Below are 230,686 nucleotides of genomic sequence, written 5' to 3'. Positions count from 1 at the left end.
ATTCAAAGGCTCCGTCTGAGCGAATCCACACGGTGCCTGCCTCCACCTTTGTGTGGGACAATTCTCCCGTCTGCACGTAAGAAAACGCACCCAAGACGGAATCGTGGACCGTTGTGAGATCCACGGTGGCAAACGGTCCTAGAAAACACCCTTCCGTAGGTGCTCCGTGAATGTTGGCGTAGTGCATGGCCACGCTGTTTCGAATGCCAAACTCCTCAGGGTTTTCCGGATCGTGGGAATGATTGTGCACCAAGGTCTTGATGAGAAAACTGTCTTTGACGGTGATAACTTCATCGTCGTGCAGAGGAATTTGGATGCCTCGATAATAAAAAACATCTCCTTCACGCTTCAGCTCGTCACCGCGAAGATCGCTCTTATACAACACAGAATGGTCCACGTTGCAGCGCCCAAGAAAATAGCTTCCAGCCAGGCTGGAATGTTTAAACACGAAGTGCAACGGATGATGGGGCGTCAGCCCATAGAAGGCATAAAACTTGGTGAATTGCTCCAGAGGAATGAGATGGCGTACATAAGGCCCCACATCAAAGGCAGGTTCCCTGAGGTTGATATTCACACGGTCAATGATACGGTCAATGAGTTTTTCCAGTTGCCTCATAGATCATTTACTCCCTTGCAAGTCAGGAAAAGAAAAAACCCAAGGTCTTAGCCTTGGGTCTGCCTTTTTGCGCAATCAGCCCTTAAGAGTCACGGGCATGCCCATGACGGGCCAAATAAATGCTACAAAAAGACCTAACACCACCATGAGCAGGATACTTGCCGGGATCCCATAACCAAAGAACTCACCAGCGGTGAACTGCTTGGACTCATAGGCGATGGCATTAGGGGCCGCACCCACTAAAAGAAGGAATGGCATGCCGGCTGTGACCAAGGAGGAAAAGAAGACCACTTCGCCTGCCACGCCAAGATACGGAGCGATCACCAGAGCCACAGGAAGCGAGATGGCGATGGCGGCCACGTTCATGATGAAATTGGTCATCACCAACACAAAGAAAGCCATACTGATGACGAAGACAAACCAATTTGCCTTTTGAAACAGGGTGAGCCAATTGACAGCAAGCCACTTGGCCGCACCGGTTTCCCAGAGGCAAAAACCGATGCTCATGGCCCCGGCAAAGAGAAGAATCACGTTCCACGAGATCTCTTCAAGATCCTTGATGTCCAAGATGCCGGTAACGAAAAACAAAATAGTGGAACAAAGAATGATGGCCGTCTTGTTCAAGTCTTTCAATGCAGGAATGAAGGACTGCAGGCTCATCAAAAGAATCACGGAGGCCACAATGATCAAGGCTAAAATTTCATTTTTGGTCATGGGACCTTGTTGGGAGGCTAAAACCTTGGCTTTTTCCCTGAGCCCTGGAATCACCTTTTTCTCCGGAGGGCACAGCACAATGAAAAATCCCCAAAGCAGAAAGACCATCAACCAACCAATGGGGAACATGTAGTAGGTGAGCTCAAAAAATCCCACATTTTTCTGTGTGATCTCATTGAAAAAACCGATGGCCACAGCACCTCTGGCCGCACCCAGCAACGTAATAACGCTTCCAGCCCCCGCCACATAGGCCATGCCCATGAACAAGGCCTTGCCAAACTTCGTCCGGCCGTTGTCTTCTCCGTATAAGGAATGAATGGACATCAGAAGTGGAAACATTGTGGCAGCCACAGCTGTATGGGCCATGATGTGGGTCAGCGCCGCCGTCAAGACATAAGAGCCCAGAAGAATGTTGTTGGTTTTTTCTCCTACAATGACGAGCATCTTATAGGCAAGCCGCCTGGCAAGGCCGGTCTTTGTGAACACCAAACCGATCACCACCGAACCGAAGATAAAGAGCACGGAAGGGTCCATAAAATCTTTAAAGGCGCTTTTGGCCGGCCGCACCATGAAAAGAGTTTGAAGAACACCGATAAGCAAGCTGGTAACGCCAATGGGGACAACCTCAAAGACCCACCAAGTGCCTGCCCACAGGAATACGGCCAACGCCCCCTTGGCTTCCCGGGACAGAGGAAAATGCACTCCCATGGGATCGACGGCGTCGGCCCATGGGGGAGAGAAGTAAACGATAAAAAACAAGAAAGGACCTAGCAGCATAAGACAAAGTCGCTTCCAGTTTATACGATTTTCCAAGGCAACGGCCACATCATGCATGCTCATCCTCCACTATGTTCCTCAAGCGCTTAAAGTTCACAGGCCTTGATCCGTTGACTGATTTCCACATAGACGTCAGTTAAGCGCAAGATGCCCACGATTGCCTCCCCGCGCTTCACCAAAAGAGACTGATGCGGCCCAAGAACCAATTGGCGTATCGCCTCGTTTAAGCTGGCCGTCTCTTCCACAATCTCCCCCTGGGTAGGACTGTGCATCATGTCTTTGACGCGAATGCGTGCCGCTTTCTTGCACAGATCATCCAATGGGTTTTCCAGCAAAGAAAGTTCCTTGGTGATGATCCTGACCACATCAGGCCCCAGTCCGAAGCGCCCCAAAAGCCCCACATCCCCGAACTTCTTGAATTTTGGCTCCAAAGCTCGAAGCACATCCAACTGACTCACTTTTCCCACCACCTTGCCCGAAGCATTGCACACCAACACGGCTCGATGCTTGTACTCCCGAAAGTGGGGCCTCTTTTGAGCCTCCTCCAAAGCCAGCACCGCTTCGTAAAGTGTGGCGTCCTCGGATACCGTGCCGTATTCCTCGATAGGGACCATGAGATCCTTAACCGTATCCTTACTCACAGCAACGCCCCCTTTGAAATAGGAATGATCGATCTATCGGCTACCAACCTCGACGTTTCACAATCTCGTTGATCTCTGCTCTTCGAATGCGCTCTTCATGCTCGCGCTTTCGAGCCAATGCCGCGTTGATTTTTGCCACAAGCTCCGGAGTCTCCATCGGCTTCATGAGGTAGTCGTAAGCCCCTAATTTCATCCCCTCAATGGCCGTCTCCACGGTGGCATGCCCTGTCAGCATGATCACTTCTACGAGGGGCTGCTTGTGCTTAATCTCGTGAAGTGTCTCAATGCCGGATTTGCCGGGCATGAGCACGTCCAAGATGACCACGTCCACTTTGTGCTCGTCCAGCTGCCGGAGAGCCTCCTCTCCGTTGTAGGCCTTATGGACAATAAAGTCCCGAGCCTCCAAACGCTCAGACAAAACATCCACAAATTCCACCTCGTCGTCCACGACCATCACATGCGCTTTCATCACTTCCCTCTTTGGTCTTGACCTTTTTCTTGTTCTTCCACGGTTTGAAACCCGCCGGTGCCGGAAGGAACCTCGGCTGCCGTCGAGTCCTTCTCCCAAGGGCGCAAAGATTTTCTGTTCTTAACTGCCTTGCGCCCCGCCTTAATGGCCGCCTCAACCGTTTCTTCCAGATTTTCCCATGCAAAAGGAATGAGAAGGTCATCAAAAGCACCTCGCTTCATCCCTTCAATCCCGTGCTGGACCTGCCCCTTGGGAACCAAAAGGATCACAGGCGGAGCCGGTGACAAAGTGCGCACATGATCCATGAGAATCCAGCCGCACCTGTCACCGGAAAAACAATGCCAGACCACCACATCCACATCCGAGAGATCCAACAGACCCACCGCTTCAGCCTGATCCGCCGCCCCTAGAACACGGTAGCCCCTTTTTTGCAGGTGCACTTTGATGCCCGAGCGAAAATCTTCCTCCAATGCCACCACCAAAACAGTACCCTTCATGACCATCGCCCCGTCAGGCCGACCTTTCCCGCGAAAAGCCTGACGCAGTGTTTCGTAAACTTTTCATCATGACAAAAAAATCCAACAAATCGGCAAACCCCGGCCACCGAACCCGATGCCCCGCGTGATCCGTAACCTTGGCGCCCTTAGGATTTCCCTTCAAGTCACGCCGTTCAACCACTCTTTTCTTACAATCTCTCCTTCATAGACCGCGCCCTGGTGTTTCCCGGGCGTGGCGTTTGTTCGAAAATGCACAAAGGATGCCAGAGAAAAAACCATGGTTTCTTAAAGGACTCGCTTCGATGCCGCTCTGACGGCTCCCCGCCAAGCTTCATCCTAAAACAATATGAGACATATGGGAGTGAAACAAAATGATATGAAATGGCACAGAAAGGGCAATCTTTAAGGGCAGGAATCGGAATCACCAGGAAACGCGCTCACCACTTCATCCCCCCGAACTTTTGTTCTCGACGGCCTCCCGCATCTTTTCCATGAGCTGTTCGATGTCCACGGGCTTTATCAGATAATCGAAAGCGCCCAGATGCATGCCTTCGATGGCTTCTTGCAGGGCGCTGTATCCTGAAAGGAGAATCACCGGCGTTCCTATTTTCCGGGACTTGATGTGCCTCAGGAGATCCAAACCGCTGAAGCCGGGCATGCGCACGTCCGCCACAATGACGTCAAACCGTTTTTCTTCCATCCATCGTAGGGCATCGTTTCCGTTGAAGGCCACACTCACCTTAAGGCCTCGAATTTCCAGTCTTTCAGACAGGGTGGTCGCAAATTCTTTTTCATCATCCACAAGCAGTACGTGAAACGGTTCCATACCCACTCTTTGGCTCCTTTCACCGCTTGTTCAATTTTCGCTCAGCTCAGGTCCTTTTTTCGGCAGATAAACAGTAAAAGTGCTTCCTCGACCCTCCTCGCTCTGAACCTCAATGCAACCGCCCAGCTTCTTGACGATGCCGTAGGTGATGGGCAAACCCAGTCCTGTCCCGGAACCCTTCTTGGTCGTAAAAAAGGGCTCGAAGATGTGTTGCAGCGTTTCCGGACTCATGCCGTGCCCGTTGTCCTGAATACTGACGCCGATTCGCTCGGAATCCGCATCCCAGGTGGTAATGCTCACCATGCCTCCTTCAGCAACTGCGGCAAAGGCATTGTTGAGAATGTTTAAAAAAACCTGCTGAAGTTGCCCCCGGTCGGAGGCGATTTTGGAAAGATTTGGTGCCAGATGAAGTCTCAGGTCGACATTGCGGTACAGAGCCTCCTTTTCCAGAAAACCCACGACGTCATGAATCACCTCGTTGACATCGAGCACCTCGATATGCACATCCATACGCCTAGCAAACCCCAGAAGCCTATGAGTGATGTTGCGGCAGCGCTCCACAGAGTCAAGGATCGCGGTGATCAAGACCTGAAACTTTTCGCGATACGGAAAATCCGGAACCCCTTGCAAAAGGTCCATCATCAGGCCGGCTTTTTCGTTGATAATAGCCAAAGGGTTGTTGATCTCGTGGGCAACGCCGGCAGCCAACCGGCCGATGGAAGACAATTTGTGATGATGCTGCATTTCTTGATAGGCCGCTTCGCGTCGTTCATCAGCCTCCCTCACCTTTCGCACCACGTTGCCGGTCAGCCTGTAAACCACAAGAAAGATCAGCGTGGTGGCCGCCAAAAACAGGACCACCAGCTCGTTCTTGAGCGTGGTCCAGGCTCGAAGCACGTCCGCCTGGGGCTTAACCGCCATAAGGACAAAATTGGGATGCACAAAATGGGCATAAGCGAGAAAAATGGGGCGTCCCGAGGGATCCACGGCCGTCGTGACATTGGCCTGGTAGCTGACCGGGGGAATGGGAAGCGGGCATTTTTCTAAAACGCCTCCATAAAAGCGCGAAGGCGTCTGAAAGACGCCGTCATGGTTGACGAGAAAGGCATCGCTGTCCGGATCTAAACCCATCGAAGCGATCAGTTCGTTGAACCTTTGGGTGTCAATGGTGGCGCGAAGAATCCATCGATCCCCTTCCAAGCTGGTCTGTTCTACGGCGATCACCACGTGAGGGAATCGACGATATCCCAAAAAAACATCGCTTACATAGATCCCTCGAACATTCACTTCGTGAAACCAGTTCTGATCCGAGTAATCTCTTCCCTTAAGATCATAAGGGCCTACATAGTTCACCTGAACGCCGCGCGAGTCTATCAAGCCCATATCCACAAAGCCGGAAAATTCCTGCTTGACCACTCGAAAAATGTGATTGAGTCGCTGGGGATCCACGAGTTCGTGATATCCGTAAGCGCGAGCAATGAAACTCACCGCCGATTGACGTTCGGCAATGAAAAGTTCAAAGGAATGCTTCGTCTTATTGACAATATTGCGTAAAGGATTGGCAAGTTCCTGGCCGAGCACCTTTCGATATTCGTGATAATTGATGGCAGCCATAAGGACCAGAGGGACAATCGTCACCACGCCCATGAGAATGACCAAATTGCGGCGCAAAATCCCATATCGAGCGGCACCGCTTTCGTCCAATTCCAGGCTGAAAGCCTCACGAATCTGGTGAATCCACCGGTCCCAAAACATGCTCTGACTCCTCAAGGATCCTTTCCAAAAGCACAGCGCCAGGTTTCAAGGTGCCCTCTTCGAGGGCCTTTTTCACGGCGTCCACCGTCGCTATGACATCGTCATAGACCGTAACTTTTTTCCAAACAAGATAATCGAAATACTCCTGTTCGACGGCTCCGCAGACCACCACGTGCGCCCCTTCGGACACAATGAGCTGACACAGGTTTTCCGTAGACGCCTGCGGCATGACCACCGTGCGTTCTTGCATAAAACGGCCGTCCGGTCCCTGCACACCGATCCAGACTTCTGAGGCCAAATCAAAGCGGGGCGCCACTTCTGAACCATGCACAGGAATAATCACTCGAACCATAGAATGCCCCACTTCTAAACGTCCACTTGGTCGGATCCAGAAGCCAAAAGCCCGTATTGTTTCATCTTACGCCACAAAGTGGAACGCCCCCAGCCCAGAATTTGCGCCGCTCGAGTTCGTTTGCCTTTGGCCTTGACAAGAGCTTCCACAATGAGACGTCGCTCCATTGCGGTCCAGTCGGCCGTTTCGGCGCCAAGAGGCAACCCCACGAAGACACTTTTCGTCGGCGGTTCCAGGTCTCCAGTCTCTGGCACGTGCAGAACCCTATCCCGCATCTCTGTCACATAGGACGGCAAGTGATGCACATCAATGGTCTCTTCACGACACACGTTCACCGCATATTCCACAATGTTTTTAAGCTCGCGCACGTTTCCAGGATAAGGGTATTCCAAAAGACAGCGCAAGGCATCCTTGGAAAAGCCTTTGACATTCTTTTGAAAATTGGAAACAAAAGCGGCAAGAAAATGCTCCAGCAGCAACCGCACATCTTCGCGCCTTTCTCGAAGGGGCGGAATGTGAATTCGGACCACGTTTAATCGATAGAGCAAATCCTGGCGAAACTTGCCCTCCCGAACCATGGCTTGAAGGTCCCTATGGGTGGCGGCGATGATGCGCACATCGACGCGCGTGCCTTTAGTGGAACCCAAAGGGTAGATGACATGGTCGTCCAGAAAAGTGAGCAGCTTAACTTGAAGAGGTAAAGGCAGATCCCCGATCTCGGTAAGAAACAACGTGCCGTTGTGAGCCAGCCGGAATCTACCCGGTTTATTTTCCACAGCGCCCGTAAAGGCTCCCTTTTGATGCCCGAAAAGCTCGGACTCCAAGAGGGTTTCCGGCAGCGCTCCGCAATTGACTTTTACGAAAGGCCCTTTGGCCCGGCTCGAAAGTTGATGAATGGCTTCAGCGAGAAGATCCTTGCCCGTGCCGGTTTCCCCCGTAATGAGCACCGAAGAATCGGTCTGGGCAATGCCCGGAAGGATGCCGAAAAGCCGCTCCATGGCGGGACTTCCACCGATGATACGGCTGAGCCGGTCCGCTTGGCCTGATCGAGATTCCAGCATCTGAAAAGGCCGAAGATCTTCAAGAATTTCCAGGAAACCGGCCACGGCGCCTTCCAGGTCTCTCAGAACCACGTAGCTGATGCGCACAGGAACCCGACGTCGATCCCTATTGATGATGTCCCCTTCACGACACTGAGCCCCTCCATGACCCCAGGGTTGACGGAAAGGACATTCCCTGAGGCAAAGATTGCTGCGCACGACATGGCGGCACGGCAGCCCTCGAGCCTGTTCATCGCTAAGCCCCGTGAGCACCTCCGCCGCTCGGTTCAAGAAGAGGACCCTTCGATGAAGGGACAAAAAAATGAGAGCGTCAGGAAGGTCGTTCAAGGCGGTGGCGCATTCGATCGGTCTAGAAAAGAGCCCGGAAATGAGCGCAGGAGTCGCGGGTGCCATGGAAGGTTCGCCCCTCGTGTTTTCAAAATGAGACGTACGCCGTCACAGGGCTGAACCCTGGGGTTTGAAAAAGACTGCCGCCAAGGGAGGCAAATTGATGCTCAAGGAGAAAGGCCGACCATGGTAAGGGGAAGCTTCGGCCACCACGCCGCCCAGATTTCCTTGGCCGCTTCCACCGTAGATGACGGCGTCACTGTTAAGCACCTCTTGCCAAAAGCCTCCAAAAGGCACCCCAATACGATAAGGGTATCGTGGAACAGGGGTAAAATTCATGGCGCACACCACCAGGTCTTCTCCCTTTTTCCCACGGCGCAAAAAGACCAGGGTGCTTTGATCGCTGTCGTTACAGTCGATCCATTCAAAGCCCTGGGGTTCATTGTCCAGCTCATACAGGGCCGGTTCGCTGCATAAAAAGTGGTTGAGATCCTTCACCCACTGCTGAAGTCCCTTGTGGGAGTCATGTTCCAAAAGAAACCAATCCAGTGAACTCTCATGGTTCCATTCACTCCACTGGCCGAATTCCGAACCCATGAACAACAGCTTCTTTCCAGGATGGCCGTACATATAGCCGTAGAGAAGCCTTAAGTTAGCAAATTTCCGCCACAAATCTCCTGGCATCTTGGCCAGCATGGACGCTTTTCCATGAACGACCTCATCATGGGAAAAAGGCAGAATAAAGTTTTCCGAAAACGCATAAAGCAAGCTGAAGGTCAAAAGATTATGGTGGTATTTTCTGTGAACGGGATCCTTGGACATGTATAGCAAGGTGTCATGCATCCAGCCCATGTTCCATTTGAAGCCGAACCCAAGACCGCCCAGGTATGTGGGGCGTGACACCATGGGCCACGCGGTGGATTCTTCGGCGATGGTCATGGTGTCGGGGTGTTCCCGGTAGACCATTTCATTAAAACGGCGCAAAAAGGCAATGGCTTCCAAGTTCTCGTTGCCGCCGTACTGGTTGGGAATCCATTCTCCATCACGGCGGGAATAGTCGAGATAGAGCATGGAAGCCACGGCGTCCACTCGAAGACCATCCACGTGATAGACATCCAGCCAAAACAAGGCATTGGAAATCAAAAAGTTCATAACCTCGTTGCGGCCGTAGTTGTAGATGAAAGATTTCCAATCCGTATGGAAGCCTTTTCGAGGGTCAGCATGTTCGTAGAGGTGCGTGCCGTCGAAAAAGCCTAAGCCGTGTTCATCGGTAGGGAAATGGGCAGGGGCCCAATCGACGATCACCCCGATGCCATGCTGGTGCAGCGTGTCCACAAAAAACATGAAATCCTGAGGGGTGCCGAAGCGGCTCGTGACGGCGAAATACCCGGTGGTTTGGTATCCCCATGAGGCGTCCAAGGGATGTTCGGTCACAGGGAGTAATTCCACGTGAGTGAAACCCATCTCCCGAACGTAGGCGGCCAGTCGAGGCGCCAGTTCGCGGTAAGTGAGCCAGCGGTTGCCTTCATCGGGCACCCGCATCCATGAGCCCAAGTGGACTTCGTAAATGGCCATGGGGGCCGATCGGGTGTTTTTTTTGTTTCGGGACCGCATCCAGGTTTTATCTTGCCAGATATAACCAGAAAGATCCCAGACGATGGAAGCTGTCCCCGGGCGTTTTTCGGCAAAAAAGGCATAGGGATCTGCTTTGAGCACGTGGTAGCCATTGAAGCGGGAGGTGATGGCATACTTGTACAAGGTGCCCACACCGATTCCAGGAACAAATCCCTTCCAAATGCCGGTATCTCCAAAGGGTTCCAAAGGATGGGCCGTTTCATTCCATGCGTTGAAATCCCCCACCACAGAAACCTTTTCGGCATTGGGAGCCCACACCGCAAAATGAACCCCGCTCACACCGTTCAGAACACAGGGGTGAGCCCCCATCTTTTCCCACGATCGGTAGTAGCTGCCCTGCTTCCAGAGATAGACATCAAAGTCGCTGAAAAAACGCCATTGGCTTTCCCCCATAACGCCAGCTCCGCTTCCTTCTTTCATCGATTTCAGCTGTTTCTTCTGATCTTTTGAATCCTTCGCAGACTGTGTGAACCCTCATGCCTCCATGCTGTCATGGTGAAGCCCAAAAACCTAGATTCACAGTTCTCGACCTGTCGTGCCGCTTAACGTACCTATTTTAGCTCTTGCGGGCAAGGTGAGTCATGGAAGCTTCAGGACACAAGAGCAAAAAGGCGTTCTGCTCGCAAAGCCTTTTTTTGAATCCATTGCAAGAAATTGAAATGACAGCATTTCAGCGCATGCCGATTCAAGGGGAAGTGGGGCGTGCCCTGTTTCCATAAGACGGAAAGAAGCGGCTTTCTCGCGAAAAGAGGATCGCCTGCATGAAAAACAGACTCAAGGCGCCGCGCTCCTAAGGAAAAGGTCCTTTTGAGGCCGTTCTTTTCAAGGGTCGTCCTTGAGAGAAGCTCTCCTGCCGCTTTTTTGTTGGCTTGATCTTTTTTTCTCTTGACCTGTGTCTTTTGAGCCATTAAAGTAAAAAACGACTGAGCACTCAGTCGACATCTCAGGGCGAGGATCAAAGATGAAAAAACGTGATGCGATTCTTCAGGCCGCCACTTATTTTTTCTCCCGCAAAGGCTTTAAAGACACATCCATGAGCGAACTGTGCAAGGCTGCGGGAGTGGCGGAAGGAACGGTTTTTTATCATTTCAAGAACAAACAAGAGATTTTTCTGACCATTTTGAGAAACCTTCGGGACACCATTCTTCCGGAATTCGAAAAATACAAGGCCGAAAAAAAAGTCATCACGGGGCTCAATCTCGTTGAAGAATCCATTGCCTTTTACCTTTACATGGCATCCATTAGGGAAGATCTCTTCTCCATCCTGCATCAGCGTTATCCCTACGAATTGGCGGAAGCCAACCCTGATTGCCGTGAACTTTTGGAATCCATTTATGAAGCGTTTGTGGACATATTTGAAAATGCCATCCGCATGGGCCAGAAGGATGGCTCCATTGGTCCCTGGCATACGCGAAAAAGTGCCATGATCCTTTTTGCCATGGTGGATAGCATGGTCCGATTTCGCATGTACAACCTGTACGATGTGACTTCGCTGTACAAAGAAATGATCGAGGCTTGCAGACGCATGCTGGAAAACCGAAACATGCCTTTGGAAGAGGGTGAGAATGGAAAGGCTGTTGCTGAGAACGAAAATTGTAGAGCGGCCAACTAAAAGGGTTCGCGCCACGCTTTGACAATCCGTGAATCATGTCCAGGTTTTTATCATAACTCTTTCTCTAACGGGTGGACGAAATGCTCAAAAAAATCTTTCCTTTTCTCGACTGGTTCAAAGGGTACAACATCGCCACATTTCAAGCCGATGCCATCGCCGGATTGACCGTAGCTCTGGTCCTGATTCCCCAGTCAATGGCCTATGCCCAACTGGCGGGTTTGCCTCCCTACTACGGCCTTTATGCCTCCTTTTTGCCGCCTATGATCGCATCCTTGTTCGGCTCTTCCCGACAGCTGGCAACTGGTCCCGTGGCGGTGGTTTCCCTGATGACATCGGCTTCCCTTGAGCCGCTTGCCACGGCCGGCAGCCAAGAATACATCGCCTATGCCGTCTTGTTGGCGCTTTTGGTTGGACTCTTTCAGTTCAGCCTCGGTGTCTTGCGCCTAGGGTTGGTGGTAAATTTTCTTTCCCATCCAGTGGTCAATGGCTTCACCAACGCGGCCGCCATCATCATCGCCACCTCCCAACTCTCCAAGATGTTTGGTGTCAATGTGGACAATGCTCCACATCACTACCAAACTGTTTACAGAGTGATCCAGCAGGCTTTTCACTACACCCATTGGCCCACGTTCTTCTTGGGGGTGACAGCCTTCGCCATTATGTACGGCCTCAAAAAGGTTGCCCCGAAGCTTCCCAACGTTTTGGTGGCCGTAGCCATCACCACGGTTATCTCCTGGTTCATGGGGTTTGAACACAACACCACGGTGCCTCTTTCGGCGATTCAGGATCCGGAAACACAGGAGCGCGTGCAATCCTTTAACAAAGCCGTCTACGAACTTAAACCTTTGGCGGAAAAACGCACCCTTGTGAGCAAAGAGATCGAAAGAGCCAAAGAGGCCCATGACGCAGTCGCTCAACTGAAGTGGGAATCCGAGGACAAATTGATCCAGCTGGAAAGTGAGGCGCTGAAAACGAAAGCGCAACAATATCGAGAACAGCTGCGATCCACTCTTTTTGAAGCGGCCATGAAGCCTGACGGGACCATGACTTTTTATCTCAAAGGCCATCTGCCACCGGGATTCAAGACCGACGGGCGTATCTGGCGTCTTCGAGTCGGGAACAGGCCCCTGCAAACGGAGAGCCTCACCATGATGGGAGGCGGGGAGGTTGTAGGTGTTGTTCCCAAAGGGATCCCCGCCTTTTCCGTGCCTAAAATTGAGCTCTCAGCCGCTTTGCATCTGTTGTCCTACGCCGCCATCATTTCCCTTTTGGGATTCATGGAAGCCATTAGCATTGCCAAGGCCATGGCAAGCAAAACCGGACAGCGATTGGATCCCAATCAAGAGCTCATCGGACAGGGGCTTGCCAATTTCATCGGGGCTCTGGGCAAAAGTTACCCGGTCTCAGGATCGTTTTCCCGATCGGCCGTGAACCTACAGGCAGGGGCCGTCACTGGACTTTCCAGCGTCTTTACCAGTCTGGCCGTCGTTATCACGTTGATGTTCTTCACCCCTCTTCTCTATCACCTACCCCAGTCGGTGCTCGCCGCCGTTATCATGATGGCCGTCATCGGTCTCATCAACGTCTCAGGTTTCATTCATGCCTGGCGAGCCAAATGGTACGATGGGCTCATTTCCATTCTGTCCTTTATCTTCACTTTGTGGTTCGCCCCGCATCTGGACAAGGGCATCATGATGGGAGTCGGGTTGAGTCTTGGAGTGTTTCTGTATAAAAGTATGAGGCCGACGGTGGCCTCCTTGGCCAGGTATGAGGACGAAGCGCTTCGTTGTGCTACCACCCATGGGCTTCGTGAATGTAAGTATATTTCGGTCATGCGCTTCGATGCGCCTTTGTTTTTCGCCAATTCCAGCTATTTTGAGGATCTGATAACGGATTTGATTCGAAAAAAAAGCACTCTGCGCCACATTCTTGTCGTATGCAATGGAATCAACGATATGGACGCATCCGGTGAAGAAACACTTTCTTTACTGATAGACCGGGTTCGAAGCGGAGGGATTGAGATTTCCTTCAGCGGTGTGAACGAGACCGTGATGAGCGTGTTGAAGAAGACCCATTTAACTGCCAAGATAGGAGAATCACATATCTTTCCAACCATGGAAAAGGCCATTCGTGCCATTCACGAGGATGCGCATCGAGATGGGGACGAAAAAGACTGCCCGTTGCTGACGGTCTGTCGGCTTGTTGCTTGAACTCCGCATGAAAAGGGGATACAAACCATGTCAGTCATTTCCGTCTTTTACGGCTTGTACTGCAATGAAGGTTCTGTGATTCGAAACGTGGCGGAGCGCACCGGATTTCGATTGGTTGAAGACGATACCCTTGCCGCCTTGGCTTCTCAGTTGTCCGGCATGTCGGTTGAACGCATTTCCCGAGCTTTCAGTGCCAAGACATCGATCTTCAATGCCTTTACACATGAAAAAGAACGCGCCGTCGCTTACCTACGATTGGCCACGGCGCAGATGCTTCAGGAAGAACGTCTTTTGGTTGCCGGCTGTTGCGGCCTTTTGATCCCCTCCCAGATCACCCATGTTCTTCGAGTGTGTCTGATTGCAGATCTGGCCTTTCGTCTTCGAACGGCCGCGACAGCGGAGGCAGTATCCGAAAAGGACGCACTCAAAGCCATCCGTAAATCCGATGAAGACCGCTCTTCCTGGACATCCATGGTGAAGAAGGAAATCGATCCGTGGAAACCGGCGCTCTATGACATCTTGATCCCGATGGATAAAGTTTCCGTGGAACAAGCCGTGGATTTGATCGTCAGTAACACTCAAAAAGATGTCCTGCATCCGACAGAAGCCTCTCGAGCCGCAGCCGCCGATTTTCTGCTTCAAGCCCGCGTAGCGGTGGCTCTTGCGGCCGAAGGCCATGATGTGGATGTGGAAGCCAAAAACGGTGCCGTCACCCTGATCGTCAACAAGCATGTGTTGATGCTGTCTCGATTGGAAGAAGATTTGAAGGCTCTTGTGGCGCCGATGGAAGGTGTTCGATCCGTCGAGGTTCGAGTTGGACCCAATTTTCATCAGGCGGATATTTACCGTAAATATGATTTCCGGGCACCGTCCAAGGTTCTTCTTGTCGATGATGAACGGGAATTCGTCCAAACACTTTCCGAACGCCTGCTCCTGAGGGATGTGGGATCTGCCGTCGCCTACGACGGTGAATCTGCGCTCAGGCTCGTCAGTGAGGAGGAGCCCGAGGTCATGATCCTTGATCTGAAGATGCCTGGTATTGACGGCATTGAAGTCCTTAAAAGGGTCAAGGCGACCAAACCCAACATCGAGGTCATCATTCTGACAGGGCACGGCTCTGAGGCTGACAGGGAAACCTGTATGAAGTTGGGCGCGTTCGCCTATCTTCAGAAACCGGTCGACATCGATGTCTTGAGTGATACGCTGAAGCGTGCCTACGACAAGATTCGAAAAAGTTCCGGTGCCAAAACGTAGGGGGCTGAGAATCCCAGGCTTAAACCCGGAAAGCCCGATAAAGTCCATGAATCGGCCAATACTTGAAGGGTATCTTTTCACGTATGTAGCTTCTCGAGGGCTTCCTGCAGCGACTCTCGCAGGTGGACAGAACGCCTTCTAAGGGCATCGCATACAATCTGGAGAAAAAGATGAATATCTTGTTGGTGGATGACGAAGATCAGCTGGTCTCGACCCTGGCGGAAAGGCTTGAACTTCGGGGGATTCATGCCTCTTGGGTCACCAACGCTGAGGACGCCATCCGGATGGTAAAGAACCGGGAATTCGATGTGGCGGTTCTTGATGTGAAACTGCCGAAAATGGGCGGGATCGAGCTGAAAAGGAAATTGGCCTCTATTCGACCGAACCTCAAGTTTTTGTTTATGACCGGCCATGGTTCCCAGGAAGATTTCGACGCAGCATGTCGGGATACGGGAATAGATAATTATCTTGTTAAGCCTGTGAAAATCGAACAATTGATCGAGCATCTTCGAAAATTAGTCCAATCGGAAAAAAGAGAGTAAACCCCATGGCATCTTTTGAATCGTCCGAGGTCAGAGGTTACGACGATGCGCCGGCTGTGTGTGGGCTACGGTTTTTTGGAGCCGTCTCCGCATCGATTTCCCATGAGTTGAAAAATGCCATTGCCATCGTCAGTGAACATGCAGGGCTTTTGGAGGATTTGGCGCTCCTTGCCGAGCGCGGAAAACCTCTTGATCCGGAGCGACTCAAACGGACAGCGATGCAGATCACACGACAGGTGCAGCGGGCTAACGTTCTCATAGGGAACCTAAACCGGTTTGCGCACAGTATTGATGAGCCCATCACAACCGTTCCTCTGTCTGAACTGATCAGCTTCTTAGTCACGTTGGCAGAAAGAAAGGCGACGATGTCAGGCATTACCCTAAAGGTGGCTTGTCGGGAGGCTTCGTTTTCAGTGCAAGTGCAGCCCTTTTTCCTGTTGAATCTTCTTTGGCTATGCTTGAAAGCCTTGTTTGAGACGATCCCTCCCTCCTCCGTGGTCCAGGTCGACGCCCAGGAAAAAGACAAGGACGTGGAAGTCCGACTTCATTGTCAAGCCATTCAACCAACGCAGACAAGCTTACCGGAGAGCCTTCGAAAGGATGCCGCGCCGCTTTTGTCTATCCTCCATGCGCAGATCTCCATGGACTCATCCACAGGTGATGTCGTGCTGAGCCTCCCCAAAAACGTCCCTGAGGCTTAAACAAAAAGATCACGACACCCCAGAAAGGAGCCATCCATGTCCGAGAAAGTCTTGTTGGTGGATGATGAAACCGATTTTCTTGAGGTGATGGCGGAGCGGATGAAGGCTCGGGAAATCCGGGTCAAGACGGCACCGTCGGCAAGAGAGGCTTTGTCTCTCATTGAACATGAAAGCTTTGATGCAGTCATTCTCGATTTGCAAATGCCGGAAATGAACGGGATTGAAGCCCTGAAGGTCATGAAAAGCAAAAACCCTGACATTCAGGTCATTGTGCTGACAGGGCATGCAACCGTTCAAAAGGGCATCGAGGCGATGAAGCTGGGAGCGAGCGATGTTCTGGAGAAACCGGCGGATGTGAAGGTGCTTGCCGACAAAATCAGAAAGGCTCACGTGGAAAAGATGGTTCTGGTTGAGAAAAAAACGGAAGAAAAGATCCGAAACATTCTTAGGCAAAAAGGCTGGTAAGAAGCGAACATGAAAAAAGAAAGAAATGCACTTATCCAGCCGTGCCTTTTGGTGCCGGCAGCCGGTTGATGGATTTGCTGAAAGGAAGGCGATTTTTGTTTAAGCAGGTGACGACGTCTTGTCCAATTCGTCCTGGGCCCAGCTCAGAGCGGCGGATACGGACGGAAACCCTATGGTGCTGACCAGGAGGATCAGGGTATGCACGATTTCTTCGCGACTGGCACCCGCTTGAAGCGCTCGCCGTGTGTGGCTGTGCACGGCGCCCTCAGAGCGAATAGCCGCCGCGGCCGCCAATTGCACCAGATGGGCCGTCTTAGGATCCAAGGGCCCTTCTCGGCGCACAGCGACTCCCAAGGCGTCTAGGGCATCCATGACACTCGGGTGGTTTTCGCGAAGGAAGCTATACCAGCGCGGCAATCTTTCTTCAGCCATCATTGATCCTTCCCTTTGTACGTGATGCATGTTTCTTGTCTTGGCACATAGGCCCGCCATAAGCATGAAAGCACCTTAATGTTTTATTTTACCCTGCTCTGCTTCTACAGGCAAGACACCCTCAAGGTCATGAGTGCTCCAGTGTTTACACACGAGTGAAAAATCTTTATAGAGTAGCTATTTGTTGTTGGATGAAGGCTTCTCCGTGGAAGCCGCGGCGCCCCAGGAACCCAAATCCTTTTCTCATGTTACTAGGGAGCTCTTATGAATAGGGAATTGCGCCAGGCGATGGTGGAACGAAAAACCCAGGAAACCGCTATCTCGGTGAAAATTGTTTTGGACGGCACGGGAATGGTGGATGTGGACACGGGCCTTCCTTTTTTTGACCATATGCTTACCCTGTGGGCTGTGCATGGTCTCTTTGATTTGACCCTTCGAGCCCAAGGGGACTTGGAGGTGGACGGCCACCACACCGTGGAAGACGTGGGTATTTGCCTCGGCCAAGCCCTCTCCAAAGCCCTGGGGGACCGTAAAGGTCTTCGTCGTTACGGGACCGCCTTCATTCCCATGGACGAGGCTTTAGCTCAAGTGAGTCTCGATCTTTCCAATCGGCCCTACCTGGTCTACCGGGTACCTTCCCTGGCCGAACGGGTCGGCACCTTTGACAGCGAACTGGTGCCGGAATTCTTTCGAGCCTTGTGCCAGAATGGAGGCATTACGGCTCATATTCTGGTCCCTTACGGTGCCAACACGCATCATATTCTGGAAGCGGTCTTCAAAGCTTTTGGGCGCGCTTTGGACGAAGCCGCAAGCTTGGATCCACGCCGATCGGCCGTGCCCAGCTCCAAAGGCGTCCTTTAGGAAAGAAATCCCGTGCCACCCTGCGCACGCCTTCCTCTCTGTTAAGGGAACGCAAAAACCCGAATTTCGCCCTCTTGACTTCTCATCAACCATGAGCTATACAACATCGCTCGCTGACGCGGGGTGGAGCAGTTAGGTAGCTCGTCGGGCTCATAACCCGAAGGTCGGAGGTTCAAATCCTCCCCCCGCTACCAAGACAATCAAGGGCTTGGCTCGTCAGGCTAAGCCCTTTTTTCTTTCTGCTTGCGGATAGTTGCGTGTGATCGTTCACCACGTCGTCCAGCGCGTCGATGGTGGAACGGCTCTCAATAGGCGGCCATTTTAGCAAGTGTGGAAAGTGATCTGGGCGGAGGTGTATTCCATGTCCATTGTCACTTTCCCCAGTGGGATCCCCCTTGCCAAGTTCTAACGCCCCGTAAGTCTGCTGCATGTCACGAGGAGTATGCCATCGAAGGCCGAATTTAGAATTTATCCATAGCCCGGTTTCCGGACCCTTATGCGGAAATTGTCAAGATCCATCGGAATGCCGTACCCATTGCAGAAAAGCCAGTGCGGAACATTCGGCCAACCTTTGCGCAAGCCCCCTTCCTCGCTCCTCTTCCTGAGCTTCTCCAGCTTGCTCACCACCCGATTGAAGATCGCCGAGTCTGTCCTTCTCCTTCTTGGTATCGCAAGCTGCGGAAGAAGGACTCTCACGTCCCGTCTTTGGCCTGAACAAAATATTTTGCGTTTACATCATGATAGTTGTCTCTGCCTAGGAAAAAGACTTGTCATTTTCCAAGAATCCCAGAATTTGGGTGAGGATTTTCTGGGTTTGCTATTAAGCCGAATTTTTCATCTCTTGACCCCATGGCGACGATAACCCTTGGCCCACTTATGGGCCATCCTCCACCGGTTTTGGTTGCTTCTCTCAAGCATGGCTTCTTTCAAACACGCCTCGATTTTGTTAGAAGAGAGATCTTTCTATTCGCGTGGTTGCCGAGAGCAGCAAACCGATTCTCAAGAATTCAGGAGGAAGGCATGGATCGGCCCGTGGATCACTACTGGCAACTTCGATTGAAACGCGTCCAGGAGGCTCTGGAAAAGAACAATTTCGCTGTTTTTGTTGCGCAAAACACTCAGGACGCCAAACGTATCGTCCTCGAAGAAATCCTGCCGTCCCTGTCGGTGAAAAGCGTTTCTTGGGGAGGATCCATGACCTTTATGGCCACAGGCCTTTATGAAGCCATGAAAAACCGAAAGGACCTGGAAGTCTTGGACACCTACGAGAAAGGCCTTGCTCCTGAAAACATGCTGGAACGGCGCCGCCGTTCCCTGCTGGTCGATCTCTTTTTTACGGGAACCAACGCCGTGACCGAAGACGGCCAGCTGGTCAACCTGGATATGATCGGGAACCGAGTGGCCGCCATCACCTTTGGACCTCGGCATGTGATTCTCCTCGTTGGAAGAAACAAGGTGGTTCCCAACCTGGAAGCCGCCATGAGGCGTATCAAGGACTACGCCGCCCCGGCTAATGCCATGCGCTTGGATAAAAAGACGCCGTGTTACCATACGGGCTGTTGCGATGATTGTTCCAGTCCCGAGAGGATTTGCAATCACTGGACGGTCACGGAAAAATCCTATCCCAAGGGGCGGATCAAGGTGGTGCTCATCAACGAAGACCTTGGGCTATAGAATAGAGATCCATACAAAGCACGCGCGTGGCCTTTTCCTTGTCCCGTGTTCGAGAAACCGCTCACGCCGGAAACCTGAAGGCTCAATCCAGTTCTGGAAACAAGCCTCTCCTGGACGCAAGGAGGCCGAAGACGATGCAGAAGCATACTTACGATGTCGTGATCATTGGCACAGGTCCGGCCGGCTTGCAGGCCGCCATTCACGCCTCACGAAAGAAGGTTTCTGTGGCCGTGGTGGGAAAAATTTCCAAAAGCAGCGCCTACCGAGCGCATATAGAAAATTTCTGTTGCATTCCACATAGCACCGGAGAAGATCTGCTGACTCAAGGACGCCTTCAAGCGGAAAAATTCGGGGCTGTCTTCTTTGAGGAAGATGTGGTCCAAGCACAACACGTTGATGGTCATTTCAAACTAGAATTGGAAGAAGATCACGAGATTGAAGCGAAAGCCGTCATTCTGGCCATGGGTATTTCTCGAAAGAAACTAGGGGTTCCTGGAGAACGGGAATTCCTCGGCAAAGGCGTCAGTTATTGTGTGGAGTGCGACGCCAACTTTTTTCGAGGCGTTCCTGTAGCCGTGGTGGGCTGCGAAAGCGCTGCCGTTTCCGGAGCTCTAACCCTTCTCTTTTACACCGACCAGGTGCACCTCGTCTGCGAAGAACTACAAGTTTCAGAAAACTTGGCCGAGAAACTGCGTCAAAGCCCCATTTTCCTCCATGAAGGCCGCAAGGTGGTGAAGATTATCGGTGCCGATGCTGTGGAAGGCGTGCTTTTGGATGACGGCACAACCATTGCCGTCCAAGGCGTCTTCATTGAACGAGGGGCCAAAGGCGCTTTGGAGATCGCCACAGCTTTAGGCGTGGCTTTGGATCCGGAATCCTTTCAATATGTCGTGACAAACAAAAAGCAGGAAACCAATGTTCCCGGAGTCTACGCGGCCGGGGATATTTGCGGCCCTCCATGGCAAATTGCCAAAGCCGTCGGGGAAGGCTGCGTGGCTGGGCTGGAAGCCGCCGACTACGTCCGGAGACTGTCAAGCTGATCTTAACGGGACAGTGACCCGTTCCCGCCACAGACGAAGGAAAGACGTAGGTACGCTTGTAAAGCCTGCGGAGGCCGCGGACTCTTTACAAGGAAGAACCGTTAGAGAAGGATGCAGCCAAAGCGGCTCGAAGGCGTTCTTCACCTCTTTTACTTAAAGAAGTCACCAGCACCGTCCCGCCGACTTTTTTTAATGTTTCCAGCATCTCTCGAATCTTAGCCTGGCGCACGACCACCACCAAAGCCCACATTCCCGGAAGCACCGCACAGGCAAGCTGTTTGATGAATTCGTCATCGAGACCTACATGGGACAAACTAAACTTTGAGCTTCCGGCGGCGGCGCCTGTGAGGGTCCCCAAGGCGGCACCGAGTAGGGGATGCATAAGAAGGGATCCCACCAGAAGGCCGGCAATGCCTCCCACGGCCGTTTCCTTGATATCCACGTGTTGCACGGGCTTAAGGGTCAGCCTTCCCTGCTGTTCCCGATAAAGAATAAGCATTCCTTCTAAATGCACAGCTCCTTTTCGATGCCAATGCACCAACTCCTCACGCAATCTCTGAATGGTAGCTTCCGTCTTGTCCCCGATGACAAAGAGATGGATGTCATGGGTCCGTTCCCATAAAGCGCGGGCCAGTTTATGGGCCAACCAGTCTCGAAAATGCCCTACTGTCTTCCAGGATTTTCCCAAGGAATCCACCAAGTGCACATTGTCATCCCTCATGTCCAAAGCCACGTAAACGTCAATGTCTTCAGCGATCTTTTCAAGGGTCCGCTTACCTTCCATGCCGATAATGAGCCAGTTCTTAGGAAAATCAGGAAACATGCTTCGAAACGTCTGAGTGGTTCCCACGGCAAAGTCCGCATTGCCGATCCCCGGAATCCAGCCCGGTTCGGACAAGGGATCCGGAGACAGATGCTCATCGTGGTGCGTCAGCAAGGCTTCATAGCAAGAAGAAATTCTGACATCCAAAGCCTTCTGGAATCGTTCCACGAAACGGCTCATCTCTGCACGTCCTTTCCCTTGAATCGCCTCGATCCTTTCCCGACGTCAATAGAACACAAGGCCTTTTCAATGGCAAACAAGATCTTGGGAATGCTCGGCTTTTATGATACAGAAGACCAAGCTGAGCCATTGTGTCGATCAGGAGGGAATCCCATGGCACGCATGACCGTCCGCACCGCAGCCCAGGCCCTCGGTGTTTCCCCGGAAACCCTGGAAGAATACCTGGAACGGACAGGCAAAATGGAAGCTATTCGCCAAGGCAAAAGAGTCTTTATTCCCTCCCACGAAGTCAAAGCGCTTCTTGAAGAAAAAAAACGCAGAAGCCACCCCGGGGCTGTTTCCTTCGTGGAAGACAAAGCCACAACGCCTGCGCCCGGCGTTCAAGAAAATACCGTCTCCATTCCCGTAAGCCATTACGAAGCCCTGCTGGAAGAACTGGGCCGACTCCGCTACCAAAGTCAACTCCTTGACTTCTATCGAACCGAAGCCTATGAAAAAAACGCTCTCCTTTTGGAAAAGGAATATCGCATCGGGCAGCTGGAAGCTGAATTGGCCCAGCTCAAAAAACCATGGTGGCACCGCCTATGGCGCCGCTAAACAATCTAGAGCCCACACCCACGCACCTTCCTCAAGCCATGCCCCCGTGGAATCCAGCCATAATGGCGTGTTTATGGCCGATCTGTCGTGATTGTGGCGCGATTCTTAGGCCGCTTGCAATTTCTAGAAAGAAGGAAACGGGCCGCCATGGCGCTTCAGAAGCGGATTGGCCTCGAAGGTTTCTCATTTGGCACACCCCTTGCTCCTGCATACAGAGCGAAAGAAACCAACTCTTTCCTCCTCGAAAAAAGGCCAGACGGTACAGCCCCGCCGTCTGGTCTTTTTTTGTTGCCGAGGACGCTTTACCAAACCACGGGATGGGGGTTCTGAAAAGGACAAAGCCATGGACACACCGGTAAACCCTTTGGATCAGGTGGTTTTTGGCCGTACGGGTCGACTGGTAACCCGGGTGGGTCTGGGAGGCGAAGGAATATTGCGCACGCGATCTCAGCTGAGTGCAGCGCGAGCGGTCATTGAAACCGCTCTGGACCAAGGTCTGCTCTACTTCGATAGTGCTCCGGCCTATGCAGACAGTGAAGAATACTACGGTGCGGTGTGGAAAGGGGATTTGAAGCTTCGCGATGGGGTTTTTCAGGCGAGCAAGTCCGCACAGCGCACTCGAGACGGGGCACTTCGGGACTTGGAACGCACGTTTCAGCGTATGGGCATTTCTCGGCTCGACCTTTGGCAGATCCACGATGTCCGTACCATGGAGGAGCTTGAAACGTTGGAAAGGCCTGGTGGAGCCTTGCATGCCTTTCTTGAAGCTAAAGCTTCAGGATTGACCAACCATATCGGAGTCACCGGTCATCACGATCCCAAGGTGCTTACGGAAGCCGTGTCCCGATGGTCTCTGGATGCGGTTCTTCTTCCCGTAAATCCCGTCGAGGCCATTCTAGGCGGTTTTTTGGACAAAACAGTCGATGTGGCTATGGAAAAAGGCGTGGCCGTCATCGGCATGAAAGTTTTGGGAGGGGGTCAATACCTGGCACCCCAGGACGGTATCACCGCCGAAACCCTGATTCGTTTTGCCCTGTCGCAACCTGTGACCATGGTCATCGTGGGCTGTCACAATCCCCATCATGTGCGTACTTTGGCGTCATGCATTCGACCCTTTGAACCCATGGATCAGCAGGAACAGAATGCCGTGCTTCGTATCTTTCGCCCCTACGCAAAAAGACTTGCCTACTATCGAGGTTCTTTATGAAGCCGCCGTGCAGACGTTACAGCCCCAGTTGTGTCTTGAGCCATTGTTTCAACTCTTCACTTAAGGCATACACCCCTACACCGGGCTTGCGTCCTTCTCGGTTGACGATTTCCTGCACCATGGACGACGGCACCGAAATCTTGGCCAATTCCTCCATGCCTTGGGAATCCCTGCGCACCAGGGTCACCTGGGCAGGTTCTTCCCACGCATACACGACGAAATAGAACGATTCCTGGCCGGGAACCGTGGCCGACTGCCCCTTGCGGGACCACCCCGTCCCCCATTCCAGGTAAGTCTCTATGGCCCGCTCCGGAGTCATGTCCCAATCGATCTTATCCAAAAGGTCCTTGCGAGTCTTCAGATCGTTTTCGGTCATCATGGCAAATCCTCTCCAAAAAAGATTGCGATGAGTTCGGAATCCGTCCATAGAAAGCTGTACCGTAAACTTAAGAACAACGACGGGGCCGAAAAGGGGAAACCAGCCTCATGGGCTGAAAAAAATTTATGCTTTTTAAAAAAACAGCCGAAGACATTACGGGGGAGAAGCGACAGATGGAGGTTTACGCATCGTATTACGGTTCCGTGATCTTGGATCCATCCAGGGACAAGGAGCTGGGCCCGCCCCTTCGGTTCCTGAAAGAAACGGCACGTTCCCTCGATGAATCGGAGGGGGCTCCCGTGGTGGATTTTGATCCGCACACGGGAAAATTCCGTATCGACATGGAAGGCGTCCTTGATGCGCAGACCCACAAGAAAGTGGTCGGCGTTCTGCAGGCCTTGGGCCGTTTCGCCAAAGGTGTGGGCAGCTTCACTGTGGAACAGGACGAGAAGTCCTTCACCATCTGGATCGGAGCCGATCACGAAGTACGTCGCACCAAGGCAGGAATTTACTTGCAAGCAGCCATTCATTTGCTGCAGAAAGCTCGCGACCTGGCGGACGACCCTGCAGAAATACGCCAAGTCTTGGAACAATTGGAAAAAATGGATCTCGTTCGTTATGGGCGAGAGTTTCGTTTGCTTCCACCCCTTTAAGTGTCTCACTTAACGAAATAGAACCAAGGAGCCCGACACGGACTATGGCCACCATCGTCACCAAGCCCGCACTTGATGAAATCCTCAGGGCTGTGGACCGGCTGCCGCCGTTTCCCAAGGTGGTCACCCGTGTCATTCCTTTATTGCGCTCCATGGCGCCCATCGCCGAGATTGAAGCCGTGATTCGATATGATCAGGCTATTACGGCCCGCGTGCTTTCCATCGCTCGATCCCCCTTCTACGCGCGCCGTTACAAGATTCGCTCCCTGCGCGACGCGATTATCTTTTTGGGACAGCGCCAGCTCGTAGAAATCATCCTCATGGCCTGTTCCGCTCATTATTTTCGAGGACAGTTGCGGGCCTACGACCTTCGAGAAGGGGAACTGTGGGCCCATTCCGTGGCGACGGCTCTTCTTTCCCAGATCATTGCCGAAGACTTGCAGCGCCAACGTGTCCTCACCATTTACACGGCAGGGCTGCTTCATGATATCGGCAAGACGGTGTTGGACCGACAGGTTCCCGATTACTTTGACACGATGTATCTTTTGGTCAAGGAGCGCCAGATCCCGTTCCTGGAAGCGGAACGCGAGGTCATCGGGATCAATCATCAGGATCTCGGCGCCCTCATCGCCCACCGGTGGAATTTCCCTCCGGAGGTGCAAGTGGGCATTCGGTTCCATCATAACCCTTTGGAAGCTAAGCACCACCAGGATGTAGCCGCTATTCTCTACGCCGCCAATCGCACCGTGCACAGCCTAGGGATCGGCGTAAGTGCCGGGGATTTCCTTCAGCCGGACGCCGATGAAATTTTTCAAAAGCTGGGAATCACTCAGGAACGCCTGGATGCCTATCTACTCAAGATTGTCGAAGCCATGGAAGATGCGCATGGTTTTTTGAACCTCCAATAAGAAATGTTGGGGATCGGGCGGACCGACGTGCCCGCCCCAAAATTCCCGCCCTTTCAATCATCTGTTCTTTGCCGAGGGATTTGACGGCGGCCTGGAACGCCGGCCGGATCAGAACAAAAACCACTGGTGCCCTGAGGGCACGATTAAGACAAGATCACCGCATGCTGAAAGCTTTTCAGGAAAAGAGCGGGCCATGCGCTGAAAAAGAGAGGGCACAAGATTCCATGCCCGATGCCCCACCTCCGTTGCAGGTCGAGACAACAGGTCACGAAGCACATCGGCCAGGAAACCATGAATCGCTTGGATAACCGTCTCTTGCCAAACACCCATTTCCCCGGTAAACCCCAAGATACCGGCACCGGTTTGAACTTCAAAGGAAAAGGTCTCAACACTTCGAGCCCGCAGAACCACAGGCTTAGCCGCTTCATCAAAGCCCGCAAAAACGATCTCTTGCAGGTTTTCAAGCATTTCGGGTTTCTCCACGCCGCCCCGCATCTTCTGCGTCAACTCAAAGACGGTTTCCTCAAACAGCCTTTGCAGAGACCCGCTTTCGACAGTCAGAATCTTGGTGACTTCCAAGGAAGACCTATCTTCACGAGCCTTTTCTTCCAAAAGGTTCCGCGCGTGGTTTCGAACTTTCGCAAGAAAAGGGGACAACCCAGTGCCGGTCATCCACCAACCAAAACCCACCGCATGGATTTTTCGGGCATTCCATGACGTGAGTCCTTCCATTCGAGGGGACCCTTCCAGGCCGGCTCTGACGGTCCACACCTGTTTTCTATTGTCTGCGGCCAAAACGATGGTCTGAGCCGTGGTCAAATAGATGTAGAAACTCATGGTCTTTTGAACTCAAGATTCTTAACCGCGGGTCAGCACTTTTCCCAAACACCTTCGTCCCACACCTCTACGGCAACAGCTTTGGGATCCACACCGTGACGACGAAGCGCCGACCGAACGGCCGCCAGAGCTTGTTCCACGGAATCCGCCGGACCATCTTCTTCCAGCCCCAGATCCACATTGGTGAGCCTCCAATGCCAACCCAAAGGCCCGGTGCCAAAACTCTTCCAAAAGACAATAGCTTGCCATGCCATGCTTAGGTCCCCCTTTGTGCATGCCCCACCAGGTTGTAGTCGCGAAAAACGCTTTCCAGAGCCTTTGGGCACGGTCTCTGGGCCATGTAGCTTTCGCTGAAGAGAGGGTCATCAAGAAGTCCGAGAACATAAGTGATATGGCCAGAATATCCTAAAGGATCCAGCGCCTGAAGGGCTCGGGTAAATTCTTCGGCCAACATCCAGAATTCCCTGTGCACCACAGGCCCCTTGTCCCCACATGGACGAACGGAATATAGGCGCCGGCAGCTGAATGGACGAACGACATAAATACGGCACAGATTTGCCGGATCAAGAAACGGGCAGGGCAGAAGAAGGCTATGTTTCTTTCGCTCCCTGTTTTCCGCAACCGATCTGCGAAGGGCGGTCGCTTCAAAGACTGAAAGCGTCTCCATGACCTGCCGAATGCGCACTGCCTCCAGGGTCGTGGTGAAAATTTCGCCCACGTTGGTGCAGCAATCCGCACACCCAGGCTTACATGCCGCATGCGCCATAAAGGGTGACGCGGTATGTTGAAATTTATCGTAAAGAGTTTCCAGTTCACGGTATCTTTCTTCTAGCCAGCGACAAGACAAAGAGAATATCATAACTTTACCCTTGGTGGCATGCGGTTATTGTTCAAAGGTGCAGGCCTTTTGCTGTCCGAGCATGTTATGGTGAAGAGGAAGGCTTTCGCAAGGTTTTTCCCCGGCAAGGCGTCACGAGGTGCTAATGTTCACAAAGCTGGTCTTTTTAAGGATTCTCTTGCCTTTGGCCCTTGTGGTTATTGCACTTGGGCTGGCTCCATTTGGGTGGGCCAAAAGGCTGCGGGCCAAGATTCGTTTCGCCATTTTGTTGCGCCGATTCTTGATTGCCTTCGTGTGTTTGGCTGTTTTGGCCTACGGAGTAGATTATGTGGTCAACAAACTGATCCGCGACAAGGAAGAGTCCCAAATCCAAAGGCAAGGCGGTCGCACAGGAACCCTGCCACCACCCATTCACGGAAGACCTTTGCATTCCCCTTGAACCGCCCTATGTCTCTTTCGCCTATAGGCCGGCTCTTCGACTCCTGGATCCCCGGCGTCGTTTCTAAGAAGCCGCGCAAGAGGGCATCAAGGTCACCCCAGGATTCGGGATGAAGGTGACAGCACGAATCAAGGCCATGGCGTCCAGATGAGGATAATAGCCTTTTTCCACCGCAACAGGATCCCCGAAAGCCACTTGAAACCGGCGTCGGCCAGCGGCGATGTTCTTCCAATCCTTTCGAAATCCTCCCCAGATCCCTTGAATACGAATGGGAAGCACCACAAAGGAGACATATTTGGCAAAAAAGCGCAGAGCCCCTAAGTCTTGCCCCATATGTCCGTTGCAGGACACACATCCCTCAGGAAAGAGAAAATACACTTGGCCTTGTCGAAGTCCTTGAAGGACTTGCCGCACCACGGACCTTTCTCTTATGTTGACACACCCTAGACGCGCCATAAGCCAGCGTTTCCACGGCTTGTTGAAAAGTTCCCTTTTACCCAGAAAAGTCACGGGACCTAGGCGTCGCAGATCCTGGAGTTCGAGCACGGCACAGATGAACAAAGGGTCCCACGCGCTGATATGGTTCGCAATGAGAAGAAGGCCTTGGTTATGCTCCTTTGCCTTGCAACAGGCTTTGGTGATGTTTTCAAGGCCACTGACCTGCGGTTCCAGAAAAAACCGATAGGGTCCACGTACCAGTTTCCATGTGGCTAACTGATATGGATTCATCTTTAACACCTCCTCCTGCCGAACCCTTCAGCTCAAGGCTATCGCGTGTCGCCTTGGATGTTTCTGAAGAAAAATTCGGCACGAGGGGCGCATCACTTGAGCCCCTTTGGGGAGGCATAACGGAGTATCGCCGCCTTGATTTTGAGCGGCTGTGAGGTCTGTGCGGTCAGGTTCGAGCGGCCTTACGCCAGCCCTGGCGTTTGAGAGAGAGCACCTCTTCCTGACGGCGCCGAGTCACTTGGCGAATATATTCCTTGAGGTCCGATCGCTTGAGGGGTTCCAGTTCCTCATGAAGGCGTGCATTTGCTTCCAGATCTTTGGGGGTCAAACCGTACCAGCTGCAATAATCCTGGTCAAAAATTTCTTCTGGGGAATACTGGCTTCGACCCAGACGCTTTCCTAAATAGAACCTGGCCGCCTCCATGTCGTATTCCAAAATCCAGCCCCCGTCTTGGACCATGGTTCGCATGTCCCATCGGGCCAAGGCGGCACATTGAGGGCAGTAAAGATGCACCAAGACCTCTTCGGGTAAGATGCTATCCCGATGAAAAATGTAGGCCTCTTCCCGACCGCACTCACAAGCCCTTTTCTGATGCAGACACATGATGCCCTCCATTCTTCGGCTCGGCCTGCTCGTCAAGGAGTCGACGCACAAAGGGGCGATCCGCCGGTGCCATTGCATAGTGATGAAGATCCTTGAGAGGCACCCAGCGCACTTGGGCATGGACCGAGGGTTTTATTTCACCCAAAACCCAGCGAACCTTGTAGGCCATAAGCCGAATTTCTCCATGATCATACCGGTGTCGATTTTCGGCAAAAAACGAGAGCACCTCCACCTCAATGCCCAGTTCCTCCAGAATCTCCCGGCATAGGCACTCTTCAGGCGTTTCCCCAGGCTCTAAGGTGCCACCGGGGAATTCCCACAGGAAAGCCAGGGTGTCGGACGCAGGCCGTTGAGCTAAAAGCACGCACCCGTCACGTTGGAGAATGGCTGCTGTCACCGTCTTCCTGGTCATACCGAATCACGTTCCGGGGCCGTCTGGCGCGCATAATCACACAAATGGGCAAGGCGGCATCGGTTGCATGAAGGCTTACGGGCTTGGCAGATTTGGCGCCCGTGCAGGATCAGGGCATTGCTGAACCACGTCCATCTTTCGCGGGGCACCAAGTCCATGAGTCGTTTTTCCACAGCCTCAGGCGTCTTATCGGCCACAATGCCCAACCGTTGGGAAACCCGCAACACGTGCGTATCAACGGCAATACCTTCCTGAATTCCGTAAGCGTTTCCCAAAACCATAGCCGCCGTCTTGCGTCCTACGCCGGGAAGCTTCACCATGGCTTCCATGGTCCGCGGAACTTGCCCTGCATGCTTTTGCACCAACTGTTCCGCGCAAGCACGAATAGCCTTCGCCTTGTTGTGATAATATCCCGTCGGGCGAATGATCTGTTCCAGGCTTTCCAAGGGTTCCGATGCAAGAGCTTCCGGAGTTGGGCATTTCTTAAAAAGGGTTTGCGTGACCTGATTAACCCGTTCGTCGGTGCACTGGGCTGAAAGAATCACCGCTATGAGCAACTCAAAGGGATTGCGGAAAGTCAAGGCCGTAGAAGCATCGGGATAAAGCTGTTCCAGGTGCCTCAAAAGCTCCCTGGCACGGTCTTGGTCCTCCATGACGCCGTGACTCCTCGTTTCACGTCACCAATACCAAGGCGGCTTAAGATACTCTTTTCCGACGTCTTTCTTGATACGCCTTGAGATTTTCTGGAATACCGCGCACCTTGGCCGCTTCGCTGCGGGATCGCGTAACCACTTTGGCCGCCAGAGAATCTTTCAGGCGAAATCCCCATTTTTTCTTGTATTCTCGAGGAGTCAGTCCGTGGCTTTTTAGATGATTGGCCGTAATCTGGCGAAACTGGGCCCCACATTCCAGACAGACCACGCTGTGTTCCCCAATGGATTCATAAGGACCTTTACCGAGAACGGGGGCTTTGGCCGGGGCGGCCATTTCCTCACCCTTGCGAATCGTTTCCACGGCCGGCGAAATCTCTTCCGCCGTATCAAGCTCCTGCAGCACCCTGTAAATCCGTCTCAAAGACACCTCGATCTCCTCTGTGGACATCATGCCTGCCGAAGCTTGAGCCTCCACAATCTGCACACACATTTCTAGAAGTCTTTTGCTCATGGGCCTCTCCTCCTTTTTTAATGAACCCTTATGTTTTCCTTTCCATTGGGTAAATACAAAAAGTGGGAGGACATAACAAGGATTTTCTTTGCACCGGTTCTTCATATACTATTTGTGTTGTCTTCAGGTGAATCTAGAGAATGGTCTTCAAAAAGCCGCACCCGGTAGATGGTTTCGAAAACGTCGCACCTCGACACTCTTTTACGAGATCAACAAACCGAGCAAAAAAGGCCGCTCGGTTGGCGGCCCGTGTTTTTAACTTTAGATACCTTTGTGTCGCCGGGTGTTCATGACAGAGGGGGGAGATTCCTCCCCGAGTGCTTGGGCAAGGAGATGGAAATAAAAGAACCTCTCTTCCAAAAGGCTTTAGCTGGAAAGAAACGTTTGTAGTTGATAGACTAAAGCTTTCGAGCCTTAGACGTGCCCTAACAAACGCATGCGTTCTTGAGCCGCCTCTTCACGTTCCTGCTCCAGCTTCTCCCGAAGTCTCCTCAAGGCCTCGAGGCGTTCCTCAAGGGAACTCTCGGTTTCCAGATCCCTTTCCGTACTTGCACGAAGCTTTTCAAGCTTGCCCTTGACCTCCCCCGCTTCCTTTTTAACCTCCCGGATTTTTTCCAACACTTCCTGTTCCCGATAGGTCAACACAGATGATCGCTCTTTACATGTATACGGTTGGCCCGTACTGTCCACGGGAGTCGGGCAGCCGCTTTCGTCTACCGTTTGAAGGAACTTTTTTTCTTGCGCGACCATGGAACCCTCCTTTGCTCCCTGACCGAAGAATTTTTGTCCTGAGCCCGCATGTCCTGAATCTTGTCGCTTCAAGGACGGGTTCAGGCTTGTCCGCCTCCTATGCTTTACTTCTAAGCACGAAATCTTCCAAAGTCACCTCGAAAGCCGGTGTATCTGGATGATTTCATCCATGTGTTTCTGGAAAAGCTGCTTATCCTTTTCCTGCCACGTTTTGAGGAACCTATCGTTGACCCAACCTTCTTCGTGCGCCGCTTCACGTACCGCCAAAACTACCAAATGACCCTGCACATTATGGCTGCAAGCCCGGGAGCAGCTCTGACACTGGAGACAAACCCAAGGAGCGGGAGAGACCATGACATCTCGAGCATAGCCCAGCATGGCAGAGCGCACCAGCACCAGAGGATCCAACACGGTTCGGTCCACACACACAGGGCAGGCATTGCTGCATTCCCCACACGCAAAGCAAGACGCTAAGCGCGTTTCATGGCCGTAATACCGGGCCAACTTTTTCCAGGAGAAGGGTTCCGGAAAGGATTCGCTCGACTGAATTCCTCGGGCTCGATGCGTGGTTTCAGAAAGTAGCTCGGACACCACGGAGGCTCGTTGCCGATGAAGATTTTCCTGAAGACGGCGCCTTTGATCGGAAAGTTCCGTCGAAACAACACGTTCTCGAACGGCTTTCCAACGCAAGAACGCAATGAGCGCCGAGGGTTTGACGGTCATGGGACACACGTGAGAACACTTACGGCATTCCAGGCACAACCAGATTTCAGGGGAACGAAGCAGATCTTCTATCAAACCCAAGTTGGCCATCCATACAAGTCGCCTCGGATCCAGCCCGCGGGTCGCTCGGTTCACCGGACATTCCACAGCGCATGACCCGCAGGTGAAGCAAAGATTGATCTCAGCTCGAACCGCTTCATGGATCCAACGTCGATGCACCGTGTTAGGTTGAAACACGTTCTCCATGACCTCTCCTTTTTCTCCGAGGAACATCCGCCGACACGCCCGCGTTTCGTGCGGAACCATTTCTTGCTTTTTATTCCATAAAGCACACTCCTTCAAGTGACAAAATGTCTTTTTTCACAAGAACCTAGAGCATCAGGATAACATCTTATAGACTCTAGTACGTATGGTTCGAGACAGCCCGAAGCGGCTCCTCATGAAAAATTGGGGGCATGCCATAGTGAATATTGCATAGATCTTAAGGCGCAGATCCTTGCCCAAGACAATTTTTCCGTGTAGGGGCACACCGGTGTGTGCGCCCCCATGACAACCCCTTCCCTGCGGTTTAGCAGGTACACATGGGTCCGCCCCTACGGGTTCTCAATGAGGGCCGCATATCGCCGTCCTTTACCATGGCCCTTCTCATTTAGGTGGATCCACACAACCGCCCCTGCAGGGCCTGGATACCAAGGGCGTGAGATCCTTGACAGAACTACCGAGCGGCTTCTTATTTGGGTGAAGTCATTGCCGCGTAAAGGAGACAACCCACCATGAATGCTTTCAAGCTTCATGCTCCTTGGAAGCCCCAAGGCGATCAACCCCAAGCCATCGAAAAGCTCACTGCCAATCTTCGAGCCGGGGTTCGTGAACAAACCCTTTTAGGCGTCACCGGTTCCGGAAAAACGTTCACTATGGCTCATGTGATTGCTCAAATGCAGAAACCCACTCTGGTGATTGCCCCCAACAAGACCCTGGCGGCGCAGCTTTACGGGGAGTTTAAGGCCTTTTTTCCGGAAAACGCTGTGGAGTACTTTGTTTCCTACTACGATTATTACCAGCCCGAAGCCTATGTGCCTCAGACCGACACCTACATTGCCAAGGACGCTTCCATCAACGAAACCATCGACAAGATGCGCCACGCGGCGACACGAGCCCTTTTGGAACGCCGGGATGTGCTGATCGTGGCCAGTGTCTCCTGTATTTATGGTTTGGGTGCCCCGGAAACCTACCGGGACATGCTCTTATGGGTCAAGACGGGCATGGCCGTGGACCGGGACGTGGTGTTGCGAAAGCTTGTAGAGATTCAGTACGCCCGCAACGATGTGGACTTCCATCGAGGAACCTTTCGTGTTCGCGGGGATGTCGTGGAAATCTTTCCGTCCCATGAAGAAGACCGGGCCGTTCGCTTAGAGTTTTTTGGAGACGAAATCGATGCCATTCGAGAATTCGATCCGTTAACCGGCCGAACGTTACGTTCTCTGACAGAAGTGGCCATCTATCCTGGAAGCCATTATGTCACGGATAAGACCACCCTTGAGAGAGCCATTCAGAGCATCAAAGAGGAACTAACCTCAAGGCTTCAGGAGCTCCGAGCCTCAGGCCTTCTGGTGGAGGCTCAACGTCTTGAGGAGCGCACACGGTTGGATCTGGAAATGCTGCAGGAACTCGGCTACTGTCCAGGTATCGAAAACTATTCTCGCCACCTCACCGGCCGTCTTCCAGGGGAGCCACCGCCGACGCTCCTGGAGTATTTTCCCGAAGATTTTTTGCTCTTTATCGATGAAAGCCACATCACCATTCCACAGCTTCGAGGCATGTATCGAGGGGACCGATCCCGTAAGGAGACTTTGGTCCGTTACGGTTTTCGTTTGCCTTCGGCTTTGGACAATCGGCCTTTGTGTTTTGAGGAATTTGAAGCCAAGGTGCATCAAGTCATCTATGTTTCCGCCACTCCAGGTCCTTATGAATTGGAGCGTACTCAAGGGTATGTGGTGGAACAAATCATTCGCCCCACAGGTCTGGTGGATCCCAAAGTGGAAGTGAGACCCGCGCAACATCAGGTGGATGACCTGATCGGCGAAATTCGAAAAAGGGTCGCTGCAGGACAGAGGGTTTTGGTGACCACCTTGACCAAGCGCATGGCCGAGGATTTGACCGAATACCTTTCGGAGCTGAAAATCCGCGTGCGCTACATGCATGCGGACGTGGACACTTTGGACCGTATCGAACTGGTTCGAGGCCTACGTCTTGGGGAGTACGACGTTCTCGTGGGAATCAATCTGTTACGGGAAGGATTGGATATTCCCGAGGTGTCGCTGGTGGCTGTGCTGGATGCCGACAACGAGGGTTTCTTGCGCTCCGAGCGTTCCTTGATTCAGACGGCAGGGCGGGCTGCTCGTAACGTGGACGGCACCGTGATCCTTTATGCGGACAAGGTTACGGATTCCATTCGTCGAGCCGTCGAGGAAACAGAGCGCCGTCGAGCTTTGCAGCAAGCTTACAATGCCTCTCATGGTATTACCCCACAAAGCATAGAAAAATCCATCGCCGATATTCTGGCTCCATACAGATCCCCTGAAGAGAGTTTTGTTCCTGAGGAAGTGATCCAGGAAGTGCGGGCCATATATACGACTGGAGAAAAGCTGAACCTGGATCAAACCATTGAGCAGCTTGAAAAGAAGATGAAAGAGGCGGCGGCTCGATTGGAGTTTGAAAAAGCCGCGGCGTTTCGAGACGAAATTAAACGGCTGCGACACGAACAGCTTCTCATGCAGTAAAGAGTTCCCGTTTGCGGAACAGGACGTCTATGGCAACACGGGAAAGACCAGGAAAATACCTTGGAGGCTCGTGCCCAAGTGTCAAGGCGTTTTCTCGGCAGGCGGGATTATTTCCGCATTTCACGCTAGCGGTCATCGCCGGTTTACCTTTCGGGTAAACCACGCAGGAAATCATTACAAGGGAATTCTTTGGTGCGCGGATGATCTGTCTTTCATTTGGGGCGGACACATCGGTCCGCCCCTACAAGATGGGCTCGAACACGGACACCTTGTGCACCCTTTCGAGCTTTAAGGTGCTGCCGCTTGTGATGACATTCCCGGAACTTGATACCCGAAGTGCTTTTCAAAGCGTTGGCAAAAGGCCTGCCAGTCAAAAACGTGTTCCTGCGTGCCGTGGTGTTCGACGGCAAAAGATGCCGCGACACTGCCCAGATGGCAGCACATCGCCGGATCCAAACCCAAAGCCAGTCCCTTCAGGAATCCTGCGCGATAAGCATCTCCGGCTCCCGTGGGGTCCACGACGACAGGAGGAGTGACGGCCGGGATAAAGACCTTTTCCTCATGTATACGTAGCACGCTGCCTTCGGGCCCTTGGGTCGTGATGATCAGGCGCACTCGAGACGCCAGATCTGAAAGCTGCCATCGGGTCAGCTTGAGAAAATGGCTCAGCTCATAGTCGTTGGAAATGAAACACAGAGCCCCTTCCACGGCTTCGGCAATTTCTTCGCCGCTCCAAATGTTGAGACTCTGACCGGGATCAAAAACGAACGGCACCCCGCAGGCTCTGCAACGCCGAGCCAATGCCAGCATATCGGTCTTGTTTCCTGGCCCAATGTGGACCAGGGCACCCTGGTTTCCATCGGTCAAAGCCGGTAAGTCTGCACAAAAGGCCATGGCACCAGGGTTAAAGGCCGTGATTTGATTGTCGTTAAGGTCCGTGGTGATGTAGGCTCCGGCAGTGAGCACACCGGAGAGGCGTTTGATCCATTTTGTGTCAAGCCCATGCTCGTGCAGCCACCGTTCATATCGCCCAAAGTCGTCCCCAGCCGTCGCAACAATCCAGGGCTTTTCTCCGAGCAGGCTCAAAGTGTAAGCGATGTTTCCTGCCGTGCCTCCGAATTTTTCCACCAAGCCGTTGATGTTGAAGCACACATTGAGCACATGGATCTTGTTGGGAAGAATGTGGTCCGCAAAATGGCCCGGAAAAGTCATAATACGATCATAAGCCAACGATCCACTGATGTAGATTTCCATGGGCGTTTCCTTTAGTTTTTCAATCAGTTTCAACCCGAGATCGAAACCCTGTCACGACCCTACGGAAGAAGGGCCTTTGGACGAAGAAACATCTTTTTTTCGACGTCGCCCGCGGTGCTTTCCGCCATAAGTTCCCTTGTTTTTTGCCAGCCTGATCTCCTTTTTCGGCGGCTCGGGTCGCCGTCCTCGAGAAGGCCGACGAGCAGCGACATTTTCGGCACGATCCGGCAAAAACCAATCTTCTTCGGGCCAGATCACAGGAATCTTCTGACCCAGCAGTTTTTCCACGTTTTCCAGGGCATACACGTCGTCTTCACCACACAGAGTGACGGCCTTGCCTTCTTTCCCGGCACGGGCCGTTCGGCCGATACGATGGACGTATTCCTCAGGATCCTGAGGCACATCATAATTGATGACATGCGTCACATCTTCCACGTGAAGCCCTCGAGACGCCACATCGGTGGCCACTAAAATGGCGATCTGACCTTTCTTGAAGCGTTCCAGCAATTGCACTCGCCGACTTTGAGGTAAATCCCCTGTGATGCCTCGAGCGGCATATCCGTTGGCCGTAAGCCTTTCGGCGATGCGCAGCGTTTGCACTTTGGTATTGCAAAAAAGAAGAACGCGTTCTGGTTTTTCCTTTTCCAAAAGCCCCAAGAGCAAGGAAAACTTTTCGGCTCGAGCCACATGAAACAGTTCCTGCTTAACCGTTTTCACTACCAATTTTTCTGGGTCCACGGCTGTTTCCACGGGAGCGTTCATGTACGGGTAGGTGATTTCCAGAACGCGTGGAGAAAGTGTTGCAGAAAAAAGCATACTCTGCCGACGATGATAAGGAGGGAGACGTTTGAGAATGTATTGAAGGTCCTTGACGAAGCCCATGTCCAGCATGCGGTCCGCTTCGTCGATGACCAGCAGGGACACATGATTCGTCTTGAAAAGGCCTTGTTTCATGAGGTCGATGAGGCGACCGGGAGTGGCAATGACAATATGCGCCCCTTGTTGCAGGGCCTGAACCTGCTTCTCGTAGCCGACACCTCCGTAGATGGCCGCAAAACGAAAAGGACAATACCGTCCAAGCATCTGAGCGTCGGCTAGAATCTGCAAGGCCAATTCGCGAGTGGGGGCTAGAATGAGGGCATGGCAGTGGGAAGACAAGGGCTGCTTTTTGAGCAAACTTTCAAGGATGGTGATCAAAAACACGGCGGTTTTGCCGGATCCTGTCTGAGCCTGTGCGGCGATATCTTGGCCTTTGAGTGTGATGGGAAGAGATCTTTCCTGAATGGGTGTGCAGCGCAAAAAGCCCGCCTCATGGAGCCCTTGGAGCACCGAAGCCGAAAGCCCAAGGTTGGCAAAAGCCATGCCGGAAGCCAAATCTTCCCGTGCCTTTCTGGGTTCCGGAGCTTCCGGTTCGAGGCCGGTGACGGCGTCCCCTGCCGTTTCGAGATCACGTCGACGCCACCACAAAAGGTGCTGGAACAGTTTTTTGAGAGCCTCAATCACGATAGAGGATTCCTTCACAACCGAAAAGGGACACCTACCACATTCTCATTGGCCATCGAGCCAAAATTTGGCACACTGATTTTGCCTTCATCCATGACGGAACGAAAGGTAGAAAAACAGGGATTCGAAGCTCCTCAAGAAAAGGTCCCTAAGCGCGCATCGAACACCCAAGGCCATGAAAGCAGCACGCTTGGAGTCTATACCAAAAGCCCAAGGCGACAGCAAACGTCAGATGACCCTCGGGACATGTTTTGGCCTTTTTTCCACCTTTGCCGAAAAAACTCCCAAGGAGGTGAACTCATGGCAAAAAAAGAGTCAGGATCCACCACGTGGTTGAAGGTATTGGCAATAGCCGCCGTCTTTTGGCTCTTGGGCACTGAAGGAGCTTTTGCGGCCAAGATTCGCATTACCTTTCACGACGGCAACCGAGTTGAGGTGCCTTACTGTTGGGAAATGAAAGATACAGTCTTTTTTGAAATTCCAGGGGGTGTCGCGGGTATTCCCAAGAGCCAGGTTCGAAGCATTCAGGAGATTGTCGCGGGATCTGAAGTCGCCTACGACACCGTCAAAACCCGCGTACGGACAGCCGCAGCCTCGGATCCCGAACAGCAAAAAGAATGGGTCACGCTTCTTAGAGGGACACCCTCCGACACATCCGCCGAACCCTTATCTTCCGAGGATCTCTCACGACTTCTGGCATCGACGGCTCCACCCCAGGAACCTCCTCAAGCCGTGCGTCTTTACAAGACAAGCTTTTCCCCCAAAGGGGATGTGACCGAATGGATGCGTGTGCAAAAAAACGACGCCGTCTTGGTGGTCAAATATCTCTTGAACGTTCAAGAAGATTTCCAAGATAAGCGTTTCGAGCTCATTCTCTATGACGGACAAGACCGAATCGTGCAACGACAAGCCTGCTCGATTCAACCCGTGAACGTCCCGCAAGAACTTTCGGAAAAGTTGGGCATTCAGGGTCGTTTGTACGCCGTGGTGGCACGCATCAAACCCGATGCGAACATTCGCCGCTATGAGCTGGCCACATGGCGATAAGGTGAGGCATCCTCATCCTTGATCCTTGGCATCCATCCAGGCGAGAATCTTATCGCTCAGCTCAACAGGCAGCGGCTCCGGAACCCCTTCACGCACACACACGAAGTGCATCACGGCTTCGGTGGTGGTTTCCAGTGATTGTTCCATCGTCAACCTTTGGATTCGGTGGACCAGAGAAAGACTGCGCCGCCCCAGACGTGAGACGGCCGTCTGAACCTCGATAAGGTCATCATAGTGCAAGGATTGAACGTAACGACATTCCAGAGCCGCCACGGTTAGATGAAGACCTTGAGCCATGAGGCGCGAATACGGATATTGTAAAGCTCTTAAAAAAGCTTCTCGACCCAGTTCAAAGAGATGAAAATAGCTGCCATGGTACACACCCTGACCCAGATCCACTTCAAAAAGGGGAACACGTAGGCTGTGTGCGTACCAAGGCCCTTGGCATGAAAAGCTGCTGGGCTTTGCCTGTTCCACGAGGCTGTCTCCTAGAAGACAAAGGGGTTCATTTGTTAAATGATGATCATCCCTTGATGTTCGCCCAAAGCCGTGTTAGCCATAATGCGAACGAAGCGCCATCGCCAGATCCCAGAAGGAAGTCAATCCAAAGGCGGACCTCCCATTGAAACCCGAAGCCAGACCCATTTTTCGGCGAAAGAAATCCACGGGCAAAAAAAAGCCTCGCGAAACCGTCACCCGTGAAGGCACGGAATTTCATGTGCGCATGGCGCCTGCGGTGCGCAAGGTTCTTGCGCAGATTGGAGTACCTGAGCCGCAACCCTTTACGCCGGATCCTTTTCAGCTGGAAGCCATCGAAAAGGTCCGGACCGCCGATGTGCTTGTCACGGCCCCCACAGGATCCGGCAAGACTTATATCGCCATTGAAGCGATTCGCGAAATTTTTTTGAAAGGCGGTCGAAGCTGGTATGCTTCGCCCCTCAAAGCTCTTTCCAACGCCAAACTGGAAGAATTTTCTACGGCTTTTGGACCGGAAAATGTTGGGATTCTCACCGGGGATCGTAAGGAAAACCCCGAAGCCCCGATCATCGTAGGGACAACCGAAATCCTTAGAAATCAACTCTACGACGCCATGCATCGCGGTCAAGATCTTCCCGTCGATCTGGTGGTCATGGATGAAGCCCATTACTTGGGGGATCAGGATCGCGGTGTGGTCTGGGAGGAGGTTCTTATTTACCTCCCAAGCCGCGTCCGTCTCTTGTTACTTTCCGCCACCATTCGAAACGCTCATGAGCTTTGCCGATGGCTCTTTTGGTTACGCAAAGAGCCTTGCCTGTGGGTGAACGCCGTAGAACGACCTGTCCCTCTCTATCCCCTGTTCCTTTTTCCCAACGGTGAACTGACGCCTCTAGGGGGACGTCGCGGCCTCTATGGACCTATTGAAAAACTGGATCCTCGTCAGTTCTCTCGAAAAGACTTTCCCGATGTGGCTCACATTTTGGAAGCCCTTCGCAAGGCAAACCTTCTGCCCGCCATCTTCTTCCTCAAGTCCCGAGCCGATTGTGAGCGTGCTATCACTTTGTGTCCTCAAGCCCCACGATCGCCGGGATTCAATGCCAAAGCCTTTACGGCACGGCTGGAGTCCCTGTTAAACAAGTGGCCTTTTCTCAGGGATCATAAACACCTATCCATTCTGAAACGTTCCCGTGTGGGCGCCCATCATGCCGGACAATTGCCTCACTGGAAACTTCTTCTAGAAAACCTCATGCAGGAAGGCTGGCTTGAAGCCATTTTTTCCACATCCACCGTGGCCGCCGGCGTGAATTTTCCTGCCCGCACCGTGGTTATTCCTCAAAGCGATCGTTTCAACGGTCGGGAATTTGTGGATTTGACCGCAACAGACCTTCTTCAGATGACGGGACGGGCGGGACGGCGCGGCATGGACAAAATCGGCTTTGTTTTGGTCACGCCGGGTCGATATCAAAACGTGTCATTGATTCATGACCTTTTGAAATCACCGCCGGATCCCATCGAAAGCCAAATTCGTGTGAACTTTTCCATGGCCCTAAACCTGCTTCTGTCCCATGAACCGCAGGAAATTCGAGAGCTTTTTTCACGAAGTCTGGCCACCTACCAGCATTTGGGTCAAGAAGCCTCCGTCGCGTCCCTCGTGGAATCCTTTCAAAAGGATCTGGCCCCCTGGGAACCTCTCATGGCCTGTAAGTCTATGGATGCCCTGGCGGAGGTTCGGCCTTTGTTCATGCGTTTGGAAGAAGAACAGAAAAAAGCCCATCGAGCGGCTCGAAACCAAGCATTGTTATGGGTCACACAGGGTCTTTTGGTACGCGGTCGACTTTTCTTGAACCGACGAGGAACACCTTACGTGGTCCTGGATCGGGTCGATAAGGGGGAAGACCGAGTCCAGGCGGCACGTTTACGGCTTCCCATCGACTGGCACGGCCAAAGTGTGGAAACCCATTGGGTGCGTGTTCGCCAAATTCGAGAATTGGGCAAGAGATTGGAACAGCTGCCATCCCTTTCGGATCGAAAGGCTTGGGAACGTCTGGCCCAGCGAATGGACGAAGAGCCTTTTCCCTCTCTTTTTGGTCCGCAACATTACGGTGAAAAGCCACAAGCCCTGTCATCCATTACCCGCGACATGGCCCACAGAGCCTTGACCAAAGAAGCGCTTCCATGCCTTCGGTGCGAACTTTTCGGTCCATGCCAAAAAGGGTCCAAGCATCCATTTTCAAGGCTCGTCCAAACCTATTTCACGCATCGTTCCCATATTCTGTCCGTCCAAGAGACGCTTTGGAGATCCTTCACACAGCACTTGAGAATTCTGCAGCAAGAAGGGTATGTGACCCTTGAAGGGCATCTCACCCCGGATGGCCAATGGGCCTCCAAACTGCGGCTGGATCAGCCCCTGCTGGTCTCCGAAGTCATTCGAAAAAGGGTCTTGCCTGAATCGAATCCAGCTCTTCTGGCCGCCCTCATGGCTCCTTTCGTTGTGGATCGGGACCGGCCGGCAGACTCTCAGTTATCGTCGCTTCTGTGGAAATTCCCCGATCTTGCCCGGCCTTACTTCGCCCTTCTGCAAACACTGCATCCTTTAAGGGAAAGGCTGCATGCGGAGGGCTTTGAGACTCCGCCTTTACCTTTTTGGACCGTGGTCACCGTTTTTCATTGGGCCAAGGGCGAAAGTTGGAGTGTGGTCAAGAACCTCACGAGCATCGATGAGGGGGATTTGACCATGGTGATTCTGCGAACCGCGGATCATCTGCGTCAGGTGGAATCACTGACCGAGACTCATCCGCACCTTGCGGCTTCGGCTCGGGAAGCTATCGAAAGGATTCTCCGGGAACCGGTTCTGGTGCCATAACCTTGCCAACATAACGGGCGAAAGGGCTTGCAAGGAATCCCATGGCTCGAGTCGCCATTCTTTCGGACATTCACGGTAACCTGGAAGCTTTGGAAAGCGTTCTTCGTGCGGCACAGGCTGAAGGTGTGGAAGCCTTTTGGCACCTTGGTGATCTGGTGGGTTATAATGCAGATCCCAAGGCTTGCCTGGAAATTCTTCGGGAATGTGGAGCGCGTGGTGTTCAAGGCAATCACGATCTTGCGGCCCTGGATCCTCAAATCGCCGAATCCTTTAACGTCCTGGCTTACGAAGCTATTCATTTTACCATTCGACAGCTGAATTCGGCGCATCTGGCACAACTTCATGCCCTTCCCTTGTGTCGAACCCTGGAAGGGGTGCTCTTGTGCCACGGAACTCCGGAAAGTCCTCATACCTACATTCTCAATCTGTATCAAGCTCGACGCATCTTCAATCTCATGCGAAAAAAATACGCCGACATTCATGTGTGCTTTTTCGGCCATACGCACCAGCAAAAGGTCTGGGTACAAGATCCACGAGGTAAAGTGACGGCCCTGGACTTCATGAATGACACCCTGAGGCTCGTCCCAGAAAATATCTACCTCATCAATCCGGGCAGTGTTGGGCAGCCGAGGCAGCAAGACAGTCGAGCCCGTTTTTTGGTCTTCGATATGGATCGCCATACCATCTTCTTTCGAGCTGTGCCGTACGATGTGAAGCGGGCGCAAGAAAAGATTCTTCGAGCGGGGCTTCCCGAGTACCTGGCCCTGCGTCTGCAGGACGGTGTCTGAAAGGGTGGGATCACTGGCAAGGATGACACAATCCAGCGAGGGGTTAGACATGTTTGGAAGCAAACAAATCCTGCTCAAAGACGGCACGCCGGTCAGCGTGCGGTTAATGACCCGCGAAGACGGCGACGCCCTCTATCGTTTTTTCCGGGACCTTTCCGATGAAATGCTCCTTTACGTTCGGCACAATGTTCGAGACCCTCAGATCCTGCAACAATGGGTTAATGAATTGGATTACCGCAGAGTTCTGCCCCTTTTAGCTTGGGTCGGAAACGAAATCGCCGCCGATGTCACCCTCCATCTGATTCCCCATGGATGGAAACGCCATATCGGAGAAGTTCGAACCGTTGTCTCCCCTAAATACCAGAACAAAGGGCTTGCCACCGTGATGCTCAATGAACTTGTCGCTCTCGCCTCGGAAATCGGGCTGGAAAAACTCTGGGCCGAAATTCCTCTGGACTCTCCGGGAGCCATTCGAGCTTTTCGGAACGCAGGCTTCGGCTGCAAGGCGGTCATCGAGGGACTCGTCAAAGACATTCATCAGCGTAACGTGGATATCCTGATCATGATCTGCGATGTCACGGCCCATTACGACCCTCGATGGGGAACCCTGAAGCCCTTGGAACCTCTGTAAAACACAGGTCACGGCAGCGTGTGTCCGGATCCAAAATCCGGGAAAGCTTCCAAAAGAGCTTTTTGAAGAATACCGGCGTTGTGGTACCGATTCTTCCAGTCCTTTTCTAAGCAGCGAAGAATGATGCGTTCCAGATCTTCAGGAATGTCTGGAACCAATTCTCGAAGGGGTTGCGGAGGGGATTCGAGAATGAGGTCCATGAGCTCCTTTTCGTTTTCCGAATAAAAGGGAAGGAATTCGGTGGTCAAGGCATAGAGAATGACGCCGAGAGCCCACACATCGCTGGCCAGGCGACTGCGCCCCATGATCTGTTCCGGGGCCATGTAAGGGCGGGATCCAATCACGGTGCTACTTATACTTCGGCGCGTCACATCTTTGGCCGTACCGAAATCCAAAAGCTTTAAAACACCTTCAGGAGTGATAAGAATATTCTCCGGTTTAATGTCTCGATGCATGATGTGATGGCGGTGAGCATAGGTCACCACGTCTAAAAGCTGCAAGAAATATTTTTCCTTGCCCACGGCGTCCAAACCTTCATCCAGAAGCTCTTGTAAAGATTTGCCGGAAACATACTCCTGAATAAGAACGACCTTTCCACCGGATTTCACCACATCCAACAGTGCTACGGCGTTGGGATGTTCCTTGAGACGCCCAAGAATGGCCGCTTCCACAAGGAATTTGCGGTTCAGTTTTTCTTCGTGAGGAATCTTGGCCACAGCCAAATTGTGACCGTCTTTTTCTCGAAGCAGCCACACTTCACCGAAACTGCCAAACCCTAGGCGTCTTATCTTTTCCCAACGATCAAGAAAACGCGCTGTATCCACCGATCCTTTTTCCAGCATTTCGTTCGAGAGAGACCGCGATCCAAAAATCCATTCAAAAACGGCACGAATTCGGTGGCGAAAACGTTGCCACAGCCCTTCATGGCTATGACTTGTGGTGCGCATGGTTTCCCTGATGCGATGCCCCCATTCCAACAGCACTTGAACTCGTATGGGCAAGGCATTTTCGTCCAAAGGCAGAATCCAGTAGTCATCGGCGCCGGCACGAAGGATGTCTCGAACCCTCTGGCCTTTCCCCTGAGGCACCAGGGCCATCACAGGCACGGAACGCCCCACCACGTTGCGAAGCTTTTGCAACGCCACATCCGGCCGGCTGTCGCGCTCTCCCACCCGAACAATCACCAGGCGCACATCCGGACTGCCACGCACCTGCTGCTCGTCCAACGAACCTAGAGCACGAACGACCAGCCCCGTATCCAACTGCCCGATCATGTCCTTGAGCAACGCCGCCTCATCATCGCGACAGCCCACGAGCACCACCGTTCCCGATCGTAACATGCCGCCTCATCCTTTTTTGTGCGCTCAGGAAGCCTCTATTCTGTTGACAAAATGTGCTGTCATTCCATCGAGTAGGGGACGGGGTCACCCCCGTCGCCCTCTCACACCACCGGACGTGCGGTTCCGCATCCGGCGGTTCATTGAACACACTGGAGTCGTCGCGTCGTATCGAGCAGCGACACCAGACCCAATCGATCAAAGAAAGACTTCTGGAAGGCCTGGTTCATGTGGCTGGCGCCACTGTTCCACCACGGCCCGCGTTGGTTGAACGCCGAGCGAAATGCCCGCTCTTCCGTCAGTCCCGCCTTCATCAAGTTCCTGGCGCGAGTGTAGGGGCGTTTCCACTGCCGCCACAGGATGCAGCGCAGCTTGCGCCTGATCCAGCCGTCCCGCTCTTCCAGCGCCTGCTTGGTTTCGGTCAGCTTGAAATACGCCGCCCAGCCGCGCAGGATCGGGTTGAGTTCGTGGATGACCGTCGTCAGGCTGCGCCCCCGCGCACCTTTGAGCACTGCGCGGAGTTTGCCGTCCAGCCGGCTCAGGCTGGCCGGCGCGATCCGCAGCTTCGGGGCTTTGTGCCACGTCAGGCTGTAGCCCAGAAACGTCCTCTTCCACGGTTCGGCCACCGCGCTCTTGGCCACATTGACCTTGAGCTTGAGCTTTTCCGCCAGAAACCGGGTGATGCTCGCCATGACCCGCTCCCCCGCCGCCTTGCTTTTGACGTAGATGTTGCAGTCGTCTGCATAGCGGCAGAAGGCATGGCCTCGGCGTTCCAGTTCCTTGTCCAGTTCCGTCAGCAGGATGTTCGATAGCAGCGGACTCAAGGGGCCGCCTTGCGGCGTGCCTTCCGTCCGCGGGGAGACGATCCCCTCTGCCATCATGCCCGCTTCGAGATACCGGCGAATGAGGCGCAGTACCCGACCATCACTGATCTTCGTCGAGAGTTTCTGCATCAGCAGGTCGTGGTTGACGCGGTCGAAGAATTTCTCCAGGTCGATGTCCACCACCACCCGGCGACCTTCGGCAACGTATTGCTGCGCGGCCTTGACCGCCTGATGGGCGTTCTTCCCCGGTCGGAAGCCGTAGCTGTGCGCCGAGAAGTCCGCCTCGAAGATCGGCGAGAGGACTTGATGCAACGCTTGTTGGATCAGCCGATCCGTCAGCGTCGGTATGCCGAGTGTCCTGACCCCGCCTTGCGGCTTGGGGATGTCCACCCGGCGCACTGGCAAGGGCACGTATTGCCCAGCCAGTAGTTTGGCCTTGATCGTCGGCCAGTGTTGCTTGAGGTGTGCTTTGAACTCATTGACGCCGATGCCATCGACACCGGCCGCCCCTTTGTTCTTGAGCACCCGATCATAGGCAAGCATCAGGTTGCCGCGTTCGACCACGGCTTCCATCAGCCCGCCTTGCCGCGCCCACTCCGCTTTCGTCCGCTTGCGGGTCGTCACGTCAGCCTCGGCACCGTGCAAGGCCCCCTCGGAGTTCCGCCCCGATGGTGCTTCGCCGGCATTCACTTGCTGTGAGTCTTCTGCCTTCATTGACTGTCCGTGTGTTCCCGCCGCCTACTCGCGGTCTTCAATGTTCGGCCCTTCGGCTTTCGCCTACTATGGCCTCTGCTGACTTCTGCACAGGCGTCCCGCCACCTCACGATGGCAGTAGCACAGAGGTCTCCCCCGGCACCTGTGCAGATCTCCCCGGGTATGACGCACCCACCTTCACGCTTATGCCCGTCGGATATACGTCACGGCGTTCCGTGCAAGTTTCGGGCTTTGACGATAATGGCCGCCTCACCCCGCCGTGCCGCCTCGTATCCGCTTCCTGTTCGTCAGGCCAGCGCTTTGCCTTCGGCTTCCTCCAGATTTCCAGTCGCCCAGAACACCCTTGCCGTTCGGCTAACTCTTCCCCTTGCGGGGCGAGTAGAGGACTTTCACCTCCAAGTGAGTGCGCCCTGCCGGGCGCACAAACAAAAAGGAGCAGGTGTTCAACCTGCTCCTTTTCCCTAGGCCATGGTCGGCCTCCGGGCACCTCACCGTCCTATTCCGAAGCGTATCTCGGCCGCTTGGTCACAAGAGCCAAGATGATGCCTGCGATGAGCAAAACCCCGGCAATGTAAAAAGCATAATCATAGGATTGATACTTGTCGTAGATGCGACCGGCCAATTTGGGCATAAAGGCACCCAAACCCCAGCCGATGAATACCAAGCCGTAATTGAACCCCAAGTTCTTGGGACCGTAAAAATCCGCTGTAAAAGACGGGAAGAGAGACAACCCGCCACCGTAGCACCAGAACCCCACAGCGCAGGCGAGGAACAAGAGAGGAATGTTTTTAAGCCCGAACAGGTAGGGCAGCAGAAACATGATCACAGCCGCCGCGATGTAGTTCACAATGAGGCCGTTTGTGCGTCCAATCTTGTCTGAAATGATACCCGTGCCGATACGGCCCACGGAGTTAAAAACGGCTCCCCATGAAACCAACAGATAGCCGGCTTTCATGATTCCCGCAATCATCTTGTTCACATGGCCGATGAGCAAGAGACCGGCTTGTGTGTTGATACAGAACATGATGGCCAGAGCATAGAACTGCCAGGTTTTGAGCATTTCACCTGCGGTCCAATCCGCCCGCGTTTGGGTGGACGCCTTGGCGGCCATGGCTGCCGCTGTGGGTTGAGGCGGCACATAACCGGGTTGGGGCCATGCCAGAAATTGGGCCGCGACCAAGATCACCACCAAATACGCGATACCGAGCACATAAAAGGAAGCGCTCATGCTGTAAGTGGTGATCAACCAGTTGGCCAAGGGAGCGACATAAAAGGCGGCCAAACCGTAACCACTCACCACCAAGCCCGCAATGAGACCTCTCTTATGAGGACCGAACCACTTGAGAGCCGCCGGAGTCGGCGCCGCATAACCCACACCCATACCAATACCGCCGCCGACCCCGAATCCTAAAAGAATCCCCGTGTAACTTTTCATGATCCCAGCCAAAAGAAGCCCTAAACCGATGGCGATACCGCCGATTGAAGCCGCGATCGTAGGACCGTAGCGATCCTGAATGCGTCCTCCAGGAATCATGAGCAAGGCAAAGATCAGAATACACAAAGAAGCCGGGTTGGAAGCCTGTTCAGCCGTGAGAGGCACCCAACCTTGAGCTTCCATCAAATTCTTATCGGTGAGGTACTTCACCCAGACACTCCAAGCATACAGACAGCCGAGGCATAAATTGACCACAATCCCGGCCACCACCACCTGCCAGGCTTTGCCCGGAACCTTATCCACGGTTGCTTGCGGCGCTGTCATCATGGATCCTCCATCTCGTCCGTAGAATCCAATTCGCCTACCACCCCACCAAGGCTGCTGCCGTTTTGAAAACGGCCGCACCCCAACCCTTCTTGAACACTGGGAAACAGACATCACGAAAAAAAAGAAAAAATCACGAGAAATGCATAAAACGCGATCTGAAACAGGTCTAAAGAGAGAAGACCATTGTCGAGGGATGCCGCCCTTGGAAAGATTTCATTCGGCAATCATCACGTAAGGAACAGGCGCTCGTTACGAGACCGGAAAGGAATTTCGGCGCCACAGGAACGACAAAAAGAGCCACGTGGCACACGCGCGAGAAAAAGAAAAAACCATCAAAAACCTTTTCCTCCACCCCCTTTTCTTTAAAATGACTCGCTACCCTCCTTTCCTGAAATAAAAACCCACCTCACAATCTCTCTTCATTCTTCACGTTCCAACGGACCAGGTCAAGAAAAAAGTCTTTATTTTTAGATTGTTAACAAATGCACAAAACTCTGACGTGCTTCAGGCTCGTCGGTTACCTCTTTGAATCCGGATTGCCCCATTCCAGATGCACGTGCTGAATGCCTGGTTTTAGGAAAAAGCGGCTTTCTTCCACTTTTTTCTTGATCGGCCCCGTGGTGAATATGACCTTCTCCCCGGCTTCAAAGGAACTGAGGCTTTTGACGGCATAAAGGGTCACCACATCGTCGAAACAGACAGCACAAGCAACAACCGGTGGCGTTCCATTCAAAACGATGAGATCCACCGGGCGGTCCGCTCGAGGAGGCAAGTAATCCGCGACCACCAGAAGACCGTCTGCAGACAGCTTGGCATAAAGCGCACACTGCAGGGTGCGGCGAAGGGATTTTTCCGATCGAAACACCTTGGGCACGGCATCCCAGCACTGTTCCAGATAAGCCTTCCAGCCTTCAAGATTCATGCGAGACTGCTTTTCCATGGTCTCATCCTTTCCTGAAGGAACATATTCGAAGATCTTCCTATCATGCCCAGGAACTGTGAGGCAACGAGCACTTTCATTGAAAGCCGCATTGACGCCTTTGAAGATGGCTGTTAGTTTTGGGTCGCACTAGACCCGGTTTTGCTCTTCTAGGCCATGCAAAGGAAAGATGATCATGTTGATGGATCGTGCTGTGTTTGATCTAGGAGTGAGTGTGCATGCTGTATCTCTCTACATTTTGATTTGCGCCCTGGAGGATGAGGGCCGAGAGCCCGGTTTCGAGCTCGTTCGCCACCAGTGGACCGCTTCGGAAGAGGCTTTGTGGAAAGCCGCCGAGGAATTGGAACATCGAAAGGTCATTCGCATCGAATCCAAGGGCCAATCATCCGGACGCTTTTGGATTCAGCCTTCCCATCAGTGGCTTCGAGGGTCTTGACGGTTTCATGAAGTCGGCCTGCAGCTTTCCTATCCATTTGTGCCAGCCCGACCCTCAAAAATCCTGTGCCGCCTGCTGCGGCATTTACAATTTCAAGGACAACACGCGTCAAGCCGTGAGCCGCAGGCTGCAGCGTAACAGCTCTTTCATAAAGCACGAGATGCCCGAGTTATCACCAAAGGCGCTGCACTTCCACAGCCGAAACTGGCGAAGCCGGAACAATGGAAGCGTCAAGAGGTTTGAGACCATTTTCAACTGTGAATTCGTGGGCTTTTTGGATGCGGCTTCTCGGCGCGTCGGATGCCTTCTTCATCCGTTGCTCCACAACGGCAAGGATCTTCGGCAGTGTTCTTTCTACGGCGCGGAACTCTGCGATGGCCATTTCTGCCCAAGCTACCGGTACCTGACTCTGGAGGAACAGGCCTTTGTGGTGAAAACCACCCAAGACTGGTACCTTTATGGGCTTGTGATCACAGATATCGACCTGGTCAAAGGAATCTATCAGGCTCTTTCGGACCGACTGGGTCAGGCGGTTCAACCTTCTTGGCTGGCTTCTCGGCCAGTGCAAGCAGCCATAGGGAAGCTTTGGCGATGGAAGCTCCATTGGCCCTATCGCAGAGATGGTTTCGACTGGTTCGGAAAGTATCTTTTTATAGGGGATCACTACGAGGAGATACACATCCCTTATGAGCTCTGGGGTGTCAAGCCGTCGTCCTATCACCGCATTTTTTTGGCTCTTGGGTCCGAATTTCGATCCGTAGAACAACTTAGGCATGCGGAACTCTTGATCGAAGACGACCTGAATCAAGCGGCGAAAGCTCTCGAGGAAGCTTTATCCCAAAAAACCCTTGATCGGCCGTTCCTTGGATAACCCCTCGTCCTCCATGTAACGCCGAGCCAATTTCACATAATGGGCGGCCGTTTCCCGAATTCTCTCCTTTTCTTCTTCCGTGAGTGTTTTTTTGACCTCGGCGGGAATTCCCATGACCACGCTTCCCGGCGGCACCTCTGTCCCCGGGCTGACTACGGCACCAGCCGCCACGATGGATCCTTTGCCGATGCGAGCCCCATCTAAAACGATAGCGCCCATGCCGATAAGACACTCGTCTTCCACAACACAGCCATGGACCACGGCCTGATGTCCTACTGTCACGCGATCCCCAATGAACAAGGGAAACTTTTTTCCCGTCACATGCAAGGTGACGTTGTCTTGAATGTTGGTGTCACACCCGATGCGAATGAAATTCACATCTCCACGCACGACCGTGTTGAACCAGATACTGGTCCGATCCCCAACATGCACATCCCCGATCACCCACGCTCCTGGAGCGATAAAGACGTCCTGTCCCAACGTGGGAAAAATTCCCTTATAGGAAAGGATACCTTCAGCACGAGATTTCACCAATCCGGATACTCCAAGGTTCGGAGCGGCGTGACAGGTTTCTTTCCCGGCGCTCGACATTGTCCCTTCCCTCCTTCCTTGTCTCCGGCTAGGTATCTTGGCTTAAGCCAAGAAGAGCCGCTACGGCCTGAGCCGTCGAGGCCACAAAGGACTGAAAATCTTTGGGACTCATGGACTTGCCCGGCTCGGGACACGGCACGCCCGGCCCTGGGGTCACAAGAACCGGCCGATTCCGTAAGGATTCTTTGGGCACCACGTGAAATTCCGGTTCGAAGCGGTCTTCGAAATATTTTTCCTGGAATCCTGCAAACTTCAAAGCATGAGCCGTTGCATCCAACACCCCCACAAAACCTTTCGGCACACGCCCTTGTTCCACGGCTCGGTGAAATCCCGCCAGGCATTCTCCACCCTGCGTACAGGCGATATGACCGTTTCGATTCGCCAAAAGCATGGCATCCATGATTTCTTGTTCGCTCACCTGAACGACCTGGACCGCATCTCCACCGGCAACATTCCGGAATTGCTCCACCAGCCGAATGACTCGAGGCATGGACACGGGATTACCGATCATGGCCGCCTGAGCCACGCTCGGCTTAACCGTTACAGGCCTAAAAACGCGCTTTTGAGGGTCCGCCTGCTCGTAGTACAGATACACAGGGTTGGCATGTTCAGACTGGACTCCAAGAATCCTCGGAAGGGCTGGAATAATGCCCAGATCGTATAGTTTCAGGAAACCAGCCATGACCGCCGTAATGTTTCCCGCATTACCGATGGGAACCACGACCACGAGACGTTCCACGTCGTAGTCAAACGCCTGAGCGATCTCGTAACTGTAGGATTCCTGCCCTAAAATGCGCCAAGCATTTTTGGAATTCATCAAAGCCACCGGGTAACGTTCCGAAAGGTATTCGACGATCTTCATGCAGTCATCAAAAACGCCTGGGATTTCGATGACACGGGCGCCGCTCCCCAAGGGCTGACCCAGTTGCTGGGGAGTGACCTTACCGTGAGGCAAAAGCACCGCGGAACGTACGCCTTCCACGAAATAGGAAGCGTACAGCGCGGCGGCTGCGGAAGTGTCCCCGGTGGAAGCGCACACGGCCAAGACGTTTCGCATCCCTCGGGTTTTCATAAGATACTGCAAATAACTGAAGGCACTGGCCATACCGCGGTCCTTGAAGGAAGCGCTGGGATTTTGCCCGTCATTTTTGAAAAAGAAAGGTCGGCCAGCCCAGTCCCGCATGCGTCCGTTGGCCTGAACCACAGGCGTGTGTCCTTCACCCAAGTAAATCACCGCCTCAAGGGGTAAAATGGAGCCCAAAAGCTCATGGAATCGGTAGATGCCTTTTAGGGACGGCTCATTGAGCATGGCCCGATAATCAAAGATGCGCCGCCACTGAGGTCCGGGGGTTTGTTTAAGGCGATCCCAATCCTCGTCTTCAATCATCAAGACACTTCGGCACTCCGGACAGGTGTAAAGCAGCCGACCTACGTCAAATGTCGCCTGACATGCCAGGCATCGGTACACGTAGGTTCCGGAGACCTTTGGAACAATAAGATCTCGAATGGTATCGGGAAAATCCAAAATCTTCATGCCTCCTGCTCCTTGTCCTGCAAGACCGTGTTCTTCGGCTGCCTTTAGCACATCAAATCGGCCACCACGACTTGATCCAGGGTATGAGGGAAACAATAGCCGGCGCCACGGCCAATGCCGGAAGAAAATTGGCCACTCGAACATCCTTGATGCCCAGGAGCTTCAATCCGATGGCCATGATGAGCAACCCACCGGTCGCAGACATCTCCGTGATCATGTTCGTAGACAGCAGACGATCCAAAACCGAGGCCATGAGGGTTATGGAGCCTTGAAAAGTAAACACGCTGCCAGCCGACAAGATGACACCCCAGCCTAGAGTGGCTGAAAAAGCCATGGCTGCGAACCCATCCAGCATGGATTTGACAGCCAAAAGCCTGAAATCGCCGCCGAGGCCATCCTGAATGGATCCGAGAATAGCCATAGGGCCCACACAAAAGACCAGGCTTGCCGTGACAAAACCTTCACTCAAGGATGATGAAGACTTGGACTTGAAAATATTCTGCAGGAATCCCCCGAGCTTTTCCAAGCCGTTTTGAAGACGAAGCCCTTCCCCCAAGAGACCGCCCAGCAAGACACCTCCTAGAACAATCAAAATGTTCTGCGTCTGCAAAGCCATCTGAATTCCCACAACCACGGTGACCAGGCCAAGCCCGTTCATGACGGTATGCCGTGTTTTTTCCGGTAAGCGAGCTCCAAGCATGCTGCCAATCAGGCCGCCGGCAATCACCGTGGTCACATTGAGCGTCGTCCCCAGCATGAACCCGTTCCTTCTTGTCTCTGTTGCTCAGGCAGCGCCCTTTTTACGCGCAGACGACTTTCCTGGCAAAGAAAAGCTTTCGTCCCAAGGCGTTCGTCTTGAAGGCATAGGGCACGGCGCTGGACCATACCGGTATCGTTTTCAGGAGGCAAGAGGCAATCTCCGACCGGCCTTCATGAGACGCTTTATTGAACAGGGGGATCACGTTGTCAAAAGGGTGAAAAGGTCGCGGACGAAAGGAGCCAGAAACTTTCCCACAACTTCCCCGTGGAGTAGCCGATCCATAACAAGGACGAACAAAAGAATGTAAGGCCCCAGCTGCTGGTAAGATTGTTGCAGGCGTGAAGCCTTTGGGATGAGAGTGACGGAAACCAAGGTACCGGCCGCCATGGGCAGAAGCGGCACGAGATGGTACACCGTCACGGTCAAATTGACTGCCACGACCATGAGAAACACTCGGGGATCCAAGGAAATGCTTTTGAGAAGCCAGGCCAAACTGCCGGCGATGTTCGCCATAAGAAAATTGGCAAAGGGGCCGGCCGCTCGAGTCATCACAAGATAAAGATCAGGATATTTGAATTTGCTTGTGTCCACGGACACAGTTTTGGCCCAGCCCATGCCTGTAGCCAAAAAAGACAGGGTGCCCAAAAGGTCCAAATGCAAAAAGGCGTTGAAATGAAGACGATCCTTGGCCCCGGGGCGTTTGTCTCCAAGAAGGGTTGCCGCAACCGCCTGCCCTTCTGCGTTGACCAATACGGCCACTAAAACAGCGACACTGAAAGCGATGGCATCATCCAAAGCCACAAGGTCAGGATGGAGAAAAAAGGGAATGGGAAAAAGCGGACGCACTTCCATGGGCCATCATACCTCCTCAATACCTCAGAAACAGGAAGGCAGGAAGTCTGCTTCCTGCCTTCCCTAAGGCCAGAGCGCCCAGCACCCGCGGCCTTCCATGCACATTTTCCCTTCTTAAAAACTTTTCTCAGGGACCCCGTGCGACCGTTTCCACGAGGTTCCCTGGTTCACATTAGTGTGTTTCACCGACGGCCATAGGACGTTTCGTGAGCCGGCACACAATGACGGCGATGACCAAAACAAGACCGGAGAGATAGAAAGCCCAATTGAGGCTTCCGGTAATGTCTTTGATGGTCCCGCCCAGCCGAGCCATAAAGAACCCGAGACCCCACCCGATGAACACCAAACCGTAGTTGAAGCCCAGGTTCTTGGGACCATAAAAGTCCGCCGTAAAGGACGGCATCAAAGCTAGCCCGCCGCCATACTGCCAGTAAGCGATTCCCACAGCGAGGAACAAGAAGAACAGGTTCTTCGAAGCGACGATGGCGGGCAGCGCAAAAAGGCACAAGGCGGACACAAGACAGTTGACGGTGTAAGCATTGGCTCGTCCAATTTTATCCGAATACAGACCTGTTCCCACACGTCCCAAGGCGTTCACAAGGCCACCGTAGGAAGCCAGAATCCAGGCGTTAGCAGCAAAAAACGGACTTTCTTTGGCTGCTTCTGCAAGGATCTTCGCTGCATTGGCGATGATGAGAAGACCCGATTGAGTCGTGCCGATGAACATGAAAACCAGCGCATAGAACTGCCACGTCTTCACCATGTCGCTTGCCACCCAATCCACTTTCGTGATGCTAGGGGTCGGGCCGGCTTTCACAGGAGGCGCCGGAGGCACATAGCCGGGAGGGGGCCAGGCCAGAAGCTGACCGGCAATGATGGTAACCGCCGCAAACATAATGCCCAGAAAGTAAAAGCTGTAGGTTAGACCGCCCGATTTGATCAGGTAGGCCGCCAAAGGAGATACGTACAGGGCTGCGCCGCCGTAGCCGCCTACCACCAAGCCTGCAATGAGGCCACGCTTATGCGGACCGAACCATTTAAGAGCTGCCGGGGTCGGAGCGGCATAACCAATGCCCATGCCGATACCGCCCAAGACGCCGAAACCAATAATGAGGCCTGTGTAAGATTTCAGATACCCGGACAAAAGGCATCCTGCCGCAAGGAACAAACCTCCTGTGGTGGCTCCAACCTTTGGGCCGAACTTATCCTGAATGCGCCCCCCGGGGATCATTAAAAGCGCAAAGATAATAACGCACAAGGAAAACGGCACGGATGCCTGAGCGTTGTTGAGATAAGACCAGCCCTCGTTGAGGCCGGTCATCGGCTGTCCGACCATCTTCTCGTTGATAAGTTCCTTCGCCCAAACACTCCAGGCATAAAGGATACCCAAACACAGGTTAATGGCGGTTCCTGCAAACGTGACCACCCACGCTCTTCCTGGAACTTTATCCGCCATTTTTCTCCCTCCTTCCCTTCCTATTTAGGGACTTCGACTCTATGGCCATTTCGGCCATCCTGGCCTGTTTTCTTCAATGAAGGCATCATCGAAGAAACCGGCTCTCAACACAAAGCTTGTGTCCGGCAAGAGAATCTAACCTAGAGAGTCCTGAGAAAATGACAGGGGAAGGGACATTGGAAGGCATCACGACACGCTGATTCACTGGAACAGGGTGCGAACGTTTTCCGTAAAGGAATTTCCACCGCTGAAATCGGCGCTGCCGCAGCCGCATCGTCGTGCGTTAAGGAGTGTATCCACTTTGCACGCCAATTGTCACAGAACGAAGTAAAATGATTGTGAAAACAGCAAAGAAAAAGACTCCTCTCTTCTTGAACCCGCCGCTGGCCCACTTCTTTCGAGCGGGTTCACACACCTTAAATCATCCCACCTCCTTTCTCTAAACCGAGACAATTTCGCCCTGCTGCAAACAACCGACCTCGCCCGTGCCGAGAAGACAGGCAGTCTTGACATAGAGGGTCACCGCACGAATAGGAAAGAGAAAGAAACACCGTGTTCATAGGAAATGCGTGAAGGGCGCAGGACTTATCGATCGCAGTTTATCCCAAAGAGCTGATGCCAAGTCAAGCCAAAAAAAGAAAGGTTCGCTCGTTCATTGAGAGCGCTCTCTTTTCCTCTGGATATCCATTGTGGGTTATGCCAGATAAGCGCGATGCGCAGCGCGGCAGGTCTTCGATCCTAGGATCAGGATAACCTGCCGGCTTAGGGCCCTAGGAGCTTGTCCGACCATTGAAAATGAGCCATTCTAGGTCATGACGTGGGGACACGGCGCGCCGTGCCCCCACGTCTCAAAACCTTGGTTTTCCTGGAAGCGCGGGCCTCCGGCACGCCATTTGTGAAGGCGGTACGGCCGACTTCCCAGGGAAAAATTCGTTCTCGGACCGGCTCCTATGGGACGAGCATGGAACGAATTTGGGTTATGGCAAGAGGGGAGCCTTATGAACGTTTTTCCTCGATTTCGCCTTTGTGGAGAGACGGCCCTTTCGGTGGAACTTGGTGATGGCATTGACCTTGAAGTGAACCGGAAGGTGCACGCGTTATGCCGTACCTTCAAACAAAGCCCGCCGGCCGGCATCCTGTCCCTCAATCCCACCTACCGATCCCTTTTCGTGCAATACGATCCGGAACTCTGCTCCCTCGAACGCCTCATGACGACCATCCAGAAATTCCTGCAGGAACTTCAAGAGAGTGATCAAGATGTTGAAACCTGTGTGGACATCCCCGTCTGTTACGGAGCAGAATTTGGGCCGGATTTGGCCGAACTGGCCGCTTTCCATGGTCTGACTGAGGACGAAGTCGTTCGACGACACACAGCCCCCATGTATCACGTGTACATGATCGGGTTCACTCCAGGGTTTCCGTATCTGGGCGGATTGGATGCCGGCCTTGCCACACCCCGTAAAAAAACGCCGCGTTCCAAAGTCCCCGCGGGCAGTGTGGGTATTGCTGAGCAACAAACGGGCATTTATCCCATCGAGAGCCCAGGTGGGTGGCAGATTATCGGCCGAACGCCGCTTCGGCTTTTCGATGCACATCGAGAACCGCCCTTTTTGGTGGAGGCGGGAATGAAGGTACGTTTTTATGCCATCTCTAGGGACCAGTATGAAAACCTTACACGTTGAAGAACCGGGGCTGTTGACCACCGTACAGGACCAAGGGCGTTACGGATACCAGGACAAAGGGGTCCCTGTCTCCGGGGCCATGGACCGTGCGGCCTTAAAGCTTGGCAATGTGCTGGTGGGCAACATCCCTGATGCGGCAGCTCTGGAAATTTCCGTAGGCGGCTTTCAAGCGCGGTTTTTTACCCGCACTTTCTTTGCCGTCACAGGCTTTAACCCTCAAGTTTTTCTCAACGAGCATCCAGTACCTTCCTGGACCTCGCATTTGGCTGAAGCCGGAGATGTGCTTCGGGTTGAATCCAAAGGCTGTGGCATATGGCACTATGTGTGTCTTGCCGGGGGTATTGACGTGCCTTTGGTTTTGGGAAGTCGATCCACTTATCTTCGGGGACGATTCGGAGGGCTGGAGGGGAGAGCTTTGCGTCAAGGGGATGTTTTGGCTACGAATTCCCCTCAATATCCACCTGTACTCCGCATTCCCGAATTCTTGCGCCCACCCTACCAAGAACATCCCACAATCCGTGTTGTTCTTGGACCTCAGGAAGACGCCTTTCTTCCTCCATCAATCGATCTTTTCTTTTCAGCTTCATACCAGGTGACACCACGCAGCGACCGCATGGGCATGATGCTGGAAGGGCCTCGACTCCAACATCGGCATACGGCCGACATCATTTCAGAAGGGCTAGCCCATGGAGCCATTCAAGTTCCTGGAGAGGGCTTGCCTTTCGTGCTTTTGGCGGATCGGCCTACCACAGGAGGGTACGCCAAGATCGCCACAGTGTTTTCCGGAGACCTACCGCTCTTGGTGCAAACCGCGCCGGGTCGATCCATTCGATTTCAAAGCATCAGTATTTGGGAAGCTCGAGAACTCTACCTGAAAAACGCTTATGTTTTTCGGCGCTTTTTAGAGCGCTGCTTAGGGCAAAGGGAGTCGTGAACTATGAGAATAGACATCAATTGTGACATGGGGGAAGGTTTTGGCTCATATACTATAGGAGACGATGCGGCTATTATTCGTTCTATCACGTCAGCCAACATTGCTTGTGGCTACCACGCAGGGGATCCTATGGTCATGAGCGCCACCGTCCGGCTTGCTTTAGACCATGGGGTGGCGGTGGGAGCACATCCAGGATTTCCGGATCTCATGGGCTTCGGGCGCCGTGCCCTGCAGACTTTTCCCGGAGAAGTGAAACATTATTTACTTTACCAACTGGGAGCCCTCTCCGGCGTGGCTCGTGCCCACGGCGCCAATCTGCAGCATGTTAAGCTTCACGGAGCTCTTTACAACATGGCCGCTTTTGACGAACGGCTGGCAAAAGAGGTCTGTGACGCCGTGAGGTCTTTTGATCGAGGATTAATCCTTGTCACTCTGCCGAACGGCGTTTTAGCTCACATGGCTAGCGAGGAAGGAATCATGGTGGCTCGAGAATTTTTTCCTGATCGGGCCTATCTAGAAAATGGCGCCTTGACTCCCCGTTTCATGCCCGGGGCCGTCCTTCATGACCCTACGACGGTGCGAGACCGCGTGTTACGCTTGGTTCGCGAAAAGAAAATTCAATCCATTAACGGTCAGGATATTCCCATGGAGGCGGACACCTTATGCGTCCATGGAGATACACCAGGCGCATGGCAGTTGGCGGCAATCATACGAGAGGCTTTGGAAAGTTCCGGTATCGAAGTGGTTCCAATGCATCGCGTTTTAAGCTGAGGCAACCAACAGTTTTTGCGGACGATAGGTTTTGAGCATTCGTGCTGGAAACTTTTGCTTGCCCTCACCTTCCGACATGTGCAAAACAGAAGTTGTTTTATCATGTTTTACGCCCTATCCAGGTTCGGGTGCGTCCGTGTGGACTCGAAAGAAGATCTGACCAGGCATCGTGACATTCTCAAAAAGGGACTGTCCTGATCGGGGTTCTTGGCACACTGGGTTGCAAGAAACACTATAAAACGCAAGAAGGAGGAAAAAGAATGGTTCGAAAAGTCTGGATCCCTTTTCTCGCCCTGATTCTCGTTGTGTGCAGCTCGGCATCGGCCGCCGATGTGGTGAAGATGAATCTGAACGCCATCTACCCGGCCGGTAATTTTCATTCTCAAGGAGCTGAGGAATTCGCCAAGCGCGTCAAGGAATACAGCGGAGGCACCCTGGACATTGCGGTGCATCCGGGAGGCGCCTTGGGCTTCAAGGGACCCGAATTGCTCAAAACGGTAAAGGACGGCACGGTGCCCATGTCGGACATTCTTATGGGAGTGGTCCAAGGTAGTGAAAAAGCTTTTGGCATTAGCTCTCTTCCCCGCATGGTGACTTCCTATGAGGAAGCCTTCCAGCTCTATGAGAGTTGCAAGGACCTTTACGATAAAGCGGCGGCCAAGTGGAACCAAAAGATCCTCTACGTGGCACCGTGGCCCCCCAGCGGCCTTTTCACCACCAAGGAAATCAAGACGGCCACCGACATCAAAGGGCTTAAGACAAGAACCTACGATAAGAACGGGGCCGATTTTCTGGCCAACCTGGGTGGAAGCCCGGTTTCCCTTCCCTGGGGTGAAGTCTATGCGGCTTTAAGGACAGGCATGATCGATTCCGTGCTCACGTCTGCGGTTTCGGGACGAGACGCCAAACTCTGGGAAGTCCTGAAATACTTCAAGAAAATTGATTACGCCTACCCGCTCAACATGGTCGTCATCAACTTGGATTATTGGAAAGCTCTGAACCCCAACCAAAAAGCGGCCATGGAAAAGGCGGCTCTTGAAGTTCAGGAGTTGCAGTGGAAAAAATCAGCGGCCGACAACGAAGAGTCTTTGAAGGCCATTGCAGAAAACGGCATGGTCATCAGCGAGACAGACACCGCTTTGGCAGCCGAATTGGATCAGGCCGCTGACACCATTATCACGGGTTTCTTGGCAGATGCAGGGGCAGATGTGGCTTCCGCCTTGGAAAGCTTTCGTCATCGTAAAAAGAAGTAAAGGACAAGCTCTGGCAACCGAGGCTTCATGGGCCGGCCGGTAACCGGCTTGGTTTGGCCTTCCGTCATTCTTCTCTCAAGGAGCGGTTTTTCAACTGCTCCTTGAGGAACACATCGGTAACCTTGAGCTTCTTGCAATCAGAATGATAAGGCATGGAAAAGATTACCCCCATTGTCAAAAAACTATCAGAAATTGCGGTCTCCATCTCCTCCGTGGCTATGATCTTGATTGTTCTTCTCATCCTTCTGGAAGTGTTTCTTCGATCCTTTTTGAACACCTCTACAATGATCGCCGACGAGTACAGCGCTTATCTGTACGTGGTGCTGGTTTTCTTTGGGCTGGGATACACCCTGGGAACGGACGGACACATTCGCGTTAAAGTGATTTTGTCACGACTCAGGGGACGTTCCCAATCTTTACTGGACCTTTGGGCTGCGGTGGCGGCTTTGGCTTTGACAGGATTTGCTCTGTGGTATTCCATCTTGCTGGTTCGTGAAGCTTACAGCTTAGAGATGGTTTCGGAGACACCTTCGCAAACGCCCATGTGGATTCCCCAAGCGGCCATACCCATAGGTCTGATTCTTTTCCTGGTGCCTCTGTTGGCACACGGAGTGGTGGCTGTTTTACGTTGCAAAGCGTCGCGATCCCCTTCTTAAGTTTTCTTGTCCCAAATGAAACGAATGTTCGGAGAAGCCAGCTCATGATTGCAGATCCGCTTCTTCTTTCCATCACCGTCTTTTGCATCATGTTTTTGTTTCTGCTGTCGGGCCTGTGGATCGGATTCTCTCTTATGGCCGCTGCCATTGCCGGAATGCTTTTCGCCGATTTGCATCTTCCCCCTGGTTTTTCCGTATGGACCAAGATCGGAAACCTTCTTGCCAATTCCCTATGGAACACTGTCAATTCTTGGTCTCTCACGGCCCTACCCCTGTTTGTTTTCATGGGGGAACTGCTGCACAGAACAGCCGTATCAGACAAGCTGTTCAACGGCCTTGTGCCTTGGTTAAATCGTATTCCCGGCAAACTCCTGCATGTTAATGTTTTCGCTTGCTCTTTGTTTGCCGCCGTCTCTGGATCCAGCGCCGCCACCACGGCCACCGTGGGCAAGATCACCCTGGACGAACTCTCAAAACGCGGCTACAGCGAGTCTCTCGCACTAGGGTCTTTGGCTGGCGCGGGAACCTTGGGATTCTTGATTCCCCCAAGCCTTATCATGATTATTTATGGCATTCTTTCCGACACTTCCATCGGTCAACTGTTCATTGGAGGCCTTCTTCCGGGATTGTTGCTGGCCGGTTGCTACTCTCTTTATATCGCTCTTTGCGCCATCGTAAATCCAAGCATTGTCCCGCCCCAGGAAGAAACTTTTACCTGGGGACAGCGTTTTCGGTCCTTGTGGGATTTGGCTCCCGTTCTTGGGCTCATTGCCGTGGTTCTGGGAGGCATCTATCTGGGCTATACCACACCGACGGAAGCCGCCGCCTTGGGGGTCCTGGGGGCCTTTGTGTTAGGCGTGCTTTTCCGCACCATGAATTGGAATGTCTTTAAAGATGCCCTACGGAGTGCCGTCCGCACATCCACCATGATTACTTTCATCATCATGGGGGCTGCCTTTTTGAGTCAGGTGGTCGGGTTTTTAGGCATCACTACGGCGGTCAGTCGTTTCATTGAGCAGCTCCACCTTTCTCCCTACATGCTGATTTTCATCCTGGGCCTCATGTACCTCTTTCTCGGTATGCTTTTAGACGGCATTTCCCTGGTGGTCATGACCTTACCCATCGTGCTGCCCATGGTGGTGCAGGCGGGATTTTCCCCCTTATGGTTCGGCATTTTTTTGGTCTTCATGGTGGAACTTTCCCAGGTGACACCACCTGTCGGTTTTAGCATTTTTGTCCTGCAATCCATGAGCCATAGGGATGTGGGTTTCATCCTCAAGGCAACTTTTCCCTTCTTTATGATCATGATTTTCATGGTCGTTCTTGTCACGCTTTTCCCTCAAATAGCCTTGTTTCTTCCCCAAAAAATGATCGGTTGAATTCCGTTCATTTTGACGCCGAGAAACAATTGACACCCTAACTCCCTTTGGATTACAAGCGCACATGACGGTCCAGGATCTCCCGCGAGAGTTCCCATCGGTGACGGTCATGTGCGTGCGAAACTGCGTGTTTTCTGGGAGACCTTCTTTCATGGACAAGTTGCGCCGACCCATCCTTGAGGGCGGCTTTCCATGGCGCCCTGACTTAGCGTTTCCCCGCCGAGTTGTTTTCGGAATCTTTTGTCAAGATTTCCAGTTTTTGAAACACGTTAAACCACAAAGGAGAATCCATGCGTTCCATTCACGTGGATGATATTGTACACACCGTACGGGATCTAGCCATTCGCGCCAATACAGAGTTAGGCGAAGATGTGGTAAGGGCTTTTGAGGCTGCTTTGGAAAAGGAAGAATCCCCTACTGGTCGAGACATCCTCAAACGGTTGATCGAAAACGCTCAAATCGCCCGTGAAGAAAAAATCCCCATGTGCCAGGACACGGGATTTGCGGTGGTCTTCGTGGAACTTGGCCAAGAGGTCCACATCGTAGGAGGGGCTTTGCGTGAGGCCGTTGAGGAAGGTGTGCGTCAAGGGTACCGGGACGGGTATCTTCGAAAAAGTATCTGTCATCCGTTCACGCGCCAAAACACCGGAGACAACACCCCTGCTATCATTCATGTTAATCTCCAACCCGGTGACCATTTTCGCCTCACCCTCGCTCCCAAAGGAGGAGGCAGTGAAAACATGAGTCGCGTGACGATGCTCACGCCTGCCGTGGGCGTTCAAGGGGTCAAGGACTTTGTGGTGCAGCGGGTAAAAGAATCGGGTCCCAATCCATGCCCGCCGACCATAGTGGGAGTAGGCATCGGTGGAACCCTTGAACAGGCCGCCTTGCTGGCTAAAAAGGCCTTGCTTCGTCCCTTGGGAAGCCTCAATCCCGACCCGGAACTTCAGGCTTTGGAAAAGGACTGGCTTGAAGCTATTAACCGCCTGGGCATCGGCCCACAGGGACTGGGAGGACGCATCACATCTCTTGCGGTCCACATTTCGATGATGCCATGTCATATTGCCAGTCTTCCCGTGGCGGTAAACATTCAATGCCATGCCGCTCGTCATAAGGAAGCTTCTTTGTAGGCCACCTTTGAGGTCTTCTGCGCCGCAACCCATGCGTGTTGAAAAGGCGCACCGAGGAGATGCTCCATGATGCCTAATGCCATCGTTTTGCAAACCCCACTGAGCGAAAACGACGTCACGTCCTTGAAAATTGGAGACCGTGTGCTGCTCAACGGTGTCGTCTACACCGCTCGAGATGCGGCCCACAAACGCCTTGTGGAGCTTTTGGAACGTGAAGAACCGTTGCCTTTTGATTTGAAAGGACAGGTGATCTACTATGTAGGACCGTCTCCGGCCGCGCCCGGTCGACCGGTCGGAGCTGCCGGACCGACCACAAGTTACCGCATGGACGCCTATGCTCCGCTTCTCATTCGTTACGGCCTGCGAGGTATGATTGGTAAAGGGGCTCGCAACCATGCTGTTAAGGAAGCGATGCAACGGTATAAAGCCGTTTATTTCGCCGCCATCGGCGGTGCTGGAGCTCTGATGGCTCGAAGCATCGTCTCAGCGGAAGTCATCGCCTATCCTGAACTCGGTCCCGAAGCTGTGCGCAAATTGGAGGTAAAAAACTTTCCGGTCATTGTGGCCAATGACGTTCATGGCGGCGACCTCTACGAAGAAGGCGTTCGCCTTTATGCACAGACGGCCTGACGGAATCGATCGGTGACCTGGTTGTTGACGAACGGATCGAGACCGTTCGCCTTGAAGACCACGAGATGGGCAGTTTTCCGATGACATGAGGAGGGTTCACATGAAGAAAGTCGTTTATCAACCCAAGGTCCGCTACAAGTTGCATCCAGGCTACTTAGCCTGGATTCTTCACCGTGCCACAGGTATCCTTTTGGGTCTCTACCTTTTCCTTCATATCTGGGTGATCCACCACCTGGCTCAGGGGGAAGAAGCTTTCAACGAGGTCATGGCCATCGTTCAGTCGCCTTTCTTTCACCTTCTTGAAATCGGGTTGCTGGCGACGGTGGTCTATCATGGATTGAACGGCCTGCGTGTGGTTTTTATCGACTATGGCAATCTGGCCAATCGAGGTCTCATGCGTAAAGCCGTCTACGCTGTCTTGGGAGTTTCCGCCGTTTTGGTCGCAGTAGGTGCCGTGCCCATGCTACGGCTGGCTTTCGGACTTTAAAGTCGTGAAATCGTGAATGGTGAAATCTTTAGGGTGGGAATGGCTAGCAAGCCCACCAGCGAACGAGCTCGATACACGGATTTGCTCGTTCTCGACACAGACTATTTACGACCCAAAAAATGCACGATTGACGACTTCACCATTTACGCTTAGGGAGGGTTGAAGATGTTGGGAAAATATTTCGGATCTGGTCGGTCAGGAGCGTTTGACTGGTTTTTTCAGCGCGTTTCCGGTGTCGCCCTGCTTATCACCCTGTTTTTGCATTTCTGGGTGTTGCATTACGCCACAGAAGGGCCCGTCACGTACCAAAAAGTCATGGCGCGAATGGTGTCTCCGGCATGGAAGGCTCTGGATATCGCCTTTTTGGTCTTCGCCGTATACCACGCCATGAACGGGTTTAAGATGATCATCGACGATTACGTGCATGCGTCGGGAATTCGAGCGGTGCTTGTGGGGGCTTTGTGGGTTGTGGCCATTGGATTTTTCGGGCTGGGCGTCCTCACCATCCTCACTCTCAAAGTGCAGGCCTAGCGACAAAGGAGCAAAGGTTACCATGGGAGATATACCAGTCACAGTCCATAAACATGACGCTTTGATCGTGGGTGCCGGGGGAGCGGGTCTTCGAGCGGCTTTGGAGGCTTCGAAATCTGTGAATACGGCGGTAATCAGCCAGGTGTTCCCCACGCGATCCCACACGGTGGCAGCTCAAGGGGGTGTGGCGGCTTCCTTGAGCAACGTAGAGCCTGACGATTGGGTCTGGCACATGTTTGATACGATCAAGGGAAGTGATTATTTGGGTGATCAAGACGCAATCGAGCTCATGTGTCGTATGGCCCCGGAAGTGGTCATCGAACTGGAACACATGGGCATGCCTTTTAGCCGCTTGCAGGACGGCAAGATTTTTCAGCGCCGTTTCGGAGGTCACACCAAGCATTTCGGCAAGGAAGCCATCTGCCGGACATGCGCTGCTGCGGATCGTACCGGTCACGCCATGCTTCACACGCTTTATGAACAATGCGTGAAAAACCAAGTTATTTTCTATAACGAGTTTTTTGCTTTGGAACTGCTCATGAACGAAGGGCATGTGGTGGGTGTTCTGGCATGGGATATCGCCAACGGAGGCTTTCACATCTTTCATGCCAAAGCCACTTTGTTCGCCACGGGAGGTTACATTCGCGTCTACAAGACAAATTCCAACGCCCACATCAACACAGGTGACGGCCTGTCCTTGACGTTGCGGGCCGGGTTGCCGGTTGAAGATTTAGAATTCGTTCAATTTCATCCTACAGGCATTTACGGCGTTGGAAACCTCATTACGGAAGGGGTACGTGGCGAAGGCGGCTATTTGCTCAACAAGGACGGGGAACGCTTCATGAAGCGTTACGCTCCCACAGTGTGGGATCTGGCCTCTCGGGACGTCGTTTCACGAGCCATGGCCGAAGAGATGCGTCAGGGGCGAGGCTGTGGTCCCAAAGGCGACTATATCTTGCTCAAGCTGGATCACATCGGAGCGGACATCATTCATGAACGGCTTCCCGGCATTTGGGAATTGGCCTGGGTGTTTGCCCATGTGGACTGTACCAAAGAGCCTATTCCCGTCACACCGACCGCCCATTATTCCATGGGAGGTATTCCCACAAACCGCTTAGCCGAAGTGGTCGTGGGCAACATGGAAAAGCCTGAAGAACCGGTCAAGGGCTTTTACGCCGCGGGAGAAGCCGCATGCGCTTCAGTGCATGGAGCCAATCGCCTGGGATCCAACTCCCTTCTGGACATCATGGTTTTTGGAAAGGTGGGAGGAAAGCGCATGGCAGAATTTGCCGAATCGCTCCCCGAACATGTGCCCCTTCCGGAAAATGCAGGCTCGAAAGGCATTGCGGAAGTCAAGAACCTTCTTAATGGAAACGGTCCGGAACGCATGGGCCTCATCTGGAACGAACTCAAAGAAACCATGGAGCTCAACTGCGGCGTATTCCGCACCGAGGAAACACTGACAACCCAACGGGAAATCCTCAAAAAACTATGCGAACGTTTCAAAAAGGTAGGCATCGCCGACAAAGGTCTGACTTATAATTTAGACCTCATTGAAACACTGGAGCTGGGCCATATGTTGGATTTTTCCAAAGCCATCGTGGAAGGGGCTCTGGCACGCCAAGAAAGTCGTGGGGCTCATTACCGTGACGATTACCCAAACCGGGATGATGCCAAATGGCATAAACACACTTTGGCCACGATGGACGAGGATGGAACCATCCATTTGGACTACAAGCCGGTGCGCATGAAACCCCTTACAGTGCCGACCTTTGAACCCAAGGAACGCGTTTATTAGGAGGTTGCACCTGGAGGAATCCATGGGCGTTTTGAAGTTTGGAGAAAGAAGAGGTGCATGAGATGGCAAAGACGGTGACATTCTCCATCTTTCGATATGATCCGGGAAAAGACAGCCGACCCTATTACAAAGACTATCGCGTTGAACTACGTCGCGCCGGCATGATGGTTCTGGACGGCCTCAACCAGATCCGTTGGGAACAGGACGGTACCTTGGCGTATCGTCGGTCGTGTCGAGAAGGCGTGTGTGGTTCTGACGGACTGAACATTAACGGCGTGAACATGTTGGCTTGCATCACTCACATCGAGGACCTTAAGGAACCCATCGTGGTGCAACCCTTGCCGTCCATGCCGGTGATCAAAGATTTGGTCGTCGACTTTACCGATTTTTACGCCAAGTACTATCTGGTGAAGCCCTACCTGATCACCAAAACTCCACCACCTTCGGACCGGGAACGACTGCAAAGTCCTGAAGATCGCAAGAAACTCGACGGCCTTTACGAATGCATCTTGTGCGCTTGCTGCAGCACATCGTGTCCCAGTTTTTGGGCGGATCCCAATTACTTGGGCCCCGCAGCTCTGCTGAAGGCTTGGCGTTTTATCGCCGATTCGCGGGATGAAGGAGCGGACGAACGTTTGGAAATTATCAACGACCGTGACGGCGCCTGGCGTTGCCATACCATTTTGAACTGCGTCGAAGCCTGTCCTAAACAGTTGAATCCCACGGAAGCCATCGCCCAGCTGAAAAAAGCCATCATTCACCGAAAATTCTAGCCATGCCCCAAACAGCGGAGCGGCTGCGGCCGCTCCGCCCAGTTTCTCATCCTTATCCCTTTGAATTGCCTGGATCACCTTCCCCTTGTCATAAAGTATCCCAGACCGTGAAGCGGCGTTGAAGTTCCCTGTTCTGTCGGTTACATATGGAACACAAGAAGGATCTTTTGAGTGTCACATCTTTCAACCGCATTTTTTGCGTGCTGTTTGTGGTCTACGCCGTGCGGCAACGCCGTGGAAGGAGGGCCGTTTATGCCAACGAGGGAAGATGAAAGCCACGAACTGAAGGATCTCAAGTTGGGATACAAACTCAGGGAGCTACGAGATAAATTCCGGCTGACTATTCAGGATCTTGCGGCACGTACAGGCCTTGACCCGGAAATGCTTAGCCACATGGAAAGCGGCGATCTTGTCCCTCCCGTGGCCACACTGCTCAAGCTCGCCAAGACTTTTCAGGTGGGACTGGCTTACTTCTTTGAAGACCAGCCCAGCGGTATCAAGATCTCTTTGACTCGAAAGGCCGATCGAAAACGTTTGGAAAAACGTCCGCATCACATGTCCGGGGAAGTGACCTACGTTTACGAAACCCTTGAAAACCGTAAACCCGACAAACACATGGAACCTTTTCTGGTGGAATTTCCAACGATGCCCACTGAGGACATGGTCTTTGTAAGCCATGAGGGTGAAGAATTCGTTTACCTTATGGAAGGACTTCTGGAATTTCGCACACCGGATCGAGTGGAGATTTTGGAGCCGGGAGACAGTCTCTATTTCGATTCCGAAGTCAGTCATAGTTTCCGCTGCGTGGGTGAAGGCACGGCCAAGGCCGTGGTCGTGGTGTGGAGTCGCCCATAAAGGTGAACAAGGATGGCGGCAATGATCGAGGTGCGATTTCATGGGCGTGGTGGACAAGGAACGGTGGTGGCTTCCATACTGATGGCCAAGGCCTTCTTTCAAGCCGGTTATTTCGTACAGAGTTTTCCCTTATTCGGTGTGGAAAGGCGTGGCGCGCCCGTAGAAGCCTACCTGCGCTTGAGCACAAGCAAGATTTTCATTCGAACCAACGTTTACACACCGGATCATGTGGTGGTTTTGGACCCGTCTTTAATCACGGCTGTGGATGTGACACGAGGGTTAAAGCCGGGCGGATGGATGCTCATCAACGCGCCGGATGGAATGAAAATGCCGGCTTCCTTTGCGGCTTTTTCAGTCGCTACAGTGGATGCCACCCGTATCGCCCTTAAACATTCTTTGGGCACTCGTACCCATCCTATCGTCAATACCGCCATGATGGGAGCTTTTGCTCGGGTTCTGGGCATGCCGCCCTTAGAAGCAGTTCTTCATGCCATTCAAGAAGAAATTCCCATAAAACCTGAAAACAATATGGCTGCAGCCCGCGAAGCCTTTGACGCTGTGATCTTTGCGGAATCCAGCCCGAGTCGAAAAGGCTTTTCCGAATCCGTTGGCACTTCTTCCTCCGCCGTTTCATGACGGCAGTGCAGAGAGGGGTTTTTTATGGGATATCCACCGACACCTTCGCGCTTAGTGCCCTTTATTCCTCGTTCCAGCACCACCACAGAGAGCAACAAAACAGGATCATGGCGTTTTCTTCAGCCGCGTTATGACGAAAAGACGGCGCCTTGCAGCGTCGCTTGTCCGGCTGGGGAAGATATTGCACGCGTGGAAATGCTTGTGGCTCAAGGCCTTTTTAAGGAAGCCTGGGAGACGATTCTTCAGGAAAACCCCTTTCCAGGCGTCTGCGGTCGAGTGTGTTTTCATCCCTGTGAGACGCGGTGCAATCGGGGTCCGTTTGATGAACCTATTGCCATTCATACGGTGGAACGATTTGTGGCGGACACGGCCATGCGCTACGGGCTACAGCCGGAATTGCGCAAAAGGGAATCCAACCAGGGAGAAAAAGTGGCGATAGTGGGGGCGGGGCCGAGCGGCCTTGCTGCTGCTTATTTCCTTGCCGGGTTGGGCTATGCATGCGACGTGTTTGAAGCACGCTCTGAACCCGGTGGTTTACTTCGTTGGGGAATTCCTCCCTACCGCCTGCCCCTTGCGGTGCTGCAGCGGGAACTGGAATGGATTCGTCTTCTGGGCGTCCGTCTGCATTGTGGTCAAAAAATATCCGAGGGATTTCTAAAAAACCTGTCAAAACGTTACGCTGCCATATTTCTGGGATGCGGCCTCTACGAAAACGTTCGATTAAATATTCCCGGAGAAGATCTCCCCGGAGTGGAACAAGGACTTCCTTTTCTGGAAAAAGTGCGTTCGGGAGAACCGCCCTCTTTGTCTGGAACCGTGGCCGTCATCGGTGGAGGGAACACAGCGATCGATGTCTCTCGATGCGCTATGAGACTTGGCGCTCGCCCAATCATGGTTTACCGAAGACGTCGGCAAGATATGCCGGCCTTTAGCCAAGAAGTGCTTATGGCCTTGGAAGAAGGCGTCGAGCTCATGGAACTGTGGACGCCTGTGGAAATAAGCAGGCACTCGGAAGGGCTCTTGTTAACATTGCAACACATGGAAGTGGTCTCAGAAGAAGGCGGACGCGCCAAGGTGCAATCGATTCCAGGTCGAACGACCCATCTCGTAGCTTCCAAGGTCTTTATGGCCTTGGGAAACACCGCCGAAGAACCCTGGCTCAATCCTCCTCCTGAAAGCTCATCCCATGTTCTGCGCCTGGCCAATAGCGTCATGGTGCACGAACCAGGTCAAGCGACCATGGTTTATGGTGGGGATTTGGCGGCGCAAAGCAAATCCGTGGCTCATGCCATCGGATCCGGCAAAGAAGCCGCCATAGCACTGGACGTTTTGTTCCGGGTAGGCTGGGACGCCATCATCGACCGTCTGTCCCATTGTCGCATCGGACCGGGACCTTCCTTGTCCATGGAAATTTACCTCCAAGGAGAACGGTGCCGCCGAAATCCTCATGTGGTCACCTTTGAAGAAATCAATACCGATTATTTCCTTTACAGCCCTCGTATTGTGCAACCTCGGTTGTTGAAAGAGGAACGGCTTCAAAGTTTCGCTGAAATTGATCTGAAAATCTCGGCCGCTCTGGCCATTCGTGAAGCCGAACGCTGCTTCAACTGCGGACTTTGTAACCAGTGCGACAACTGCCGCCTCTACTGTCCGGACCTTGCCGTATGTAAAGACGCTTCGACCCAAGGCCGCCACATCAATCTGGACTACTGTAAGGGTTGCGGCGTTTGCGTGGTGGAATGCCCTCGAAACGCCATGTCCTTGGTGGAAAATGAAACGGGAGGCCGCTCATGAAAAAAGTGGTGGAAGGCAGCCATGCCGTCTCCGAAGCCGTGCGGCTGTGTCGAGTCCAGGTGATCTCGGCCTATCCTATCACGCCGCAGACCCATATCGTGGAACTGCTGTCCGAATTTTGTTCTGACGGATCTCTGAAGGCTAAGTTTCTGCGCGTGGAAAGTGAACACTCGGCCATGGCGGCTCTCATCGGTGCAGCATCTGCGGGCGTGCGCACCTTTACAGCCACATCGTCCCAGGGGCTGGCTCTGATGCATGAATTGCTTCATTGGGCTTCAGGAGCCCGACTTCCCATCGTCATGGCCGAAGTCAATCGAGCCTTGGCACCCGGTTGGAACATCTGGACAGATCAAACGGACAGCCTTGCTCAAAGAGATACGGGATGGATTCAAATTTACTGCGAAGACGCCCAAGAAGCCTTGGATTCGACCATTCAGGCTTACAAACTGGCCGAAACGGTCTTTTTGCCGGTCATGGTCGTTTTGGACGCTTTCTTTTTATCCCACACCTACGAACCTGTAGACATTCCAGAACAGGAAGAAGTGGACCGGTTTCTGCCTCCTTTTCGCCCAGCCTTTCAGTTGGACCCACGAGAACCCTCTGCTTTCAATCAGTTGTCCCCCCCCAATGTTTACATGGAGATGCGTCGGGATCTTCAAGATGCCATGGAATCATCGATTGATGTTCTTGAGCGTATCGAACAAGAGTACCAGGCCCTTTTTGGAAGACGCTACGGAGCCGTGGAAAGCGTGCGTTGTGAGGATGCGGACATTATTTTTGTAACGTCTGGAACGATCACAAGCACCTGTCGTCTTGTGGTTGAAAAATTGCGTCGGAAAGGTGAAAAGGTGGGACTACTGAAAATGCGACTCTTTCGACCTTTTCCTTACGGTCTGCTGAAACAGTCGACCCTGAAAGCTCGAAAGCTTGCTGTAATTGACAGGAACTTTTCCTACGGAGCCTCGGGGATCTTTGCGCAGGAAATCCGAGCCGCCCTCTGTAATGAAACCCGTAGACCTTTGGTTTTTGGCTATGTGGCCGGGCTCGGCGGTCGAGATGTGACACCGGAGTTGTTGGAAGAAATTTACTGGAAAACGAAAACTTCCCCTCATCCGGAATCGGAAAGCGTCTGGATGGGCTTGCAACAACCCGCTCCGGCCGCTTAAAGAAGCTCGTTTCTTTAAAGGAGTTATGCCATGGAAGCTTATCCTCAAGATCGGGAATACATATGTTCGGGCCATGTAGGATGCCCAGGATGCGGAGCGGCCATTGCCATGCGGTTTCTTCTGAAGGCTCTCGGGGACAAGACCATCTTGGTCATCCCTGCGTGCTGCTGGTCCATCATCGCCGGCCCTTACCCTCAGTCGACCCTTAAGGTCCCCGTGCTGCACACTGCCTTTGAAACGGGAGGTGCCGTGGCCAGTGGTGTGCGCGCGGCTCTCGACATCAAAGGCGATCAAGAAACCACGGTGGTGACCTGGGCGGGAGACGGCGGAACCTTTGACATCGGATTTCAGGCTTTGAGCGGAGCGGTGGAACGTAACGAAGACTTTCTCTATGTCTGTTATGATAACGAAGCCTATATGAATACCGGGGTGCAGCGCAGTTCTTCAACGCCGTACGGTGCCTGGACCACCACGACCCCTGGACAGGAATGGAAAAAGCTTCGGAAGAAAAACATCGTGGAAGCCCTTGTGGCTCACCGTATTCCCTACGCGGCCACAGCCAGTATCGCTTTTCCCGAAGATCTCATGCGAAAGGTGCACAAAGCCAAAGGCATCAAAGGCTCGCGGTTCTTACACATCTATGCCTCATGCCCGACGGGCTGGCGTATGCCTTCGGAACTGGCCGTCAAAATCGCAAGAATGGCCGTTCAAACCAATATCTTTCCTCTCTACGAAGTGGAAAACGGAGTCCGCTACACGATCAACTATATGCCCAAAGGATACTTGGTGCGCGAATACTTTCAACTGCAAGGCCGGTTCAAACATCTTACGGAAACCGATCTGGAACAAATCCAACAAATGGTGGACGAAGACTGGGAATTGCTTTTGAGAAAAGCCGGCCTCAGCCCAGGAGCCGCCGGACCTATCCCGGCACCTCGGCACACTGCCGGCCAGCGCGGCTTATGACCGCATATTCTTGTTTTCAGAGCCTACGAGGGTTCATGATGCAAAGGTTTTGGCCTCTGTTGGCATGGATCGCTTATTTGCTTTTACCTTTTGATGTGCTGCCCGATTTTCTTTTGGGGCTTGGCTGGACCGATGATCTTGTGCTACTGGCCCTCATCTACTATCTCTTTTTCCACAGAGGATCCTTTGAAAGCTCAAAAACATCTTCCCAAAATTCCAATACGGGAAAAGAGTCAGCAGGATTCGAAAGCCGCTCCAGAACCGAAAACACTCAAGAGAGCCGCACAGGAAACAAGGGGAAAAACCCGTACGAAATTCTTGGTGTTTCACCAGGGGCCGATCCGGAAACCATCAAAAAAGCTTATCGCCACATGGCGGCCAAATATCATCCGGACAAAGTAAGCCATCTAGGAGAGGAGTTTCAGCGGTTGGCCAAAGAAAAGTTTCAGGAGATTCAATGGGCTTACGAGGTCCTGAGCCGCGGATGGCAGGAGTCCAAGCCATGAGCGAAACCGTAGCCTCCAGGGAACAAAACAAACCACCGTACACGTACCGTTTAGTGAACATTGAATGCTTACCTCAGTCAGACCACTACAACGTCATCATGGAGCTGAAGAAATCCATTGAGGATCTTCTGCCTTACTGCGCCGCGGTTCTTCCAGGAGCCACGTATGTTCATGGAAGTGGCGTGGTGAATGTCATGGATCAAGGACATATCGTGGCCATTTACGGAGACAGGATCACCATCACGGATGTCTCGGGACCTGAAGAGGCTTCTGTTTGGTGCCACCGGTACTTTGAAATCATCGAACAGATCCGCCGGGAACGAGACAGGATCACCCCTGCGCTGCGCACGCGTCCTTCGGAAAGTGTCCTTGATATCTATCGAATCCTTCCCAAGACCAATTGCGGCCGATGCGGTGTTCCCACCTGTCTGGCCTTTGCGGCAAAGGTCTTTCGAAGGGAAAGTTCTCTGAAAGAATGCACGGAGATTCAAGAGTGATCGAATCCCCCACAGAGCACCGCTGGGTTTTTCTTTATACTTTGGCCAATCGATTTGAGGCGGACCTCCTCACGGATGTTTTAGAAAGGAACGGAGTTCCCTATTTCGTTCGCTCCTTTGTAGAAACAGCCTATGACGGCTTGTTTGTGCCGCAGCGGGGCTGGGGGCAGATTCTCGTGCCCGCGGGCTATCTCAGCACGGCTCGAAAGCTCGTTGCTACCGTCCTAGAATCTCTTGAGACTCCGAGCCTGTATGAGTCGCTGGAAGATCTGGATCCATTACTTTGGGACCGGCTCATGCATTGCGATCCTAAAGACGTGTGTCTACGGGCCTCGGTCGGTTGGAACGTGCAGAAACAATCGTACCTTATCCCTTTTCTGGCTGGATCTTTTGAGTGTTTCCCGGCTCAGAAAACCGTCCAGGCACTCCAAGGCCTGACGTGGCCAACGGTAGATTTCCAGACCGGGCTCGTCCTTTTGCACTACCTTCTGGAAGCCCACAATTCTTCCCCTACGGGCCGATGGATCAGTGAAAAGGAGATTCCTTCAGGACACCAGTTTTTTACCGGCCCTCACGCCTTCCCCCTGGATTCCGTCCTTCGACACATTGTCGACAATCCACATCGATTCAAAGAAGCCTGCGAAAGACTTGGAGGTGTTCCTGTCGAGGCGGGCGATATGGCGTATACTTTTCGCGTTCTTCCGCGCATTCCCATGCAATGGATCTATTGGAAAGGGGACGATGAGTTCCCAGCAACTCTCACGGTGCGTTTTGATGCAAGCATTACTAGACACCTGAATGCCTTAGACACCATCTGGGCCATGGTCAATGTTTTTGTCCGCCATTTCAAGGCCGCGTTGAAACAGGCATAAGACACAGGGCGGCTTGCGAGATCTTCAGCGACAACGCCCCTTCAGAAGAAATGGAACGGCGGAGACCACGCTCCACCTTACAGGTTCGTCATCGCAGCGGAGTTTAAATGATGTGGTGGCGAGGCGGCGCCTCGCCTTCCCTTTCAAACGGCATTCAATGCAACGGCCTTTGTCGTTCTTGGAAAGGTCCAAGGAGCTTGTGCATTAGACTTTGGTGCCATTGAGGTAAGCCGCATTCAGAAAGCCTGGAACAATGGGTCGGTGAGACACGTCCGGAGGCGAAAAGTCAAAGACCTTGGAAAGGAAAAGGGTCACAATACGAAATGTAGCTCCCCACAAGATTTCCACATGCACGCCGTCTTGATGCAAAAAACAGGGAAAATCCTGAGGCGGGGGCTCTACGGAACTTTGCACTTCGGGATCCACGTATAACCTGTAGCGGTAGTAATGGTCAGGGTTCAGAAGTTGTCGCAAAGGGATGTTGACAATGCGATCCACTTCCCAGTTGGTCACAAAACGATGCGGCCGAGAAATCCATCCAACCAACGGATGAATGACTCGAACGAACAAACGCAACCTTTCCGCCGGCAAGGGGCCAAGGAAACGGACAAAAAACGGATTAAGGCGCATCTCTTCCCAGCTTTCCCTCAAGCTCGTGGCCAGGAGCAAGGCTAGTTGCTGAGCCGCTTGGGGGACATTTCGGCGAAGCGTTGACCAATGAGGCCACCGAGACAGAGGTAATCCCGGCAAGGAAAGGGCTTTCGCCAAAATAGGATCCAGTCGCGGTTCCACAGTGCCTCCGGGACAGCACAAGTCCCCACTTTGGCGTACGTGCCGGGAACGGCGGTTAAGGATCAGGCAGGGTTCCTGATCGCACCCATTTTCCTGCAGACCGCAGCCCAAGAGCACAAGCACACTGGATAACGATCGCCGTTGCTTCCAGGACTCGTCGCTGGATGCGTCTGTAGGGTGAAAGGGGGCCAGTCGATCCATAATGTGCTTCTGTAGGAGGTCTGACTGGCTGAGAATTCTATCAAGATCCCCTAAGGCAACATGGGATTTCATGGTCTTAAACCCATCCATTTTTCGTATTCGGCCCATTTCTTTTCCAGACGCCCGGCCGAAACAGCGTAACGCCTCTTCACCTCCGGTGCAAACACAGAGAGTTTGTATTCTTCTATCATCCAGCGCATCTCGTCAAGGAACTCACGAATCTGAGCCGGAGCATCCTGGGCAAGGTTTTCTCGAGCTCGTCGATAACGATCCACAAAAGGAGCCACTTCGGCCCATTTCTGCAGATCCTTTTCTGGAGCCACGTAGGCCCGTTCAGCCCGGAAAACCAGCCCTCGAAGGTATCTCGGCAACTCCCGCATTACGGCACTCCGATACCGGCTCAAAAAATCCTGAGGGACCAAGGCATTCATCTCTTGTTCCACAGCTTGCAATCGTTCCAATGCCATGGCCGTGGTAGCGCTCTTTGAGCGAAATTTTTCGAGCGTAGCGTCCACTTCCGCACGAGCTTTAAGCACGGCTATGACCTCAGACCAGAGTCGTCGAGCACGGCTGTCCAGCTGTGGTGGAAGTTCCCGGAGGGTCTGCCTGTATTTTTCTTCGTCTAGGGGTTGTGGATCGTGGAGATCGAAAAGTTCTCGAAGCATATAAACATGCGCTTGCTTCTGCGCTTCACCCAGTTGGCCGAGAAAATGAAGAGCCCTCAGAGGCAGGGGCGCCTGATCGGATTCGGAACGTTTTCCGGGTAGCGTCAGGATCCATTCTTTGCGAAGTCCTTTGAGGAATGGAGCGAAAGCATGCTGGTAAAGAACGAGCAAACCGTCTCGAGTGGCTTCTTGAGCCGATTGGAGATCCCCGAAGAGACGGATGGACACACTCGTACCTTCGGCCTGAAGCCCAGGGTAGGCATACCGCATGACACCATAGGCGTCACGCCCGAGCTCGATTTTTTCCGGAAGGGTTCCAAAATCCCAGGAAGTCAAACCGGTGCGTTCCCACTGCCGACGCGCTTCATCCCAAACCACATCGTGATAAACTTGACAGGTGTGCTTTTGGAGCTGCGCCAAGTCTCTGCCAGATTGCAGCACGCGACCTTTTTCGTCCACCACTTCAAAACGCATTCTCAAATGATTGGAAAGGGCTTCTCGAGGCCACAGAGACCTTGGCACATGCAAACCGTAAAGTTCGAAAACAGTCTGTTCCATGGCCGTGTAAAAATCTCCCTGTCCGAAAGGAAGATGCCGAACAATTTTTCGGGCTGTTTCGGACAATGGAGCCAGCTGTCGTCGAAGGGTTTTCGGTAAGCTTTTCAACAGCACGAGAATTTTTTCTTCAAGAAGACCGGGAACAAGCCATTCAAAATCTTCCGCCTTTAGACGTGTGAGCACGTGAATAGGCACGGTCACCGTCACGCCGTCCGTTTCTTCTCCCGGGCAAAAACTGTAACGTAGCGGCAGACGGCATTCTCCCAAATCGAGAGTGTCGGGATACTGTTCAAGTCCCCAGGAGCCCAGGCCTTCCTTGAAGAAATCCTCTTTCTTCATACGGAGACGAGCGTCACCGCCTTGGTCCTTTAACCACTTGTCAAAAGAACCGATGTCGGAAAGCAAAGGAATGCGCCGATCATAAAAGGCAAAAATGTCCTCATCATCGATGAGCACGCCTCGACGTCGAAGCTTGTCTTCCACATTTTCCAAGCTTTCACGAAGCTTTTGATTGTATTCGTAAAAACCGTACAGCTTGGGCAAGTCTCCTTCCACAAGGGCCGATCGAATAAAAATTCGGCGTGCTTCTTCGGGATCATGTCGTGCAAAATCCACGGGTCTCTTTTCCACAATGGGAAGACCGTAAAGGGTCACCCTTTCAAAGGCTACCACATGACCACGCTTTTTTTCCCAGTGTGGAGCCGAGACATGGGATTTGGTCAGATGGCGTCCCAAATCCTCCAACCAAGCAGGCTCGATGTCGGCGGCCATACGTGCAAAAAGACGGCTTGTTTGAACGATTTCCGCTGCCACGATCCAGTCGCCGCCTCTGTTAAAGAGGCTGGAGCCGGGAAAAAGCATGATCCGGCGGCCTTTGGAACCCAGATAAATGTTCTTTTCTTTCTTAAGCGCCACATGGCTCAAGTAGCCGGAAGCCACACTTCGATGAATGGCTTCATAGGAAGCTCCTGTTTCCTCCTCGCGAACCGCTCCAGCAAGCCCCACTTCGTCCAGGATGGCTTGGATCTCTTCCACCACCTGAGCCCATTCGCGCATACGACGATACGACAGGAAATGCTCCCGACAAAAGGCTCGCAACTGGGATTGAGACGCACCTTCACGGCGTTTTTGTTGGTAGGTTCTCCAGATGTTCAGGAGTGTAAGGAAATCGGAACGTCGGTCTCGAAACCGCGCATGGATCTGATCCGCTTGTTCTTGGACTTCAAAAGGCCTTTCTCTCGGGTCTTGAATACTGAGGGCGGCACACAAAACGGTCACCTCTTCCAAGACCCCTTCTCTTTCCGCTTGAATGAGCATGCGGGCGATGCGAGGGTCCAAAGGGAACCGCGCCATCATACGTCCCAGGTCCGTCAGGCGATGATGGTGGTCCACAGCGCCCAACTCCATGAGCACCGCATACCCATCTTTGACGGCGGCGGCAGATGGCGGGTTTAGAAATGGAAAGGATCTGACATCGCCGAAACGCCAAGCCAACATTTTCAAAATGACATCAGCCAGGTTGGATCTTAGGATTTCCGGCGCTGTATACTTAGGACGGCTCGCATAATCTTCTTGGGCATAGAGTCGCACACACACGCCGGGCCCCGTACGGCCGCAACGACCGGCCCTTTGATCCGCGCTGGCCTGCGATATCGGCACCACCGGCAGACCTTGAGTGCGGCTTCGAGGGTTGTAAACGGCCAAGCGAGCAAGTCCGGTGTCCACCACACAACAAATCCCTGGGATGGTGACCGAAGTTTCCGCAACGTTGGTGGCGACAACGATCTTTTCCTGAGAAAGAAGCTGAAAGACTTTTTCCTGGTCCGCTTCTGCAAGCCTTCCATAAAGGGGCAAGACCGCCGTCGATGATCCATAGGCTTCCTGCAACCGAGTGCAGGTTTCTCGAATGTCGTTTTCCGTGGGCATGAAGACGAGGATGTCCCCACGAAGCCCTTCCTTTTTGAGATCGGCGACGGCTTCCACGGCCAAATCCACAGCCGTGCTCTCTTCTTGAGTGTCGGGCTGCGGAGGTCGATACCGTATCTCCACAGGATACGTTCGCCCTGTCACTTTGATCATAGGCGCATTGTCAAAGGCCTTTGAAAAACTTTCCGGATCGATGGTCGCCGAGGTGATGACAATTTTCAGGTCGGGACGCCGTGACATAGCCTTGCGGAGCAGGCCGAGAAGAAAATCGATGTTCAGGCTTCGTTCATGGGCTTCATCCACAATCACCACATCATAACTTTTGAAAAAACGATCGGTTTGGGCTTCCGCCAGCAGAATCCCATCGGTCATGAACTTGACGCGGGTTCGCTTCGAAAGCCGCTCCTGAAAACGAATCTTATAGCCCACCAGACCACCGAGGGGTTCTTGCAGTTCTTCCGCAACGCGACGGGCCAGAGTCACCGCGGCAAGGCGCCTGGGCTGCGTTATGCCGATAAGCCTTCTTTCACCCAAACCGGCTTCCAGACACATTTTCGGCAACTGGGTGCTCTTACCTGAGCCGGTATCCCCGGTCACCACCACCACCCGATGACGGCGAAGAGCTTCGACAATGAGGTCTTTCTTCTCCGTAATGGGTAAATCGTCCGGGTAGGACCATCGAGGGGGTAGGAGTGACGGCGGGCTCGATGCAGATAAAAAACCCTCGGGAAATTCATGGCTTCCCGAGGGCTTTCGGTGCGACATGGAAGCAGTCATATTCCAATGAGACCTAACGGGCGATCATGGCTCGCATCATGTCCCCGGCGTTTTGTGCGTGGTTGGAAATGTCTCCCATGTACTCCACGAGACGCACGAGATGAAAAGCCGAGGTGGGATTGTCAAAGGGATAATTAAGAAAATCCGAGAGAAGCTTTCGTTCCACCTGATCCGATTCGAACTCATATTCTCGTATTTGCTTGATGGTGCTCTTGACCATGGCACGATGATTTTCTGAAAAACTTTGAAAATAGCTTTCCGCCGCAGCCACCATGGGATGTACGGATTTCAGTACGCTGGTGATTTTGTCCACCAGCAACAAGAGATCATCCACAAATTCATCGGGAATATGGGTCTGGCGGTAGGAAAGCCAGTGCAAAGAGTCCTGAGCCGCATCCAGGATCTTGTCCTGTTCCCGCAAATACCAAAGCAACTGAAACTTATCCATGGGAAGAAGAATACCTCGAGGCAGATGACCTCGAATGTTGCGTTTAACGGCATCCCCTTCACTTTCCAAAAGAGTGACTTTGTTATGGTATTTTTCAAAATCCGCTCGGCTTTCATCCAGGTAAGAAATAAAAGCCATTCGGAAAAGAGGCGCCACTTCCCGAACGATTTCCGCATGGCGCAATAAGCCTTCAAAGGGAGACTTGCGAAAGATACTGAAGAACGCCGAACGCATGGCCTGTCTCCTTATCTAACGAAAGATCCACATCAGCACCTTGAAAATCACCATGGTCGGGATGGCCGCCAAAGGTAGGGTGATGATCCAATAGATGATAATTCTAAAAACTATCTTAAAATCAACAGCCGCCAATCCGCCGCCAAGCCCCACACCGATTACGGCTCCCACGGCGGCATGGGTCGTCGAAACGGGAAGGCCCAATTTGGAAGCCACAAGAACGGAAGTGGCCGTTCCAAAGTCCACCGCAAACCCTCGCGTGTTGGTCAGCGTGGTGATTCGGGTGCCCAAGGTTTCAATAACACGATATCCCCAAGTGAAGACACCAAGGGCAATAAAAAAACCTCCGCAAGCCAAAAGCCAGTCGGGCACGGGTGTTGTCGTAGCCACCGTCTGGGAGACGTAGATTGCATAAATGCCAGCCATAGGTCCGACGGCGTTGGCCACATCGTTGGCCCCATGGGCCAAAGCCACATAACAGGAGGTGAACACTTGAAAGCGGCGAAAGATTTCTTCCACACCCTCTTCATCAATCTTTCGAATGGTCTTCCCCAACCACTCTTGGGCTATCAGACTAAGAGCAAGTGCGAGGCCGAACGCAATGCCCAAAGCTCCCCACCCCGAAACACGAAGGCTTTTCCCCAGCGGGGTTTTCATTAAAAACGAAAGCACCACAATGAAAATGGTGGCCCCGGCAAAAAGGGGGCTCCAGCGCAGAGCCCGCACGAAGGCGTTGCGTTTTTCCAGAATACTTTTGCGAATGAAGTGAAAGGTCAAAAAAGCAAGGAATCCTGCAAAGATGGGAGAAATGATCCAGCTTGCCACAATGGCACTAATTTTGACCCATTGAATCGCTCGAAGCCCTCCCGAAACAATCCCAAAGCCAACAAGGGCTCCAATAATGGAATGGGTCGTGGACACAGGCAAATGGCTCCAAGTAGCAAAAAAAACCCAAAACGCCGCGCAAAGGAGTACCGCCAACAAGCCCAGCATCATAACGTGAGGATCTTGGGTGATTTTCTCTGCCAACAAAATGTTTTCCCGTATGGTGGTTGTCACATGGGAACCGATGAAAGTCGCCCCGATAAAATCAAGAAGGCCCCCGATAATGACCGCCTGGCGCAATGTGATGGCTTTCGCCCCAACGGCTGAAGCCATACCGTTGGCCACGTCATTGGCGCCGATGTTCCAGGCCATGTAAGCACCGGCAACCATCCCTAAAATTAAAATAATCTCCGGCACCCGCACCACCTTGCCCTAATGGGTTCACTTGAAATCTTTTGCGCGTTCATGACATTCAAGTCGGCGGATCTTTACAAAAAGGTGGCTTTCTGTCAATTGATGGTTTGTTCTTTTGATGTTTACGAGATGCTGTCATCAGGCTCCACAGCAAGGAAAAAGCCAATGTTTGACTCTTCTTTAAGCATGGTTCAGCTTCAACAAGCAACCAAGGTGTTTGCTTCCGCAATGGGGAATCGTCCCCGTTGCGCGCTTGTTTTGGGCACAGGACTAGGCGGCGTCGCAGAAGCCATGATCGTGCAAGGAGAACTCCCTTACGAAGCCGTGCCTCATCATCCCGTCTCTACAGTACCTAGCCACCGGGGACGCTACCTGTGGGGCACGTGGGCGGGAGTGCCTGTTGTGGCTCTTCAAGGGCGATTTCACCTCTATGAGGGCTATACGCCCATGGAGATCGCTTTTCCCATTAGACTCTTAGCCCGTCTGGGAATCAAGGTATTGATCCTGTCCAACGCCGCCGGAGGCTTAAACCCACTTTTTCAACCCGGTGATTTGATGCTCATCACAGACCACATTAACTTCACAGGACAAAACCCTCTTGTAGGCCCCAACTTGGACGCCTTAGGACCTCGGTTTCCCGACATGACTGAACCTTATTGCCGAAAACTGCAGGAGATTGTTCGAGAGGAAGCCTTGAAGGCGGGCTTGCGCCTGAGAGAAGGGGTTTACGTAGGAGTGTTAGGTCCCAGCATGGAAACGGCGGCAGAAACTCGGTTGCTTAGAGCTGCCGGTGCCGACGCCGTGGGCATGTCCACAGTGATGGAAGTGATCGCAGCCGTCCATGCAGGTTTAAAAGTCATCGGCATTTCGGTGATCTCTAATGTCAACCGCCCGGACTGCTACGAACCCGTGCCTTTGGAAAAAGTGATTGAGACGGCTTCTGCCGCCGGCCCCAAACTCATGCATCTTTTAGAACGTTGTTTACCCGGTATTTCCAAGAACCTAGAGGACTTCAAAAATAATGAAAAAGACTCCCTGTGATCTTCTGATCGTTCATGGCCTCATTGTGACCCTGGACGACGAAGGGCTCGTCCTGGACGACGGTGCCGTAGCCGTGACTAATGGACGTATCGAGGCTTTGGGTTCCACAAATCACATCAAGAATCGTTTCAAGGCGTTACGAACCTTGGACGCTACACGATGCGTGGTACTGCCGGGTTTGGTCAATGCCCATACCCATGTAGCCATGACCCTATTTCGAGGGCTCGCCGATGATCTCCCACTCATGGACTGGCTGCAGAATTATATCTTTCCCGCTGAAAGCCGCCTGAACGAAGACTGGGTCTACTGGGGATCTCTTTTGGGCTGTGCAGAGATGATTCTCTCGGGCGCCACAACTTTTTGTGACATGTATCTTTTTGAGCACAAGGTTGCGCAGGCTGCTAAAGAGGCTGGAATGCGCGCATTGGTCGGGGAAGTCCTCTACGATTTTCCGTCACCTCACTACGGCCCCGTGGAAAACGGCTTGCGATTCACAGAAGACTTGATCCTTGAGTGGCGTAACGACCCTCTGATTCGTGTAGCTGTCGAACCTCACGCCCCCTACACTTGTTCAGAGGAACTCTATCGTCGCTGTTTGGACTTGGCTCATCAATACAATGTTCCTCTGGTCACCCATCTTTCCGAAAACTCCTCTGAAGTTCGCGAAGTCATGGCACGCTACGGCAAAAGACCCGTTGCCCATCTTGCGGGTCTGGGAGTGCTCCATGACCGTTTGATCGCCGACCATTGTGTCGATTTGGACGAAAAAGACATGGATCTTCTGACGGAACACGGGGTGCACGTGGTGCACAATCCAGAAAGCAATCTCAAGTTGGCGTCCGGCATTGCTCCCGTACCCCAGCTTCTTCAGCGTGGTGTGTCCGTGGCTCTTGGCACCGACGGGTGTGCCAGCAACAATAATCTCGATCTTTTTGGGGAAATGGCCACTTGCGCTAAAATCCATAAGGCAATGACTTTAGATCCCACGGTCATGAACGCTGCCACAGTTTTAAGCCTTGCGACGCGTGGCGGTGCTCAAGCACTGGGAATGAAAGATGTCATCGGGCAGATTCGCCCAGGCTTTGCCGCAGACATTATTGTCGTGGATTTTTCAGCCCCGCACTTGACTCCCGTTTACGATCCCGTCAGTCATTTGGTTTACGCGGCCAAAGCTTCCGATGTGCGGCACACCGTCATCGCAGGCCAGGTGGTCATGGAAAACCGACAACTGGCCACCATCGATCTGGAACGGGTCCTGGCCGAAGTGCGCGCCATTGCCGGAACCCTGCACCCATGAGGTCCACGGTCATGGTCTCCGGAAAGAAAACCCCTGTGGATATGATCCTGACACAAGCGGATCATGTGATCACTTGTGATCCTTTGTTTCGCATCTTCAGCCCAGGCGCTGTGGCCGTGAGTCAAGGGGCCATCGTGGCTGTGGGACCGCCCTGTGAACTGGAAGAACACTACGAAGCGAAAGAAACCCTCACATTGCAAGGCTTTATCCTACTGCCAGGCTTGATCAATACGCATGTCCACGGGGCCATGAGCCTTTTTCGGGGGTTAGGTGATGACCTTCCGTTGGATCGGTGGCTGCATGAGCGCATTTTTCCTGCCGAATCGCGTTTTGTCCAACCCGAATTCGTACGCTTAGGCACACTTTTATCGTGTGTGGAAATGGTCCTGGGAGGCATCACGACTTTTTGTGATGGTTACTTTTTTGAGGAAGCGGCCGCCGACGCGGCGGAACTTTCAGGAATGCGCGCCGTTTTAGGGCAAGGGATTTTGAGTCTTCCTACGCCGGATGTGCCGAACCCGTCTCAGGTCGCCGATCGTGCGGCGGCCTTTGTGGAGAGTTTTTCTGGCAAACCTTCACGCCTGAAACCGTCTCTTTTCTGTCATGCTCCCTATACCTGTGATCCTGAAACCCTTCAATGGGCTAAGGCCTTCTGTCGGGATCGAGGGTTACTCTTTCAGATCCACGTCTCGGAATCTTCATGGGAAGTGCAAGAGGTGCGGTCGAAATACGGCTTAAGTCCCGTCCGTCATCTGGAGCGATTGGGCCTTCTGGATGAGCTGACTTTATGTGTCCATGCCGTGTGGGTGGATGAGGATGAGATACGGATTCTTGCACGAAGCCGGGCTGGAGTTTCCCATAATGTGGAAAGTAACCTGAAATTGGCTTCCGGTATCGCTCCTGTGCCTGCCATGCTACAAGCCGGCATTTCAGTTGGGCTCGGCACGGATGGATGTGCCAGTAACAATGACCTGGATCTTTTTTCCGAAATCAGCCTAACAGCCAAAATCCATAAGGCCGTCTCGGGAAATCCGACCGTCTGTTCGGCACGTGAGGTGCTTCTCATGGCCACGCAGTGGGGGGCTCGAGTCCTTGGCTTAGGGTCCGTAACGGGAAGTCTGGAAGTGGGAAAGCGCGCGGATCTTATAGCAATTCAGGTGAACCAGGCGCACCTGACGCCCCTTTACGATCCTGTATCCCACCTGGTTTATGCCGCACGAGCGACAGATGTGCGCCATGTCTGGATTGACGGTGTTCCCGTCGTCCGGGATCGTGTGGTTCAAACCGCGAATGTATCCCATATCCTCCAAGAAGCCCTAGCTATAGGAAAAAAAATCCGCACGGCCTTGTTCGGTAAATTTTGAACACCCCTCATGACTTACATTCAAAGTGGCTTGAATGATGGTCCAAGAGTTGCCTATGGGGCCCAGTTGAACCGATGCAGGTCTCTTGCCTACCGCAGCCTCCCAGGGGTAAAAAGATCAAAAAACCATTTAGCTACAAGCTATTAAGGAACCCAAAGGAAAACCGTCGTAGAACACAAGGGGTGAAAAATGGGGATGAGTGTCGCCCTTTACAGGAAACTGGAACGTGTGGATCCGGATCTTCGTGACGCACTTCTGAGCCTTTTCGAGGAGCTTGAACGAAATCGCGAAGAATCTGTAACTAAGCGAGAGTTCAACGATCTTAAAGAGGTCGTTCGAGATCTTGCCGAGGCTCAGCTCAAAACTGAAGCACGTCTAGACACCTTGACTCACAAAATCGAAGAACTCACAGAAGCGCAAAAACGAACTGAAGCCTGCATCGAGGATCTGGCTGCAGCCCAGAAGCGCACCGAAGAACGCCTTGAGGAGTTGGCCGCAGCGCAGAAGCGTACCGAAGAGCGCCTGGAAGAGCTGGCTGAAGCTCAAAAAAAGACGGAAGAGCGTCTGGACAGCCTAACGCTTAAGGTTGAGGAGCTGGCAGAGGCGCAGAGGCGTACGGAAGCCCGGGTCGAAGAGTTGGCCGCAGCGCAGAAGCGTACCGAAGAGCGCCTGGAAGAGCTGGCTGAAGCTCAAAAAAAGACGGAAGAGCGTCTGGACAGCCTAACGCTTAAGGTTGAGGAGCTGGCAGAGGCGCAGAGGCGTACGGAAGCCCGGGTCGAAGAGTTGGCCGCAGCGCAGAAGCGTACCGAAGAGCGCCTGGAAGAGCTGGCTGAAGCTCAAAAACAAACGGAAAAGGAAGTGGCTGCTCTAGCCCGTGGACTCAAAGCCACCCGGGAGCAAGTCGGTGGGTTGGCCCGCAGCATGGCCTATGCTCTCGAAAACGAAGCTTATCGAAAACTTCCGGCCCACTTGGCAACCTTTCACGGCATTGTGGTCCAGGACCGTATCGTTCGAGCCGACGTCGCCGATGAAGAAATCAACTTTTTTGCTCGTGCTCGAAAAAACGGAAAACCCGTGATTCTCATCGGGGAATCGGTGCTTCGCCTAGATGATGCTTCCAAGCTGAAAAGCCTTCAAGCGAAGTTGGAAAAGGTGAGCGCCTTGATGCCGGAAGAGCTCATCCCCCTGGTCGTGACCCATTACGCCAAACCAAAGGTTTTGGAAAAGGCTCGTGAAGCCGGTATCCTAGTCATTCAAAGCTTTGAATGGGATTAACGGCAAATCCGTTGCAACCACGGCGACACGTTCCATGGTCGAGGCGGCGGCCATATATTCAGGTGTGGCGGTTAAGCTTTGGTGATGTGAACTCCATGAGGCACCTTATGAAGGAATATCCAAGCCGATGTCAATGGCGGGAGCCGAATGCGTGAGGGCTCCCACGCTGATGAAATGGACACCGCATTCAGCTATTCGGCGCACCTTATCCAACGTCACACCGCCGGAGACTTCGAGAAGGGCTTTTCCTTGAGCTAACTTCACGGCTTTTTGAATGTCGTCCAGCGAAAAATTGTCCAGGAGGATGACTTCTGCACCGACATCGAGAGCTTCCTGAAGCTGTTCCAAAGTATCCACTTCGACTTCGATACGTAAGGTATGCGGTACTCGGGCACGCACCCGATCCACGGCCTGCCAAAGTCCTCCTGAGGCCGCGATGTGGTTATCCTTGATGAGCACGCCATCAAACAGCCCGAAACGATGGTTCCGACCGCCTCCATGACGGACGGCCGCCTTTTCCAAATCCCTCCACAGTGGGGTTGTCTTGCGTGTATCCAAAATCGCGCAGCCTGTTCCTCGAACCTCTTGAACCATACGATGCGTCAAGGTCGCGATACCGCTCATGCGTTGCACTAAATTCAAGGCCGTACGTTCCCCTGAAAGGATAGAGCGCAGCGGGCCTTGCAAGGTGCACAAAGTAGTTCCTGCATTCACGTAGGCTCCATCGCCGTTTTGAACGGTCATTTCCACCGCGGAATCCATGATCTCATAGACCAGGCGTACCGCCTCCATGCCCGAGACAACACATGGCTCACGCGCCACCATGCGCGCTGTTCCGCGTGTTTCCTCAGAAACGGTTCCCAGGGTAGTCACATCGCCCGGGCCCAGGTCTTCCTCAAGAGCCCACAAGATTCGCTCGCGCAAAGGAACCATGAAACCTTTCTTCCTTCACTCCTTCCGGAACCTCTAGTCGGAACCCCTCCACAGGGCTGTCGCCAAGCTCACCACTCATTTGGCCACGCGCACAGGGACAAGCCAGTCGTCCATCTCGGGCCGTTGCCCAGAGATGAGTGTGCCCACGGCCAGGTCCTCCCCAAAAAGCCTTTCAACTCGAAGCTGGCCTTTGACTTTACCTGGAATCCACGCCGCAGGAGTTCCCGTGGGTGAATTCACCAGCCGCCCTTCCGGCACGATGTCCAAGACATCTCCAACCATGAGACCGGATCGATGCCCGGCACTGACGAAAAATTCGCCGTTTTGGTCGGAAAAAACATGAGTCGTCCAAGGCATAAGGTCCTTATGATCCAGAGCCTGTTCATAACTTCGCCGAGCAATCAGTTCCAAAAAGGTCTCTATATCGGGTTCCGCCTTCAAGGGCATTTCCATCTGCTGAAGCGGAAACCGATATCCGATGCCCGCATCCACAACCCCGAACCGAGCCCGAGCCGTTCCAGGAAATGAGGAGGGAACTGTCAGGGATTCCACCAAGGCGATAAAGCGCACTCCTGGATAAATGGCCGTAATCCGAACAATACAGCCAAGATCATGACGCTGGAGACAGTCCGTTTGGGACAGGACTTGTTCTAAATCCCGGTGATGCACGAACAACACGTCATAGGTGACCGAAAGGCGATCTGCTTGAGAAAGAAGCCGATCTGCCAGGTAAGATGGAACGCCCTGCAGGTCCATCAGGAACCCCACCTTCCATCGCAGGACATCCCCAGCAAGGGGGAGTGCCGCACGGCGCCCTTCAAAAACCGCCGCTTCCAGTTTGGCCAGCCTTTTTTCCTGAGCCTCCTGGGACTCTTTAAGGGCCTGGCTCGACTCTTTGCTCGCTCCGGAAAGGACATCGCTCAAGACGAAAGGCTTGAGATCCTGTCTTTCCCGAAAATAGTCGCCGGAAAGAAGAAAGGGATGATCCACCAAAATCTCCCGAACCTCTGCAGCTGAGTACTTCTGACCCGGCGCCTTTTCCCGACTGACAATGTCCGGAGGCGACGCACATCCAAAAACTCCCGTAAGAAACCAAAACATAAGGACAAACACCTGATAGTGAACCACAACGGCTTTCATGAAATTTGCTCCCACCTCACTAAAATCGGGTCAAAAGAAAGGGGTATAGCAGCCTGACACAGCCCACTATACCCCGTTCGGGTCCCCTCTGTTAAGGGAAAGCAGAAACAAGGCCTTAGAAATTCCAGATGAGTTCCGCTGCGACGCGTGAAGCCGTATCGTCGCTTCTGGCTCCCAATGCCTCAGTCACATCCTTGATGACTTCACCCGGGAAGAAGAAGGAGACCTGACCCTTCACGAAAACGTTCTTATGCAGCGCCACCGTCAGTTCGTTGTCCCATTCGGAACCCACAAAGCCGGACTTCACCCAGGTTTCCGCATAAGGGTACACGAAGCTCTTGACCTTGATGTCTTCGTTCCACCAGAAATTGTTCACATTGGTCCGATAAATGATGAACTTTTTGGGCGCCGCCGTGAGCCCCACGCTGAGCATGGTCAAGCCGGGGTTGTCGCCACGACCGTTACCGTAACCAGCAAAGTTCTGCAAACCCCCGGTAAAGATGGGGGTGCCGTTTCCGTAGAATTCAGGCAGATACCCGTAGAGGGCCGTTCCCAAAACGAAGTTGGTGTCGCCGATGATGGTGTTTTCTCCACCCCAACGGTTGGAAAAGCGTTGGGCGTTTTCAATGCCGTTGTAGCCTTCGAGCTTGTCATCATTGGGATCGTCGTCACCTGAAGTGTACATGACACCGACGTGAGGTTTCACACTGAAACCGATCCAGTCTTTAAGCTCCAGAGCCACATCGGCCGCCAAGGCATAGGCTGAGATATCATAACTGCTGTATTTGAACTTCTGAACATTGTCTGCGGTTCCAAACTGGTAAGCACCTTCCAGGAAAAGCTCCACAGGCCCGAAATTGCCCACATAATAAGAAGCGATATGATGCGAATCGGTCTTGGGGCTTCCGGCACTGACCGTCTTGGTCGCTCCATAAGCGAACGGAAAATCAGGATTCGTAGGGTCTGGAGGCGAGCCATCCAAGCCCAGCAAATCATAGACTTTGGCCATGGTAATGCCCGTGGCCGATCGCGCCGCGCCCCATGCCGCTGTGTAGAAATCCCTTGCAGGGATCGCTCGAATGCGGTCATACCCATAGAAGAATTTGATCTTATGCTTGTCATTAATCTTGTAATCCGCGTAGGCCGCAAAAAGATCACGGTCATCATCATTGGCGGCAAATTCATATTTGCCGATGGTTCCCGTTAAGCTTGTCTGGAAATTATTTTCGGCTAATTTGAAATAACCGATGCTGTAGGTCACAGGTCCCGCTTGCCCATCCAACCAGAAACCCGGGTTATCATCGGCGTAGACCATGGAAGCTCCGTCATAGTGATCAAAGCCCCACACATCCCATCCAGCATGGAACCTCGTTTCATAGGGCAGCGCCACACTCACATTGAGACGTTCCAGCCCGAAGTTACTGCTGTCACCACGACCGCCACGGTTGTCCACTGTGTCTGTGTCGATGGGCCGATCGTATTCTAAGGCAGCGTAAAAAGACCATTTACGGTCCGAAGGCATGGCGTTGAAATAGATCTTGTCTTCATTGCGAATGTAGCCGCCACGCACCGTGCCGCTTTCGTTACTGTGTGTCTCAAAGAGGCTTCCGGTGTATTTGCCTCCAAAAAAGCTTTTGCCCTTAAGGTTGTCATTCATGCCGAAATCCCAATTGGACTCCGACGTGGGAATGAAGCGAACCAAAGCGCCGAAACTCATCATGATGTCTTTCTTGGTCGCCACACTCACACTACCCGGCCCAACGATGACTTCTTCCGTAATGTCTTCGGCCGGTTGAGCCCAAGCTTGTGGAATTCCCGTCACAGCCATTAGAACCCCAATCACCAGAGCAACGGCATAGACTCTCCAACCCATTGCTTCCCCCTCTTCATGAGTTTCTTATCGCGATTCCGCTTCTCCTGAACAGCCCCTGTGCTTTCTTGAAGCTTCGCCTTTCTTGTCTCTCCATCCCCCCTTTCCATGCCCAGAGCCCCTTTGCCAAGAACACCCACTCTTTGGCCCAAGGCTTTCACCGGGCTCTAAGGCTTCAGGCTTTAGGCTTCAAGGTGTTGCATTCTAATGGGCGCTTTACGTTTACGTCAAGAAATAAGCGGACTTGTTTTGCCTCGGCAAATTCTGTAATTTTATAAAGTTAGAATGGGGCCCAAAAAGAGTGCCGTGGGCGTCGAGAAACATGGGAATGAATAGGGTCGCGGGCAGATGTTGGCGGCGTAGAGGAAGCTTACGGGAGCCTAAACCGAAGCAAATGCTACGGGAACGAGAAGATCGAATCCCCTTTCATGACGATGAGATAGGAGTGCTTGCGGAAGCCATTCGCATCGCCGAGGAGCTTATCAGCGATCATTTCAAGATTTCTACATCACAGTGGAAGCGGTACCGCTATGACATTCAGTCGCTCAAGGATTTGCAGCCCGAAGAAATCACAGACCACGCCTTTGCCCAGATTCGCCGCTATGCGTTTCCTCCGCATGATAAGACACTCGCCAGTCGCCATGGGGACTATTTCAAGATCTGCCTTCAGGACCATGTTATTCGTAAGGCTCTCGCCAGGGACCCTCACGTGGATTTGCTCCCCTTGGCCACGTACATACTGACTCATGAATTGATTCATGTTGTTCGCTTTGCCAGGTTCCTGCAGCGCTTCGACGTTCCCGAAAAAGAAAGAGATGCGGAAGAAGCCCGCGTGCATGGGGAAACAATAGGGCTGCTCAAGAATTCCAAAATTCCCGGAATGAAGGAGGTCCTGAGGGCTTTCGGTACCTACCCTTCCATGGAAACGTTTGTTACAGAACGCTGGGAAACCCAGGTTTCCCATTGACGCCTTTTGGGCCATTGGGTAAATAGAGCCCCTTATCGTGAATGCGCGGCCGCATTGAAAGATGTGGCCGCTAAGAATTTTTTCTCGTGACTCGAAATTTTGTGCATACATCAGGAGGCGAAACAATGGCTCGGCATAAGAAGATCGAACGTCGTCGAGAACTGGAACGCCGCCGTCGAAGGCGGGAGAAAAGAAAAAAACTGAGAGCCAAAGGGCTGCTTCCTCCTGTCGAGAACGTGCCCAACAACTAACTTCACCATTTGGATCAGGCGACAGATGGGTCTTCAAGGCGGCACCATCACTTTCACATCTTTTCACTTGCCGGATCCTTCCGTAGCGGATTTTTGGTCTTTCGTCGACGAAAGCCTTAAGGAAGGAGCTTACCGAACCGGGCTACAAGAAGAGGAGACGGCTAAGGGATTTGCCCGCTGGGAAGACCTTTTTGACGCCACTTTCCCTTTTGGCTGTTACCGCAAAGGGGAATACGTGGCCTTTCAATTTCGATGGGATCAGCTCAAGGTGCCTCCCTTGGTGCTGAAGCAATACGAACGTGAGGCGGTGCAAGCCTATCGTGCTGAACACGATGGCAAGTATCCCCCTCGGCATGAACGCCTCAAAATTCGTGAAGAAGTTCAGAACCAACTTTTGGAGCGCGTTTTACCGCAGCCTTCCGGATGTGATGTGGTGTGGTCCCCAGCGCAGCACCGCCTTCTTGTGGGCACGGCAAGTCTGAAGATGCTGGAAGCCTTTCTGGAGCATTTCGAACGTATCTTCACATTGCATCCGATCCCCCTTTATCATGTGCAATGGGCTTTGCATGGATTGTCTTTGCCGGAACGCTTGAAGGATGTTCTCTCCGGACTCGTTTCCGTGAAATCGCCTCATGCTTTGCAAGAAGGTCGGTTTCTCGGCTATGAGTTTCTTACATGGCTCTGGTACCTGGCCGAAACCCGTGAAGGACGGATCCCTTTGGAGAAGGGTGCGTTTGCCACTTTGGCCCTTGGGGAACGCGTGGTCCTAAGCCGTCAGGATGACGGCAAGGAACGCGTCATTTGCACGACACAGGCCGGTGCGTTGGACGAGGCGCGAACTGCCTTGCGCCAAGGCAAAATGGTTGAAGAAGCCCAGTGGATTTTGATGGCGGGCGATAATGAGTACAGCTTCACGCTGGACCGGGACCTTTGGACGCTCAAGGGTCTTAAGACCCCGAAACAGATCCCTCGTGGGGAAGAGGAAGATCCTGACGGTCGTTTTTTGGAAAAGATGTTTTTTATTGACGAGGTCCTTGGCATCCTCAATGCCGCCTATCGGGAATTTCTGACGGCACGTTTGAGTTCCACATGGGCTTCAGACGTCCTTCCTTCCCTGAAGCGCTGGATTGACGGCGGAGCACCGGACTCGCTCATTTCCGGATATCATGACCTGGCATGAAGCCCTTCGCTTCGTTTATGACCTTGCGGCAGCTCATCCTGTCAGCCTTCTCCTTGCACTCCTGACGGCTTTTTCTCTTGCGCTCGTCTATTGGATGCGCAAGCGCTTGCGCCGCCATTGGCAATCCGCGCTGGAAGAAACGACAGAAGAAGCTTTCAGCTTTCTCGACGAAACTTGTTTAAACGAAAAAGATCAAGCCGCTCTCGCCTATCTTAAAGATCTGCGCCGAAAAGTCTGGGCCATGCCTGATCAGGACATCACTTTTTCTTTTGACTCTATCCTTGCTCAAGCTCAAGAGATTGTCCGCACCATCGCCTCCGTCTACCATCCAGACAAGGAAGAAGCCCCTTATCAGGCTACCTTGAGAGATCTTCTCGCTCTTTCCCGACGCACTACAGCCCGTTTGGAAAACATCGTGCAACGAGGGCCTTTTCGGCTTCTTTCCAGCCGACCTATCGGGCATTATCGCGCCCTTTACAAAACCTATCGACGTGTGAACGAATCGTCCCTGGTGCAGTCGTTGAAAAGGCATAAAAAGCTCTACAGAGCGGCAAAGGTGCTTTGGCACATCAAGAACTGGAAAAATCCATTCTATTGGCTCAGTAAGGAATTATCGAAAGAAACCCTACAATGGCTGGTGCGCTGGTTTACCATCGCCATGATCCATGAGGTAGGCAAGGAAGCCATTCGTCTATATGGGCAACACAGTTTTGCCGATGACGAAGAAAGGGACCTGGTGCTTGTATGTTTGAAGCTTCACGCCCTTTGTGTCTCAGAAGACCCCCAACGACGTGAAGAAACATTCCGCGCCTGGGTAGCCTTTGTGTGTGACTTGCCCGGGTTGGATTCTGCTGTAAAAATCCGTGTTCTTCTCCAAGCCGTGCAAATCTCGGCGGAGGACACCTCCGTGATGGCACCTTTTCGAACACGTCGGGGTGAAACCTGGTATAAAAAAGGGCTCGACAAGCTTGAGAAGTCTCAACCATAAAGACAGTTCACAGAGGCGGCCCAGAGTGTTAAATTTGGACAATACCGCCTGAATTGGGCGGCCATTCCGAAGTTTGACGACCTTTGCGACCATCGCTATGCGGGGTCGCGACAGAGGAGGAAACCTTGAGCCCTTTTTATAAGAATCTCGCCTTGTGGCTGGTCATCAGCCTCATGGTCATTTTGCTTTTCAACATGTTCAATCAACCGCAGACATCGCGTCTGGAAACCACCTACAGTCAGTTTCTGGATGCCGTGCGCAAAGGGGAAGTGGCACAGGTAACCATTCAAGGAGACCATATTCTCGGTGTCTATGTGAACGGAAGCCCTTTTCGCACCTATGCACCCCAAGACCCTGATCTCATTCGCATTCTCAGGGAGCGTGGCATTGAGATTCAAGCAAAACCCAAGGAAGAATCCCCTTGGTACATGACCATTTTGATTAGTTGGTTTCCCATGCTGCTGCTTATCGGCGTTTGGATTTTTTTCATGCGCCAAATGCAGATGGGCGGCGGAAAAGCCATGAGCTTTGGAAAGAGCAGGGCCCGGCTGTTGAGCGAGGATGCGCGGAAAGTCACCTTTCAGGATGTGGCCGGCATCGACGAAGCTAAAGAAGAACTTCAGGAAATTGTCGAATTCCTCAAAGATCCCAAGAAATTCACACGCCTTGGGGGGCGCATTCCCAAAGGCGTGCTTCTGGTCGGGGCTCCGGGTACGGGTAAAACCCTTTTGGCTCGAGCCATCGCCGGGGAAGCAGGCGTTCCCTTTTTCAGCATCAGCGGCTCCGATTTCGTGGAAATGTTCGTCGGTGTCGGGGCATCTCGTGTGCGAGATCTTTTCATGCAGGGTAAGAAATTTGCCCCCTGCATCATTTTTATCGATGAAATCGACGCCGTGGGACGACATCGAGGGGCAGGTCTTGGCGGTGGCCATGATGAGCGGGAACAGACCCTCAACCAATTGCTCGTGGAAATGGACGGTTTTGAATCCAACGAGGGTGTCATTTTGATTTCTGCAACCAACCGTCCCGACGTTTTAGATCCGGCGCTTTTGCGTCCCGGTCGATTTGATCGGCAGGTGGTGGTGCCTGTTCCTGACATTCGAGGCCGAGAAGGCATTTTGGCCGTGCACTTGAGAGGCAAACCACTTGCCGAAGACGTGGATGTGAAAACGCTGGCCAAGGGGACCCCGGGCTTTTCTGGAGCTGACCTTGAAAATCTTGTCAACGAAGCGGCTCTTCTGGCAGCTCGACGAAATAAGGACAAGATCGAGATGGCTGACTTTGAAGAAGCCAAAGACAAGGTCATGATGGGCCTGGAACGTAAGAGCATGATTCTGAGTGAAGAGGAAAAAAGGACCACGGCCTACCATGAAGCAGGACATGCCCTGGTGGCCAGGCTCCTGCCCGGAACGGATCCCGTGCACAAAGTTACCATCATCCCTCGAGGACGAGCCTTAGGATTGACGCAGCAGTTGCCTCAAGACGAAAGACACACCTACCCTAAAGAATACCTGCTCAACTCCATTGCCATTCTTATGGGCGGCCGAGCGGCCGAGGAAATCGTCTTCGGCCATCAAACAACAGGAGCTTCCAATGATATAGAAAGGGCAACACAGCTGGCTCGACGCATGGTGTGCGAATGGGGCATGAGCGAGCGTATGGGACCTCTGAGTTTTGGAAAAATGGAAGACCAAGTCTTTCTTGGTCGAGAAATCGTGCAACACCATCGAGACTATAGCGAGCAGACCGCCATTCAGATAGATCAGGAAGTACGGCGACTCGTGGAGGAAAACTATAAAAAAGCTAAAGATCTTTTAGAAAAGCATAGGGCGATGCTGGAAGCCCTGGCGGCGGCTTTACTCGAGAAAGAGACTCTGGAAAATCAGGATATCGAAAAGATCATCGCTGAACTTCGACCGGATCTGACCCCATCGACTTCGGTGAACGAAACGTCCACCCAAAAGCTCTCACCTTCGATACGTCAAGGTGAAGAAAATTCGCCACGGCCCGACGAAGAAAAAGCGCAAAGGTCGGCTTCGATTGCAACAGAAGATCCCGCCAATGAGCCCCCTATTTCCGAATCGAGTCCTAAACCTTCTGGAGCCAACGCCAAATGAATTTGGGACCGCGTCCAGTTTTCCATCTAAGGCTGCGATCTCGCCCATGGATTCTCGGACAGCGTACCCTGCTCATGGGCATCGTCAACGTCACGCCGGATTCCTTTTCCGACGGCGGCAAATGGGCGAGCCGGGATGCCGCGGTATCCCACGGTCTGGAGCTGGTGCACGCCGGTGCAGATATTTTAGATATTGGAGGGGAGTCCACACGGCCTTTTGCCGATCCCGTGCCTTTGGAAGAAGAGCTTCGGCGTGTTCTTCCGGTTATTGAAGAGCTTCGAAGCCATACGGATATTCCCATCTCCATCGACACCACCAAGGCTGAAGTGGCCTTTCAGGCTCTCAAAGCCGGTGCGGACCTCATCAATGATGTCAGTGCCTTACGCTTTGACCCTGAGATGAGCGCCGTCGCGGCCGAATTCGGTGTTCCTGTCATCCTTATGCACATGCTTGGCACCCCCAAAACCATGCAGCAGTCGCCACATTACGACGCTTTGTTTTCTGAAATTATACGTTTTCTGGAAGAGCGCATAGCCGTAGCCACAAATGCGGGTATCGATCGCAACCAAATCATCGTGGATCCCGGAATCGGTTTTGGCAAAACGGTAAGCCATAATTTGCGACTTATTCGAGATTTGGACGCCTTGGCCGTTTTGGAGCGCCCCATCCTTCTTGGAGCGTCGCGAAAACGCTTTATTGGCAGTGTGCTCAACGTTCCTACGGAAGAACGGGAGCTGGGAACGGCCGTTGTGAACACTCTAGGCATTGCCGCAGGAGCCCACATTCTCAGGGTGCATGACGTGGCGTTTCACCGGCCCGTCGTGCTTATGGCCGATGCTTTACGGAACGGCGCTTGGATAGAAAATCCTGAAGCTTGAGAAAATTTGCGGAGTTGTCTCATGGACAGACTTTTCGGCACAGATGGAATTCGAGGCATTGCCAATCAATATCCTATGACCACAGATATCGCCATGAAAGTGGGAATCGGCGCGGCGTACCTCTTCAAGAGCCGACACCGTAGACCCAAAATCGTCATCGGCAAGGACACACGCCTTTCCGGATACATGATCGAAAACGCCATGACGGCGGGCATCTGTGCCATGGGCGTAGATGTGCTGCTTTTAGGACCCTTGCCCACCCCCGGTATCGCTTTCATTACCGCCAGCATGCGCGCCGATGCCGGCATTGTCATTTCCGCATCCCATAATCCTTACGAATATAACGGTATCAAAATCTTTGCTAACACGGGGTTTAAGCTTCCCGATGATGTGGAAACCGAAATCGAAAGGCTCGTGCTGAGCGGTGAGGTGGAATCGCTTCCTCGACCTGACGTGGCGGAAATCGGTCGAGCTCGAAGGATCGACGATGCGCAAGGCCGATACATCGTCTTTCTGAAAAACACATTCCCTCGAAACCAGACTCTGGAGGGCATGCGTATCGTACTCGACTGTGCCCACGGCGCCGCCTATAAGGTGGCTCCTTCCGTCTTTGAAGAGCTTGGAGCCCAAGTGATTCTGACGGGAGATCGGCCTAACGGAAAAAACATCAACGACGGTTGCGGAGCTTTGCATCCGCAAACCATGGCACGTCTCGTCAGAGAACATCAAGCTCAAATCGGCATCGCCTTTGACGGCGATGCGGATCGTGTCATTCTGGCCGACGAAAAAGGCGAAGTTCTCGATGGGGATCAGGTGATGGCCATTTGTGCCAAGCACCTCGCGGAGAAGGGAAGACTCTGCAAACGAACGGTCGTGGCCACGGTCATGAGCAATATGGGATTGGAAGTGGCTTTGCGAAACATGGGCATTTCACTGGTTCGCACCGCCGTTGGAGACCGCTATGTGGTGGAACGCATGACCCAAGACCAGCTCAATCTTGGCGGCGAACAATCCGGACATATCGTTTTTATGGACCACAGCACAACAGGGGATGGCATTCTTTCCGCCTTGCAGGTTCTTTCCGTCATGCTGGAAACCGACAAACCTCTTTCGGAACTTAAAACGGTCATGGAACGATTCCCTCAAACTCTGAAAAACGTGAAGGTCGCTCAAAAAAGAAACCTTCGAGAGATTCCCGAGTTTACGGATCGAGTGGAACAGGTGGAAAAACTCCTGGGTAACGAAGGGCGCTGCCTGATTCGACCTTCCGGAACGGAACCGGTCATTCGCATCATGATCGAAGGCCGAGACGAGCAGCTCATTGAAGAACTGGCGGAGGATCTCGCAACACTTATCGACAAACATTGCAATCATTTCCAAACACTGCCTTGAACACCTGGAGGGGAAAAAATCTCCATGCTTCTGGTCATGGATGTAGGGAACACCAACACGGTCCTCGGCCTTTTTGATGAGGACACCCTGGCTCACGACTGGCGCATTCGCACGGAAGTGCACATGACCGTGGACGAATACGGCATTTTGCTCAAGAACCTGCTGGAAACTCAAGGATTGTCCCTTAATGTCGTCACCGATGTGATTGTCTCCAGTGTCGTGCCTCCTGTGCTGAACCATATCGAAGGGTTTTGCCAGAAGTACTTTCAAACGGAGCCGCTCGTGGTAGGTCCCGGCATTCGTACCGGCATGCCCATTCTCTATGACAATCCCAAGGAAGTGGGAGCCGACCGCATCGTCAACGCGGTCGCCGCTTACGAAGCGTTTCATTCGGCCGTCATTGTTGTGGATTTCGGTACGGCCACGACATTTGATTATGTCTCTGAACGAGGGGAATACATGGGCGGGGTCATCTGTCCTGGGATTCTCATTTCCTGTGAAGCCCTGTTCCAAAAGGCATCCAAGCTGCCTCGCGTGGAAATCTTTGCCAAACCCAAGTCTATTCTTGCCAAGAACACCATCGCCTCCATGAACGCCGGTATCGTTTACGGGTATGCAGGGTTGGTGGAAGGCATCATTGCTAGAATGAAAAGGGAAATTCAGAAACCTCTTACGGTGGTGGCCACGGGAGGTCTCGCTCCCTTGATAGCCAGCGAGTGTCCCGCCATTGAAAAAGTCGACGATTTTCTTACCCTCAAGGGCCTGAAAATCCTCTTTGAAAGGAATCGTCGCTGACACCATGCCTGTGCAGCGTTATCGCCGAGTCCCCAGCGCCCCTGTTCACAAACCGCGTCGCCTGCAGCCAGGAATGACCGTTGCCTTGGTCGCACCGGCAGGAACTTTTCCAGGAGCGGTCGTCCCTCGTATCCAAACCTGTCTGGAAAAACTGGGCTACAGGGTTCAGGTGGGGGACCATGTTTTAGAACATTGGCGCTATATGGCCGGGGAAGATGCTCATCGAGCCCAGGACTTGTGGGTTGCTCTGACGGATCCTGCAATTGACGCCGTTTTTTGCTTACGTGGAGGCTACGGGTGCAGTCGGTTGCTAACACGCATACCTTTTTCCAGCTGGCATGGGATGTGTAAAATTTTTCTCGGTTACAGTGATGTGTCTTTTCTTCATGCAGCCTTGGAATCCATGACCGGCTGGATCACTTTTCACGGACCCAACGCCTTGGAATGGGCGGATAATCCTGAGGAATGTTTGGAAACTCTCGCATTTTTGCAAGGCCACAAGCCCTTTTCATGGCCTTTTGAAGCCAATCAGGTTCTCTACCCAGGCAGAGTGAGCGGCCATCTTGTGGGGGGAAATCTTACTTGTTTGACACATCTTCTTGGAACGCCTTTTGCCCCCACCTTTGAGGGAGCCCTGTTATTTCTGGAAGAAAAAAACGAAGCCCCCTACCGCATTGACCGAATGCTGGTCCATCTCGCCCATGCCGGTGTCTTTGATGCCGTGCGAGGTGTCATATGTGGTTCCTTTGTGAACTGCGGGGATCCTGAAGAAATTCGAATCCTTTTGCGCGAGCATGTGCTTGCCCGCCACGTTCCCACAATCATGGATATGCCCTTTGGGCACGACCGTCCGAACCATGTCCTGCCCCTCGGCGCCCTTTACATGCTGGACACCAAAGCGCAGCATTTCCAAATCACCGAAACGCCTTTCATCGAATCATGACAATCCTGGAAAACAGGCTCTCGAACCTTGTAGAATCGGCCATAGCCCAAAAGGTTTTTTCGGGAGCAAGTGCACTCGTGAGCCGAAAAAATACCTTAGTCTTTTCACGGTGCTGGGGAACCACCTTTTTTGGTGACAAGGCCAAACCCGTCACTCCATTCACTTTGTTTGACCTGGCTTCCCTGACCAAACCGATGGCTACGGCTACGCTCGTGATGACACTTGCCCGAGAAGGCCGCCTCAAAAGCCACGACTGCCTCCATCGAATTTTTCCATCACGACGGATTCCAAAGGACAAGAAATCTCTAACCATAGAACAGCTTCTTTCCCACCGATCTGGGCTGCCCGCCTACAAGCCTTACTTTCGAGAACTTGTTCACGTCCATCCGCAACACCGTAAAGACACTCTCATGGAATGGGTCCTATGCGAGCCCTTGATCACCAAGCCGGGCACCGAACGCCTTTACAGCGATCTGGGGTATATGCTTTTGGGATGGATCTTGGAGGAGTTGACAGATTCGCCTTTGGATGTGTTGTTTGAGGATCTTGTGCGACCTGATCAAGTGTCCTGGAACCTTGGATATCGCCGACTCGGGGCTTTTCCCGAAATGAAGGGGACACATCACGGTCCGTCCCCTTCAAAGCATCCCAAGGAGATGTGCGTGGCAACGGAATATTGCCCGTGGCGTGGCCGCTTGCTTCAAGGGGAAGTGCATGATGAAAACGCCTATTGCCTTCAAGGTGTCAGCGGCCATGCCGGGTTATTCGGCACCGCACGAGATGTCTGGGAATGGTCTCAAAAGAGAATTTCCCTCTTTCAAGATAAGTGGCGCCTTGCCTTTGATACCCCCAGCAGCCATGGCTCCAGTGCAGGCCGATACTTTTCTTCAAACACTGTCGGGCATCTGGGGTTTACGGGAACATCCTTTTGGATGGATCTGGATCAAGAGATCATGGTCATCCTTTTGACCAACCGCGTTCACCCGCACCGCCATGATGAACGCATTCGAGTCTTTCGGCCTCTTTTCCACGATACCGTCATGGAGGTAATGCTACACATGAAGGAACCATTCTAGAGTTCGAATGGAGGAGGATATAGATGCAAAGCAGTCTGCAGGCCGACAGAGGCCGGTTTAAGAGCCTTTATTTCATGGGTATCTGCGGCATCGCCATGGGCACTCTGGCAGCCATGCTCAAAGATGAGGGATATGACGTGCTGGGCTCGGATACCCATGTCTATCCTCCCATGAGCACCTTTTTGGCCGAAAAGAGCATTCCCATACTGCCGGGATGGGACCCTCGAAATCTTGAAGTGGCAAAGCCGCACGCCGTTATTGTTGGCAACGTGATTCGCAAAGACAATCCGGAAGTGCAGCGAGCCGCCCAACTGGGGCTTCCTCTTCTTTCCATGCCTCAAGCTTTGGACCTCTTTTTCTTTCCGGGCCGTAAAAACCTGGTGGTGTGCGGCACCCACGGAAAAACCACCACCACGGGGCTTTTGGGTTGGATTCTGGAACAGGTGGGCTTGGATCCGACCGTTTTTGTGGGTGGTTTCGTTGGAGCCTGGCGTCGAAGTTACCGAACAGGCCAAGGGCCCTTTATGATCTTGGAAGGCGACGAATACGACACCGCCTTTTTCGACAAGCATGCCAAATTCCTTCGCTACAAGCCATGGATTGCCGTGGTGACAAGCATTGAGTTTGACCATGCAGACATCTATCGCGACGTGGAACATGTCATGGAGACGTTTCGGGCTCTGAGCCGCCTCATTCCTCCTGACGGGTTCCTTGTGATCCATGCCGACGATCCCCGTTGTGCTGAACTCGCCACCATCTGTCCTGGGACAGTGATCACGTACGGAACGTCCAGGCAATGCCAATGGCGGTTGGAAGAAGTTTCTGCCCGAAATGGCTCAGTTACCTTCGCCGTGACCTCCCCGGACGGTAGTCGGCATCATTTCAGCTCTTCCCTACCAGGGCGCCATAACGCCCTGAACACTCTTGCCGCCATGGCCGTCTGCCGGCTTTTGAACGTTCCCATGGAACAGGTGCGAGAGGCCATCAGGGGCTTTGGTGGCATGAAAAGACGTCAGGAGGTGATCTACAAGGCCAACGGGGTCGTGGTTCTTGATGATTTCGCACATCACCCCACAGCGGTTCGAGAAACGATTCAGGCTGTTCGTGCATTTTATGCTCCTCAACGCCTGCTCGCCGTCTTTGAACCTCGCACCAATTCCAGTCGACGTCGTTTTTTTCAGCACGAATATGCTGAAGCTTTTGATGAAGCATCCTGGGTGGGGATAAAAGAGCCCTCAGGTTTTCACACCATTGCAGCGGAAGAGCGGCTGGACACGGCAGAGCTGATTGGAAAAATCCAGGAACGCGGTATCCCTGCACGCCTCTTTTGCGAAGGGGAACCCGTGGTGCCTGGGTTGCTCCAACACATTCGTTCCGGGGATCTTGTGCTTCTCATGAGCAACGGCAGTATGGACGGAGTGCCCACAGGGCTGTGCCAGGCCTTGCAAGAACAAGGAAAAAAGGCTCACATAAAGGCTGAAAACGAAAAGGCCTCACAGTGAACAAATAAGGAAAGAGCCGTGAAGCCTAAAGATACAAAAAGGATTCTGGTTCACGCCTGTTGCGGTCCCTGTCTGATCTATCCTCTGGATTTTCTCGTTTCAGAAGGCTGGAAGGTGCACGCCTACTTCTACAATCCCCACATTCAGCCCTACCAGGAGTGGCAAAGACGCCTGAAAACGGCTCGCATGGTGAGCGCTTCATTTGATGTTCCAATAATTGTTCGAGAGGATTATGAGCTGGAGGAATTTTTTCGGCAGACCGCTTTTCGGGAAAACCGTCGCTGCCTGTATTGTTACAGCAGAAGGCTTGAAGCAGCGGCACGGCTGGCTAAAAAAAGCGGCTTTGATGCCTTTACCTCGACACTTCTTTACAGCAAGCGACAGAATCACGATCTCGTGCGTCATATCGGTGAGCAGGCCGCCTCAGCCTTTTCGATTCCCTTTCTTTATGAAGATTTTCGAAAAGGCTGGGCGGAAGGGCAACAAAAAGCCGTCGCCATGGGCCTTTATCGGCAACAGTACTGCGGCTGCGTGTACAGCGAACGCGATCGATTTCTTCCAAAGACAAAAGAGCGTCATGCGTAAGTGTACACTTCCACTCTTGCCGGGGCTCGAAGCAGCGCATCGATTTCTTTTTGCAGGCGTTCCCGTTCAGGGTTTTTTTCCCAGGCTTTCCAGTCATCAAAACTGGCCCAGGTGCTGATGACGAGAAATTTTTGTGGATTATTGACGGCACGCAGAGTCTCTCCGGAGATGTACCCTCCACTCTGCATTGCCTTGGCCCGAAGTTCCACCAGCTTGTGCTGTAACACCAGTTCCTTGTCAGGGTCCACAATCCGTTCGATGATCACTCGCACAGCCATTTTCTCTTCCCCCTTATGCTCTTGGAGACACTGCGCCGCTACCCTGTTTAGTTGTATTTAGCATGCCCACTTTGAACTGACAACGGTGGACAAAACACACATGTCTCAATCAACAAGAAACACCAAAGGTTATGTGCAGCAAGCTTACCGTCGGCTCTATCAGGAAGGTGTCGATCCAGACCTACCTATTGTGCAAGGCAAGGACTTGGCATGTCATCTCGGTTATGACCTGCGCCTTGTGCACCGATTTCCATACGCTTTATGGGCCCGTTTTTTTCCCTGTGGTCATCTTCTGCCTTGGATTTCCGTCAAACATCTTGAGGGTTCAAAAATCCTGAACCTGGGTTCCGGCGTGGGTATGGATACCTTTTTCTTGGCTTTTGGAAGGGCCGGTGATGGCTCTTTCCTGGTCAATGTGGATGTGGTCGAAGAAGCCCTGGTACAAGGCAAAGCTTTCATGGATTGTGAGCAGGCCCTGCACGGCCCTGGAAAGGCTTCCATCTTTTGGGTTCGAGCCGATGCGGAAGCCGTCCCTTTTGGGAACGAAGTCTTCGATGTGGTGCTTATGAACGGTGTTTTCAACCTTTTTGAGCAAAAGGATGTTTTGCTCCAAGAGGTCTTTAGGGTTTTGAAAAGGTCAGGAAATTTTCTGATGGCGGATCTTGTCCGAACGGGACCTCTTCCTGCCCAATGGGGATCAACCCCGGAAGGTTGGCTGTGGTGTGTCAATGGAGCTCTTGACGAACAAGAGCTCTCTAGGATGCTGCAAAACGCTGGTCTTGTAGATGTGCAAATTCTTAGCAAAGACTGTGAGCTGGAACCTTTGTGGAGGGAAATCATTCGGGCTCGCAAGCCTTCATGAATCCCACTTACTCTTCAGGCTCCATGCGTATGGCTCGGGTCGGGCATTCCTCCGCACAAATGCCACACCCCTTGCAATACTCATAGTTAATCGTTACGGGAATGCTTCGTGAAATGACCCCTTCAGGACAATAAAGCCAACACAAAAAGCACGAAGGCTTTTGGTTTTTTGTGGGTGTACATTTTTCCGGATCGATGACGGGTTTTTCCGATCGCCAATCTCCCGTCCGTCCTCCTTCGCCCTCACAGGCCGAAGAATGGGTATAAGTAAACGGGTCTTTTCTAGGCTCCACCATGCCTATTTCCATCCTTTCAAATAAAAGAAACATTTCAAGGGCAACGCTCTAGGCGCACTCCAAGCGACATTCTCCAAGAATCCTTGTTCTTTCGTAAGCCAGGCGAGCCCCTTGGCGATTGCGTTCCAGGGCGTCCCCGTGAAAGTGATACCCTAGAGCTTTTTCCAAGCTTTGTAGGCTCACCAATCCGGAAGCTCGGGAAAATCCGCCTAAGATGGCCGTGTTGGAAATGACCGCGCCTGAAACAACAAGTCCCGCTTCCTTGGCACAGGCCGTGGCATTGGTTGTGGCCACCGTGAAAGTTTCTCTGAAATGAAACTCTTCAGGAGGCCTGGCCGTATTGATGACAATTAACCCATCTGATGTAAGGCCCGCGCTCACATCCACCACGTCTAACAGGGTTTCGTCCAAGACAACCACGATGTCCGGCTGGACTACCAAGGAATAAGTGCGAATCGGTTTCCAGGAAAAACGATTGGTGGCAATGACAGGCGCCCCTCGTCTTTCGGCTCCGAAAAAAGGAGCCGCTGTCACCCCTTGGTAGCCTTCCTCAAAGGCCGCTTCGGCAAGAATCATGGCGGCTGTAACGGCACCTTGACCACCTCGACCATGCCAGCGCACCTGAATGTATTTCCTTTTCGTCATCCTTGAGCCCTCGACGTCCCTCTTTCAGTTAAATCCACCCTTAAAGCCTTTTCCAGCATGACGCGTTCTCTTACCCTCTTTCCGGCATCAGGTCAATGTCTGCCAAATGTCCAGATGCTCTTGGTCCTTGTCACAAGGCAGGGGCTTCCTGTAAATGAGATCCCGCACAAGCCATGGACAAGGAGGCGAAACAATGAGCGCGAAACAGGACCCCGTGGAAACATTGACCTTGCCCAACAACCTAGAGTTGCGCATCTACGATCGATCCAGAAAACTGGCGGGAGACCGTTGGTACGTGGAAGCCATGATGGAAATCCCCATCCCCTTAACCCCCAACATTCTGGAAAAACTCAACCCTGATAAAGATCTCGTGGAAGAATTTGTGCGAGAAAACGGCAATCCGCTCCTCTATCGGCATCAGAAAGCCCGGCATTTTATCGATGAAAACGAAAAAGACCGCGCCTTTCAAGACCTCAAGGAAGATTTCTTAAAGACAAACCGGAACTACTTAGGAAATCCCCGTTTTGCTGACTTGGTGGTCGCCAAGGCTTTTCGAGAATGGGAAGAACGCCGTCGCTGGTGGCGCTGAAAGCGGCGCGATTTCTCAACAACGAAGCCTTAGGGGCGCACATGGACACGTGTGCCCCGATCGGCCATGACATACAATTCCTCCACATCACTATTATAAAGCGCGATGCATCCGTCTGTCCAATCTCCATGGGCTCCTCCGCCGTGAATGTAAATGGCTCCTCCAAGGGGCGTGTCCCACGGCGGTTGCAACAGTCGGTCCAAAGCCAAAATGATGTCTCGGTACTGGGTAGGCGAAATCAAACCCGCTGCGAAAGCCTGTTCGGCATGCCGCTGCGTGGGGTAGGACAAAGCAAGTGATTTAAAAAACCGGCTTCGAGGGTTTTTAAAACAGATAAAAAAGCTTCCTTCCGGAGTTCTTCCGTCCCCTTCGCATTTCTTATCCCCTTTTGGGTTCTTGCCCAAACCTATGGGATAATTGCGCACAAGCACATCGCCGTCCATAACATACAGACGCCTTTTTTCCTTGTAGACAAAAAGCTCCGCAAATTCCACTTCTTCAGCGGGTCTAAGGTAGTCAATGCGGACAGGTTTAAGATCCTCAAAAGGCCGATACCGCTCCTCGGCCGCTTTATCCAGTCCTTGAAGGCCCTTGCTCTGCATTTGACTTTGGGGTGACGGACCTTGTAGCGTGCATCCAACCGCCACCAGAGTCATCCATACCAGAACCATCCAGAAACCATGGCGAGTCGTCATGGCACAGCGCATCCGCAAACCCACTCGTTTCATCGTAACCGGCCTACTCCTTCCGTTCCCGTGTTTCTCTAGGATCCGGCTTGAACCGTGCCTCTGGGAAGATCGACAATCTGCGGGTTGATAAAAATCAACAGTTCGTTCTTTTCCGTACTCACAGACTTGGACTTAAACAAATGACCCAGCACTGGTACCTTGTGCACGCCGGGCGTTCGGCTCTCCGAATCGGATTCGCTTTCTTCCATGATGCCTCCAATGACCACCGTCGCGCCGTCATCCACAAGGAGTTCCGTGTCCACCTTGCGGCTATCGATGGCCGGGGGCTGACCCGGAATCACCAGAGCGTAATTGGGAGCCTCTTTTTTCGCCTGAATCTGCAGCCGAACTCGCCCATCCGCGGTCACGTGAGGCGTGACGGCAAGTTCCAAGGTCGCATCTTTAAACTCGGTTGAAATGCCGTCTTCGCTCTGGGCCTGATAAGGAATCTGGGTGCCTTGAGAGATGGTGGCTTTCACGTGGTTCATGGTCAAAACGCGAGGAGCCGAAATGATTTTTCCTTTTCCCGCTTGTTCTGCCGCGAGAAGACGTACATCTAAGTTCCACAGGGTGGTACCCACAAGTTTTCCGATCGCGAGGCTCGCTGTGGATGACCCGGAAACAGGATGGTTCACGGCGTAGCTCGTATTGATCTGATGATCCGTCGTTTTGTTCAAAGAAAATCCCCACTGCACGCCCAAATCCCTTGAGGCCTTGGTGCTCAGCTGCACGATCCGCGCTTCTATAAGCACTTGTTTCGTAGGTATGTCAAGACGTCTGATAATCCCCTTAGCTGCAGCAATGCGGGCTGGATAATCGGTGTACAAGATCGTTCCCGTGCGCTGATCGACACTGATCTTCCCGTCCGCACTCTTGATTTCGGAAATCTTGGCAGCAATCTCACTTGGATCGGAATAGTTGATCTGGAGGTAAGCCGTGTCCAAGTCCCCCAAATCCTTTTTCGCTTTCAACAATTGCTGTTCCGCCTTGATGCGTTCCTCCCGCTCTCTCATCTCCTGCTTGAGCTTGTCCTCCTTGGCGATGCGTATGACGCCGCCTACTTCTTCACGACCCAGTCGGTTCATCATCAAGACCATATCCAAAACCTGGTCCCATGGAATGTTTTCCACCTTCAGGGTCACCTTGCCGCTCACATCGGGCTCCACGACAATATTCATGCCGCTTACATCGGCCAAAAGCCTGAGCACATTGGTCAAGTCCGCATCTTGCAGATCCAGGCTGATAGGTTTGCCTTGATAACTTTTCCCGACGATCGCTTCACCTGGTTCGGGTTTAGCCATGTTAGGGGTGAAATCCGAGGGCTCTTTGAGATCCTTGGTGGAGATGGTTTCTCGTTCTTTAGGAACCAGACCGGGAGATGCTTCCAACGATCTTGTTTCTCGGCCCTCTCGAGGATACACGCGGACCACCAAACGGCCTTCTTCGGCGGAACTTTCCAGCCTTTCGATTTCCGAAGCCATCCGGCCGAAAATCGTAAAACTCCCCAAATCGTCCATTGTCACTCTCATGGAACCGACGCGCTTAGACGCTGTGGGCACGGAGCCTGATCCCAGCGAGGTGACCACTCCCTGCATAATAATTTGAAAACTTCTGTCCCCCTGCCGCAAGGCTCGGTACTGAAAAGGAGGCCTGTCCGTGATCACCATGACCTCTGTGCGGTCAGGAAAATCTTTGGCTTGAACCCCGAAGACCTTCACACGGCCCTCGGCCGGCGGAGCTTGTGCCACCGCCCAGGACATCAGGAGCACGGTGACCGCCATCGACGCCGTGGCGCTCGCGATGAGAATTTTGGGCCAATTCCAAAGCTTCATGATCTCCCGTCCTGTTTTTTGTGTCTCCACCCGATCTGTTCTGCGCTCTTTGATTTAAGTTGACCTGGAATCGCTTCGCCTTCCTCGCAATCATTTCTTCTTGGGTTCCGGCTTCTTTCTTTCATGTTCCTCTAAGAAGCGGTACGTTGCAAAGTTACACGAAACCTGCACCGAGGAATCGCTGCGCCTTTTCAAGGCCAAATTGTCCACCTGAATAATGCGCCCCAAACGACTGATCCTGTCCAGAAACAACCCCAGTTGATGGTAGCGCCCCACCAGATCTAAGCGCACCGGTATCGTTGCGTGAAATTCATGAGGGACTTCGGGAAGAGGCTGAAACAGTAAATTTTCCAGTCCCTCCTGGGCCCCGATTTGGGACACGGTCTCCAGCAGCGCCGGAATCTCTCTCTGGTCGGGAAGCAGTTTGAGCATGGCGGCGAGTTCTTCCTCGGCTTTTTGCACTTCTTGTGTCAATTTTTCGGCTTCTGCAGCGTATTTCTTTAACGTGGCGATTCGTGTCTCCTGGCTTTGAATACTGGAGCGAAGTTGCTGAATCTGCTTTTGTTGAGGATCGTATTTGAAATAATAAAAGGCCGCCGCCAGAACCAACACCGTGATAACGAGCACCAGGATCCGCTGGACCACAGGCAGTTCGTCAACCTTCGCCTCAATGGCCTCTATGGGAAGAGAGATCTTTTTCATGCCCGCCTCCGAGGGTCAGCCTTGAGGTTTTTCCTGTGGCGTCGGCTGAGGAGACGTCCCTGGGGATTCCGCGCTTCCCTGTCCTTGGTCTTTTTGCGCCAAGGATTCCTTGACGCGAGAATAGGGAACCAGAGACCAGGTCAACCGATAATCCCTGAGCTTTCGGTCTCCCAAGGACGTCTGCTTTGAATAGGCCAAAATGACGCTGCCGCGCACTACAAAGGGAGATTGCTCGAGGTTTCTCATAAATTCCGCAACGCTCTCGTCGCTTAGAGCGATCCCAGCCACATCGACCTTATCACCGGTGACGGTGACCGTCTCAAACCAGACTTTGTCCGCGGGGACCCACAGGCTTAAAAGGGCAAGGACTCGAGCCATCTTGTCCCTGTCCCTTTCGAGGCCTTGAATGACTTCCTTTTTCTTCTGAATAAGTTCTTTTTGTTTTGTGAGGTCTTGAAGAACTTTTTCGTATTTGGCGTACTTGGCGGCTTCCGCCTTGAGTTCCGATTCTCGGCGTTGCAACTTTTCAATATTTCCTGCTTGATTGTACCACACGAAACCGATAGCCGCCCCCGTCACAGCCACACACAAGACATAAAGGAGAAGGTATTGACGTGCGGTGCTTCGAACCGGCTTTTTTTCCGCAGGCAGAAGGTTGATGCGGATCATTTGTCCCCTGCTCTCCTGAGTGCGAGTCCGAGGCCGATGGTCATCTGAGGGCCGATCTGTTCCAGATATGCCTGATCAAAACGTCCCGCATCCACCTCAAGATGCTGCAAGGGATTGCATACCTGGGTGGGAATACCGAGTTCGGCTTCCAGGAATTTTTCCAGGCCGGGAATTCTCGCCGACCCACCGCTAAGGAAAAGCTTGTGCAATTTGGCTTCGGGAATATGTGTGAAGAAAAAGTCCAGGGCCCTTTTGATATCCGTCGTCCATTCGGTCAACGTTTCCACAAAGGCTTTTTCAAGACGGGTTCGATCCACACTGTCCGCGCCAAGCCCCAACTTGATTCTCTCGGCGTTTTCCAACGGAATTTCAAGCTCCGTGGCGATTCGGTGAGTCATACTGTGGCCGCCGAAGGTCATGTCCCTGGTAAAAAGGGGCCGTCCCGTCTGGACAATGGTCATGGTGGTCTTGGAAGCCCCAATATCCATCAAGGCTATGTTTTCTTCCGCAAAAACCCCGTAGGTCGCTTCAAAGGCATTACTTAGGGCAAAATAGTCCACATCAATGATCACGGGCTCAAACCCGGCCGTGCGTAGCATGCTCGCATAGGACGCCACAGCCTCCTTTTTGGCCGCCACGAGAAGCACATCCATAAACTTGGCACGCCCCTTGGACACATCCAGAATCTCGTAATCCACATTCACTTCGTCCAATTGATAGGGCACATACTGGGCGATTTCTTGGCGAAGCCGAGCGCTCAGTTCTTGTTCTGTCATGGTAGGCATTTCAATCTTCCTGATCATGACCTCATAGCCCGATACAGAAGCAGCAATGGGACCCGGCTTGATTTTCAGATTCTTGGCCAATTTTCGCAGAATGTCTGCAACAATTTCGGGCCTTTCAATACGCCCTTCCAGGACGGCTTCGTGGGGCACCAGGGCCATGCCCAGATTTTCCAGTTTATGCCCGGTTTTCCCCTCACTGATCTGCACCATCTTGACCGCATACGACCCCACATCGACGCCGACCAGATCTTTTCGTTTTCGGAACATGCGCCTCGCGGCCCCCTGTACACTTTGGCGTTGACACTCACCGTTTTTTGTTATTTACCATCAAGCCTTTCCAACACACAAACAGAAAGAAACTCTATGTGGGTTATCGGCACAATTGGAGGCGAGGTTGAGTTTTTTTTCTAAATCAGAATCGTCAAGAGCCCAAAAAAAGAGCACCCTTCGTGAATACACTGAAGCCATCCTGATCGCGGTGCTTCTGGCTCTTTTCATTAGGGCTTTCGTCGTGCAAGCTTTTAAGATTCCTTCGGGTTCCATGATGACCACTCTGCTCATCGGAGACCATATCCTCGTGAGCAAGTTTCGTTACGGCATCAAGCTGCCCTTGATGGACAAAAACCTCGTGGAGTGGGATCATCCCCGCCGTGGGGATATCATCGTTTTCAAGTACCCGCAGGATCCGAGTAAAGATTTCATTAAACGCGTTATCGGATCACCTGGGGATATTGTCCTCATAAAGGACAAAACCGTTTTTATCAACGAAAAACGTTTGGATGAGCCTTACGCTCGCTTCACGGACACGAGAGTGCTCCCGGCGGCTTTAAGTCCGCGCGACAATCTCGGGCCGATTGTTGTTCCCGAACGTAGTTTCTTCGTTCTGGGGGACAATCGAGACGAAAGCTATGACAGTCGTTTTTGGGGCTTTGTGAATGCCGAAGCGGTCAAGGGCAAAGCCTTCGTGATCTACTGGTCTTGGAACAAGGATGGGCAGTGGACCTTGGATCCAAAGGGATTTTTCGTCCGTTGGAATCGATTGGGACATCTTGTCCGCTAGAATCACCCTGCAATGAGGGTCTTCTCCATGAGGCAGGAAGAAAATCAGACCGATACTTTAGCGCAGCTCGTTGCGTGGATCGAAGAAAGTGTTCGAAACGCGCCGGCGCAAGGCGTCGTCCTCGGCATAAGTGGTGGCATCGACTCCGCCGTCTGTGCGGCCTTGGCGAAAAAAGCCCTGGGAGACCAAGTGCTCGGCCTTCTTCTTCCCTGCCATACCCTTCCCGAAGACCTTGAGGACGCACGAAACGTCTGCCGACATCTGAACCTGTGCTGCGAAGAAATCAACCTGACAAAGGTCTTCGATCAACTGGCCCAGACACTTGGATCCCAAGATCCTAAACTCCTGGGAAACCTCAAGGCACGACTACGCATGGCGGTGCTTTATCATAAGGCTGCCGAACGGAACTATTTGGTCATGGGCACCAGTAATCGCAGTGAGTGGGAGGTAGGTTATTTCACCAAGTACGGCGATGGAGCCGCAGATATTCTGCCCATCGTTCATCTGCTAAAAAAAGACGTCCAAAAACTGGCTCGTGAACTGAAACTTCCCAGGTCCATTCTTTCCAAACCGCCTTCTGCCGGGTTGTGGCCCGGACAAACGGACGAAGGCGAATTGGGCTTCACTTATAAGCAGCTTGATAGCTTTCTAAGCGGGCGGGAACGTTCGGTGCCGCAGAGCGTTCGAAAACGCATTGAAGAGCTTCGTGCGCAAACAGCGCACAAAAGACGCCCCCCACTGCGATTTCTTCAGCAAGATTGGACAATCTCCCCTGAAACGGAATCCCCTACGGGGGCGGGGGAGCCTAGTCCAGTGGATAAGAGTGTCGAGGCCTTGACAGTCATAAGCAGGGCGATCACTTCGGATCAGTACCTTGAAGACATTCTTCGGCTGATCGTCATGGTCACCGCTGAGGTCATGAATTCCAGTGTTTGTTCGCTGTGGCTTTTGGATGAGCACGAACGTGTGTTAAGGCTTCGCGCCACGCAGGCCATCAACCCTGAGTATGTCAAAGACCGCGTGCTTAAGGTGGGTGAAGGAGTGGTGGGCAAGGTGGTGGTTGAAAACAAACCCCACGTGGCCCTCAATGTTCTAGAAGATCCCTACTTCAAAGAAAAGGAACTGGCAAGGCGTCTCGGTCTGGTATCCATGATCAGCATTCCCATGCGTGTGAAAGACCGCGTTATTGGGGTCATCAACTGTTATACCTCTCACCCGCATCGTTTCACCGCATTGGAGACAAACCTTCTCACCGCTGTGGCGAATCAGGCCGCGGTAGCCATCGAAAACACGGAGCTGATGGTCAAAACCAAAATCATTCAAGAAGAATTGGAAAAACGCAAAATCATCGAAAAGGCAAAGGACATTCTCATATCACGCTTACATTTAAGCGGCGAAGAAGCTTATCGCTGGCTTCAGAAAAAGAGCATGGATACGCGAAAATCCATGAGGGAAGTGGCCGAAGCGGTTCTGCTTACTTTAGAAAGTTGACCAATCTAAACATGGGTGGCCGTTAGGTCCCTTTCCATAAAGCAGAACTTTCCGCCTCTTGGCTTCGTAGTCACGCAATTCCTCGATCCATGTCTGTTCCAAAGATAAAATCGGTATTCCATCTTCCAGTAGCTTACGAATTTTGGAATCTCCTGTAAGGATGTCGATGGGCAGATGCCGCGTCTCGTATTCATAGGGAGGCGGCAACCATTGAAAGGATTTTCGGTGAACTCGAAAAACGGCTTGCAGAAAAGCCAGGCCGAACCGATAGGGGCAAAAAACCTGGGGGTCCGTGATGTGCAGATGAAAGCCCCGACATTTCTCCCCCTTCCACTTGTCAAAAGTCGGCTCAAACTCTACGTAACGAAGCACGAGGCCCTCCAGCGCCAGAGGATCCATTTGTTCTCTCACTCTATCCGGATCCAGGTAGGGCGCGCCCACCAGTTGAAACGGCAGGGTGGTTCCCCGTCCTTCGCTGAGATTGGTGCCTTCCAACAAAACCATGCCGGGATAGAGCAAGGCCGTTTCCCACGAAGGCATGTTGGGAGATGGAAAAATCCAGGGTCGCCCTGTCGCGGGCCAAAGGTCCTCTCGTGCCCAATTCTGCACCGGAACGACTTTCACCATATCGGTACAACCTTGGCTTTGAGCTACCCACAAGGCCAGTTCTCCCATCGTCAGCCCATGACGCATGGGAAAAGGATAGCGGCCTACAAAAGATCGATAATCGGAATGCACCAGGTTGCCCTCCACGCGAGTCCCCCCGATCGGATTAGGCCGATCCAGCACCACCATGGGTATGGAACGATGGCAAAGCGCTTCCACACAGAGCCCCACCGTCGTGCCGTAAGTGTAAACGCGAGTGCCCACGTCCTGCAGGTCCACGATCAGAACGTCAATGGCATCCAGCATGGCCTCGGTGGGCTGTCGAGTCTCCCCGTACAGACTAAAGATGGGCACCTCGTAGAGTTTGTGGCTGCTATGATGGGATTCCACCATATTGGCTTGCTTTTCCGCAAAAAATCCATGCTGTGGAGAAAACAAAGCGCTTAAGCGGGCGCCTCGGGATGCCAGAGCATCCACCACATGGACGAAATCGGCCGTCACCGACGCCTGGTTACTCAAGATCCCAAGCCGTTTTTCAAAAACCCAACGAGGAGGATTTTCCAAAAGGACGTCACAGCCGAATCGGCACGATACAGTCTTCGGTCCCAACGCCTTCATGTGTCTTTTTTGTCCTTGTCTCGGGCCAAGCGCTCCAGAACTTTGGGGTAATAGACCTGGTGTTCTTCCAGCATGGGCGAGACGCGACGCATGGTATTGAGCTTCAAGATCAGATAATTGAGTTTCTTCATCTGACGGTATTTTTCCTGAGTGTCTTGAATCCCCGCCAGTAACTCTTCTGTGGTCCGGATTTCTTTCCGCAATTCCAGTTCGGGAGGAAGGCAGTCGGCGTTTTTGAGGATCTTATAAGCGATACGCAAGTCCGCTGGTAGATGACTGTCATCTTCCAGGGACAAAGGTTTTCCGGCACCGGGAAGATTGTCAAATTCCCCGCGTTCCATAGCCTCCTGAATCCTTTGTTCCGCGATCTTTTCAAAGATGCTAAAAAGGTTGCTCATGGTGTGCCCCTTTGCGGCGGCATTTTGGGCTTGATACCTGGAGGTGACTAAAATGGTTCATTGGCGATCGGAACACATATGGCCTGCAGAAGAACCTTTCCCTGAAAATCACAAAGGGAAACCGTGGTTGTGGATTCTGGGTGCAGGTCGGTTCGGTCGTCTTGCCATAGAACGCCTGCTTATCGACGACAGCACACACGCTGTGGTCGTAGACGGTGACCGCCAACGTTTGATGTCTCTTCCCGAACAAAACCACGTGATGAAAGTTTACGGCGACGTTTTTGTTTTTCTTTCCAACCAGAACCTGAGCGATGACCAATGGATCATTCCCGCCGTTCCGACTCATGTGGCCTACGGCTGGATTTTGATGGAGCTTGGCAAAACGGGGGTAGCCCATCGTCTGCCCGTACCTTCGGCTGTAGCTGTAGAGCCCCTTGTGCCTCATCCCCATCGCACTCCCTCGGGAACAATTTACGCCAGCCATGCCACGTTCCGCTGCCCCGATGATTGCCCGGAACCTGAAGACCACTGCACCATCACCAAGAAACCTCGACCGAAGAAACTCTATCAGACCCTTCAGAATCTTTCCATACCCTCCCTCCGCACCGTGGTCATTCAAAGCCGTCAATTAGCCCCGGGCGTTGGCGGTTACACAGGCGGCCACCTCAGGGAAGCCCTTCGGCTCATTGAATCCGCTCCCGGTTCCTATCTCGTCGCCACCAGTTGTTCGTGTCATGCGGTGATTGATGCCTTGCTATGGGAAGGTCCCTTTGAATTCAAAGAGGTTTCCGTTCCGCATGAATCTTGCCTGAAAGCCTCGCGTTCCACCTGATTCAGGTAGGCGTGCAGGCAGTCTTCAGGGCGAACGCCGTGCCTTCTGGCCAGAGCCACGAGCGCAAGAAAGCTGCGGGCTACCCATAGGGAAACCTGAGCCTTGTCAGCTCCCTGACTTTCGGTCAGGTGAGCGACGGCTTCGGAAAGAAGGGATTCCTGGCGGCTCTCAGGCAAGCCGAAAAGTTTCGGGCTCTCAACTCTGGAAAGCAGCCGTGAAGCTCGAACAAGTGCCGGTAAAGTATCAGGGACACCAAGCCCTAAGGCGGGACGTTCCTTTTTTTCCTTTTCCTTGATTTTTTCCCAGTTGGATCGAACATCTTCAGCGGTCCTTACAGACGTGTTTCCGAAAACATGAGGATGCCTTCGAATCATCTTTTCTGCAATTCGGTCACAGACGGTTTCGAGGGTGCATTGTCCGGCTTCCTCATAGAGATGGATCATGAAAAGGACCATGAAGAGAAGGTCTCCAAGCTCGTCGGCAGCTTCGTCCACAGCCCCGGCTCGAATGGCTGCAGCCGCCTCATGGGCTTCTTCAATCAAGTACGTTTGCACCGTCTCCGGGGTTTGCTGCCGATCCCATGGGCAGCCGTTTTCACCTCGAAGGCGATCGATGATCTTCCAAAGGTGTCTTACTTTATCCCAACGGTTATTGGGGTCACAGTTTGCTTGGGTTATCCCGGTTTTCTCCACGGTTTTTTAACTCCATCTTTGATTCCGGCGTCTTAGCATCCTTTTCAGGGGACAGTTTTGGCACCTTCCCGGACATGTCATTCATCCGCTCTCGAAAGCTCTTGGGTGCCGCTTCAATCAAGAACCGGCTAGCTGCCTGAGCATAGGGGAGAAGTCGAGAGTCTTTCAAAAGGTGATGGTCCGGAGGGAACAGAAAAGCCATAGCCCATACCAGCACCAGCACACCTAAGCCTCCCTTGACCAAGCCCAGAGCACCTCCAAGCAGTCGATCGGTTCCTCCCACACCTCCGCCGCGAAGCCCTCGGGATATCCAGGCTCCGGTAAGAGCCACAAGAAACCATGTGAGCACGAACAAAAGGGCGGCTGCTATGAAGGCAGGGTGAGGAAGTGACGGAAAAACAGCCGCCAGCCGCGCTCCCAAACCGGGCCCGAAACGTTGGGCCAAGAAAAAGCCTGCAACAAAGCCCATAATGCCAAAGATTTGGGAAATCGCGCCGCGCCACAACCCTCGCAGTAAAGACAAACCGAGGACAAGAATGAGAATCCAATCCAGCAAAGCCATGGTTTCCATATCCCACCACACTTTTTCTCCACGCCTGACGGACAATCATGCCGCCATCGCCAGAACCATAGTCGATTTCGCATAGAGGCTTCAATGGGTTTTCCGAAGGCGTAGACTTCAAGAAGTCATTGTCAGATCCTTCCGTGAATGCTATCTCACAAGTGCGATGGAATCTCCACGCATCACGTTTTGAGGAAAGGAACATTCTTTGTTGACTTCCCGAATTCAAAACTCCGTCGGCAGCTCAGAAACCAAAATTTTCGGCGATCCGTCTCTGCTTCAGGACCTTGCGGGGGAACGCAACAGCCATCTGAAAATCATCGAAAAACAGTTGGACGTGCGGCTCCATGTGCGAGGAACCCACGTGACCATTTCCGGGGAAAAGTCTCATGTAGCCCTGGCGCAACGAGTGCTCGACGAACTGGAAGCCCTGCTCCGCAAAGGGTACCCTCTTTATGCCTCCGACGTGCTCTACGCCGTCAGAATTCTAAGCGACAACCCCCACAGTCGCCTGGAAGACATCTTTCTGGACAAAGTGTTCGTCACCTCCAGCAAGCGGGTTATCACGCCCAAAAGCCTGAAACAGAAAGAATACATCGAGGCGATTCGCACCCACGACATTGTCTTTGGCATTGGACCTGCCGGGACAGGTAAGACTTATCTGGCTATGGCTATGGCGGTCTCGGCCCTTATGGCAGACCAGGTGCGCCGCATCATTTTGGTGAGACCCGCCGTGGAAGCCGGTGAAAAATTAGGGTTTCTTCCCGGGGATTTGGCCGAAAAGGTCAACCCTTACTTGCGACCCCTCTACGATGCGCTGCACGACATGATGGACTTCGAAAAGGCTTCCAAACTCCTGTCTCGTGGTGCGATCGAAGTGGCGCCGTTGGCCTTTATGCGGGGTCGTACTTTGAACGAGGCTTTCGTCATTTTGGATGAAGCTCAGAACACCACCAGTGAACAGATGAAGATGTTTTTGACACGCCTCGGCTTGGGTTCCAAAGCGGTGATCACCGGGGATGTCACCCAAATCGATCTACCTGAAAACAAACCGTCCGGCCTCATCGAAGCCATGGAGATTCTGCAGGGCATTCGAGGCCTTCGCTTCATTTTCTTCTCCCACGTGGATGTGGTCCGCCACCGGCTCGTCCAGGACATCATCGAAGCCTACGAAAATGCCGAGCCCAGAACTCCGTCGAGAAAAACCAACGATCATCGGTAGGCGGCCATATGGAAAAAGACAAGATCGTCGAAACTCGTCGCCTGAGCTCAGAGACGTTAGGCGGGGGATCCATCCTGCTTCAGTGGTGGAGGCATCCCGAACACGCCAAGGTGGTCCTGGTGGCGGTGTTTTCTTTGGCGGCCGCTTTGCTGATCACTCCGTCGTTTCTGAAACGGGCCCCGGTTTATCATGTGGGAGACGTGGCCACCCAAAACATTAGGGCGGATCGAGATTTTCTGGTTTTGGACCGGGAAGCCACGAACCAAAAACGAGAAGCCGCTCGTCAGGAAGCTCCCCTTATCTTTGATCTGCATGAAAAAGCAGCCCAAACTGCCGCGCTTCGACTTTCCATGGCTTTTAAAACCATGAGAGGTGCCGTCCATGAAGTCCTTCTTCAGGAAACGGAAGGCCTCATGCCGGACCATTGGCTTCAACGCTCAAAAGAATCCTTGGCCAAGAAAAAGGAAGGCCGGGAAACCCGCATGGACTCCTACCGGCACATCTTTGAAGAGGCTTTAGGCTTTCCTGTCCCTGAAAACATTTACCTTATTCTTAGCTTGCAGAACTTTTCTCAGGACTTGGAAGAAAAAGTTCGAAATTGGCTTCGCATGTGCTTTGAGGATGGTATCTTGCCCGGTCCTGAAGATCCGGACATGAAGGCCCTTCAACAGATTCAAACCACCGGCAGAACCGTTCAAGTGCGCATGATTCCATCGCTTCGAGAGCGCAGGGTGACGTCTGTCAATGAATTCCTGGACATTTATCGAGCTCGAGAAAAAGCGGCGACGAGAATTCTTCAAAACGATGGAGACGCGCATGCCTCAAGAGCCATTGCTTACCTCTGTGCCCAGCTTTTGGAACCCAATCTTTATTTTAACCGGTTGGAAACCCAAGAAGCCGAAAGGGCAGCCGCAGAAACCGTCAAGCCGGTTTATGTGCAGATTAAGAAAAACGAGATGATTATTCGGGACGGGCAAAGGCTCACCCAAGAAGATTTACAGAAGCTTGAAGCCTATGCCTTCAGTTTGCCCAAAAAGCACGCCCTGTCCGCGTTTTTGGCCATCTGGCTGTTTTCGTGCCTTTTTCTAGCCGTTCTCTGGCATGTGCTTTCCCTTCGTATTCCTTCGGTGCGCCTGGATACTAACGACTACGTGTTTCTAGCCAGCGTCCTGATTGTTATTTTGCTTTTGTGCCGTACCGCCGACTGGATCAGCGCCTCTGTGGGATCGAACCCCGGTTATTTCGACCATCGAAGCTTCCTTTATGCCGTTCCCATTGCAGCAGGGGCCATGTTGGCAAGCATTTTTTTCGGCCTTACCGTGGCTGTTTTCTTTTCGGTCGCCGTGAGCGTTTTTGCAGCCCTCGTGTGTGGTAATGATTTTCAGGTGCTTGTCTTTGCCCTTTTGGGATCCCTTGTGGGAAGCTACGGCGTCAACCCGTGCCGAAATCGCTTGGTTCCCATTCGTGCCGGGCTGCTTACCGGGGCTACCAACGCCGCCTGTCTCGCGCTTTTCGCCTTTTTTCAGGAACAAACTACTTCTGTCGCCGTTTTAACCGATGCCTTTCTCGGATTCATGGGGGGCATCGTTTCCGGTGTTCTCGCCACAGGCTTTACACCGCTTGCGGAACTTCTGTTTGGTTACACGACGGATATTCGGCTTTTGGAACTGGCCAGCATGGACCAACCGCTTCTTCAGGAACTCATGATTCAAGCCCCTGGAACCTACCATCATAGCCTTATTGTGGGCAATATGACGGAAGCCGCTGCCAAATCCATTGGGGCCAATTCCCTTCTGGCCAAAGTGGCAAGCTACTATCACGACATAGGAAAGATCAAAAAACCTCTTTATTTTATAGAAAACCAGTTTGACGGGGAAAATCGTCACGAAAAGCTGGCTCCGTCGATGAGCAGCCTTATTCTCATTTCCCATGTCAAGGATGGGGTGGAGCTGGCACGAAAACACCGTTTGGGAAAACCCATTATCGATATTATTCGTCAGCATCACGGAAAAAGTCTCATTTCATATTTCTACCAAAAGGCTCTCGAAGCTCGGGAGAAAACCAAGACGTCCAAGGGAGCAGAACTGCCTCCCATCAATATCGACGATTATCGCTATCCCGGCCCCAAACCCCAGACTAAGGAAGCCGGTCTGGTCATGCTCGCGGATATGGTCGAAGCCGCGTGCCGTTCCTTGAGTGAACCGACTCCTGCCCGCATTCAAGGCATGGTCAGCCGCCTCATAAACAATGCCTTTACCGACGGCCAGCTGGATGAATGTGAACTTACGCTTAAGGATCTGCACCAGATCGCCAAGCATTTCCATCAGATTTTGGCCACCGTTCATCATAAACGCATCGAATATCCCGGACAACTGGCTCCAGCAAAGGTCAAACCCCATGGCACAGATTCAAATCAGCGTGAATTGCGATCGGATAAAGATCGATCTGGATCGACTGCACCAAACAGCCGAACGGATCTTAAACGCCTTGGATTATAAGGATGGAGAACTGAGTCTTGTTCTGGCCGATGATGAGGAGATGGCCGATCTGAACGAAAGGTTTCGAGGAATTTGCGAACCCACCGACGTGTTGTCTTTCCCGATGAGAGAAGGGGAATTTGGAGATATCGAACCCCAAATGTTGGGAGACGTGGTCCTCGGTGTGGAAACGGCCCAGATAATGGCGCAGAAAGCTCAATGCAGCCTGGAAGAAATCCTGGATCTCCTTCTCATTCACGGTATCCTGCATCTGATGGGCTACGATCACGGTACCGTTCAGGAAGCGCGCACCATGGAAGCCCTGACATGGCAGATTTTGGGGGCTCTCGGGCACGAACCGGCACGTTTTGCTTGGTATCGAACGGATTTTGCCGAAGAAGCAAAGGAGGGATAGGACGTGGCGAGGTTGGCCGTCAATGTGGATCATGTGGCGACGGTCCGTCAGGCCCGCTTGGCAACAGAACCCGACCCGGTCCTTGCAGCCGCTTTGGCGGAGTTGGCCGGTGCCCAGGGAATCGTGGTCCATCTTCGGGAAGACCGACGCCACATTCAGGACCGGGATGTGGAAATTTTACGTCAAACCGTAAAGACACGACTCAATCTGGAAATGGCCGCCACCCCGGAGATGATCGAAACAGCTCTACGTATCAAGCCCGATCTCGTGACGCTTGTTCCTGAAAGGCGTCAGGAATTGACAACGGAGGGCGGCCTGGACGTGGTCCTTTATGAAGATTCTCTGGCCGAAACCATCACGCGCCTGCATCAGGGCGGCATTTCGGTGAGTTTGTTTGTGAATCCGGACCCTAAACACGTTAAAACAGCGGCAAAAATCGATGCCGACTGTGTCGAAATCCATACAGGCTCCTTTGCCGAAGCCAAAACTTATGCGCAGAGGCAAGAAGAGTTTGAACGCCTTTTGGATGCCGCCAAACTTGCCGCAAAGATCGGGTTGATTGTTCATGCAGGGCACGGGGTGGATTATCGAAACATCCTGTGGCTTCGAGCGATCAAGGAAATTGAAGAATTCAGTATCGGCCACGCCATTATTGCTCGAGCCGTTCTGGTCGGCATGGAACGGGCCGTGCGGGAAATGGTCTCCTTGGTGCAAGGTTCATGAAGATCTACGGCATCGGTATTGACCTCGTCCGCATCGATCGCATCGAGGCTGGGCTTGTTCGCTGGGGTAACCGATTTCTTGAAAGGGTTTTCACCCAAAGCGAGCAGCAATCCTGTCAGGCCAGGAAAAATAAAGCAGCTTGTTTTGCCATGCGCTTCGCCGCCAAAGAAGCCTTCGCCAAGGCCTTGGGAACCGGTATCCGTTCCCCATTTCTTTGGAAAGACATGGAAGTGCTTCATCTTGGCTCAGGCAGACCCGTTATCAATCTTTCTCAAAGAGCTCGCGCATTCGTTGATGAACTCGGCATTCACGCCTGGCATGTAAGTCTCACCGACGATGGATTGTACGGCGCAGCTATCGTGGTTTTAGAAACTGTGGATTCCAGTCCTCAAGATGGACTATGTCGGAGACATCAGCCATGATTCTTGTGACCGCTCAAGAGATGGCAGAATTGGACCGGCGAACCATTGAAGAGGTTGGCATTCCCGGTGCGGTCCTTATGGAAAACGCCGCTCGAGGAGCCTTGGCCTTTTTTGAACGGGTCATTCCTGACTTGACACATCGTCGGGTGGTGGTCCTTGCCGGAACCGGCAATAATGCCGGGGACGGATTCGTCATTGCCCGTCTGTTACACGGCAAAGGAGCCTGGGTGCGGGTGGTGTGCCTACGACCGGCGGACCGGCTTCGCGGGGACGCTCTGCTCAATTACAGGATTCTGGAAAACATCGGTGTGCGCCCTTCACATTGGGACGAAAGCGCGGACTTTTCGTCTCAGTTTTCTTTAATCCGCGAAGCCGATGTGATTATTGACGCGCTTTTGGGAACGGGGCTCTCTAATCCTGTCCAAGGTCTTTACCGCGATATTATCGAAGCCGTGAACGCCTTGCAAAAACCCGTTCTGGCCGTGGATGTCCCCTCCGGTCTGGACGCTTCCACGGGAAAAGTGTTGGGCGCGGCTCTTCGTGCCACAGCAACGGCCACTTTCGGGCTGCCCAAAGTGGGCCAAAGAATCGGTCAGGGAGACGCCCTGGTAGGCGCGCTTCATGTGGTGGACATCGGCATTCCAGATTGTGTGGTGGCCTCTGCAGGAATCCAACGCTGGTGGCTGGATGAAAATCTCTGCCGCCGGTGGCTTGAACCTCGCCCTCCAGAAACCCACAAAGGTCGAGCAGGCCACGTTTGTCTTCTTTCCGGATCTCCGGGAAAAACCGGAGCGGCAACCTTGGCATCTCTTGGGGCCGCACGCGTTGGAGCGGGACTTGTGACTTTATTTGTTCCCCGCTCCCTGAACCCGATCCTCGAAGTTAAACTCACCGAGGCCATGACTTTCCCTATCGCCGAAACTTCGGAACAGAGCGCGGCCGCGACGGCCGAATCCGAGATCCTAAGCTTTCTTCAGGGAAAGCAAGCTCTTGCCGTCGGCCCTGGCATTTCGTTGCACCAAGAAACCAAACAATTGCTGTTCAACCTCATCTCCCGAGCCCCATGTCCTCTGGTGCTGGATGCGGATGCCCTCACCCTTGTGGCCGAGGCTCCGGAAAGTCTTCGGTCGGCACCAATGCCTGTGATCCTCACCCCTCACCCCGGAGAAATGGCTCGGCTCATGGCATGCCCTGTCCCCGAGATTCAGGCGAACCGCCTTGAAGTGAGCCAGGAATTCAGTCAGAAATACGGGGTCATCGTCCTTCTCAAAGGACATCGCACTGTCATTGCAGCTCCTGATGGCAAAATGGCGATCAACGGGTCCGGCACCCCTGCGATGGCTTCGGGGGGCATGGGGGATGTCCTTACGGGCATGATCGCCGGTTTTCTTGCCCAAGGTTTTGAGCCTTTTCAAGCAACCTGCCTGGCGGCCTTCATTCATGGCAAGGCGGCGGAAAAGGCGTGTCGGAATCAGACAACTCGAGGGCTTCTGGCTTCTGACTTGCTCGAAGAAATCCCTTTTGTTATCGGGGATCTGGAAACTCCATGAACCTTGTTCTTTGCTTGGACTCCCATGATCCAGAATTTTCTCTGGCTTTGGGCAAGGCCATTGGAAAGAGGCTGGAAGCCGGGGACGTGGTGGCTTTGTGGGGAGAGCTGGGCGCGGGAAAAACTTTGCTCACGCGAGGTATCGCCATCGGGCTCGGCATTCCCGAAGAAACTCCCATTACAAGTCCCACCTTTACCATCATCAATGAATACGAAGGTCGGCTGCACCTGTACCACATAGACTGTTACCGCATCGGGGATCCCGAAGAAATGGAAACACTTCCCTGGAGGGAAGCGCTCTTCGGTCCTAGTGTAGCTGTCGTGGAATGGCCGGAAAGATTAGGAACTTTGCTACCTGAGACACGCATCGATATTTTTTTGGAAATCCTTGGACCCACCTCCCGCCGACTACGCCTCGTTTTTCGCACCGATAATTTAAAGGGCCGTTTCGCCGATCTTCTAAACTTCGTCTAAGGCCGATTAAGATTGGCTGTCTTGGGCCTCCATGTTCCTAAACATGCCGGAATGAAAAAGCTTTCGAAAATGATAACCGTAAACCAGGACGGTCACCACATCGGTGAGGCTTGAACGATAGTGGAGGAACGTTTCCTTGAGAATCTTCCAAAAGCAGGCTCGAGCGTCCTTGGAGTCTCGAATACCTAGGTACCACAGGGAACGCAAGAAGGTGACAAAGTCATTTTTTTCCAAAGCCGCCTTGGCCTGAGGTCGATAAGATTCCAGGAACGCTTTGATGCGCTCATAGTACATGTGGGGAGAATAAATGGTGTCCATGACCCAACGGTAACCTTCGACGATCTTCTGTCGATCCATTTTCGGAATAAAATTCAAGGTGCCCTCAATGCTGGTGTTGTCCCCGTTGGGTCTGAACAGAAGGCGCCCTTCCCGTTCAAGCCTCTTATAAAGCCGTGTTTCGGGAACCGCTGTTAATAATCCGATCATAGCTGTGACCACCCCGGTGGATTGGACAAAATGAACCTGCTTTTGGAAAATGTCCGGAGGATCATTATCGAAACCAATGATGAAGCCACCCATGACGGCTAAGCCGTTTTCTTGAATGATGCGAACCGATTCATCTAACGGTCGACGAAGATTTTGACCTTTGCCGCATTCCTTTAAGCTTTCGGTAGCAGGCGTCTCCAGTCCCAGGAAGACCTTGTTGAAACCGGCCCGAACCATAAGCTCCATGAGTTCCATGTCTTCCGCCAAGTCCACGGAGGCTTCCGTATAAAAGCTGAACTTCCAGCCTCGACGCTCCTGCCACCGAATGATGTGCTCCAATACATTTTTGACTCGATGCTTGTTTCCGATGAAATTGTCATCCACAATGAAGACGGACCCGCGCCATTTCCTGGAGTAAAGAGCTTCCAACTCGTCGATCATCTGCTCCGGGGATTTGGTGCGCGGCTTCCTGCCGTTGAGGACGATAATATCGCAAAATTCACAGTTAAACGGACATCCTCGAGAATACTGCACACACATGCTGGCGTAATCTTTGAGACGAATGAGGTCCCATGAAGGCAAAGGCGTCTGGTCCAGATCCGGATGTTCATCGGTTCGATACAAACGCCGTGCACGCCCTGCTTCCAAGTCGGCGACGAGCTCGGGAACAATCTTTTCCCCTTCCCCGATGACCACGTGGGCCACATCCGTAAACTCGTCGGCATAGCCGTAAAACAAGGGCCCGCCTCCCGCCACGGGTACCCCGAGCGCCGAACATCGCCGCACCACCTCTTTGGTGGATCGGCGCTGCGCGATCATGGCGCTCACAAAAACATAATCCGCCCACAGAATATCTTGGTCGTTCAAGCGCCGTGTGTTCATGTCCACCACCCTTTTTTCCCAATGCTCGGGCAAGAGAGCAGCCACCGTCAAAAGCCCCAAGGGAGGAAAAGCCGCTTTGCGGCGCACGATGCGCAAAGCATGCCTAAAACTCCAAAACGTTTCGGCAACCTCCGGGTAAACCAAAAGGACCTTCATGAGTACTCTCCTTCAGTATGCTCTCTGTGACACGTGGAAAATCCCAAGCCCTAAAGGGGGGACATTACGAAACTCATTGTAGAAACTTTTAACAAGAAGGTTCGAAGAAAGTCGAGTGTCTTTTTCGTAACAAAAGCCAAAGACGACCTTTGTGCCGGATCCTGTAGCAAGGTCCAACCTCGCTGTTTCCTGCAGGACCAAAAAATTTCTTCGAAAACAATGAGTTCCACGAAGATTGTTCGCCCCTAAGCCGGTTCCTCAGGAGCGGACCGATGTGTCCGCCCCCCTACCCCAACCCCTGTGGAGGCGGATCGGCTTGTTTGCCAAAAAAAGAATGAAGTTATATCTTTAAGGGCGACACACCGGTGCGCCACTCCAGACGTAAACTGCATTTTTTTGATTTCTGATTCGGCTTGTACGTTGGGCGGCCAGATGGAATCCTGAGTCATTGACTTCTACGACCCTTCACGTTAGCGTGCGGGCTCTTAGAAGATCGATTTCATGTGATGTGGAGGTTTTGGCCATGGCTGTGACAAAGGTGGTCATTTCCGTTCTCGGATCGGACAGACCGGGAATCGTCGCCGCCGTTTCTCGAGTCCTTTCTGAAAATAGATGTAATATCGAAGATGTCAGTCAGACCATTCTTCAATCCGAGTTTGCGGGGGTTTTTATCGCGTCGTTACCCGAAGAACTGTCCATGAAGTCTCTCGAGGAAAAGCTCGCGGAAAACCTTACGCCTCTGGGACTTGCCGTCCTACTCAAACCCGTTCAGGAATCAGAGCGTTACCAGGCACCGCCAAGCCAACCTTTCGTTGTCACCACCATCGGACCTGATCGTTTGGGCCTTGTGGCCGGCATCACGGAGGTTATGGCTCGGTTTGGCGTCAACATCACGAACCTGCGTGCCGCTTTTCGAGGCGGGAGCGATCCTCGACGCAACGTGATGATTTACGAGGTGGACATCCCTGTGCATATCGACCAGCAGGCCTTTCGCAAAGCCCTTCGCCAAAGGGCGGAGGATTTGGGGCTGGATCTGAGCCTTCAGCATCGGGACATTTTTGAGGCTATTCATCGAATTTGATTTTGATGAACAACACCCAAAAATTCGCGTCAGGAGTTTATCTTAGGTATGCTTTCGGACCGTGAAATTCTCTCAACTCTGGAAATGCTTCGAAGTGAGCATTTGGATGTGCGTACGGTGACCCTGGGCGTGAGCCTCTTTGATTGTGCCGATCCTGATGTTCATGCTTTCTGTGATAAAGTCCGGCAGAAAATTGTTCGCCTCGCCCAAAATTTGGTGTCGGTTTGCGATGATGTCGGGGACAAATACGGGATTCCGGTGGTCAACAAACGTGTCGCTGTCAGTCCCATTGCCGTTGTGGGCGCTTCCCTTGGGCGTGAAGACCTGGTGAAGGTGGCTCAAACCCTTGATGAAGCAGCTCGAACGGTTCGAGTGGATTTCATCGGCGGTTTCAGCGCTCTAGTGGAGAAAGGATTTACAAACGGAGATGTAAGCCTGATAGACGCCATTCCGGAGGCTCTCGCTCAGACCGAACGCGTGTGCGCCTCGGTCAATGTGGCCGCCACCAAAGCCGGAATCAACATGGACGCCGTTTATATGATGGGTCACGTTATCAAGCGCACGGCCGAAGCTACAGCGCACGCTGACGGCATCGGGTGTGCCAAGCTGTGCGTTTTTGCCAACATTCCTCCAGATATTCCTTTCATGGCCGGAGCTTACTTGGGTATCGGCGAACCAGAGTGTGTGATCAATGTGGGGGTAAGCGGTCCTGGGGTGGTACGAAAAGCCATTGATCGCGCCAGAAGAGCCAATCCAGGGCTGGATCTGGGACAACTGGCCGAAGTCATCAAACGCACGGCTTTCAAAGTGACCAGCGTGGGTGAACTTATCGGCCGGGAGGTGGCCCGAAAACTTGGAATTCCCTTTGGTGTGGTGGATCTGAGCCTTGCACCAACCCCAAATGTCGGAGACAGTGTGGGAGAAATATTTCAAAGCTTGGGTCTGAAAAGCATCGGTGTTCCGGGATCCACCGCCGTTTTGGCCATGCTCAACGATGCCGTAAAAAAGGGTGGGGCCTTCGCCAGTAGCTATGTGGGAGGCCTAAGCGGCGCTTTCATTCCCGTCAGCGAAGATCTCAACATTTCAGAAGCGGCTCGGAAGGGGCACCTCAGTTTGGAAAAATTGGAAGCCATGACCAGCGTCTGTTCTGTGGGCTTGGACATGGTGGCCCTTCCTGGGGACACGTCCGCGGAAACCCTGGCCGCCATTATCGCCGACGAAATGGCCATCGGGGTCATCAATCGAAAGACCACGGCAACACGTCTTATCCCTGTGCCTGGGAAAAAAGCGGGAGAAAAAGCCTTCTTTGGGGGGCTTCTGGGAGAAGCCACCATCATTCCCGTACCCAACGGGGAACTTTCCTCGGAATTCATTCGGTTAGGTGGTCGAATCCCCGCACCCGTGCAAAGCCTTAATAATTAGGGGCATGTTCGAGAACTGGCAATACCGAGTTCTTTAATACCATTTCAAGGTAGGGGCGAGGCGCCTCGCCCCTACAAGCCAAAAGGTGGGTTCTGCTAGGACTGCGGGTGCCCCCCGGACAAAAAGATGATCGACTTTAGAAACGCCGAGGCTCGATTTTCAAGCCCCCTTCTTCTCCTGGAGTTTTTCTTCCAAGTACATTTTGTAATTGATGCTGTCCACCAAAGCCTGCCAGCTGGCTTCCAAAATATCGTGGGACACTCCCACGGTTCCCCAATGTTCCTTGCCGTCGTGGGATTCGATCAATACCCGTACCTTGGAAGCTGTTCCCTCCTTTCCGGGAAGCACTCGAACCCTGTAGTCGGTTAGTTCCATGCCCTTGAGTTCCGGGTAAAACTTTTCCAGAGCCTTGCGCAACGCGTTGTCCAAAGCGTTCACAGGTCCGTTGCCCAAAGCCGCCGTGTGTTCTTCTTGTCCCCCCACACGCACTCGAATGGTAGCTTCGGAGACAGGATCTCCATCTTCACTCAATTTTTGATCCACCACTCGATAGCCGATCAGTTCAAAGTACTTCTTGAAACGGCCCATGGCCCGGTTGATAAGGAGCTCAAAGCTGGCTTCCGCGGCTTCAAACTGGTAGCCTTGGTGTTCCAATTCCTTGATCTGATTGAGCACTTCCAAGGCCACGGGATCCTTGGAAGAAATGGGAATGCCGTATTCCATGGATTTACGCTGCACCGCCGCACGTCCGGACAGGTCGGAAATGAGAAATCGCCTTTTGTTCCCTACCAGAGCCGGATCGATGTGTTCATAGGTGGCCGGATGACGTTCCACCGCGCTGATATGAACCCCTCCCTTATGGGCGAAGGCGCTGCGCCCCACATAAGGCTGGTACCGATTAGGCGGCACGTTGGCGATCTCTAAAATAAACCGGCTGACTTGTCGAAGCTTTCGTAAATCTTCGGCACCCAAGCATGGAATGTTCATCTTCAGGCATAAGGCTGGAATGATGGAACAGAGGTTCGCATTGCCGCAGCGTTCCCCGACACCGTTGAACGTTCCCTGAACTTGGGTCACGCCCATCTCCACCGCCGCCAGCGAATTGGCCACGGCCAGTTCGGAATCGTTATGGGCATGAATCCCAAGAGGTATGTTGGGTAGACGCTCTTTAACCGCCCTTATCGCTTGTTGAATGAAAGACGGCAGGTTCCCTCCATTGGTGTCACATAAAACCAAGCACTCAGCCCCACCCTCCACGGCTTTTTCCAAAGTGGCCAACGCATACTCCGCATTGTCTCGAAACCCGTCAAAGAAATGCTCGGCATCGTAAAACAATGTGGGCACCTGAGGCCTCAAAAAAGCCAAACTGTCTCGAATAATCTCTAGGTTCTTTTGAAGCGTGGTCCTCAGGGCCTCCTTGACATGCACCGTCCAGCTCTTTCCGAAAATGGTCACCACAGGCGTTTTGGCTTGGACCAAAGCCTGTAGGTTGGCATCGTGCTCAGGACGCTTCGAAGGGTGATGCGTGGACCCAAAGGCGGCAATTTTCGCCCGTTTCAACTCATAATTTCGAATCTCAGAAAAAAATTCCTCGTCCTTGGGATTGGACCCAGGCCATCCTCCCTCGATGTAGTGAATACCCAAATCGTCCAATTTCAGGGCTACACGAATCTTGTCCGTCAAAGACAAGTTGAAATCTTCCGCCTGGGTTCCGTCCCTCAGAGTGGTGTCGTAAAGAAACACTTGACTCGGCAGCATTGGGCACCTCAATGCCTAGGGTTAAAAAACATGTCCTGTTAATAAGTTTGATTCAGCTCCGTTCAGGAGCCGAGGAATTGAATGAACTTATACAGAAGATGGCGGTCAAAAGAAAGCCTCATCTCACTTTGCATAAGCTTGAGGGCTTTAAAAGGAGTCACGGCTTTCTTATAGGGACGATGGGTGGTGAGAGCGTCAAAGCAGTCGCAAATGTGGAGCACTCGAGCAAAGGGGTGGATTTCGGATCCCTTGAGACCCTGCGGATATCCTGTTCCGTCCATAGACTCGTGATGCTCACGCACGGCAGCCAACTGGTCTGTGTTCATCCATCCCATGGTCTCCAAATGCTCGTAAGCGGTTTGAGGATGCCGTAAAATATAGGCAAATTCTTCCCGAGTCAGGGACGAAGGTTTCAAGAGAATTCGACTATCCACCCATACCTTGCCGATGTCATGAAACAAGCCGGCCACGCCGAGTCGAACCACATCCTCCCGGCGCCAACCCAAATGACCGCAAAAAGCCATGGCCATCATGGATACCTGAAGACTATGATTGAACGTCTCGTAATGATTCATAAAGACACGATAAATGACCGAAATACTCACCTTTTTTGCATGAAGAAACCCAAGAAGGGCGTCAGCCCATTGAGACGCCTTTTCCACAAATTGCCCATCGTATACATCATGAAAGATATGACGTGCGATAAATTCTCCATAATTATAAAAGACCAAGGCCTTTTGCCAATTGGGAGTGACCTCGTCTTCGGCCAGGACTTCCATAATTTCTTGAAAGTATTCGTCAAGCCCTTCCGTCTCATGGGCTTCGGCATAGAGCTCCTCAATACGCTGCTCTTTGAGAGTCACTCTCCAAGCATCCGAGTAAAACTGACCTCGATCCAAAACCTTCACGAAGGTAGGCAGCTCTTCTCCCTTAGCCAAGACCGGAACATAAAGGTTGCACGGGACCATGAAGTCCGGGATCAGGTATTTGATTGGAAAGACCACGTAACCTAGCTCTTCAAAGGTGATCGATCCAGACAGGGATTGTTTCCTGGCTTTTCGAAAATCCAGTGCCTCAAACCTGCTTTCCGCCACCGCAGCCGATCCCGTCATATCCACCACCCTCGCTACAATCCCTTCTCCCCGTGCCCCTCACGAATCCAGCTCATTCAGAAAGGTGCATTTGATCTCGCCGCCTGTTGCCCATGTTCTTGGCACAACATCCTGCTTTCTTGTTATCGGCAGCTTTCCAAAAAATCTTAAACTTTTCTTAGCCATATTCAGTTGTTACTCGACCATGGCGGTAGACTTTACGGAAAAGAGCTTTCCGCCCTCACGGGTTACAGACTGCGACGATAGCCGACAAAACGAAAAACGTCGCTCATCACTTCTTCGTAGTCTTTCTTGAGACGTTCATAGAGGCGTGCGTTCTCAATGGCGATCCCTCCCAATTCTCCGAGAGCCTCCACGAAGGCCAGGTCATCCTTTTGGAAGCTTTTCGGTGCATCCGTGTAAAGGCGAAGAACACCGATGACACGACCCTTGACTTTGAGCGGCACTGAGCAGATGCTGACAATCCCCTCTCTTTTGGCCGCCTCCCCGTATTGGGCCCGAGGGTCTGTGGCCGCATCATCAATGACCACGGTTCGTCCTTGAAGAGATTCCGCCAGGCTTTGGTCGGCATCCACCGGCCCTTTATGAATGTAGGCGTCGCTCAAACCGAAACTGGCTGCCAGCTCCAGGGTTCTGCCTTTGGGATCCAGAAGGCGAACGGCACAGGCCTTCACCCCCAGCACCCTTGGAATGGTTTGCACCATGGCCTGAAGCACATTGTGAACGTCCAGGGAACCGCTCACCACTTGCACCATTTCTCGAAAGGCTTCAAAGTACGATCTTTCCTTTGTCATCGTCACCTCCCTAGTTGTGGTCAAAACCACCGCCTTCTGCCCTCCCCCTTCCTAGTCTCACTTACTTCACCATCTTTAAGAACTCTGACCAAACATGGCACGCTCGAACTCTTTTGACCGCACCGTGTTCTTGAAATTCGTGGGCGGTCGCAGGATCCCGCTAAAGCAAGAGGTTTCTTGCACCTCATTTGCTGCAGTTGCCTGGCTTTTCAGGCCACATGGCGCCATTCCATGACCACTTCCCTTTGGCCCACTTCGTACCGAGGTAATCCCAAAAGGCGAAGCAACCGTTCGGTCATGCGGCATGACGTCGGACGGTATTGGTCGATTTTTTCCACCTCCTCGACAAGAAAGCGTACCAAATGTCGCTTTAGCGTAAAATTTGTGCCTTCCACATGGCGTAGTCCACCGGTTACCCGCACCATGTCCTGCCTTGTGAGCAGTCGAAGAGCTTCCAGAGCTTCAAAAAGTTCATGGAGTCCCATTTGGGGATTCTGAAGGAGGTAGTGAAAGAAGGCTGCCGGAAAGAAACGCAGGGCACTGGTTACGGGATTGGCCGCTGTGGTCCCAAGACCACATTGACTGCCGGCTCGCACCACATCACTTAAGGCCCAGAGTTCGTGAATGTCGCCTGCGGTCCCTTGCCCTGCCAGCACGCGGTCCAAAACCCTTCCCAAGGCCCTGGTCCCTCGAAAACAGGATGGGCACTGGCCACAGGACTCCTCGGAAAGCCAGTCCGTAAAATGCCTGGCCAAACGCACCACATCATCATCTTCGCCGATAAAGACCAATCCCCCAGATCCCAGCATGGCCCCGGCATCATTGAACGTGTCAAAGTCCAGGGGTGTCTGCAGCAGATAGGCTCGAGCTCCCGTCAAGGACAGAATGGCTCCGGAAGGACCTCCGATTTGCACACCGGAAAGCTTTTTTCCCTCCTGAATTCCTCCGCACATTTCGATGATGTCCCCAAGGGTTTTCCCAAAACGCACTTCCACCAAGCCCGTCTTCTTCACAATACCGGCGACGGAAAAGATCTTGGTCCCTCCGCTTCTCGATGTGCCCAAACCGGCATACCAGGAACTGCCTCGATGAATGATCACAGGCACATTGGCAAAGGTTTCCACGTTATTGAGCAACGTGGGTTTACCCCACAGGCCGCGCACGGTGTTGGACGGTGCCTTGATGGTGGGTTCGGCAGGCTTTCCTTCAATGGCCCTCATGATGGCTCGTTTTTCCCCAGCCACAAAAGCCCCGGCCCCCAGCCGAATCTCAATGTCAAAATCCAAACCGGGAACCCCGAAAATATTGCGCCCTAAAAACCCGCTCCTTCGAGCTTCAAACAAAGCGTCCTCAAGGCTTCTCACGGCATCTTCGTATTCCTTGCGCACATAAATCACCCCATAGCGGGCTCCTACGGCAATGGCCGCCAGGATCATTCCTTCCAAAACCTGATGTGGTTTTTCCTCAATGAGCGTTCGATCCATGAAGGCCCCTGGATCGCCCTCATCCCCATTGGCCACAATGAGCTTGAGGCAATCCCGGTTGCCGTCTTCGGCTTCGATGCGGCACACAGCCCGTTGCATGGCTTCCCATTTACGACCCGTGGGAAAACCGGCTCCACCACGCCCTCGAAGTCGTGCTTCACGCACCTCAAAGATAATCCGCTCGGCACTCCAGGCAGGTTCTCCTCGAAAACCCAGGACACGAAACACGGACTCATATCCCCCTGCCTCTCGATAAGAGGCCAAGCGTGCAGGGTCTCCCGCCGCAGCGGCAAAGCCTAGAACCACTCGATCCTGAGCGGATCGAAACGAAAGTTCATCAGAATCCTTAGAGCTTTCCTCTTCGGTTGCTTCCTCGACCACGGGAGGCACATTTGAACCTTCATCCTTCAAAACCACGCAGAGGTATTCCCTCGAAGATTCCACCACAAACACCCGATCTGTGTAGGGCCCCAAGAACAGCGTGTTTTCCAAAGACGATAAAACCACTCGTCCGTCGATTACGCAAACCGTCGGGGGAAGTGCCGCATTCAGAATTGTTTCGTCCGTCAGGTCGGGAAGGCCGAGACCTCGAACCAGCCGCCGATTTTTGGTATAGATCACAGCACCGTATCGATCCGATCCATCGACATGCTGAATCTTGAAGGGAAAAACGCGAGGAATCAGACGACCCAACTGGACCCTATCGCCATCGGGTCTTTCCACGAAGACCATCCCGTCGGCATCAAGAATCAAGGCCCCGCCGGCTAAAGATTCGTCCCGGAAAGATTGCCGCAGTGTCGCTTCGCGCCGCGCTTTGGGAAACACCTCGACGCCATGGACTGTCAAGGTCTCGACAGGCTCACTGATCCTTGTAGACATCAGCTTTTCTACAAGACGCGCCACGAACACTTGTCGATTTTCGTAGTCGGGACCTTGAATTAATCGACTGACAAGCCGAGGAATATCTTCAGGCTGCTGTCGGCCGTAAAATCGGTCACCCGCTCTCACCACGGGTGCCAAATGACACACACCAAAGCAGTCCATTTCCACATATTGGACGCCATAACGACCCACGGCTTCCACTTCCGCCCCGATCTCAAGGGTCAAACGCCGGGATAACTCAGGTTGATCTCTCAGAAAACAGGCGGTGCCTTTGCAAACGTAGATGATGATGTCTCCCGATGGATCGGCACTGTACTGTTTGTACGACGCAATGACACGAAGAACATCGTCAGGATCCAAGGCGAGCTGTTCGACGATGTTTTGGCACGCCTCTGGAGTCACATACCCAAACAAGCCCTGAACCTCATGAAGAACTCGAGGCAGATAGGCTTTGGCATCCAAGCCTTTCAGCACATGGTAGAGTTCTTTGACTTTTTCACGTTCCACAAAACATTGGACCACGTCGGGTCTAAAAAAGAACGCTTTCAGCCACCATTTTTTTTCTTTTGACGTGTAGGCGACGCGATGAGCAGCATGTTCGGGAAGTCGGTTAAAACGATCACATTCCTGCTCGAGACACGCCATCTGCACCGTTTCGTCGGCATAGCAGGTTCTGAGAAGGCGGCGATAAGCGGCCTCGTTTTCGATCAAGAACCGGATAAAAAACCCATGATTGGCATCGCTCGCCTCCATGTCTTCCATGAGGTACAGGGAGGCCTTTTCCAAATCCTTGACAGGAAAACTTCGCCCTGAACTTCCCCACACCTCGGTCAAGGCTTTATTGAACTCCTTCCACAGATCCGAACCGTTCGAGGATTCCAAGGCTTCGGCTGAACGCGCCTTAAAGGCTTCAGCGCACCCCGTCATAACCGCCATGATTTCCTGAAGCCATACCAGCGATTCAGGTCCCAAGGGCCCGGCACAAGACCTTTTCTGGTCGGACGGCAACGATCGAACCCATTGAAGACCTCCCAATCGACCTCGAGCTTCGCTGATCATTCCCTCCATCAAAGCTTGGGCTCGATCGCTGCTCTCCATGGTCGCTTCATGAAAATGCTTCAAGGCCGCGGCTAGATCTTCGGGAAGCTCGGTGCGGCAATTTCTGAGGAATTCAAGAATCATGTCGATGATGTCTTTTTCACGCCAGTCTCTTCGTTCGAGGCTTTGCTGAACCAGGAGAGCAAGAGGCTTTCCAGAATCAGGCCCCCATGGACCTAAAGCTTTTTCCTGAAGCTGTGAGGCAAAGTTCGTCAAGACCTCCGGCACATCTTCTAGAAGCAACCGCAACTCATCGAGTCCCGCACGAAGCACACTCACCACGGTTGCTAGAGGCCAAAGTTCCTTTGGAAGGCGCGTATCTCGAATCCTTCCCGCATGGGCCAAACTGGTTTTAAGACGCTCGACCCATGAAAAGGGATCACAGCTCATCCGGGGGTGCAAAGGCTGATAGACGCTCATGATTTCTTCTCCGTCAAAAAAGTTTTTCGATCTTCGCCCATGATTCAGCGCCCGTTCTCATCGAGCCCTCCAAGGCGCCATGGGAAGTTTTCATGAAATTCTCACCCGGCTTGGAACCGTAAAGCCTGTCGGGAACGCATCTTCCCAGAGAGCGCAGGCATTTCGCCCGCATCATCGGTAGGCCCAAAACCAGCTCTCCTAGGAAAAACACGGCTTAAGGCTTCCCGGGGACGAGGCGACACCTCGCCCCTCCCTTGATACGGCGCTAGAGAGCTTGACATTGCGAGTTCTCGGAAAGCCCGCCTAGACGACGGTAAATTTCCTCCTGGGATCCCCGAAGCCAGGTGTTCCAAGCCTCGGCCGATTCTCTTTCAGCCTCCTTTTCCAAAACCAAAGGAGAGACACCGAGAACGGCTTGAAATCCCTCATCCACTTCTCGAATGCGATGCCGACGGTCTTCTCGATCCGAGGCTCTCAGACGTTCGATGCGCTGGAACCATTGTTCCATGAAAAAGTCTCGAAAATCCTCGCCGCTTGGAGAATGGGTCTGTTTTTGGTATTGGCGAAGAAGATGAAAAACACTGTATCGATTGACGGTGCCCGTGTACCACGCCTGGACGATGCGAAGCCTTTTTCGGTCCAGCTCGTGCACGATTTGGCGGATTCGAGTCCTAAAGGATTCCATGCGCTCTTTTTCCAACAATTCCGAAAGTTCTCGGTACATGGCCTCCTTGATGGTGCCCAGGGCAATGCCGCGGCGTTGAATCACGTCTCGAGCCTCTTCCATCCCTTCCTCCCGAAGCAGCCCCTGGCGAACTTTGGAAAAGGCTTTGTCGGCTTCGTAGAGTTCATGGCTTTGGGACGCCAACCTTCGAGCGACGGCCATGGTCATGATCCAGATTCGATCTTGACGCCATCGGGCTCGGTTTTGCCATTCACGGTTGAAGGCGAGGCGTAGATCATCCTTGTTCAAGCCTTCCAGGTTGTAACCCTCCTCCCAGAAAGCCTCAAAGCATGCATCGGCACCCTTGGATTCGGCATCATCGCGTACTATGTGGAATCGCATAAAGAGCTGCAATTCGCGCACGGCGGCCACCACATCGGGTTTTTCACCTCGAGGAACCCCTTCCTGGAGACATCGTCGAATGGGTTCCAGATCTTTCATGCGGTTCACCAACAAACTGTAACGAGCCCCAAATCCCTTTGATAAAGGAGCCGGTAAGGGTTCCGTGACTCGATCATTGGTAAACTGAAGCCAGGCGGCTTCAATAACATCCGAGGTTTCACGGATTTCTCGCAACAGAGCCGTGATGACATCCAGGTCCCCTTCCCTTTTGGCCAGGACGAAAAGGTAGTGCAAAAGCCGCTCTCTATCGAAATCACCACGACGCCGTACGGCCGATTCCACTTCTTTCATCCACCGCGGAAACCTTCTCTCGTACCAATCCACCTCCGTGCTCGGTATGCCCTCCAAAACAACCCCTGAAAAGGCTTCCACAAGGAACCGCCATCGTGCCAAACTGACCATCTTCTGAAGCGCATCCAAAAGAAGGGTCTCTTTCCACTGAGGAAAACTTTGAAACCAGCCGAATATTTTTTCCAAAATTTCGGAAGGTTGAATTCCACGGCGCAAAGCGTTCGAGATCCAGGCTCGAAGGCTTTCCGCAGGAAGCCATTGAGCCCGGTTCGATGCAACAGCATTTTCCACAATCTCGGCCAGGAGCCGCTCCCGTTCCTGCTCTTCCAGTAACTCGCGAATCATATCCCGAATCCATTGAGGCTCCCTGCCTTCAGCCTTCGAAACTGTGAAATTTTCGCCAAAGGAGATGTTCGATGTCTGAAAAGCTTTCCACGCTAGCTCCAGACGCCGATCCATGTCCGGGCTCGTTTTTCCGAAGCCCGTTTCTTCTTCGTGAGCCATCATGTCCCGACACAGTCTTTCCAAGTGGGCTTTCAATTGAGAGATGCTCTGAACCTCCCCCGAATCCCCTGAATCCTCAAGGAAGCCCCGAGATTGCTTTCCTGTTGGAACTTCTCCTAACGGTTGAATCCATGCAGTCAAAACATCCCGAAAAAAGACCTCCTTGTCGCCCCGATGCTCCATCTCTCGAAGAAGCTCTTCGGCCACGGTTCGAGGTGCCGGAAAATTTTCCTGATGCCAGTAAGCGTTTTTGATTACTTTCGAAAATTCTTCCCAGTTATCGATGCGATACTGAGGGTGGTTCATGGCCAGAAGATCCTGATTCCACCACTGGAAAAAGCCTTCTTCGAAACGTTCCAGTCGATAGGCCAAAAGACGACGACGATCTTGCTTCCCGAGCAGATGAAGATACGGAACGGTTGCATAGAATCGTTCCGCTTGAACTTCGGGATCTTCACGTTGGGCCGATGGAGCGCCGGCCACCAAACGTCGTTCCATCGTGAGCCAGTCCGCTCGGTTTTTGAGGCGTTCCCACTCCTTATTCAAACGCATCTCACCGTTTCGAATCAGCCATTGTCTTTCTTCCGGCTGAATCTTTTCCGTGGCTTCATAACCGATGGTCGCCACTAGGCCTTGATAGAAAGCTTCCATATCCGGCCGCTTACACACATCGGGCTTAGATGCAAGGCTTTGCCACTGAGTCATAGCCTTGTCCATGACCCTTCGGCGCACATCTTGCTCTTTGACGTCCAGCACCCTGGTGATGCGAAGCTTTAAAGGGTGCCCTTTAGGCAAGCGCCGCCATGCCGCAGGATTTTTAAAAAGATCGTAAGCTGAACTGAAACCGTTCTCAGAAAAAGCCTGAGCCGATGCCGTTCGCAAAAGTTGTGTGAGCCTTTCGCGGTGAACCGGCGAAAGATGCACGCATTCGGCGGCATGGTGTCGGCCTTGGGCCAGCCCCAGAGCAAAACCGGTACAGCGACTTTCTCCGCACGCTCCACAGTTCATGCCAGGAAGAATCGACACCAGGGCTTTCACAAGCTCATCGCTGCCCGAACGGCCATTCAAAAGCCCAGCCCACTGAAGTAGGAATTTTTCTGGAACCATATGCCATTGAACCAGTCGGGGAGCCATGATCCGCGTGGATTCATCCAAAAGAGCTTGACGCACAGGTTCCAGGTCGCCGGTTTCCGCAGCCGCCATGACATCCGTTTTCAATTCTCGAACCATAAAATGGGCCAGATGCACTCCACATTCGTCTTCATCCACGCAGATGGGATGTTTTTGACGTCGATAAATGGGTGCAGCCCGGTCCTGAAATTTTTGCACAGCCTTGCGTGCCAAATCATGGGCTAGCTTTTCCCATGGAGGAACCATGACCGAGGCCAAGGATGGAATCTGGTCCACAGAAAGGCTCAGAGGTTCTCCTTGAACTTTTTTACGCTGCGCAACGACCCATAGATAAAAAGCCTCGGCGAATTGGACCAAGGTTCGCGTGTGGAGTATGGAGGCTTCTTCAGGAGAAAGTTGTTGAAGCCTCGGTGCCTGAAGGCTTACCTTTTCCAACGGCATCATGTCTCGTAGATGTTCTAAAAATTCCAGAGGGGTTCCCGCCGTGGGGAAACTGACCGGAACTCCCAAGCAAGCCGATACAGTCTCAGTCTCCAACGATGCTTTAAACCGGACCACATGGTCGGCCAGAGTGTTCAAAATACGGTGCATTTCTTCTGCATCCGTGTTGATGTCGACGGGCGGAGTCGACCCCAAAGCAAGGGCCTGGGTACGTGTCCACACTCGAAAATCGGCTTCTCCAAAAGTTCGAGATCCCGGTTCTTTCCAATAGCTTTCCCACTGTAATCGACATTCTCTTTCCAGTAGTTGGGTCCATTCTTTTCGTGTGGCCAGTTCGTATCCACGACGTTGCCGTACCAGAGCCTTGAGGATGCGTTCCGGGAACATGGCCCGCACACGATCCATCAAAGCCCTTGGACCGTCTTCCCTGTTTTTCCATCCCGCCAGGCTCCATGAGGTGAAAAGGCGTAAGCTTTGCGCAATCAGGTGTTTTCGAGGCAAAGGCTGAAGAATCATGTCCTGGAGCTCTCGTATTTCGCTCAACAATTCGTCCAGCACCTTGGCCCGCTGCTGATGCCAGCGGCGAGAAACGGATCGGCAATCCTCTTCCAAATGGCCTTGCAGTTCATGGATGGGGGTCAAGATACGTATGGCCGCTTCATCAAATTGGGCCGTTTCTTCAGGAGACACCACATCCGCTTCGTAGGGATCCTTAAAACTGGCATGCCGTATGTGAAAACCATCGGCCATCAACCCTTCCAAAACCGAGACGGCATTGGGCAAAGGCTCTCTTTCGATCACCCGCTGAATCACAACAAGCATAAGATCCGTCAAAGACAGAAAACGGCGCCATCCCAAAACGGCTTGCAGTCGCGCCGCGTGCTCTTCGGTCATGGTCTCTGCCAAACAAAACTGGTGACAACGAAGCAACAGGTAACAGAAAGCTTCCAAGGAAATTTCAGGTTTCAGCGTTGGATCCAGGCGATGACGTAACTGGTCGGCGCATTTTTGAGCAATGAAGGAAAGCGGTTCGTTTTCATGGGTCAGTAGCTGGTGTTCAAGCCAGAGAAGCACATCTTCGTGAGTGACGCAGGGGGCTTCAGGATTTTCGGACTTTAAATAACGTAACCGATCCAGCCTTCGATCATGAAAGGATGGATCCGTTCGGTGATAGTTTTCCACCAGAAGAAACCATCGAACCCATGGTAAAAGATCACAAGGCTGTGTCGAAAAAAAACCCACCTTCCGTGCATGTTCTCGCGAATCTCTCGAAGCAAACCACACGTGGCGGACTGCTCCGAGAAAGACCTTTTCCGGATCCAAATCCTCGGCTTCCGTGCTCCATGCCTGATCGATTCTTTGGAGCTCCTCAAGAGCCTGCTCCACCCTTCTATGGACGTTGAAAGTGGTTTCTTGAAACAGAAAACATTCCCCAAGTGTTCCTGTAACTTCTCCCGCCGCTCTGCGAAGAGCGCTTTCCAGATCGGCGGACAGACCTGCGTAAAATTGTTCCAAAGAAGATTGCAAGATGATTCCTTCGATGCCCATGGTCATCCCCCGTCTTGAACTCAGATGGCTCTTTGGCCGCTGATTTCAGGCCACACCCATGTGCGGAAATATTCCAGGTAAAACTCCTGGGATTTTGTGCAGCCGGCCAAGACGTGGCGCCGCACATGGTCTTCAACGGTTTTCCTTTTTTCTTCAGGACTCATGGAATCTTCCAGCTCGTTGACAAATGATTGAAGTTTTTGCCGTGACGGCCCTTCAAAGAAGTCCTCGATTTCCGGAGCGTAGAGTTTCACCAAAACTTCACGCTGCACACATCGGTCGATGTTTTCACGATAGGTCCACAGGTAGCCCGATTCCAACCGTCCCACAGCCTCTGCAGAAGCTTCGGCCATCAAACGGCTCCACTGGGATTCCTCGTCCTGAGCTAAAGATTCCAAAAGCAGGCGATCGTAATCTTCAGGATTGAGAAACAGGGGCCTAGACATGGACAGGCCCACAAGACTTTTCACAATTCTTTCGATACGATCCTTTTCTTCCGGCTCGAAAGGAACAAAAAAGAACGTAGCCGCTTCTTTCTCATCGTCTTCCAGAACACATGCCCAGGGCATAGCGGGCTGTGCCCCGGCTTCTTCTGCGAGCTGTTCCGACCGTACGGAAAGGATTTCCCTCGCCGGCCCTTCAGATGTTTCCACTCGAAACGTTTCCTTCGGCTCCGAAATATCCAGCCTGAATCGATTCAGAAGGATGTTGGAAACGAAAGGAGGCGGTGATCCAGAAAGGAGAAGCCGTGCTTTTTCGCGGTCCGGGTCCGATCCACCGTAGTAGAGCAAAACCAGGGCGCGTCGCCAGTCCTTGTGCCCCAAATCCGCAGCCACTCGTGCCAGGCGCTTTTCCAGCTCCAGGACCAAACGCTGCCGAAGGACTGTTTCTCCATAGAGCTCCCGAGGTCCTACAAATTCCACCTGGTGATAATGGGCAAGAAGCCGCCCATAATTTCGAGTGATGATCAGACGATGCAGCTCTTGAACAAAGGCTTCTTCAGGATCATTTCGGCCCTCGAGGTGCTTGGGAACTCGAGTGTGTCGTGCCAAAGCCCGCACATGCAGCGCGGTCAATTCCTGGATCCAATCTTTAAGGGTTTCATCTTCCTCGACCCATCGTTGCAAGGCTTCCTGTTCCCACGGTTGTAAAGGGCTGAAGAGAAGATGGGTCGAAAGCAGGAGGTCTTTCATTTCCGGGACCGTGATTTCACGACCACCTAAGCCACCAACCAGGCTGCGCAAAAGGACGGAGCTTTCATGATTCGATCCTTGATGCATGCGGGCGCACGCATTGAAAACTCGAGAAGCCAACGGAGGAACGGAACCGAAACTGTTGGATCGATCGAGGACGGCCACCGCCCGAAGACCTTGTATCCAGCCTTGAAGATCCTCCTCAGGGAATGGATTCATGAGTCGCACAGACACACATCCCATCCCTCGCCAGCCTTCCTCTTCCAGTTCCTGAAGGGCTTCCACCGCGTTGGGGAATAAAGACCCTTGAAGGATGAGAAGGGTTTCCAGTCCCTCCTTGTCCTTCAACGAAGCTTCTTTCCAGGCTGATCCGGCCGTTCGCACTTCCAAGGGATGCAAGGAGACACCGGTCAGTCTTCGTACGGCCTCCACTGCTGTGGGCCACACATGGCGCACCATCTCATGAGCCTTTTCCACCTCACTTTGGGTTTCCTGATATGTGGCCGCCGTACAACTTGGACCATGGACCACCCTTTGCCCGGCCTTATTGACGATGCGCCCTTCCAGAAAATCAAAGTCTTGCAAGGTTTCCGTAAGCCATCGACGCACCACCGTATCGGGCGGCACCCGGGTCAGCCCGATTTTGTGTGTGTCGGTAATGCCGCCGATGGAAAGGATCACGGGCAACTTGGCAAAGTGGGTCAAGAGCCGAGCCAGATACAAACAAGGCACGTATTCTTGAATGCTTTTGGGAGCCAGCATGATGCCGCCATCATCTCGAAAACTCATGAAATCCGTGTGACTTTCTTCGATATTCAGATTAGGTGCCGCTAAGGCCCGCTTGGTTAAAAGAAAGAGACCTTCCAAGCGCGCCCCTACAAACTGAGGAATTATTTCCGTAAAGAGCCTCCAGCCTTGGGAAGCCGTAAAAGTGACGGGAAGGAATAAGCCGGTGCGAGCCACACCCAGAAGTTTTTCCGCTGCCACTTTTTCCGACGGGTTGAGTTCATCCACCACGATATAGGGATGGCCGTTGGCAAAGGCTTCCGCCATGGCATAGAAAGGATTTCCAGCCGGCGTAATAGGAAAACCTACATAGAAAAGGGGATGTTCAGGCAGCGCGATCTGGGATAAAACCATGCCTGCAAGAGTCCCGCCCATGATCATGAAGGCGTCTCCAGGATCTTCAGCACAACGACGGGAATCTCCTGCAGAAAAAGTTTCGAGCGAAGCCATGTCTTCAAAGGAAATATCGCGTTTGCCGGCACCGTTCATGAGAATGGGGGATGACCATTCGTGTCGTTCACTTCGAGCTTTGTCCATGGCCTTGCTGTAAAGGTCGAGGAGTTTCGGGTTCTTAAGAACAGCATCGGGGAATCCTTGAATAAGCAGAGACTTATCCTGGTCCCAGTTGAATGGAAGGCCGGCATGAACCAGAGAATCAAAAATGGCGGACACCGCCACCAAGTTGGACACCATGCCCGTCTGTCCGGACAGACGCTCCATGATTCCGTCCATGTCCAGAGTCACCATGCGGCATGAAATCAGGGCGCGGCACAAAGCTCGCAACCTTTTCCCCTCTTTCGAGGTAGCCGTAATCCCCATGGAACCCAAAACGCGGTCCAGTTCCGATTCCAACCGCTCATAGGTCCATCCGCCTTCTTGGAAAGCTTGTTGCCGCAGGGTGGAAATCACAGGTTGAAGGCTTTCCGGACAAAATCGAACCACGTCCTGCCAGAGCTTTTCTGGAGCCTCCCAATGGTTGACGATCACCGTCCCTCCAAGGCGCAAAGATCCAAAAAGCATCTCAGGATCTCTTTTCATTTCCTCAAAATTGGTCACCGCTACCACAAGAGCCTCGAAAGAAAACATGGCGTCTTTTCTTTCCAGAGGACGGCTGTTGACAAAGGTCGCCGAAAGGACAGGTGTTCCTCTTTTGGACGAACCAAACTGCCAGGCCATGCCCGCCCAGCAGCCTTTGGCTGTAAGGAACTGGGCGAACACACGGTTTATCGCAATGCCTCGGTCCCCGGCCAGGCTGGCTACGGCGATGGTAAACGGTCCAAATCGGGAAATCACTTCTCGAAGAGCTTCTCGTTCATGAACGGAAGCCTGAAGATGCTGGGCTCGTATGAGCCCTCCAGTGAGCAAAAATTCTCTCTTTAATTGCTGGGATAAACGATACTGCTGGAGTTCGCTCCAAGCCGCTAGAGTCCGTTCTTCCAGGATGCGATCCAAAATTTGAAATAAAAGTTGAGTAAGGCTATCTTCGCCAGAAGTCGGAGAAGTGGCACTGTCTTGCGATCGAAGGAGCTCTTTACCGATGGGATCCGATTCCCACAGGGCAACGGCCGCCTCTCGAAGTCTGCCATAGGCTTTCCGCAGCTGTTCCAAAGCCTCCCGAGCTTCCTGACGTAACCGACTCAGGTGTTCTTCCTCCCCAAATGTCTCCAACCCTTCTTCAAAGGCTTCCAAGCTTTCCAAAGCTCGAAGCACAGCTTGCCATTGCTTTTCTTCCTCCTCCTGAAAGCCGTTCCGCAGTTCTGTATAGCGAGCCCCTGATTCCTGCCCCAAAAGCCGAAGCACCATCTCCCGTTCCAAGCCAGCAGCAAAATGCGGCTTGAGCCGACCTTCCTCATCAAAAAGGACAGCATAAGGAAAAACACTTCCATCATGCCGTGATGAAGCCCAGCGGGATCGAAGTTCATCCAGAAAGGCACGAACACGCCTCTCCGCCTGCAGAATCAGCCGAGTTTCCATATCAATCTGCCAATTCATCTGATCTCGATAGGTTTCCAGCTGCATGATAAGGAAACGGGCCAAAGCGTTCCTGGGCATCCAACGACCGGTTTCGGGATCTCGAACCAACAAGGCCTTGTAGCGAGGATCCCTGGAGACCCAATACAGCACGGGCTTAGGATCCAGGCGCCATTCTTCGTAGGGTTTTCCTCGATCTTCGGGATGAAAAGGAGCGACCCGTTTTCGATATCTTCCGTAAAACACCACTTCGGGCAGCATGCCTGCATGGGCCATGATTCGGGCATAATCATCGGGATCCTGCCCGAAAAATTTGCCGGTTTCCGGACATGGTGTCACATCCCAACGGATGGCCGACTGCCCCAGGCGGTCAGCCAAGAGCCAAAACTCTTGGTTGGACGCTCGATTCCCGCTGTGCCCCATCCCCACCAAGATGCCCGGAAATTCCGCCGCGAGATTGATGAGAGTCCACTGGATTTTCTGGTTGCCCATGAGGAATTTCCCGATGGGTGTGGTGAGGGTTCCCATGCCGAGCAGAGAACTTGCTGAACTTTCACCCCCCGTGTTGGAATAAACCTGCGTGTCGGTAATGGTGATAAAATGCAAAGCATTGGCCCAACGCTGTCGAATGAGAAAAGCCTGCTGACGTAAGGCATTGAGCCACGCGGGAAGCCCGATCACGGCGCCTCCGTCACCTCCTTGGCTCACCACATAACGGCGCCCTTTTTTGAGCAGTCCCATGCGCACGGCACGATCGAAAACCTGAGCCATGGCTTCACCGAAGGCAAAGCCTCCGCCGAACACGGTTCGTCCCCCCGGGACTTTCTGAGCCGTTTCGTTCATCTTATTTAGGGTTTCGCTCATGCAACCCGTTTCACAGGTAAAAGTCACATGAGGGGCCTCGCCACGAGCCAAACTCATGGCCATGGCCATGGCAACAGGAACCGATAAAACCTGTGCTTCGGCACAGGAAGGACATGCGGAATGTCCGCCGGCAAAAGCCATAGGGCCGTATCGAGCGTGAAGCTGTGCGGAGGACCGAGGAAGATCGTCCAGAAGCTTGCGGGCAACGGCAGCTTCCGCCTGCAAGAGCTCAGGATGTCGGGAAAAGACGTCCTGCAATCTTCTCGTTAAGTCATTTAGCAAAGGGCTTTTGGTGACCGGGTGTTTTTGGGGAAGGTGAGGGCTTAGAATGAGCCCTTCTCTTGCCACTTCCCGCAGAGCTTCCGCATGCACCCGTGGGGGCACGTCTTCTTCTCGGGGAGCAAGAATGAGATCAATCTCTCTATCCCGCCACAGGCGGGCGATGGATCGACCGTCCCACAACCCCTGTTTTTTCAAAAAGCGGGTCATATCATTGGCCGGCACTTGGACCTGAAGAACCGAAGAAGCTCTAAAATGAGGCAAGTTAAAATCCTGGGAAGGGACCTCAAAAAGCCCCGTGGCTCTAACTTGAAGCCCTGCATGAAGAGCCGCCGTCATGAGGTCTTGTTCTAGGCGGCCGTCTTTACTGGCACACAAAAGGCCGGCTACATAACGTGGCCGAATGAGGCAAGCAGGGGGGGTGTTGGGAAAAACCGTGACGGTCAATCCCCTTTCCGGAACAAGCCTTTGAACCCCCTCCTGCGGCACAGGCTCCAGCACTTTCTGCCGAAGCACTCCTAGCGACACAAAGCCATCTGGCGCGCCATCAAAAGAAATAGACCGCACCTTGAAGGGAAAAGCACGGGGGGGATCCTTTTCAAGAGCCGTGAGCCAATGATCCCATGCTGTGGCGTGTTCCGCGTAAAGCCGAATTCCGATGCCCTTCTCCAAGAGGGCACGACGCCCCAAACGAGATCCCCGCTCTTCCGTGTATGGCACGGAAACAAGACAGGAACAGCGCAGGCGGCACAAGCCGCAGTGCGTGCAATGATCTTCCACAGGCCCTAAAAGTTTGATCCCTGCACCAGTCACATGAATGCGCATTTCATGACACAAGCCCACACAATGCAGACATTCCGTACACTGCGTTGTATCCACACGCACCTTGCGGGACAAATACCGCACACGCTTGTCCGTACTATGCCGTTCCACCAGGTTATGACTGCCCAAAACTAGAAAATCACCGAAATCATCATAGCGTGCAGGATCCTGAGAGCGAGAGCACATCAACTGAGCAAAGGCAAATAGAAAGGGTCCCAAGGTTGCATGGTCCAGGGGAGTTTCCAGAAGGGTGTAGTCACCTCTAGGGTCCTCGAGAAAAACGGCGGCGCCGAAAGCTTCAGACTTTTCCTTAGCCGAATGGACCAAAAGAACATAAAACCGGCCATCGACAAGATGGGTTCGGCATAAAGACAGCGGCATCGATGTGGACTCCGCTAAGCGAAGCCGATCACGGGCATAGCGGGCTCCAAGCAAACCGAGCCGCACTCCCGGCGCAAGCCATTCCTCCGAAAGGATTCGATACCGGCCCTGCGGTGTTTCTAGACACACACCCAGGCCGTCGCCTTCCGGTCGAATAGGCCATAAGACGGCTTCAGAGCGAGCCAAACATTCTTCGAGACCGAAAGTGAGTGGAAAAGACGACATCAAAGACAAATAAGCATCCTGCATGGCTTCTCCTTCATGGTGTTACGGCCGCTGATGGAAAGAGATCGAGGAATGAAAATGAAGAAAACTCGCAGGAAAAAGAATTCCGCATTCGAGCGTCGGCAACGCTCGTGTCACTGCACAGGATTGGGAAAGCCCTCAGCGGCTCGATTCAATGGAATACTTGGGAAAAAATGCGGCGGGCCTTCCATCGGGGGTAGTCAATGGGGGACCGTCGCTTAGCGGTAGATTCAATAAATAAAGATTGGCTTCAGTGGTCAAGAAAAATTTTTTCACATAGTCACCGAAAGACACTTTTATATAGGGCAGGTTATGCGACCGTAGCGGCCTAAAAGCTTTCTCTGAAACCTGGATTCCAGAAAAGCTCTAACCACCATGAGTCTTTCCAGGTCGATGCCGGTATCCTCGCCCATGGCATGAAAAAAGTGGGCGAGATCTTCCGTAGGAATGTTTCCCGCCGCACCTGGAATAAAAGGGCAGCCCCCAAGGCCGCCGCAGGCGCCATCAAAACGAATGACTCCCAGCTTCCAGGCGGCAAACACGTTGGCCAGCCCAAAACCATAGGTGTCATGAAGATGCAGGGCCAGAGGAACGGAAAAGGTGCGCAGAAAGGTTTCCACAAGGTATTCCATCTGTCGAGGGTTGGCGCAGCCTGAGGTGTCGGCAAGACACAATTCGTCCGCGCCGGCTTCGACAAGGACCGATGCCAACTGAAAGACGCGGCTTTCAGGAATAACACCGTCAAAACGGCATCCAAAAGCGTTCATCACACCCGCTTGCACTGCAAGGCCGTTCGCCTTAGCCTGACGGACCACGAGTACGGCCCGACGAAGGGCTTCTTTTATATCGCAGCCGCTATTGCGCAGACTGTGGGTCTCCGATGCTGAAACAAAAACGGCGACATGTTCCACACCACAATCGCCGGCCCGTTCCAGGCCTTTTTCGTTAAACACCAACGTGCGGTAAACCACTCCTGGTCTTTTTTTGAGACCTCGAAACACTTGTTCTGTATCGGCCATTTGAGGAACCGCTCGAGGATTCACGAAGGAACCCACCTGAACGCTGGGAACACCGCAATCTACCAATTCCTCAATAAGTTGAATCCTTTCTTCGACACTCCACACAGCAGCTTCGTTTTGCAGACCGTCTCGAGGCGCGGTTTCTTCTATCAGCACAGTCACAGCCGACTCCTTCCGTGACAGATGGAAGCCGATCTTTGCCAGGATGTTTCGTCTCTAGAAGTGGACCTGAGACCTCTCAAGACCAAAACATCCAATGTGATTTCGAGGTAACGGCCGGGCGCCGCCTTGCTACTACTGTGTTTTTTCCTGGAAAGGCCGGCTTTCGGCCCGCCATTTCTGCGTGAGGGACGCCCGCGTTTTTATGCCAAAGTGGGTTCTCAGGCATGGTCCAAGGAGCGTAACCGAGACTACAAATTATGCCCTACAAGGCGATACCGTTCCGCACGTGGGGCACAGGACGCTGTGCCCCTGCATCTGCAATTTTTTGTGTCCCGAGACTCCACGCTTCCCGCTTGTGGATCGTGCGGACGGAACTTTCGTGCTCCCGGAAAAAACATTCTGTGTCCCCTTTATCCAGATACAGTCCGCGCGTTCTTGTCTTCACAAATCATAATAACCCGCGACGATGGGAAGCCCGCCATGACGCAAATGCCGAATCTTTCGAGGGCGTACGGCACCCGACATCAAGAGTTCCCGTCGAGGTGCCAAAACAATGGCCTTCCACCCCTGAAAACGATGTCCAAGATGGAGTAAAAGGCGCTTGTAAAGCGTGTGATCGGCCTCCAGCCTGATACCATAGGGAGGATTCAGAAACACGACGCCGGGGTTCAAGGACCACTTTAAAGGGTTTACGGATTCAAAGGGCATCTCATGCCACATCACCCAAGAAGCGACCCCGGCCCGACGGGCATTCTCTTGAGCAATGGCCACAGCTTTGGGATCGATGTCCACACCGATCAAACTTCCAGGCTTCAAGTCTTTTATTCCGGCATCGGCTTTTTTCAAAAGGTAAGCCCAGGTTTTTTCCTGGAATGAAGGCCATTTTTCAAAAAGAAACCGTCGATGTCGGCCTGGAGCCATATTTGCAGCTATGAGAGCCGCTTCAATAACAGCCGTACCGGCTCCGCACATGCCGTCCAGAAAAGGCACATCGGGTGTCCAGCCGGATTGAAGGATCAAAGCGGCCGCCAGGGTTTCTCGTAGCGGCGCTCCCCCATGGTGGATTCGGTACCCCCTTAGATGTAAATGCGCTCCCGTCGTGTCTAAGCTGATCACACAGTTCTTGTTTTCCACGCGGACAAGGATGCGCTGCTCGAAGAGTCTGTCTGAGAAGGGGCTTCTCTCGGGGAGCGCGGGCGTCCCACCCGCACAAACGGCAGGCCGGAGGCCCGCGCTTCCAGGAAAATGATTACTTTTTCTCGTTCTCTGACAAGCTTCTAGCGCCTCGCCCTGAAGAAAGGTCTTCTCGTTTCTTTCCTTAGCGGATGGCTCCTCTCCAAGAAAGCTCACTTTTTGCCCCAGCTTTTCAAAGCGTTGCCGCAAAGCATCTTGAAAGGCCTTTTGGACTAGCCCGCTGTGCGTCAGTCGAGAAGCCTTGAGATGCACTTCTACGCGAACAGGCACCTGGGCATTTAACCACAATTCCCAGGGAAAGCGCACTGTTTTGGTAAAAAGCTCTTCGCGGGCTCCAACCTTGATGGCCGGCAAGCGACACAGGATTCGGCCGGCTGTGCGTAACCAGAGGTTCGCCCGGTAACATGCCTCCAACTTGCCTTGAAATTCAATGCCCGCCTCTGATTCCTCCAAAATATTCAAGCCAAGGGACTCCATCTCACGGCGGCACACCGAAACCAACTCTTGAGGGACCAGCGCGGCAAACCGGTGTTCCCTGGCCCTGACTTGCACTCGAAGGCGCCTTTCCAAAGACGAGATTTCTCGGCTGGAATTCCTTATACTTGCCAATCTTGCCTAACCTTTAGAAAGTTTGAGGAATTTGAGCCAACCATTGCGTTCGCACGCTTCATCCTGTACGTAAATCGTGAAGTCGTGAATGTGGGACTGGGATCGAAAAATATGAAGGCGTAAACTGAGCACCTCCTTGAGCCATGAGGTTACGGTTCCGGGATTGAATGAAGCGAGTGCCACACCTTTCACGATTGCACCACTCGACTCTTTTGCCTATAGGCAAGGTCTCATGAAAAACAAAAAATTCGAACTTAGACACAAACCGCACGGCTGCACGTCCTTTCACTGCATCTCACCCAACAGCATCACAATAACACAACCTCACGAGCTTACGATTCACGATTCACAACTTCACGACTTGACGACTTCACGGCCCGGGTTGAGACTTCAAAAACCTCGTGTGTTTTCCTCTGTATGGCGGACACCTATCCCCGGCTGGCGGGAACGCCTGATCGAAATGATGGAAAGGCTTTCTGTCAGGAACAAGGCACGGGTGTTTTTTCGTGCCGACGACATAGGTGTGGGCGGGCGCAGCTTTGACGCTCTTTGCGGATTGTTTCGCAACCATGGGGTGCCACTGGCTCTGGCCGTGGTGCCGGCCTGGCTCAGCGAAATACGCGTAGAACGTCTTGTGGCATCCGCTCCAATTCAGGAACCCCTTTGGGGATGGCATCAGCACGGATGGCGCCACGTGAACTGGCAAAAGACAGGGAAAAAGTCGGAATTCGGCGATCAAAGGCCTTTGGAGAAACAATGGAAAGACATTTGGCATGGCCATATGAAGCTTTTGGATATTTTTCAAGATCGGCTTCTGCCCGTGTTCACTCCACCGTGGAATCGCTGTAGTGCCATGACCTTGGAGGTTCTTGCTCAGCTCGGGTTCAAGGCGGTTTCCACCAGCGATCCCCTGCCGAAAGCGGGGAAAAACTCCAGCCGGCTGAAAAACCTGCGTGTGGCCGTGGACCTGCACACACGAAAGAACAGCGATGGTCTGGCGGATTACACCTTGTTGTTGCAAGAACTGGGGAGCACATTGAGCAAGGAGACGCCGGTAGGTGTCATGATCCATCACCAAAGGATGACCTCCTTCGCCTTTGACTTCCTTGAGGAGCTTATTCAGCAACTGCATCTTTTAGGCAAAGTTGAGTTTGTCTCCTTTCAGGATCTTTTAAGAAACCCCCAAGATTAGAGAGTCTCTTTCAGCGCGTCATGTCCGCCCACCGTCCCTTACTGCTTTACGCCGATCATTCCGGCCGCATTTTGGAACATCCCTATTTGGAAATGGTCGGATCCAGTGCCGGACACCTGACGAGGCCTTCACCGACAGAAATCATACCTTTGCCCGAAGGCAGCGAACTCTTTCGACTTCCAGGTCGATACCCCATAGGCTACGATCGGGACAAGAAAAGGTTCCAGGTCCTCAGCCGCGACCCTTACAACCCCCATCATTCTGTAGAGGCCGTCGCCGCCTTTATCGCTCCGGCATACACCCAGCTTTATTCCGCGGCTTACAAGACATGTGGCCATGCGCCCATTTTGCCCCTTTTCGCGTATACGGCCGTCGGGTGGTTTCAAGGGGGCTTTGTCGCTACGGCTATACGCATCGATCCCGATCCGCGCCAGGATTTCAAGAACTTCGACCCAAACACCATCGCTCGAAACGCGCGACGACGTATGCGGCAAGCTTCGTCCAACCGTCTGATCCAGCACCTGGGCCGATGCGCTCTAACTTACGGGTGCCCTGCAGCCAGAAACCTTTTCATGAACCGATGGGAGGCCCCTCTTCCCACGTCCCCTGCATGCAACGCTCGGTGTCTTGGCTGTATCAGTCTTCAGGAAGAATCGGGCCTCTGCGCCACGCAGGAAAGGATACGTTTTGTGCCCACCCCCGAGGAAATCGCCGAAACAGCCGTCCCACATCTTTTAAAGGCGCCCCGAGCCGTGGTCAGTTTCGGTCAAGGCTGTGAAGGCGAACCCCTCCTTCAGGCTAAAACACTGGAAGCTTCCATTCGAATCATGCGTCAGGAGACATCACGAGGCACAATTCATTGTAACAGCAATGCGAGTCTTCCTCAGGTGATCGCCCGTTTGGCCGATGTGGGTCTGGATAGCTTGCGAGTGAGCCTGAATTCTGCTCGGCCTCAATTTTACCACGCCTATTATCGACCCAAGGGATACGGTTTCGATGACGTTGTGCGTTCCATTCAAGCCATGAAATCTCGAGGACGATTTGTTTCTCTGAACTATTTCGTTTTGCCGGGATTTACCGACGATCCTGAAGAAGTGCAGGCTTTGTGTGAGCTTTTGGAGAAGGCTTCCGTAGATTTGATTCAGATGCGTAACTTTAACGTAGATCCCGAATGGATTCTGCAATCCATTGGATTCAAAGCGACTAGAAAACCCTTGGGGATTCGGCGCACTATGAAAATCTTGCAAGAACGTTTCCCCGACCTTCGATTCGGTTACTTCAATCCGTGCTTGGACTCCGACGCATGAGAGTTCATGGTGAAACTTCCTAGGGGCGTCATCGAGTGGAATGGAGGTGTCGATGAAGAAATGTGATGGGGTCGTCATCGGTGCGGGTATTGTGGGTCTGGCCACAGCCTATAGGCTTTTGGAACGCATGCCGTCCTTGGATCTGGTCATTCTGGAAAAGGAAAACAGGCCTGGAGCCCACCAAACAGGGCATAACAGCGGGGTCATTCATTCGGGTATTTACTATCGACCTGGATCCTTAAAAGCAGCCCTGTGCCTCTCAGGGGCTGCCGCTCTCCTGAATTTTTGCCGCAACCACGCTATTCCCTTTGAGATCTGCGGAAAAATCGTGGCTGCAACAAATGCCGTTGAAGTCGAAAGACTCTTGGAACTCCAACGACGCGGCACCGCCAACGGCGTACAAGGCCTGGCTCTGCTTTCCCCTGAAGAAGCACAAGCCGTGGAACCTCATGTTCGCTGCGTCCAGGCTCTGTGGGTACCAACCACCGGCATCGTGGATTTTCGTCAGGTCAGTCAAAAGCTGGCTCAGGTGGTTCTAGATCGGGGCGGTCGCGTTCTGTTTTCCCAGCCGGTTGTGGCGATCCATCAAGAACGAGGCTCCACGGTGGTGGAGACTCCCACCGCGAAGTATGCCACCCGCCTTGTCATTAATTGCTCGGGCTTATATGCCGACCGCATCGCTCGCCTCGCGGGGTTCAATCCACCGTGCCAAATCGTTCCATTCCGCGGAGAATATTACAGCCTCAAAAAGCATCGTCGGCATCTGGTTCGCTCCCTTATCTACCCTGTGCCGGATTCTAGGTTTCCGTTCCTGGGTGTCCATTTCACCAGACGTATCGACGGTTCCGTGGAAGCCGGTCCCAACGCCGTCTTGGCATGGGCTCGAGAAGGCTACACGAGAACGATCGTCAACGTGAAAGACACCCTGGAGACCTTGACCTACCCCGGCTTTGGAAAGCTCGTCCGCAAATACTGGAAAACAGGCCTTCAGGAAATGATTCGATCCCAGTCCAAAACACTCTTTGCCAAGGCCTTGCAGAAACTGGTGCCGGAAGTCACCCCGAAGGATCTGGCCCCGGGAGGTGCCGGGGTTCGAGCCCAGGCTCTGAGCCGTGACGGCGGACTTTTAGATGATTTTGTCATCTTGGCGGAACCCGGGCAGGTTCATGTTCTTAACGCCCCTTCTCCTGCAGCCACTTCCTCCTTGGCCATCGGCGAAGAAGTGGCTGCAAAAGCCTTGTCTTTCTTACGGTAAACCAAGGCTTGGCACACGGCGACAAGAGTCCCCTCGCCATCGGTGACACGAATTTGATAACTGGCCGTACGCATGGTGCGATGCACTTCTGTCGCTTCCGCTCGCAACGTGGCGCCAAGGCGAGGGGAAGCCATGTAGGTGATGTTCATATTGAGAGCCACCGCCATGATGCCGTGGGAATTGGAAGCGATCTCGAAAGCCTCATCGATGAGGGAAAAGACGGCTCCGCCGTGGGCCAAACCAAAGATGTTTTGTTTTGTTTCATCGAAATCCATTTCCACAAGAGCGTAGCCCGTGTTCATGGCCACAAGCCGCAACCCTAAATGACGAGCGTAAGGTTCAACAGCCACCTTTTCCATCAAAAAAGCCCTGACCTTCTCATCCATGATTAGGCACCTCCCGTTTGTGTCCTGACACTTTCAGGACGAAACCAGCCGGAAAACATCGAACCTCAAGCCGTCATCCACGCAGGAAGCCGTTAAAATATGGAAAGCTTGGCCTACGAGGCTATCCGAAAACGAAAACTCGTGACGATTTCCCAGGGAAACGTGGGAGCTCCGTCAGCTCACATGGGGAACCGGAAGGGCCGTGGTTACGGGCAAAGACAAGTTCAGGGCCGTGAGGACGAGGCGGTGCCTCGCCCCTACACCTTTATGGACCTACCCGAAATCACCCTTATGGTTTCTCGGACAAGCTCCCCGCCAAGGCTTACAATACATGCGCAAAGAGGATCTCTTGACCCTTCACGAACTCTTTTGCTACAAACGGACCGCTTTGAAAAGCCTAGGAACTTGGTAGACGGGAAAAATAAACGACGGTCTAGGAGCCTGAGCCTTCGGCGGGATTGACATGCAGGAGGATCAGCCTCCTTATTGAGGAATATCAGAGTCTTCGCCCTTTTGTGAGACGGGCTTCGGAGTGCGCCTCATCATGGGGCTGGACCACCGTATCCACCCGACTGTAGGGGCGGATCGATGTGTCCCGCCTGATTGCGACGGCCGACGAAGGGGCCCGCCTCATTCTAGGTCGTGGCGGAACACCCGTCCACGAAATCCTAGGGCTGGACCGCCGTATCCACCCGACTGTAGGGGCGGACCGATGTGTCCGCCCTCCTGTGGGGCCGATCCCACAGGTTCGGCATCTATTGGGCTGAACCAATGGAGCCGCACCACATTGATCGAGAGCCATCAGGTTTTTATAGTCGTGGACGGCGTGCCTGTCCACGGCTTTCGGTTTTATGTCCTCATAGACAGGTAACAGGAGTTTTTCGTGGTCGACAGAAAAATACTCTTGGGCAATGAAGCCATAGCCCATGGACTTTTAGAAGCAGGATGCACCATGGCCACATCCTATCCCGGAACACCTGCTTCGGAGATCATGACCACCCTTTTACACCTCAAGAAGAACCACGGCGTGCCGTGTCATGCAGAGTGGTCCGTGAACGAAAAGGTGGCTGTGGAAACGGCTTTGGCCAATAGTTACGCGGGAAGGCGTTCCGCCGCCGCCATGAAGCAGGTAGGGCTCAACGTGGCCGCCGATCCAGTAATGAGCGCCGCCTACACCGGGGTGAAAGGAGGTTTTCTTCTGATCGTCGCAGACGACCCTGGGCCTCACAGTTCCCAAACGGAACAGGATACGCGCCAATTTGCCATGTTCGCTAAATTGCCGGTGCTGGATCCAGCTTTTCCAGCTCAAGCGCGTGACTGGATCACTCCAGCGTACGAGCTTTCCGAACATTATGAAATCCCCGTGATTCTTCGCCCCACGACCCGAGTCTGCCACGCTCGGCAGGATATGGAACTGCGAAGCTTTTTCAAGGAGGCGCCACAACCGGTTTTTGAGAAAGATCCCGCACGATGGGCCGCAACCCCCAAGTTCCGTTATCTTCTGCACAAAAAACTCAACGAAAAGCTAAGAAAAATCTCTCAGGATTTCCGATGGCAGCCTCGGCTTTTAAACGCGGCAACCTTGGACGTCGCCACAGGCTTTCGAGGCGAAAGCACCTTTGACAAAATCATTGTGGCTTCCGGCACCGCTTGTGCTCACGCGGCGGAAATACTCAAAGGATGGAATCTTTGGGACCAGCTCCCCCTTTTTCAGGTTCCCATGCCATATCCGCTTTCGGAAGACTTCTGTCTTGAAATCCTTAAAACTGCTAAGGAAATTCTGATTCTGGAAGAATCCCAGCCCGTGATCGAAAGGCAACTCAGAGACAGGGAGAAGGTTCGAGGGCGCCTGAGCGGCCATGTCCCTGAAGAAGGGGAACTGCTTCCGGAAATTGTGGAAAACATTTTGAGCCGCTTTGTGAACCGATCTTCACCTCAGACAAGTTCGCCACCGGTTTCGGGACGACGTCCGACACTTTGTGCCGGATGCGGCCACCGCGCCGCCTTTTTCGCTATTCGCAAAGTGTTTCCCAAAGGTATTTATGCCAGCGATATCGGCTGTTACACTCTGGGGCTCAACCTCGGAGCCGTGGATACGGTCCTTTGTATGGGCGCTTCCATCAGCCAAGCCGCCGGCTTTTACCAAGCGTATCGAGAAGCAGGTCAAAACACTCGCCATGTGGTGGCGACCATCGGAGATTCCACCTTCTATCATGCAGGCATTCCCGCTTTAATCAATGCGGTCTCCCAAGGTTGTCGATTTCCGGTCGTCATTCTGGACAATGGCACCACCGCCATGACAGGCCATCAGCCCACACCGGCTGCCGGCATGAACTCGGAGGGGAAAAAGGTGCCACCGGTAACTTTGGAATCCTTGGCCACGGCCTGTGGCGTCAAGTATGTCAGTGTGGGCGATCCCTATGACGTTCCCGGCTTTGTGGAACGACTCAAGGAAGCCAAAACCCACTGCGAGGATGCCGAAAATGGCGGCATGGCCGTGGTGATCGCTCGACGTCCATGTCTTATGGACTATGCACGGCGTGAAAGCCGAAAACCTTTAGGGCATCGCCCTGTCGTCACGGATAAATGCGAAGGGTGCGGTTTTTGTATCAAGTACTTTGAATGCCCGGCCTTAATCTTTCATGGAGAAAAGGAATCCGTTTCCATTGATGAAAATGTGTGCGCCGGATGCGGCGTCTGTGTCCATGTTTGCCCCCATGAAGCCATCGTTTGGGCGTCTGCCGAAGCTTTCTAAAGGTTTGAAAGGACAAATCCCATGCAGCAGCAAATCGCCGTAAGCGGTCTAGGAGGGCAAGGGGTGCTTTTCGTTACCAAAATCTTGGCGGAAGCGGCCCTGCTCAAGCATTTCTCTGTTTTGGTGTCCGAAACTCATGGCATGGCCCAAAGGGGAGGCAACGTCATCAGCCACCTCAAAGTCTTTTCCCGAAAACCTTCTCCGGCCTCTTCCTCCACAGACTTTTTGGCTTCCTCGCCTCTGACAAGTCCCCTCATTCGACCGGGTTGTGCCGATATCCTCTTAGCCCTCCATGAAGAAGGCGTAGCCGCTCATGGGTACCTCCTTCGACCGGGAGGCATTCTCTTTTGCCATCGGTTCGACCCCAAAGCTCCCGGGGAAATCGATGCTGTTCGTCTGGCCAAAAACATAGGCCATGCAGTCGCCGCCAATATGGTCCTTTTAGGCTATGCGGTAGCCAGCGGGAATCTTTTTTGTACCCTAGACGATGTGAAAGCCGTTCTTAATCAATTGGAGGGGAAACGGGTGGAATTAAGCCTCAAGGCCCTGGAAGCCGGAGCCCAAGCGGCCTTGACCGGCTGATCCTATTGACAATCTTCAGCCATGAAAAAGCTAGAAGTCTGAATGGCTAGCGCCGCCCCAAAGTATGGATGTGACCATCTTTCAACAAATACCCCAGTTTGTGGTCTCGGGACTCACCAACGGGAGTGTCTACGCCTTGATCGCGCTAGGCTTTTGCATGATTCAAAACGCCACCGGCATCGTTAATTTTGCTCAAGGCGATTTTGTCATGCTAGGGGCTCTCATGGCCGTGACCCTTTTGAACAAACTGGCTGTCCCCATGGTTCCGGCCCTGGCAGGAGCCGTGCTCTTCGGGGCCTTATGCGGGTTGGCTCTGGAATGGGGTCCTCTTCGGCATGCCCGCCACCGCGATGTTCTGGTGCTTGTCATGATCACCGTCGGCGTTTCTATAAGTCTTCGAGGGACAAGCATGGTGGTGTGGGGAAAAAACGTCCACACTCTGCCTTCCCTGGGAAGTGAAACCCCCATCCTTATAGGATCCGCCGCCATTGTTCCCCAAGTGCTCTGGATTATAGGCCTTTCAATCCTCGTTTTGATCTTGCTCTTTCTCTTCTATCGGTTCACCCTTCTCGGCAAGGCCATGCGAGCGGCAGCCGATAATCCGTATGGAGCCGTTCTGATTGGCATCTCCGTTCGCAAAGTTACAGCCCTTGCCTTTGCCATGGCCGGATCCATGGGCGCCCTAGCCGGCATCCTGATCACCCCTCTCACCAGCATGAGTTACAGTGGAGGCCTCATGCTTGGGCTTAAAGGGTTTTCCGCGGCTATTCTGGGAGGATACGGCAATACCATGGGTGTCGTGCTTGGGGGCTACGTGTTAGGGCTCTTGGAAGCCTTCGGCGCCGGATTTTTGTCTTCAGCTTACAAGGATGCCTTTGCCTTTATCATTTTGCTAGGCGTCTTATTCGTTCGGCCGACGGGATTGTTCGGCAGTGAACGGGTTCGAAGGCTGTAGCCTTTTATGCGCACCATTCCTTTCCTTCCCAAAGCCTGGAAACCTCTGATCCTCTTGGCCGCCATACTCGGCCTGACAGCTTCCCTTGTCCCTAACGATTATTTCCTGGTGCTATTCAACATGATGGCCTTGAACGCTCTGGTGGTTCTGGGCCTCAATCTCCTCATAGGCTGCGCCGGACAGATCTCTCTCGGCCACGGAGCTTTCTTCGGGCTGGGCGCTTATAGCAGCGCCATTGTGACCACTCAGTTAAGCTGGCCCTTATGGGCAGGTCTCCTCGTAGCCTTGTTGGTCACAGCTCTTTTTGGTCTCGCCCTGGCATTCCCCACCCTTCGGCTCGAAGGTCATTACTTGGTCATGGCCACCCTGGGCTTTAATGTGATTGTCAGCATCTGCCTTAACCAAATGGAACCATGGACCGGCGGCCCTTCCGGTTTGGCCGCCATTCCCGCCATGCAATGGGGTCGCTGGGCGGTGAACACGGACCGACGTTTCTTTTTCTTTGTTTGGTCGGTTTTTCTCGTGTGCTTCTCCTGGGTGCTGAATCTGGAAGATTCCCGTATCGGTCGAGCCCTAAAAACCATTCACGACAAGGAACTGACAGCTCGAACCCTTGCTGTGCCCACACCCCGTTACAAGATTCAGGTGTTTACTCTGAGCGCGGTGCTGGCGGGCTTGGCAGGTTTTGCCTATGCCCACTACATGACATTCATCAGTCCGAGCACCTTTGATATTTTTTATTCTGTTCAAGTGATCACCATGGTGGTGGTGGGAGGTCCAGGAAGCTTATGGGGAGGATTGGCCGGAACGGTGCTGCTCACCGGGCTACGGGAATTGCTTCATGCCATGGAAGATTTTCAGGTTCTTGCCTATGGTCTTTTACTGACCCTTTCCCTTGTCTTTTTTCCTCAAGGCCTGCTTCCCGCCCTTTTGAACGTCTTTCAACGCAAAACGAGCCGAAAGCCTCGGCGTCCTCACCTAGCTCCGTTTCGTCTAAAAAACATTGCAAAAACAGCACCGGACCGACCGATAGCGGCTGGTTCTTCTTCAGGCCGGGAACGGCGGACAAGCTCTTCTGAAAGCGACAGCCGTGGGAGCGTGTTCGAGAATGGCAAAGGCCGTTGCATAGAATACGATTTTAGAAAAGGTGCGAGCCAGCGCTTTTCCCCTACCAACCTAAAACGGGCTTTTTTTCTGGGAGCGCAGGCGTCTCGCCCCGAGGATAAGCGACCCCAGGATCTGCACTCCCCTGAAAACGATCGCCTTTTTCCATTGCCAGGCAAGTTCCGCGCGAACATGTGTGAGAAAGCATTCCACCCCGGGAACGCGAGCATCATACTCCCAGAAAGAGTAGGCCGAAGTTCTGAGCTCCCAGAAAAACCATCGCGTGTCCCCGCGGTGGAACAGACTTCTGATCCGGTGCTTCGCGTGGAAAACCTTTCTGTCCACTTCGGGGGGCTTCAGGCTCTGGCTCATGTTTCTTTTACCGTGCATTCCAACGAAATTGTCGCCGTAATCGGTCCCAACGGAGCCGGAAAAACGACGCTTTTAAACGCTGTATCCGGTTTGGTGCGCTTTTCGGAAGGAAAGGTTGTGGTTCGAGAAGGGGACGTGAGTCGAAAGCCGGCCTATGAAGTGGCGGCCGCCGGGGTGGGGCGTACCTTTCAAGCCGTCCAGATCTTTGATCGTCTGACAGTTCTGGAAAACATCATGGTAGGGCGACATCGTTTCGGCCGGGCCGGGTTCCTGCAAGCCATGGGGCATACCCGGCACGAACGATACGAAGAACATAGCCTGGAACAAGACGCTTTGGCGCTTCTGAAAGAAACTCCATTGGCTCCCAAGGCCCATGAACCGGCATCCATTCTTTCCCTTTACGAAAAAAAGCTCTTAGAAATTCTTCGTGCTTTGGCCATGGAACCGGCTGTTTTGCTCTTGGATGAACCTGTGGGAGGGTGCACCCCCAACGAAAGCCGAGCTCTTATGGACTGGATCACCGTTCGTCGGCGTCCCCGGATGGGCATGGTCTTGGTGGAACATGACATGAACATTGTCATGGCTTATGCCACCCGAATCGTGGTGCTCCACCATGGCCGAATCCTGGCCGAAGGGACACCAAGAGACATCCAAAAAGACCCCAAAGTGGTGGAAGCTTACCTGGGACAGCGCCGAAAAGGAAAAACCATTCCATGCTGAAGGTGGTCCATGTTTCCGCCCATTACGGTCCCTTGCCGGTGCTTCGGCGTGTTTCTCTTCACGTGGATGAAGGGGAAATGGTGTGCCTGCTTGGAGCTAACGGGGCGGGAAAGAGTACGTTGCTGAAAGTCATCAGCGGTGTGCTACCACCCAGTGAAGGAGAGGTGTTCTTCAACGAAAAGCCGATTCATGGAGAAGCCCCCGAGCGCATTGTGCGTCGAGGTTTGGTGCAAGTTCCGGAAGCTCGACAACTTTTTCCTAACCTCACGGTTCTGGAAAACCTGGAACTGGGAGCTTACATTCACGGCCCAAAAGCCATTCGGCAAGATGTCCCGAAGATGTTCGACCTTTTCCCCATTTTGAGGGAACGGAGGTTTCAAAAGGCCGGCACCTTGAGTGGCGGGGAGCAACAAATGCTTTCCATGGCTCGCGCTCTTATGGCCAGGCCCAAACTTTTGATGCTGGACGAACCATCCCTGGGGCTTGCCCCTTTGATCGTCGATGAAATTTATGCCACATTGCAAAAACTCCATGAGGCCGGCACCACAATCCTTCTGGTGGAACAAAACGCCGTGCAAGCCCTGGATCTCTGCCAGCGTGGCTATGTGATGGAAACGGGACGGATTATTCTGGAAGGTGCGGCCGAAGAGCTTCGGGAACATGAAGAAGTCCAGCGGGCTTACCTGGGACGGGACTACCAGTATAAGTGGGAGAGGTGATCTTGACAGGGTACGGAGGCATCAAGGATCACGTGGTTCCGGACAGAGAAAAACTGCGCCAGGTCCAAATGGAAAGATTGCAGATGACCTTGAACCGTGCCTATTTTCACGTGGATTTTTATCGTCATCGCCTGGATGCTCTGGGGCTTGCACCGGAAGATGTGAAAACCGACCAGGACTTTCAAAGTCTTCCATTCACCACCACTGAAGATTTGGCGGACCACTACCCTTACGGCCTTTTTGCCGTGCCCTTGAAAGACGTGGTGCGTTTGAAAATCGCCTCAAGCCGGGACGGTCGTCCTATCGTGGTAGGTTTCACGCGACGCGATGTGGCTCTTTGGCAATCGCTGATGGTTCGGCTTTTTCAAGGTCTCGGCATCCACGACCGGGATATCGTGCAAATAGCTTTTAATTACAGCCTGTTTCCAGGGGCCATGACCTTCAATCAGGCCGCTGAAGCTTTGGGGGCGACCGTGGCGCCTTCGGCCACAGTGTCCGCCAAGTTACAGCTGCAGATCATGCGCGATTTTCGATCCACGGTGCTGGCTGCAACCCCTTCCTTTGCCTTGCATCTCATAGACACCTTGGATGAAGAAAGACTCCAGGGCTTTGAAAACCACAATCTTTCCCTGAAACTTATGGTGCTGGGTCCGGATGCCATTCCTGAAGCTCTGCGCATGCGCCTTAGACAAGAACTTGATCTTCCCGTCTACAACCTTTACGGTGTTTCGGAAATGGTGGAACCTGGCTTAGCAGGAGAATGCCGCATGCAAAGGGGCTTGCATGTGGCGGAAGACCATTTCCTGGTGGAAGTGGTGCATCCTGTCACGGGAGTGCCTGTAGGACAAGGTGCTGAGGGAGAGCTGGTGGTCACCACTCTGTCTGCGGAAGCTTACCCGCTTATTCGATACCGTACCGGAGACGTTGTCACTTTAGACGCTTCTCCGTGTCCCTGCGGGTTGCACACCGTAAGGATTTCCTCCGTGCTTCGGCGCACGGATCATCGAGTGAGTGTGCGAGGCATTCCTGTCAATCCACAAAGGGTGGAACGGCTTCTTCTAGAAACAGACCCGAATATCGAAGATTTTCGGTTGATGGTCTGGACCCGCTATGGTCTTGGAGACAGCCTGGAAGTGTGGGTGGCCTTCAAGGCCTTGCCCAATGGAAGCAAAACCGCACGCCTTGAAAAAATCCGCAGCCGCCTTCGACGGGAGTTGGGCCTTGGAGTGCGCGTCGTGGATGTTCCGGCGGAAAGGCTGCCTCAAGAAGGGTTGACATACAAGACGGTTTTTAGAGAAAGAGAAGAATCATGAAAGGAGTTTGTTCCATGACCTTGAGTTTCATGCCGGTACGTTCCAGCCGAGAGGATCTTCAAGAACTACAACTTCAAGGGCTTCGCTGGACGGTGCAGCACGCTTATCACAATTCATCGTTTTATCGGCAACGGCTGGACGCTGCAGGGGTGACACCGGATCAGATTCGATCCTTGGATGATTTGCGACGTCTTCCTTTCACCACGGCCGATGATCTTCAGGCTGGCTACCCTTTTCCGCTTCGATCCGTTCCTTTTGAAAAAATCGTTCGTATTCATGCTTCCTCGGGGACCACAGGCAAACGCAAGGTTTTGTGCTACACCCAAAAAGACATTGACGACTGGGCTGACATGTTCGCTCGGTGTTTCGAAATGGCCGGTTTGACGCGCCAAGATCGAGTCCAGATTGCGGTAGGTTATGGACTGTGGACCGCAGGCGTCGGTTTTCAGCTGGGATGCGAACGTTTCGGAGCCATGGCCGTGCCGGTAGGGCCGGCCAACACGGAAATCCATTGCCAGATGCTTGTAGATCTTCAATCCACGGTTTTTTGTGCCACGGCTTCCATGGCCTTGCTTATGGCCGAAGAAATTGAAAGACGCGGTCTTCGTAACCAAATCGCCCTGAAAAAGATCATCTTCGGCGCGGAACGCCACAGCCGCAGCATGCGCCGCCGTATTCAGGCCAGCACGGGTGTGGAGCACATGTTTGACATTCCAGGCTTGACAGAACTCTACGGCCCGGGCACCGGCTTGGAATGCATGGCGCATCAAGGCATTCATTACTGGGCGGATTATTACATTTTGGAACTCCTTCATCCGGAAACATTGGAACCTGTGCCTCCAGGTGAGCTTGGAGAAATGGTGGTAACGACGCTGCGCAAGGAAGCCGCTCCTTTGATTCGCTATCGAACCCGTGACCTGACCCGCCTGATTCCGGAACCCTGCCCGTGCGGCAATCCTTTACCTCGCCACGATCATCTCCTGGGCCGATCGGACGATATGTTCATCTATCGAGCCGTCAACATTTATCCTGGACAGATCGACCATGTGCTTTCCCAGATCCCCGGAGCCGGCAGCGAATACCAGGTGCATCTGTATCATCGAGAAGACGGCCGGGACATGATGATTCTTAAAGTGGAACGGGCTATGGGAACGTCTTCCCATGAAGACGAGGCACTCAAAGAAAAAATCTCTTCCGAAATCAGAAAAAAGATCCTCGTGCGGTGCACCGTGGACCTGGTGGATTACGGAACGCTTCCAAGAACGGATCGGAAAAGCAAGCGAGTCTTTGACCACCGTGTTCGGGAAGACTGAACGGAGCCTGCCTGGAAACCCCTGAGCCAGCCTCAAAACAGGCCGGCTCAGGAAAGGTTGAATGTTTTGACTTGGAACCCCAAAGGAGGCAGCCCATGAAGACGCATCCCAACATTTTCAAGACAACTATGGCAACGGTCCTCGTCGGCGTTATCGCCCTTTTCGGCGTTTATCCCGGCTGGAGCGCGGATTCCATCAAGATCGGCGCCTTTTTCGACCTATCCGGTCCGGCGTCTTCCATCGGGACACCCACGAAGCTGGTGGCTGAAATGGTTGTCCACAAAATCAACCAGGAAGGAGGCATCAACGGGCGACCTTTGGAACTGATCATCGGTGATACCGAAGGCGATCCTACCAAAGCTCTTTTAGTAGCCAAACGTCTCGTGGAAAAGGATCAGGTCATTGCGCTTATCGGCCCTACCCGCACAGGAACCGGCATGGCCGTCAAAGCTTATACGGAAAAGGCTGAAATTCCAGTGATCATGACCGTCGGGGGAGACCCGGTGATCGCCGGAGGTAAATACGGGCCTTTTACTTGGACGTTCAAGACACCCCAGAGAACATCCACCGCCGTAACTAAGGTCTATGAGTTTCTCAAAGCCAAGGGATGGACCAAAGTGGCTCTGCTCACGGCAACGGATGGGTTCGGAAAAGACGGCTTGGAGTGGCTCCTTCGGCTGGCCCCGGACCACAAGATGGAAGTCGTGGCCAATGAAGCTTTTGACGTGAACGATGCGGATATGACCACACAGCTTGTGAAAATCAAGGCCACACCGGCTCAAGTGATCATCTGCTGGACCATCGGGCCGGCCGGAGCCCGTGTCGCCAAGAACGTGAAACAGTTGGGGATCACCACACCTCTCTTTCAATGCCACGGACAGCCCGATCCCAAGTACGTGGAATTGGCCGGATCCTCCGCCGACGGAACCTACATGCCTTCCACCAAACTCATGGTCGCGGATCAACTTCCCGACTCCGATCCTCAAAAGGCGGTCATCGGCGAATTCCTTCACTTTTACAAGGACGTCTACCATTACGACAAACAATATCCCATCAACACTCACAGCGGGTATGCTTGGGACGCCATCATGATTCTGGCCAATGCCATGCGACAAGCCGGTACGGATCGGGCCGCACTTCGGACGGCCATCGAGCAGACGCGAGGCTACGTGGGAATCAGCGGTATTTACAACTTGACACCCGAAGACCACAATGGTTTAGACACCGACTCGCTGGTGATCGTTCAGGTGGTCGATGGAGGTTGGAAGCTGATCCAGCCATGACTTTTACAAGGCGTCTTTCTAGACTCATGGTCCATCCCATCGGTGTTTTTCTCGCCCGGTCTTCCACCGGGCGACTTTTTGTCATGTGCGACCTTTCCTCAGCCATACGACCTGGCTGAAAGGTGTGGTCCAGGGTTCTTTATGGAAAAACCATATGACATAGACGTAAGAGATTCCGTTCGAAGATCCCTCGGGTCAATCCATATCCTCGGAAGTCGACAGTACGGTGGAGCTGACAGATTCTACGTACGGCTCGTTAAGGCTCTTGCCTCTCGAGGGCACCCGGTTTTGGCCGTCAACAGGCCGGGAAGTCCTGTGAACAAAGCCCTGGAAAACGTTGTGCCTCAAAGGTGCTTCAGAATGATGAACGGCCTTGACGTGTATTCCATGTGGCAAATCAGGCGCCTTATTCAAAAGAGCCGGTATCCCATCGTGCAAACCTACATGGGACGAGCGACTCGGCTTACCAGAATCCCAAAAGGGCTGCCTGTGGTCCATATAGCCAGGTTAGGAGGCTATTACAAGATCAATGGCTACTATCGCCATGCGCATGCCTGGGTAGGAAATACGAAAGGAATATGTGACTACCTCGTGAAAGAAGGACTTCCTGCAACCAGAGTCTTCTTTGTAGGCAATTTTGTGGAAACACCCAGGACCATGACCGAAGACGAACTGTCCCTGTACAGACAACAATGGAAAATACCTCGAGAAGCCTTCGTGATTCTGGCCTTGGGTCGATTTGTTCCCAAGAAAGGTTTTCAGGATCTTCTTCAGGCCATCTCTCTACGTCCCAACCCATGCAAAGATCGCCCGGTGGTATGGATCCTTGCGGGAGACGGCCCCATGAGAAACCAACTGGAAGAAACGGCCGTACAGCTGGGCATACAATCTTTCATTCGCTTTGTGGGCTGGCAGAATGACCCAGCGGTTGTCTACAACCTGGCAGATCTTTTGATATGCCCGTCACGTCATGAACCCCTGGGAAACGTCATTTTGGAAGCGTGGAGCTATGGTGTTCCGGTGCTCTCCACACGAACCGCTGGAGCACTCGAACTGATTGAACCCAACGAAAACGGTTTTCTTGTTGATGTGGAAAAGCCCGAGCAGTGGGCTTCCTTCATGGCAAAGGTCGCTGACTTTCCTCAGGAAGACCTTCGAAAAATCGGGGTTCAGGGCATGAAAGTGGTTGAAGAACGTTACAGTGAGCAGGCCATTGTGGAAGCTTACGAATCCCTTTACGAACAACTGTCGGCATCCCGGGGTCTTTTGCCTTGAGAATTTCCTGTGGACAACCTGAGAGTATTGTCGTGATTCGCCCGAGCGCCATCGGGGATATCATTATGGCTTCTGCCATGCTTCCCCGCCTTCGAAGAACCTTTCCTCAGGCACGTCTCTACTGGATGGCAGAACCGGCCATGGCTCCACTTCTCAGACAGCATCCTGATCTGGACGAGGTGATTTGTTGGCCGAAACGAGAATGGACTCATTTGATCAAAACAGGACATTTGGGGGCTCTGGCACGTGAGATCAAAGCTTTCCGAGCAAACCTCACCGCCAAAAAGCCGGATCTCGTGCTGGACGTTCAGGGACTCCTTCGAAGCCGTTTTCTTGCATGGCTTACCGGAGCTCCTCTTCGTGTGGGTTTCAGATCCAAGGAACCCCATCTGGGGCTCATGACGCATGTGATCGACAAAGGTCCTTCCACCAAACGGATCGGGTCTGAGTACCACTACATCTTAGATGTCCTTGGCGTGGCTCCGCTCCAACCCGGTTGGACGTTTCCCATTGCTGAAAACACCATGCAAAGCGTGAGTGCTCTTCTGCAAAGGGAAGGAATCGATGGCCCCTACGCTGTTCTGGCTCCCTTTACCACCAGACCTCAAAAACACTGGCTCGAAGACCGATGGGCTCGAGTGGCTGATAGGTTGAAAAAGGAATTCGCTCTAAAACCGATCCTTCTCGGCGCTTCGCAAGATCGCCATGCGGCGCAGCGCATACGAAGCCACAGCTCCGAACACGTTCATGTCCTGTGTGGCCAAACCAACCTTTTGGAAAGCTTTGCTGTTGTCACGGGAGCTTCCTTGACCATCGGCGTCGATACAGGTCTCACCCACATGGCTATGGTTCAGAACCGCCCCGCAATCGCCCTTTTCGGGGCCACATGCCCGTATCTTCACACGGGTTCGAATCACGCCGTGGTTCTCTACAAACGCATGCCATGTTCCCCGTGCCGCCGTCGTCCCACTTGCGGCCAGGCCTTCCCATGCATGGCAGCCATCCGTGAAGACGATGTCTTGACCGCGGCACATCGTGTTTTGGACTCTTCAAAAGGATGAGATCTGTGCGAAAGCCTTGCATTGCATTTTTCCTATGCCTATGAAGCCTCTTTCACGGAAACCTGCTTTCGCCATGACCCAAGAGCCGTTACGTGTGTTACACGTGGAAACAGGACGTCATCTTTACGGAGGGGCTTACCAGGTGCTCCTGCTCCTTCGAGGACTGGCGTCTTTAGGCGTTGAAAATATTTTATGCGCTCCCAAAAACAGTGCGATAGCCCGGGCCGCGGCCCCGTATGCCCGGTTGGTTCCAGTGGAGATGCACGGTGAAATGGACCCGAGGTTTCCTCGGAGCCTGTGGCAAGCAGTGACTCGATGGCGTCCTCATCTTGTGCACGCTCACAGCCGACGAGGGGCCGATTGGTGGAGCGGATGGATCGCTCGAGCGCGGCATGTACCGCCTCTCATCACGCGCCGCGTAGATAATCCGGAAAACCCCCTTCCGGCTCGCATCAAATATCGTCCGTACCAACGCATTATCGCCATTTCTGAGGCTATTGCCGAGATTTTGAAACACCAGGGAATCGAGGCGGCAAAAATCCGTATCGTCAAGAGCTGCATAGAACCCCAAAGGTTTAACACCCCATACCCTCGAGAAAAACTGCTTCAGGATCTGGGACTTCCAAAAGACAGCCTTCTCATCGGCACCGTAGCGCAACTTATTCCTCGCAAAGGGCATGCTCGGCTCATGGACGTTGTTCCTGCCGTCACGGCACACTATTCCAATGCGCATTTTTGCTTTTTCGGACAAGGTCCGCTCCTGGAAACGCTCCGTCGACGTGCAATCGAAAAAAAGGTGACCCGGCATGTCCATTTTTTAGGGTTTCGAAAGGACATGGACAGGATCTTTCCGTGCCTGGATCTTGTGGTGCATCCGGCCCTGATGGAAGGTTTAGGCGTGTGCCTTTTGGAAGCAGCCGCTGCCGGTGTGCCCATCGTGGCCTTTAGAGCCGGAGGCGTCCCCGAAGTGGTTCATCACGGCATTAACGGGCTTCTTGTGAACCCTGAAAAGGGCCATGAACTCCAAGCAGCGATTCTTCATATGCTGCATTCTCCTAACGAAGCTCGCCGTATGGGTGCTCAGGGACGACACCTCATAAGGGCGCACTTTTCCCCTGAAATCATGATTCAGGGCAATCTCGCCGTCTATGAAGAAATCCTCGAGGTTTCATGAGCATGTCCGAGGACCGAAAGCCGTTTCACCCCTCTGTTGAAGTGGTTTATCTTTCCAGAGCTCGCCTGCACCGGCCTCGAGCCAACGTCATTCAGACCGTGAAAACCGTGGAAGGCCTCGTGCGTATCGGGGTTCACGTGCAACTGCACCTACCGCCCTGGAAAGGAAATGCCTCTCTCCAGGACATTCTCACACAACTCGGGGTCACCAATTCTCTTGAAGTCTATGCCCACGGTGGTTTGCGTTCTCTGTGGAAACCCGTCTCTTTTGCCCCTTTTTTCTGGAAATATGCTGACAAACTTCGACACTCCTGCGCGGTGTACACACGATCCGCCGATCTCAGTCTAGCCTTGATCCGTTACGGTGTTCCTCACAGCTTTGAGGTGCACGACGTAGACGACCTACGTCGACAAGGGGTTCTGGGTCAACTCGTGGCGGCACACGCCAAGGGCCTTATTCGACGTTTCTTTCCCATTAGTGAGGCCGCCGCTCAGGGTCTTTTGGAATATGGAGTGTCGGCCATGTGCCTTCACGTCTGTCCTTGCGGCGCGGATCTTTCTCTTTTTGAAAACATAGCGCCATGGAATCCGGCCGGTCTCAAGGAACCTCATGTCATGTACGTGGGACGCATCAGTCGGGATCGCGGACTCGGTATTCTGGAAAAACTCGCTCTCCACGGGGCGTGTCGCGTCACGGTGGTAGGGCTTCTGGAAGATCGCCCCCTTACAGATCGCATTCAAATAGTTCCTTTTGTGCCCCATCAGATGATTCCCCGCTACCTGGAACAGGCGGATATTCTGGTGATGCCTTACCAGGAACATCTTCCCCATGCGGGATCCATCAGCCCTATGAAACTGTTTGAAGCCATGGCGGCCGGAAGGCCTATCATCGTCAGCGACCTCAAACCCATTCGAGAAATCATACGCCATCAGGAAAACGGCCTTTGTGTGCCCCCTGACAATGAAAAGGCGTGGGTGGACGCCCTTAAGTTTCTTCAAGAACATCCGCAGCGGGCTCAAGAAATGGCCGATCAGGCGAAAAGGGACGCCTTTCGTTACCGTTGGGAAAATCGAGCTCAAATCTTGAAGCAGACCCTCTTGCTCGAGAATCCGGAGCCACTTCATGAATAGGAAACTTTTCGGTATCGATCGATGGTTTCGTCTGCCACGCCTCTGGTCCAACAAGGAACTGAAAAAAATCTCGTCTCTGTTTCACGGAGACATCGTCAACGTTAGTGCCTGGAAAGATGAGGACAAGGAGGGTGGACACTACCGAGACTATTTTCCCAATGCAGCAAGTTACTGGTTGACCAACTGGAAAAGCGAAGCCCGTGGTTTTCAAGATATTCCCAATGAAATCTTTTTAGATTTGGAAAACGAACTGCCGCAAGAACTCATAGGCCGATTTGATGTGGTGTTTAATCACACTACTTTGGAACACGTTTATCATGTCCAGCAGGCTTTCAAAAATCTGTGTTTGCTGTCTCGCGACATCGTCATCGTGTGTGTTCCCTTCCTGCAGCCCTACCATACCGAATACGGGGACTATTGGCGGTTTACTCCTCTGTCCCTGAAGCGGCTTTACCATGAAAACGGGCTTGCGATGCTTTATGTGTCATGGAACGATGATCGGATGAGCTCTGTCTACATCTTTGGTGTAGGCTCGAAACATCCCGAACGCTGGAAGGAACATTTTTCCGAAAGTATCCTTAATGAAAGGCTGCGGCCCCCTGAGCTTAAAATCGGTTATAAAGCGATTCCCAACATACTCCACCGGCTTGCAAGAGGTCCCAAACGGTGGGTGAAGCGCTGATGACGCGTTTAAAAAACGGATGACACTCGTGAGACTTCCATCTCTAAGACATACTGAAATGTTGGACAAAGCGGCCGCTGGAGCCCTCTATCTATTTGCTTTCACCGCCTTGCTGAGCACCACCGTGGCTACGGTGGCGCTGTGGACCCTCGTGGGCCTTTATCTTTTAAAAGCTCCTTCCAACGGCTTTCATCACGCTCGATGGTTGTTTCGTCCGTGGGCAGCGCTTTTCGGTTACCTCATCTGGAGAACCCTCGCAGCACTGTTCCAGAGACCGGAGTGGGCCGGTTATCATTGGGAAGGATTTTGGGGATGGGCCAGGCTTATGCTCTTTCCGGTGGTGGCTTGGTGGTGCCAGGGGGATGAAAAGGTATGCCGCCGGCTGCTTGGAGTCGGCCTGGCAGGGCTTGTGGTGGGCATGCTGCGCGTGTTGGATCTGGATACTTTGCAAGGCGCCTATCAAGGCATGCGCACCGGTTTTCACTTGCGTATCGTAGCCTTTGGCCTTTACGCAGGGTCATTCTTGTGGGCCTTGGTGTGCTTTGCACCGTCTTTCTTTCAGGCTCGTCGTTACAAAGGTCTCTGGATCTTGCTCTGGGCCGGACTTCTCGTCCTTCTCGGACAATCGCTTTTTTTCACACAATCACGAGGTGTCTTTTTAGGTTTTGGGGTGACGGCTTTTATTGTCACAGGGATTTTGTTTCTGTCCAAGACAAGGGTCCCATCTCAAAATTTTCTGCGACCCCTTAAAAGGGCTCTTCTTGTCTTTTGGGTCCTCCTTGGGATCATTGCGATGTTTAATTGGCACCTTTTTGAAAAAAGGTGGAAAGAGGAAAGCCACACCCTGTTTCAACTAAAATCCTTTGATTTCACGCAGCCGGCACATGATTCAACGGGTTACCGAGCCCATCTTTACCGGTTCGCACTGGAAGGCATTTCCCAAAACCCTTTGTGGGGCTTAGGTCCGGCCACATCCAAGCGATTCATTCAGGAAAGCGGCCGAAAGACCCTGCAAGCCCCCAACTGGAAAGGGCAAATGCAATGGTGGGATCACCTGCACAGCACGCAATTGGAAATTCTTTATCATTTCGGGGCGGTTGGAGGTCTGTTGTGGCTCTGGATGTATGGGGCCCTGTTCTGGGGTGCCCATCGTTCCTGGAAAGAAGGGGCGCTGAACACCTCCATGTGGCTCTTCTCCCTGGCTTCCCTGATCTATCTCTTCCTTTGGGCTATTTTTGATTTTCGAAGCCTACATCCGGATTGGCGTTTCTTCTGGAACTATCTTGCAGGCATCATCGCGGCAACCCCTCTTTTTCCGCACTTACCTCGAGACATCAAGGAATCCAGTCCATGAGCCCAAAGTCCATAACAAAACCGCCTCACATGACGCTGGTGACCTTTTCGGCCGGAGACGGTGGCAATGACAAGATGCTCGTGCATCTGGCTCGAGGACTGTCCGAACACGGCTGTACAGTGGACTTCATGACACGTTCAGGAGAGGCTCCCTATCTGGATAAACTTCCTTCCCGTGTGCGTCTGATCATTGTCAACGAAAAGTCTTCAAGAAATCTTACGGAGTTCCTTGCCCACCACGTGTCTGAAGCTCGACCCGATGTCCTTCTTTCCGGAAAAAGAAGCGATGAGGAAGCACTTGCGGCGGTACGCATGGCGAAGACGGACACTCGAGTCTTCTTTCGGGTCGGGACAACCTTTTCGGCTCGCTACGAAAACCGCTGGAAACTGACAAGCTGGTGGCGGTTGCGGCGTCTTCGCCGTCTTTTTCCTCAGGCGGACGGGATCCTTGCCGTCTCTCGAGGCGTCGCCCAGGATGTGATGCGCCTTTTCAGGGTTCCTATTGAAAAGATTCATGTGGTGCCCAATCCTGTGGTCACTCCGGAAATGCTTTCGACCCCTCCCTCAGTCCCGCTTCATCCTTTTTACGTGTCCCCACGCCAAGTTCCCATCGTGGTCGGTATGGGAGGTCTTCGTAAAGCCAAGGATTTTCCCACACTTCTCCAAGCCTTTGCCATCATGGTCCACACAAAGCCAGCTCGGCTTATCATTCTGGGTCAGGGCCACCTCAAAAAAAAGCTTGAAGCTCTAAGCCGATCCCTGAACATTGCTTCGTGGACGGATTTTCCCGGCTTTGTGGAAAATCCTTATGGCTATCTCGCCCATGCCGACCTTTTTGTTTTGTCATCCTTGTGGGAAGGTTCCCCCAATGTGCTGACGGAAGCTTTGGCCATGGGAACACCTGTAGTCTCCACGGATTGCCCGAGTGGTCCACGAGAAATTTTGCAGGACGGTCGCTACGGCCGCCTCGTGCCGGTCCGAGATCCTCAGGCCATGGCTCGAGCTATGCTGGAGATTCTGGAAAAGCGTCCTGACCCTTCCTTTCTCAAAGAAGCCGTCACCAACTACACGCTCACTGCCAGCACTCGTGAACATCTCAGAGCCTTCGGATTCCTTTCCACGGAAACAAACCGAATGCCTGATGCACCTAGCCGCTCACCTCGATACCAGGAGCCCAACCCGTGAAGATCACTCATGCCCCATGGCGGCTTGCCCTTTTCCTAGCCACATCGGGTCACAGCGGTGTGGACCGAATCATGAAAAACTTTATCGTTGAGCTGGGCACAAGACCCATCGCCGTGGATCTTCTTCAGGTCCAGGGGCATGGGCCTTTTCTGGAGAAGGTGCCCGAAAACGTTCGACTTGTTCCTTTGGGAACCCGACATGTGCAATCGAGTCTTTTGAGGTTGGCGCATTACTTGCGGACCGAACGTCCGGACGCGCTCTTGTGCGATAAGGATCGAGTGAACCGAACAGCCCTGCTTGCTGCGTCCATGGCCGGATTCAAAGGGCGCCTGGTGGTGCGCATAGGAACCACGGTCTCCAAGAATCTCGAAGGACGCGGCTTCGGTCATCGTTTTTTGCAATACTGGAGCATTCGGCATTTGTACGGCAAGGCTCATGCGGTGGTGGTGCCTTCTCAAGGGGCTGCGAAAGATTTGTGTTCGATCGCGTCCTTGCCCCCCGGACTGGTTCGCGTTCTGCCTTCTCCCGTGGTCACGAAAGATCTTGAAACCCTGGGAAGAGAACCTGTGCATCATCCGTGGTTTGCTTCAGAGGCCTATTCGGTCATTCTGGGAGCTGGGGAGCTTTGCGAACGAAAAGACTTTGCGACCCTCATTCGAGCCTTCGCCGCGCTGCCCGCTCAGAACCCTTATCGCTTGGTGATTCTGGGTAAAGGCAAAAAGCGGGAACCTCTGGAAAAATTAGCGAAAGCTCTGGGCGTTGCCGATCGCGTCGCTTTTCCTGGATTTGTGAAGAATCCTTACGCTTACATGGCCAGATCCCGTGTTTTTGTCCTTTCTTCCACTTGTGAAGGTCTTCCCGTCGTGCTCATGGAAGCCATGGCTTTAGGAATTCCCGTAGCTTCTACAGACTGTCCCAGCGGTCCTCGAGAAATTCTGGATCAGGGAAGGCTCGGCCCCTTGGTTCCTGTGAAATCCTGGGAAAAGCTGGCCGAAGCCATCACCTTCCTGATGGACCATCCCCCTGACAGCGAAGCTCTCAAGGCCGCCGTGTCTCGCTACCGTGTTTCAGAAGCCACAAACGCTTACTTGCAAGTCTTGGGGAACGAAGACGTTCCTCGGACTGACTCATGAAGGAAGACACCTTGGTTTCTCGAAGGCCCGTGACACTTTTTCTAAACTTTTCCGGTCAAGGCGGTGTGGAACGCATGATGCTGCATCTTGCGGAAGGACTCCAGCACCTCTATGGCTCGGTTGAAATTGTGGCCGTCAAAAAGCGAAGCTTGTTTCTTCAAAATAAACACCTAACGGTTCCGCTGCGATCCTTGGGCGTGCGTCATACATTTCAAAGCCTTCCACAACTGGCTCTTTACTTAAGAAAAACCCGTCCGATCGCGCTTCTTGCCGCCAAGGACCGAGCCAACCAAGTCGCCGTAATGGCTCGAGCCCTTGCCAAAACGTCCACTCGAATCGTTTTGCGTCTCGGAACAACCATTTCCGCTGCCATCGAACATAAATCGCGGCTTCACAAAGCGGCCTGGGCTTTCCCCATCCGGCTCCTTTATCCCAAAGCGGATGCTGTGGTGGCCGTTTCCCAAGGTGTGGCGCAAGACCTTTTGAACATTTTGGGGCGTCCTCTAAATTCCCTTGTCGTTATTCCTAACCCGGTGATCACACCACGCCTTGGCCTTCAAGCAAACGAACCGCTCAGTCATTCCTGGTTCGACGACCCCTCGACTCCGGTATTGGTCGGTATGGGCAGGCTGACCACTCAAAAAGATTTCCCCACATTACTGCGAGCCTTTCAAAGGGTTCGATCTTCCAGACCGTGCCGGCTCATCCTGCTTGGAGAAGGATCCCATCGGCGAAAACTTGAAACATTGGCGCACGAACTTGGTATCGCCCAAGATGTTTTCCTGGCGGGGTTTGTGACGAATCCCTATCCATATCTCAGAAAGGCGTCCGTCTTTGTGCTCTCGTCCCTATGGGAAGGGTCTCCCAATGCTCTGACGGAAGCCATGGCTTTGGGCGCACCGGTGGTGGCGACCGATTGCCCCAGCGGCCCACGAGAAATCCTTCAGGGCGGAACCATAGCCCCCTTGGTTCCCATGGGAAATCCCGATGCCATGGCTGCGGCCATTCTTGACATGTTGGACCACCCACCTGATAAAGAGCGTCTGCGGCGGGCCGTAGCGCCTTATACAGTGGAAAACAGCGCCCGCATGTACTTGAAAGTTCTTTTGGGGAATGACCGATAATTTCTCAGCGATAAAAAAAGGAGAAGTTCACCCTTGTTGCTTTCGCCGAAATACAAGTTTCTCTTCGTGCACATTCCCAAAACGGGAGGTACCAGCATTCGCGTGGCCTTGCGGGGCTATAAATGGCGGGACCCTTACCGAATTCCCCTTTCCCTTTGCAGCCGGTTAAGCGCTCTGTTCGGGCATCGATTGGCCTGCAAACTGCCACGACACGCCAAGGCCATCGCCGCCAAGGAAATGCTTCCCCGTGAATTTTTCGACAGCCTTTTTAAGTTCGCCTTCGTTCGAAATCCTTGGGACTTGCAGGTCAGCTCCTTTCACCATATTCGACGGGAACGCCCCCACTTGATGCAAGGATTCAGCACTTTCGAGGACTTTCTTAAGTACAAATTGGACCCGGATCGGCCTTATGTTTTCCATTTTGACGTGTCCATTGAACGTCAGTCGGATTATCTCGTGGATCTGGACGGAAGTCTTATCGTGGATTTTGTGGGACGCTACGAACGCTTCGAGCAAGATTTTCATGAAGCCTGTCAAAGAATCGGCATTCAAACCCCTCGTCTACCTCATAAACGAAGAGCTGCAGACCGACGAGATTACAGGGCTTATTACACGGACGAAACAGCCGAGCTAGTCGCTCGACACTTCCAAAAGGACATCGAACTTTTCGGCTACCACTTTGACGATCTCGTGAAATCGTGAACCGTAAATCGTCAATGGTGATTGGTAAATCGTGAAGTCGTAAATTGTGATTTGTGAGTGGGGGAAAAGGTACCGCGATTTCACGACTTCACGACTTTACGTACTCATGCCAGTTCTTTCCACACGGCGTCGGCCAACCCTATGGAATGGGTGGCTTCGAAAAGGCGTACGGCTTCTTCGTAGGCATGCGCTGTGATGCGTTCCTTGTACTCGGCAGGAATGGCGTTGAGCTTGGCCGCGAACACCTTGTTGGCGTTCTTGATGTTTCCGCCGACATTTCCCGTCTCCACAGCCCAAGCCCACATTTCCTGCCAAAGCTCATCAGGAATGCCCCGATACGGGCGTTTCACGTAGCCTTTTTCCGGCGTGGTGATGGCGTTCCCGTTCTGATTCATGGCAAAACCAAAGGATACGTTTTGCCAGAGTGTTCCCACATTGCCTTTACGGATACCGTAGTTGATAAAGGAAGTGATCTTTTCCAGCGATGTGCCTGTGATGCCATGTTGAGCGATATCCACGTCCCAGGGTTGAATGGCGTTCCAGATCTCCAGGGTAAGATCCAGCTGAATGCCTTCCTGAGCCGTTCCGAAATAGGTGCCGTGAATAGAACCGTTATTGATGGCCAAAAGATCCGGATGGACTCCGTTTTTCACCAAATTGCTGATGAACCACTCGGCCTCATCGGGACGTGTAAATCCTTCGGCACTGCCGCTTTTGGCGCCGATTTCTCCCAATTCCACTTCCAGACTCAAGCCCGCCTCGATGATTGGCCGAGCCAATTCAGTGGTGGCCTCCAGGTTCTTTTCGTTTTCCATATGGGAAGCATCAATGGCAAAAGACGTGTAACCCGCTTCCATCTCGGCGGCGATAAGGTCGCGAACGGAATCCTTGTCTTCCATTTTCTTCACGGTGATATGGTCCCCGTGAACGGCAAAGGGTACCTGGGTATTGCCCAGTCTTTCATTTTCCTTGACGATGAAGTCCACAAAGGAAGCGGGAGTGAATTCGGTGTAGGTCAGTTCCGATTTGGCGATTTCGTACATGACCGGTGCCTGAGTCGCCATGGAAGCCCGAATGATGCCTTCCACCGGCAGACGACAGCGAATGTTGGTGGCCATGATCATGCCCTTGTGTTTTTTGGCGGCTCGAAGCAATGCCTTGCCGTTCACTAGAGGCACGATGGAGTGAGGGAATCGTTTCTTGACGTTTTCAGGGCGATAATCTTTCCATGCCATAGGGGATGCTCCTTTTCTCGTAAGTTGTCTCAAGAAGGTTGTTTCCTCTATAGATAATCCTCGAAAAAAGCGCAAGTTTTGCCGAAAGGAGACTGAATGCCCGTGGACGATCAAGAGATCTCGGCTTTGAAGAACGCTCTTCGAGCACGTTTGCAGTCCGAGACGGAAACGTCGATTTTCAACACCTTTTTGGACTCCAGTTCAGGCAAGATCGCCGAAAGACTGCGCCGATGGACGGTCTATCAAAAGGCTTCCTGCATTCTCGTACCGCCTACGGCTTTCTTTCGACAGACCGCCTTGAATATCCTTTTGGACGGAAAAAACCTGATCTTTTCCTCTCCCAAAATGCATCAGGGCTTTTATCTTGTGAATCCCCAAAAGATTCCTCGCCCTCAAAGAGGCGCCGCCGCTTCCTTTCGATCGCCCAATCCATGGGCTCGCAACGTTCGTTATCGCCTAGGAGAAAAAGTCCGATTGGATGTTGTGGTCATGCCCTGTCTTGCGGCGTCCCATGACGGTGGCCGCCTCGGAGACGGATCGGGACTGATGGATTTACAGGTGGCATGTTTGGGTGCTCTGGAATGGCTTCATGCCGGCACGGTTGTGGTGGGAGTCGCCCCCGACACCCGTGTTCTGGAAACCATACCCATGAAATCCAACGATGCCCCCCTTCACTGGATCGTCACGGAAAGGAGAATCCTTCAAACCACCTGGCATGAAAACGCACGTGTGCCTATTTTATGGACGTTATTGGATAAAAAATCCATTCGTCGAAACGATGTTCTTTTTTTTCTAAAAGGAGGGAAAGACACGTCTTTTCCTTGCAGATTTCCGTAAGTTCGTTTATGGGAGCGGATCGATATGTCCGCAGGGTTTCAAACTTCCGATGCCAAAGAGGATGTTGAGACGCCATGAATTCCTTAAAACACCTGGGATTCCTGAAACAATTTCAAAGGCTGTGGATGCTCACGGTCGGCATCTTTCTTCTGACTCAGGTCTTTCCGGTGGTGACCTTTGCAGACGGAACCAAGTATACGGCTCAAGTGATCAAGTACCCTTACAATTTTGAATCGGAAACTGTCGTAGGGAAACCACGCCTTCATTTGGTCAAACAAGGGGAATCCCTTTTGGACATCGCTCGAGCCCACGGCTTGGGCTACAATGAAATGGCTCTGCTCTATCCCCTCATGGATCCTTGGCTTCCACCAAAACAAACGAGACTCATGATTCCCACTCTCTGGGTGCTTCCTCCCACTCGGCTGGAAGCCTTGGTCATCAACATTCCCGAACTGCGACTCTACTTCTTTGACAAAAGCTCCAAAACCGTCCAGACCTATCCCATCGGTATCGGCGATGAAGGATGGGAAACACCCATCAAGGAAGGCTATATTGCGGAAAAGAGACCCAACCCTGCGTGGTATATACCGGAATCCTTGCAAGCCAAATACGGAATGAAAGTGATGCCGCCCGGACCGGAAAATCCCCTTGGAGAATACATGATGAAATTGTCCATAGGCCCTTACGGCATTCATGGAACTCATATGCCCTGGGGCGTGGGACGGCTCGTGAGTCACGGCTGTATTCGGTGCTATCCGGAGCACATCCGTATTCTCTACCCTCAGGTGGCCGTGGGCACTCGTTTAGAAATTATTTATGAACCTGTAAAACTTGGAATCAAAAACGGTCGTGTTTACGTGGAAGCCCATCCGGATGTTTATAAAAAAATCCCCGACTACCAACGCTATGCCATGGAAAAATTGGATCGCTCCCCATGGGCTTCCAAAGTGGATCGGAGGCGATTCGCTTTGGCCGTGCGTCTTCAAAACGGAGTCCCTACGGACGTGAGTACACTGGAACCTCCGATTTTCACCATTTTGGTGGAAGACTTACGCAGCAGCAAAAATCCCCTTGATTTCGGCAGAAACGCCTTCTAGAATTCAGCGCTGGAGAGTGCGAGGAGTTGGTTTTGGGTGTTCCAACATACTTAACAGGAGGAAAGAGTCATGAAAAGGGTCCTAGCGGTTGTCTTTGTTCTCGCATTGTGCACATCGGTTCTTGGTGGCTGCGCCAGCCAAAGCGCCGTCAAGCAGCTTCAGGCGCAACAGGACCAGATGATGCAAAGACTGGATGCCTTGGAAAAGGCGCAAGTCGGCAATGTTCAGGCCTGTGAAAACGCCGCTCGTCGCGCCGAAGCGGCCGCCGATCGCGCAGAAAAGATGGCCAACAAGTGCGAATCGATTTTCATGAAACACATGAAGAAGTAACAACGCTGTATTTATCCGTTTCCTACAAAGAAAAAAGCCGGCGCTGCGTGCCGGCTTTTTTCTCTGAATCACTTTTTATCCATGGTGCCGAAAACGAATTTGCCCACCAACTCCTCCACATCTAAAGGCGGTTGTGTTTCTCGAATCCACCCGTAGGGGTGAATGACTTCGTCGGAGGCCCCTGCGGAAACAGCAATGTACTTATCCCCGATAATGCCCATGGTTTTGATGCTGGCAATGACGTCCTCTTCCAATTGCACATCCCTTTGAATGCGCAGCGTCACCACGGCGGCCCCGTCTTGAAGCTTAATATCTTCCACACGACCGATTTCCACACCGGCCATGGTTACAGCAGCCTTCTTTTTCAGGCCTGAGACATTGGAAAAGCGCGCATAGACGGTGTAGTCCCCCCCTCCCCAAAGACGCACATCTCCCAGGTTAAACGATAAATAGGCGACACAGACCAAACCGATAAGAATAAAGAGCCCTACGCCTGTCTCCACGGTCCACGATTGGCGATTCATCAGCACTTCTCCCAAGTCTATTCAGCGCATCTCTTGACGATTTTTACCTTGGTGTTCACCTCTGCACAAAAAGTCTCGATCTTTCCCGCCGGCCGCTCCTCATGCCCTTTTTGAGATGGCTAAAGCAGCAAAGATGTAGCGACGTAATCACTCACCAAAATGGCTACAGAAGAAATGACCACCGCGTCTGTCGTGGCCCGGCTCACATCTTCGGGGCCGAAACGTCCCTCATCCACGCCGGCGTAAAATCCCTTATAGGTGCAAACCCATATGAAAAGCACCGCAAAAAGAAAGGATTTAACGATGCCCATGGACACATCCACCCATTCCACAGACTTTTGCATCCCATCCAGGTAGGCTCCGGGATTCACCCCCAAAAGGGAAACCCCCACCAAGTAACCGCCGATAATACCCACGACATCAAAGAACGCGGTCAGCAAAGGCAGCGCTATGAGTGAAGCGACAAAACGCGGAGACACCAAATAGGCATGAGGATCAATGGCCATGCACTCCAGAGCGTCGATCTGCTCCTCAATACGCATGATACCAATTTCGGCGCAAATGGCCGATCCAGCCCGTCCGGTCACCATCAGAGCGGAAAGAACCGGACCCAATTCCCGAATGAGGCTCAAGGCCACGGCTGCTCCCAAAAGTCCTTCGGAACCGAATTTGGACAGAGTGTAATAGCCCTGCAGTCCCAGAACCATTCCCGTAAAGGCCGCGGTAAACCCGATCACGAAAAAGGATTTGGTTCCGATGAAATACACATGACGGACGATGCTATGAAATTTCTGGGGGGGACGAAAAACACCTCGCAGCGCGTCAAAGAGAAAAAGACCGGCACGGCCTGTCTTTTGAGCATGATTCAAACCCCATCGGCCTAATTGATCAAGAAAATAAATCACCTGGGACACGTTCGACTCCTATGCCCTCTTTTTGGCGCCCATGGTCGCCAGTCTCTTCTCATAGCGTTCCTGATCCACGGCCCTTGCATCGGGACGTCGTTCCAAAAACTGGCGCACTCGAATATCCTCACTGGACCGAACCGCCTCGGGAGTTCCAGCCACCAAGACTTTTCCGGCATCCATCACCACGATCTGGTCGGCAATGCGAAAGGCGCTTTCCAATTCATGGGTGACCACCACCAGGGTCATGCCCATGGCATGTTTAAGCTCCACCAGAAGATCATCCAGCCCCGCCGCCGTGATGGGATCCAAACCCGACGAGGGTTCATCCACGAAAAGAATCTCCGGGTCCATAACCATGGCTCGAGCCAACCCGGCACGCTTGCGCATACCTCCACTCAATTGGGACGGCATAAACTCGCCGAACTCCGTGAGCCCTACCTGGTGCAGTTTTATGTCCGTAATGATGCGAATGGTGCTTTCGGCAAGCCGTGTGTGCACGCGCAGAGGCACCGCCAAATTGTCCCGGACCGACAGGGAACTGAACAAGGCACCCCCTTGAAACAGGACCCCGATGCGCTTTCGGTATGCGTTCCACTGAGCGGGGGTGAAAAGGCCTGCATCGGCGCCATCCACGAAAAGAGATTCAGGAGAAGAAGGTTTAAGGCCGATAAGGTGGCGCAGGAGCGTGCTTTTGCCACAGCCGCTCACTCCCATAATGACCGTCACTTTGCCCTTGGGAATACTGAAACTGACCTCATGAAGCACGCTGCGGCCGCCATAGCTGCTGCTGAGGTTTCGAACTTGAATGATGGAATCGGTAAGACCTGTGTCGCCCTGTGCCATCCTTATTGTCCTGAAGGTCCTTGGTTCGGTGACGCCAGAAGGTTTTCCAATCGAGCCAAGCCGATGAGCCTTTGAACACTTTCAGGGACCTCTTCCAAGTAAAATGCTCCTCCCTGCCGTGTGGCTGCATTTCTTAATTCCACAAGAAGCGCCAACCCGGCTGTATCCATGCGTTCGACGGTAGAAAGATTCAAGAAAAGACGCCTGGGACGCTTACTTAAAACGGCTCGAAAAAGGCGGCGACGCACTTCCGGCACCGTATCTCGATCCAAGATTCCGTCCAAAACAATCCGACCCGTTCCGTCCTGTTCCCATGTTACGGAAAACGCCACCGTTCCTCCTTACTGCCGAGCCATAGAACGCCGGGCTACAAATCCATGAAGAATGCTCTGAGCTTTCCTTGACCCTTCCCGTACAGTGCGAATATATTGATGCCTCGTTATGGAAAACGCAAGCCATTAAGTCGGCATGATTCAAGGCATCAAAGGCATCGAGGAGTTTTCATGGACACAAATACTTCTTTTCCCGATGTTTTAACGGCCATTTACGAAAGGCGCAGTGTGCGCCACTTCAGTGACGCTCCGGTGGATCGAAAAACGGTGCTGGAATTATTGCGAGCCGCATCCTGGGCTCCTTCAGGCTTGAACAATCAACCGTGGCGTTTCGCTCTCATCTGGGATCCGGCATGGAAAGAAAAGCTCGCCGGGCTGACTCGTTACAGTGCGACCCTGAAGGCGGCGGCGGTGCTTGTGCCCGTTTTTCTCGATAAGGAAGGATCCTACGACTATGTGAAGGACTGTCAGGCCGTAGGAGCGGCTATTCAGAATTTTTTGTTGGCGGCTCATGCGTACGGGCTTGGAGCCGTCTGGATCGGAGAAATTCTCAAGAATAAAGAAGCTGTTCGAGAAAGACTGGGTCTTCCGGACCGTCTGGAGCTCATGGCGGTGATCGCTTTGGGCCATCCGGCCCATCGACAACAAAAGTCCCATCGTCGACCTTTGGAAGAACTCATTGTGTTGGAACGCTAAAAGCCGCCATGAAAGGTCATTTCGCCGGTTGAAAACCCCGGATCGCTGGTTTCCGCCGCCAGCCCGATACCTGGAGAGGAGCCTTCATGATCCTGGAACGACTTGTTGTGGGAATGCTGCAAACTAACTGCTACTTGCTCGCTGATGAAGAAACCCGGCAAGCTGTGGTAATCGACCCCGGAGGCGACGCGCCGAGAATCATCGGGCGTCTGGAGCAGCTTGGATTAAATCTGGCGGCCGTTTTAAACACTCACGGCCATTTCGATCATGTGCTGGACGCTTGGACCCTGAAGGAAAAGCTGGGCGGCCTTATCTTTTTGCATCCCAAAGATGAACCTTTGCTTATGGACCATAAGGTGGGTTTGGGGGCTATCTTTACAGCATCGGCTCGCTCGCCTCGAGGCAAAGTGGATGAATGGCTTGAAGAAGGTGAAGAGCTGTGTTTCGGAAAACTTCAACTCAGGGTCCTGGAAACCCCTGGGCACACGCCTGGGCATGTCGCTTTTCACCTGCCGGAAGCGAAGATTCTCTTCGTGGGGGACACCCTGTTTGCTGGGTCCATAGGGCGTACCGATTTTCCCGGGGGCTCTTATACGGAACTCATTCAGTCCGTCAAAAGCAAGATCTTTCCTCTGGACGATTCCACACGGGTGTTGCCGGGCCACGGACCGGAAACGACCGTGGGTCAAGAAAAACGGTTTAATCCTTTCTTCTGATCCATCAAAGGAGGCGGTTCATGCAGCGAAAAGCTCGAAAAATTTCGGGACTCCTGGGACTCGTCGTTCTGGTTCTTTCTCTGGGTGGCTGTGCTTGGTTCAACACTCAGACATCTTCGTCTCCCACGCCTGGATCCACGCCTGCCACTACGGCCTCGGCACCGACGGTCACACCCAGCTATTACGACTTTCCAGATATTCCTATTCCCAGTGAACTCTCGCTGGTCACCAAAGAATCCACCGTCTTTCAAGGGGGCGGTGTCAAAGGAGGCATGCTCACCCTGAAGGGCCGTGTGGAACCCGGTTCTGTCGTCAATTTCTTCATGGTAGCCATGGCTCGAGAAAACTGGAAGCACCGCGGCGATGTTCGATACCGAAAGTCCGTGTTGCTTTTTGAAAAACCGGACCGGTTTTGCATCATCAATATCCGTGAAAGCACCTACAACACCTACGTGGAAGTCTATGTGGTGCCCACGATGGCAGAGCATCGATCCGGAACCATGAAACCCACAAGCGATGCGTCCCCGGCTGAAACTTCCACCATCAAAAGTAAGAATATTCAATGAATTCCATGGAAAGAATTCGAGGCAAAACCGTTCTGCTTGGGGTCACGGGCGGCATCGCGGCCTACAAGGCTGCGGAGCTGGGACGCCTTCTGGTCAAAGAGGGGGCCGCCGTTCAAGTGGTCATGACTCGGGCGGCGCAACAGTTTATCACGCCTTTGACCCTGCAGGTGCTTTCAGGTCGGCCGGTTCTCACAGACCTCTTTGACCTGGGCATGGAATCCGAAATCGGCCATATTCATGCAGCGCGCTCCGCAGACGTGGTGCTTCTAGCCCCCGCCACAGCCAATATCTTGGCTAAGATGGCCTGCGGCATCGCAGATGATTACCTCACCACCGTGCTCTTGGCCACGGAAGCCCCCGTGATCGTCTGCCCCGCCATGAATCACAAGATGTACACTCATCCGGCCACCCAAGACAACCTAGCCGTCTTGCGGCGCCGTGGTGTCTGGGTTGTGGAGCCGGAATCCGGGGCTTTGGCCTGCGGTGAGGAAGGTCCAGGACGTTTGGCGGATCTTTCCATCATTTTGGAAACTACATGCCGGGCTCTCACCCCCCAGACCCTCAAAGGCAAGAGGGTTCTTGTCACTGCCGGACCCACCTGGGAACCTTTTGATCCGGTACGCTTCATCACCAATCCATCCTCAGGCAAAATGGGCTTTGCTCTGGCCTTGGAAGCAGCCCGACGCGGCGCCCATGTGGACCTGGTCACCGGACCCACCTCCCTGCCCGATCCCCCCGGGGTCCCCACGCATCGAATCACCACGGCTCGAGAAATGGATGGGGCTGTACGAGCCTTGGCTCAGGACGCTCATCTGGTCATCATGGCCGCCGCCGTCAGCGACTACAGACCGGAAGAAACCGCCCTACAAAAGATCAAGAAAGATGAGAAGGACTTGGTGATTCGACTGGTGCGCAACCCGGATATTTTGGCAAGCCTTGGCAAAGAAAAAAAAGCCGGTCAAATCCTCGTGGGGTTCGCGGCCGAAACGGAACAGCTGATTCGAAACGCCACGGAAAAACTTCAGAGAAAGAACCTGGACCTTATCGTGGCCAATGATCTGACACAACCCGGCGCAGGCTTTCGAACCGACACCAACGTGGTCAAAATCCTGGATCGTACCGGGGGAGTGGAAGAGCTGCCCTGTTTGTCCAAGGAAGAAACCGCACGGCGCATTCTGGACCGCATCGAAACCCTGTGGCTGTCGTAAAACACCCCGCACACATCGACCAACAATCTGTTGGGGCGGACCAACGTGTCCGCCCAGAATCCCTACACCCTGTCGTCATGCAGCCACGGGGCCGCCTCGCACCCCGCAAAGCCCCAAAGGGGCACATCATGCACCGCGCCCTTCACCAAGAATCTGGAGGGGCGGACCGACGTGTCCGCCCCTGGGCACCATGGCTAGCGGAGAACCCAAGTTCTTCATGCTATCCGGACCATTTTTACCGCAAGAGAATATTCCGGCGTGTTCGAAACCGACGCACGCCCATGAATCCCGCCCCTTCAAAGAGGTGAAAACACGTCTATACTTTAAAGGACGTGTCCTGATATGTTTCCAGATGCATCCGCAACGTCGCAAAAGGAGAAACCATTGGATCACGACCAGGAACGACGAAGCCTTCAAGCGACACTTTCCAGCCTGAGGCTCTGGGGGTTGCGTGAAGTCCTTTTGCCCGTTACCACTCCTTCCACGGCGCCACAACAGGAAAACACCACCATCCTGCAGGACCAAGAAAAAACCGTGGAAGACCGTCAAGAGAAACCTACGGCTTTGCAAGGACCCTGTCTGACAACGATGAAAGGCGGCGGTTTTCCTGGGAGCTCGAGCCTCCGGCCTGGGCATGATGCGGGCGGGACACTTGCGCTCCCAGGGAATCAAACGTTTTCACACAAGGGCCTAAGTCCCCGGCCAAGCGACGAGGCGTTGCCCGAAGCGGAACGTGAAGCCAAAAGGCGTCTTTTGGAAGAAATTCGCTCGGACCTTGGGGATTGCCGCCGGTGCCCTTTGCATCGAGGGCGCACCCATATCGTTTTCGGAGAAGGCGATGCGGCGGCACGATTGGTTTTTGTCGGAGAAGGTCCCGGAGCCGATGAGGATCAACAGGGAAGACCTTTCGTCGGTCAGGCAGGACAGTTGCTGAACAAGATGATTCATGCCATGGGGTTGCGTCGTCAAGAGGTCTACATCTGTAACGTGGTCAAGTGCCGTCCTCCGGGAAACCGTGTCCCTTTGGCCGAAGAAATCCGCCAGTGTGTTCCTTTTCTCATTCGGCAGTTGGAAGCCATTCGACCTCAGGTTATTTGTACCTTGGGAGCATGTGCCAGTCAGACACTGCTGGGAAGCACGGCCTTCATTTCAAATCTTCGGCGTAAGATTCACCTGTGGCGAGGGATTCCGCTCATCGCCACTTATCACCCCGCTTATCTTTTGCGTAACGCATCGAAAAAAGCGGACACCTGGAAGGATCTTCAAGGTGTGATGGAACTGCTTCAAACAGAAAGAACCTAGGGAAACCCATGATATCGATGCACAGGAGGGCTTCCATGCCCAAGTTTTCCCGCTTCATGAAAAGGCACCGCATCGGATGGCTCGCACCCCTCGGCATGGTGTGCCTAGCGTTGCTGCTCTGGACCATGCGGTTCGTCCCATGTTCCGCACAGGCCGCCGAAGACAAACGTCCCATCTACATCATTCACGTGCACGATACCATTAACCCAGGGCTTCAAGATTTCATTGAACATGCCATTGAGACGGCTGAAGAGGCAAGCGCCGAGTGCCTTATCGTGGAACTGGACACCCCCGGCGGTTTGGTCAGCGCCATGCGAGGGATCGTCAAAGCCATGATGAACGCCAAGATTCCTGTGGTGGTCTATGTGTCGCCGAGAGGGGCTCAGGCTGCGTCGGCGGGTGTCTTTATCACGGCGGCGGCGGATGTGGCGGCCATGGCTCCGGGAACCAACATCGGCGCGGCGCATCCGGTCACGGCCACGGGAGGGGATGTTCCGGAAACCATGAATGAAAAGGTCGTCAACGACCTGGTGGCTTTCGTGAAAAGTATCGCTGAAGAACGGGGTCGAAACGCGCAGTGGCTTGAAGAAGCCGTGCGAAAGAGTGTATCCGCTACGGCGGAAGAAGCTTTTGCTAAAAATGTCATCGATCTGGTGGCTCAGGATATTCCGGATCTTGTCAAGCAACTGGACGGCTGGCAGGTGCAGCGCAAAGGATACCAACGCACATTGCATACGCACGGCAAAGAGATCGTGCCCATCGAACCCGGATGGCGCCACAAGGTGCTTCGAGCCATCAGTAACCCCAACATCGCTTACATTTTGCTCATGATCGGTCTGGCCGGCCTGTACTTCGAACTGTCCCAACCCGGTGTGATTCTTCCCGGTGTCATTGGAGCCATCAGTCTGGTGCTGGCTTTCTACGCCATGCAGACCATACCCGTTAATTATGCAGGCTTCATTTTGATTGTTCTGGCTGTGATCTTTTTCATCCTGGAAATCAAAGTAGCCAGTTACGGCATGCTCAGCCTAGCCGGAACCCTATCCCTGATCTTGGGATCCCTCATGCTCTTTCACGTGCCGGGACAACCGTTTCGAGTGGCCATGTCCGTTTTTATACCGACGGTGCTCACGGTGTCGGCCTTCTTCGCCGCCGTGGCCGCCTTGGCTTTTCGAGCCCAAATGCGACGGCCTCAGGTAGGTGTCGAAGCCCTCATCGGGGCTGAAGGCACGGTGACCCAGGCCTTGAATCCAGAAGGAAAGGTTTTCGTGGAAGGGGAACTCTGGAACGCCGAAAGCGATCAGCCTGTTCCGGAAGGAGCCCGCGTGCGTGTGGTTTCCGTTCGGAATTTGAAGTTGCACGTCACCAGAATCAATGATAAATAGGGGGCGTTGCCTCAGAAATGGATTTGATTTTCCTTGAAATATCGGAGGTTTTTATGTCCCTTTACGGCCTGGCGACGGTTGTCGTCCTGGTGGTGTTGTTTCTGGCCAACGCCATTCGCGTGCTCAATGAGTACGAACGGGGTGTGGTGTTTCGTTTGGGGCGTGTGATAGCGGCTAAAGGTCCGGGCCTCATTATTCTAATTCCCCTCATTGATCGAATGCAAAAGGTAAGTTTACGTCTCGTGGCGGCGGATGTGCCTCCACAGGATGTGATTACGCGGGATAATGTGTCCGTCAAAGTCAATGCGGTCATTTACTTTCGCGTGGTGGATCCGGTGAAAGCTGTGATCAGCGTGGAAAATTATCTTTACGCCACAAGTCAGCTTGCCCAAACCACGCTGCGCAGTGTCTGCGGGCAGGCGGAACTGGACGAATTGTTGGCGGAACGGGAAAAGATCAACGCGCATCTTCAGGACATTTTGGATCGCCACACGGACCCCTGGGGTATCAAGATCACGGTTGTGGAACTGAAACATATCGATTTACCGCAGGAAATGCAGCGGGCCATGGCGCGTCAGGCGGAAGCGGAACGGGAAAGGCGAGCCAAGGTGATCCATGCGGAAGGAGAATTCCAGGCCGCCGATCGACTCCGCGAAGCAGCGCAGATCATCCAGGAAAATCCCATGGCCATGCAGCTTCGGTATTTGCAGACCTTAAGGGAGATTGCCTCGGAAAACAATTCCACCACCATCTTTCCGGTGCCGATTGATCTCATTAGGCCTTTTCTTTCGGATGTGGGTGTGACGACGGCGAAAGCGAAGAAGGAGTCGGACAATGGGTAAGAAGAAGGAAAAGCAGGTCAAGGAAAAACCTTTAGACAAAATGACCGCCAAGGAATTGCGTGAGTTGGCCCTTAAGCTGGAAGGCATCGTAGGGGTTCACGCCATGAACAAGGCGGAACTCATCGCCGCCATCAAGCAAGCCAAGGGCATTGCGGATGAAAGCACCAAACAGAAGGCGGTGGATGTGCGAGCCTTAAAGGTCAAGATTCGAGAACTGCGTCGAAAACGCGACGAAGCCAAGGAAGCGGGAAACACCAAGTTGGCGGACGCATTCCGTCGCCGTATCAGCAACCTCAAGAAAAAAACACGCCGGGCAGCCTAACTCGGGGAGGGTCTCGAACAAACTCATGACCTACGAAGATGCCCTAGAAATCCTCGACAAACACATCCATACAGACACCCTCAAGAAGCATTGTCTGGCAACCCAGGCGATCATGCGGGAAATGGCCCGGCGATTTCAAGAAGACGAAGAATCCTGGGCCATTGCCGGACTTTTGCACGATCTGGACTACGAACTCACCAAAGACACCCCTGCCGAACACGGCAAGAAAACATTGGAACTGTTGGACGGCACGGATCTTTCTCAGGCCGTCAAGGACGCGATCGTGCGTCACAATGCCGAAGCCTTGGGTCTCGAGAGAATCACCCGCCTGGATTACGCTCTCACCTGTGCGGAAACCATCACGGGGCTTCTGGTGGCTGCGGCTCTGGTGCATCCTGAAAAGAAGATCGCCGCCGTGGAAGTGAAGTCCGTCAAGAAACGGATGAAGAGCAAGGATTTTGCCAGATCCGTCAATCGGGATCACATTCGGTTATGCGAAAAGATTGATGTGCCCCTGGATGACTTCATTGCCTTGAGCCTTAAGGCCATGGCGGGCATGGCCTCGGAATTGGGGCTGTAAGGAACAGCATTTGTAGGGAGCCGGCGCAGTGGCGTGGCCATCGGCGAACCGCCGGCTTGCATACAAGGAACCGGCCGTCACAGCGGCCTAAGCCGCGACGAAGGAGTGCTCATGAAGGTGGAGCCTAAAATCGTTGCCGCCATCACGGCGGCTGTCGCGTTTTATATGCAGGCCCAAGCGGCGCAGACCGCCGCGCAAGCCCCGGCAATGCGCGCACCGGAACCTGCAAAACCCGCCGCGCCGTTCAGTGCTTGGGTGCTTTCGGGTCGCCAATCCATGATGGAAATGAGGCGTCTGTGGCAGATGCGCCTCGCTCGATAATGGCTGTCCTCTCTCGATCCCTTCCCACATCAAAAGGAGACACACAATGGCGGAACAGCATGGCGTGTTGACAGCCGGACTCGTGGATGAACCCATTCCCGTGACGAACCCCGTAAAGATACAGGATCTGACCTTTCGAGACGGACACCAGTCTCTGTTCGCCACTCGAGGCCGTACGGAAGATTTTCTTCCCATCGCCGAAGATATGGATAAAGTGGGCTTCTATTCCATGGAAGTGTGGGGTGGAGCCACTTTTGACACCATGCACCGTTTTTTGGGTGAAGACCCTTGGGAACGCATTCGCACTCTGAAAAAGTATATTAAAAACACGCCTTTTTCCATGTTGCTGCGCGGCCAGAACCTGGTGGGCTACCGCAATTATCCCGACGATGTGGCGGAAGCCTTTGTGGAAAGAGCCTGTGAAAACGGCATGGATATTTTTCGAGTCTTTGATGCTCTGAACGATTTTCGTAACTTCGACACGGCCGTCAAGGTCATCAAAAAGCACGGCAAACATTTTCAGGGCGCCATCTGTTATTCGCTCACCGAATCCCGTATGGGCGGTGAAGTGTACAACCTGGAATACTATGTTTCCAAGGCGAAGCAATTGGAAGACATGGGCGCCGACACCATTTGTATCAAGGACATGGCCGGCCTCATCGCTCCTTATGACGCGTACATTCTCATCAAGACCCTCAAGGAAAACGTGAAAGTTCCCATTCATCTCCATAGCCATTTCACGTCGGGCATGGCGGATATGTCCCTGCTGAAGGCCATCGAAGCGGGCGTGGACATCGTGGACACCTGTTTGTCCCCGTGGGCCTACCGCACCTCGCATCCGGCCGTGGAACCTTTGGTCGTGGCCCTGAAAGGCACCAACCGCGACACGGGCATGGATCTCAAGCTTCTGGCCAAGTGCAGCGAATACATGGAAAAGATTTCTCCCAAGTATCGGCATCTGCTGGATGATCGCATGTCCATCATCGACATCAATGTGTTGCTGCATCAAACTCCGGGCGGCATGTTGTCCAACCTGGTGAACCAACTGCGGGAAATGGATGCTCTGGACAAACTGGACGACGTGTTTAGGCAGTTGCCCATTGTAAGGCGTGAATTGGGCCAGGTACCCTTGGTGACACCGACGAGCCAGATTGTGGGAATTCAGACGGTTAACAACGTGCTGTTCGACACCAAGGATGAACGTTACAAGATGATCACGGCTCAGGTGAAAGACCTCTGTTACGGCCTCTACGGCAAAACCCCGGTGCCCATCGATCCCGAAGTGCAAAAGAAAGCTCTTAAAGGCTATCCACGCGGGGAAACACCCATCACGGTGCGTCCCGCGGATGTGTTGGAGCCTGAACTGGAAAAGGCCAAGAAGGATGTGGAAGGCTTGGCCAAAGACATTGACGATGTGCTCATCTACGCCCTGTACCCCACGACGGGCAAGAGGTTTCTGCGCTGGAAATACGGCCTGGAACCCATCCCGGACGAGGTCAAGCCCAAAACATTGGAACAGGTCAAAGCGGAGGAGGAGCTTATGAAAAAGGCGAAGGCAGGCCTGTTGGTGGAAAAGCCTCAGAAGGAAGCTCCACCGAAAGGTCCCGGAGTGTGCACCTTCAACGTGTTCGTGGATGGGGAATACTTCCAAGTGGAAGTGGAACAGGTGGGCGGAATGCCTCTTGTGACCCAGATTACGCCCATGGCTCAACCGGCGGCCCCATCCGCGCCTGTGCAGCCTGTGGCACCGCAACCGATGGGCCCTCAACCCATGGTGCCTCCACCTCCGCCTCGACCCGCACCCGCCCCGACACCGCAACCGGCCGCCCCGGCACCGGCTCCGAAACCCGCGGCGGCTCCTGTCAAGGGCGGCACCAACATTGAAGCTCCCATGCCGGGCATGATTATTCGCTATGAAAAGAAAGAAGGCGACACAGTCAAGGAAGGGGACGTGGTTCTTATTCTGGAAGCCATGAAGATGGAAAACTCCATCACCACTCCTGTGGCGGGAACCGTTCTCAAAATCAACTACAAGGACGGCGATAGCGTTCAAAAGGGCGATGTCCTGGCCGTGATCGGTTGAAAAGGAGCGGGCACAATGAGTCTCAAGCGGAAAAAAATCACGGTGGTCGGTGCAGGGTTTGTGGGAGCGACTGCGGCTCACTGGGCTGCGGCCAAGGAATTGGGGGATGTGTGCCTGATCGACATCATCGAAGGCATGCCTCAAGGCAAAGCCTTGGATCTCTTGCAGGCTTCACCGGTAGAAGGCTTTGATGCCCAGATTATCGGCACGAACGATTACAAAGACACGGCGGATTCGGATGTGGTCATCATCACGGCGGGCTTGCCGAGAAAACCGGGCATGAGCCGTGATGATCTGTTGTTCAAGAACACGGAAATCGTCAAAGCCGTCACTGAACAGGTGGCCAAATATTCTCCCAATGCCTACCTGATCGTCGTCTCGAATCCTCTGGACGCCATGGTGTATGTAGCTCACAAGGTGAGCGGGTTTCCCACCAACCGTGTCATGGGCATGGCCGGTGTGTTGGATGCCGCCCGTTTTCGAGCCTTTATCGCCATGGAACTGAATGTTTCCGTGGAAGATGTCACGGCCTTCGTGCTTGGCGGTCATGGTGACACCATGGTGCCGCTGCCCAGGTACTCCACCGTGGCAGGTATTCCCCTTCCCGACCTTTTGCCTTCGGAAAAGATTCAAGCTCTGGTGGAACGCACACGAAACGGTGGGGCGGAAATCGTCAATTTACTGAAAACGGGTAGTGCGTTTTTTGCCCCGTCGGCCTCGGCGGTGAGCATGGCCGAATCCATCCTCAAGGATAAGAAACGCATCATGCCGTGTGCAGCTTACTGTGATAAGGAATACGGCGTCGGTGGGTATTTTGTGGGGGTTCCGGTCAAACTGGGTGCCGACGGTGTGGAACAGGTCATCGAAATCAAGCTGCTTCCGGAAGAAAAGGAGGCCTTTCAGAAGTCCGTGGACGCCGTGAAATCTTTGGTGCAAAAGATCAACCTGTAAAGGTTGTGGGACTGGCGTGGAGGGGCACGGCGTGGGCCGTGCCCCTTTCTTTTTCAGCCTGTTGTGAAACTCCCTCGTGAGCCCGTCCAGGTCGTCAAGGCCACAGATTTCACCACCTCATGAAAGCCATGCACCCAAAGAGGGTTGAGGAAAAAGAGGCTGCTTGACCCTTCAAAGGTATCGGCTTTAGGATAAAGGTAGTGACAAAAAGAAGAGGAAAGGGAAATAAATCGGCGCATTTCAGCTTGGCCTCCATTCGCTCTACGGAAGGTGAAACTTATGGAGATCAAAGAAGCCATTCGCGCGGCTTTGCAAGAATTGATTGTTCCTGAACTGGACCACATCCGGCAGGAGCAGTCCGAGGTGAAAACACATTTGGCCGCAGTTCACAGGCGCCTCGATGATCTCAATGCACATCTGGTGGATCAAAGCCGACGCATCGATGCTATTCGGGAAGAGCTTATACATCGCATTGATAAGACCAACGAGCGTATTGATAAAACCAACGAGCGCATTGATAAAACCAACGAGCGCATTGACGCCCTCCGGGAAGAGCTCACGGAGCGTATCGACGCTGTCCGGGTAGACCTCACACAACGCATTGATGCTGTCCGGGAAGAACTCACCCAACGCATTGAGGGTGTCCGCATGGACCTCACACAACGCATTGATGCTGTCCGGGAAGAACTCACCCAACGCATTGAGGGTGTCCGCATGGACCTCACACAACGCATCGATGCTGTCCGAGCGGAACTTACACAACGCATCGATGATGTCCGGGTTGATCTTACACATCGCATTGATAAAACCAACGAACGCATTGATAAGACCAATGAACGCATTGATGAATCCAACCAGCGCATTGACACCCTTAGAGAAGAACTCACCTCACGCGTCGACGCTGTCCGAATGGACCTCACACAACGCATCGATAAAACTAACGAGCGCATTGCTTCACTTAGGGAAGAGCTCCTACACCAGATCGAAGGTGTCTACGGAAGGCTCTATGAGGTCACAGTGCGCCGGGAGGAATATCATGAGCTTGAGACTCGGGTTTTAAAGCTGGAATACGATCTTGCTGAACTTAAGCGCAGGGTGGCCTAGGAGCTTGCCCAAGAACGCACAACGACCGCTGCATCCCATGCCTTTTAAGGTAGGGACGAGGCGGGGCCTCGCCCATGTAAACCCGAAACTGCGCTCTTGAAGCACAAGGCGTTCGGCCGGCTTATTTTCTGGCCGGACGCCCGAGCTCCCAGGGACAAGTGGGTTCTCGGGCAGGCTCTGAGAGCGTCAAGATTGGCGGTTTGACAGCCAATGAAGTAGGAGTCCTTGGTTTCACCGGCAGGTCCTCCGGTCCCTTGGAAAACCGTCGCCTGCTTAGATTCTCTCCAAACTTCTACGCCAGCCACTCGCGCTTCTTGACGGCTTCCTTTTTCAGCCTGTTGAGCGTCTCTTCCAGGACGGGGAAGACATTTTCTCGAATATCGCCGGCCACCACGATCAACAACACATCATCACCCACCTGGCGTCGTCCCGTGTACAGGTAGGCTTCCACGGCGGCAATTCCCGGCCGAGACCGAACCTCGGAAAGCACTCGGGTCCAGGCTTCCCAATCGCAATCGATGTCCAGAGCCACCGCGGGAGCTCCATCCCGGCTGGTGCCACGCACCACGCCGTTATGGCAGGCATACATACCGACCTTGGCAGGATCCAGCTTCTTTTTCAAATCGTCGATCATTCCTTGCAATGTCACCATAGTCTTGTCCTTTACCTTTCCAGGTGTCGCTTCAGGAAAAACACATGTGCCCTGTTCACCATCCCTCTTGCATCCCTTTACCCCTCAAGGTATAAGTCATTGGTCCTTGTGAAAATTCACGCGGCTTATCCATCGGTCGATTCCCATTCGGACGTATCAAACGGGACAGGAACCGTGACGGGCTCAAGACCCGCATCGGCCCGAGGCCGAATCCGCCAGCACATCGCATGCTTCAACGAAATGCCTCGTCGAGCGGGCTTGCCGATGTCTATTGTCCCTGCCAGTGTTTCCGGTTTTTGTCAATCCTTTGTGCACGACAAAATTTTTTCGACGCTTGAAGGCTTTAAGGAGCGGTGGCTCCAGCAAGCCTCGAGCGTTTTTGGGCCAACGCGGAAAGCGATTGAGGAGGGTCATCATGTTTGACGACAAGGCACTGGAACGTATTCGGGCAGGAAAAGACAACTGGGAAAAAACCACTTTGGCCAAAACCCTGCCCAAGGCACCCGAACGCAAACAGGTTTTTACCAGCATTTCGGGAACACCCGTAGAAAGGCTCTATACGCCTTTGGATGTGTCGGGCATGGACTATGAGCGGGATTTGGGCTATCCGGGCCAGTACCCTTTTACCCGAGGGGTCCAGCCCACGATGTATCGAGGCCGCTTCTGGACCATGCGCCAGTATGCCGGGTTCGGAAACGCTCGAGAAAGCAACGCTCGGTATCGCTACCTTTTGGAACAAGGTCAGACGGGCTTAAGCGTCGCGTTCGATCTTCCCACCCAGGCCGGCTATGACAGCGATCATCCTCTGTCCATGGGGGAAGTGGGTAAAGTGGGTGTCGCCATCGATTCCCTGGACGATATGAAAATCCTTTTCGACGGTATCCCGCTCGATAAGGTCACGACATCTATGACCATCAACGCTCCGGCTACGGTGCTTCTGGCCATGTATCTGGCCATCGCCGAAGAACAGGGGGTTCCTTTTGACAAGGTGGGCGGGACGGTCCAGAACGATATCCTCAAAGAAATTATCTGCCGCGGCCAGTACATCTTTCCGCCCAAACCCAGCATGCGCCTCACGGTGGATCTTATCGATTACTGCTTCAAAAACGTTCCCAAATGGAACACCATTTCCATCAGCGGCTACCACATTCGCGAAGCGGGATCCACAGCGGCGCAGGAAATGGCTTTTACCATCGCCGACGGTATCGCTTATGTGCAGGCTTGTGTGGATCGAGGACTTGCCGTGGACAGTTTCGCCCCGCGCCTAAGCTTCTTCTTCAACGCGTTCACCAACGTTTTGGAAGAAGTGGCCAAGTTCCGAGCAGGTCGGCGAGTGTGGGCTCGTATCATGAAGGAACGCTTCGGAGCCAAAGACCCACGGTCCATGATGATGCGTTACCATGTGCAGACGGGCGGAGTCACCCTGACGGCTCAGCAGCCTCTGAACAATATCGTTCGCGTGGCCTTGCAGGCTTATGCGGCGGCCCTGGGAGGATGCCAGTCCCTGCACACCAATTCCTATGATGAAGCCCTGTGTCTGCCCACACAGGAAGCGGTGACGGTCGCCCTGCGCACCCAGCAGATCGTGGCCGAAGAAAGCGGCGCTACGGATACCATCGATCCTTTGGCCGGATCTTACTTCGTAGAAGCCATGACGGATAAAATCGAAGCGGAAATCGAAGAATACATCAAAAAGATCGATGCCATGGGCGGGACCCTTGCCGCCATCGAACAAGGCTATATCCAGAAGGAAATTCAAGACAGCGCCTACCGATTTCAGAAGGAAATCGAGTCAGGAGAGAGGGTTTATGTGGGAATCAATAAATACACCATGGAAGAACCTGAACCCACAAACCTGCTCAAGGTGGACATGAAAGTCGGGGAAATTGAAGCGGCCAAGCTTCAAAAGTTACGCGCCGAAAGAGACCAGGCTAAATGGAAAGCGGCTCTGGACAAGCTGCGTGAAGTGTCCCAGTCGGATGAAAATGTTATGCCGGCCGTGATTGAAGCTGTGAAAGCCCGAGCCACCATCGGCGAAATCTGCGATGTATGGCGGGAAATCTTCGGGGAATACCGGCCGAAGGAATTCGTGTAGGGAAAATTTCACCGCAGAGGTGCAGAGAGCGCAGAGAAGGAGTCACAGCCATGGCACAGGAACGCAAGATCAAGATCATCGTGGCTAAACCCGGCCTGGACGGCCATGATCGCGGCGCTAAGCTCTTGGCCCGCATTTTTGCGGAAGCCGGTATGGAAGTGGTGTACACGGGGCTTCGGCAAACTCCGGAAATGATCGTGGAAACCGCTTTGCAGGAAGACGCCGACGTGGTAGGACTTTCCAGCCTTTCAGGCGTGCACATGTATTTCTTCCCTCGAGTGGTCCAGCTTCTCAAGGAAAAAGGTCTCGACGATGTTCTGGTGGTCGGCGGCGGCATTATCCCGTCGGAAGATGTGCCGGAACTGAAAAAGGCGGGAGTGGCCGAAATCTTCGGTCCGGGAACCCCCACGGCCAAGATTGTGGAATTTATCAAACAAAATGTTCGCCGCCGCGATTAGCGGAGGATGCATGCAGGATTACGCTCAACAGATTCTGGAAGGTTCCCCGAGGGCTGTGGCGCGGCTGATCAGTTGGCTGGAAGACGAGGATGAGCGCGCCTTGGATGTCATGGAACAACTCTACCCGCACACGGGTCGAGCCTACACGGTGGGGATTACGGGATCTCCAGGAGCCGGCAAGAGTACCCTGACGGACAAACTCGCCTTCGCCTTGCGAAAAAAAGATCTCACGGTGGGTATTATCGCCGTGGATCCCAGCAGTCCTTTTACGGGCGGAGCGGTTCTGGGGGATCGTGTGCGGATGAGCCGTCTGTCCACGGATCCTGGTGTGTTCATTCGCAGCATGGCCTCACGAGGATACCTGGGAGGGCTTGCCAAGGCGACGGGGGAAGTGGCTAAGGTTCTGGATGCTTCCGGGAAGGATGTGATCCTTATCGAAACCGTCGGAGTCGGCCAAGACGAAGTGGACATCATTCGATTGGCCGACACCACCTGCCTTGTGCTGGTACCCGGACTTGGGGACACTATCCAAAGCATGAAGGCCGGGGTGATGGAAATCGCCGACATTTTTGTGATCAATAAGGCGGATCGGCCCGGAACCAACCAACTCTACGCGGAGGTCACATCCCGCGTGGAACAGGATGCCCATATCAAGGAACGCCTGTGGAAACCGCCGGTCGTGAAAACGGTGGCCGTGGAAGACCAAGGTGTGGACACGCTGGTGCAGGCCATCGAAGAACATCGGCGTTTTCTGGAATCCTCCGGAACCCTTGTGGAAAAGCGTCTTCGACGCGCTCGGGAACAAACCCTTCAGATGATTCACGGAGAACTTTACCGACGCCTTCTGCGTCGCCTAAGCAGTGACGGTCAACTGGACAGCCTGGTGGAAGAAATCGCGTCCAAGAGGCGCAGCCCTTATCGGATCATGCGCGAAGTGGTTTCGCGATGGTTGAAGGAGTGATTGCACCGCAGAGGCACAGAGAACACAGAAGTTTCGGGCGGCCGGGTTCTTGCGCCGCGGCGCCGCAGCCCATAGCCTAGAACGCACCATGGATCTGAACGAACTCACATCCAAGGGGATCGGAGCGGCCATTGAAGTGCATCGGCACCTAGGGCCAGGCCTTTTGGAATCCGTCTACGAAGAGTGCCTGGTCTATGAACTTCACCTACGTGGGATGGCTTTCAAGCGACAGGAACCTTTACCCCTTTTCTCCAAGGGCCGAAAAAGCAAAACTGATCGGCGCCGAAGGCGCCGGCCCGTGGGCTGTGGCGGCGTCTCAGCGCCACAGCCCACGCAGGGGCGCACGGCAGGGCGCCCCTGCCTCCGCGCCCTCCGCGTCTCTGCGGTGCCTTCTTAAAAACAATCATCGACAACCCAAAACCCAAGCAAACGAACAAACCAACCCCAATGCACCCACATCAAAGGAGGACTCCCATGAAAGTACTCAAAGTGGACCACATCGGCATAGCCGTCAAATCCATCGACGAAGCCCAAAAACTCTACCACCAGCTTCTGGGCCTGCCCGATCACGGCCGGGAAACCGTGGAAGAACAAAAGGTCACCACGGCCTTTTTCCCCGTTGGAGACACGGAAGTGGAACTTCTGGAATCCACGGCTCCGGACGGGCCTGTAGCCAAATTCATTGAAAAAAAAGGTGAAGGCGTGCACCATATCGCGTTTCGAGTGGACAACATCGAGGCGGCCCTGGAAGAACTGAAAGCCCAGGGGGTTCAGTTGATTGATCAAACGCCGAGAAAGGGTGCTGGAGGGGCCCGTATCGCCTTTTTGCATCCCAAGTCCACTTACGGCGTTCTCGTAGAACTGTGTGAACGCAAAGATCATTAGAGGGAGCCAACAAGGGCCCATGCCTGAAACCGACTTTGAGGCGTGTGTCATACGGTGGGAGCACGCCATGGTTTAGCCGCAAGAGCGGGCCTTGGGCCCGCGTCTTCGGCACGTGTCCCATCGTCGACTCGCAGACGAGGATTCTTTTCAAGAATTCAAAAAGTGGATGCCATGGCAACGGAACGGACCTTTCCTTTTTCGGCTCTCGTAGGGCAGGACCTTATGAAAAAGGCCCTGCTTCTTAACGTGGTGGATCCGTCCCTGGGGGGTGTGCTCATCAAAGGGGAACGAGGGACGGCTAAATCCACGGGGGTGCGGGCTCTGGCGGATCTCTTGCCCACCATTCGCGTCGTGGAAAACTGCCCGTTTCGCTGTGACCCTGAAATCGTCGAAAACTTGTGCCCTTGGTGCCGTGAAAAGGTTGCTTCCGGGCAAAACCTTCCCGTCGTGGAAAGACCTGTGCGTCTGGTCAATCTGCCTATCGGGACAACGGAAGACCGACTTTTAGGAACCATCGACATCGAAAAGGCCCTGAAAACGGGCGTCAAAGCCTTTGAACCCGGTCTTCTAGCCGAAGCTCACCGCGGGATTCTTTATGTGGACGAGGTCAACCTGTTGAACGATCAGATCGTGGATCTTTTCCTGGATGCGGCCGCTTCAGGTCGCAATGTGGTGGAAAGGGAAGGAATCAGTTTCAGTCATGCCAGCCGGTTCATTCTGGTGGGCACCATGAACCCGGAAGAAGGGGACCTTCGGCCTCAGCTTTTGGATCGATTCGGGCTTTCGGTGACCATACGAAGCATTGAATCCTTGGAAGAACGCGTGGAAATCATCAAACGTCGGCTGGCGTTTGAAGCGGATCCGGAAGGTTTTCGGTCTCGGTGGGCTGAACAGGATCAGGCTCTGGCTCAAAAGATTCAGTCGGCTCGACAACGACTCCACACCGTCACCCTCACCGAGGATCTTCTGCAATTGGCTTCTCGAATCGCTGTGGCCATGGGAACCGATGGGCATCGAGCCGACATCGCCATGATCAAGGCGGCACGAGCGCACTCGGCTTTGGAAGGTCGAACCAGTGTGACCGAGGACGATCTTCATCTGGCGGCCCGTCTGGCTCTGCCGCATCGCGTGAAAAAAACGCCTTTGGAAAAAGCCGAACTGGATGAGGAAAAACTGAAGGAGCTCCTGAAATCGGAAGCCGGCACGGGAGCCGGAGAACCGCAGCCTTGGGTTCCTGTGCACCACAATGTCCCTAAGGCCTCCCCCAAAGCCAAGCATTCCATGTCTCCCGTGGAATGTGTCACCCATCTATGCCCGACCAGTCGCACCCTTCTGGCTCACATGCCTTGGCATCGCCTTCAGCCGGGCACCCATCCGGGAAGACGGTTTCTGCTTCCCTTGGCGAAACATTCAGGAACCGTCCACGGGTCGAGATGGCCCATAGCGGGGGAACACACCGTCGATCTCTCGCTTCTCGGCACTTTGAGGGCCGCCGCTCCGTATCAAGCCGGCCGTCGCAACGGAAATCCTACGGCCAATGGCCGGCCTGTTTTGGCCCCCCACGATATTCGGCTTCGCAAAAGATCTCGAAAAACAGGCCTTTCCCTGGTGATGGTGGTGGATTCCAGCGCGAGCATGCGAAGCAATGACCGCATGTCCATCACCAAAGGGGTTATTGACGCATTGTTGCAGGATCTTTACCTGCGTCGCGATAAACTGGGCATCGTCACGTTTCGGCACACCACGGCCGAAGTCTTGCTGCCGCTTACCCACAATATTCGAGATGCCGCTACGGCTGTGGATACCTTGCCCGTAGGAGGCCGTACGCCTCTTGCTCTGGGACTTCACCTCGGGCTTCGGTTGCTTCTTCAAGAAAAACGAAAAAATCCGGAAACCGTGCCCGTGATGCTTCTCTTTTCCGACGGCCGTCCGAACATGAGCGCCTTCGGGGCCGATCCTGTGGATGAAACCTTTCATTATGCGCGGGAAATTAAAAGGCTGGGGATTCAAGCCATTTTTGTGGACACGGAACTGGATCCCATGGCCGGAGGCTGCTCGTATGAAATCGCGCGCCGCATGGGCGCCGTCTATCTTCCCGTGGACCGTTTGCTGCAACGTCGGTAAGGTTCCGCCACTTTGAGTGAAACCCCTTCCCGATGAGGCGTGCTGTTTCACCACAAAAACGCAGAGAACGCAGAGGTTTCGGGCGGCCGGGTTCTTGCGCCGCGGCGCCGTAGCCCATAGCCAGAACATACCATGGATCTGAACGAACTCCCATCCAAGGGGATCGGAGCGGCCATTGAAGGGCATCGGCACTTAGGGCCCGGCCTTTTGGAATCCATCTATGAAGAGTGCCTGGCCCATGAACTTTACCTGCGTGGGATGGCTTTCAAGCGACAGGAACCTCTGCCCCTTTTCTACAAGGGCCGAAAAAGCAAAACTGATCGGCGCCGATGGCGCGGGTCCGTGGGCTGTGGCGGCGTCTCAGCGCCATAGCCCACGCAGGGGCGCGGCAGTGCGCCCTTGCCTCCGCACCCTCCGCGTCTTCGCGGTGCTTTCTTAAAAACCGCAGAGGCACAGAGAACACAGAGGTTTCGGGCGGCCGGGTATTTGCGCCGCGGCGCCGCGGCGCCGCAGCCCATAGCCTAGAACACACCATGGATCTGAACGAACAGACATCCAAGGGGATCGGAGCGACCATTGAAGGGCATCGGCACTTAGGACCCGGCCTTTTGGAATCCATTTATGAAGAGACCCTGGCTCATGAACTTCACCTGCGTGGGATGGCTTTCAAGCGACAGGAACCTCTACCCCTTTTCTACAAGGGCCGAAAAAGCAAAACTGATCGGCGCCGAAGGCGCGGGCCCGTGGGCTGTGGCGGCGTCTCAGCGCCAGAGTCCACAGTCCGGGGCGCACGGCAGTGCGCCCTTGCCTCCGCGCCCTCTGCGTCTCTGCGGTGCCATTGTCTCACACCCACCCCCTCCTACCATCACCCAGGCCAATCCGCAACCCAACCCCTTTCTCCACACCCAAACCACTCCACCCTTCCACACCCTCTCTCCCTGCTCCCTCCCTCATGCACACTCTCACCCGCCCCGAGGCAGTCGATACCCAAACTCCCCCAACACACGACGATCCCGCCGCCAGTTTTTCTGCACCCGCACATACAACCCCAGATACACCTTGCATCCCAGCAACCGCTCCACATCCTCCCGAGCCTGCCGGCCGATTTCTTTCAAGCGCGCCCCGCCCTTGCCAATAATGATCCCCTTCTGCGAATCCCGCTCCACATGGATGGTCGCCTCAATGCGAATCAAAGGCTTTTCCGGCTCCTCTTTGAACACATCCACCGTGACCGCGGTCGCATAAGGGATTTCCTCTTCCGTCAAATGAAACACCTTCTCTCGAATGATCTCCGCCACCAGAAATCTCTCGGGCTGATCCGTGACCATATCTTCCGGATAGTACCGAGGTCCTTCAGGAAGCAGCTTTTCCAGTTCGTCCAGAAGTTCCGAAACACCGTCCCCTGTCAGGGCGGAGAGGGGAACCACGGCTTCAAAAGACCTCATTTCCGTGTAGCGCTGCATCAAAGGCAAAAGCATGGCCTTGTCTTTGACAAGATCCACCTTGTTCAGCACAAGAATGACCGGCGTGGCCAGTTTTTCCATGCATTGCAGCACGAACCGGTCCAGATCCATGCCCTTGGCGGTCACATCCACGATGAAGGCGACAGCATCCACGTCACTCAAGACCCCCAGAGCCGTTTCCACCAGAATCTTGTTAAAGGTATCGCGGGCCCGATGAATCCCCGGAGTGTCCACAAACACCATTTGCGACCTAGGTGTGGTGTAAATCCCCAGGATTCGGTTTCGAGTGGTCTGCGGCTTGGAGCATGTAATGGATATCTTTTCCTTGAGGATCTGGTTCATAAGCGTGGATTTTCCCACATTGGGCGCCCCCACCAACGCCACAAACCCCGACTTGTATGAATTTTTCTCCATCCCAGCCTCGTGAATCTCTCGGTGAAATTTTGATTCTTGAATTTTGGTTCAGCCCGGATGCTGCCTAAACAACCTTTTCGTGCAGGTAAGGGTATGTCCTCTGTCGCCAACGTCACTGGTTTACGAAATCTTCAAAAGCGAGGGAATCACCATCACGTGACGCGGCAAACCCATAGTGACTGTCTTTCCTGGGGACTTCGGCTGGAGCTGTTAGAAATTTAAAGACTGAAGTTCACCTCGGGCTGCGCGGTCGTTGTCGGCTCGAGCCATCATCTCCACCAGGGCATCAAAGTGTACTGTGGGTTCCCAACCCAGTCGTTCCTTTGCTTTGGATGCATCACCCAGCAGATAATCCACCTCGGCCGGCCGATAGAACGCCGGATTCACACGCACAATGACTTTACCACTGTTTCTGTCTATCCCACGCGTGTCAACGCCCTCGCCTTCCCATTCGATTTGAAAGCCGAGGCATTCCGCAGCCTTTTCCACGAATTCTCGAACCGAGTGGCTTTCTCCGGTGGCCAGCACGTAATCGTCCGGTTCCCGTTGCTGAAGCATGAGCCACATCCCTTGGACGTAATCACCTGCGTAACCCCAATCCCGCTTGGCTTCCAGGTTCCCCAGTTCCAGCACCTCTTGCTGGTTGTGCTTGATCTTGGCAAGGCTCGCTGTAATCTTTCGGGTCACGAACTCCCGCCCTCGAAGCGGTGATTCATGGTTGAAAAGGATCCCCGAAGAAGCATGCATGCCGTGGGCTTCCCGGTAATTCACCGTGATCCAGTGGCCGTAAAGCTTGGCCACGGCGTAAGGACTTCTCGGATGGAAAGGGGTTCTTTCGTTTTGAGGAACTTCTCGAGCCTTGCCGAACATCTCGGACGTCGAAGCCTGATAAATGCGAGCCTCAGGTCGAAGAGTGCGTACCGATTCCAGAAGGTAGGCCACGCCGACGGCGTTCACATTGGTTGTGTAAATCAGCTGGTCGAAAGAAACCCCCACAAAGCTTTGGGCCGCCAGGTTATAGATCTCATCCGGCTGAACTTTCTGGATGGTTCGCATGATGTTTGTGAGTTCCAAAAGATCCATGGGGATCAACTGAACCTTTCCGTCCAGCCCTAATTCATGAAGCCGCCAAAGATTTACGGAAGCGCTTCTTCTGTAAGCCCCATAAACCTCATAGCCTTTTTCCAGCAGCAGTTCCGCCAGATACGCCGCATCCTGACCGGTAATTCCCGTGATAAACGCCCGTTTTGTCATCAGTTAACCTCCTAGGACAGATTCTTAACAATGACAAACAGTCAATCTCAAGCCACTAAAAAATCAGCACCTAAATTGAGCCAATGACTGCAGCGAAACCCTTTTTTCTTGAGTACATCTTTGAATCGAAAGCAGTCTTCAGGGATCCAATTGGCTTTCCACTTAAACCCGCCCGATGATGATCCTTGGCGTCGAAATTGATGGCATGCAGCCCCCGGGTCTCTTCGACCGCCCAACAGATGGCCCAAGCAGGTCCGTTGTCGATGCCGGGCAACTTTGTCCTCGGAGCGTTGGGCAGTATGAGGGCGTAGATGAGGACTTGCGCTAAAGGATTGATAAGCCTCCGGAGTCCGCCGAGCTTGTTTCGGGCAAAACGCCTGACCTGTTCGTTATGATTGGAGCTCCAGACAAAGTGATGGTAACGCCACAAGGCGTAAAGCATTCCGCGCATTAGGCTGCTCCTGGGTGAAGTCTTTGAGTGCGACGGCGTGTTCCTTCACCATGGTCACATGGCACTCGCTCTATAGCCACCTGTCAGCCCCCATTCAAGAGCCAAGACCTCTTGGATTGCCGGGGTCCGCCCGTTAAGACACGCGGTTTTTTTCGAGCACTTTGCGAAAAACAGCAAGAGTCTTCCGGGCTGTTTGAGTCCAACTGAACGCGGCGGCACGTCGAAGACCCTTCTGAGAAAGATGAGCACGGTACGCTGAAGAATCGGTCACTTCATCGATGGCGGCAGCTAAATCCTCAGCATCGAAAGGGTCAATCAACCTCGCGGCATCCCCGGCTACTTCAGGCATGCTGGAGACATTGGAACAAATGACCGGGCATCCACACGCCATGGCTTCCAGAATGGGTAGACCGAAGCCTTCATACAAGCTGGGGTAAACAAGAGCGGTGGCTCCCGAATAAAGGCGAGCCAAGGTTTCGTCATCCACGTAACCCACAATCATGATTCTTTTTTCCAGCCCCTTAGATCGGGCCGCTTCCAGCCAACGCTTCTCACCCCATGCTTCCCAACCGACGAGCACAAGCGGAATGGCGAATCGGCATCGTTCCAAAGCTTCAATCACAAGACCAATGTTTTTCCGGGGTTCCAAAGAACCAACGAAAAGCAGATAGTCTTCGGGCAGGCCAAGAGCCCTGCATGTGGCCGCCACGTGTTCTCGAGGTCTGGGCCGAAAAACTTCCGCGGGTGCCAGTGGAACGGCTGTGACTCGATTTTCTGGCCATCGCAAAATCTCGCAGGTTTCTTTGCGTGTGTATTCGGAAAGAGTCATAATGTGTGTTGCATATCCCATTTTTCGTCGCCAAAAGTGCTTGAAAAACCACACTCGTTCCCTTGGATGTGTTTCTGGATACCGAAGCAGGGAGAGATCGCACAGGCTGAACACCTGGGGCACGGTCGATAAGGCCGCAGGGGTAAAGGAAGCTTCATGATAGATGTCGTAGGGCTTCTTGTGGCAGAGGCGCTGCAATCTATTTTCGTACCCAAGCCAATGAAGACAACGAAGGGTGAAAACCGCCGGGTCCGGAAGCTTCCACAGAGTGCCTATGTATCGGGCCCATCTTGATGGTTCCGCGGCCTGCGGCATGGAATCGTATATTTTCCTTCCATCGAAGAAATCCACCTGAATGTCGCGACAACCCTCATCAGTTTTCATGGCTCCATAGAGGCTTCTCAGGTAACGGCCGATACCCGTCATCAGGCCAAGAAGTGGAATTGCGTCAACAAGTATTCTCATGGTCGCCTTTCCATGCTGTTCAGAAGGCAAATCCAAAGATCCACGTCTACGAGTGTTCTTGATCCGGCCCATGCGGATCAGGATCCGGCCCGAAGACCTAAACCGGCGTTTCGGGATTCTCCTGTGATGAATTGATGTTGCGATGCAGCTCTGTGTCGGCTGCAAACGATACCAGCACGGCTCTACTAGAAACCAGCCGCGGATGCAACCCAGAACCCTCCTTCACCGTATGGTTCCTCTCGGAGCACCACTGTTCGCAGTTCCTGCAGGGCACATACGCCTTCGGCCTTGTGTGCCGCGAGACCATGCGTTATGAATGCTTGCATCGGCAGGCGATTGATTGCGGGGTATTGAGCGTAAGGGTTATGATGGTAGAAAGATGGAATATTTCTGGGTGGTGATTCCAGCACATAACGAGGCCGCTTCCATCGGGGATTTGGTCCGCGGGATTCATGCGCTGTTTCCGGCAACGGTGGTGGTGGTCGACGATCAGAGCACCGATGAAACAGCTCAAAATGCCTCGGAAGCCGGTGCCATCGTGCTTTCGCTTTCCATACATCTAGGCGCATGGTGTTCGGCTCAAACCGGTATTCGATACGCTTTAGCCCATGGATGCCGTCATCTGGTCACCATGGACGGGGACGGCCAGCATCGCCCGCAAGATATTCCCCGCATTCTGCGCCCTTTGCTGGAGGGGGAAGCCGACGTGGTCATCGGGTCCTGTGTGGAACGCGGCAGCGCCGCTAGAAAGTTCGCCTGGCATATTTTTCGGCGCATCACAGGTCTTGATTTGGGCGATCTCACTTCCGGCTTTCGTGCCTACAATCGTGAAGCCCTGGAAATCCTTGCCGGTCGGGAAGCCACCTTACTGGATTATCAGGATGTAGGAGTTCTTCTTTTTTTGAAGCGTTTCGGGCTTCGCTTTTCTGAAGTGCCTGTAACCATGAATCCTCGAAAAAACGGCCACAGCCGAGTCTTTCACACGTGGCGGGCCGTTCTCTGGTACCTTCTCTATTCCGGGCTCATTTCGGTGAGCAAGCGACCTTATCCCGTCTTGGGCTGCATTGTCGACACCCTCTCCTTCGATCGGCGGGCAGGAAACACATCATGAAACCGTCCCCGCAATGGGTATCGTCCGTCATCGGCATTCTGGTCTGCGTCATTATCCTCTCCCTTCTTCGAAGGGATCGCCTGCAGGTCCGCTATGCCTTGTGGTGGCTCAGTGTCGCGGCCGCAGCTTTTTTATTGGGCATGTTTCCGTGGATTATGGACGATGTGGGCAGGCTTTTAGGAGTGCATTATCCGCCGGTTCTTGTTCTCGTTGCGGCTACTGCGTTGCTGTTTCTGAAAAGTCTGACGCAAGACATGGATCGATGCCGCCGGGAACAGAACATGAGACGCCTCGCACAACGTCTGGCTATCCTGGAAGCGCGTCTGGAAGCCATGGAAAAGAAAAGGTGTGCGGACACAGAGGAGAAGCCCTTGAACATGCCGGAAACCGATGAAAAACCGCCGTGAACAGGAAAGGTGGTTTCATGGGGGCGGACACCTAGGTCCGCGCCCCCAGGGTGTTGGTTATTGGGTGGTCTGGGAGGAATGGAGATTCCGTGGGTTTTGGTCGCCAGGTGCGGACGGATGGCCGGAAGGATTTTTCTCGTTCAACGAGGAAAAACCTTCAGGTTCGTGATGGACGCCTTCAAGGCATGGCGAAAGATGGAGTTCGGCCCGTCTGAGGACCACACCCATATCACGACATACGTTTTCCAGTTGTTGGGCGATCTCTTGGGACACGTCCCGAGAAGCAACCACAATGTCCTGGACTCCATATCGACGGATAAGCTTTCGCAGGTGACGCAGGCTTCCCAAAACCTTGTAGCCGAACACGCGACGCCTTAGAGTTCTTTCATCTTCGTCGATGAAACCCACCGGAACCAACCCCCACTGGGTGTTTTCTAAAAGCTCCTGAAGCACGTACCCGCCGCTGCGATTGGCCCCGTAAATCAACGTGGGACGCCCCGTTCTTTTGGCAAGTCTGTTAAGAAATTCAGAGAGGAAACGAAAGGAAAGGCGGGATCCTGTAAGGGAAACGAAAGCCAAAAGCCAATAGATACTGAAGACGGTTCGAGAAAACCCTTCGAAATTATAGGCGAAAACCAGAACCGCGACACTCAGGCACACGGCGGCACTCACCGCCAGAAAATGAACGCTCACATCCGACAGGGTGGTGTACCGCCACACACCCTTATAGATCCCGAAGGTGACGTAGGCCGCCAGGGAGCAGACCACAATGACAGGAAGACTTCCGAGAAACAATGGAAAAGCATTGGGATCGGACCAGCGCTCGTAACGCAGGTAGTAGGCCAGCCAATAACAGAAGGCGACGAGGAAAACGTCAAAAAGGACTTCAAAGACGCGTTTCTTGTAGGTGAACTGAATCCACAAGACGGTCAAGGCCGGCTTCTTTTCCAGAAGGCTTTTCTCTCCTATGGGGTAGACGCGCACCTGGGCAAGACGCACCAGAAAAACCAGCGTCATGATCACAAAAAGGAAAGCCGCGGCGTAAAAAAGTCCCATATCCAGGGCGCTCAAAAGAGCCACGGCGCCCCCTAAGGCCGAAAAGCCGTAAAGGACCCGTACGGTGCGCTTTTCATCCAAACCGATGGCCACCAGACGGTGCGACGTGTGATCCCGGCCTCCGCAGGCCACGGAACGGCAGAAAACGGTCCGCATCACGGAAACCAGGGCCATGTCCGCCACAGGCAGGCAAAAGACGAAAAGAGGCGCCATGACAATGGGCACTAGATGCCCATGCCGGCTCAGCTCATTTTGGGTACTGATGCCCGCCAAGACAAAGCCCAGAAAAAGACTGCCGCAATCCCCCATGAAAATGGAAGCCGGATGACTGTTATGGCGCAGGAATCCCAAAACGGCTCCCATGAAGATGGGCAGAAGCAGCATGTGAGGTTCCGTCGGAACACCTCCAGCCGACACCGTTTCAAAGGCAAGCAGAAAAAAAGCGGCGATGGCCGCCACCCCGGCACTCAAACCGTCCATATTGTCCAACAGATTGAAGGCGTTGGTGATGCCCACGATCCACAGAATACTCAAAAACGTGTTGGCCGTCTTGGACACGAACCAATCCACCTTGTAGCCGAAAAAAACCAACACGGAAGCCAGAACGATTTGTCCTGCCAGCTTGGTCTGAGGGGAAAGGTTTCGAAAATCATCCCAGAGTCCGAGCAGGAACATGCCGAAACCGCCAAGCAACAAAGGCATCAGGTGCCAAAGGGATCGGGGGTCGGAGCCGAACACACCGGAAAGGGCACCAAGGATCGTCACCCCGTAAAAGGTCGCGGCGATGGCGATCCCCCCAAGAAGGGGTGTTTCTTTTTTGTGCCAGCGGTCTTCACGAGGCACAGCCACCTTTTTGTACCGAACAGCCAGGGATCCTACACGAGGCGTCACCCACCAGCCGATGGCCAGAGCCGCCGAAAACAAGACCACGGCCTGAAGCCAGTACAGGGTGATCTCCATGTTCATTCCCCCTTCGATCAGCTCTGATAGTACGCAATCACGCTTTGAATAATGCCCCTTAGGTCCACCTGAGGGGTAAAACCGGTCAGTTCCTTCAGTTTTGTAATGTCCGGACAGCGTCGTCGCATGTCCTCAAAACCCGGACCGTAAGCCCGGTCATACGGAATATACTCGATTTCCGAACGACTTCCCGTCATTTCTTTCACCAGCTCGGCCAGCTCACGTATGGTGATTTCCTGAGGGTTTCCCACGTTGACAACCTGTCCTACGGCTCGGGGTTCCGCCATAAGGCGTACCAAAGCTTCCACCACATCGGAAACATGGGTAAAGGATCGGGATTGGGATCCATCCCCATAAACAATAATGGGTTTGTTCAGGAGCGCCTTCTGGACGAAATTGGGGACCACCATCCCGTACTGGCCTGTTTGTCGAGGCCCTACCGTGTTGAAAAGGCGTACGATGATCACCGGAAGCTTTTTTTCTTCATGGTAAGCCAAAGCCAAAAATTCATCCAAGGCCTTGGAACAGGCATAGGCCCAGCGACGTCGTGAAGTGGGCCCGATAAGGCTGTCCCCGTCTTCCTTGAGCGGCGCACCCCCGTTATCGTCCATGGCCTTGCCGTACACTTCCGATGTGGAGGTGATGAGCACCTTCTTCTTGTGCCGGTTGGCGCACCGCAACACCACTTCGGTCCCTCGCACATTGGTTTCCAGGGTTTCCACGGGGCGGTTCATGATGAGCTTGACCCCGACAGCCGCCGCCAAATGGTAAACTTCATCACACTGAGCCACCAAAGCGTCCATGGCAGCTTCATTCAAAATGGTATCGATAACAAACCGAAAGTTTGCATTTCCTTTTTGATGTGCAATGTTTTCCAGCTTTCCCGTGGACAAATCATCCACAGCCGTGACAATGCACCCCTCGTTCAGGAAACGATCCACGAGGTGGGATCCGATAAAACCGGCTCCTCCCGTGATCAAAACTTTCTTCGGTTCACGAGGTGATTCGCTTTTTCCGTAAGCCATGGCCGAGTTACCTGAGATCACCAGTAGTTGCGCACGCGCTCTTCGGGGCCCATCAAGAACCGCACTCCACAAACTCCATCGAATTGGAGACCATGGCCATTATGAGGCACCATGGAGCACCCTTGAGTAAACTGCCAGCATTTTTTGTGTAAATTCTTCCACGGTAAATTCCGCTTCCGCTCGCCTTCTGGCGTTTTCTCCCATCCGCCGGCGCACATCAGAATTTTCTAAAAGAAAATCGATGGCCTCAGCCAAGGCCCGCACGTTCCGTACGGGAACCAAAACACCTGTTTCCTGATCCACAACCGCATCACGACATCCCGGCCAATCGGTCGTGACGGCCGCTCGGCCGGCCATGGCCGCTTCTAGAAGAATCTTCGGCACCCCTTCTCCGTAATAGGACGGAAGGACCACCAGGTGCGACGTCTTGAGCAGCTGCGGCATCCCATAACAAAAACCCAACCATTGCACAATCCCTTCCCTCTTCCACGCATCTAAAGTCTTGCGCGGCACCGCGGCCGGGTTCCCTGTATCACATTCACCGGCAAGGATAAATCGAACTCTTGACCCCCATTTCCTTCTCAAAATCCTTGCCGCTTCCACGAACTCTCCAACACCTTTGTCCCACAACATTCGAGAAGCCAAAAGCACCTGGTAAGGAGGAAAAGCAGGCTCCGGCTCAAAAGAAAAAGACCCGGTATCTACGCCCACTCCCCCGACGACATAGGAGCGGTCGCGTACCCCCCAACCATGACCCAAAGCGTAGGCTCGGTCCGCTTCATTTTGAAAAACCAAAACACTGCGACGATCCGTCGGCAACCGTCGAAGCCAAGGTTGAAGAAAGAGACGAGTAGATCGGCCTTGATCGTTGCGAAAGGTGAATCCTAACCCAATAAACATGTGAACGGCTGGAATATGAAAAATGCGGGAAACAACCGAACCGTACGACACGGCCTTCACACCGATATGGTGCACGATGTCAGGGCCCAAGGCACGATAGTGACGGAACAGAGCACATAGAGAATAGGCTTCCAAAACGGGGTTCTTTCCGGATCGTGATACCGGCCAGTGAATGAACTTCAGGCCCTGTTGGCGAATGGCGAAAGCGTCCCCCGTATCTCGAGCAATCAAGGTGATCTGAAAGCCCTCATCCCTCAACCGTCGGGCAAAAGGAAGAAAGTGGATACGAAAAACCCAGTCGGCATTGACGGTAAAAACAAGATGCATGGTTTGGCAACACACAGGCGGTCGTCCTTGGCGTCTTCCTTAAACGATGAAATGCCCTTCACGATCGGTTCATGAGGATAAGAAAGCGAAGAGCCACATTTTCCCAGGGATCCAGCCTGCAAACGTCCATGCTGAAAGCGTAGCGAAAACGATCCTTGAAATGACGCTGCCCCTCAACAAAGCGTCGGATCATTCGTTCAGCTTGCATGGGCAGTTTCCCCGCATGGGTCTTAAGGAAAACCTCGGCTTGGAATCGAGCCTGAAGGTTTCCGTATAGCAAGAGCCTTGCCAATCTCTTGAGTGTTTTCGCAAGAGGGTTCATGACTTCCCCAATGGTGCTCTTTTTGTGCAACCTATAGTCGATTTCAATTCTCGGGTCAAAGACCACTTTACCCATTGCGGCAACTGTCAGATACACCCACCAATCATGCCATGGAACACTTGAGGGAAGATTTTCTCGGACAAGCTCAAAGGCGGCTCTATTAAAGACCTGGGTGCATCCCTTTGCGGGATTTTGCACAAGAGCATTGGCTAAGCCGGGGTTCTTCACCAGAGGCGAGTATCCCGCAGGGGTCAAATCTTCCGTCACATAGCGTTGTCGGCAAAAGTAAAGCAGCGGGAGACCGTCTTCCAACGGCCGCAGTGTTTCTAAGGCGTGCTGGACTTTCGTCGGAAACCAGATATCGTCTTGGTCGGCAAAGGCGTAGTAGTCGTGGGACGAAGGGGCGTGGAGCAGGAGATGAAAAAAGGCATGGGGAACACCTACGTGCTCACCTTCCTCGAGTTCCAAAGGAAGGCGTCGCCCCCCCCGATTCAGAGTTTCCAAAACGATAGATACGGTCCTATCTGTAGAACCATCGTCCCGGACATAAAGATGAAGGTTGTCGAAAGACTGGGCCGCAAGGCTTTGGACCTGTTGGGCCACATACTTTTCTCCATTGTATGTTGCCATTAGAACGGCCACACTGGGTCGATCCGAACGTGCCATGCCGCTCCTGCTTCCACGGGTTCCCTTCCTTCGCCCAGTCTAGGCAGACCGCAATTGTTCTGTCAGTTTCCCATATGGAAAGCAAAACATTCTATTGCTGCTGCTGTTTCTTGATCATGTCCATAAACGGATTGCTTCCCGATTTGGAACCTTGGGGGGACGGAAAAGGTCCTTGGCCGGTTCCTTGTCCTGATCCTTGCCGCTGGCGGGCCTTTTCAATAGCTTCCTGGAACGGGTTTGATCCACCGCCTTGGGCCTGAGGCTGTGCTTGTCCCGGCGGGGTGGCACCTTTATCCGGTGTCACAGCCTTGGGGCTCGGACCGAAAGGACTGGCCGGCTGGCCTTGGCCTTGAGCTTGTTCCTGCCCGGTGCCTTCCGGAGCGCCTTTCTGAGGCATCTGGCCTTTATCCAAGGGGCCTGCCGCCAGTTCCAGAGGTTCCGGTCTGTCTTTGTCCGGACCATAAAGGGGCAGTCGAAGCGTTTCACCCGCTCCTTCCAAAACGATGGTATTGGTACCGATTTCCTTCAGGATATAAGGCCCCACGCTGTCCCCTTCCCTATACCAAGCAGCCGAGGAGGTTCCTTCTCTTGGGGAGCTTCCCGTGTCCAGAAGAGCTTTTTTCCCGTCGGCCGTTCCCATGAGGCCCGTAAAAACCACGCGCGCCGTGTTGGGTTGGGATTTGGGGGTATCCGAAACATGACTTTCGGGAACCAGAAGATGCTTGACCACCATGGGCGGCTGCGGTTGGCTTTCCTCCGACGCCGCTTGAGCCCATCCGCCGAAGACGTTCCCCACCCACAGCAACAGGCTCACAACCATCACCAAGAACCACCCTTGCCTCTTTCTCATTTTTCAAACCTCCCTTTGTTCAAGTATTGCGCACCTTCCTTGCAATACAGCGTCCTCCTCAAAACCCAAAACGCCTTGACACAGGAATTCAGCAAAGTCTTCAACTCGGCGCGTTTTTTGCCTTCTTCATTGTGTTTGGATTCCTTTTCGGGCACATTCGCCGCGGGTTTTGACTTTTCCGACTTTGAAGATTTCTCAAAACTTTTATGAAAAAGGTCGTGCTTGCCCTTTCCTTCTGGATCCTGTTCACCGTGCCAACCTTTTTAGGACTTGGGACGCCTTCCGCTTTTGCCGATTCGAGTCGGGAGTACACCTCACGGCGGGTGACCGTGGTGGTCTCGGCTCCACTTCGCCCATACCTGGAAGCCCTTAAAGGCCTTTCGGCTTCCCTTGCCCATCTCGGCTTTCAATCATCGCAGCCTATCACTCTCCCACAAGACACTCAAGGAGACTTTCGCGCCGTGCAAACCGAACTGCTTCGGCTTTCGGCCGACGCCTTCATCTCCATCGGCCCGGAAGCCCTGCCAGTCGTGGAAAACGTCTCCAGAACCCGAAACCTTCCTTGGGTCTATACCATGGTTCTGGATCCCACCAAACTCGTTTCCCAAACCGGTTCAACGCCTTGCGGTGTCTCTCTTTCTCTTCCGGCCGCCGAACAGATTCAAGCTATCGCGCGAACTTTTCCCCAGAAGAAACACCTTGGTGTCTTCTATTCCACTGCGGCGAATCGGGACTTTCTTCAAGAAGCGCAAAGGCATGCCGAAAACCTGGGGTTGACTCTGCACCCCGTCACGGTCACCGGGCCTAAGGACGTTCCCGACCGGCTCTCCCGGTCGTTGCCTCACCTGGACGCTTTGTGGATCATTCCCGACCCGGCCATCGATTCCCGAGCCCTCGTGGAATACCTTGTGGAAACGGCTCTTTTGCATAAGGTTCCGTCCATCGGGTACAATCGTTACTTTCTCGAAGCCGGGGCCGCCATGGCCTTCGTCCTGGATTATGAAAAAATCGGCGCAGCCACCGCCATGCTTCTCGATCTGTACCTTCGGTCAAATCAATGCCCGGAGGCCGTGCCGGCATACGATGTTCTTGTCAATGAACACGTGATGCGTCGTCTCCTAGATCACTCCAAGGAAGAAAAGAGATGACACGCCGCTTGGGATTTCTTGCGAGGCTTCTTTTGGTCGGGTTTTTCCTGATCGGTGGGGCCGTTTCCGCTCTGGGCTACATGGGCTTGAAAATGATCCGGGATTTTACGGAAGCCCGCTTTCGAGAACGGAATCAGTTCATAGCCGACAACTTGGCCCGTAACTGTGAACTCGGGCTGATCATAGAGGATCGACGGATGCTGCAACGTCTTGCGGACAACCTTTTGACCGAAGAGAGCCTTGTGCTGGTGGAAATTCGGAATGCTCAAGGTGAAATCGTCGCCCGAGCCGAAAAGCCGAACAAAGGCCCGACAACGGCCAGCGCTGCTTCCGTACGTCTTCGAAAAATCGGGGAAATGGGTGTTTCCTCGGGATCCACACTCGCCGAATTCGAAACCGCCGTTTTGGGATCCGTGCATCTCGCCTTTAGCCTGGCACACATTCAGGCTCTGTCACGGGACCTTGCCCTTACCTTTGTTTTTATTTCCCTCGTCATCGTCGCCTTCGCCCTTTCGTGCTTTTTCCTTTTTACGAGGTCGCTCCTTACCCCAATTCATCATTTGGCGGATACAGCCCGAGACGTCGCTTCAGGAAACTTTTCCGTTCGAGCCCCTTTAAGCAACGTTCCGGAAGCACGGACTTTGGCTTACGCCGTCAACGCCATGCTGGACGCTTTGGAAGAAAACCGTCGGGCCTTGGAAGAAGCCTATCTGGAAATGATCCGGCAAAAATCCTTTGCGGAAATGGGACGCGTGGCCATGGTGGTCGCTCACGAAGTGAAAAACCCTCTGGGCATCATCAAGAGTTCTCTTGACCTCATGAAACGGCAACGCGGTCTTTCCGACGACGACCTGCTTGTCCAGTACATGGAAGACGAAATCCAACGGCTCAACCGACTCATTGAAGATTTCCTTCTCTTTTCCAAACCGGCCAAGCCCCACTTCAGCCTTCTGGATTTGAACCGTGTGGTTGAGGATGTCGTGGATCGGTATCGGCTTCAAGTGGAAAGCCCCGAGCTTGCAATTGAGACGGCGATCTCCGAAAATACGGCCCGAGCCCGCATTGACCGGGATTTGGTCATGCGTGCCGTGGCCAATCTTATTCAGAACGCCTTAGACGCCAACGACGGCGCAGGGATCGTCACCGTGGTCACTGAAGTAAGCGGGCCTTTTTGGACCGTTCACGTCATGGATCAAGGACCCGGCATCCCGGAAGAACTTGGAGCACGTATCTTTGATCCCTTTTTTACCACCCGAGCCAAAGGGACAGGACTCGGCTTGGCTTTTGTGGCTCAGGTGGCTCGAAGCCATGGGGGCTCGGTGACCTTTGTGAACCTGGAAGGGAAAGGAGCCCGTTTCAGCCTCTCTCTTCCCCTGCAGGAAGCCGCTTCGGCATCGACGGTTTAGAAGTGGTGAGGTTTCGTATGGCACGGATTCTTGTGGTCGATGATGAAAAGAAAATGCGGCATCTGCTGAGCATGATGCTGGAAAACCGCGGCCATACGGCGGACCAGGCGGCGGACGGCCGCGAAGCCCTGGATCTTTTGGCTCGAAAGCCATACGATCTGGTCATTACGGACCTTCGTATGCCCCATGTGGACGGCCGGGAACTGTTTCGGCTCATGAAAAGCCAAGGGTTGGATATTCCCGTCATTTTCATCACGGCCTTTGCCACGGTGGAATCCGCCGTGGAATCCCTGCAGGAAGGCGTGGTGGATTACATCTCCAAGCCTTTTGAAGAAGAGCGCATTCTGGCCACGGTGGAACGCACTCTGAGGCTTTCGAGCATTCTGGAAGAAAACCGGGATCTTCGGGACGAACTGCGCCGCATGAGCGGTTCCGACGAGATCATCTATCGTTCGGAAGCCATGAAACGCGTGGTGAATCTCGTCAAAGCCGTGGCCGAAGAAGACACCACGGTGCTTATTCGTGGAGAATCGGGAACAGGTAAGGAACTTTTAGCCCGTTTCATTCATCATCTGAGTCCTCGGCACAAGAAACGGTTCGTGCCTTTGAACTGCGCCGCCATTCCTCAGGGGCTCATTGAATCGGAACTTTTCGGTCATGAAAAAGGTGCTTTTACCAGCGCGGATCGGCGCAGTATCGGCAAGTTTGAAACGGCTTCTCAGGGCACTCTGTTTCTCGATGAAATCGGTGACATGCCCCTGGAGGCTCAGGCGAAACTTTTAAGAGTCCTACAGGAAAAAAAGATACAGCGCATCGGAGGCCAGGTCGAAATTCCGGTGGATGTGCGAATCGTGTGCGCCACCAACCAGGATCTGGAAGCCCTGGTGCAGGAAGGTCGGTTCCGGTCGGATCTTTTTTACCGCATCAATGTGTTTCCTATTGAACTGCCGCCTCTGAGGAACCGTCAAGAGGATGTGCCGCTCTTGGCGCAGTATTTCGCTCAGCGCTTTTTCGAATCCGATGACGTGGAAATCAGCCCCGGAGCTATGGATCTTCTCCTGAACTACCCCTGGCCGGGCAATGTGCGGGAACTGGCCAACGTCCTGGAAAGGGCCTGTATTCTAGCCAAGAAAACCCGGCGCATCACGGCGGAACATGTCATGTTTCTCAAACCGGGTGGGGATGGGGAAACGGCGGCGGGTACTTCTTTCAAACTGCCCGCTCAAGGCATCAACCTGGAATTGCTGGAAATGGAACTGGTGGAACAGGCTCTGGCCCTGGCCAACAACAACCAGAGTGCCGCCGCTCGGCTTTTGGGGCTCACTCGGGCCAAGTTTCGCGTCCTGTACCGTCAATACATCGATTATCTTCGAAACAACAGGCGCCTGGTCTCATGAAACATAAATACCGATGGTTCCTCTTCCTCTGCTGGCTATGGCAGGCCGCCTTTGGAGTGACTTCGGCTTATGGTGCCGAAACGCTTTCGGCTCCATGGGACGACGGCACAAGCCTTTTGTTCCTGGGTGAAGACACAGACGTGCTCACGCTGGCTACGCGTCGAGAAGAAAGCGCCGCCAAGGCTCCCGCCGTCGCTCAGGTTTTGACCCGAAACGATTTCTGGGACCGCGGAGACACCACACTTAGCCGTGTTCTGGCTTACCAGCCTGGATTTTTCATGGCTTCCAAGGAATACGGAACCCGGCCGTATCTTCGAGGCATTCCCGAAAGCACGCTCTTTCTTGAAAATGCCGTCCCTTTGCGTTCGGAAGCTTCCAAAAATTTTCATCAGCTGGACCAGGACCTTTCCCTGGCGGGCGTCAAAAGAATCGAAATTATAAGGGGAGCCGCCTCGGTTTTGTGGGGACTTGATGCTTTTTCCGGTGTCGTCAACCTGGTGCCCCTTACGGGCAAAGACTTTCAAGGCGTGGAAACGGGCCTTCTCTTCAGTGCCGGAGAAGAAAGCCGACAGGCTTACGTGAATCTGGGAGAATGCGGTGCCAACTGGTCGGGTTTCGGGTCTTTGACCGTGGGTGAAAGCGATGTTCAAAAGGGTCGAGCGTCCGTGGTGCGGTTTTGGGACGGCCCAAAAGACACCCCTGTAGCCCCTTTCGAACGTTACGGGACCGAAACTTCGGATTCCCTGAAAAACTTTGATTTTTCCGGGAACATGACCCTGGGAAACGCCCTGACCCTTTCGGGAAGGTTGGCTCAAAGCCGCACCCCGTACCTTCTGTCCAGCTCCGATCGCGGCCTTTCCTGGCTGGAAGAAAGGCATACCGACATCGGCCGCATCCAAGCGGACTATCAAAAACCGTTGAATTTGGAAACTTCCGTAAAGGCTTCCGCCTACTACCTGAACCTGGCTCCCGAAACACGGATCATCGATCGGCGTTTTTCTCAGCGTGAAGACACCTTTTACACGGAAGCCCTGCTGGAACGGTCCCTATGGACCGGCCGAGGGCTCATGACAACGGGCGTTTCTTTCAAGAACACGCGAGTGGAAGACGCGCTTATCTGGAAAAATTACTTTCCGGATTTTCTCAAGCCGGAAAATACGGCCTTTCTTCCCGATTACGCCTTCAAGGACTTTGAACATTCCATGGGCTCGGCCTTTGTACAATACCTGCACAAAACCCGCTCGTGGGATGCCGTGGCGGGACTGCGGTTCGACCTTCATAACGAATACGAAGACAGTCTGAACACGAGCTTCGGCCTGGTGTGGCATCCTTCGAATGTTTTCACCATGAAATTCCTTTACGGAACGGCGTTTCGAGCCCCTTACGGTCGCCAATACGCCCAAGAACCTTCAAGGGAAAAGTTGGAAAAAGCACGTCATTTTTCCGTGAACGCAGCCTGGCGTCCTCACGATCGATTCAGCGCGGAACTGACCGGATTTTATACCAAAATTTCCGATCACGTTATGGAAGATCCCTTCGCGGGGGTTTCACTGCCCAATGAACAAGAATTTTGGGGGCTGGAAGCTTCCGCTCGTTGGGACCTGACCAGGACACTCGCCGTCTTCGGCCATCTGACGGCTCTCACCCATCACGGACCGGATGAAACCTACCGATACACGGAATTCACGATTCTCGGCCCCGGCGGTGAACAGGAAGAAACGGTTGTGGACCTTACTTATCCTTTTGATGCAGGCCCTAAGACGTTTGGAAACATAGGACTTTCATGGACCCCTACCAAAAGGCTCTTCGGGCGGATTCGGCTCAGGTATTTTTCGGAAACCTCCCTGAGTTACCCCAGAGGTCTCGTCAAGGAGACGGCCCCTGAAGTCTGGCTTCTGGATCTGGACACCGTCTACAAAGACTGCCTTTTCCCCAAGCTGGATTTGACAGCCGCGGTCACCAACGCTTTGGACCGAGACTACGAAATTCCAGGCACTTACAGCATGATCGATGGTTCTCCCTTTACCTTTCACCTTCAACTTCGTTATCGGTGGTAGCTATGACGCGCAGTGAGACCAAACTTTCGACCTCTGCAGCCCGTTTCAAGGATGCTCTTCCATGGCGACGTCTCTTTATGTTTCCGGCGTTGCTCATCGCCGCTGTACTCCTTTGTTACGCCAATTCTTTTCATGTACCCTTCGTTTTTGACGACTACCATTCCATCGTGGACAATCCTCGAATCCAAGAACCCTTCCGTTGGCTCTCACACGCCCCGTTTCGCCAACCTCGAGTGCTCGTGGATCTTACCTTCGCCCTGAACCATACTCTAGGGGGACAAAGCGTCTTCGGCTATCATCTGATCAACACGGCCGTGCATGCCGTCAATGCGCTCCTGGTCTACGCTCTTACCTTGACCCTTCTTTCGGCCCTGAAACAACGAAGAAACCGGACTCCTACGGAAAACCTACCTTCAGAAGTCTTTGCTCTGGTCACGGCCCTTGTTTTCGCCTGTCATCCCATCCAAACCCAGGCCGTGACCTATATTTCGCAGAGATACACCTCCATGGCCGCCATGTTTTATCTGGCTTCCATTCTGTTTTTCCTTCAGGGGCGTCTGGTTTGGTCCGGCTCACAAATTTCCCCCACGCCTTTCCAACGCTCTTCTGGCATCCTTCCATCCCACGCCGCTCCTTCCTCTTTCCAGCTTCACGACGTCACCACGTCGCGACTTCACCAGTCACGATTTGCGGTTTCCTTTCTATTGTTCGGTCTGTGCGCCCTCTGCGCCCTGTCGGCTTTCCTGAGCAAGCAAAACAGTGCCAGCCTTCCTGTGATGATGCTTCTTGTGGAATATGTGGTCTTTGACCGTTCTTGGCGCGGATGGGCTCGAAAAGCCTTGACGGCCCTTCCACTTCTTCTGCTTTTTGCCGGCTTTGTGCTTTACGCCATAGGGGGGATCTCCACGTGGCGTGATTTTGGAGCCCTTATGGAAGATGTGGATCGTGCCACACGGGAAACCCAGGTGGTGGATCGTTGGACCTATGCCGTCACACAGCTTCGAGTGCTCTGCATCTACCTGGGGTTGCTTATGCTTCCGGTCCGCCAGTGTCTGGACTATGCGTACCCTTTTACGTCTTCTTTCTTCTCCGGATGGACGCCCTTTGCCGCTGCGGCGCTTTTGACCCTTATGGGCGCAGGATTTTTCAGCTTACGCCGAAATCCTCTGTTCAGTCTTGCCGTAGGTTGGTTTTTCGTCGCCTTGTCTGTGGAATCCACCCTTTTTCCCATTCGAGACGCCCTCTTTGAGCATCGGCTGTATCTTCCTTCCGTGGCTTTCGGCTGGGTGGTGTCCCTGGTGCTTTTCTGGATTCTGAAACGTCATCGAACCACCGGCATCCTCGTTACGGCGACAGTGATCCTGGCTCTTGGCACGGCTACCCATCTGAGAAACCGTGTCTGGCAAAACCCGGTGGCCTTGTGGCACGAAGCTGTGCGGTGTAACCCTTCCAATGCCCGAGCTTATAACAATCTCGGAAAAGCTTTCATGGATTCAGGAAACCATGCGGAAGCCCGGAAGGCCTTTCAAGTCGCCCTCCAGCTCAACCCTATGAGCTTTGATGCTCAGCTTAACTTAGGGTTGGCTTTGGCACGTCAAGGTCTGGTGGGGGAAGCCCTTCCAGCCCTTCAGCAAAGCCTGGCGCTTCGTCCCGAAAACCCAAAGTCCCTTTACAACATTGCCTTGGCGTATCACAAAATGCGTCTGTACGAGTCGGCTCAGTCTTATTACGAACGGGCCCTGAAGGCCGATCCCGACCTAGAAAAGGCGGCGCTCAATCTCGCCAACCTTTTCGTGGAACAAAAACAGCCGGACCAAGCCGTAAAGATTCTCTCATCCTACATCGAAACCCACCCGAATGCCGTGGATGCCGTCTATAATCTGGCTTTCATTCATTTGGAAAACCATCGAGGCGACGAAGCCCTGAAGGTTGTGGGAGCGGCGCTGGCGCGAACGCCTCGTTCCGTACCCTTGTGGGTGATCAAGGCGGATTTCTTGTCAAGGCTCGGCCGTTACGATGCAGCACGATCCGCTTTGGAAGAAGCGCTGCGTCTTTCCCCCAAAAACCCTGAGGCTTTGGCACTACGGAAACGTCTGTCGGCAGCGCCTTGAACGAGCCCTTTCGCTTCCGGGAAATGGTGCCGCAGGCCGATGCCTTTCTCGGGAACCCGGGCCTTCCGACCAGTTTTACGGGGCGGGGGGGGGTAGAAAAGCCTGCATTCGCCGGCAAGGCACTGTGGAGGTCATTCGCGGCATGCCTTTGGTCACATGTAACCATGGGTTGGTCAGATATGACCAAAGGCGGCCAACCCCTTTTCCCGAAAAGAGAAATTTGTATCAGGCCCCATCCCTGCCCGGTCCATGACGCGCGTAGGGGCGGACAGATGAGCCCGCCCCTGCACTTCTACAGGTGGTTTCCTCGTTGGAGTCGACCGATGTTGCGGCCCCCAACGCCCTTCCACCCGCGATTCTTTTTTTTTAGGGCGGACACATCGGTCGCCTCTCCAACGCCACCGGTCGTTTCCTCGTAAGGGCCGACCGATGTTGCGGCCCAGTCACCAGGCGCGGTCGTTTCCTCGTTGGGGCGGACTGGTTACGGTCATTACCTCGTAGGGACGGACCCGTGTGTCCGCCCAAAGAAACCGGGCTCCACTCGCCTTGGCCCGATTTGTGCTCTCACATTCTACGCTTGGCTCGGTCAAAAGGCACCGAATGTCAACGCATGCCTATGGACTCATAAAGGGAAGACCATGATTCACCTTCACAATTCCCTTACACACTCCGGCCCTCAAGGCGCGAGACGCCCTAAGAAACGGCGCTCCGTTGCGTTTCTGCTGCTGGTCTTTGCCTTCTGGGTTTCTTCACCATCGGCACAGGCCGGCTCCGTCCCGGAACTGGAAGCACGGTTTCTGGAACTGACCCAGGCGCTTCGATCTCAGCCGGCACAGGTTTTGGCGGCCCTTTTTCCGGAAACTTCTTTTCCTCTCCAGTCCTTACCTGTGTTTCAGACCTTGGCTGTTCGCGGTATCCCCAGGCTTGTTCTGAACGAGGCGCTGACCCGCACGGCTGAAGACACGCTTCAGGCGCTTGTCTCTCAAGCGGAAGCCGGGGCGGTGTCCTTTGAAATCGCTCCCCTTTCGGATCGATTGGCCGAACACGGCTATGCGGCGGTAGAAAAAGGAGAAATCGTCACGGCCTTGATCTTCCGCAATTTTGTTCAGCCGGAAGTGGCGGCGGAAGCTCTGTTTCGAGATATTCTCAACAGGGAACTTTCAACCCTGGAACTTCGCCGCACGGTGCTTTTAAACCCTCACGTGCGAGAAGTGGGGCTGTCCTGTGGAGCCGCCAAGGTCACACTGCACGGTGTAACGCACAACGCTTACGTTCTTGTCATGGTCTCCGGGGCCAATGTGCTGCATTCTTTAGAGCTCCACCTTTTCAAGGAACTCAACCGCTGGAGGCAAAATCCTGGAACCGGGCTTTTCCCTGTGCTGCTTTCGGCCTACACGGGCACTTCGGCCCCGTGGAATCTGGAACCTGTGCCTGTCCTGGTATGGGATTCCAAGCTGTATGAAGCGGCATGGGTCTTGGGCATGGGGACACAATCTTCCGAGGGCACAGTGCCTCGGCCGACGGAAGCAGAATCATCGGCCTGGCTGCCCCAGTTTCCCGCCTTTCACGTCTCGGTCCCTCTGGATGTTTCGATGGGACTTGAGCATCTCACAGCGGCCCTCTGGCAAGCCATTGTTACGGAAGAAGCGCAGCGCTGGGTGAACCAAGGCGGACCCTACGCCCTTTCGCCTTGGCCCATCGGAGGGGCTCTGCATCTTTTCCTTCACACCGCTCAGGATGGTACCCTCTTTCTCGATGCGGTTCTTCTTACGGCCTCCCGACCCGAAATGTGGTCCATGGAATCCCGGCTTGCGGGAAGTGTTTCGCTTGTCGGGGTCTCGCAGGATCTTCATATGAATGTTCAGGAAGTCCGTCTTGTTTCCGTGACTTCGCAAGAAGTGAAGGCTGCCGCCTTGGTGGATGTGACCGGCGGATTTTCTCTCTTGACCCAGGGATTTTTGTACCCCCCTTTTACTCCTTATGAACTGGTTGTGGTGGATGCGGCGGGGCGCGAACTTTTGAGATATCCGCTTCCCCTTGGACTTGACGGTGGCTTTGTGGAAGTGGTATTAGACCAAGCCGATGAATAGGACAGTTTTGCTTTTATGATCGTTTAATGAGCTAGGAAAAACTTCATGAGTCTAAGGCTGACACGCACTTTCGTGCCACATTCTCTCTTCGTTGCGTTACCTGTGGTGATACTTATAAGCTTGGGCTTTTCCGTCTCTGTATGGGCATCGGATCCTTCGACGGCTTCACCCCAGGGCTCTTCATCAGAACCTACGGTCATAGCGGAAGGCAAGCACGGTTTTCGTGTCACGGAAAAGGATGTACAAGAACTTATCGACTTTTTCAAGACTTACACCATCTTTGACACTACGGAAAAGGAATACCGTCGATACACGGTGCAGACCTTTCTTTTTGCCAAAGAAGCGGAAAGGCTCGGTTTGGTTTCCGAAACTGAAGCACTTCCTGAGGATCCTGTGCCCAGGCGTTTGGCTTTGGCCAATATCTATCTGGAACACCGATTGAAAAACCTGAAGCTGGAACCCGAGGCCGTCCTGTCTTACTACCGTGCCTTTCCTGAACGTTACCTCAAGGATCCAACGGATAAAAAATGGGAGACGCAGCCTCGGCCCTTGATCGAAGAATCCGACCTTTTGCCTTTTGACCAAGTGGCTCCGCAGATTGAAGCTTTTATCAGGGGGCAGTTACGGAAACGCGTGGAACTTTGGGCTTATGAGGACCTACTGTCTGCTTATCAAGTAGCGATGAAATAGGGTGACGCGTCTCATGAAACGTCGTCGATTGGCATTGTTTGTGCTGGCGGGTGTTTTCGTTTTGAACGGATGCGCTGACACAGGATCAAGTCCGGGAAAGGCATCCTTAGCGAAAAATCGTTTGACCTTTTCGGAGCAAGCCAAACACAAGGAAGCCTGGCCTGATGCTCAGTTAAGGCAGGCTTTTACCAAGTATTGGGAAGCCGCCCTGGAAGGTCGCTTTGAAGAATGCTATCAAAGGGAAGCCGATTACGTGCGACAACTCGTTATTCAAAAAAAATATGGCCAGTTTATGGAATTCACCATGGACCCTAAAAAGGTGACGGCCTTTGAGGTGGGCCAGCCTCAGGCCGTGTCCCCCTACCTTTACAAGATTCCCTTAAAGGCTGCTGTCCCAACGCCCACACCTGGTCTGCCCTCTCCAACACGGATGGATTATTGGGTCAAGACGGACAGTGGGTGGTACCATGCCATCAAGGCGAGTCTTTTGTTTCCGGAGCTTGGGGTTGCTTCCGCTTTGACGGGGCAATCGGGCTCAACTCCTGAAGGAAAGGAGGTGGGAAAGACTGACTGAAACGCAGACTTCGGCATAGTTTTTTTGGAATGTGGTATGTGCTCAAACTTTGATCGAGGAGGAAATCATGAAACGATTGATCGCAGTTCTAATGGCTGCCGCTCTGTTTGCAGCCGTTCCGGCCTTGGCCCAAGACCCTGGCCATGTGAAAATCGCCCCTAATAACATTGGCGATCTTTTGATCTTTCCTTTCTATTACACGGATGACTCCGGCATCGCGACCAAGTTGACGGTTGTCAACACCTCGGAGACCAAATCCACGGTGGCCAAAGTGGTCATCAAGACCTGGGCGAAGAGTAAAGAAGTTCGTGATTTTTTGATTTACCTGTCCCCGGCGGATGTGTGGACCGGTTACATTGTGAGCTTAGGCGGGACGGTTTATCTTGTCAGTTTTGACGATAGTATGCACGATGAAAACGGCCGATGGGGTTCTGCGGATAACCCTGTCAAAATTCACCTGCAGCCTGCAGACAAAGACGACACTAATTGGCTAGGGTACGTTTATGTGATCAACGCTGCTACCGATACCGATACTGACGGTGCTGGTGATGATCGACAAAGGCTCGGAGGAGCGCCAGGTATACTAAAGGCTAAGATTTATGATTGGTACTACGGTTTCGAAGACAGTGACAAGACAAACTTGAAAAACGAAAACGAGTTTAGTCTGTATACAGGAGACCAGGCACGCCCTGAAAACATTCTGGCCGGTTGGATGGAACTTACCTATGGCTACCTGTACAACATTTCTGGCTTAAACGCGACTACGCTTGCTGATTATCAAAACCGCGCGTACATTTCGGCGGGGGACACCACTCTATTGTCTCGGGTTTTCCCCGACGAAGATGGCGACCAATATGGCGGTAGCTACGCACGTAACTCCTTGAGCGATATCGAAGCTGTGCTGGCTAAGATAAGAGTGGCAATGCCTTACGTGAAAGGTGCCTTTGATCTTCCGGAGTTCACAGTCCACATGTTCACCTTCCCGACCAAGGATATTGCCGAGGGAGTTCGAAGCCCGTTCTTCAAGCCGAAAACTGAAAAAGATCCTATGGCTTGCATTTCTGTCGACCGGAAGATCTACGATCTTACGGAAAGGTCCGTGTCGCGAGCGTTTTCGCCTCCTCTACCTGCTGATGACTTTTGTAACGAAGTACAGTATATTTTCACCGATAACTTCCCGTTCTCCGAAGGTTGGGCTCGCTACACCTTCCCGAAGGGTCCTACAACCGATAACAATACGATATGGAATGAAGTGCGGAACAATTCTACTTTGACCTACGAGGGCACCCCGGTGATTCCCACGCTTTTTGATATTACCTTCGGCGAAGTCTTCACTTCGCTCCGCTACGGCGCTTGGGATGATCCATCGCCTGGTGTTACCGTGAGCGACAGCGTCGGCGGCACCGTCTACCCTGTTGAAGGTTTCAACGACATGGTGAACTACAAGTACTCGAATATACCATACCCCAGCGAATTTACACCATAACGCAAACCTAGGATCGTTTCAGCTTTCGATCTAAGCGATCCACTGACATGGCAAAGGGCAGGAAGCTTTCCTGCCCTTCGCCTTTTTGTCGCATCACGACCGAACTTATGGACCTTAGGTGGTAAAGACGGGTTGATTGTGTCTCCTCTCAAGTTTTTCCTGCATTTATTGTTTGAGCCCTTGTTTCATGCGTTGCGGCATCGTTCCATTGTGCGTGGGTTCCTTGGGAAAGAGATTGGAGGGCGCTACGCAGGCTCTTATGCCGGCATGGTATGGATCATCCTCGAGCCCCTGGCCACCATCTTGATTTTCAGCTTTGTTTTTACCTACGTCTTTCGCGTTTCCTTGAATATGGAAATGGACGGCACAGCTAGTTTTACAGTCTTTTTCCTGGCCGGCTATTTTCCATGGCTCATGCTTTCTGAAGCCCTTTCTCGAGGGGCAGGTTCCATCGTGGGAAACAGCACCCTTGTGACAAAGGTCATCTTTCCCGTGGATTTGTTGCCCTTATCTTCCGTCTTGTCGTCTTTTCTAATCCATGGAGTCGGCTTTGGTCTTTATCTCATCTACCTAGCTATGATAGGTAAAGTTTCGGCCACCTGGCTGATGCTGCCTGTTTTGTTTTTGCTCCACGCTGTTTTTTGCTGCGGGTTGTCTTTTCTGGTTTCGGCTCTTGTTGTCTTTATCCGTGATGTTCAGCAGGCCCTCGGCCTTTTTTTGATGGTCTGGTTTTATGCCAGCCCGGTGTTGTACCCAATGCGTCTTGTTCCAGAGCCTCTGAGGCAATGGATATGGCTGAATCCCATGAGCTCTCTCATCGTGCCTTTCCGGGAAGCTCTGCTTCGCGGAATGGTGCCTTGGAAGCATGTCATGGGATTTGCCGGCCTCGCCCTTGTCTCCTACGCTCTGGGAGCCTGGTTTTTCATGAGGTCGAAACGTGCCTTCGCCGACGTTCTTTGAAACCGATCACGCCAGAGCCCTTTGTCGCGGTGAGATTCGGCTTCAGGGCGTCACCAAGGTTTACCGGCTTTACGGCAAACCCTTTGACCGCCTCAAAGAAGCCTTTCTAAGAAGGCCATACCATCAGGCCTTCTACAGTCTTCAAAACGTCAACCTTAGGGTGAATCCCGGAGAAAGTGTCGGAATCGTCGGGGATAACGGAGCCGGCAAAAGCACGCTCTTAAAAATCGTTTCCGGAACCCTGTTTCCAACCCAGGGAAATGTTTCCGTCGGAGGCCGAGTCGCCGCCCTTTTGGAACTGGGAGCCGGCTTTCATCCGGAATTCACCGGAAGACGCAATATCTACCTGAATGCTTCCTTGTTGGGGTTGACCGATACGGAAATCAAGGCTTGTGAAGATGCCATTATCGATTTTGCCGAATTGGGTCCCTTTATCGATCAGCCGATCAAGACCTATTCTTCCGGAATGGTGGTCCGTTTGGCCTTTTCCATCGCCACCAGTGTGAATCCCGATATTTTGGTGATCGATGAAGCCCTAAGCGTCGGGGACCAGTATTTCCAAAAGAAATGTATCGATCGTATTCTGGAATTTCAGAAAGAAGGCAAAACCATCCTCTTCTGCAGCCATTCTCTTTACACCGTCAATCTTCTTTGTGCTCGAGCCGTTTGGATACGAAACGGCGTCATCCATATGGACGGGTCTGCAACGGCAGTCACGGCGGCTTATGAAAACTCCATTCGAGAAAGATCCCGGGCCTCCGTCCAAGAACCTTCTTCGCTCCAGACTGAAGGAAGTCCGGTGCCGATGCGGGTTCGTTCCGTGACGGTAAACGGTCATCGAGAGACGTTTTCTTTGCACACGGGGGAGGATCTGGAAATCATCGTGGAATATGAAGTGACGGAACCCGTGGCCTTTGCCGTCGGTGTGGGGATTGAGCGAAACGACGGTCTGGTCTGTCATGCGGTCAATCTTTCCCGAGTTTCCCAAAAAATCTATCAAGGACCGTGTACGGTCGCCGTTCGTGTCGTCTATCCCAAAGTGCCGCTTCTTCACGGAGAATTCTACGCCGTAGGTTATCTTCTTGACCCCTCCGGAGTGCAGATCTATCACCAAAAAGGATCGGTCCCTTTTTGCGTGGAAGCAGATGGTCGCCAACGCACGGAAGTCGGTCTTGTGGAAATGGACTACCATTGGGAAGCGCTCGACTCGAAAGCTTTCGGCGTTTGAGACGCTCGGCTGCGCCTATAGAGTGAAAGAAGCGGGTCATGGAGATCATTCTGAGGCTCGGGGATCCAGATCCCATTGAAGAAGTTCTCTTCAGTCGAAGCTTCTGTCTTCGGTACCTGAAGGCTTTTTTTCACTCGGACCGAATCCTGGAAGTTTCCCCCGAAAAAGTTTTCACCGTCGGGGCTTTGCGGGAGCTGACCGAGGCGCAAACGGTGTTGATCATCAATGAAGATGAACTGCTGGTTACTCCACATCTCTTTCACATCCTTCCACCACTGTTGGCGGACGGGCCCTGGTCCGCTCTCGTCCCCGCACTCAGCCCCGCTCGATTCGACCATCAGCGGCCTCCCCTTTTGTACCCCTATCACACGGTGCGCACTTTCCTGGAAACCGCGGACATTTTGGCGAAATCCCGACCTGCACGGCCCAAAACGCTGAAACTGCCTGCGGAATGGCCCTGCGTGTTCCTTCACACAGAGGCTCTTGACGATCTACCTTCAGAAACTCCTTTGGAGCATCTTTGGTCTCAATGGGCCATAGAAGGGCGCCTTGGGACCGTGGACACCTGTTTTGTGCACCGGTTCGCTTTTGTCCATCAGTCACCCCGAGAGGATCTGATCAAGTTGATTCCCGAAACCGCTGCAAAGGTGCTCGATGTGGGGTGCGCCTACGGGGCTTTGGGTCGTTACCTGAAAAGCTTGCGACCTTGCCACGTGACGGGCATTGAACGGAACCCGCATATGGCTCGAGCGGCGGCCGCTTTTTATGACACCGTGCTCACCTGCCCCGTGGAAGAGGCTCGATTCGAAGGGCGGTTTGACGCGGTTGTCTGCGGCGACGTCCTGGAACATCTTCTTCACCCTTCGACGGTGCTTCGGTATCTTTGGGAAACGGTTACGGACGACGGTGTCCTTATCGCCAGTGTGCCCAACACCGCCCACTGGTCTGTGGTGCTGGATCTGGCTTTGGGTCGCTTCGAAACGGTTCCGGCCGGATTCCTTTGTTCCACCCATATCCGCTTTTTCACCGAGGAGGATCTGCTTCTTCTCCTTGACCAAGCCGATTGGAGTGTGGAACTCATGGAACGGGACGAGTCCACACCGACCCCTACAGGGCAACGTTTCATGGAAACCCTGGTTTCGGCGGGGTTCGGTGATGAACGATCCCTTCGCACGGAAAGGTTTCGTCTCAGAGCTCGAAAAAAACGTCGCGGACTCTAAGCCGGGGAATAACGCCGGAAAAAATCTCGTCATGGAGCCAAAGACAGCGTGGTTTTTGCCTCACCTATCTTTCTTTTCCTCTTTCTTCCCTTGACTTTGGCCGGATATTTTCTTCTCGGAAACAAATACCGTAATCTCTATATTCTTTTGGTAAGCCTCTTCTTTTATGCATGGGGGGAACCCTTCCATGTAGGCGTCATGCTTTTTTCTATACTTTTCAATTACGCAAGCGGTCTTTTGCTGCACCGTCCATGTGGGACCCCTTTTTCAGGCTTTTCCAAAAAACATATACTAACGCTCACCGTCGCCGGAAATCTTCTAATTCTCGGCTATTATAAATACGCCACTTTCTTGATGGATAACCTAAACAGGGGCCTCACGGCTCTGGGACTCCACACAATTCCCTTTGAGCCGGTGTCTCTTCCTCTAGGTATTTCCTTCTTTA

The 230,686-nt window shown here is 53.2% G+C and carries 210 protein-coding genes and 1 tRNA gene (2 of these 211 only partly in view); 132 read left to right on the top strand and 79 right to left on the bottom strand.

Annotation, left to right across the window (positions count from 1 at the left end):
- From WHS46_01270 to glgB, 10 genes are all read right to left on the bottom strand, one after another.
- On the bottom strand, positions 1-616 hold the beginning of the coding sequence (locus tag WHS46_01270; GenBank protein MEJ5347306.1) for a hypothetical protein. Its footprint begins 806 nt before the window's first position; 616 of the gene's 1,422 nt are visible here — the first part of the coding sequence; its start codon is at positions 614-616; its stop codon lies beyond the left edge, outside the window.
- 75 nt (positions 617-691) lie between these two features.
- Positions 692-2,170: an SLC13 family permease gene (locus WHS46_01265; protein MEJ5347305.1), complete on the bottom strand. Its 1,479-nt coding sequence runs from the start codon at positions 2,168-2,170 to the stop codon at positions 692-694.
- A gap of 23 nt (positions 2,171-2,193) precedes the next feature.
- Positions 2,194-2,748 (bottom strand): CBS domain-containing protein, encoded by a 555-nt coding sequence (locus tag WHS46_01260; protein ID MEJ5347304.1) that lies wholly within the window; start codon positions 2,746-2,748, stop codon positions 2,194-2,196.
- 40 nt (positions 2,749-2,788) lie between these two features.
- On the bottom strand, positions 2,789-3,217 hold the full coding sequence (locus WHS46_01255) for a response regulator (GenBank protein MEJ5347303.1): 429 nt from the start codon (positions 3,215-3,217) through the stop codon (positions 2,789-2,791).
- Positions 3,217-3,714: a response regulator gene (locus tag WHS46_01250; protein MEJ5347302.1), complete on the bottom strand. Its 498-nt coding sequence runs from the start codon at positions 3,712-3,714 to the stop codon at positions 3,217-3,219. Before WHS46_01250 ends, WHS46_01255 begins: the two co-directional genes overlap by 1 nt.
- A 445-nt stretch (positions 3,715-4,159) precedes the next feature.
- Positions 4,160-4,540 (bottom strand): response regulator, encoded by a 381-nt coding sequence (locus WHS46_01245; protein ID MEJ5347301.1) that lies wholly within the window; start codon positions 4,538-4,540, stop codon positions 4,160-4,162.
- Between the two features lie 30 nt (positions 4,541-4,570).
- Positions 4,571-6,295 (bottom strand): ATP-binding protein, encoded by a 1,725-nt coding sequence (locus WHS46_01240; protein MEJ5347300.1) that lies wholly within the window; start codon positions 6,293-6,295, stop codon positions 4,571-4,573.
- Positions 6,261-6,647 (bottom strand): hypothetical protein, encoded by a 387-nt coding sequence (locus WHS46_01235; protein ID MEJ5347299.1) that lies wholly within the window; start codon positions 6,645-6,647, stop codon positions 6,261-6,263. The genes WHS46_01240 and WHS46_01235 overlap by 35 nt, the downstream gene beginning before the upstream one ends.
- A gap of 14 nt (positions 6,648-6,661) precedes the next feature.
- Positions 6,662-8,101 carry a sigma 54-interacting transcriptional regulator gene (locus WHS46_01230; GenBank protein ID MEJ5347298.1) on the bottom strand — a complete coding sequence of 480 codons (1,440 nt, stop codon included), beginning with the start codon at positions 8,099-8,101 and terminating at the stop codon, positions 6,662-6,664.
- 42 nt (positions 8,102-8,143) lie between these two features.
- Positions 8,144-10,090: a 1,4-alpha-glucan branching protein GlgB gene (glgB, locus tag WHS46_01225; GenBank protein MEJ5347297.1), complete on the bottom strand. Its 1,947-nt coding sequence runs from the start codon at positions 10,088-10,090 to the stop codon at positions 8,144-8,146.
- Between the two features lie 541 nt (positions 10,091-10,631).
- Here glgB and WHS46_01220 point away from each other — a divergent pair.
- From WHS46_01220 to WHS46_01195, 6 genes are all read left to right on the top strand, one after another.
- Positions 10,632-11,282, top strand: a complete 651-nt coding sequence (locus WHS46_01220; GenBank protein MEJ5347296.1) for a TetR/AcrR family transcriptional regulator — start codon at positions 10,632-10,634, stop codon at positions 11,280-11,282.
- Between the two features lie 80 nt (positions 11,283-11,362).
- Positions 11,363-13,492 (top strand): SulP family inorganic anion transporter, encoded by a 2,130-nt coding sequence (locus WHS46_01215; GenBank protein ID MEJ5347295.1) that lies wholly within the window; start codon positions 11,363-11,365, stop codon positions 13,490-13,492.
- 27 nt (positions 13,493-13,519) lie between these two features.
- Positions 13,520-14,746 carry a response regulator gene (locus WHS46_01210; protein ID MEJ5347294.1) on the top strand — a complete coding sequence of 409 codons (1,227 nt, stop codon included), beginning with the start codon at positions 13,520-13,522 and terminating at the stop codon, positions 14,744-14,746.
- Positions 14,747-14,916: 170 nt separating this feature from the next.
- Positions 14,917-15,288, top strand: a complete 372-nt coding sequence (locus WHS46_01205; GenBank protein MEJ5347293.1) for a response regulator — start codon at positions 14,917-14,919, stop codon at positions 15,286-15,288.
- A gap of 5 nt (positions 15,289-15,293) precedes the next feature.
- A complete protein-coding gene (locus WHS46_01200) occupies positions 15,294-15,989 on the top strand; it encodes a hypothetical protein (GenBank protein ID MEJ5347292.1) in 696 nt (231 codons plus the stop codon).
- Positions 15,990-16,025: 36 nt separating this feature from the next.
- Complete coding sequence (locus WHS46_01195; GenBank protein MEJ5347291.1) at positions 16,026-16,454, top strand: response regulator; 429 nt, start codon at positions 16,026-16,028, stop codon at positions 16,452-16,454.
- A gap of 99 nt (positions 16,455-16,553) precedes the next feature.
- Here the strand turns inward: WHS46_01195 and WHS46_01190 are convergent, their stop codons facing one another.
- On the bottom strand, positions 16,554-16,886 hold the full coding sequence (locus tag WHS46_01190; protein MEJ5347290.1) for a carboxymuconolactone decarboxylase family protein: 333 nt from the start codon (positions 16,884-16,886) through the stop codon (positions 16,554-16,556).
- A gap of 264 nt (positions 16,887-17,150) precedes the next feature.
- On the opposite strand from WHS46_01190, the gene hisB reads away from it, so the two are divergent.
- The 4 genes from hisB to WHS46_01170 all read left to right on the top strand — a co-directional run bounded on the left by hisB (position 17,151) and on the right by WHS46_01170 (position 20,461).
- Complete coding sequence (hisB, locus tag WHS46_01185) at positions 17,151-17,747, top strand: imidazoleglycerol-phosphate dehydratase HisB (protein MEJ5347289.1); 597 nt, start codon at positions 17,151-17,153, stop codon at positions 17,745-17,747.
- 117 nt (positions 17,748-17,864) lie between these two features.
- A tRNA-Met gene (locus WHS46_01180) sits at positions 17,865-17,941 on the top strand.
- Positions 17,942-18,767: 826 nt separating this feature from the next.
- Positions 18,768-19,421: a lactate utilization protein gene (locus WHS46_01175; protein ID MEJ5347288.1), complete on the top strand. Its 654-nt coding sequence runs from the start codon at positions 18,768-18,770 to the stop codon at positions 19,419-19,421.
- A gap of 134 nt (positions 19,422-19,555) precedes the next feature.
- Positions 19,556-20,461: an FAD-dependent oxidoreductase gene (locus tag WHS46_01170; protein MEJ5347287.1), complete on the top strand. Its 906-nt coding sequence runs from the start codon at positions 19,556-19,558 to the stop codon at positions 20,459-20,461.
- Between the two features lie 85 nt (positions 20,462-20,546).
- Here the strand turns inward: WHS46_01170 and WHS46_01165 are convergent, their stop codons facing one another.
- Entirely contained in the window at positions 20,547-21,464 is a 918-nt protein-coding gene (locus WHS46_01165) for a DUF1269 domain-containing protein (protein ID MEJ5347286.1), read from the bottom strand.
- 153 nt (positions 21,465-21,617) lie between these two features.
- On the opposite strand from WHS46_01165, the gene WHS46_01160 reads away from it, so the two are divergent.
- Both WHS46_01160 and WHS46_01155 read left to right on the top strand, forming a co-directional pair.
- A complete protein-coding gene (locus tag WHS46_01160) occupies positions 21,618-22,061 on the top strand; it encodes a helix-turn-helix domain-containing protein (protein MEJ5347285.1) in 444 nt (147 codons plus the stop codon).
- Positions 22,062-22,404: 343 nt separating this feature from the next.
- Positions 22,405-23,268, top strand: coding sequence for an aldo/keto reductase (locus tag WHS46_01155; protein ID MEJ5347284.1), 864 nt, complete (start codon positions 22,405-22,407; stop codon positions 23,266-23,268).
- Between the two features lie 16 nt (positions 23,269-23,284).
- Here WHS46_01155 and WHS46_01150 read toward each other — a convergent pair whose 3' ends face one another.
- Complete coding sequence (locus WHS46_01150) at positions 23,285-23,647, bottom strand: DVU0772 family protein (GenBank protein ID MEJ5347283.1); 363 nt, start codon at positions 23,645-23,647, stop codon at positions 23,285-23,287.
- Positions 23,648-23,772: 125 nt separating this feature from the next.
- Here WHS46_01150 and WHS46_01145 point away from each other — a divergent pair, with 125 nt between their 5' ends.
- Entirely contained in the window at positions 23,773-24,300 is a 528-nt protein-coding gene (locus tag WHS46_01145) for a hypothetical protein (protein ID MEJ5347282.1), read from the top strand.
- Between the two features lie 44 nt (positions 24,301-24,344).
- Entirely contained in the window at positions 24,345-25,208 is an 864-nt protein-coding gene (locus WHS46_01140) for an HDOD domain-containing protein (protein ID MEJ5347281.1), read from the top strand.
- A gap of 108 nt (positions 25,209-25,316) precedes the next feature.
- Here WHS46_01140 and WHS46_01135 read toward each other — a convergent pair whose 3' ends face one another.
- Genes WHS46_01135 through WHS46_01125 form a run of 3 tightly spaced genes read right to left on the bottom strand, consistent with a single transcriptional unit; the run spans position 25,317 to position 26,904 of the window.
- Complete coding sequence (locus tag WHS46_01135; GenBank protein ID MEJ5347280.1) at positions 25,317-26,045, bottom strand: hypothetical protein; 729 nt, start codon at positions 26,043-26,045, stop codon at positions 25,317-25,319.
- A 32-nt stretch (positions 26,046-26,077) separates the two neighbouring features.
- Complete coding sequence (locus WHS46_01130) at positions 26,078-26,299, bottom strand: hypothetical protein (GenBank protein ID MEJ5347279.1); 222 nt, start codon at positions 26,297-26,299, stop codon at positions 26,078-26,080.
- Positions 26,300-26,301: 2 nt separating this feature from the next.
- Positions 26,302-26,904 carry a YkgJ family cysteine cluster protein gene (locus WHS46_01125; protein MEJ5347278.1) on the bottom strand — a complete coding sequence of 201 codons (603 nt, stop codon included), beginning with the start codon at positions 26,902-26,904 and terminating at the stop codon, positions 26,302-26,304.
- A gap of 124 nt (positions 26,905-27,028) precedes the next feature.
- Between WHS46_01125 and WHS46_01120 the strand changes: the two genes are divergently transcribed.
- Entirely contained in the window at positions 27,029-27,322 is a 294-nt protein-coding gene (locus WHS46_01120) for a hypothetical protein (GenBank protein ID MEJ5347277.1), read from the top strand.
- A gap of 63 nt (positions 27,323-27,385) precedes the next feature.
- Here WHS46_01120 and WHS46_01115 read toward each other — a convergent pair whose 3' ends face one another.
- The 7 genes from WHS46_01115 to WHS46_01085 form a co-directional block, all read right to left on the bottom strand.
- Complete coding sequence (locus WHS46_01115) at positions 27,386-28,051, bottom strand: lysophospholipid acyltransferase family protein (protein MEJ5347276.1); 666 nt, start codon at positions 28,049-28,051, stop codon at positions 27,386-27,388.
- Between the two features lie 166 nt (positions 28,052-28,217).
- Positions 28,218-28,655: a hypothetical protein gene (locus WHS46_01110; GenBank protein MEJ5347275.1), complete on the bottom strand. Its 438-nt coding sequence runs from the start codon at positions 28,653-28,655 to the stop codon at positions 28,218-28,220.
- Positions 28,627-29,067 carry a (deoxy)nucleoside triphosphate pyrophosphohydrolase gene (locus WHS46_01105; protein MEJ5347274.1) on the bottom strand — a complete coding sequence of 147 codons (441 nt, stop codon included), beginning with the start codon at positions 29,065-29,067 and terminating at the stop codon, positions 28,627-28,629. The genes WHS46_01110 and WHS46_01105 overlap by 29 nt, the downstream gene beginning before the upstream one ends.
- Positions 29,064-29,720, bottom strand: coding sequence for an endonuclease III (gene nth / locus WHS46_01100; GenBank protein ID MEJ5347273.1), 657 nt, complete (start codon positions 29,718-29,720; stop codon positions 29,064-29,066). The genes WHS46_01105 and nth overlap by 4 nt, the downstream gene beginning before the upstream one ends.
- A gap of 43 nt (positions 29,721-29,763) precedes the next feature.
- The gene (locus WHS46_01095) at positions 29,764-30,231 is read right to left on the bottom strand and encodes a MucR family transcriptional regulator (protein ID MEJ5347272.1); all 468 of its coding nucleotides are present in this window, start codon (positions 30,229-30,231) and stop codon (positions 29,764-29,766) included.
- A gap of 414 nt (positions 30,232-30,645) precedes the next feature.
- Entirely contained in the window at positions 30,646-30,981 is a 336-nt protein-coding gene (locus WHS46_01090; GenBank protein ID MEJ5347271.1) for a hypothetical protein, read from the bottom strand.
- A gap of 132 nt (positions 30,982-31,113) precedes the next feature.
- Positions 31,114-31,950, bottom strand: coding sequence for a 4Fe-4S dicluster domain-containing protein (locus WHS46_01085; GenBank protein ID MEJ5347270.1), 837 nt, complete (start codon positions 31,948-31,950; stop codon positions 31,114-31,116).
- Positions 31,951-32,477: 527 nt separating this feature from the next.
- Here WHS46_01085 and uvrB point away from each other — a divergent pair.
- Complete coding sequence (gene uvrB / locus WHS46_01080; GenBank protein ID MEJ5347269.1) at positions 32,478-34,484, top strand: excinuclease ABC subunit UvrB; 2,007 nt, start codon at positions 32,478-32,480, stop codon at positions 34,482-34,484.
- Positions 34,485-34,772: 288 nt separating this feature from the next.
- Here the strand turns inward: uvrB and WHS46_01075 are convergent, their stop codons facing one another.
- On the bottom strand, positions 34,773-35,738 hold the full coding sequence (locus tag WHS46_01075) for a carbohydrate kinase family protein (protein MEJ5347268.1): 966 nt from the start codon (positions 35,736-35,738) through the stop codon (positions 34,773-34,775).
- A gap of 51 nt (positions 35,739-35,789) precedes the next feature.
- On the bottom strand, positions 35,790-37,241 hold the full coding sequence (locus tag WHS46_01070; protein ID MEJ5347267.1) for a DEAD/DEAH box helicase: 1,452 nt from the start codon (positions 37,239-37,241) through the stop codon (positions 35,790-35,792).
- A gap of 300 nt (positions 37,242-37,541) precedes the next feature.
- Between WHS46_01070 and WHS46_01065 the strand changes: the two genes are divergently transcribed.
- Positions 37,542-38,288 carry a hypothetical protein gene (locus tag WHS46_01065; protein ID MEJ5347266.1) on the top strand — a complete coding sequence of 249 codons (747 nt, stop codon included), beginning with the start codon at positions 37,542-37,544 and terminating at the stop codon, positions 38,286-38,288.
- 12 nt (positions 38,289-38,300) lie between these two features.
- Here the strand turns inward: WHS46_01065 and WHS46_01060 are convergent, their stop codons facing one another.
- Positions 38,301-38,765 carry a thioesterase family protein gene (locus tag WHS46_01060; protein ID MEJ5347265.1) on the bottom strand — a complete coding sequence of 155 codons (465 nt, stop codon included), beginning with the start codon at positions 38,763-38,765 and terminating at the stop codon, positions 38,301-38,303.
- Positions 38,766-38,910: 145 nt separating this feature from the next.
- Here WHS46_01060 and WHS46_01055 point away from each other — a divergent pair, with 145 nt between their 5' ends.
- The 3 genes from WHS46_01055 to WHS46_01045 are packed head-to-tail and all read left to right on the top strand — an operon-like array spanning position 38,911 to position 43,047.
- Positions 38,911-41,628 carry a DEAD/DEAH box helicase gene (locus WHS46_01055; GenBank protein ID MEJ5347264.1) on the top strand — a complete coding sequence of 906 codons (2,718 nt, stop codon included), beginning with the start codon at positions 38,911-38,913 and terminating at the stop codon, positions 41,626-41,628.
- Positions 41,629-41,669: 41 nt separating this feature from the next.
- Positions 41,670-42,416: a metallophosphoesterase family protein gene (locus tag WHS46_01050; GenBank protein ID MEJ5347263.1), complete on the top strand. Its 747-nt coding sequence runs from the start codon at positions 41,670-41,672 to the stop codon at positions 42,414-42,416.
- 49 nt (positions 42,417-42,465) lie between these two features.
- Positions 42,466-43,047, top strand: coding sequence for a GNAT family N-acetyltransferase (locus tag WHS46_01045; protein MEJ5347262.1), 582 nt, complete (start codon positions 42,466-42,468; stop codon positions 43,045-43,047).
- An 8-nt stretch (positions 43,048-43,055) separates the two neighbouring features.
- Here WHS46_01045 and WHS46_01040 read toward each other — a convergent pair whose 3' ends face one another.
- The 4 genes from WHS46_01040 to WHS46_01025 all read right to left on the bottom strand — a co-directional run bounded on the left by WHS46_01040 (position 43,056) and on the right by WHS46_01025 (position 48,624).
- The gene (locus WHS46_01040; protein ID MEJ5347261.1) at positions 43,056-44,387 is read right to left on the bottom strand and encodes a protein kinase; all 1,332 of its coding nucleotides are present in this window, start codon (positions 44,385-44,387) and stop codon (positions 43,056-43,058) included.
- Between the two features lie 137 nt (positions 44,388-44,524).
- Positions 44,525-45,922 carry a group II intron reverse transcriptase/maturase gene (gene ltrA, locus WHS46_01035; GenBank protein ID MEJ5347260.1) on the bottom strand — a complete coding sequence of 466 codons (1,398 nt, stop codon included), beginning with the start codon at positions 45,920-45,922 and terminating at the stop codon, positions 44,525-44,527.
- A 496-nt stretch (positions 45,923-46,418) separates the two neighbouring features.
- The gene (locus tag WHS46_01030) at positions 46,419-47,684 is read right to left on the bottom strand and encodes an OFA family MFS transporter (protein ID MEJ5347259.1); all 1,266 of its coding nucleotides are present in this window, start codon (positions 47,682-47,684) and stop codon (positions 46,419-46,421) included.
- Positions 47,685-48,201: 517 nt separating this feature from the next.
- Positions 48,202-48,624, bottom strand: coding sequence for a hypothetical protein (locus tag WHS46_01025; protein MEJ5347258.1), 423 nt, complete (start codon positions 48,622-48,624; stop codon positions 48,202-48,204).
- 175 nt (positions 48,625-48,799) lie between these two features.
- On the opposite strand from WHS46_01025, the gene WHS46_01020 reads away from it, so the two are divergent.
- Positions 48,800-49,060 carry a hypothetical protein gene (locus WHS46_01020; GenBank protein MEJ5347257.1) on the top strand — a complete coding sequence of 87 codons (261 nt, stop codon included), beginning with the start codon at positions 48,800-48,802 and terminating at the stop codon, positions 49,058-49,060.
- A 7-nt stretch (positions 49,061-49,067) separates the two neighbouring features.
- A complete protein-coding gene (locus WHS46_01015; protein MEJ5347256.1) occupies positions 49,068-49,931 on the top strand; it encodes a hypothetical protein in 864 nt (287 codons plus the stop codon).
- Here WHS46_01015 and WHS46_01010 read toward each other — a convergent pair.
- The 5 genes from WHS46_01010 to WHS46_00990 form a co-directional block, all read right to left on the bottom strand.
- Complete coding sequence (locus WHS46_01010) at positions 49,893-50,522, bottom strand: gamma carbonic anhydrase family protein (GenBank protein ID MEJ5347255.1); 630 nt, start codon at positions 50,520-50,522, stop codon at positions 49,893-49,895. The two genes, WHS46_01015 and WHS46_01010, sit on opposite strands and share 39 nt — an antisense overlap.
- 28 nt (positions 50,523-50,550) lie before the next feature.
- Positions 50,551-52,056, bottom strand: coding sequence for a threonine synthase (gene thrC / locus WHS46_01005; GenBank protein MEJ5347254.1), 1,506 nt, complete (start codon positions 52,054-52,056; stop codon positions 50,551-50,553).
- Between the two features lie 52 nt (positions 52,057-52,108).
- Complete coding sequence (locus tag WHS46_01000; GenBank protein ID MEJ5347253.1) at positions 52,109-52,813, bottom strand: DUF554 domain-containing protein; 705 nt, start codon at positions 52,811-52,813, stop codon at positions 52,109-52,111.
- 201 nt (positions 52,814-53,014) lie between these two features.
- Positions 53,015-53,668 (bottom strand): hypothetical protein, encoded by a 654-nt coding sequence (locus WHS46_00995; protein ID MEJ5347252.1) that lies wholly within the window; start codon positions 53,666-53,668, stop codon positions 53,015-53,017.
- A gap of 172 nt (positions 53,669-53,840) precedes the next feature.
- Entirely contained in the window at positions 53,841-55,124 is a 1,284-nt protein-coding gene (locus WHS46_00990; GenBank protein MEJ5347251.1) for an OFA family MFS transporter, read from the bottom strand.
- A 998-nt stretch (positions 55,125-56,122) separates the two neighbouring features.
- On the opposite strand from WHS46_00990, the gene pxpB reads away from it, so the two are divergent.
- The 20 genes from pxpB (at position 56,123) to WHS46_00890 (ending at position 74,440) form a co-directional block, all read left to right on the top strand.
- Positions 56,123-56,806 (top strand): 5-oxoprolinase subunit PxpB, encoded by a 684-nt coding sequence (pxpB, locus tag WHS46_00985; protein ID MEJ5347250.1) that lies wholly within the window; start codon positions 56,123-56,125, stop codon positions 56,804-56,806.
- Positions 56,787-57,740, top strand: a complete 954-nt coding sequence (locus WHS46_00980; GenBank protein MEJ5347249.1) for a biotin-dependent carboxyltransferase family protein — start codon at positions 56,787-56,789, stop codon at positions 57,738-57,740. The genes pxpB and WHS46_00980 overlap by 20 nt, the downstream gene beginning before the upstream one ends.
- Before the next feature lie 3 nt (positions 57,741-57,743).
- Entirely contained in the window at positions 57,744-58,511 is a 768-nt protein-coding gene (locus WHS46_00975; GenBank protein MEJ5347248.1) for a 5-oxoprolinase subunit PxpA, read from the top strand.
- 260 nt (positions 58,512-58,771) lie between these two features.
- Positions 58,772-59,764, top strand: a complete 993-nt coding sequence (locus WHS46_00970; GenBank protein ID MEJ5347247.1) for a TRAP transporter substrate-binding protein — start codon at positions 58,772-58,774, stop codon at positions 59,762-59,764.
- A 152-nt stretch (positions 59,765-59,916) separates the two neighbouring features.
- Positions 59,917-60,420, top strand: coding sequence for a TRAP transporter small permease (locus tag WHS46_00965; GenBank protein ID MEJ5347246.1), 504 nt, complete (start codon positions 59,917-59,919; stop codon positions 60,418-60,420).
- A gap of 44 nt (positions 60,421-60,464) precedes the next feature.
- Positions 60,465-61,799 (top strand): TRAP transporter large permease subunit, encoded by a 1,335-nt coding sequence (locus WHS46_00960; GenBank protein ID MEJ5347245.1) that lies wholly within the window; start codon positions 60,465-60,467, stop codon positions 61,797-61,799.
- 290 nt (positions 61,800-62,089) lie between these two features.
- On the top strand, positions 62,090-62,929 hold the full coding sequence (locus tag WHS46_00955) for a fumarate hydratase (GenBank protein MEJ5347244.1): 840 nt from the start codon (positions 62,090-62,092) through the stop codon (positions 62,927-62,929).
- 66 nt (positions 62,930-62,995) lie between these two features.
- Complete coding sequence (locus tag WHS46_00950; protein MEJ5347243.1) at positions 62,996-63,559, top strand: Fe-S-containing hydro-lyase; 564 nt, start codon at positions 62,996-62,998, stop codon at positions 63,557-63,559.
- Between the two features lie 100 nt (positions 63,560-63,659).
- Positions 63,660-64,046, top strand: a complete 387-nt coding sequence (sdhC, locus tag WHS46_00945; protein ID MEJ5347242.1) for a succinate dehydrogenase, cytochrome b556 subunit — start codon at positions 63,660-63,662, stop codon at positions 64,044-64,046.
- A gap of 165 nt (positions 64,047-64,211) precedes the next feature.
- Entirely contained in the window at positions 64,212-64,577 is a 366-nt protein-coding gene (gene sdhD, locus WHS46_00940) for a succinate dehydrogenase, hydrophobic membrane anchor protein (GenBank protein ID MEJ5347241.1), read from the top strand.
- A 22-nt stretch (positions 64,578-64,599) separates the two neighbouring features.
- Positions 64,600-66,375 (top strand): succinate dehydrogenase flavoprotein subunit, encoded by a 1,776-nt coding sequence (gene sdhA / locus WHS46_00935; GenBank protein ID MEJ5347240.1) that lies wholly within the window; start codon positions 64,600-64,602, stop codon positions 66,373-66,375.
- A gap of 62 nt (positions 66,376-66,437) precedes the next feature.
- Positions 66,438-67,148, top strand: coding sequence for a succinate dehydrogenase iron-sulfur subunit (locus WHS46_00930; GenBank protein MEJ5347239.1), 711 nt, complete (start codon positions 66,438-66,440; stop codon positions 67,146-67,148).
- A 252-nt stretch (positions 67,149-67,400) separates the two neighbouring features.
- Positions 67,401-68,003, top strand: coding sequence for an XRE family transcriptional regulator (locus tag WHS46_00925; GenBank protein MEJ5347238.1), 603 nt, complete (start codon positions 67,401-67,403; stop codon positions 68,001-68,003).
- Positions 68,004-68,015: 12 nt separating this feature from the next.
- Complete coding sequence (locus tag WHS46_00920; protein MEJ5347237.1) at positions 68,016-68,639, top strand: 2-oxoacid:acceptor oxidoreductase family protein; 624 nt, start codon at positions 68,016-68,018, stop codon at positions 68,637-68,639.
- Between the two features lie 24 nt (positions 68,640-68,663).
- Positions 68,664-70,433 carry an FAD-dependent oxidoreductase gene (locus WHS46_00915; GenBank protein MEJ5347236.1) on the top strand — a complete coding sequence of 590 codons (1,770 nt, stop codon included), beginning with the start codon at positions 68,664-68,666 and terminating at the stop codon, positions 70,431-70,433.
- Positions 70,430-71,599 carry a transketolase C-terminal domain-containing protein gene (locus WHS46_00910; GenBank protein MEJ5347235.1) on the top strand — a complete coding sequence of 390 codons (1,170 nt, stop codon included), beginning with the start codon at positions 70,430-70,432 and terminating at the stop codon, positions 71,597-71,599. Before WHS46_00915 ends, WHS46_00910 begins: the two co-directional genes overlap by 4 nt.
- Before the next feature lie 30 nt (positions 71,600-71,629).
- The gene (locus WHS46_00905; protein MEJ5347234.1) at positions 71,630-72,565 is read left to right on the top strand and encodes a 3-methyl-2-oxobutanoate dehydrogenase subunit beta; all 936 of its coding nucleotides are present in this window, start codon (positions 71,630-71,632) and stop codon (positions 72,563-72,565) included.
- A gap of 35 nt (positions 72,566-72,600) precedes the next feature.
- Complete coding sequence (locus WHS46_00900; GenBank protein ID MEJ5347233.1) at positions 72,601-73,071, top strand: DnaJ domain-containing protein; 471 nt, start codon at positions 72,601-72,603, stop codon at positions 73,069-73,071.
- On the top strand, positions 73,068-73,568 hold the full coding sequence (locus WHS46_00895; GenBank protein ID MEJ5347232.1) for a (Fe-S)-binding protein: 501 nt from the start codon (positions 73,068-73,070) through the stop codon (positions 73,566-73,568). The genes WHS46_00900 and WHS46_00895 overlap by 4 nt, the downstream gene beginning before the upstream one ends.
- Entirely contained in the window at positions 73,565-74,440 is an 876-nt protein-coding gene (locus tag WHS46_00890; GenBank protein ID MEJ5347231.1) for a DUF3786 domain-containing protein, read from the top strand. The genes WHS46_00895 and WHS46_00890 overlap by 4 nt, the downstream gene beginning before the upstream one ends.
- 204 nt (positions 74,441-74,644) lie before the next feature.
- On the opposite strand, the gene WHS46_00885 is transcribed toward WHS46_00890, so the two are convergent.
- The 4 genes from WHS46_00885 to WHS46_00870 are packed head-to-tail and all read right to left on the bottom strand — an operon-like array spanning position 74,645 to position 81,283.
- Entirely contained in the window at positions 74,645-75,505 is an 861-nt protein-coding gene (locus tag WHS46_00885) for a CoA pyrophosphatase (GenBank protein MEJ5347230.1), read from the bottom strand.
- Entirely contained in the window at positions 75,502-79,347 is a 3,846-nt protein-coding gene (gene hrpA, locus WHS46_00880; GenBank protein ID MEJ5347229.1) for an ATP-dependent RNA helicase HrpA, read from the bottom strand. The genes WHS46_00885 and hrpA overlap by 4 nt, the downstream gene beginning before the upstream one ends.
- A gap of 25 nt (positions 79,348-79,372) precedes the next feature.
- Positions 79,373-80,041 (bottom strand): TIGR00153 family protein, encoded by a 669-nt coding sequence (locus WHS46_00875; protein ID MEJ5347228.1) that lies wholly within the window; start codon positions 80,039-80,041, stop codon positions 79,373-79,375.
- Between the two features lie 15 nt (positions 80,042-80,056).
- The gene (locus tag WHS46_00870; protein MEJ5347227.1) at positions 80,057-81,283 is read right to left on the bottom strand and encodes an inorganic phosphate transporter; all 1,227 of its coding nucleotides are present in this window, start codon (positions 81,281-81,283) and stop codon (positions 80,057-80,059) included.
- A 162-nt stretch (positions 81,284-81,445) separates the two neighbouring features.
- Between WHS46_00870 and WHS46_00865 the strand changes: the two genes are divergently transcribed.
- The 4 genes from WHS46_00865 to WHS46_00850 all read left to right on the top strand — a co-directional run bounded on the left by WHS46_00865 (position 81,446) and on the right by WHS46_00850 (position 86,257).
- Positions 81,446-82,321, top strand: a complete 876-nt coding sequence (locus WHS46_00865) for a purine-nucleoside phosphorylase (protein ID MEJ5347226.1) — start codon at positions 81,446-81,448, stop codon at positions 82,319-82,321.
- Positions 82,302-83,618: an amidohydrolase gene (locus WHS46_00860; protein ID MEJ5347225.1), complete on the top strand. Its 1,317-nt coding sequence runs from the start codon at positions 82,302-82,304 to the stop codon at positions 83,616-83,618. Before WHS46_00865 ends, WHS46_00860 begins: the two co-directional genes overlap by 20 nt.
- On the top strand, positions 83,615-84,982 hold the full coding sequence (locus tag WHS46_00855) for an amidohydrolase (GenBank protein MEJ5347224.1): 1,368 nt from the start codon (positions 83,615-83,617) through the stop codon (positions 84,980-84,982). Before WHS46_00860 ends, WHS46_00855 begins: the two co-directional genes overlap by 4 nt.
- Before the next feature lie 189 nt (positions 84,983-85,171).
- Positions 85,172-86,257: a hypothetical protein gene (locus WHS46_00850; GenBank protein MEJ5347223.1), complete on the top strand. Its 1,086-nt coding sequence runs from the start codon at positions 85,172-85,174 to the stop codon at positions 86,255-86,257.
- 105 nt (positions 86,258-86,362) lie between these two features.
- Here the strand turns inward: WHS46_00850 and nadC are convergent, their stop codons facing one another.
- From nadC to WHS46_00835, 3 genes are all read right to left on the bottom strand, one after another.
- A complete protein-coding gene (gene nadC, locus WHS46_00845; GenBank protein MEJ5347222.1) occupies positions 86,363-87,190 on the bottom strand; it encodes a carboxylating nicotinate-nucleotide diphosphorylase in 828 nt (275 codons plus the stop codon).
- Between the two features lie 75 nt (positions 87,191-87,265).
- Complete coding sequence (locus tag WHS46_00840; GenBank protein ID MEJ5347221.1) at positions 87,266-88,330, bottom strand: hypothetical protein; 1,065 nt, start codon at positions 88,328-88,330, stop codon at positions 87,266-87,268.
- Positions 88,331-88,445: 115 nt separating this feature from the next.
- Positions 88,446-90,203: a hypothetical protein gene (locus WHS46_00835; protein ID MEJ5347220.1), complete on the bottom strand. Its 1,758-nt coding sequence runs from the start codon at positions 90,201-90,203 to the stop codon at positions 88,446-88,448.
- A gap of 391 nt (positions 90,204-90,594) precedes the next feature.
- Here WHS46_00835 and WHS46_00830 point away from each other — a divergent pair, with 391 nt between their 5' ends.
- The 12 genes from WHS46_00830 to WHS46_00775 all read left to right on the top strand — a co-directional run bounded on the left by WHS46_00830 (position 90,595) and on the right by WHS46_00775 (position 102,874).
- The gene (locus WHS46_00830; GenBank protein ID MEJ5347219.1) at positions 90,595-91,167 is read left to right on the top strand and encodes a hypothetical protein; all 573 of its coding nucleotides are present in this window, start codon (positions 90,595-90,597) and stop codon (positions 91,165-91,167) included.
- Between the two features lie 125 nt (positions 91,168-91,292).
- A complete protein-coding gene (locus tag WHS46_00825; GenBank protein MEJ5347218.1) occupies positions 91,293-91,418 on the top strand; it encodes a hypothetical protein in 126 nt (41 codons plus the stop codon).
- A 25-nt stretch (positions 91,419-91,443) separates the two neighbouring features.
- Positions 91,444-92,598, top strand: coding sequence for a recombination-associated protein RdgC (rdgC, locus tag WHS46_00820; GenBank protein ID MEJ5347217.1), 1,155 nt, complete (start codon positions 91,444-91,446; stop codon positions 92,596-92,598).
- Positions 92,585-93,586: a hypothetical protein gene (locus tag WHS46_00815; GenBank protein ID MEJ5347216.1), complete on the top strand. Its 1,002-nt coding sequence runs from the start codon at positions 92,585-92,587 to the stop codon at positions 93,584-93,586. The genes rdgC and WHS46_00815 overlap by 14 nt, the downstream gene beginning before the upstream one ends.
- A gap of 125 nt (positions 93,587-93,711) precedes the next feature.
- A complete protein-coding gene (gene ftsH / locus WHS46_00810; GenBank protein MEJ5347215.1) occupies positions 93,712-95,703 on the top strand; it encodes an ATP-dependent zinc metalloprotease FtsH in 1,992 nt (663 codons plus the stop codon).
- Positions 95,700-96,581, top strand: a complete 882-nt coding sequence (folP, locus tag WHS46_00805; protein MEJ5347214.1) for a dihydropteroate synthase — start codon at positions 95,700-95,702, stop codon at positions 96,579-96,581. The genes ftsH and folP overlap by 4 nt, the downstream gene beginning before the upstream one ends.
- 21 nt (positions 96,582-96,602) lie before the next feature.
- Positions 96,603-97,973, top strand: coding sequence for a phosphoglucosamine mutase (glmM, locus tag WHS46_00800; GenBank protein MEJ5347213.1), 1,371 nt, complete (start codon positions 96,603-96,605; stop codon positions 97,971-97,973).
- 24 nt (positions 97,974-97,997) lie between these two features.
- The gene (locus WHS46_00795; GenBank protein ID MEJ5347212.1) at positions 97,998-98,768 is read left to right on the top strand and encodes a type III pantothenate kinase; all 771 of its coding nucleotides are present in this window, start codon (positions 97,998-98,000) and stop codon (positions 98,766-98,768) included.
- 4 nt (positions 98,769-98,772) lie between these two features.
- Positions 98,773-99,711: an LD-carboxypeptidase gene (locus tag WHS46_00790; protein ID MEJ5347211.1), complete on the top strand. Its 939-nt coding sequence runs from the start codon at positions 98,773-98,775 to the stop codon at positions 99,709-99,711.
- A complete protein-coding gene (locus WHS46_00785; protein MEJ5347210.1) occupies positions 99,708-100,787 on the top strand; it encodes a serine hydrolase domain-containing protein in 1,080 nt (359 codons plus the stop codon). Before WHS46_00790 ends, WHS46_00785 begins: the two co-directional genes overlap by 4 nt.
- Positions 100,788-100,810: 23 nt before the next feature.
- A complete protein-coding gene (locus WHS46_00780; protein MEJ5347209.1) occupies positions 100,811-102,289 on the top strand; it encodes a Mur ligase family protein in 1,479 nt (492 codons plus the stop codon).
- Between the two features lie 18 nt (positions 102,290-102,307).
- The gene (locus tag WHS46_00775; GenBank protein ID MEJ5347208.1) at positions 102,308-102,874 is read left to right on the top strand and encodes an epoxyqueuosine reductase QueH; all 567 of its coding nucleotides are present in this window, start codon (positions 102,308-102,310) and stop codon (positions 102,872-102,874) included.
- Here WHS46_00775 and WHS46_00770 read toward each other — a convergent pair.
- Complete coding sequence (locus WHS46_00770) at positions 102,865-103,152, bottom strand: antibiotic biosynthesis monooxygenase (GenBank protein ID MEJ5347207.1); 288 nt, start codon at positions 103,150-103,152, stop codon at positions 102,865-102,867. The two genes, WHS46_00775 and WHS46_00770, sit on opposite strands and share 10 nt — an antisense overlap.
- A gap of 100 nt (positions 103,153-103,252) precedes the next feature.
- On the opposite strand from WHS46_00770, the gene WHS46_00765 reads away from it, so the two are divergent.
- The gene (locus WHS46_00765) at positions 103,253-104,014 is read left to right on the top strand and encodes a methyltransferase domain-containing protein (GenBank protein MEJ5347206.1); all 762 of its coding nucleotides are present in this window, start codon (positions 103,253-103,255) and stop codon (positions 104,012-104,014) included.
- A gap of 7 nt (positions 104,015-104,021) precedes the next feature.
- Here the strand turns inward: WHS46_00765 and WHS46_00760 are convergent, their stop codons facing one another.
- The gene (locus WHS46_00760) at positions 104,022-104,309 is read right to left on the bottom strand and encodes a 4Fe-4S binding protein (GenBank protein ID MEJ5347205.1); all 288 of its coding nucleotides are present in this window, start codon (positions 104,307-104,309) and stop codon (positions 104,022-104,024) included.
- 48 nt (positions 104,310-104,357) lie between these two features.
- Positions 104,358-104,954 carry a 2-oxoacid:acceptor oxidoreductase family protein gene (locus WHS46_00755; GenBank protein ID MEJ5347204.1) on the bottom strand — a complete coding sequence of 199 codons (597 nt, stop codon included), beginning with the start codon at positions 104,952-104,954 and terminating at the stop codon, positions 104,358-104,360.
- 193 nt (positions 104,955-105,147) lie between these two features.
- Here WHS46_00755 and WHS46_00750 point away from each other — a divergent pair, with 193 nt between their 5' ends.
- Positions 105,148-105,543, top strand: coding sequence for a hypothetical protein (locus tag WHS46_00750; GenBank protein MEJ5347203.1), 396 nt, complete (start codon positions 105,148-105,150; stop codon positions 105,541-105,543).
- A gap of 29 nt (positions 105,544-105,572) precedes the next feature.
- Here the strand turns inward: WHS46_00750 and WHS46_00745 are convergent, their stop codons facing one another.
- The 5 genes from WHS46_00745 to pilM all read right to left on the bottom strand — a co-directional run bounded on the left by WHS46_00745 (position 105,573) and on the right by pilM (position 110,526).
- A complete protein-coding gene (locus WHS46_00745) occupies positions 105,573-106,271 on the bottom strand; it encodes a L,D-transpeptidase (GenBank protein MEJ5347202.1) in 699 nt (232 codons plus the stop codon).
- A 35-nt stretch (positions 106,272-106,306) separates the two neighbouring features.
- Entirely contained in the window at positions 106,307-108,103 is a 1,797-nt protein-coding gene (pilQ, locus tag WHS46_00740; GenBank protein ID MEJ5347201.1) for a type IV pilus secretin PilQ, read from the bottom strand.
- Positions 108,104-108,193: 90 nt separating this feature from the next.
- Positions 108,194-108,805 (bottom strand): type 4a pilus biogenesis protein PilO, encoded by a 612-nt coding sequence (gene pilO, locus WHS46_00735; protein MEJ5347200.1) that lies wholly within the window; start codon positions 108,803-108,805, stop codon positions 108,194-108,196.
- Positions 108,806-108,820: 15 nt separating this feature from the next.
- Complete coding sequence (locus tag WHS46_00730; protein MEJ5347199.1) at positions 108,821-109,474, bottom strand: PilN domain-containing protein; 654 nt, start codon at positions 109,472-109,474, stop codon at positions 108,821-108,823.
- Complete coding sequence (gene pilM, locus WHS46_00725; GenBank protein MEJ5347198.1) at positions 109,471-110,526, bottom strand: type IV pilus assembly protein PilM; 1,056 nt, start codon at positions 110,524-110,526, stop codon at positions 109,471-109,473. The genes WHS46_00730 and pilM overlap by 4 nt, the downstream gene beginning before the upstream one ends.
- 127 nt (positions 110,527-110,653) lie before the next feature.
- Between pilM and lepB the strand changes: the two genes are divergently transcribed.
- A complete protein-coding gene (lepB, locus tag WHS46_00720) occupies positions 110,654-111,319 on the top strand; it encodes a signal peptidase I (GenBank protein ID MEJ5347197.1) in 666 nt (221 codons plus the stop codon).
- Positions 111,320-111,346: 27 nt separating this feature from the next.
- Positions 111,347-112,810, top strand: a complete 1,464-nt coding sequence (nadE, locus tag WHS46_00715) for an NAD(+) synthase (GenBank protein ID MEJ5347196.1) — start codon at positions 111,347-111,349, stop codon at positions 112,808-112,810.
- Here nadE and WHS46_00710 read toward each other — a convergent pair.
- Positions 112,799-114,034, bottom strand: a complete 1,236-nt coding sequence (locus WHS46_00710) for a DUF1343 domain-containing protein (GenBank protein MEJ5347195.1) — start codon at positions 114,032-114,034, stop codon at positions 112,799-112,801. The genes nadE and WHS46_00710 overlap by 12 nt on opposite strands.
- Positions 114,031-114,432 carry a DnaJ family domain-containing protein gene (locus WHS46_00705; protein MEJ5347194.1) on the bottom strand — a complete coding sequence of 134 codons (402 nt, stop codon included), beginning with the start codon at positions 114,430-114,432 and terminating at the stop codon, positions 114,031-114,033. The genes WHS46_00710 and WHS46_00705 overlap by 4 nt, the downstream gene beginning before the upstream one ends.
- Positions 114,433-114,484: 52 nt before the next feature.
- Here WHS46_00705 and WHS46_00700 point away from each other — a divergent pair, with 52 nt between their 5' ends.
- Positions 114,485-115,264, top strand: a complete 780-nt coding sequence (locus WHS46_00700) for a hypothetical protein (protein ID MEJ5347193.1) — start codon at positions 114,485-114,487, stop codon at positions 115,262-115,264.
- Here WHS46_00700 and WHS46_00695 read toward each other — a convergent pair.
- Together WHS46_00695 and WHS46_00690 are read right to left on the bottom strand one after the other, a co-directional pair.
- Positions 115,165-115,956, bottom strand: coding sequence for a MazG nucleotide pyrophosphohydrolase domain-containing protein (locus tag WHS46_00695; GenBank protein ID MEJ5347192.1), 792 nt, complete (start codon positions 115,954-115,956; stop codon positions 115,165-115,167). The genes WHS46_00700 and WHS46_00695 overlap by 100 nt on opposite strands.
- Positions 115,922-116,539 (bottom strand): CvpA family protein, encoded by a 618-nt coding sequence (locus tag WHS46_00690; protein ID MEJ5347191.1) that lies wholly within the window; start codon positions 116,537-116,539, stop codon positions 115,922-115,924. The genes WHS46_00695 and WHS46_00690 overlap by 35 nt, the downstream gene beginning before the upstream one ends.
- Before the next feature lie 187 nt (positions 116,540-116,726).
- Here WHS46_00690 and WHS46_00685 point away from each other — a divergent pair, with 187 nt between their 5' ends.
- Genes WHS46_00685 through tsaE form a run of 7 tightly spaced genes read left to right on the top strand, consistent with a single transcriptional unit; the run spans position 116,727 to position 123,800 of the window.
- Positions 116,727-117,740, top strand: a complete 1,014-nt coding sequence (locus tag WHS46_00685; protein MEJ5347190.1) for a PhoH family protein — start codon at positions 116,727-116,729, stop codon at positions 117,738-117,740.
- Between the two features lie 8 nt (positions 117,741-117,748).
- The gene (locus WHS46_00680) at positions 117,749-120,238 is read left to right on the top strand and encodes an HDIG domain-containing metalloprotein (protein MEJ5347189.1); all 2,490 of its coding nucleotides are present in this window, start codon (positions 117,749-117,751) and stop codon (positions 120,236-120,238) included.
- The gene (gene ybeY / locus WHS46_00675) at positions 120,228-120,632 is read left to right on the top strand and encodes an rRNA maturation RNase YbeY (protein ID MEJ5347188.1); all 405 of its coding nucleotides are present in this window, start codon (positions 120,228-120,230) and stop codon (positions 120,630-120,632) included. The genes WHS46_00680 and ybeY overlap by 11 nt, the downstream gene beginning before the upstream one ends.
- Positions 120,633-120,635: 3 nt before the next feature.
- Positions 120,636-121,355, top strand: coding sequence for a pyridoxine 5'-phosphate synthase (locus WHS46_00670; protein ID MEJ5347187.1), 720 nt, complete (start codon positions 120,636-120,638; stop codon positions 121,353-121,355).
- Positions 121,352-121,777, top strand: coding sequence for a holo-ACP synthase (gene acpS / locus WHS46_00665; GenBank protein MEJ5347186.1), 426 nt, complete (start codon positions 121,352-121,354; stop codon positions 121,775-121,777). Before WHS46_00670 ends, acpS begins: the two co-directional genes overlap by 4 nt.
- On the top strand, positions 121,774-123,327 hold the full coding sequence (locus WHS46_00660) for an NAD(P)H-hydrate dehydratase (GenBank protein MEJ5347185.1): 1,554 nt from the start codon (positions 121,774-121,776) through the stop codon (positions 123,325-123,327). Before acpS ends, WHS46_00660 begins: the two co-directional genes overlap by 4 nt.
- Positions 123,324-123,800 (top strand): tRNA (adenosine(37)-N6)-threonylcarbamoyltransferase complex ATPase subunit type 1 TsaE, encoded by a 477-nt coding sequence (gene tsaE, locus WHS46_00655; GenBank protein MEJ5347184.1) that lies wholly within the window; start codon positions 123,324-123,326, stop codon positions 123,798-123,800. The genes WHS46_00660 and tsaE overlap by 4 nt, the downstream gene beginning before the upstream one ends.
- A 6-nt stretch (positions 123,801-123,806) precedes the next feature.
- Here the strand turns inward: tsaE and WHS46_00650 are convergent, their stop codons facing one another.
- Positions 123,807-125,324: a B12-binding domain-containing radical SAM protein gene (locus WHS46_00650; protein ID MEJ5347183.1), complete on the bottom strand. Its 1,518-nt coding sequence runs from the start codon at positions 125,322-125,324 to the stop codon at positions 123,807-123,809.
- Between the two features lie 523 nt (positions 125,325-125,847).
- Between WHS46_00650 and WHS46_00645 the strand changes: the two genes are divergently transcribed.
- Together WHS46_00645 and WHS46_00640 are read left to right on the top strand one after the other, a co-directional pair.
- Positions 125,848-126,405 (top strand): ACT domain-containing protein, encoded by a 558-nt coding sequence (locus WHS46_00645; GenBank protein MEJ5347182.1) that lies wholly within the window; start codon positions 125,848-125,850, stop codon positions 126,403-126,405.
- A 48-nt stretch (positions 126,406-126,453) separates the two neighbouring features.
- Positions 126,454-127,827 carry a PFL family protein gene (locus WHS46_00640; GenBank protein ID MEJ5347181.1) on the top strand — a complete coding sequence of 458 codons (1,374 nt, stop codon included), beginning with the start codon at positions 126,454-126,456 and terminating at the stop codon, positions 127,825-127,827.
- A gap of 159 nt (positions 127,828-127,986) precedes the next feature.
- Here WHS46_00640 and cimA read toward each other — a convergent pair whose 3' ends face one another.
- The 8 genes from cimA to WHS46_00600 form a co-directional block, all read right to left on the bottom strand.
- Positions 127,987-129,585 carry a citramalate synthase gene (gene cimA, locus WHS46_00635; GenBank protein ID MEJ5347180.1) on the bottom strand — a complete coding sequence of 533 codons (1,599 nt, stop codon included), beginning with the start codon at positions 129,583-129,585 and terminating at the stop codon, positions 127,987-127,989.
- Between the two features lie 62 nt (positions 129,586-129,647).
- Complete coding sequence (locus tag WHS46_00630; GenBank protein MEJ5347179.1) at positions 129,648-130,697, bottom strand: HD domain-containing phosphohydrolase; 1,050 nt, start codon at positions 130,695-130,697, stop codon at positions 129,648-129,650.
- A 227-nt stretch (positions 130,698-130,924) separates the two neighbouring features.
- On the bottom strand, positions 130,925-131,491 hold the full coding sequence (locus WHS46_00625; GenBank protein MEJ5347178.1) for a GAF domain-containing protein: 567 nt from the start codon (positions 131,489-131,491) through the stop codon (positions 130,925-130,927).
- A 209-nt stretch (positions 131,492-131,700) separates the two neighbouring features.
- Positions 131,701-135,375, bottom strand: coding sequence for an NAD(P)H-dependent oxidoreductase subunit E (locus WHS46_00620; protein MEJ5347177.1), 3,675 nt, complete (start codon positions 135,373-135,375; stop codon positions 131,701-131,703).
- 265 nt (positions 135,376-135,640) lie between these two features.
- Positions 135,641-140,416, bottom strand: coding sequence for a (Fe-S)-binding protein (locus tag WHS46_00615; protein ID MEJ5347176.1), 4,776 nt, complete (start codon positions 140,414-140,416; stop codon positions 135,641-135,643).
- 20 nt (positions 140,417-140,436) lie between these two features.
- Positions 140,437-146,961 carry a hypothetical protein gene (locus WHS46_00610; protein ID MEJ5347175.1) on the bottom strand — a complete coding sequence of 2,175 codons (6,525 nt, stop codon included), beginning with the start codon at positions 146,959-146,961 and terminating at the stop codon, positions 140,437-140,439.
- Between the two features lie 293 nt (positions 146,962-147,254).
- On the bottom strand, positions 147,255-148,139 hold the full coding sequence (locus WHS46_00605; protein ID MEJ5347174.1) for a hydroxymethylglutaryl-CoA lyase: 885 nt from the start codon (positions 148,137-148,139) through the stop codon (positions 147,255-147,257).
- 441 nt (positions 148,140-148,580) lie between these two features.
- Complete coding sequence (locus WHS46_00600; protein ID MEJ5347173.1) at positions 148,581-149,942, bottom strand: hypothetical protein; 1,362 nt, start codon at positions 149,940-149,942, stop codon at positions 148,581-148,583.
- Between the two features lie 460 nt (positions 149,943-150,402).
- Between WHS46_00600 and WHS46_00595 the strand changes: the two genes are divergently transcribed.
- The 3 genes from WHS46_00595 to lhgO are packed head-to-tail and all read left to right on the top strand — an operon-like array spanning position 150,403 to position 153,696.
- A complete protein-coding gene (locus WHS46_00595) occupies positions 150,403-151,134 on the top strand; it encodes a polysaccharide deacetylase family protein (GenBank protein ID MEJ5347172.1) in 732 nt (243 codons plus the stop codon).
- A gap of 20 nt (positions 151,135-151,154) precedes the next feature.
- Complete coding sequence (locus WHS46_00590; protein ID MEJ5347171.1) at positions 151,155-152,441, top strand: radical SAM protein; 1,287 nt, start codon at positions 151,155-151,157, stop codon at positions 152,439-152,441.
- A 52-nt stretch (positions 152,442-152,493) separates the two neighbouring features.
- On the top strand, positions 152,494-153,696 hold the full coding sequence (gene lhgO, locus WHS46_00585; GenBank protein MEJ5347170.1) for an L-2-hydroxyglutarate oxidase: 1,203 nt from the start codon (positions 152,494-152,496) through the stop codon (positions 153,694-153,696).
- On the opposite strand, the gene WHS46_00580 is transcribed toward lhgO, so the two are convergent.
- A complete protein-coding gene (locus WHS46_00580) occupies positions 153,606-154,082 on the bottom strand; it encodes a PaaI family thioesterase (GenBank protein MEJ5347169.1) in 477 nt (158 codons plus the stop codon). The two genes, lhgO and WHS46_00580, sit on opposite strands and share 91 nt — an antisense overlap.
- A gap of 590 nt (positions 154,083-154,672) precedes the next feature.
- On the opposite strand from WHS46_00580, the gene WHS46_00575 reads away from it, so the two are divergent.
- From WHS46_00575 to WHS46_00485, 19 genes are all read left to right on the top strand, one after another.
- Positions 154,673-154,849, top strand: a complete 177-nt coding sequence (locus WHS46_00575) for a hypothetical protein (protein MEJ5347168.1) — start codon at positions 154,673-154,675, stop codon at positions 154,847-154,849.
- Positions 154,850-154,965: 116 nt separating this feature from the next.
- Entirely contained in the window at positions 154,966-156,837 is a 1,872-nt protein-coding gene (locus WHS46_00570) for a thiamine pyrophosphate-dependent enzyme (GenBank protein MEJ5347167.1), read from the top strand.
- A gap of 21 nt (positions 156,838-156,858) precedes the next feature.
- Positions 156,859-157,419, top strand: coding sequence for a 2-oxoacid:acceptor oxidoreductase family protein (locus WHS46_00565; GenBank protein MEJ5347166.1), 561 nt, complete (start codon positions 156,859-156,861; stop codon positions 157,417-157,419).
- A gap of 70 nt (positions 157,420-157,489) precedes the next feature.
- Positions 157,490-158,374, top strand: coding sequence for a branched-chain amino acid ABC transporter permease (locus tag WHS46_00560; protein MEJ5347165.1), 885 nt, complete (start codon positions 157,490-157,492; stop codon positions 158,372-158,374).
- Between the two features lie 6 nt (positions 158,375-158,380).
- The gene (locus WHS46_00555; protein MEJ5347164.1) at positions 158,381-160,570 is read left to right on the top strand and encodes a branched-chain amino acid ABC transporter ATP-binding protein/permease; all 2,190 of its coding nucleotides are present in this window, start codon (positions 158,381-158,383) and stop codon (positions 160,568-160,570) included.
- On the top strand, positions 160,564-161,289 hold the full coding sequence (locus WHS46_00550; GenBank protein ID MEJ5347163.1) for an ABC transporter ATP-binding protein: 726 nt from the start codon (positions 160,564-160,566) through the stop codon (positions 161,287-161,289). Before WHS46_00555 ends, WHS46_00550 begins: the two co-directional genes overlap by 7 nt.
- Positions 161,277-162,602: an AMP-binding protein gene (locus tag WHS46_00545; GenBank protein ID MEJ5347162.1), complete on the top strand. Its 1,326-nt coding sequence runs from the start codon at positions 161,277-161,279 to the stop codon at positions 162,600-162,602. Before WHS46_00550 ends, WHS46_00545 begins: the two co-directional genes overlap by 13 nt.
- Before the next feature lie 14 nt (positions 162,603-162,616).
- Positions 162,617-163,915, top strand: a complete 1,299-nt coding sequence (locus WHS46_00540; protein ID MEJ5347161.1) for a phenylacetate--CoA ligase — start codon at positions 162,617-162,619, stop codon at positions 163,913-163,915.
- Between the two features lie 95 nt (positions 163,916-164,010).
- The gene (locus WHS46_00535) at positions 164,011-165,198 is read left to right on the top strand and encodes an ABC transporter substrate-binding protein (protein ID MEJ5347160.1); all 1,188 of its coding nucleotides are present in this window, start codon (positions 164,011-164,013) and stop codon (positions 165,196-165,198) included.
- Positions 165,199-165,339: 141 nt separating this feature from the next.
- A complete protein-coding gene (locus WHS46_00530) occupies positions 165,340-166,473 on the top strand; it encodes a glycosyltransferase (protein ID MEJ5347159.1) in 1,134 nt (377 codons plus the stop codon).
- A gap of 32 nt (positions 166,474-166,505) precedes the next feature.
- On the top strand, positions 166,506-167,534 hold the full coding sequence (locus WHS46_00525; protein ID MEJ5347158.1) for a glycosyltransferase family 9 protein: 1,029 nt from the start codon (positions 166,506-166,508) through the stop codon (positions 167,532-167,534).
- A 73-nt stretch (positions 167,535-167,607) separates the two neighbouring features.
- Positions 167,608-168,708, top strand: coding sequence for a glycosyltransferase family 4 protein (locus WHS46_00520; protein MEJ5347157.1), 1,101 nt, complete (start codon positions 167,608-167,610; stop codon positions 168,706-168,708).
- 2 nt (positions 168,709-168,710) lie between these two features.
- Positions 168,711-169,838 (top strand): glycosyltransferase, encoded by a 1,128-nt coding sequence (locus tag WHS46_00515; protein ID MEJ5347156.1) that lies wholly within the window; start codon positions 168,711-168,713, stop codon positions 169,836-169,838.
- Entirely contained in the window at positions 169,831-170,520 is a 690-nt protein-coding gene (locus WHS46_00510; GenBank protein MEJ5347155.1) for a hypothetical protein, read from the top strand. The genes WHS46_00515 and WHS46_00510 overlap by 8 nt, the downstream gene beginning before the upstream one ends.
- A gap of 28 nt (positions 170,521-170,548) precedes the next feature.
- Positions 170,549-171,874: an O-antigen ligase family protein gene (locus WHS46_00505; protein MEJ5347154.1), complete on the top strand. Its 1,326-nt coding sequence runs from the start codon at positions 170,549-170,551 to the stop codon at positions 171,872-171,874.
- Positions 171,871-173,058, top strand: a complete 1,188-nt coding sequence (locus WHS46_00500) for a glycosyltransferase (GenBank protein ID MEJ5347153.1) — start codon at positions 171,871-171,873, stop codon at positions 173,056-173,058. Before WHS46_00505 ends, WHS46_00500 begins: the two co-directional genes overlap by 4 nt.
- Entirely contained in the window at positions 173,055-174,191 is a 1,137-nt protein-coding gene (locus WHS46_00495; protein MEJ5347152.1) for a glycosyltransferase, read from the top strand. The genes WHS46_00500 and WHS46_00495 overlap by 4 nt, the downstream gene beginning before the upstream one ends.
- The gene (locus tag WHS46_00490) at positions 174,188-175,315 is read left to right on the top strand and encodes a glycosyltransferase (GenBank protein MEJ5347151.1); all 1,128 of its coding nucleotides are present in this window, start codon (positions 174,188-174,190) and stop codon (positions 175,313-175,315) included. Before WHS46_00495 ends, WHS46_00490 begins: the two co-directional genes overlap by 4 nt.
- A gap of 33 nt (positions 175,316-175,348) precedes the next feature.
- A complete protein-coding gene (locus tag WHS46_00485) occupies positions 175,349-176,017 on the top strand; it encodes a sulfotransferase family 2 domain-containing protein (GenBank protein MEJ5347150.1) in 669 nt (222 codons plus the stop codon).
- 104 nt (positions 176,018-176,121) lie between these two features.
- Here WHS46_00485 and WHS46_00480 read toward each other — a convergent pair whose 3' ends face one another.
- Positions 176,122-177,252, bottom strand: a complete 1,131-nt coding sequence (locus tag WHS46_00480; GenBank protein ID MEJ5347149.1) for a class II fructose-bisphosphate aldolase — start codon at positions 177,250-177,252, stop codon at positions 176,122-176,124.
- Between the two features lie 96 nt (positions 177,253-177,348).
- On the opposite strand from WHS46_00480, the gene WHS46_00475 reads away from it, so the two are divergent.
- The 3 genes from WHS46_00475 (at position 177,349) to WHS46_00465 (ending at position 179,516) form a co-directional block, all read left to right on the top strand.
- Positions 177,349-178,089, top strand: a complete 741-nt coding sequence (locus tag WHS46_00475; protein ID MEJ5347148.1) for a 5-formyltetrahydrofolate cyclo-ligase — start codon at positions 177,349-177,351, stop codon at positions 178,087-178,089.
- A gap of 74 nt (positions 178,090-178,163) precedes the next feature.
- On the top strand, positions 178,164-179,186 hold the full coding sequence (locus WHS46_00470; protein MEJ5347147.1) for a L,D-transpeptidase family protein: 1,023 nt from the start codon (positions 178,164-178,166) through the stop codon (positions 179,184-179,186).
- A 69-nt stretch (positions 179,187-179,255) separates the two neighbouring features.
- Complete coding sequence (locus tag WHS46_00465; GenBank protein ID MEJ5347146.1) at positions 179,256-179,516, top strand: hypothetical protein; 261 nt, start codon at positions 179,256-179,258, stop codon at positions 179,514-179,516.
- Between the two features lie 68 nt (positions 179,517-179,584).
- Here WHS46_00465 and mlaD read toward each other — a convergent pair whose 3' ends face one another.
- The 4 genes from mlaD to WHS46_00445 all read right to left on the bottom strand — a co-directional run bounded on the left by mlaD (position 179,585) and on the right by WHS46_00445 (position 182,123).
- Positions 179,585-180,040, bottom strand: coding sequence for an outer membrane lipid asymmetry maintenance protein MlaD (gene mlaD, locus WHS46_00460; protein ID MEJ5347145.1), 456 nt, complete (start codon positions 180,038-180,040; stop codon positions 179,585-179,587).
- Between the two features lie 119 nt (positions 180,041-180,159).
- Positions 180,160-180,954, bottom strand: a complete 795-nt coding sequence (locus WHS46_00455) for an MlaE family lipid ABC transporter permease subunit (protein ID MEJ5347144.1) — start codon at positions 180,952-180,954, stop codon at positions 180,160-180,162.
- A gap of 9 nt (positions 180,955-180,963) precedes the next feature.
- Positions 180,964-181,791, bottom strand: coding sequence for an ATP-binding cassette domain-containing protein (locus tag WHS46_00450; GenBank protein ID MEJ5347143.1), 828 nt, complete (start codon positions 181,789-181,791; stop codon positions 180,964-180,966).
- Positions 181,792-181,793: 2 nt separating this feature from the next.
- Positions 181,794-182,123: an STAS domain-containing protein gene (locus WHS46_00445; GenBank protein ID MEJ5347142.1), complete on the bottom strand. Its 330-nt coding sequence runs from the start codon at positions 182,121-182,123 to the stop codon at positions 181,794-181,796.
- A gap of 171 nt (positions 182,124-182,294) precedes the next feature.
- Between WHS46_00445 and WHS46_00440 the strand changes: the two genes are divergently transcribed.
- The 13 genes from WHS46_00440 to WHS46_00380 all read left to right on the top strand — a co-directional run bounded on the left by WHS46_00440 (position 182,295) and on the right by WHS46_00380 (position 194,199).
- Complete coding sequence (locus tag WHS46_00440) at positions 182,295-182,819, top strand: nitroreductase (protein ID MEJ5347141.1); 525 nt, start codon at positions 182,295-182,297, stop codon at positions 182,817-182,819.
- An 86-nt stretch (positions 182,820-182,905) separates the two neighbouring features.
- Entirely contained in the window at positions 182,906-183,535 is a 630-nt protein-coding gene (locus WHS46_00435) for an MBL fold metallo-hydrolase (protein MEJ5347140.1), read from the top strand.
- A 20-nt stretch (positions 183,536-183,555) separates the two neighbouring features.
- Complete coding sequence (locus tag WHS46_00430; protein MEJ5347139.1) at positions 183,556-184,101, top strand: hypothetical protein; 546 nt, start codon at positions 183,556-183,558, stop codon at positions 184,099-184,101.
- A 5-nt stretch (positions 184,102-184,106) separates the two neighbouring features.
- Complete coding sequence (gene coaBC, locus WHS46_00425) at positions 184,107-185,309, top strand: bifunctional phosphopantothenoylcysteine decarboxylase/phosphopantothenate--cysteine ligase CoaBC (GenBank protein ID MEJ5347138.1); 1,203 nt, start codon at positions 184,107-184,109, stop codon at positions 185,307-185,309.
- Positions 185,310-185,693: 384 nt separating this feature from the next.
- Complete coding sequence (locus WHS46_00420; protein ID MEJ5347137.1) at positions 185,694-186,611, top strand: uracil-DNA glycosylase; 918 nt, start codon at positions 185,694-185,696, stop codon at positions 186,609-186,611.
- 35 nt (positions 186,612-186,646) lie between these two features.
- The gene (locus WHS46_00415; protein ID MEJ5347136.1) at positions 186,647-187,996 is read left to right on the top strand and encodes a nodulation protein NfeD; all 1,350 of its coding nucleotides are present in this window, start codon (positions 186,647-186,649) and stop codon (positions 187,994-187,996) included.
- A gap of 17 nt (positions 187,997-188,013) precedes the next feature.
- Positions 188,014-188,838, top strand: coding sequence for a slipin family protein (locus WHS46_00410; GenBank protein ID MEJ5347135.1), 825 nt, complete (start codon positions 188,014-188,016; stop codon positions 188,836-188,838).
- Positions 188,831-189,160, top strand: a complete 330-nt coding sequence (locus tag WHS46_00405) for a Rho termination factor N-terminal domain-containing protein (protein MEJ5347134.1) — start codon at positions 188,831-188,833, stop codon at positions 189,158-189,160. Before WHS46_00410 ends, WHS46_00405 begins: the two co-directional genes overlap by 8 nt.
- Before the next feature lie 25 nt (positions 189,161-189,185).
- Complete coding sequence (locus WHS46_00400; GenBank protein ID MEJ5347133.1) at positions 189,186-189,740, top strand: HDIG domain-containing metalloprotein; 555 nt, start codon at positions 189,186-189,188, stop codon at positions 189,738-189,740.
- A 111-nt stretch (positions 189,741-189,851) separates the two neighbouring features.
- Positions 189,852-190,061, top strand: coding sequence for a hypothetical protein (locus WHS46_00395; GenBank protein ID MEJ5347132.1), 210 nt, complete (start codon positions 189,852-189,854; stop codon positions 190,059-190,061).
- A 46-nt stretch (positions 190,062-190,107) separates the two neighbouring features.
- A complete protein-coding gene (locus tag WHS46_00390) occupies positions 190,108-192,144 on the top strand; it encodes a pyruvate carboxylase subunit B (protein MEJ5347131.1) in 2,037 nt (678 codons plus the stop codon).
- 15 nt (positions 192,145-192,159) lie between these two features.
- Positions 192,160-193,095 carry a malate dehydrogenase gene (gene mdh / locus WHS46_00385; GenBank protein MEJ5347130.1) on the top strand — a complete coding sequence of 312 codons (936 nt, stop codon included), beginning with the start codon at positions 192,160-192,162 and terminating at the stop codon, positions 193,093-193,095.
- A gap of 279 nt (positions 193,096-193,374) precedes the next feature.
- Positions 193,375-194,199 (top strand): hypothetical protein, encoded by an 825-nt coding sequence (locus WHS46_00380; GenBank protein ID MEJ5347129.1) that lies wholly within the window; start codon positions 193,375-193,377, stop codon positions 194,197-194,199.
- 292 nt (positions 194,200-194,491) lie between these two features.
- Here WHS46_00380 and WHS46_00375 read toward each other — a convergent pair whose 3' ends face one another.
- A complete protein-coding gene (locus WHS46_00375) occupies positions 194,492-194,851 on the bottom strand; it encodes a molybdenum cofactor biosynthesis protein MoaE (protein ID MEJ5347128.1) in 360 nt (119 codons plus the stop codon).
- 415 nt (positions 194,852-195,266) lie between these two features.
- Between WHS46_00375 and WHS46_00370 the strand changes: the two genes are divergently transcribed.
- The 7 genes from WHS46_00370 (at position 195,267) to WHS46_00340 (ending at position 201,746) form a co-directional block, all read left to right on the top strand.
- Positions 195,267-196,946 (top strand): methylmalonyl-CoA mutase family protein, encoded by a 1,680-nt coding sequence (locus WHS46_00370; GenBank protein MEJ5347127.1) that lies wholly within the window; start codon positions 195,267-195,269, stop codon positions 196,944-196,946.
- Between the two features lie 50 nt (positions 196,947-196,996).
- The gene (locus WHS46_00365) at positions 196,997-197,404 is read left to right on the top strand and encodes a cobalamin B12-binding domain-containing protein (GenBank protein ID MEJ5347126.1); all 408 of its coding nucleotides are present in this window, start codon (positions 196,997-196,999) and stop codon (positions 197,402-197,404) included.
- 10 nt (positions 197,405-197,414) lie between these two features.
- Complete coding sequence (gene meaB, locus WHS46_00360; protein MEJ5347125.1) at positions 197,415-198,365, top strand: methylmalonyl Co-A mutase-associated GTPase MeaB; 951 nt, start codon at positions 197,415-197,417, stop codon at positions 198,363-198,365.
- A gap of 88 nt (positions 198,366-198,453) precedes the next feature.
- Complete coding sequence (locus WHS46_00355) at positions 198,454-198,762, top strand: GxxExxY protein (protein ID MEJ5347124.1); 309 nt, start codon at positions 198,454-198,456, stop codon at positions 198,760-198,762.
- 77 nt (positions 198,763-198,839) lie between these two features.
- Positions 198,840-199,250, top strand: coding sequence for a methylmalonyl-CoA epimerase (gene mce / locus WHS46_00350; GenBank protein MEJ5347123.1), 411 nt, complete (start codon positions 198,840-198,842; stop codon positions 199,248-199,250).
- A gap of 171 nt (positions 199,251-199,421) precedes the next feature.
- On the top strand, positions 199,422-201,374 hold the full coding sequence (locus tag WHS46_00345; protein MEJ5347122.1) for a VWA domain-containing protein: 1,953 nt from the start codon (positions 199,422-199,424) through the stop codon (positions 201,372-201,374).
- A gap of 132 nt (positions 201,375-201,506) precedes the next feature.
- Positions 201,507-201,746 carry a GxxExxY protein gene (locus WHS46_00340; GenBank protein MEJ5347121.1) on the top strand — a complete coding sequence of 80 codons (240 nt, stop codon included), beginning with the start codon at positions 201,507-201,509 and terminating at the stop codon, positions 201,744-201,746.
- 590 nt (positions 201,747-202,336) lie between these two features.
- On the opposite strand, the gene era is transcribed toward WHS46_00340, so the two are convergent.
- From era to WHS46_00320, 4 genes are all read right to left on the bottom strand, one after another.
- Positions 202,337-203,251: a GTPase Era gene (era, locus tag WHS46_00335; protein ID MEJ5347120.1), complete on the bottom strand. Its 915-nt coding sequence runs from the start codon at positions 203,249-203,251 to the stop codon at positions 202,337-202,339.
- A 210-nt stretch (positions 203,252-203,461) separates the two neighbouring features.
- Complete coding sequence (gene gmd, locus WHS46_00330) at positions 203,462-204,505, bottom strand: GDP-mannose 4,6-dehydratase (GenBank protein ID MEJ5347119.1); 1,044 nt, start codon at positions 204,503-204,505, stop codon at positions 203,462-203,464.
- 70 nt (positions 204,506-204,575) lie between these two features.
- A complete protein-coding gene (locus tag WHS46_00325) occupies positions 204,576-204,956 on the bottom strand; it encodes a hypothetical protein (protein MEJ5347118.1) in 381 nt (126 codons plus the stop codon).
- A gap of 133 nt (positions 204,957-205,089) precedes the next feature.
- Positions 205,090-206,250: a glycosyltransferase family 1 protein gene (locus WHS46_00320; protein ID MEJ5347117.1), complete on the bottom strand. Its 1,161-nt coding sequence runs from the start codon at positions 206,248-206,250 to the stop codon at positions 205,090-205,092.
- A 379-nt stretch (positions 206,251-206,629) separates the two neighbouring features.
- Between WHS46_00320 and WHS46_00315 the strand changes: the two genes are divergently transcribed.
- Positions 206,630-207,361: a glycosyltransferase family 2 protein gene (locus tag WHS46_00315; protein MEJ5347116.1), complete on the top strand. Its 732-nt coding sequence runs from the start codon at positions 206,630-206,632 to the stop codon at positions 207,359-207,361.
- Positions 207,358-207,768, top strand: coding sequence for a DUF2304 domain-containing protein (locus tag WHS46_00310; GenBank protein MEJ5347115.1), 411 nt, complete (start codon positions 207,358-207,360; stop codon positions 207,766-207,768). The genes WHS46_00315 and WHS46_00310 overlap by 4 nt, the downstream gene beginning before the upstream one ends.
- 57 nt (positions 207,769-207,825) lie before the next feature.
- On the opposite strand, the gene WHS46_00305 is transcribed toward WHS46_00310, so the two are convergent.
- From WHS46_00305 to WHS46_00285, 5 genes are all read right to left on the bottom strand, one after another.
- Positions 207,826-209,784, bottom strand: coding sequence for a hypothetical protein (locus WHS46_00305; protein MEJ5347114.1), 1,959 nt, complete (start codon positions 209,782-209,784; stop codon positions 207,826-207,828).
- Between the two features lie 17 nt (positions 209,785-209,801).
- The gene (locus WHS46_00300; GenBank protein MEJ5347113.1) at positions 209,802-210,809 is read right to left on the bottom strand and encodes a GDP-mannose 4,6-dehydratase; all 1,008 of its coding nucleotides are present in this window, start codon (positions 210,807-210,809) and stop codon (positions 209,802-209,804) included.
- 99 nt (positions 210,810-210,908) lie between these two features.
- Positions 210,909-212,051 (bottom strand): glycosyltransferase family 4 protein, encoded by a 1,143-nt coding sequence (locus tag WHS46_00295; protein MEJ5347112.1) that lies wholly within the window; start codon positions 212,049-212,051, stop codon positions 210,909-210,911.
- Positions 212,052-212,094: 43 nt separating this feature from the next.
- Positions 212,095-213,024 carry a glycosyltransferase family 2 protein gene (locus WHS46_00290; protein MEJ5347111.1) on the bottom strand — a complete coding sequence of 310 codons (930 nt, stop codon included), beginning with the start codon at positions 213,022-213,024 and terminating at the stop codon, positions 212,095-212,097.
- 91 nt (positions 213,025-213,115) lie between these two features.
- Positions 213,116-213,874: a hypothetical protein gene (locus WHS46_00285; protein ID MEJ5347110.1), complete on the bottom strand. Its 759-nt coding sequence runs from the start codon at positions 213,872-213,874 to the stop codon at positions 213,116-213,118.
- Between the two features lie 206 nt (positions 213,875-214,080).
- Here WHS46_00285 and WHS46_00280 point away from each other — a divergent pair, with 206 nt between their 5' ends.
- The 13 genes from WHS46_00280 to WHS46_00220 form a co-directional block, all read left to right on the top strand.
- On the top strand, positions 214,081-215,022 hold the full coding sequence (locus WHS46_00280; protein MEJ5347109.1) for an ABC transporter substrate binding protein: 942 nt from the start codon (positions 214,081-214,083) through the stop codon (positions 215,020-215,022).
- On the top strand, positions 215,019-216,428 hold the full coding sequence (locus tag WHS46_00275) for a HAMP domain-containing sensor histidine kinase (GenBank protein MEJ5347108.1): 1,410 nt from the start codon (positions 215,019-215,021) through the stop codon (positions 216,426-216,428). The genes WHS46_00280 and WHS46_00275 overlap by 4 nt, the downstream gene beginning before the upstream one ends.
- 17 nt (positions 216,429-216,445) lie before the next feature.
- Positions 216,446-217,825: a sigma-54 dependent transcriptional regulator gene (locus tag WHS46_00270; protein ID MEJ5347107.1), complete on the top strand. Its 1,380-nt coding sequence runs from the start codon at positions 216,446-216,448 to the stop codon at positions 217,823-217,825.
- Positions 217,822-219,882 carry a TonB-dependent receptor gene (locus WHS46_00265; GenBank protein ID MEJ5347106.1) on the top strand — a complete coding sequence of 687 codons (2,061 nt, stop codon included), beginning with the start codon at positions 217,822-217,824 and terminating at the stop codon, positions 219,880-219,882. The genes WHS46_00270 and WHS46_00265 overlap by 4 nt, the downstream gene beginning before the upstream one ends.
- Positions 219,883-219,884: 2 nt before the next feature.
- A complete protein-coding gene (locus WHS46_00260; GenBank protein ID MEJ5347105.1) occupies positions 219,885-221,993 on the top strand; it encodes a tetratricopeptide repeat protein in 2,109 nt (702 codons plus the stop codon).
- A 638-nt stretch (positions 221,994-222,631) separates the two neighbouring features.
- Positions 222,632-224,083, top strand: a complete 1,452-nt coding sequence (locus WHS46_00255) for a hypothetical protein (protein ID MEJ5347104.1) — start codon at positions 222,632-222,634, stop codon at positions 224,081-224,083.
- 45 nt (positions 224,084-224,128) lie between these two features.
- Positions 224,129-224,773, top strand: coding sequence for a hypothetical protein (locus WHS46_00250; protein MEJ5347103.1), 645 nt, complete (start codon positions 224,129-224,131; stop codon positions 224,771-224,773).
- Positions 224,774-224,786: 13 nt separating this feature from the next.
- Positions 224,787-225,347 carry a hypothetical protein gene (locus WHS46_00245; GenBank protein ID MEJ5347102.1) on the top strand — a complete coding sequence of 187 codons (561 nt, stop codon included), beginning with the start codon at positions 224,787-224,789 and terminating at the stop codon, positions 225,345-225,347.
- 67 nt (positions 225,348-225,414) lie between these two features.
- On the top strand, positions 225,415-226,833 hold the full coding sequence (locus WHS46_00240) for a hypothetical protein (protein ID MEJ5347101.1): 1,419 nt from the start codon (positions 225,415-225,417) through the stop codon (positions 226,831-226,833).
- Positions 226,834-226,971: 138 nt separating this feature from the next.
- Positions 226,972-227,793: an ABC transporter permease gene (locus WHS46_00235; GenBank protein MEJ5347100.1), complete on the top strand. Its 822-nt coding sequence runs from the start codon at positions 226,972-226,974 to the stop codon at positions 227,791-227,793.
- Positions 227,771-229,021: a polysaccharide ABC transporter ATP-binding protein gene (locus tag WHS46_00230; GenBank protein ID MEJ5347099.1), complete on the top strand. Its 1,251-nt coding sequence runs from the start codon at positions 227,771-227,773 to the stop codon at positions 229,019-229,021. Before WHS46_00235 ends, WHS46_00230 begins: the two co-directional genes overlap by 23 nt.
- A 38-nt stretch (positions 229,022-229,059) precedes the next feature.
- Entirely contained in the window at positions 229,060-230,241 is a 1,182-nt protein-coding gene (locus WHS46_00225; protein ID MEJ5347098.1) for a methyltransferase domain-containing protein, read from the top strand.
- Positions 230,242-230,289: 48 nt separating this feature from the next.
- Positions 230,290-230,686: the beginning of an MBOAT family protein gene (locus WHS46_00220; GenBank protein MEJ5347097.1), read on the top strand. Its footprint extends 1,061 nt past the window's final position; 397 of the gene's 1,458 nt are visible here — the first part of the coding sequence; the start codon lies at positions 230,290-230,292; the stop codon falls past the right edge of the window.

It is taken from the genome of Desulfosoma sp., assembly GCA_037481875.1.
Classification (GTDB): Bacteria; Desulfobacterota; Syntrophobacteria; order Syntrophobacterales; family DSM-9756; genus Desulfosoma.
The sequence above is the reverse complement of the archived record's forward strand: the minus strand, read 5'-3'. Positions and strand labels throughout refer to the sequence as shown.

What these genes read in the sequence shown, in the direction of transcription:
- WHS46_01265 (MEJ5347305.1), bottom strand. Translation starts at nt 2,170, where the DNA reads ATGAGCATGCATGATGTGGCCGTTGCCTTGGAAAATCGTATAAACTGG.
- WHS46_01255 (MEJ5347303.1), bottom strand. Translation starts at nt 3,217, where the DNA reads ATGAAAGCGCATGTGATGGTCGTGGACGACGAGGTGGAATTTGTGGAT.
- WHS46_01250 (MEJ5347302.1), bottom strand. Translation starts at nt 3,714, where the DNA reads ATGAAGGGTACTGTTTTGGTGGTGGCATTGGAGGAAGATTTTCGCTCG.
- WHS46_01245 (MEJ5347301.1), bottom strand. Translation starts at nt 4,540, where the DNA reads ATGGAACCGTTTCACGTACTGCTTGTGGATGATGAAAAAGAATTTGCG.
- WHS46_01240 (MEJ5347300.1), bottom strand. Translation starts at nt 6,295, where the DNA reads ATGTTTTGGGACCGGTGGATTCACCAGATTCGTGAGGCTTTCAGCCTG.
- WHS46_01235 (MEJ5347299.1), bottom strand. Translation starts at nt 6,647, where the DNA reads ATGGTTCGAGTGATTATTCCTGTGCATGGTTCAGAAGTGGCGCCCCGC.
- WHS46_01230 (MEJ5347298.1), bottom strand. Translation starts at nt 8,101, where the DNA reads ATGGCACCCGCGACTCCTGCGCTCATTTCCGGGCTCTTTTCTAGACCG.
- glgB (MEJ5347297.1), bottom strand. Translation starts at nt 10,090, where the DNA reads ATGAAAGAAGGAAGCGGAGCTGGCGTTATGGGGGAAAGCCAATGGCGT.
- WHS46_01220 (MEJ5347296.1), top strand. Translation starts at nt 10,632, where the DNA reads ATGAAAAAACGTGATGCGATTCTTCAGGCCGCCACTTATTTTTTCTCC.
- WHS46_01215 (MEJ5347295.1), top strand. Translation starts at nt 11,363, where the DNA reads ATGCTCAAAAAAATCTTTCCTTTTCTCGACTGGTTCAAAGGGTACAAC.
- WHS46_01210 (MEJ5347294.1), top strand. Translation starts at nt 13,520, where the DNA reads ATGTCAGTCATTTCCGTCTTTTACGGCTTGTACTGCAATGAAGGTTCT.
- WHS46_01205 (MEJ5347293.1), top strand. Translation starts at nt 14,917, where the DNA reads ATGAATATCTTGTTGGTGGATGACGAAGATCAGCTGGTCTCGACCCTG.
- WHS46_01200 (MEJ5347292.1), top strand. Translation starts at nt 15,294, where the DNA reads ATGGCATCTTTTGAATCGTCCGAGGTCAGAGGTTACGACGATGCGCCG.
- WHS46_01195 (MEJ5347291.1), top strand. Translation starts at nt 16,026, where the DNA reads ATGTCCGAGAAAGTCTTGTTGGTGGATGATGAAACCGATTTTCTTGAG.
- WHS46_01190 (MEJ5347290.1), bottom strand. Translation starts at nt 16,886, where the DNA reads ATGGCTGAAGAAAGATTGCCGCGCTGGTATAGCTTCCTTCGCGAAAAC.
- hisB (MEJ5347289.1), top strand. Translation starts at nt 17,151, where the DNA reads ATGAATAGGGAATTGCGCCAGGCGATGGTGGAACGAAAAACCCAGGAA.
- WHS46_01175 (MEJ5347288.1), top strand. Translation starts at nt 18,768, where the DNA reads ATGGATCGGCCCGTGGATCACTACTGGCAACTTCGATTGAAACGCGTC.
- WHS46_01170 (MEJ5347287.1), top strand. Translation starts at nt 19,556, where the DNA reads ATGCAGAAGCATACTTACGATGTCGTGATCATTGGCACAGGTCCGGCC.
- WHS46_01165 (MEJ5347286.1), bottom strand. Translation starts at nt 21,464, where the DNA reads ATGAGCCGTTTCGTGGAACGATTCCAGAAGGCTTTGGATGTCAGAATT.
- WHS46_01160 (MEJ5347285.1), top strand. Translation starts at nt 21,618, where the DNA reads ATGGCACGCATGACCGTCCGCACCGCAGCCCAGGCCCTCGGTGTTTCC.
- WHS46_01155 (MEJ5347284.1), top strand. Translation starts at nt 22,405, where the DNA reads ATGGACACACCGGTAAACCCTTTGGATCAGGTGGTTTTTGGCCGTACG.
- WHS46_01150 (MEJ5347283.1), bottom strand. Translation starts at nt 23,647, where the DNA reads ATGATGACCGAAAACGATCTGAAGACTCGCAAGGACCTTTTGGATAAG.
- WHS46_01145 (MEJ5347282.1), top strand. Translation starts at nt 23,773, where the DNA reads ATGCTTTTTAAAAAAACAGCCGAAGACATTACGGGGGAGAAGCGACAG.
- WHS46_01140 (MEJ5347281.1), top strand. Translation starts at nt 24,345, where the DNA reads ATGGCCACCATCGTCACCAAGCCCGCACTTGATGAAATCCTCAGGGCT.
- WHS46_01135 (MEJ5347280.1), bottom strand. Translation starts at nt 26,045, where the DNA reads ATGAGTTTCTACATCTATTTGACCACGGCTCAGACCATCGTTTTGGCC.
- WHS46_01130 (MEJ5347279.1), bottom strand. Translation starts at nt 26,299, where the DNA reads ATGGCATGGCAAGCTATTGTCTTTTGGAAGAGTTTTGGCACCGGGCCT.
- WHS46_01125 (MEJ5347278.1), bottom strand. Translation starts at nt 26,904, where the DNA reads ATGATATTCTCTTTGTCTTGTCGCTGGCTAGAAGAAAGATACCGTGAA.
- WHS46_01120 (MEJ5347277.1), top strand. Translation starts at nt 27,029, where the DNA reads ATGTTCACAAAGCTGGTCTTTTTAAGGATTCTCTTGCCTTTGGCCCTT.
- WHS46_01115 (MEJ5347276.1), bottom strand. Translation starts at nt 28,051, where the DNA reads ATGAATCCATATCAGTTAGCCACATGGAAACTGGTACGTGGACCCTAT.
- WHS46_01110 (MEJ5347275.1), bottom strand. Translation starts at nt 28,655, where the DNA reads ATGTGTCTGCATCAGAAAAGGGCTTGTGAGTGCGGTCGGGAAGAGGCC.
- WHS46_01105 (MEJ5347274.1), bottom strand. Translation starts at nt 29,067, where the DNA reads ATGACCAGGAAGACGGTGACAGCAGCCATTCTCCAACGTGACGGGTGC.
- nth (MEJ5347273.1), bottom strand. Translation starts at nt 29,720, where the DNA reads ATGGAGGACCAAGACCGTGCCAGGGAGCTTTTGAGGCACCTGGAACAG.
- WHS46_01095 (MEJ5347272.1), bottom strand. Translation starts at nt 30,231, where the DNA reads ATGAGCAAAAGACTTCTAGAAATGTGTGTGCAGATTGTGGAGGCTCAA.
- WHS46_01090 (MEJ5347271.1), bottom strand. Translation starts at nt 30,981, where the DNA reads ATGGTCGCGCAAGAAAAAAAGTTCCTTCAAACGGTAGACGAAAGCGGC.
- WHS46_01085 (MEJ5347270.1), bottom strand. Translation starts at nt 31,950, where the DNA reads ATGGAGAACGTGTTTCAACCTAACACGGTGCATCGACGTTGGATCCAT.
- uvrB (MEJ5347269.1), top strand. Translation starts at nt 32,478, where the DNA reads ATGAATGCTTTCAAGCTTCATGCTCCTTGGAAGCCCCAAGGCGATCAA.
- WHS46_01075 (MEJ5347268.1), bottom strand. Translation starts at nt 35,738, where the DNA reads ATGGAAATCTACATCAGTGGATCGTTGGCTTATGATCGTATTATGACT.
- WHS46_01065 (MEJ5347266.1), top strand. Translation starts at nt 37,542, where the DNA reads ATGGCAAAAAAAGAGTCAGGATCCACCACGTGGTTGAAGGTATTGGCA.
- WHS46_01050 (MEJ5347263.1), top strand. Translation starts at nt 41,670, where the DNA reads ATGGCTCGAGTCGCCATTCTTTCGGACATTCACGGTAACCTGGAAGCT.
- WHS46_01045 (MEJ5347262.1), top strand. Translation starts at nt 42,466, where the DNA reads ATGTTTGGAAGCAAACAAATCCTGCTCAAAGACGGCACGCCGGTCAGC.
- WHS46_01040 (MEJ5347261.1), bottom strand. Translation starts at nt 44,387, where the DNA reads ATGTTACGATCGGGAACGGTGGTGCTCGTGGGCTGTCGCGATGATGAG.
- ltrA (MEJ5347260.1), bottom strand. Translation starts at nt 45,922, where the DNA reads ATGAAGGCAGAAGACTCACAGCAAGTGAATGCCGGCGAAGCACCATCG.
- WHS46_01030 (MEJ5347259.1), bottom strand. Translation starts at nt 47,684, where the DNA reads ATGATGACAGCGCCGCAAGCAACCGTGGATAAGGTTCCGGGCAAAGCC.
- WHS46_01025 (MEJ5347258.1), bottom strand. Translation starts at nt 48,624, where the DNA reads ATGGAAAAGCAGTCTCGCATGAATCTTGAAGGCTGGAAGGCTTATCTG.
- WHS46_01020 (MEJ5347257.1), top strand. Translation starts at nt 48,800, where the DNA reads ATGTTGATGGATCGTGCTGTGTTTGATCTAGGAGTGAGTGTGCATGCT.
- WHS46_01015 (MEJ5347256.1), top strand. Translation starts at nt 49,068, where the DNA reads ATGAAGTCGGCCTGCAGCTTTCCTATCCATTTGTGCCAGCCCGACCCT.
- WHS46_01010 (MEJ5347255.1), bottom strand. Translation starts at nt 50,522, where the DNA reads ATGTCGAGCGCCGGGAAAGAAACCTGTCACGCCGCTCCGAACCTTGGA.
- thrC (MEJ5347254.1), bottom strand. Translation starts at nt 52,056, where the DNA reads ATGAAGATTTTGGATTTTCCCGATACCATTCGAGATCTTATTGTTCCA.
- WHS46_01000 (MEJ5347253.1), bottom strand. Translation starts at nt 52,813, where the DNA reads ATGCTGGGGACGACGCTCAATGTGACCACGGTGATTGCCGGCGGCCTG.
- WHS46_00995 (MEJ5347252.1), bottom strand. Translation starts at nt 53,668, where the DNA reads ATGGAAGTGCGTCCGCTTTTTCCCATTCCCTTTTTTCTCCATCCTGAC.
- WHS46_00990 (MEJ5347251.1), bottom strand. Translation starts at nt 55,124, where the DNA reads ATGGCGGATAAAGTTCCAGGAAGAGCGTGGGTGGTCACGTTTGCAGGA.
- pxpB (MEJ5347250.1), top strand. Translation starts at nt 56,123, where the DNA reads ATGAACGTTTTTCCTCGATTTCGCCTTTGTGGAGAGACGGCCCTTTCG.
- WHS46_00980 (MEJ5347249.1), top strand. Translation starts at nt 56,787, where the DNA reads ATGAAAACCTTACACGTTGAAGAACCGGGGCTGTTGACCACCGTACAG.
- WHS46_00975 (MEJ5347248.1), top strand. Translation starts at nt 57,744, where the DNA reads ATGAGAATAGACATCAATTGTGACATGGGGGAAGGTTTTGGCTCATAT.
- WHS46_00970 (MEJ5347247.1), top strand. Translation starts at nt 58,772, where the DNA reads ATGGTTCGAAAAGTCTGGATCCCTTTTCTCGCCCTGATTCTCGTTGTG.
- WHS46_00965 (MEJ5347246.1), top strand. Translation starts at nt 59,917, where the DNA reads ATGGAAAAGATTACCCCCATTGTCAAAAAACTATCAGAAATTGCGGTC.
- WHS46_00960 (MEJ5347245.1), top strand. Translation starts at nt 60,465, where the DNA reads ATGATTGCAGATCCGCTTCTTCTTTCCATCACCGTCTTTTGCATCATG.
- WHS46_00955 (MEJ5347244.1), top strand. Translation starts at nt 62,090, where the DNA reads ATGCGTTCCATTCACGTGGATGATATTGTACACACCGTACGGGATCTA.
- WHS46_00950 (MEJ5347243.1), top strand. Translation starts at nt 62,996, where the DNA reads ATGATGCCTAATGCCATCGTTTTGCAAACCCCACTGAGCGAAAACGAC.
- sdhC (MEJ5347242.1), top strand. Translation starts at nt 63,660, where the DNA reads ATGAAGAAAGTCGTTTATCAACCCAAGGTCCGCTACAAGTTGCATCCA.
- sdhD (MEJ5347241.1), top strand. Translation starts at nt 64,212, where the DNA reads ATGTTGGGAAAATATTTCGGATCTGGTCGGTCAGGAGCGTTTGACTGG.
- sdhA (MEJ5347240.1), top strand. Translation starts at nt 64,600, where the DNA reads ATGGGAGATATACCAGTCACAGTCCATAAACATGACGCTTTGATCGTG.
- WHS46_00930 (MEJ5347239.1), top strand. Translation starts at nt 66,438, where the DNA reads ATGGCAAAGACGGTGACATTCTCCATCTTTCGATATGATCCGGGAAAA.
- WHS46_00925 (MEJ5347238.1), top strand. Translation starts at nt 67,401, where the DNA reads ATGCCAACGAGGGAAGATGAAAGCCACGAACTGAAGGATCTCAAGTTG.
- WHS46_00920 (MEJ5347237.1), top strand. Translation starts at nt 68,016, where the DNA reads ATGGCGGCAATGATCGAGGTGCGATTTCATGGGCGTGGTGGACAAGGA.
- WHS46_00915 (MEJ5347236.1), top strand. Translation starts at nt 68,664, where the DNA reads ATGGGATATCCACCGACACCTTCGCGCTTAGTGCCCTTTATTCCTCGT.
- WHS46_00910 (MEJ5347235.1), top strand. Translation starts at nt 70,430, where the DNA reads ATGAAAAAAGTGGTGGAAGGCAGCCATGCCGTCTCCGAAGCCGTGCGG.
- WHS46_00905 (MEJ5347234.1), top strand. Translation starts at nt 71,630, where the DNA reads ATGGAAGCTTATCCTCAAGATCGGGAATACATATGTTCGGGCCATGTA.
- WHS46_00900 (MEJ5347233.1), top strand. Translation starts at nt 72,601, where the DNA reads ATGATGCAAAGGTTTTGGCCTCTGTTGGCATGGATCGCTTATTTGCTT.
- WHS46_00895 (MEJ5347232.1), top strand. Translation starts at nt 73,068, where the DNA reads ATGAGCGAAACCGTAGCCTCCAGGGAACAAAACAAACCACCGTACACG.
- WHS46_00885 (MEJ5347230.1), bottom strand. Translation starts at nt 75,505, where the DNA reads ATGAAATCCCATGTTGCCTTAGGGGATCTTGATAGAATTCTCAGCCAG.
- hrpA (MEJ5347229.1), bottom strand. Translation starts at nt 79,347, where the DNA reads ATGTCGCACCGAAAGCCCTCGGGAAGCCATGAATTTCCCGAGGGTTTT.
- WHS46_00875 (MEJ5347228.1), bottom strand. Translation starts at nt 80,041, where the DNA reads ATGCGTTCGGCGTTCTTCAGTATCTTTCGCAAGTCTCCCTTTGAAGGC.
- WHS46_00865 (MEJ5347226.1), top strand. Translation starts at nt 81,446, where the DNA reads ATGTTTGACTCTTCTTTAAGCATGGTTCAGCTTCAACAAGCAACCAAG.
- WHS46_00860 (MEJ5347225.1), top strand. Translation starts at nt 82,302, where the DNA reads ATGAAAAAGACTCCCTGTGATCTTCTGATCGTTCATGGCCTCATTGTG.
- WHS46_00855 (MEJ5347224.1), top strand. Translation starts at nt 83,615, where the DNA reads ATGAGGTCCACGGTCATGGTCTCCGGAAAGAAAACCCCTGTGGATATG.
- WHS46_00850 (MEJ5347223.1), top strand. Translation starts at nt 85,172, where the DNA reads ATGGGGATGAGTGTCGCCCTTTACAGGAAACTGGAACGTGTGGATCCG.
- nadC (MEJ5347222.1), bottom strand. Translation starts at nt 87,190, where the DNA reads ATGGTTCCTTTGCGCGAGCGAATCTTGTGGGCTCTTGAGGAAGACCTG.
- WHS46_00840 (MEJ5347221.1), bottom strand. Translation starts at nt 88,330, where the DNA reads ATGAAAGCCGTTGTGGTTCACTATCAGGTGTTTGTCCTTATGTTTTGG.
- WHS46_00835 (MEJ5347220.1), bottom strand. Translation starts at nt 90,203, where the DNA reads ATGGGTTGGAGAGTCTATGCCGTTGCTCTGGTGATTGGGGTTCTAATG.
- WHS46_00830 (MEJ5347219.1), top strand. Translation starts at nt 90,595, where the DNA reads ATGCTACGGGAACGAGAAGATCGAATCCCCTTTCATGACGATGAGATA.
- WHS46_00825 (MEJ5347218.1), top strand. Translation starts at nt 91,293, where the DNA reads ATGGCTCGGCATAAGAAGATCGAACGTCGTCGAGAACTGGAACGCCGC.
- rdgC (MEJ5347217.1), top strand. Translation starts at nt 91,444, where the DNA reads ATGGGTCTTCAAGGCGGCACCATCACTTTCACATCTTTTCACTTGCCG.
- WHS46_00815 (MEJ5347216.1), top strand. Translation starts at nt 92,585, where the DNA reads ATGACCTGGCATGAAGCCCTTCGCTTCGTTTATGACCTTGCGGCAGCT.
- folP (MEJ5347214.1), top strand. Translation starts at nt 95,700, where the DNA reads ATGAATTTGGGACCGCGTCCAGTTTTCCATCTAAGGCTGCGATCTCGC.
- glmM (MEJ5347213.1), top strand. Translation starts at nt 96,603, where the DNA reads ATGGACAGACTTTTCGGCACAGATGGAATTCGAGGCATTGCCAATCAA.
- WHS46_00795 (MEJ5347212.1), top strand. Translation starts at nt 97,998, where the DNA reads ATGCTTCTGGTCATGGATGTAGGGAACACCAACACGGTCCTCGGCCTT.
- WHS46_00790 (MEJ5347211.1), top strand. Translation starts at nt 98,773, where the DNA reads ATGCCTGTGCAGCGTTATCGCCGAGTCCCCAGCGCCCCTGTTCACAAA.
- WHS46_00785 (MEJ5347210.1), top strand. Translation starts at nt 99,708, where the DNA reads ATGACAATCCTGGAAAACAGGCTCTCGAACCTTGTAGAATCGGCCATA.
- WHS46_00780 (MEJ5347209.1), top strand. Translation starts at nt 100,811, where the DNA reads ATGCAAAGCAGTCTGCAGGCCGACAGAGGCCGGTTTAAGAGCCTTTAT.
- WHS46_00770 (MEJ5347207.1), bottom strand. Translation starts at nt 103,152, where the DNA reads ATGGCTGTGCGAGTGATCATCGAACGGATTGTGGACCCTGACAAGGAA.
- WHS46_00765 (MEJ5347206.1), top strand. Translation starts at nt 103,253, where the DNA reads ATGTCTCAATCAACAAGAAACACCAAAGGTTATGTGCAGCAAGCTTAC.
- WHS46_00760 (MEJ5347205.1), bottom strand. Translation starts at nt 104,309, where the DNA reads ATGGTGGAGCCTAGAAAAGACCCGTTTACTTATACCCATTCTTCGGCC.
- WHS46_00755 (MEJ5347204.1), bottom strand. Translation starts at nt 104,954, where the DNA reads ATGACGAAAAGGAAATACATTCAGGTGCGCTGGCATGGTCGAGGTGGT.
- WHS46_00750 (MEJ5347203.1), top strand. Translation starts at nt 105,148, where the DNA reads ATGAGCGCGAAACAGGACCCCGTGGAAACATTGACCTTGCCCAACAAC.
- WHS46_00745 (MEJ5347202.1), bottom strand. Translation starts at nt 106,271, where the DNA reads ATGAAACGAGTGGGTTTGCGGATGCGCTGTGCCATGACGACTCGCCAT.
- pilQ (MEJ5347201.1), bottom strand. Translation starts at nt 108,103, where the DNA reads ATGAAGCTTTGGAATTGGCCCAAAATTCTCATCGCGAGCGCCACGGCG.
- pilO (MEJ5347200.1), bottom strand. Translation starts at nt 108,805, where the DNA reads ATGAAAAAGATCTCTCTTCCCATAGAGGCCATTGAGGCGAAGGTTGAC.
- WHS46_00730 (MEJ5347199.1), bottom strand. Translation starts at nt 109,474, where the DNA reads ATGATCCGCATCAACCTTCTGCCTGCGGAAAAAAAGCCGGTTCGAAGC.
- pilM (MEJ5347198.1), bottom strand. Translation starts at nt 110,526, where the DNA reads ATGTTCCGAAAACGAAAAGATCTGGTCGGCGTCGATGTGGGGTCGTAT.
- nadE (MEJ5347196.1), top strand. Translation starts at nt 111,347, where the DNA reads ATGAGGCAGGAAGAAAATCAGACCGATACTTTAGCGCAGCTCGTTGCG.
- WHS46_00710 (MEJ5347195.1), bottom strand. Translation starts at nt 114,034, where the DNA reads ATGAAGGCGTTGGGACCGAAGACTGTATCGTGCCGATTCGGCTGTGAC.
- WHS46_00705 (MEJ5347194.1), bottom strand. Translation starts at nt 114,432, where the DNA reads ATGAGCAACCTTTTTAGCATCTTTGAAAAGATCGCGGAACAAAGGATT.
- WHS46_00700 (MEJ5347193.1), top strand. Translation starts at nt 114,485, where the DNA reads ATGGTTCATTGGCGATCGGAACACATATGGCCTGCAGAAGAACCTTTC.
- WHS46_00680 (MEJ5347189.1), top strand. Translation starts at nt 117,749, where the DNA reads ATGGAAAAAGACAAGATCGTCGAAACTCGTCGCCTGAGCTCAGAGACG.
- acpS (MEJ5347186.1), top strand. Translation starts at nt 121,352, where the DNA reads ATGAAGATCTACGGCATCGGTATTGACCTCGTCCGCATCGATCGCATC.
- WHS46_00660 (MEJ5347185.1), top strand. Translation starts at nt 121,774, where the DNA reads ATGATTCTTGTGACCGCTCAAGAGATGGCAGAATTGGACCGGCGAACC.
- tsaE (MEJ5347184.1), top strand. Translation starts at nt 123,324, where the DNA reads ATGAACCTTGTTCTTTGCTTGGACTCCCATGATCCAGAATTTTCTCTG.
- WHS46_00650 (MEJ5347183.1), bottom strand. Translation starts at nt 125,324, where the DNA reads ATGAAGGTCCTTTTGGTTTACCCGGAGGTTGCCGAAACGTTTTGGAGT.
- WHS46_00645 (MEJ5347182.1), top strand. Translation starts at nt 125,848, where the DNA reads ATGGCTGTGACAAAGGTGGTCATTTCCGTTCTCGGATCGGACAGACCG.
- WHS46_00640 (MEJ5347181.1), top strand. Translation starts at nt 126,454, where the DNA reads ATGCTTTCGGACCGTGAAATTCTCTCAACTCTGGAAATGCTTCGAAGT.
- cimA (MEJ5347180.1), bottom strand. Translation starts at nt 129,585, where the DNA reads ATGCTGCCGAGTCAAGTGTTTCTTTACGACACCACTCTGAGGGACGGA.
- WHS46_00630 (MEJ5347179.1), bottom strand. Translation starts at nt 130,697, where the DNA reads ATGACGGGATCGGCTGCGGTGGCGGAAAGCAGGTTTGAGGCACTGGAT.
- WHS46_00625 (MEJ5347178.1), bottom strand. Translation starts at nt 131,491, where the DNA reads ATGACAAAGGAAAGATCGTACTTTGAAGCCTTTCGAGAAATGGTGCAA.
- WHS46_00620 (MEJ5347177.1), bottom strand. Translation starts at nt 135,375, where the DNA reads ATGAGCGTCTATCAGCCTTTGCACCCCCGGATGAGCTGTGATCCCTTT.
- WHS46_00615 (MEJ5347176.1), bottom strand. Translation starts at nt 140,416, where the DNA reads ATGGGCATCGAAGGAATCATCTTGCAATCTTCTTTGGAACAATTTTAC.
- WHS46_00610 (MEJ5347175.1), bottom strand. Translation starts at nt 146,961, where the DNA reads ATGCAGGATGCTTATTTGTCTTTGATGTCGTCTTTTCCACTCACTTTC.
- WHS46_00595 (MEJ5347172.1), top strand. Translation starts at nt 150,403, where the DNA reads ATGATGGAAAGGCTTTCTGTCAGGAACAAGGCACGGGTGTTTTTTCGT.
- WHS46_00590 (MEJ5347171.1), top strand. Translation starts at nt 151,155, where the DNA reads ATGTCCGCCCACCGTCCCTTACTGCTTTACGCCGATCATTCCGGCCGC.
- lhgO (MEJ5347170.1), top strand. Translation starts at nt 152,494, where the DNA reads ATGAAGAAATGTGATGGGGTCGTCATCGGTGCGGGTATTGTGGGTCTG.
- WHS46_00580 (MEJ5347169.1), bottom strand. Translation starts at nt 154,082, where the DNA reads ATGGATGAGAAGGTCAGGGCTTTTTTGATGGAAAAGGTGGCTGTTGAA.
- WHS46_00565 (MEJ5347166.1), top strand. Translation starts at nt 156,859, where the DNA reads ATGCAGCAGCAAATCGCCGTAAGCGGTCTAGGAGGGCAAGGGGTGCTT.
- WHS46_00555 (MEJ5347164.1), top strand. Translation starts at nt 158,381, where the DNA reads ATGCGCACCATTCCTTTCCTTCCCAAAGCCTGGAAACCTCTGATCCTC.
- WHS46_00550 (MEJ5347163.1), top strand. Translation starts at nt 160,564, where the DNA reads ATGCTGAAGGTGGTCCATGTTTCCGCCCATTACGGTCCCTTGCCGGTG.
- WHS46_00540 (MEJ5347161.1), top strand. Translation starts at nt 162,617, where the DNA reads ATGACCTTGAGTTTCATGCCGGTACGTTCCAGCCGAGAGGATCTTCAA.
- WHS46_00535 (MEJ5347160.1), top strand. Translation starts at nt 164,011, where the DNA reads ATGAAGACGCATCCCAACATTTTCAAGACAACTATGGCAACGGTCCTC.
- WHS46_00530 (MEJ5347159.1), top strand. Translation starts at nt 165,340, where the DNA reads ATGGAAAAACCATATGACATAGACGTAAGAGATTCCGTTCGAAGATCC.
- WHS46_00520 (MEJ5347157.1), top strand. Translation starts at nt 167,608, where the DNA reads ATGACCCAAGAGCCGTTACGTGTGTTACACGTGGAAACAGGACGTCAT.
- WHS46_00515 (MEJ5347156.1), top strand. Translation starts at nt 168,711, where the DNA reads ATGTCCGAGGACCGAAAGCCGTTTCACCCCTCTGTTGAAGTGGTTTAT.
- WHS46_00510 (MEJ5347155.1), top strand. Translation starts at nt 169,831, where the DNA reads ATGAATAGGAAACTTTTCGGTATCGATCGATGGTTTCGTCTGCCACGC.
- WHS46_00500 (MEJ5347153.1), top strand. Translation starts at nt 171,871, where the DNA reads ATGAGCCCAAAGTCCATAACAAAACCGCCTCACATGACGCTGGTGACC.
- WHS46_00490 (MEJ5347151.1), top strand. Translation starts at nt 174,188, where the DNA reads ATGAAGGAAGACACCTTGGTTTCTCGAAGGCCCGTGACACTTTTTCTA.
- WHS46_00480 (MEJ5347149.1), bottom strand. Translation starts at nt 177,252, where the DNA reads ATGGCATGGAAAGATTATCGCCCTGAAAACGTCAAGAAACGATTCCCT.
- WHS46_00475 (MEJ5347148.1), top strand. Translation starts at nt 177,349, where the DNA reads ATGCCCGTGGACGATCAAGAGATCTCGGCTTTGAAGAACGCTCTTCGA.
- WHS46_00470 (MEJ5347147.1), top strand. Translation starts at nt 178,164, where the DNA reads ATGAATTCCTTAAAACACCTGGGATTCCTGAAACAATTTCAAAGGCTG.
- WHS46_00465 (MEJ5347146.1), top strand. Translation starts at nt 179,256, where the DNA reads ATGAAAAGGGTCCTAGCGGTTGTCTTTGTTCTCGCATTGTGCACATCG.
- mlaD (MEJ5347145.1), bottom strand. Translation starts at nt 180,040, where the DNA reads ATGAATCGCCAATCGTGGACCGTGGAGACAGGCGTAGGGCTCTTTATT.
- WHS46_00450 (MEJ5347143.1), bottom strand. Translation starts at nt 181,791, where the DNA reads ATGGCACAGGGCGACACAGGTCTTACCGATTCCATCATTCAAGTTCGA.
- WHS46_00440 (MEJ5347141.1), top strand. Translation starts at nt 182,295, where the DNA reads ATGGACACAAATACTTCTTTTCCCGATGTTTTAACGGCCATTTACGAA.
- WHS46_00435 (MEJ5347140.1), top strand. Translation starts at nt 182,906, where the DNA reads ATGATCCTGGAACGACTTGTTGTGGGAATGCTGCAAACTAACTGCTAC.
- WHS46_00430 (MEJ5347139.1), top strand. Translation starts at nt 183,556, where the DNA reads ATGCAGCGAAAAGCTCGAAAAATTTCGGGACTCCTGGGACTCGTCGTT.
- coaBC (MEJ5347138.1), top strand. Translation starts at nt 184,107, where the DNA reads ATGGAAAGAATTCGAGGCAAAACCGTTCTGCTTGGGGTCACGGGCGGC.
- WHS46_00415 (MEJ5347136.1), top strand. Translation starts at nt 186,647, where the DNA reads ATGCCCAAGTTTTCCCGCTTCATGAAAAGGCACCGCATCGGATGGCTC.
- WHS46_00410 (MEJ5347135.1), top strand. Translation starts at nt 188,014, where the DNA reads ATGGATTTGATTTTCCTTGAAATATCGGAGGTTTTTATGTCCCTTTAC.
- WHS46_00405 (MEJ5347134.1), top strand. Translation starts at nt 188,831, where the DNA reads ATGGGTAAGAAGAAGGAAAAGCAGGTCAAGGAAAAACCTTTAGACAAA.
- WHS46_00400 (MEJ5347133.1), top strand. Translation starts at nt 189,186, where the DNA reads ATGACCTACGAAGATGCCCTAGAAATCCTCGACAAACACATCCATACA.
- WHS46_00395 (MEJ5347132.1), top strand. Translation starts at nt 189,852, where the DNA reads ATGAAGGTGGAGCCTAAAATCGTTGCCGCCATCACGGCGGCTGTCGCG.
- WHS46_00390 (MEJ5347131.1), top strand. Translation starts at nt 190,108, where the DNA reads ATGGCGGAACAGCATGGCGTGTTGACAGCCGGACTCGTGGATGAACCC.
- mdh (MEJ5347130.1), top strand. Translation starts at nt 192,160, where the DNA reads ATGAGTCTCAAGCGGAAAAAAATCACGGTGGTCGGTGCAGGGTTTGTG.
- WHS46_00380 (MEJ5347129.1), top strand. Translation starts at nt 193,375, where the DNA reads ATGGAGATCAAAGAAGCCATTCGCGCGGCTTTGCAAGAATTGATTGTT.
- WHS46_00375 (MEJ5347128.1), bottom strand. Translation starts at nt 194,851, where the DNA reads ATGGTGACATTGCAAGGAATGATCGACGATTTGAAAAAGAAGCTGGAT.
- WHS46_00370 (MEJ5347127.1), top strand. Translation starts at nt 195,267, where the DNA reads ATGTTTGACGACAAGGCACTGGAACGTATTCGGGCAGGAAAAGACAAC.
- WHS46_00365 (MEJ5347126.1), top strand. Translation starts at nt 196,997, where the DNA reads ATGGCACAGGAACGCAAGATCAAGATCATCGTGGCTAAACCCGGCCTG.
- meaB (MEJ5347125.1), top strand. Translation starts at nt 197,415, where the DNA reads ATGCAGGATTACGCTCAACAGATTCTGGAAGGTTCCCCGAGGGCTGTG.
- WHS46_00355 (MEJ5347124.1), top strand. Translation starts at nt 198,454, where the DNA reads ATGGATCTGAACGAACTCACATCCAAGGGGATCGGAGCGGCCATTGAA.
- mce (MEJ5347123.1), top strand. Translation starts at nt 198,840, where the DNA reads ATGAAAGTACTCAAAGTGGACCACATCGGCATAGCCGTCAAATCCATC.
- WHS46_00345 (MEJ5347122.1), top strand. Translation starts at nt 199,422, where the DNA reads ATGGCAACGGAACGGACCTTTCCTTTTTCGGCTCTCGTAGGGCAGGAC.
- WHS46_00340 (MEJ5347121.1), top strand. Translation starts at nt 201,507, where the DNA reads ATGGATCTGAACGAACTCCCATCCAAGGGGATCGGAGCGGCCATTGAA.
- era (MEJ5347120.1), bottom strand. Translation starts at nt 203,251, where the DNA reads ATGGAGAAAAATTCATACAAGTCGGGGTTTGTGGCGTTGGTGGGGGCG.
- gmd (MEJ5347119.1), bottom strand. Translation starts at nt 204,505, where the DNA reads ATGACAAAACGGGCGTTTATCACGGGAATTACCGGTCAGGATGCGGCG.
- WHS46_00325 (MEJ5347118.1), bottom strand. Translation starts at nt 204,956, where the DNA reads ATGCGCGGAATGCTTTACGCCTTGTGGCGTTACCATCACTTTGTCTGG.
- WHS46_00320 (MEJ5347117.1), bottom strand. Translation starts at nt 206,250, where the DNA reads ATGAGAATACTTGTTGACGCAATTCCACTTCTTGGCCTGATGACGGGT.
- WHS46_00315 (MEJ5347116.1), top strand. Translation starts at nt 206,630, where the DNA reads ATGGAATATTTCTGGGTGGTGATTCCAGCACATAACGAGGCCGCTTCC.
- WHS46_00310 (MEJ5347115.1), top strand. Translation starts at nt 207,358, where the DNA reads ATGAAACCGTCCCCGCAATGGGTATCGTCCGTCATCGGCATTCTGGTC.
- WHS46_00305 (MEJ5347114.1), bottom strand. Translation starts at nt 209,784, where the DNA reads ATGGAGATCACCCTGTACTGGCTTCAGGCCGTGGTCTTGTTTTCGGCG.
- WHS46_00300 (MEJ5347113.1), bottom strand. Translation starts at nt 210,809, where the DNA reads ATGGCTTACGGAAAAAGCGAATCACCTCGTGAACCGAAGAAAGTTTTG.
- WHS46_00290 (MEJ5347111.1), bottom strand. Translation starts at nt 213,024, where the DNA reads ATGGCACGTTCGGATCGACCCAGTGTGGCCGTTCTAATGGCAACATAC.
- WHS46_00285 (MEJ5347110.1), bottom strand. Translation starts at nt 213,874, where the DNA reads ATGAGAAAGAGGCAAGGGTGGTTCTTGGTGATGGTTGTGAGCCTGTTG.
- WHS46_00280 (MEJ5347109.1), top strand. Translation starts at nt 214,081, where the DNA reads ATGAAAAAGGTCGTGCTTGCCCTTTCCTTCTGGATCCTGTTCACCGTG.
- WHS46_00275 (MEJ5347108.1), top strand. Translation starts at nt 215,019, where the DNA reads ATGACACGCCGCTTGGGATTTCTTGCGAGGCTTCTTTTGGTCGGGTTT.
- WHS46_00270 (MEJ5347107.1), top strand. Translation starts at nt 216,446, where the DNA reads ATGGCACGGATTCTTGTGGTCGATGATGAAAAGAAAATGCGGCATCTG.
- WHS46_00265 (MEJ5347106.1), top strand. Translation starts at nt 217,822, where the DNA reads ATGAAACATAAATACCGATGGTTCCTCTTCCTCTGCTGGCTATGGCAG.
- WHS46_00260 (MEJ5347105.1), top strand. Translation starts at nt 219,885, where the DNA reads ATGACGCGCAGTGAGACCAAACTTTCGACCTCTGCAGCCCGTTTCAAG.
- WHS46_00255 (MEJ5347104.1), top strand. Translation starts at nt 222,632, where the DNA reads ATGATTCACCTTCACAATTCCCTTACACACTCCGGCCCTCAAGGCGCG.
- WHS46_00250 (MEJ5347103.1), top strand. Translation starts at nt 224,129, where the DNA reads ATGAGTCTAAGGCTGACACGCACTTTCGTGCCACATTCTCTCTTCGTT.
- WHS46_00245 (MEJ5347102.1), top strand. Translation starts at nt 224,787, where the DNA reads ATGAAACGTCGTCGATTGGCATTGTTTGTGCTGGCGGGTGTTTTCGTT.
- WHS46_00240 (MEJ5347101.1), top strand. Translation starts at nt 225,415, where the DNA reads ATGAAACGATTGATCGCAGTTCTAATGGCTGCCGCTCTGTTTGCAGCC.
- WHS46_00225 (MEJ5347098.1), top strand. Translation starts at nt 229,060, where the DNA reads ATGGAGATCATTCTGAGGCTCGGGGATCCAGATCCCATTGAAGAAGTT.